This is a genomic window from Bradyrhizobium sp. AZCC 2230, assembly GCF_036924495.1.
Lineage (GTDB): Bacteria > Pseudomonadota > Alphaproteobacteria > Rhizobiales > Xanthobacteraceae > Bradyrhizobium > Bradyrhizobium rifense.
In genome coordinates this window covers 2,331,727-2,556,511 of sequence record NZ_JAZHRS010000001.1, presented here as the reverse complement: position 1 = coordinate 2,556,511, position 224,785 = coordinate 2,331,727, and the positions used below count along the sequence as shown (strand labels likewise).

Annotated in this window: 220 protein-coding genes, 4 tRNA genes, 7 pseudogenes and 2 riboswitches (2 of these 233 running past the window's edge); of the genes and pseudogenes, 126 read left to right on the top strand and 105 right to left on the bottom strand. The window is 62.4% G+C overall.

Annotated features, from left to right (window positions below; genetic code table 11):
• Window positions 1-1,339, top strand: the 3' portion of a protein-coding gene (locus V1280_RS12510) for a rhomboid family intramembrane serine protease (protein WP_334523763.1). 41 nt of this gene lie to the left of the window's left edge; the window shows 1,339 of its 1,380 coding nt (coding positions 42-1,380); the start codon falls outside the window, past its left edge; it ends in the stop codon at window positions 1,337-1,339.
• Here V1280_RS12510 and V1280_RS12505 read toward each other — a convergent pair whose 3' ends face one another.
• Entirely contained in the window at window positions 1,340-2,245 is a 906-nt protein-coding gene (locus V1280_RS12505) for a LysR substrate-binding domain-containing protein (RefSeq protein WP_334538282.1), read from the bottom strand.
• Between the two features lie 179 nt (window positions 2,246-2,424).
• On the opposite strand from V1280_RS12505, the gene V1280_RS12500 reads away from it, so the two are divergent.
• A complete protein-coding gene (locus tag V1280_RS12500; RefSeq protein WP_334523760.1) occupies window positions 2,425-3,345 on the top strand; it encodes an amino acid ABC transporter substrate-binding protein in 921 nt (306 codons plus the stop codon).
• Between the two features lie 28 nt (window positions 3,346-3,373).
• Entirely contained in the window at window positions 3,374-4,444 is a 1,071-nt protein-coding gene (locus V1280_RS12495) for a threonine aldolase family protein (protein ID WP_334523757.1), read from the top strand.
• A gap of 123 nt (window positions 4,445-4,567) precedes the next feature.
• Here V1280_RS12495 and V1280_RS12490 read toward each other — a convergent pair.
• Window positions 4,568-5,819 (bottom strand): annotated as a pseudogene (locus V1280_RS12490) (NupC/NupG family nucleoside CNT transporter).
• Between the two features lie 160 nt (window positions 5,820-5,979).
• Between V1280_RS12490 and V1280_RS12485 the strand changes: the two are divergent.
• Window positions 5,980-7,215 (top strand): MFS transporter, encoded by a 1,236-nt coding sequence (locus V1280_RS12485; protein WP_334523754.1) that lies wholly within the window; start codon window positions 5,980-5,982, stop codon window positions 7,213-7,215.
• Between the two features lie 306 nt (window positions 7,216-7,521).
• Here V1280_RS12485 and V1280_RS12480 read toward each other — a convergent pair whose 3' ends face one another.
• The 7 genes from V1280_RS12480 to V1280_RS12450 form a co-directional block, all read right to left on the bottom strand.
• Window positions 7,522-8,280: an SDR family oxidoreductase gene (locus tag V1280_RS12480; RefSeq protein ID WP_148773161.1), complete on the bottom strand. Its 759-nt coding sequence runs from the start codon at window positions 8,278-8,280 to the stop codon at window positions 7,522-7,524.
• 24 nt (window positions 8,281-8,304) lie between these two features.
• Window positions 8,305-9,063 carry a proteasome-type protease gene (locus tag V1280_RS12475; RefSeq protein WP_334523745.1) on the bottom strand — a complete coding sequence of 253 codons (759 nt, stop codon included), beginning with the start codon at window positions 9,061-9,063 and terminating at the stop codon, window positions 8,305-8,307.
• A gap of 106 nt (window positions 9,064-9,169) precedes the next feature.
• Complete coding sequence (locus V1280_RS12470; RefSeq protein WP_334523742.1) at window positions 9,170-9,577, bottom strand: carboxymuconolactone decarboxylase family protein; 408 nt, start codon at window positions 9,575-9,577, stop codon at window positions 9,170-9,172.
• Window positions 9,578-9,630: 53 nt separating this feature from the next.
• Window positions 9,631-10,827, bottom strand: coding sequence for an acyl-CoA dehydrogenase family protein (locus V1280_RS12465; protein ID WP_334523740.1), 1,197 nt, complete (start codon window positions 10,825-10,827; stop codon window positions 9,631-9,633).
• Between the two features lie 112 nt (window positions 10,828-10,939).
• Window positions 10,940-11,788 carry a transglutaminase family protein gene (locus V1280_RS12460; protein WP_334523738.1) on the bottom strand — a complete coding sequence of 283 codons (849 nt, stop codon included), beginning with the start codon at window positions 11,786-11,788 and terminating at the stop codon, window positions 10,940-10,942.
• A gap of 108 nt (window positions 11,789-11,896) precedes the next feature.
• Window positions 11,897-12,841: an alpha-E domain-containing protein gene (locus V1280_RS12455; protein ID WP_234679117.1), complete on the bottom strand. Its 945-nt coding sequence runs from the start codon at window positions 12,839-12,841 to the stop codon at window positions 11,897-11,899.
• A gap of 4 nt (window positions 12,842-12,845) precedes the next feature.
• Entirely contained in the window at window positions 12,846-14,264 is a 1,419-nt protein-coding gene (locus V1280_RS12450) for a circularly permuted type 2 ATP-grasp protein (protein WP_334523731.1), read from the bottom strand.
• Window positions 14,265-14,495: 231 nt separating this feature from the next.
• Here V1280_RS12450 and V1280_RS12445 point away from each other — a divergent pair, with 231 nt between their 5' ends.
• From V1280_RS12445 to V1280_RS12430, 4 genes are read left to right on the top strand one after another with little or no spacing between them, the layout of a single operon-like run.
• Window positions 14,496-15,233 (top strand): competence/damage-inducible protein A, encoded by a 738-nt coding sequence (locus V1280_RS12445; RefSeq protein WP_334523728.1) that lies wholly within the window; start codon window positions 14,496-14,498, stop codon window positions 15,231-15,233.
• A 38-nt stretch (window positions 15,234-15,271) separates the two neighbouring features.
• Window positions 15,272-15,799: a xanthine phosphoribosyltransferase gene (gene gpt / locus V1280_RS12440; RefSeq protein ID WP_194482023.1), complete on the top strand. Its 528-nt coding sequence runs from the start codon at window positions 15,272-15,274 to the stop codon at window positions 15,797-15,799.
• Between the two features lie 18 nt (window positions 15,800-15,817).
• Window positions 15,818-16,609, top strand: coding sequence for a class II aldolase/adducin family protein (locus V1280_RS12435; protein WP_334523721.1), 792 nt, complete (start codon window positions 15,818-15,820; stop codon window positions 16,607-16,609).
• Window positions 16,609-17,226 carry a hypothetical protein gene (locus V1280_RS12430; protein ID WP_334523719.1) on the top strand — a complete coding sequence of 206 codons (618 nt, stop codon included), beginning with the start codon at window positions 16,609-16,611 and terminating at the stop codon, window positions 17,224-17,226. The genes V1280_RS12435 and V1280_RS12430 overlap by 1 nt, the downstream gene beginning before the upstream one ends.
• Here the strand turns inward: V1280_RS12430 and V1280_RS12425 are convergent.
• Both V1280_RS12425 and V1280_RS12420 read right to left on the bottom strand, forming a co-directional pair.
• Window positions 17,223-17,408 carry a hypothetical protein gene (locus V1280_RS12425; protein WP_334523716.1) on the bottom strand — a complete coding sequence of 62 codons (186 nt, stop codon included), beginning with the start codon at window positions 17,406-17,408 and terminating at the stop codon, window positions 17,223-17,225. The genes V1280_RS12430 and V1280_RS12425 overlap by 4 nt on opposite strands.
• A 47-nt stretch (window positions 17,409-17,455) precedes the next feature.
• Complete coding sequence (locus tag V1280_RS12420; RefSeq protein WP_334523711.1) at window positions 17,456-18,478, bottom strand: methionine synthase; 1,023 nt, start codon at window positions 18,476-18,478, stop codon at window positions 17,456-17,458.
• A gap of 144 nt (window positions 18,479-18,622) precedes the next feature.
• On the opposite strand from V1280_RS12420, the gene V1280_RS12415 reads away from it, so the two are divergent.
• From V1280_RS12415 to V1280_RS12400, 4 genes are all read left to right on the top strand, one after another.
• Complete coding sequence (locus tag V1280_RS12415) at window positions 18,623-19,324, top strand: glutathione S-transferase N-terminal domain-containing protein (RefSeq protein WP_334523708.1); 702 nt, start codon at window positions 18,623-18,625, stop codon at window positions 19,322-19,324.
• A 128-nt stretch (window positions 19,325-19,452) separates the two neighbouring features.
• On the top strand, window positions 19,453-20,061 hold the full coding sequence (locus tag V1280_RS12410; RefSeq protein ID WP_334523705.1) for a 2-hydroxychromene-2-carboxylate isomerase: 609 nt from the start codon (window positions 19,453-19,455) through the stop codon (window positions 20,059-20,061).
• Window positions 20,061-21,038, top strand: a complete 978-nt coding sequence (locus tag V1280_RS12405) for an NADPH:quinone oxidoreductase family protein (protein ID WP_334523702.1) — start codon at window positions 20,061-20,063, stop codon at window positions 21,036-21,038. The genes V1280_RS12410 and V1280_RS12405 overlap by 1 nt, the downstream gene beginning before the upstream one ends.
• A 142-nt stretch (window positions 21,039-21,180) precedes the next feature.
• Entirely contained in the window at window positions 21,181-22,536 is a 1,356-nt protein-coding gene (locus tag V1280_RS12400) for an IS701 family transposase (RefSeq protein WP_334538281.1), read from the top strand.
• Between the two features lie 20 nt (window positions 22,537-22,556).
• Here the strand turns inward: V1280_RS12400 and V1280_RS12395 are convergent, their stop codons facing one another.
• The 9 genes from V1280_RS12395 to V1280_RS12355 form a co-directional block, all read right to left on the bottom strand.
• Complete coding sequence (locus V1280_RS12395; protein ID WP_334523699.1) at window positions 22,557-23,447, bottom strand: crotonase/enoyl-CoA hydratase family protein; 891 nt, start codon at window positions 23,445-23,447, stop codon at window positions 22,557-22,559.
• A gap of 156 nt (window positions 23,448-23,603) precedes the next feature.
• A complete protein-coding gene (locus V1280_RS12390; RefSeq protein WP_334523696.1) occupies window positions 23,604-25,025 on the bottom strand; it encodes an amidase in 1,422 nt (473 codons plus the stop codon).
• A gap of 2 nt (window positions 25,026-25,027) precedes the next feature.
• A complete protein-coding gene (locus tag V1280_RS12385; RefSeq protein ID WP_334523693.1) occupies window positions 25,028-26,191 on the bottom strand; it encodes a M20 aminoacylase family protein in 1,164 nt (387 codons plus the stop codon).
• A gap of 27 nt (window positions 26,192-26,218) precedes the next feature.
• A complete protein-coding gene (locus tag V1280_RS12380) occupies window positions 26,219-27,724 on the bottom strand; it encodes a M81 family metallopeptidase (RefSeq protein ID WP_334538279.1) in 1,506 nt (501 codons plus the stop codon).
• Window positions 27,725-28,036: 312 nt separating this feature from the next.
• Window positions 28,037-29,686 carry an ABC transporter ATP-binding protein gene (locus V1280_RS12375; protein ID WP_334538277.1) on the bottom strand — a complete coding sequence of 550 codons (1,650 nt, stop codon included), beginning with the start codon at window positions 29,684-29,686 and terminating at the stop codon, window positions 28,037-28,039.
• 14 nt (window positions 29,687-29,700) lie between these two features.
• Complete coding sequence (locus V1280_RS12370; RefSeq protein WP_334523690.1) at window positions 29,701-30,588, bottom strand: ABC transporter permease; 888 nt, start codon at window positions 30,586-30,588, stop codon at window positions 29,701-29,703.
• Window positions 30,589-30,607: 19 nt separating this feature from the next.
• Complete coding sequence (locus V1280_RS12365; RefSeq protein ID WP_334523686.1) at window positions 30,608-31,549, bottom strand: ABC transporter permease; 942 nt, start codon at window positions 31,547-31,549, stop codon at window positions 30,608-30,610.
• 180 nt (window positions 31,550-31,729) lie between these two features.
• A complete protein-coding gene (locus V1280_RS12360; protein WP_334523683.1) occupies window positions 31,730-33,043 on the bottom strand; it encodes a D-amino acid dehydrogenase in 1,314 nt (437 codons plus the stop codon).
• A 68-nt stretch (window positions 33,044-33,111) separates the two neighbouring features.
• A riboswitch (glycine riboswitch) is annotated at window positions 33,112-33,223 on the bottom strand.
• Window positions 33,224-33,226: 3 nt separating this feature from the next.
• Window positions 33,227-33,331, bottom strand: a riboswitch (glycine riboswitch).
• 94 nt (window positions 33,332-33,425) lie between these two features.
• Window positions 33,426-34,556, bottom strand: coding sequence for a M20/M25/M40 family metallo-hydrolase (locus V1280_RS12355; protein WP_334523681.1), 1,131 nt, complete (start codon window positions 34,554-34,556; stop codon window positions 33,426-33,428).
• A 268-nt stretch (window positions 34,557-34,824) separates the two neighbouring features.
• On the opposite strand from V1280_RS12355, the gene V1280_RS12350 reads away from it, so the two are divergent.
• The 3 genes from V1280_RS12350 to V1280_RS12340 all read left to right on the top strand — a co-directional run bounded on the left by V1280_RS12350 (window position 34,825) and on the right by V1280_RS12340 (window position 40,037).
• Window positions 34,825-36,435, top strand: a complete 1,611-nt coding sequence (locus V1280_RS12350) for an ABC transporter substrate-binding protein (protein ID WP_334523678.1) — start codon at window positions 34,825-34,827, stop codon at window positions 36,433-36,435.
• A 138-nt stretch (window positions 36,436-36,573) separates the two neighbouring features.
• The gene (locus V1280_RS12345; RefSeq protein WP_334523675.1) at window positions 36,574-38,181 is read left to right on the top strand and encodes an ABC transporter substrate-binding protein; all 1,608 of its coding nucleotides are present in this window, start codon (window positions 36,574-36,576) and stop codon (window positions 38,179-38,181) included.
• A gap of 260 nt (window positions 38,182-38,441) precedes the next feature.
• On the top strand, window positions 38,442-40,037 hold the full coding sequence (locus V1280_RS12340; protein WP_334538276.1) for a glycosyltransferase family 39 protein: 1,596 nt from the start codon (window positions 38,442-38,444) through the stop codon (window positions 40,035-40,037).
• 9 nt (window positions 40,038-40,046) lie between these two features.
• Here V1280_RS12340 and V1280_RS12335 read toward each other — a convergent pair whose 3' ends face one another.
• Both V1280_RS12335 and V1280_RS12330 read right to left on the bottom strand, forming a co-directional pair.
• Entirely contained in the window at window positions 40,047-40,187 is a 141-nt protein-coding gene (locus tag V1280_RS12335; RefSeq protein WP_334523672.1) for a hypothetical protein, read from the bottom strand.
• 54 nt (window positions 40,188-40,241) lie between these two features.
• Window positions 40,242-41,492, bottom strand: coding sequence for a multidrug effflux MFS transporter (locus V1280_RS12330; RefSeq protein ID WP_334523669.1), 1,251 nt, complete (start codon window positions 41,490-41,492; stop codon window positions 40,242-40,244).
• A 278-nt stretch (window positions 41,493-41,770) separates the two neighbouring features.
• On the opposite strand from V1280_RS12330, the gene V1280_RS12325 reads away from it, so the two are divergent.
• Together V1280_RS12325 and V1280_RS12320 are read left to right on the top strand one after the other, a co-directional pair.
• Window positions 41,771-43,078 carry a hypothetical protein gene (locus V1280_RS12325; RefSeq protein WP_334523666.1) on the top strand — a complete coding sequence of 436 codons (1,308 nt, stop codon included), beginning with the start codon at window positions 41,771-41,773 and terminating at the stop codon, window positions 43,076-43,078.
• Entirely contained in the window at window positions 43,075-44,400 is a 1,326-nt protein-coding gene (locus V1280_RS12320) for a hypothetical protein (protein WP_334523662.1), read from the top strand. Before V1280_RS12325 ends, V1280_RS12320 begins: the two co-directional genes overlap by 4 nt.
• 62 nt (window positions 44,401-44,462) lie before the next feature.
• On the opposite strand, the gene V1280_RS12315 is transcribed toward V1280_RS12320, so the two are convergent.
• From V1280_RS12315 to V1280_RS12305, 3 genes are all read right to left on the bottom strand, one after another.
• Window positions 44,463-45,047 carry a Fic/DOC family protein gene (locus V1280_RS12315; protein ID WP_334523659.1) on the bottom strand — a complete coding sequence of 195 codons (585 nt, stop codon included), beginning with the start codon at window positions 45,045-45,047 and terminating at the stop codon, window positions 44,463-44,465.
• Window positions 45,048-45,053: 6 nt separating this feature from the next.
• Entirely contained in the window at window positions 45,054-45,254 is a 201-nt protein-coding gene (locus V1280_RS12310; protein ID WP_334523656.1) for a hypothetical protein, read from the bottom strand.
• Window positions 45,255-45,327: 73 nt separating this feature from the next.
• A tRNA-Leu gene (locus tag V1280_RS12305) sits at window positions 45,328-45,416 on the bottom strand.
• A gap of 198 nt (window positions 45,417-45,614) precedes the next feature.
• On the opposite strand from V1280_RS12305, the gene V1280_RS12300 reads away from it, so the two are divergent.
• The gene (locus V1280_RS12300; RefSeq protein WP_334523653.1) at window positions 45,615-46,025 is read left to right on the top strand and encodes a twin-arginine translocation pathway signal; all 411 of its coding nucleotides are present in this window, start codon (window positions 45,615-45,617) and stop codon (window positions 46,023-46,025) included.
• On the opposite strand, the gene V1280_RS12295 is transcribed toward V1280_RS12300, so the two are convergent.
• Together V1280_RS12295 and V1280_RS12290 are read right to left on the bottom strand one after the other, a co-directional pair.
• On the bottom strand, window positions 46,022-47,224 hold the full coding sequence (locus V1280_RS12295) for an FAD-dependent monooxygenase (RefSeq protein WP_334523651.1): 1,203 nt from the start codon (window positions 47,222-47,224) through the stop codon (window positions 46,022-46,024). The genes V1280_RS12300 and V1280_RS12295 overlap by 4 nt on opposite strands.
• A 15-nt stretch (window positions 47,225-47,239) precedes the next feature.
• Window positions 47,240-47,485, bottom strand: a complete 246-nt coding sequence (locus tag V1280_RS12290) for a zinc-finger domain-containing protein (protein WP_007602543.1) — start codon at window positions 47,483-47,485, stop codon at window positions 47,240-47,242.
• A 305-nt stretch (window positions 47,486-47,790) separates the two neighbouring features.
• Here V1280_RS12290 and V1280_RS12285 point away from each other — a divergent pair, with 305 nt between their 5' ends.
• Entirely contained in the window at window positions 47,791-48,927 is a 1,137-nt protein-coding gene (locus tag V1280_RS12285; RefSeq protein WP_334523647.1) for a hypothetical protein, read from the top strand.
• A 35-nt stretch (window positions 48,928-48,962) separates the two neighbouring features.
• Window positions 48,963-49,718: an alpha/beta fold hydrolase gene (locus tag V1280_RS12280; RefSeq protein WP_334523644.1), complete on the top strand. Its 756-nt coding sequence runs from the start codon at window positions 48,963-48,965 to the stop codon at window positions 49,716-49,718.
• Between the two features lie 302 nt (window positions 49,719-50,020).
• Here V1280_RS12280 and V1280_RS12275 read toward each other — a convergent pair whose 3' ends face one another.
• Window positions 50,021-50,569, bottom strand: a complete 549-nt coding sequence (locus V1280_RS12275) for an imm11 family protein (RefSeq protein ID WP_334523641.1) — start codon at window positions 50,567-50,569, stop codon at window positions 50,021-50,023.
• Window positions 50,554-50,937, bottom strand: coding sequence for a hypothetical protein (locus V1280_RS12270; protein ID WP_334523639.1), 384 nt, complete (start codon window positions 50,935-50,937; stop codon window positions 50,554-50,556). Before V1280_RS12270 ends, V1280_RS12275 begins: the two co-directional genes overlap by 16 nt.
• Window positions 50,938-51,254: 317 nt before the next feature.
• On the opposite strand from V1280_RS12270, the pseudogene V1280_RS46790 reads away from it, so the two are divergent.
• Both V1280_RS46790 and V1280_RS46785 read left to right on the top strand, forming a co-directional pair.
• Window positions 51,255-51,554: pseudogene (locus V1280_RS46790) on the top strand (DUF7256 domain-containing protein); the annotation flags it as partial.
• Between the two features lie 144 nt (window positions 51,555-51,698).
• Window positions 51,699-52,229: a DUF4274 domain-containing protein gene (locus V1280_RS46785; protein WP_442895230.1), complete on the top strand. Its 531-nt coding sequence runs from the start codon at window positions 51,699-51,701 to the stop codon at window positions 52,227-52,229.
• A gap of 200 nt (window positions 52,230-52,429) precedes the next feature.
• Here V1280_RS46785 and V1280_RS12260 read toward each other — a convergent pair whose 3' ends face one another.
• On the bottom strand, window positions 52,430-53,788 hold the full coding sequence (locus V1280_RS12260) for a hypothetical protein (RefSeq protein ID WP_334523633.1): 1,359 nt from the start codon (window positions 53,786-53,788) through the stop codon (window positions 52,430-52,432).
• Between the two features lie 277 nt (window positions 53,789-54,065).
• On the opposite strand from V1280_RS12260, the gene cysE reads away from it, so the two are divergent.
• Window positions 54,066-54,890, top strand: coding sequence for a serine O-acetyltransferase (gene cysE / locus V1280_RS12255; protein ID WP_334523630.1), 825 nt, complete (start codon window positions 54,066-54,068; stop codon window positions 54,888-54,890).
• A gap of 123 nt (window positions 54,891-55,013) precedes the next feature.
• Window positions 55,014-55,232, top strand: a complete 219-nt coding sequence (locus V1280_RS12250) for a DUF3126 family protein (RefSeq protein ID WP_007602550.1) — start codon at window positions 55,014-55,016, stop codon at window positions 55,230-55,232.
• 300 nt (window positions 55,233-55,532) lie between these two features.
• Here V1280_RS12250 and V1280_RS12245 read toward each other — a convergent pair whose 3' ends face one another.
• From V1280_RS12245 to V1280_RS12235, 3 genes are all read right to left on the bottom strand, one after another.
• Entirely contained in the window at window positions 55,533-55,928 is a 396-nt protein-coding gene (locus V1280_RS12245; protein ID WP_334523627.1) for a PaaI family thioesterase, read from the bottom strand.
• 271 nt (window positions 55,929-56,199) lie between these two features.
• Window positions 56,200-58,041 carry a caspase family protein gene (locus V1280_RS12240; protein WP_334523624.1) on the bottom strand — a complete coding sequence of 614 codons (1,842 nt, stop codon included), beginning with the start codon at window positions 58,039-58,041 and terminating at the stop codon, window positions 56,200-56,202.
• 292 nt (window positions 58,042-58,333) lie between these two features.
• Window positions 58,334-59,047, bottom strand: coding sequence for a hypothetical protein (locus V1280_RS12235; RefSeq protein ID WP_334523621.1), 714 nt, complete (start codon window positions 59,045-59,047; stop codon window positions 58,334-58,336).
• Window positions 59,048-59,270: 223 nt separating this feature from the next.
• On the opposite strand from V1280_RS12235, the gene V1280_RS12230 reads away from it, so the two are divergent.
• From V1280_RS12230 to V1280_RS12220, 3 genes are all read left to right on the top strand, one after another.
• A complete protein-coding gene (locus V1280_RS12230; protein WP_334523618.1) occupies window positions 59,271-59,600 on the top strand; it encodes a DUF6949 family protein in 330 nt (109 codons plus the stop codon).
• A gap of 89 nt (window positions 59,601-59,689) precedes the next feature.
• Window positions 59,690-60,220, top strand: coding sequence for a gamma carbonic anhydrase family protein (locus V1280_RS12225; protein WP_334523615.1), 531 nt, complete (start codon window positions 59,690-59,692; stop codon window positions 60,218-60,220).
• A 126-nt stretch (window positions 60,221-60,346) separates the two neighbouring features.
• Entirely contained in the window at window positions 60,347-62,041 is a 1,695-nt protein-coding gene (locus tag V1280_RS12220) for a PAS-domain containing protein (protein ID WP_334523612.1), read from the top strand.
• Between the two features lie 12 nt (window positions 62,042-62,053).
• Here the strand turns inward: V1280_RS12220 and V1280_RS12215 are convergent, their stop codons facing one another.
• Window positions 62,054-62,278, bottom strand: coding sequence for a hypothetical protein (locus V1280_RS12215; protein ID WP_334523609.1), 225 nt, complete (start codon window positions 62,276-62,278; stop codon window positions 62,054-62,056).
• 95 nt (window positions 62,279-62,373) lie between these two features.
• On the opposite strand from V1280_RS12215, the gene V1280_RS12210 reads away from it, so the two are divergent.
• The gene (locus tag V1280_RS12210; RefSeq protein WP_334523606.1) at window positions 62,374-62,682 is read left to right on the top strand and encodes a hypothetical protein; all 309 of its coding nucleotides are present in this window, start codon (window positions 62,374-62,376) and stop codon (window positions 62,680-62,682) included.
• 103 nt (window positions 62,683-62,785) lie between these two features.
• Complete coding sequence (locus V1280_RS12205) at window positions 62,786-63,166, top strand: hypothetical protein (protein ID WP_334523603.1); 381 nt, start codon at window positions 62,786-62,788, stop codon at window positions 63,164-63,166.
• A gap of 219 nt (window positions 63,167-63,385) precedes the next feature.
• On the opposite strand, the gene V1280_RS12200 is transcribed toward V1280_RS12205, so the two are convergent.
• The 6 genes from V1280_RS12200 to V1280_RS12175 all read right to left on the bottom strand — a co-directional run bounded on the left by V1280_RS12200 (window position 63,386) and on the right by V1280_RS12175 (window position 69,024).
• Complete coding sequence (locus V1280_RS12200; protein WP_334523600.1) at window positions 63,386-63,877, bottom strand: hypothetical protein; 492 nt, start codon at window positions 63,875-63,877, stop codon at window positions 63,386-63,388.
• 249 nt (window positions 63,878-64,126) lie between these two features.
• Window positions 64,127-64,858: an aspartate/glutamate racemase family protein gene (locus V1280_RS12195; RefSeq protein ID WP_334523597.1), complete on the bottom strand. Its 732-nt coding sequence runs from the start codon at window positions 64,856-64,858 to the stop codon at window positions 64,127-64,129.
• A 5-nt stretch (window positions 64,859-64,863) separates the two neighbouring features.
• Window positions 64,864-65,742, bottom strand: coding sequence for an ABC transporter permease (locus V1280_RS12190; RefSeq protein WP_334523594.1), 879 nt, complete (start codon window positions 65,740-65,742; stop codon window positions 64,864-64,866).
• 3 nt (window positions 65,743-65,745) lie between these two features.
• Window positions 65,746-66,705 carry an ABC transporter permease gene (locus V1280_RS12185; protein ID WP_334538275.1) on the bottom strand — a complete coding sequence of 320 codons (960 nt, stop codon included), beginning with the start codon at window positions 66,703-66,705 and terminating at the stop codon, window positions 65,746-65,748.
• A complete protein-coding gene (locus V1280_RS12180; RefSeq protein WP_148778738.1) occupies window positions 66,705-67,994 on the bottom strand; it encodes an ABC transporter substrate-binding protein in 1,290 nt (429 codons plus the stop codon). Before V1280_RS12180 ends, V1280_RS12185 begins: the two co-directional genes overlap by 1 nt.
• A 43-nt stretch (window positions 67,995-68,037) precedes the next feature.
• The gene (locus tag V1280_RS12175) at window positions 68,038-69,024 is read right to left on the bottom strand and encodes an ABC transporter ATP-binding protein (protein ID WP_334523587.1); all 987 of its coding nucleotides are present in this window, start codon (window positions 69,022-69,024) and stop codon (window positions 68,038-68,040) included.
• Window positions 69,025-69,292: 268 nt separating this feature from the next.
• Here V1280_RS12175 and V1280_RS12170 point away from each other — a divergent pair, with 268 nt between their 5' ends.
• Window positions 69,293-70,000 carry a GntR family transcriptional regulator gene (locus tag V1280_RS12170; RefSeq protein WP_148778740.1) on the top strand — a complete coding sequence of 236 codons (708 nt, stop codon included), beginning with the start codon at window positions 69,293-69,295 and terminating at the stop codon, window positions 69,998-70,000.
• An 18-nt stretch (window positions 70,001-70,018) separates the two neighbouring features.
• Here V1280_RS12170 and V1280_RS12165 read toward each other — a convergent pair whose 3' ends face one another.
• A complete protein-coding gene (locus tag V1280_RS12165; protein WP_334523582.1) occupies window positions 70,019-70,228 on the bottom strand; it encodes a hypothetical protein in 210 nt (69 codons plus the stop codon).
• Window positions 70,229-70,601: 373 nt separating this feature from the next.
• Here V1280_RS12165 and V1280_RS12160 point away from each other — a divergent pair, with 373 nt between their 5' ends.
• The 3 genes from V1280_RS12160 (at window position 70,602) to V1280_RS12150 (ending at window position 74,116) form a co-directional block, all read left to right on the top strand.
• Window positions 70,602-71,825 (top strand): glutaminase, encoded by a 1,224-nt coding sequence (locus V1280_RS12160; protein WP_334523579.1) that lies wholly within the window; start codon window positions 70,602-70,604, stop codon window positions 71,823-71,825.
• Window positions 71,826-72,186: 361 nt separating this feature from the next.
• Entirely contained in the window at window positions 72,187-72,750 is a 564-nt protein-coding gene (locus tag V1280_RS12155) for an HdeD family acid-resistance protein (RefSeq protein ID WP_334523576.1), read from the top strand.
• A gap of 25 nt (window positions 72,751-72,775) precedes the next feature.
• On the top strand, window positions 72,776-74,116 hold the full coding sequence (locus tag V1280_RS12150; RefSeq protein ID WP_334523573.1) for a metal-dependent hydrolase family protein: 1,341 nt from the start codon (window positions 72,776-72,778) through the stop codon (window positions 74,114-74,116).
• A gap of 132 nt (window positions 74,117-74,248) precedes the next feature.
• On the opposite strand, the gene V1280_RS12145 is transcribed toward V1280_RS12150, so the two are convergent.
• On the bottom strand, window positions 74,249-74,875 hold the full coding sequence (locus V1280_RS12145) for a transglutaminase-like cysteine peptidase (protein ID WP_334523570.1): 627 nt from the start codon (window positions 74,873-74,875) through the stop codon (window positions 74,249-74,251).
• A gap of 139 nt (window positions 74,876-75,014) precedes the next feature.
• Between V1280_RS12145 and V1280_RS12140 the strand changes: the two genes are divergently transcribed.
• Complete coding sequence (locus tag V1280_RS12140) at window positions 75,015-75,218, top strand: hypothetical protein (protein ID WP_334523567.1); 204 nt, start codon at window positions 75,015-75,017, stop codon at window positions 75,216-75,218.
• Here the strand turns inward: V1280_RS12140 and V1280_RS12135 are convergent.
• From V1280_RS12135 to V1280_RS12125, 3 genes are all read right to left on the bottom strand, one after another.
• Window positions 75,205-75,816 (bottom strand): PilZ domain-containing protein, encoded by a 612-nt coding sequence (locus tag V1280_RS12135; RefSeq protein ID WP_027536189.1) that lies wholly within the window; start codon window positions 75,814-75,816, stop codon window positions 75,205-75,207. The genes V1280_RS12140 and V1280_RS12135 overlap by 14 nt on opposite strands.
• A gap of 69 nt (window positions 75,817-75,885) precedes the next feature.
• Window positions 75,886-77,052 (bottom strand): MFS transporter, encoded by a 1,167-nt coding sequence (locus V1280_RS12130; protein ID WP_334523563.1) that lies wholly within the window; start codon window positions 77,050-77,052, stop codon window positions 75,886-75,888.
• 52 nt (window positions 77,053-77,104) lie between these two features.
• The gene (locus V1280_RS12125) at window positions 77,105-78,328 is read right to left on the bottom strand and encodes an MFS transporter (protein ID WP_334523560.1); all 1,224 of its coding nucleotides are present in this window, start codon (window positions 78,326-78,328) and stop codon (window positions 77,105-77,107) included.
• Window positions 78,329-78,730: 402 nt separating this feature from the next.
• Here V1280_RS12125 and V1280_RS12120 point away from each other — a divergent pair, with 402 nt between their 5' ends.
• From V1280_RS12120 to V1280_RS12110, 3 genes and pseudogenes are all read left to right on the top strand, one after another.
• Window positions 78,731-79,882: a zinc-binding dehydrogenase gene (locus V1280_RS12120; RefSeq protein WP_334523557.1), complete on the top strand. Its 1,152-nt coding sequence runs from the start codon at window positions 78,731-78,733 to the stop codon at window positions 79,880-79,882.
• 79 nt (window positions 79,883-79,961) lie between these two features.
• Window positions 79,962-80,078, top strand: a pseudogene (locus V1280_RS12115) (VOC family protein); the annotation flags it as partial.
• 109 nt (window positions 80,079-80,187) lie between these two features.
• Window positions 80,188-80,700, top strand: a complete 513-nt coding sequence (locus V1280_RS12110; protein ID WP_334523554.1) for a hypothetical protein — start codon at window positions 80,188-80,190, stop codon at window positions 80,698-80,700.
• A 10-nt stretch (window positions 80,701-80,710) separates the two neighbouring features.
• On the opposite strand, the gene V1280_RS12105 is transcribed toward V1280_RS12110, so the two are convergent.
• The 3 genes from V1280_RS12105 to V1280_RS12095 are packed head-to-tail and all read right to left on the bottom strand — an operon-like array spanning window position 80,711 to window position 82,098.
• Window positions 80,711-81,064 (bottom strand): cupin domain-containing protein, encoded by a 354-nt coding sequence (locus V1280_RS12105; protein ID WP_334523551.1) that lies wholly within the window; start codon window positions 81,062-81,064, stop codon window positions 80,711-80,713.
• Between the two features lie 29 nt (window positions 81,065-81,093).
• On the bottom strand, window positions 81,094-81,459 hold the full coding sequence (locus tag V1280_RS12100) for a nuclear transport factor 2 family protein (protein WP_334523548.1): 366 nt from the start codon (window positions 81,457-81,459) through the stop codon (window positions 81,094-81,096).
• A gap of 51 nt (window positions 81,460-81,510) precedes the next feature.
• Window positions 81,511-82,098, bottom strand: a complete 588-nt coding sequence (locus V1280_RS12095) for a hypothetical protein (RefSeq protein WP_334523545.1) — start codon at window positions 82,096-82,098, stop codon at window positions 81,511-81,513.
• A gap of 307 nt (window positions 82,099-82,405) precedes the next feature.
• Between V1280_RS12095 and V1280_RS12090 the strand changes: the two genes are divergently transcribed.
• Complete coding sequence (locus V1280_RS12090) at window positions 82,406-84,394, top strand: DEAD/DEAH box helicase (protein WP_334523542.1); 1,989 nt, start codon at window positions 82,406-82,408, stop codon at window positions 84,392-84,394.
• 80 nt (window positions 84,395-84,474) lie between these two features.
• Here V1280_RS12090 and V1280_RS12085 read toward each other — a convergent pair whose 3' ends face one another.
• Together V1280_RS12085 and V1280_RS12080 are read right to left on the bottom strand one after the other, a co-directional pair.
• The gene (locus tag V1280_RS12085) at window positions 84,475-84,798 is read right to left on the bottom strand and encodes a hypothetical protein (protein ID WP_334523539.1); all 324 of its coding nucleotides are present in this window, start codon (window positions 84,796-84,798) and stop codon (window positions 84,475-84,477) included.
• Between the two features lie 113 nt (window positions 84,799-84,911).
• Window positions 84,912-85,415, bottom strand: a complete 504-nt coding sequence (locus V1280_RS12080) for a GNAT family N-acetyltransferase (protein ID WP_334523537.1) — start codon at window positions 85,413-85,415, stop codon at window positions 84,912-84,914.
• Window positions 85,416-85,558: 143 nt separating this feature from the next.
• Here V1280_RS12080 and V1280_RS12075 point away from each other — a divergent pair, with 143 nt between their 5' ends.
• Complete coding sequence (locus V1280_RS12075) at window positions 85,559-85,948, top strand: COG4315 family predicted lipoprotein (protein WP_334523535.1); 390 nt, start codon at window positions 85,559-85,561, stop codon at window positions 85,946-85,948.
• Window positions 85,949-86,009: 61 nt separating this feature from the next.
• Here V1280_RS12075 and V1280_RS12070 read toward each other — a convergent pair whose 3' ends face one another.
• Entirely contained in the window at window positions 86,010-86,435 is a 426-nt protein-coding gene (locus V1280_RS12070) for a cupin domain-containing protein (protein ID WP_334523533.1), read from the bottom strand.
• Between the two features lie 398 nt (window positions 86,436-86,833).
• Here V1280_RS12070 and V1280_RS12065 point away from each other — a divergent pair, with 398 nt between their 5' ends.
• Window positions 86,834-87,319: a phasin gene (locus V1280_RS12065; protein WP_334523530.1), complete on the top strand. Its 486-nt coding sequence runs from the start codon at window positions 86,834-86,836 to the stop codon at window positions 87,317-87,319.
• 278 nt (window positions 87,320-87,597) lie between these two features.
• On the opposite strand, the gene V1280_RS12060 is transcribed toward V1280_RS12065, so the two are convergent.
• A complete protein-coding gene (locus V1280_RS12060; protein ID WP_334523527.1) occupies window positions 87,598-88,389 on the bottom strand; it encodes a Crp/Fnr family transcriptional regulator in 792 nt (263 codons plus the stop codon).
• A 225-nt stretch (window positions 88,390-88,614) separates the two neighbouring features.
• The gene (locus tag V1280_RS12055; RefSeq protein WP_334523524.1) at window positions 88,615-89,169 is read right to left on the bottom strand and encodes a PAS domain-containing protein; all 555 of its coding nucleotides are present in this window, start codon (window positions 89,167-89,169) and stop codon (window positions 88,615-88,617) included.
• Between the two features lie 454 nt (window positions 89,170-89,623).
• Here V1280_RS12055 and V1280_RS12050 point away from each other — a divergent pair, with 454 nt between their 5' ends.
• Together V1280_RS12050 and V1280_RS12045 are read left to right on the top strand one after the other, a co-directional pair.
• Entirely contained in the window at window positions 89,624-90,433 is an 810-nt protein-coding gene (locus tag V1280_RS12050) for a rhomboid family intramembrane serine protease (RefSeq protein ID WP_148778759.1), read from the top strand.
• 188 nt (window positions 90,434-90,621) lie between these two features.
• Window positions 90,622-91,050 (top strand): CBS domain-containing protein, encoded by a 429-nt coding sequence (locus tag V1280_RS12045; RefSeq protein WP_334523516.1) that lies wholly within the window; start codon window positions 90,622-90,624, stop codon window positions 91,048-91,050.
• Between the two features lie 6 nt (window positions 91,051-91,056).
• Here V1280_RS12045 and V1280_RS12040 read toward each other — a convergent pair whose 3' ends face one another.
• A complete protein-coding gene (locus V1280_RS12040; RefSeq protein ID WP_334523513.1) occupies window positions 91,057-92,097 on the bottom strand; it encodes a patatin-like phospholipase family protein in 1,041 nt (346 codons plus the stop codon).
• Window positions 92,098-92,351: 254 nt separating this feature from the next.
• On the opposite strand from V1280_RS12040, the gene V1280_RS12035 reads away from it, so the two are divergent.
• From V1280_RS12035 to V1280_RS12020, 4 genes and pseudogenes are all read left to right on the top strand, one after another.
• Window positions 92,352-93,428, top strand: coding sequence for a hypothetical protein (locus tag V1280_RS12035; protein WP_334523510.1), 1,077 nt, complete (start codon window positions 92,352-92,354; stop codon window positions 93,426-93,428).
• A 168-nt stretch (window positions 93,429-93,596) separates the two neighbouring features.
• Window positions 93,597-93,761 (top strand): annotated as a pseudogene (locus tag V1280_RS12030) (aldo/keto reductase); the annotation flags it as partial.
• 329 nt (window positions 93,762-94,090) lie between these two features.
• Window positions 94,091-94,285, top strand: coding sequence for a hypothetical protein (locus tag V1280_RS12025; protein WP_334523507.1), 195 nt, complete (start codon window positions 94,091-94,093; stop codon window positions 94,283-94,285).
• A 995-nt stretch (window positions 94,286-95,280) separates the two neighbouring features.
• A complete protein-coding gene (locus V1280_RS12020) occupies window positions 95,281-97,743 on the top strand; it encodes a putative bifunctional diguanylate cyclase/phosphodiesterase (RefSeq protein ID WP_334523504.1) in 2,463 nt (820 codons plus the stop codon).
• Here the strand turns inward: V1280_RS12020 and V1280_RS12015 are convergent.
• The 3 genes from V1280_RS12015 to thrS all read right to left on the bottom strand — a co-directional run bounded on the left by V1280_RS12015 (window position 97,729) and on the right by thrS (window position 101,760).
• A complete protein-coding gene (locus V1280_RS12015; protein WP_334523501.1) occupies window positions 97,729-98,997 on the bottom strand; it encodes a serine hydrolase domain-containing protein in 1,269 nt (422 codons plus the stop codon). The genes V1280_RS12020 and V1280_RS12015 overlap by 15 nt on opposite strands.
• A 63-nt stretch (window positions 98,998-99,060) precedes the next feature.
• Window positions 99,061-99,624 (bottom strand): nitroreductase family protein, encoded by a 564-nt coding sequence (locus tag V1280_RS12010; protein WP_334523498.1) that lies wholly within the window; start codon window positions 99,622-99,624, stop codon window positions 99,061-99,063.
• A gap of 93 nt (window positions 99,625-99,717) precedes the next feature.
• On the bottom strand, window positions 99,718-101,760 hold the full coding sequence (gene thrS, locus V1280_RS12005) for a threonine--tRNA ligase (protein ID WP_334523495.1): 2,043 nt from the start codon (window positions 101,758-101,760) through the stop codon (window positions 99,718-99,720).
• Between the two features lie 186 nt (window positions 101,761-101,946).
• Between thrS and V1280_RS12000 the strand changes: the two genes are divergently transcribed.
• Window positions 101,947-103,116 (top strand): MFS transporter, encoded by a 1,170-nt coding sequence (locus V1280_RS12000; RefSeq protein WP_334523493.1) that lies wholly within the window; start codon window positions 101,947-101,949, stop codon window positions 103,114-103,116.
• 91 nt (window positions 103,117-103,207) lie between these two features.
• A complete protein-coding gene (locus V1280_RS11995) occupies window positions 103,208-103,597 on the top strand; it encodes a hypothetical protein (protein ID WP_045008341.1) in 390 nt (129 codons plus the stop codon).
• Between the two features lie 32 nt (window positions 103,598-103,629).
• Here the strand turns inward: V1280_RS11995 and V1280_RS11990 are convergent, their stop codons facing one another.
• Window positions 103,630-103,956, bottom strand: coding sequence for a GrlR family regulatory protein (locus tag V1280_RS11990; RefSeq protein ID WP_334523484.1), 327 nt, complete (start codon window positions 103,954-103,956; stop codon window positions 103,630-103,632).
• A gap of 186 nt (window positions 103,957-104,142) precedes the next feature.
• Window positions 104,143-105,444 (bottom strand): alpha/beta hydrolase, encoded by a 1,302-nt coding sequence (locus tag V1280_RS11985; protein ID WP_334523483.1) that lies wholly within the window; start codon window positions 105,442-105,444, stop codon window positions 104,143-104,145.
• Window positions 105,445-105,811: 367 nt separating this feature from the next.
• On the opposite strand from V1280_RS11985, the gene V1280_RS11980 reads away from it, so the two are divergent.
• Window positions 105,812-107,176, top strand: coding sequence for an APC family permease (locus tag V1280_RS11980; RefSeq protein WP_334523480.1), 1,365 nt, complete (start codon window positions 105,812-105,814; stop codon window positions 107,174-107,176).
• A gap of 2 nt (window positions 107,177-107,178) precedes the next feature.
• Window positions 107,179-108,390 (top strand): hypothetical protein, encoded by a 1,212-nt coding sequence (locus tag V1280_RS11975; protein WP_334523477.1) that lies wholly within the window; start codon window positions 107,179-107,181, stop codon window positions 108,388-108,390.
• An 18-nt stretch (window positions 108,391-108,408) separates the two neighbouring features.
• Here the strand turns inward: V1280_RS11975 and V1280_RS11970 are convergent, their stop codons facing one another.
• Complete coding sequence (locus V1280_RS11970) at window positions 108,409-108,972, bottom strand: helix-turn-helix domain-containing protein (RefSeq protein ID WP_334523474.1); 564 nt, start codon at window positions 108,970-108,972, stop codon at window positions 108,409-108,411.
• Window positions 108,973-109,087: 115 nt separating this feature from the next.
• Here V1280_RS11970 and V1280_RS11965 point away from each other — a divergent pair, with 115 nt between their 5' ends.
• From V1280_RS11965 to V1280_RS11950, 4 genes are all read left to right on the top strand, one after another.
• Entirely contained in the window at window positions 109,088-109,222 is a 135-nt protein-coding gene (locus V1280_RS11965; protein WP_334523471.1) for a hypothetical protein, read from the top strand.
• Window positions 109,223-109,327: 105 nt separating this feature from the next.
• Complete coding sequence (locus V1280_RS11960) at window positions 109,328-110,641, top strand: MFS transporter (RefSeq protein ID WP_334523467.1); 1,314 nt, start codon at window positions 109,328-109,330, stop codon at window positions 110,639-110,641.
• Between the two features lie 55 nt (window positions 110,642-110,696).
• Complete coding sequence (locus tag V1280_RS11955) at window positions 110,697-111,218, top strand: MOSC domain-containing protein (RefSeq protein ID WP_334523464.1); 522 nt, start codon at window positions 110,697-110,699, stop codon at window positions 111,216-111,218.
• Entirely contained in the window at window positions 111,215-112,171 is a 957-nt protein-coding gene (locus V1280_RS11950; protein WP_334523461.1) for a PDR/VanB family oxidoreductase, read from the top strand. The genes V1280_RS11955 and V1280_RS11950 overlap by 4 nt, the downstream gene beginning before the upstream one ends.
• Before the next feature lies 1 nt (window position 112,172).
• Here the strand turns inward: V1280_RS11950 and V1280_RS11945 are convergent, their stop codons facing one another.
• Window positions 112,173-112,385, bottom strand: coding sequence for a hypothetical protein (locus tag V1280_RS11945; protein WP_334523458.1), 213 nt, complete (start codon window positions 112,383-112,385; stop codon window positions 112,173-112,175).
• Window positions 112,386-112,476: 91 nt separating this feature from the next.
• Window positions 112,477-112,815: a membrane protein insertion efficiency factor YidD gene (gene yidD / locus V1280_RS11940; protein WP_334523455.1), complete on the bottom strand. Its 339-nt coding sequence runs from the start codon at window positions 112,813-112,815 to the stop codon at window positions 112,477-112,479.
• Between the two features lie 229 nt (window positions 112,816-113,044).
• Between yidD and V1280_RS11935 the strand changes: the two genes are divergently transcribed.
• Window positions 113,045-113,944, top strand: coding sequence for a hypothetical protein (locus V1280_RS11935; RefSeq protein WP_334523452.1), 900 nt, complete (start codon window positions 113,045-113,047; stop codon window positions 113,942-113,944).
• 16 nt (window positions 113,945-113,960) lie between these two features.
• On the opposite strand, the gene V1280_RS11930 is transcribed toward V1280_RS11935, so the two are convergent.
• Window positions 113,961-114,416, bottom strand: a complete 456-nt coding sequence (locus V1280_RS11930; RefSeq protein ID WP_148778375.1) for an iron-sulfur cluster assembly scaffold protein — start codon at window positions 114,414-114,416, stop codon at window positions 113,961-113,963.
• Between the two features lie 243 nt (window positions 114,417-114,659).
• Between V1280_RS11930 and folE the strand changes: the two genes are divergently transcribed.
• The 4 genes from folE to V1280_RS11910 all read left to right on the top strand — a co-directional run bounded on the left by folE (window position 114,660) and on the right by V1280_RS11910 (window position 118,427).
• Entirely contained in the window at window positions 114,660-115,352 is a 693-nt protein-coding gene (folE, locus tag V1280_RS11925) for a GTP cyclohydrolase I FolE (RefSeq protein ID WP_148778376.1), read from the top strand.
• A 27-nt stretch (window positions 115,353-115,379) separates the two neighbouring features.
• Window positions 115,380-115,802, top strand: a complete 423-nt coding sequence (gene hisI, locus V1280_RS11920) for a phosphoribosyl-AMP cyclohydrolase (protein WP_334523445.1) — start codon at window positions 115,380-115,382, stop codon at window positions 115,800-115,802.
• A 141-nt stretch (window positions 115,803-115,943) separates the two neighbouring features.
• Window positions 115,944-116,960 (top strand): lytic transglycosylase domain-containing protein, encoded by a 1,017-nt coding sequence (locus V1280_RS11915; RefSeq protein WP_334523442.1) that lies wholly within the window; start codon window positions 115,944-115,946, stop codon window positions 116,958-116,960.
• Window positions 116,961-117,251: 291 nt separating this feature from the next.
• Window positions 117,252-118,427 carry a DUF2336 domain-containing protein gene (locus V1280_RS11910; protein ID WP_334523439.1) on the top strand — a complete coding sequence of 392 codons (1,176 nt, stop codon included), beginning with the start codon at window positions 117,252-117,254 and terminating at the stop codon, window positions 118,425-118,427.
• A gap of 120 nt (window positions 118,428-118,547) precedes the next feature.
• On the opposite strand, the gene V1280_RS11905 is transcribed toward V1280_RS11910, so the two are convergent.
• The 3 genes from V1280_RS11905 to V1280_RS11895 form a co-directional block, all read right to left on the bottom strand.
• Complete coding sequence (locus V1280_RS11905) at window positions 118,548-119,126, bottom strand: Hpt domain-containing protein (RefSeq protein ID WP_334523436.1); 579 nt, start codon at window positions 119,124-119,126, stop codon at window positions 118,548-118,550.
• A gap of 30 nt (window positions 119,127-119,156) precedes the next feature.
• A complete protein-coding gene (locus V1280_RS11900; RefSeq protein WP_008133731.1) occupies window positions 119,157-119,702 on the bottom strand; it encodes a response regulator in 546 nt (181 codons plus the stop codon).
• A gap of 98 nt (window positions 119,703-119,800) precedes the next feature.
• The gene (locus tag V1280_RS11895; RefSeq protein ID WP_148778381.1) at window positions 119,801-120,580 is read right to left on the bottom strand and encodes an NAD kinase; all 780 of its coding nucleotides are present in this window, start codon (window positions 120,578-120,580) and stop codon (window positions 119,801-119,803) included.
• A gap of 233 nt (window positions 120,581-120,813) precedes the next feature.
• Here V1280_RS11895 and V1280_RS11890 point away from each other — a divergent pair, with 233 nt between their 5' ends.
• On the top strand, window positions 120,814-122,388 hold the full coding sequence (locus V1280_RS11890) for a S10 family peptidase (protein WP_334523429.1): 1,575 nt from the start codon (window positions 120,814-120,816) through the stop codon (window positions 122,386-122,388).
• A 41-nt stretch (window positions 122,389-122,429) separates the two neighbouring features.
• On the opposite strand, the gene V1280_RS11885 is transcribed toward V1280_RS11890, so the two are convergent.
• The 7 genes from V1280_RS11885 to V1280_RS11855 form a co-directional block, all read right to left on the bottom strand.
• The gene (locus tag V1280_RS11885) at window positions 122,430-123,326 is read right to left on the bottom strand and encodes an ABC transporter permease (protein ID WP_442895229.1); all 897 of its coding nucleotides are present in this window, start codon (window positions 123,324-123,326) and stop codon (window positions 122,430-122,432) included.
• Between the two features lie 44 nt (window positions 123,327-123,370).
• The gene (locus tag V1280_RS11880; protein WP_334523423.1) at window positions 123,371-124,420 is read right to left on the bottom strand and encodes an ABC transporter permease; all 1,050 of its coding nucleotides are present in this window, start codon (window positions 124,418-124,420) and stop codon (window positions 123,371-123,373) included.
• Entirely contained in the window at window positions 124,420-125,928 is a 1,509-nt protein-coding gene (locus V1280_RS11875) for an ABC transporter ATP-binding protein (RefSeq protein ID WP_334523420.1), read from the bottom strand. Before V1280_RS11875 ends, V1280_RS11880 begins: the two co-directional genes overlap by 1 nt.
• Window positions 125,925-127,358 (bottom strand): amidase, encoded by a 1,434-nt coding sequence (locus tag V1280_RS11870; RefSeq protein WP_334523417.1) that lies wholly within the window; start codon window positions 127,356-127,358, stop codon window positions 125,925-125,927. Before V1280_RS11870 ends, V1280_RS11875 begins: the two co-directional genes overlap by 4 nt.
• A 54-nt stretch (window positions 127,359-127,412) precedes the next feature.
• Window positions 127,413-128,393 carry a BMP family protein gene (locus V1280_RS11865; RefSeq protein ID WP_334523414.1) on the bottom strand — a complete coding sequence of 327 codons (981 nt, stop codon included), beginning with the start codon at window positions 128,391-128,393 and terminating at the stop codon, window positions 127,413-127,415.
• Window positions 128,394-128,525: 132 nt separating this feature from the next.
• Complete coding sequence (locus V1280_RS11860) at window positions 128,526-129,905, bottom strand: serine hydrolase domain-containing protein (protein ID WP_334523411.1); 1,380 nt, start codon at window positions 129,903-129,905, stop codon at window positions 128,526-128,528.
• 106 nt (window positions 129,906-130,011) lie between these two features.
• Entirely contained in the window at window positions 130,012-130,557 is a 546-nt protein-coding gene (locus V1280_RS11855; protein WP_334523408.1) for a tetratricopeptide repeat protein, read from the bottom strand.
• A 257-nt stretch (window positions 130,558-130,814) separates the two neighbouring features.
• Here V1280_RS11855 and V1280_RS11850 point away from each other — a divergent pair, with 257 nt between their 5' ends.
• The 5 genes from V1280_RS11850 to V1280_RS11835 all read left to right on the top strand — a co-directional run bounded on the left by V1280_RS11850 (window position 130,815) and on the right by V1280_RS11835 (window position 133,729).
• Entirely contained in the window at window positions 130,815-131,207 is a 393-nt protein-coding gene (locus V1280_RS11850) for a His-rich protein BRANT (protein WP_334523405.1), read from the top strand.
• A gap of 342 nt (window positions 131,208-131,549) precedes the next feature.
• On the top strand, window positions 131,550-131,984 hold the full coding sequence (locus V1280_RS11845; protein ID WP_334523403.1) for a hypothetical protein: 435 nt from the start codon (window positions 131,550-131,552) through the stop codon (window positions 131,982-131,984).
• A gap of 287 nt (window positions 131,985-132,271) precedes the next feature.
• Window positions 132,272-132,979: an outer membrane protein gene (locus V1280_RS11840; protein WP_334523400.1), complete on the top strand. Its 708-nt coding sequence runs from the start codon at window positions 132,272-132,274 to the stop codon at window positions 132,977-132,979.
• Between the two features lie 271 nt (window positions 132,980-133,250).
• Complete coding sequence (locus tag V1280_RS46780) at window positions 133,251-133,490, top strand: colicin E3/pyocin S6 family cytotoxin (protein ID WP_442895121.1); 240 nt, start codon at window positions 133,251-133,253, stop codon at window positions 133,488-133,490.
• Window positions 133,487-133,729, top strand: coding sequence for a DUF7683 domain-containing protein (locus V1280_RS11835; RefSeq protein WP_334523398.1), 243 nt, complete (start codon window positions 133,487-133,489; stop codon window positions 133,727-133,729). The genes V1280_RS46780 and V1280_RS11835 overlap by 4 nt, the downstream gene beginning before the upstream one ends.
• Here the strand turns inward: V1280_RS11835 and V1280_RS11830 are convergent.
• Window positions 133,726-134,180, bottom strand: a pseudogene (locus tag V1280_RS11830) (hypothetical protein); the annotation flags it as partial. The gene V1280_RS11835 and the pseudogene V1280_RS11830 sit on opposite strands and share 4 nt — an antisense overlap.
• 185 nt (window positions 134,181-134,365) lie before the next feature.
• On the opposite strand from V1280_RS11830, the gene V1280_RS11825 reads away from it, so the two are divergent.
• Entirely contained in the window at window positions 134,366-134,608 is a 243-nt protein-coding gene (locus V1280_RS11825) for a DUF6719 family protein (RefSeq protein WP_195803836.1), read from the top strand.
• A gap of 27 nt (window positions 134,609-134,635) precedes the next feature.
• Here the strand turns inward: V1280_RS11825 and V1280_RS11820 are convergent, their stop codons facing one another.
• On the bottom strand, window positions 134,636-134,890 hold the full coding sequence (locus V1280_RS11820; protein ID WP_334523393.1) for a hypothetical protein: 255 nt from the start codon (window positions 134,888-134,890) through the stop codon (window positions 134,636-134,638).
• Window positions 134,891-135,210: 320 nt separating this feature from the next.
• Complete coding sequence (locus tag V1280_RS11815; RefSeq protein WP_334523390.1) at window positions 135,211-135,603, bottom strand: hypothetical protein; 393 nt, start codon at window positions 135,601-135,603, stop codon at window positions 135,211-135,213.
• Window positions 135,604-135,708: 105 nt separating this feature from the next.
• Between V1280_RS11815 and V1280_RS11810 the strand changes: the two genes are divergently transcribed.
• The 3 genes from V1280_RS11810 to V1280_RS11800 all read left to right on the top strand — a co-directional run bounded on the left by V1280_RS11810 (window position 135,709) and on the right by V1280_RS11800 (window position 138,818).
• The gene (locus V1280_RS11810) at window positions 135,709-135,873 is read left to right on the top strand and encodes a hypothetical protein (protein WP_334523388.1); all 165 of its coding nucleotides are present in this window, start codon (window positions 135,709-135,711) and stop codon (window positions 135,871-135,873) included.
• Window positions 135,874-136,098: 225 nt separating this feature from the next.
• Window positions 136,099-137,796, top strand: a complete 1,698-nt coding sequence (locus V1280_RS11805; RefSeq protein WP_334523385.1) for a methyl-accepting chemotaxis protein — start codon at window positions 136,099-136,101, stop codon at window positions 137,794-137,796.
• A 266-nt stretch (window positions 137,797-138,062) separates the two neighbouring features.
• Complete coding sequence (locus V1280_RS11800) at window positions 138,063-138,818, top strand: class I SAM-dependent methyltransferase (RefSeq protein WP_334523382.1); 756 nt, start codon at window positions 138,063-138,065, stop codon at window positions 138,816-138,818.
• Here V1280_RS11800 and V1280_RS11795 read toward each other — a convergent pair.
• Window positions 138,778-139,554, bottom strand: a complete 777-nt coding sequence (locus tag V1280_RS11795) for a dienelactone hydrolase family protein (RefSeq protein WP_334523379.1) — start codon at window positions 139,552-139,554, stop codon at window positions 138,778-138,780. The genes V1280_RS11800 and V1280_RS11795 overlap by 41 nt on opposite strands.
• An 86-nt stretch (window positions 139,555-139,640) precedes the next feature.
• Between V1280_RS11795 and V1280_RS11790 the strand changes: the two genes are divergently transcribed.
• A complete protein-coding gene (locus V1280_RS11790) occupies window positions 139,641-140,348 on the top strand; it encodes a class I SAM-dependent methyltransferase (RefSeq protein WP_334523377.1) in 708 nt (235 codons plus the stop codon).
• Window positions 140,349-140,355: 7 nt separating this feature from the next.
• On the opposite strand, the gene V1280_RS11785 is transcribed toward V1280_RS11790, so the two are convergent.
• A complete protein-coding gene (locus V1280_RS11785) occupies window positions 140,356-140,622 on the bottom strand; it encodes a hypothetical protein (RefSeq protein ID WP_334523374.1) in 267 nt (88 codons plus the stop codon).
• 125 nt (window positions 140,623-140,747) lie between these two features.
• On the opposite strand from V1280_RS11785, the gene V1280_RS11780 reads away from it, so the two are divergent.
• A complete protein-coding gene (locus V1280_RS11780; RefSeq protein WP_334523371.1) occupies window positions 140,748-141,167 on the top strand; it encodes a GFA family protein in 420 nt (139 codons plus the stop codon).
• A 17-nt stretch (window positions 141,168-141,184) separates the two neighbouring features.
• Here V1280_RS11780 and V1280_RS11775 read toward each other — a convergent pair.
• Window positions 141,185-141,259 (bottom strand) — tRNA-Thr (locus V1280_RS11775).
• Between the two features lie 171 nt (window positions 141,260-141,430).
• Window positions 141,431-141,883 (bottom strand): hypothetical protein, encoded by a 453-nt coding sequence (locus V1280_RS11770; RefSeq protein WP_334523369.1) that lies wholly within the window; start codon window positions 141,881-141,883, stop codon window positions 141,431-141,433.
• Window positions 141,884-142,188: 305 nt separating this feature from the next.
• Here V1280_RS11770 and V1280_RS11765 point away from each other — a divergent pair, with 305 nt between their 5' ends.
• Both V1280_RS11765 and V1280_RS11760 read left to right on the top strand, forming a co-directional pair.
• Entirely contained in the window at window positions 142,189-142,674 is a 486-nt protein-coding gene (locus tag V1280_RS11765) for a hypothetical protein (protein ID WP_334523366.1), read from the top strand.
• 44 nt (window positions 142,675-142,718) lie between these two features.
• Window positions 142,719-143,210, top strand: a complete 492-nt coding sequence (locus V1280_RS11760; protein WP_334523363.1) for a hypothetical protein — start codon at window positions 142,719-142,721, stop codon at window positions 143,208-143,210.
• 122 nt (window positions 143,211-143,332) lie between these two features.
• Here V1280_RS11760 and rlmB read toward each other — a convergent pair whose 3' ends face one another.
• The gene (rlmB, locus tag V1280_RS11755; protein WP_334523360.1) at window positions 143,333-144,163 is read right to left on the bottom strand and encodes a 23S rRNA (guanosine(2251)-2'-O)-methyltransferase RlmB; all 831 of its coding nucleotides are present in this window, start codon (window positions 144,161-144,163) and stop codon (window positions 143,333-143,335) included.
• Between the two features lie 207 nt (window positions 144,164-144,370).
• Here rlmB and V1280_RS11750 point away from each other — a divergent pair.
• Window positions 144,371-144,456 (top strand) — tRNA-Tyr (locus V1280_RS11750).
• Between the two features lie 128 nt (window positions 144,457-144,584).
• Here V1280_RS11750 and V1280_RS11745 read toward each other — a convergent pair.
• Both V1280_RS11745 and V1280_RS11740 read right to left on the bottom strand, forming a co-directional pair.
• The gene (locus V1280_RS11745; RefSeq protein ID WP_334538273.1) at window positions 144,585-144,788 is read right to left on the bottom strand and encodes a GNAT family N-acetyltransferase; all 204 of its coding nucleotides are present in this window, start codon (window positions 144,786-144,788) and stop codon (window positions 144,585-144,587) included.
• Window positions 144,789-144,790: 2 nt separating this feature from the next.
• Window positions 144,791-145,600: a DUF3800 domain-containing protein gene (locus V1280_RS11740; protein WP_334523357.1), complete on the bottom strand. Its 810-nt coding sequence runs from the start codon at window positions 145,598-145,600 to the stop codon at window positions 144,791-144,793.
• A 663-nt stretch (window positions 145,601-146,263) separates the two neighbouring features.
• Here V1280_RS11740 and V1280_RS11735 point away from each other — a divergent pair.
• The 3 genes from V1280_RS11735 to V1280_RS11725 all read left to right on the top strand — a co-directional run bounded on the left by V1280_RS11735 (window position 146,264) and on the right by V1280_RS11725 (window position 149,087).
• Entirely contained in the window at window positions 146,264-146,485 is a 222-nt protein-coding gene (locus tag V1280_RS11735; RefSeq protein ID WP_334523354.1) for a hypothetical protein, read from the top strand.
• A gap of 55 nt (window positions 146,486-146,540) precedes the next feature.
• A complete protein-coding gene (locus tag V1280_RS11730) occupies window positions 146,541-148,226 on the top strand; it encodes a TolC family protein (protein ID WP_334523351.1) in 1,686 nt (561 codons plus the stop codon).
• 75 nt (window positions 148,227-148,301) lie between these two features.
• Window positions 148,302-149,087, top strand: a complete 786-nt coding sequence (locus V1280_RS11725; RefSeq protein WP_334523348.1) for an efflux RND transporter periplasmic adaptor subunit — start codon at window positions 148,302-148,304, stop codon at window positions 149,085-149,087.
• Window positions 149,088-149,112: 25 nt separating this feature from the next.
• On the opposite strand, the gene V1280_RS11720 is transcribed toward V1280_RS11725, so the two are convergent.
• Together V1280_RS11720 and V1280_RS11715 are read right to left on the bottom strand one after the other, a co-directional pair.
• Complete coding sequence (locus tag V1280_RS11720; RefSeq protein ID WP_334523345.1) at window positions 149,113-150,144, bottom strand: LLM class flavin-dependent oxidoreductase; 1,032 nt, start codon at window positions 150,142-150,144, stop codon at window positions 149,113-149,115.
• 96 nt (window positions 150,145-150,240) lie between these two features.
• The gene (locus tag V1280_RS11715; protein WP_334523342.1) at window positions 150,241-152,298 is read right to left on the bottom strand and encodes an ATP-dependent helicase; all 2,058 of its coding nucleotides are present in this window, start codon (window positions 152,296-152,298) and stop codon (window positions 150,241-150,243) included.
• 126 nt (window positions 152,299-152,424) lie between these two features.
• Here V1280_RS11715 and V1280_RS11710 point away from each other — a divergent pair, with 126 nt between their 5' ends.
• On the top strand, window positions 152,425-153,015 hold the full coding sequence (locus V1280_RS11710; protein WP_148777124.1) for a TMEM175 family protein: 591 nt from the start codon (window positions 152,425-152,427) through the stop codon (window positions 153,013-153,015).
• A 15-nt stretch (window positions 153,016-153,030) separates the two neighbouring features.
• Here V1280_RS11710 and V1280_RS11705 read toward each other — a convergent pair whose 3' ends face one another.
• The gene (locus tag V1280_RS11705) at window positions 153,031-153,417 is read right to left on the bottom strand and encodes a YciI family protein (protein ID WP_148777125.1); all 387 of its coding nucleotides are present in this window, start codon (window positions 153,415-153,417) and stop codon (window positions 153,031-153,033) included.
• A gap of 204 nt (window positions 153,418-153,621) precedes the next feature.
• On the opposite strand from V1280_RS11705, the gene V1280_RS11700 reads away from it, so the two are divergent.
• Window positions 153,622-153,807 carry a hypothetical protein gene (locus V1280_RS11700; protein ID WP_334523330.1) on the top strand — a complete coding sequence of 62 codons (186 nt, stop codon included), beginning with the start codon at window positions 153,622-153,624 and terminating at the stop codon, window positions 153,805-153,807.
• 382 nt (window positions 153,808-154,189) lie between these two features.
• Window positions 154,190-154,263 (top strand) — tRNA-Gly (locus V1280_RS11695).
• 172 nt (window positions 154,264-154,435) lie between these two features.
• Here V1280_RS11695 and V1280_RS11690 read toward each other — a convergent pair.
• From V1280_RS11690 to V1280_RS11665, 6 genes are all read right to left on the bottom strand, one after another.
• Window positions 154,436-155,902, bottom strand: a complete 1,467-nt coding sequence (locus V1280_RS11690) for an MFS transporter (RefSeq protein ID WP_334523327.1) — start codon at window positions 155,900-155,902, stop codon at window positions 154,436-154,438.
• Window positions 155,899-156,888 carry a zinc-dependent alcohol dehydrogenase family protein gene (locus V1280_RS11685; RefSeq protein WP_334523324.1) on the bottom strand — a complete coding sequence of 330 codons (990 nt, stop codon included), beginning with the start codon at window positions 156,886-156,888 and terminating at the stop codon, window positions 155,899-155,901. The genes V1280_RS11690 and V1280_RS11685 overlap by 4 nt, the downstream gene beginning before the upstream one ends.
• Before the next feature lie 79 nt (window positions 156,889-156,967).
• Window positions 156,968-157,291: a DUF1330 domain-containing protein gene (locus tag V1280_RS11680; RefSeq protein WP_334523322.1), complete on the bottom strand. Its 324-nt coding sequence runs from the start codon at window positions 157,289-157,291 to the stop codon at window positions 156,968-156,970.
• Window positions 157,292-157,380: 89 nt separating this feature from the next.
• The gene (locus V1280_RS11675) at window positions 157,381-158,046 is read right to left on the bottom strand and encodes a glutathione S-transferase family protein (RefSeq protein ID WP_334523319.1); all 666 of its coding nucleotides are present in this window, start codon (window positions 158,044-158,046) and stop codon (window positions 157,381-157,383) included.
• A gap of 44 nt (window positions 158,047-158,090) precedes the next feature.
• Window positions 158,091-158,819 (bottom strand): SDR family NAD(P)-dependent oxidoreductase, encoded by a 729-nt coding sequence (locus V1280_RS11670; RefSeq protein WP_334523316.1) that lies wholly within the window; start codon window positions 158,817-158,819, stop codon window positions 158,091-158,093.
• Window positions 158,820-158,900: 81 nt separating this feature from the next.
• Window positions 158,901-159,914: an EthD domain-containing protein gene (locus V1280_RS11665; protein WP_334523313.1), complete on the bottom strand. Its 1,014-nt coding sequence runs from the start codon at window positions 159,912-159,914 to the stop codon at window positions 158,901-158,903.
• Between the two features lie 28 nt (window positions 159,915-159,942).
• On the opposite strand from V1280_RS11665, the gene V1280_RS11660 reads away from it, so the two are divergent.
• Complete coding sequence (locus V1280_RS11660; RefSeq protein WP_334523310.1) at window positions 159,943-161,004, top strand: LysR family transcriptional regulator; 1,062 nt, start codon at window positions 159,943-159,945, stop codon at window positions 161,002-161,004.
• Window positions 161,005-161,366: 362 nt separating this feature from the next.
• Window positions 161,367-161,549: a hypothetical protein gene (locus V1280_RS11655; RefSeq protein WP_334523307.1), complete on the top strand. Its 183-nt coding sequence runs from the start codon at window positions 161,367-161,369 to the stop codon at window positions 161,547-161,549.
• A 42-nt stretch (window positions 161,550-161,591) separates the two neighbouring features.
• Here the strand turns inward: V1280_RS11655 and V1280_RS11650 are convergent, their stop codons facing one another.
• Window positions 161,592-162,485, bottom strand: coding sequence for a LysR family transcriptional regulator (locus V1280_RS11650; protein ID WP_334523305.1), 894 nt, complete (start codon window positions 162,483-162,485; stop codon window positions 161,592-161,594).
• A gap of 103 nt (window positions 162,486-162,588) precedes the next feature.
• Between V1280_RS11650 and V1280_RS11645 the strand changes: the two genes are divergently transcribed.
• The 10 genes and pseudogenes from V1280_RS11645 to V1280_RS11600 all read left to right on the top strand — a co-directional run bounded on the left by V1280_RS11645 (window position 162,589) and on the right by V1280_RS11600 (window position 170,274).
• Window positions 162,589-164,010: an aldehyde dehydrogenase family protein gene (locus tag V1280_RS11645; protein ID WP_334523301.1), complete on the top strand. Its 1,422-nt coding sequence runs from the start codon at window positions 162,589-162,591 to the stop codon at window positions 164,008-164,010.
• Window positions 164,011-164,247: 237 nt separating this feature from the next.
• A complete protein-coding gene (locus tag V1280_RS11640; protein WP_334523298.1) occupies window positions 164,248-164,643 on the top strand; it encodes a hypothetical protein in 396 nt (131 codons plus the stop codon).
• Complete coding sequence (locus V1280_RS11635; protein WP_334523296.1) at window positions 164,579-165,151, top strand: helix-turn-helix domain-containing protein; 573 nt, start codon at window positions 164,579-164,581, stop codon at window positions 165,149-165,151. The genes V1280_RS11640 and V1280_RS11635 overlap by 65 nt, the downstream gene beginning before the upstream one ends.
• A gap of 135 nt (window positions 165,152-165,286) precedes the next feature.
• Window positions 165,287-165,928, top strand: a complete 642-nt coding sequence (locus tag V1280_RS11630; protein ID WP_334523293.1) for a hypothetical protein — start codon at window positions 165,287-165,289, stop codon at window positions 165,926-165,928.
• A gap of 77 nt (window positions 165,929-166,005) precedes the next feature.
• Window positions 166,006-166,368, top strand: a pseudogene (locus V1280_RS11625) (acyl-CoA dehydrogenase family protein); the annotation flags it as partial.
• Window positions 166,369-166,690: 322 nt separating this feature from the next.
• On the top strand, window positions 166,691-167,227 hold the full coding sequence (locus tag V1280_RS11620) for an acyl-CoA dehydrogenase family protein (protein ID WP_334523290.1): 537 nt from the start codon (window positions 166,691-166,693) through the stop codon (window positions 167,225-167,227).
• A gap of 10 nt (window positions 167,228-167,237) precedes the next feature.
• A complete protein-coding gene (locus tag V1280_RS11615; RefSeq protein ID WP_334538272.1) occupies window positions 167,238-168,131 on the top strand; it encodes an enoyl-CoA hydratase-related protein in 894 nt (297 codons plus the stop codon).
• Between the two features lie 39 nt (window positions 168,132-168,170).
• The gene (locus V1280_RS11610) at window positions 168,171-169,397 is read left to right on the top strand and encodes a CaiB/BaiF CoA transferase family protein (protein WP_334523287.1); all 1,227 of its coding nucleotides are present in this window, start codon (window positions 168,171-168,173) and stop codon (window positions 169,395-169,397) included.
• Between the two features lie 87 nt (window positions 169,398-169,484).
• On the top strand, window positions 169,485-169,841 hold the full coding sequence (gene sdhD / locus V1280_RS11605; protein ID WP_334523285.1) for a succinate dehydrogenase, hydrophobic membrane anchor protein: 357 nt from the start codon (window positions 169,485-169,487) through the stop codon (window positions 169,839-169,841).
• Between the two features lie 142 nt (window positions 169,842-169,983).
• The gene (locus tag V1280_RS11600) at window positions 169,984-170,274 is read left to right on the top strand and encodes a carbohydrate porin (RefSeq protein WP_334523283.1); all 291 of its coding nucleotides are present in this window, start codon (window positions 169,984-169,986) and stop codon (window positions 170,272-170,274) included.
• Window positions 170,275-170,461: 187 nt separating this feature from the next.
• Here the strand turns inward: V1280_RS11600 and V1280_RS11595 are convergent, their stop codons facing one another.
• Window positions 170,462-171,793, bottom strand: coding sequence for an NAD(P)/FAD-dependent oxidoreductase (locus tag V1280_RS11595; protein ID WP_334523280.1), 1,332 nt, complete (start codon window positions 171,791-171,793; stop codon window positions 170,462-170,464).
• Window positions 171,794-172,165: 372 nt separating this feature from the next.
• Here V1280_RS11595 and V1280_RS11590 point away from each other — a divergent pair, with 372 nt between their 5' ends.
• The 9 genes from V1280_RS11590 (at window position 172,166) to V1280_RS11550 (ending at window position 182,222) form a co-directional block, all read left to right on the top strand.
• On the top strand, window positions 172,166-173,641 hold the full coding sequence (locus V1280_RS11590) for a catalase (RefSeq protein ID WP_334538271.1): 1,476 nt from the start codon (window positions 172,166-172,168) through the stop codon (window positions 173,639-173,641).
• 1,086 nt (window positions 173,642-174,727) lie between these two features.
• Complete coding sequence (locus V1280_RS11585) at window positions 174,728-174,853, top strand: hypothetical protein (protein ID WP_334523277.1); 126 nt, start codon at window positions 174,728-174,730, stop codon at window positions 174,851-174,853.
• A 112-nt stretch (window positions 174,854-174,965) separates the two neighbouring features.
• Window positions 174,966-175,673, top strand: coding sequence for a sensor histidine kinase (locus V1280_RS11580; protein WP_334523275.1), 708 nt, complete (start codon window positions 174,966-174,968; stop codon window positions 175,671-175,673).
• A gap of 320 nt (window positions 175,674-175,993) precedes the next feature.
• Window positions 175,994-176,245: a helix-turn-helix transcriptional regulator gene (locus V1280_RS11575; RefSeq protein ID WP_334523272.1), complete on the top strand. Its 252-nt coding sequence runs from the start codon at window positions 175,994-175,996 to the stop codon at window positions 176,243-176,245.
• Window positions 176,246-176,482: 237 nt separating this feature from the next.
• Complete coding sequence (locus tag V1280_RS11570) at window positions 176,483-177,007, top strand: flavodoxin domain-containing protein (RefSeq protein ID WP_334523270.1); 525 nt, start codon at window positions 176,483-176,485, stop codon at window positions 177,005-177,007.
• A gap of 3 nt (window positions 177,008-177,010) precedes the next feature.
• Window positions 177,011-178,858, top strand: coding sequence for a 2-oxoacid:acceptor oxidoreductase subunit alpha (locus V1280_RS11565; RefSeq protein ID WP_334523267.1), 1,848 nt, complete (start codon window positions 177,011-177,013; stop codon window positions 178,856-178,858).
• Entirely contained in the window at window positions 178,855-179,742 is an 888-nt protein-coding gene (locus V1280_RS11560) for a thiamine pyrophosphate-dependent enzyme (protein ID WP_334523264.1), read from the top strand. The genes V1280_RS11565 and V1280_RS11560 overlap by 4 nt, the downstream gene beginning before the upstream one ends.
• A gap of 232 nt (window positions 179,743-179,974) precedes the next feature.
• Window positions 179,975-180,766 carry a PepSY domain-containing protein gene (locus tag V1280_RS11555; protein WP_334523263.1) on the top strand — a complete coding sequence of 264 codons (792 nt, stop codon included), beginning with the start codon at window positions 179,975-179,977 and terminating at the stop codon, window positions 180,764-180,766.
• A gap of 421 nt (window positions 180,767-181,187) precedes the next feature.
• Window positions 181,188-182,222, top strand: a complete 1,035-nt coding sequence (locus V1280_RS11550; protein ID WP_334523260.1) for an alpha/beta hydrolase — start codon at window positions 181,188-181,190, stop codon at window positions 182,220-182,222.
• A 142-nt stretch (window positions 182,223-182,364) separates the two neighbouring features.
• On the opposite strand, the gene V1280_RS11545 is transcribed toward V1280_RS11550, so the two are convergent.
• Window positions 182,365-183,651 carry a sensor histidine kinase gene (locus V1280_RS11545; RefSeq protein WP_334523257.1) on the bottom strand — a complete coding sequence of 429 codons (1,287 nt, stop codon included), beginning with the start codon at window positions 183,649-183,651 and terminating at the stop codon, window positions 182,365-182,367.
• Between the two features lie 375 nt (window positions 183,652-184,026).
• Here V1280_RS11545 and V1280_RS11540 point away from each other — a divergent pair, with 375 nt between their 5' ends.
• Window positions 184,027-186,834, top strand: coding sequence for a PAS domain-containing sensor histidine kinase (locus tag V1280_RS11540; RefSeq protein WP_334523253.1), 2,808 nt, complete (start codon window positions 184,027-184,029; stop codon window positions 186,832-186,834).
• A gap of 114 nt (window positions 186,835-186,948) precedes the next feature.
• Here the strand turns inward: V1280_RS11540 and V1280_RS11535 are convergent, their stop codons facing one another.
• Window positions 186,949-187,596 carry a response regulator transcription factor gene (locus tag V1280_RS11535; protein ID WP_334523250.1) on the bottom strand — a complete coding sequence of 216 codons (648 nt, stop codon included), beginning with the start codon at window positions 187,594-187,596 and terminating at the stop codon, window positions 186,949-186,951.
• A gap of 447 nt (window positions 187,597-188,043) precedes the next feature.
• Here V1280_RS11535 and V1280_RS11530 point away from each other — a divergent pair, with 447 nt between their 5' ends.
• The gene (locus V1280_RS11530; RefSeq protein ID WP_334523247.1) at window positions 188,044-188,505 is read left to right on the top strand and encodes a response regulator transcription factor; all 462 of its coding nucleotides are present in this window, start codon (window positions 188,044-188,046) and stop codon (window positions 188,503-188,505) included.
• A gap of 366 nt (window positions 188,506-188,871) precedes the next feature.
• Entirely contained in the window at window positions 188,872-190,374 is a 1,503-nt protein-coding gene (locus tag V1280_RS11525) for an ATP-binding protein (RefSeq protein WP_334523244.1), read from the top strand.
• Between the two features lie 214 nt (window positions 190,375-190,588).
• Here V1280_RS11525 and V1280_RS46775 read toward each other — a convergent pair whose 3' ends face one another.
• On the bottom strand, window positions 190,589-190,864 hold the full coding sequence (locus V1280_RS46775; protein WP_442895228.1) for a transposase: 276 nt from the start codon (window positions 190,862-190,864) through the stop codon (window positions 190,589-190,591).
• 510 nt (window positions 190,865-191,374) lie between these two features.
• Between V1280_RS46775 and V1280_RS11520 the strand changes: the two genes are divergently transcribed.
• The 4 genes from V1280_RS11520 (at window position 191,375) to V1280_RS11505 (ending at window position 200,577) form a co-directional block, all read left to right on the top strand.
• Window positions 191,375-196,825: a trifunctional serine/threonine-protein kinase/ATP-binding protein/sensor histidine kinase gene (locus V1280_RS11520; protein ID WP_334523241.1), complete on the top strand. Its 5,451-nt coding sequence runs from the start codon at window positions 191,375-191,377 to the stop codon at window positions 196,823-196,825.
• 115 nt (window positions 196,826-196,940) lie between these two features.
• Window positions 196,941-197,249: an enoyl-CoA hydratase-related protein gene (locus V1280_RS11515; protein ID WP_334523238.1), complete on the top strand. Its 309-nt coding sequence runs from the start codon at window positions 196,941-196,943 to the stop codon at window positions 197,247-197,249.
• A 1,365-nt stretch (window positions 197,250-198,614) separates the two neighbouring features.
• On the top strand, window positions 198,615-198,881 hold the full coding sequence (locus V1280_RS11510) for a hypothetical protein (protein WP_334523236.1): 267 nt from the start codon (window positions 198,615-198,617) through the stop codon (window positions 198,879-198,881).
• Between the two features lie 406 nt (window positions 198,882-199,287).
• The gene (locus V1280_RS11505; protein ID WP_334523233.1) at window positions 199,288-200,577 is read left to right on the top strand and encodes a sensor histidine kinase; all 1,290 of its coding nucleotides are present in this window, start codon (window positions 199,288-199,290) and stop codon (window positions 200,575-200,577) included.
• Between the two features lie 534 nt (window positions 200,578-201,111).
• On the opposite strand, the gene V1280_RS46770 is transcribed toward V1280_RS11505, so the two are convergent.
• Entirely contained in the window at window positions 201,112-201,336 is a 225-nt protein-coding gene (locus tag V1280_RS46770; RefSeq protein ID WP_442895227.1) for a helix-turn-helix domain-containing protein, read from the bottom strand.
• A gap of 253 nt (window positions 201,337-201,589) precedes the next feature.
• Complete coding sequence (locus V1280_RS11495) at window positions 201,590-202,072, bottom strand: hypothetical protein (protein ID WP_334523227.1); 483 nt, start codon at window positions 202,070-202,072, stop codon at window positions 201,590-201,592.
• A 111-nt stretch (window positions 202,073-202,183) separates the two neighbouring features.
• Between V1280_RS11495 and V1280_RS11490 the strand changes: the two genes are divergently transcribed.
• Window positions 202,184-202,417 carry a hypothetical protein gene (locus V1280_RS11490; RefSeq protein WP_334523224.1) on the top strand — a complete coding sequence of 78 codons (234 nt, stop codon included), beginning with the start codon at window positions 202,184-202,186 and terminating at the stop codon, window positions 202,415-202,417.
• Between the two features lie 626 nt (window positions 202,418-203,043).
• Here the strand turns inward: V1280_RS11490 and V1280_RS46765 are convergent.
• The 3 genes and pseudogenes from V1280_RS46765 to V1280_RS11475 all read right to left on the bottom strand — a co-directional run.
• Window positions 203,044-203,416, bottom strand: a pseudogene (locus tag V1280_RS46765) (transposase); the annotation flags it as partial.
• A 281-nt stretch (window positions 203,417-203,697) separates the two neighbouring features.
• On the bottom strand, window positions 203,698-204,546 hold the full coding sequence (locus tag V1280_RS11480) for an IS4/Tn5 family transposase DNA-binding protein (RefSeq protein WP_442895226.1): 849 nt from the start codon (window positions 204,544-204,546) through the stop codon (window positions 203,698-203,700).
• A gap of 275 nt (window positions 204,547-204,821) precedes the next feature.
• Window positions 204,822-205,856 (bottom strand): LysR family transcriptional regulator, encoded by a 1,035-nt coding sequence (locus tag V1280_RS11475; RefSeq protein WP_334523221.1) that lies wholly within the window; start codon window positions 205,854-205,856, stop codon window positions 204,822-204,824.
• 50 nt (window positions 205,857-205,906) lie between these two features.
• Between V1280_RS11475 and V1280_RS11470 the strand changes: the two genes are divergently transcribed.
• The 6 genes from V1280_RS11470 (at window position 205,907) to V1280_RS11445 (ending at window position 210,968) form a co-directional block, all read left to right on the top strand.
• On the top strand, window positions 205,907-206,488 hold the full coding sequence (locus V1280_RS11470; protein WP_334523219.1) for a hypothetical protein: 582 nt from the start codon (window positions 205,907-205,909) through the stop codon (window positions 206,486-206,488).
• A gap of 100 nt (window positions 206,489-206,588) precedes the next feature.
• Window positions 206,589-207,293, top strand: coding sequence for a phosphoribosyltransferase family protein (locus tag V1280_RS11465; RefSeq protein WP_334523216.1), 705 nt, complete (start codon window positions 206,589-206,591; stop codon window positions 207,291-207,293).
• 249 nt (window positions 207,294-207,542) lie between these two features.
• Window positions 207,543-208,115: an aminotriazole resistance protein gene (locus tag V1280_RS11460; protein WP_334523213.1), complete on the top strand. Its 573-nt coding sequence runs from the start codon at window positions 207,543-207,545 to the stop codon at window positions 208,113-208,115.
• A gap of 24 nt (window positions 208,116-208,139) precedes the next feature.
• A complete protein-coding gene (locus V1280_RS11455) occupies window positions 208,140-209,663 on the top strand; it encodes an ABC transporter ATP-binding protein (protein WP_334523210.1) in 1,524 nt (507 codons plus the stop codon).
• Window positions 209,660-210,340, top strand: a complete 681-nt coding sequence (locus V1280_RS11450; protein ID WP_334523207.1) for an energy-coupling factor transporter transmembrane component T family protein — start codon at window positions 209,660-209,662, stop codon at window positions 210,338-210,340. Before V1280_RS11455 ends, V1280_RS11450 begins: the two co-directional genes overlap by 4 nt.
• Window positions 210,330-210,968: a phosphoribosyltransferase family protein gene (locus V1280_RS11445; RefSeq protein ID WP_334523204.1), complete on the top strand. Its 639-nt coding sequence runs from the start codon at window positions 210,330-210,332 to the stop codon at window positions 210,966-210,968. The genes V1280_RS11450 and V1280_RS11445 overlap by 11 nt, the downstream gene beginning before the upstream one ends.
• Before the next feature lie 290 nt (window positions 210,969-211,258).
• Here the strand turns inward: V1280_RS11445 and V1280_RS11440 are convergent, their stop codons facing one another.
• Complete coding sequence (locus V1280_RS11440; RefSeq protein WP_334523201.1) at window positions 211,259-212,065, bottom strand: alpha/beta hydrolase; 807 nt, start codon at window positions 212,063-212,065, stop codon at window positions 211,259-211,261.
• 208 nt (window positions 212,066-212,273) lie between these two features.
• A complete protein-coding gene (locus V1280_RS11435; RefSeq protein ID WP_334523199.1) occupies window positions 212,274-213,266 on the bottom strand; it encodes a LysR substrate-binding domain-containing protein in 993 nt (330 codons plus the stop codon).
• Between the two features lie 164 nt (window positions 213,267-213,430).
• Between V1280_RS11435 and V1280_RS11430 the strand changes: the two genes are divergently transcribed.
• Genes V1280_RS11430 through V1280_RS11420 form a run of 3 tightly spaced genes read left to right on the top strand, consistent with a single transcriptional unit; the run spans window position 213,431 to window position 216,357 of the window.
• Window positions 213,431-214,273 carry an aspartate dehydrogenase gene (locus V1280_RS11430; RefSeq protein ID WP_334523196.1) on the top strand — a complete coding sequence of 281 codons (843 nt, stop codon included), beginning with the start codon at window positions 213,431-213,433 and terminating at the stop codon, window positions 214,271-214,273.
• A gap of 8 nt (window positions 214,274-214,281) precedes the next feature.
• Complete coding sequence (locus tag V1280_RS11425; protein WP_334523193.1) at window positions 214,282-214,992, top strand: RraA family protein; 711 nt, start codon at window positions 214,282-214,284, stop codon at window positions 214,990-214,992.
• A 51-nt stretch (window positions 214,993-215,043) separates the two neighbouring features.
• Window positions 215,044-216,357, top strand: coding sequence for an MFS transporter (locus V1280_RS11420; protein ID WP_334523190.1), 1,314 nt, complete (start codon window positions 215,044-215,046; stop codon window positions 216,355-216,357).
• A 185-nt stretch (window positions 216,358-216,542) separates the two neighbouring features.
• Here the strand turns inward: V1280_RS11420 and V1280_RS11415 are convergent, their stop codons facing one another.
• The gene (locus V1280_RS11415) at window positions 216,543-217,223 is read right to left on the bottom strand and encodes a TetR/AcrR family transcriptional regulator (RefSeq protein ID WP_334523187.1); all 681 of its coding nucleotides are present in this window, start codon (window positions 217,221-217,223) and stop codon (window positions 216,543-216,545) included.
• Window positions 217,224-217,406: 183 nt separating this feature from the next.
• On the opposite strand from V1280_RS11415, the gene V1280_RS11410 reads away from it, so the two are divergent.
• From V1280_RS11410 to V1280_RS11375, 8 genes are all read left to right on the top strand, one after another.
• Window positions 217,407-218,657: an NAD(P)/FAD-dependent oxidoreductase gene (locus V1280_RS11410; protein WP_334523184.1), complete on the top strand. Its 1,251-nt coding sequence runs from the start codon at window positions 217,407-217,409 to the stop codon at window positions 218,655-218,657.
• 46 nt (window positions 218,658-218,703) lie between these two features.
• A complete protein-coding gene (locus V1280_RS11405; RefSeq protein ID WP_334523182.1) occupies window positions 218,704-219,762 on the top strand; it encodes an ABC transporter substrate-binding protein in 1,059 nt (352 codons plus the stop codon).
• Window positions 219,759-220,970, top strand: coding sequence for an oxamate carbamoyltransferase subunit AllG family protein (locus V1280_RS11400; protein WP_334523179.1), 1,212 nt, complete (start codon window positions 219,759-219,761; stop codon window positions 220,968-220,970). The genes V1280_RS11405 and V1280_RS11400 overlap by 4 nt, the downstream gene beginning before the upstream one ends.
• On the top strand, window positions 220,957-221,901 hold the full coding sequence (locus V1280_RS11395) for an ABC transporter permease (protein WP_334523176.1): 945 nt from the start codon (window positions 220,957-220,959) through the stop codon (window positions 221,899-221,901). Before V1280_RS11400 ends, V1280_RS11395 begins: the two co-directional genes overlap by 14 nt.
• Window positions 221,898-222,686, top strand: a complete 789-nt coding sequence (locus V1280_RS11390; protein ID WP_334523173.1) for an ABC transporter ATP-binding protein — start codon at window positions 221,898-221,900, stop codon at window positions 222,684-222,686. The genes V1280_RS11395 and V1280_RS11390 overlap by 4 nt, the downstream gene beginning before the upstream one ends.
• Entirely contained in the window at window positions 222,679-223,290 is a 612-nt protein-coding gene (locus V1280_RS11385; RefSeq protein ID WP_334523170.1) for an urea carboxylase-associated family protein, read from the top strand. The genes V1280_RS11390 and V1280_RS11385 overlap by 8 nt, the downstream gene beginning before the upstream one ends.
• A gap of 38 nt (window positions 223,291-223,328) precedes the next feature.
• Entirely contained in the window at window positions 223,329-223,865 is a 537-nt protein-coding gene (locus V1280_RS11380) for a DUF1989 domain-containing protein (RefSeq protein WP_334523167.1), read from the top strand.
• Between the two features lie 834 nt (window positions 223,866-224,699).
• Window positions 224,700-224,785, top strand: partial view of a nitroreductase family protein gene (locus V1280_RS11375; RefSeq protein ID WP_334523164.1) — the beginning only. It continues 670 nt past the right edge of the window; 86 of the gene's 756 nt are visible here — the first part of the coding sequence; its start codon is at window positions 224,700-224,702; its stop codon lies beyond the right edge, outside the window.

Below are 224,785 nucleotides of genomic sequence, written 5' to 3'. Positions count from 1 at the left end.
TCGTCCGATCCGCGAAACCGGGCCGTTACCACTCGGATGGTTTCAGCCGCCGGCAAGCGCGGGCGCTAACCAGTCGAAAATATTCCTCGCGTCAACTCGAGGCTGTGAAAATGCGGGAAATGTTTTCATGGCGACCAACACTTTCGGCCGACGCGGCGTCGTGGCGCCAACCCCAAGGGGATCGTTTCAACCTGCATCGATTCAACCCGTCGCCGCGCCGATCGCTCCCCGGCCCTTGTCCAGCGAGGAGACGCTGTTTAGCGACAACAAGCTTCTCTCCGATATCCCTTTCCTCACCATTGGCCTGATTTTCGGTCTGCTCCTGATCTTCGCGCTGCAACGCAGTCTGGCGATCGACGTTGCGCGGGACGGCTCACTCGATGTCCGCTCGCTGATCGCCTATGGCGCGACCAGCTACGATCTGGTTGTTGGAAGGGGAGAGTGGTGGCGGATCGGCCTTGCGCCGCTTCTGCATGGCAGCGACTGGCACCTCATCGGCAATTGCATTGCGCTGTTCATCGTCGGCGTCAGGCTGGAGCCTCTGATCGGCCGTGGCTGGTTTTCGCTGATCTTTGTCGCCAGTGCGCTGGCCGGCGAGGCCGGCTCGCTGCTGGGCAACGCGCCCGGCATCCCGGGCGTCGGTGCGTCCGGCGCCATTACCGGGCTCATTGCCGCGCTGTTTGTCGCGAGCTTCGACCCCGAAGCCGACGCCGATCAAACAATGTCGAGGCTGAAGACGTCGCTCTTCTTCGGTGTTCCCGCACTGCTGCCGCTCGCCTTTGGGGCCTCCGGCAACGTCGACTATTTTGCCCATGCAGGTGGTGCGCTGGCCGGCGCCGCGCTGGCCATCATGCCGTGGCTCGTCTTCTGGTCCTATGACAACCTGCCGCGGAGCGCCAGCATGACGCTGCTCGCAGGATGCGTCGGATCCCTGATCTGCGCCGGCTTCGCGGCTTTGCATTATTCGTCCTACATGGCCGATGCCAGGCAGTATGTCCGCGCATCGGAAATGCCGGCGAATACGCGCGAGATGGCCAGCCGGTCTCTCGATCTTATCACCCGCTACCCGAAAGACCCGCGGGCTCATCTGTTTCGTGCGATCTTCTTCATTGAGCAAAACAGCCTCATTGCTGCCGAGACGGAAGTGCAAACCGCCGTGTCGCTCGCCCCTTCGGATGTGGCGGGCGGGCCGGTGCGATCCGCGGCGCAGGCTGTGCTGGCGCAGCTGCTGCTTGCGCGAGGACGGTCCAGCGAGGCGAAGGCCATGGCGGCCGAGCCGTGCCGTGCCAAGCTGGGTGAGGTGCGTCGCATGTTGGACAAGACGAAGTTGTGCAGCTGACTACCGCTCGAGATAGCCCAATTCTTCATTCATGATCGTGCGCGCATATTCGCCAAAGGCATCGATCAACCGGCCGCGCGCGGCGTAGGGTGGATAGAGCAGCGCGATCGTCACGGGAACAGCAGGGGTGAAGGGGCGGGTGATCAGAGCCGCGCCAGAGCTTTCATCATGCGCGGCAATCGGGTTGATGATGCTGATGCCGAGGCGGGCTGCGACCAGGGCGCAGACCGATGCGCCCAGATCGGTCTCGGCAACAATGCGGCGCGTGACGCCGGCCTGCGTGAAGATCGTATCGATGCGATCGTGCAGCGGACTCCCCGTGGCGAAGGAGATGAAGGCCTCATCGGCGAAATCGGCAGGGCGCAGCGTCTTCTTCTGCGCAAGACGATGCGCCTTCGGCATGATTGCGACGCAACGGGTCTTGAGCACCGGTTCGACATGCACTCCCGCAACCTCGCCGTACAGCATGGCGAGCCCGGTATCGCAAAGCCCGGAGCTGACCCAGTCGTGCACGGCGCTCGCCGTGCCGGATCGGATCGAGATCATCACATGCGGATAGTCTATTTTGAAACGCGCCGCGATGCGCGTCAGCAGGCCGCCGGCCAGGCGCGGCATCGCCGCAACGCTGAGCCGACCCATACCGAACGAGCGGATGCTGGCTGCGCTGGCCTCCAGTCCCGCCAGGCCGATGAAGGTCTTCTCGACCTCCTGAAAAAAGCGCGATCCGTCCACGGTCGGGCGGAGGCGACCGCCACTGCGGTCGAACAGCGGAAATTGCGTGATCGCTTCCAGCTGTCCGATCAGGCGGCTGATCTGGGGTTGCGAGGTATGCATGCGCAAAGCCGCCTGCGTCATCGATCCCGTCACGAAGACCGCCCGAAAAGCCTCCACATGCTTCAAGCCCATCCGTCTAGTGGCCATATCAAATCCGTATAGGGGAGTGTGAAACTGGAATTTCATCAGATCGCGCTTTTGGACGATAGTCCAGAGCATGAAGCCGTTCGCATAGAGCCGTCCTGTCGTTGCTCACCCACCGCGGACGGCGTCACGGACATTCGCCAAGAGGACGACAAGAAAGGGACGACATGAAAGCGACGACGATCAAGGCACTCGCCACGGCGGCCGTCGCTATGGTTCTTCTTTGCAGCGAGGCCATGGCCCAGGGTGCGAGCAGGCTGGACAAGATCCGTGAGAACGGCGCGATCACATTGGGATATCCCGAGACCTCGGTGCCCTTCGCCTATCTCGACGGTAACCAGAAGCCGATCGGCTATACCGTGGAGATCTGCGAACACGTGGTGCAGGCGATCAAGACGGCCCTCAAGCTTCCCAAGCTCGAGATTCGCTATAACCCCATCACCTCGGCGACACGCATTCAGCTGCTCGCCAACGGGACGATCGATCTCGAATGCGGCAACACGACCAATAATCTCGAGCGGCATAAACTTGCCGCCTTTTCTCCCACCATCTTCGTTGCGCAGGTCGTCCTCGTCGCGCGCAGGGATGGCGGGGTCGATGTCAACGACCCGGCTTCGTTTCGCGGCAAGGCCATCTCCGCCCAGGCCGGAGGCCAGACTTTCAAGGTGATGACGCTGATCAACGCCAGGAACAATCTTGGCATCACGGTCGTGCCGGCCAAGGACACCGCCGAGACCTTCTTGTTGGTGTCGACGGGCCGGGTGGCCGGCTCAGCCAACGATGACGGTCTCGCTTATGCCACCGTCGCCTCGTCCAGGACGCCGGATGACTTCCTGATCGGTAGCAAGGGTCTCGAGATGGCGCCTTACGGCATCGTCGAACCCAAGGATGATCCTGCTTTCAAGAAGGTGGTCGACGAGGCCGTGATCGACCTGATCAAGAGCGGACAGCTCGCGGCGCTGTACGACAAATATTTTAACTCCCCAATTCCGCCGCATGGCCTCAACCTGAAATTTCCGATGAGCGCGGCCCTCAAGCGGGCGCTGGCCAACCCGACCGATTCCGGCGACCCGGCAGCCTACGAATGAAGCACCAAGCGCTCTGAAGGTTCTCGCGATGGCACAACAACACGACACGAACTCGGCGGGCGCTGGGTTGCCGCCCATCGACCTGCGCAGCGATACGGTCACCAAGCCGACCGAAGCGATGTATGCCCGCATGGCATCGGCGCCACTCGGTGATGACGGGCTGGACGGTGACCCCACGGCGCAGGAGCTGGAGGCCGTCGCAGCTGCGGCGTTGGGCAAGGGGGCCGGCCTGTTCGTGCCGAGCTGCACCATGGCCAATCTGCTGGCGACGCTGGCGCAGTCGCAGCGCAGCGAACAGATCGTGCTGGAAGCGAATGCTCATATGTACACGTCCGAACGAGGGGCGGCGACGTTTACCGGACAGTTCTACCTCGCCATTGCCGGTCGCGACGGCGCGATGGACCTGAATTTGCTGGAAGACGCCTTGCAGGGCGAAGGGCTCAAGCTCAGGACCGCCCTTGTCGCGATGGAAACCTCGCACAACAACGCAAGCGGCGCAGTGCTGCCGCTGGAGCATATGCAGGCGGTGCACGCCATGGCCTCGGCTCGGGGCGTCCCGGTGCATCTCGACGGCGCGCGGCTCTTCAACGCCGCGGTCGCGCTTGAAACGGCGCCGACCGAGGTTGCGAGGCATTGCGACACGGTCTCCCTGTGTCTGTCGAAGGGCCTGAGCGCGCCAGCCGGCGCGGTGCTCGCCGGGCCGCGCGCCGTGATCGACCGGAGCCGCAGGTTTCGTCGCATGCTGGGAGGCACGCAGCGCCAGATCGGCATCCTCGCTGCCGCCGGCCTGGAGGCGGTTCAGGTCATGGGTGCGCGTCTGGGCGAGGATCACCGGCGTGCGCGAGCCCTCAGCGATGCGCTGAACGGCATGCATCCGAAGATCAGCGCGACAATCCCGCAAACGAATATCGTGCAGGTCGATGTCTCTCTCTCCGGGCGCGACAGCGCCGCGTGGTCGGGGGCTCTGGAGAGGGCGGGCCTGAAGGCGAGGCCTTGGGGCAGGCATCGATTGCGCTGTGTGACCCATCGCCATATCGACGATGCGGATATCGAGCGCGCCGTCATGGCATTTCGCGCCGTGGCTGAAGGTTTGGCTTAGACATCTGCCGATGTGACGTTGGGAAGTTTGTAGCCCGGATGGAGCGCAGCGAAATCCGGGGCCGCTGCTTGCGACGGAGATACTTTCCCGGATTGCGCTGCGCTCCATCCGGGCTACGGCCGCTTAGCTCAACACCCCCACGATCGCGCCCATCAAACACGTCGTCAGCGTGCCCGACACGATCGACTTCAGCCCGAGCGCATTGATCTCGTCGCGCCGCTCCGGCGCCATCACCCCCCAGGCCGCCGATCATGATGCCGAGGCTGGCGAAGTTGGCGAAGCCGCACATCGCGTAAAGCATGATCAGGCGCGAGCGCGGATCGAGCGTACCCGGCGGCAGCTTTGAGAAGTCGACATAGGCGATCAGCTCGTTGAGCACGGTTTTCGTGCCCATCAGGCTGCCGGCGGTGATGGCCTGATCCCACGGCAGTCCCATCAGCCAGCACACCGGCGCCATCACGAGGCCGAGCAGGCGCTGCAATGAGATTGCGGCGCCGCCGATATTCGGCAGCAGGCCGAGGACGGCGTTGACGAGGTAGACCAGCGCCACCAGCACCAGCAGCATCGCGACGATGTTGATCAGCAGCTCGATCCCCGCGCTCGTGCCTTTCACGATCGCATCCATCGTGCTGGACACTTCCATCTCCGGATCCTCCAGCGCGCCGCCGGTGCGCTTGTCGGAGGTTTCCGGGACCATGATCAGGCTGACCAGGATCGCGGCCGGCGCGCCCAGCACGGAGGCGATGACGAAATGCGCAGCGGCATCGGGGATGAGCGGCGCCAGCAGCGTCGCATAGAGCACCAGCACGGTGCCGGCGATGCCGGCCATGCCGCCGGTCATCACCAGAAACAATTCGCTGCGGCTCATCTGCGCCAGATACGGCCGTACGAACAGCGGCGCCTCGACCATGCCTAGGAAGATGTTGGCCGCGGTCGAGAGCCCGACCGCGCCGCCGACGCCAAGCGTGCGTTCCAGCAGCCAGGCCATGCCGCGCACGATCGGCGGCAGCACGCGCCAATAGAACAACAGCGTCGTCAGCACGCTCATGACCAGCACGATCGGCAACGCCTGGAACGCCAGGATGAAATCGGCGCCTGGCACCTTCAGGTCGAAGGGCAGGGGACCGCCGCCAACATAGCCGAACACGAAGGAGGATCCGGCGCGCGAGGCCGCGGAGATGGCGCCGACCGCGTCGTTGATGGCGCCGAAGGCATGCGCCACGATCGGCACCTTCAGCAGCACGATCGCGGTGACGAAGGTCACGACGAGGCCGATCAGCGCCTGCCGAAGCGAGACCGCGCGGCGATTCTCCGCCAGCGCAAAGGCGATCAGCAGCAATGCGAAAACGCCGAGTGTCGATTGCAGCCGCAGCATGATGTCCCCAAAGCCCCAATGATTATGGCCGCGCGTGCGATGCAAACGCAATGCCGGATGACCTTAAGGGCCGCCCGCTGTTGACAAGCCGGCCCGCGTCAGCCACGCGGGGAGCGCGTCGATATCAGGGGCGGACCAGCCGAGCGTGACCGAAGAGGCGATGCCAGAGCAGCCAACATCCGTCAGTCCGGCGGTCAGCGCCGGAGAGCTCCTCCGCCACCCCGCCTTCCTGTTCTTCCTGCTCTCGCGCAGCCTGTCACGCTTTTCCAGCCAGATCGCGGCGGTCGCGATCGGCTGGCAGATCTACGACCTCACCGGCTCGGCCTTCGATCTCGGCATGGTCGGCCTCGTGCAGTTCGCACCCACCGCGCTTTTGGTGTTTGTCGCCGGTCACGCCGCCGACCGCTTTGAGCGCAAGCGGGTGGTCCAGCTCTGCCAGTTCGTGGAAGCCGCGACCACGCTCTACCTCGCCGTCATCACCTATCTGGGTGCGGTTAGCGAAGTGCAGATTTTCGTCGCGACCTTCGTGCTCGGCATTGCCGGCGCCTTCGAGAGCCCGACCACGGCGGCGCTCTTGCCGTTGATCGCGCCGCAGGGCTCGCTCCAGCGCGCGACTGCCGTCGCGAGCGGTGCGGGGCAGGTTGCGACCATCACCGGGCCTGCGCTCGGCGGCTTTGCCTATGCGATCGCGCCGCATCTGGCCTACGCCGTGATGCTGGTGTTCTGGATCCTTGGGATGATCCTCACCGGCTTCATCCAGCCGCGCCCGCAGGCCGTGGCCAAGGACGAGAGCACCGACAATATCTTTGCCGGCGTCCGCTTCATCCGCAGCAATCCCGCGATCCTCGGCACCATCTCGCTCGATCTGTTCGCTGTGCTGTTCGGCGGCGTCACTGCGCTGCTGCCGATCTATGCCCGCGACATTCTCCAGACCGGCCCGATGGGGCTCGGCGTGTTGCGTGCAGCGCCGGCCGTCGGCGCGCTCCTGATGACAATGGTGCTGGCGCGCCATGCCATCACGCGGCATGTCGGCCTGCGCATGTTCCAGGCGGTGATCGTGTTCGGGGTGGCCACCATCGTGTTCGCGCTGTCGTCCTGGATGTGGCTGTCGGTGCTGTCGCTCGCCGTGCTCGGCGCTGCCGACACGATCAGCGTCGTGATCCGCTTCTCGCTGGTGCAGCTCGCCACCCCAGACGAGATGCGCGGCCGCGTCGGCGCGGTCAATTTCCTCTTCATCAACGCCTCGAACCAGCTCGGCCAGTTCGAGAGCGGGCTGACGGCGGCGTTGTTTGGCGCCATGCCCGCCGCCGTACTCGGCGGCGTCTGCACGGTCGCGGTCGCGCTGCTCTGGATGAAGCTGTTCCCCAGCCTGCGGAAGGTGGAGAGTTTGGAGTAGGGACGAGGCTCTCTCCACGCGTCATTGCGAGGAGCGAAGCGACGAAGCAATCCAGAATCGTGCCGCGGATGCAGTCTGGATTGCTTCGCTGCGCTAGGAAGAAACGTCGAGCTAACCCATTGATTCCATTCGCGACGCCAAAGGCCGTTTCATTCAGCGCGCGTCGGCCCCTCGAGGCCGGTCCCAACTCGCAATGACGATTGTTGAAGCGGCGCGTGGACTTACGCCGCGTCACCCCCGCAGCAAAGCAACAGTAGGCGCCCCTTGACGCCTACTGTGCATGGGGTTGTTTTCGCGTTTTTTAGTTCAGCCGCGTCCCACGAACGGCATCTTGCTGGCCATGACCGTCATGGTCAGCACGTTGGCATCGAGCGGCAGGCCGGCCATGTAGGCCACCGCATCGCCGACCGCCTTCGCGTCCATGCGCGGCTCGTGCTTGGTGGTGCCGTCGGGCTGCAGTACGCCGGGGCCGTTGACCATGCGGTCGGTCATCGGCGTCGCGGCATTGCCGATGTCGACCTGGCCGACCGCGATGTCGTACATGCGGCCGTCGAGGTTGGAGGCTTTGGTCAGGCCGGTGATGGCGTGCTTGGTCGAGGTGTAGGCCGCCGAGAACGGCCGCGGCGCATGCGCCGAGATCGAGCCGTTGTTGATGATGCGGCCGCCGCGCGGGCTCTGGTCCTTCATGATGCGGAAGGCGTGCTGGGTGCACAGGAATGGGCCCGTGAGGTTGGTGTTCACCACCGCCTGCCACTGCTCGAGGCCGAGGTCCTCGAAGTTCACCGCCGGCGCGCCCATGCCGGCGTTGTTGAACAGCACGTCGAGCCGGCCGTAGGTTGCCTTGACCTTGTCGAACAGCGCGGCGATCTGCTCCGGCTTGGTCATGTCGGCGGTGACGCACAGGCTCTTGCCCGCGGGGCCGAGCTTCGCGGTTTCCTCGAGCATGTCGAGCCGGCGCCCGACCAGCACCACGGTGAAGCCGGTGTTCATCAGCGCCAGCGACGCGGCGCGCCCGACACCGGTGCCGGCGCCCGTCACCACTGCGATCTTTTTTGCTTCACTCATCGTTTCCTGCCTTTTCTTCAGTTGTCAGGTTTTGGGTTCTTTTTCGTTCTTGTAGGGCGGCCGCGGAATGTTCTGATGCGCCGCGCGCAACGCTGCCGACCAGCGCGAGCGCAGATCGTGGAAATAGGGCTCGCCTGCCTCGATGCGATGGTTGAGATCTGCGTCGCAGGCGTCGCTGCGCACCACCAGCACGTCGATGGGAAGACCGACGCCGAGGTTTGACCGCATGGTCGAGTCCATCGAGATCAGCCCGGTCTTCAGCGCCTCGTAGAGCTCGACGTCGTAATGCATGGCGCGGTCGAGCACCGGCTTGCCGTATTTGTGCTCACCGATCTGCAGGTAAGGCGTGTCGGTGGTGCATTCGATGAAATTGCCGGCGGTGTAGACCATGAACAGGCGCATGCGCGCGCCCTTGATCTGGCCGCCGAACAGGAAGGAGACGTCGAAGGACACGTCCTCGGATTTCAGCGCCGGCCCTTCGGTGGTGTGCACCGCCCGGATCGCCCGGCCGATGCGCTGGGCGGCCTGGAACATGGTCGGCGCGTTCATCAGCGTCTCAATGTCGCCCGTGTTGGGGTCTTCCAGACCCTCGGTCAGGGTGGACAGCACCGACTGGCTGATGGCGAGGTTGCCGGCGCTGGCGATCGCCATGATGCGGTCGCCGGGCTTGGAGAAGATGTGCAGCTTGCGGAAGGTCGAGACATTGTCGAGGCCGGCATTGGTGCGGGTGTCGGCGATCATGACCAGCCCGTCCCGAACCAGGATTCCACAACAATAGGTCATTTCCAGTCCCCGAACGCGAGCGCTTTTGCCGGCGCCAAACTAGTAGCCAATTTCGCCGACGCATGAAACCCCCCGTGGCATGCATCAACGGGGCAGAAAGCCCAGTTCAGTCAGCGGCATCGGCGAGAAACGCCTGGTCGACGGGGACGCCGAGCGCGGTGACCAGCCGGTTCGTCTCCGCGGCCATGCCGACGATGGCGAGCAGCTCGCCATATTCGGCCTCGGTCATGCCCTTGGCCCGGGCGGCTGCGGTATGCGAATGGATGCAATAGCTGCAGCCATGCGCGATCGACACCGCGACATAAAGCATCTCCTTGACCTTGGGATCGAGCGCGCCCGGCGCCATCACCTCCTTGATGCTCTCCCAGGTCCGCCGCAGCGTCGTCGGATCATGCGCCAGCGCGCGCCAGAAATTGTTGACGAAATCCGATTGCCGCACCTTGCGGATGTCGTCGAAAACCGCGCGCGCCTCGCTGGAGAGTTCATCGTCCGAAAGCAGCTTCACGGTCGCCATGGGGGCCTCGCAGGGTCAGGTATGATCCTGCGAGTGTAGCACGGCTGGTGCGGTCAACAGGCCTGCTCGGCCGCGCGACGCAGGGCCAGCCTGCCGACCTCGACATATTGCCGCTGCTGCGCGTGAGCATGCTGCGCGCCGACGTGAAGGTCGCGCAGGCGCCGCTGCAGCGGCGAGCTGTCGTAGACCGCGCTGCTCCCGGCCAGCGCAAAGCAGGCGTCCGCAATGCCGACGCAGGTCGTGGCGAGCCAGGTTGCGGATCGCGCTCCCTCGACCAGGAGATCTGGATCGTTCAGCGTTCCCGACAGCGCGCGCCGCCAATGGCTCGCGACCTGGACCTCGTGAAACGCCTGCGCCGCCCTGAGGTCAGCGGATATTCGTCCGAGTTCGTACTGGAATATCTCGGATTCTCGCATCGGCACGGCCGCATATAATTGCTGGCGCCCGGTATGGGCCAGCGCAAGCAGATCATCGACGGTGCCCTCGGCCAGGCCCACCGCGAATGTCCCGTGCAGCAACGGCAGCCATTGCCGCAACGCCTGATAGAGCGGACCCGACAGGCGCGCGGCGGCATCGACATCGCAGACATGGATATCGGGAACTGACGTCTCCCGCAGCGTGATGTGATGGCTGCCGGTGCCCTTGAGCCCGGCCGCATGCCAGGTGTCCTCGATCTCCCAGTCGTGCGCCGGCAGCAGAACGGCACGAACCATCGGCTTGCCTTGCGGGCCTGGGACCGGCTTGCCACGGTCGGTGACAATGCAGAACCCGCCGATCCAGTCGGCATGGGTGCAGCTGCTGGCGAACGGCCAGCGTCCCTTGATGCGATAGCCGTCGGCCACGCGCTCTGCCGTGCCGGCCGGCTGCGACGAGCCGCAGATCGCCACGTCCGGTCCGTCCTGATAGATTTGCTGGTACAGTTCGGGACGCGCCGCGGCGGCGAAAAGGCCGCCGACGCCGGCGACGATCGCGAGCCAGCCGATCGAGCCGTCGAGACGGGCCAGCGTCTTCATCACCTCAAGTCCGGCCGGCAGATCGAGCTCCAGCCCGCCATGGCTCCGCGGCACGAACATCCGAAACAGTCCGATCGATTTCAGCCGTTCCACCAGATCGGGCGGCAGACGGCGCGCAGCTTCGATCTCGGCCGCGCGTGCCGTGATCTCGGGCGCCAACTCGCCGATCCCCAGAAGCATGCCTTTGTGGGGATCGCGCAGTGCGAGGGAATTGCTGATTTTTTCTTGAAGCCGCATCTGTCTCAACCTCTGTTGCGGGAACGGATCGCAACGGAGGTTGAACAGAGGGCGCTACGGTTCGGTTTCAGCGCCGCAGCCGTCGATTACAGCCGTAACGCTGCGGCCGGGTCTAGCTCTGCCGCTGGGACTGCGATTGCGACTGCCCGCCGCGGCCGGCCTGCTCGACCTTGACCGCGACCGTCAGCGTCTCCGCGCCGCCGCCATAGCGGGTACCGCGCACCGGTGCTGCGCCGAGATAGTCGAGCCCGATCGCGACGCGGACATGGGCGTCGGTGGTGCAGATGCTGTTGGCGGGATCGAAGCCGACCCAGCCGAGACCGTCGACGTAAGCTTCCGCCCAGGCATGGCCGGCGTCCTGATGCACGGTGCCGTCGGAGCGCAGGAAGTGTCCGGAGACGAAGCGCGCCGGCACGCCGCCAGTGCGGGCGCAGGCGATGAAGATATGCGCATAGTCCTGACAGACGCCGCGCTTGAGGGTGAACGCCTCGGCCGCCGAGGTGCCGCTGTTGGTCGGATCTTCGTCGAAGGTCATGTGGTCGCTGATTTGCGACATCAGCGTGTGCAGGAAGCCGAGCGTGTCGCTCTCGGCCTCGCTGCGCAACTGACGCGCGACCGCTGCCATCGCCGGGTTGACAGTCGTGAGGTCGGTGGTGCGCAGAAACATGTCGGCGGGAAAGCGCTCGTCGGCGCCGCGCAGCACACCACCGGTATCGTGGGTCTCGATCAGCCCTTCGGCGGTGATCTTGATGTCGCCGACGGGCCCACACGACAAGACATGGGTGACGTTGCCGAAGGCGTCCTCATGGATGTCGAGCTTGGTGTCGGTCGAGACGTCGATCTGCCATTCCGCCACATATTGTCCGTCATGGCTGCACGGCGTCATGCGCAGGATCTGGATCACGCTCGTGGCCTGCGGCTCGTAGCGATAGGTCGTGGTGTGCTGGATTCGCAGGCGCATGGTGGACCATAGTTTCTATGCCGTCATTCCGGGGCGATGCGATAGCATCGAACCCGGAATCTCGAGATTCCGGGTCTGGTCCTTCGGACCATCCCGGAATGACGAAGGTCAGATCAAATACTGCTTCGTGATGATTTCGCCCAGCCTGGAATTGTCCGCGATGAATTCCTGAATGAATTCATGCACGCCATGCTGGAAAATGTCGTTCATGTTGCTGTGTTCCAGCCGGTTGCGGATGCCGCGGGCGTGGCGCTGCGCCGGGCCCTGGCGGCCATAGGCGACGCCGATCTGGTCGAGGTTGCGCGTGAGATTGTCGTAGCAGCTGGCAAGCGAGCGCGGCAGCGTGCCGTTGAGTATGAGCAGATCCGCGACCAGCCACGGTTTCAGCGTCTCGCGGTAGACCCAGTGATACGCCGTCAGCGCCGACACCGAGCGCAGGATTGAGCTCCACTGATAGAAGTCGAGCGGACCGCCGACGTGCTCCTCCTCGGGCAGCAGCACGTGATATTTGACGTCGAGAATGCGCGCGGTGTTGTCGGCGCGCTCCAGATGCAGGCCGAGGCGCGAGAACCAGTAGGCGTCGTTGCGCAGCATGGTCCGGTAGGCCGAGCCGTCGAAGCGCAGCGAGGTCTCCTGCACGAATCGCAGGAATTTTGCGAGGTCCTCGCGCGTGGAGGTGCCCTTGCTCCAGACCGCCTGAAGCTCGATCCAGGCCGAGTTGATGGTGTCCCACATCTCGCTGGTCAGCGCGGTGCGCACCGAGCGCGAGTTCAGCCGCGCCGCCTCGATGCAGTTCCTGATCGAGGAGGGGTTGTCGGCCGAGAACGAGAGGTAGTCGACGACGTTGTGCTCGTTGGCTTCCTCGTGGGTCTGATAGAAGCTTTCCGCGACGCCGGCGGTGAGCAGCGCGGAGTCCCACTCGTTGGTCTTGCCGATATAGGCGGCGGGAAGCGCGGTGACGCGCAGGGTCGCATCAATGGTGCGCGCGAGGTATTCGGCCCGTTCGACGTAGCGGGCGAGCCAGTAGAGGTTTTCGGCGGTACGCGACAGCATCTCTCTACTCGTCCAAAATCCAGGTGTCTTTGGTGCCGCCGCCCTGGCTCGAATTCACCACGAGCGAGCCTTCCTTCAGCGCGACGCGCGTCAGCCCGCCCGGCACGATCGTCGTGCTCTTGCTGCCGGTGAGCACGAAGGGCCGCAGATCGACGTGGCGCGGGGCGAGGCCGGAGGCCGTGCAGGTCGGGCAAGTCGAGAGCGCCAGCGTCGGCTGGGCGATGAAGCCTTCCGGTTCGCGCTTGAGCTTCTCGCGGAAGGCTTCGATCGTCGCTTTGGTCGCGGCAGGGCCGATCAGCATGCCGTAGCCGCCGGAGCCGTGCACTTCCTTCACGACGAGGTCGCTCAAATTATCCAGCACGTAGGCGAGATCCTTCGGCTCGCGGCAGCGCCAGGTCTGCACGTTCTTCAGGATCGGCTCCTCGCCGAGGTAGAATTTCACGATCTCCGGCATGTAGGAGTAGATCGCCTTGTCGTCCGCGATGCCGGTGCCGACTGCGTTGGCGAGCGTGATGTTGCCGGCCGCATAGGCCGACATCAGCCCGGGCACGCCGAGCGCGGAGTCGGGACGGAAGGTGAGGGGATCGAGGAAATCGTCGTCGACGCGGCGATAGATCACGTCGACCCGTTTCACGCCCTCGGTCGTCCGCATGAACACTTCGTTGTTCTTGACGATGAGGTCGCGGCCCTCGACCAGTTCGATGCCGAGCTTGTCGGCAAGGAAGGAGTGCTCGTAATAGGCCGAATTGTAGACGCCGGGCGTGAGGAGGGCGACCGTCGGTTCGCCTGAGGCACTGTTCGGCGCGACCGAGCGGAGCGCCGAGAGCAGCTCGTCCGGATAGCGCTCGACCGGCGCCACCCTGTGGCGGGCGAACAGGTCCGGAAACAGCCGCATCATGATCTCGCGGTTTTCCAGCATGTAGGACACGCCGGACGGCGTGCGCGCATTGTCCTCCAGCACGATGAAGTCCTCGGCATCGACCCTGATGATGTCGATGCCGGCGATGTGCACGTAGACGTCGTGCGGCACCTGCTGGCCGTTCATCTCGGGGCGGAAGACCGGGTTCTGGAAGATCAGATCTTCGGGCACGATCCCGGCGCGGAGGATGTCCCGGCCGTGATAGATGTCGCGCAGGAACATGTTGAGGGCGCGCACGCGCTGCTTCAGGCCCTTCTCCAGCAGCGTCCATTCCTTGCCGGACATGATCCGCGGGATCACGTCGAACGGGATCAGGCGCTCGGTGGATTCGGAGTCCCCATAGACGGCGAAGGTGATGCCGATACGGCGGAACAGGAGCTCGGCCTCCTGGCGGCGATATTCGAGCGCCTCGGGAGGCGTCTCCTTGAGCCAGCGCGCCAGCTCCTGATAGGCGGGGCGAAGGTCCCCACCCGGGATGTTCATTTCATCGAACGCGACTGCCATAGATCCCGACTTGTCTCCGCAAGGCGTTGCGCCATGCGGCAAGAGTGCATGACTTTGAGGAGGTAGCAAGGGGCGGGCCAGCGCGATAAGCATGGAGGAGAGGCATTTGACGGGGATGGCTGGCAAGGTGCCTGAAAAAATGGCTGAGGACTGCTTATTTCGGCAGCAAAACCGCGTGACTTCAACGCGTTACCTCGGCAAAGTCGGGACCAGAGGTGAGGGACTTAAGGCATGAGCGAGATCGTCACGGCGGGCATTCTGGTCATCGGGGATGAAATCCTGTCCGGCCGAACCAAGGACAAGAATATCGGCTTCATCGCCGAATACCTCACCAATATCGGCATCGACCTGAAGGAAGTCCGGGTCGTTTCCGATGACGAGGACGACATCATCGCCGCGTTGGATGCACTGCGACATCGTTACAATTACGTCTTCACCACCGGCGGCATCGGGCCGACCCATGACGACATCACCGCCGACAGCGTCGCCAAGGCCTTTGGCGTCGGCATCGATCATCACCCTGAGGTGGTTGCGCGCTTCAAGGAGCGCTGGAGCGGGCAGGACCTCAACGAGGCCCGCCTGCGCATGGCCCGCATCCCCGATGGCGCCGAGCTGATCCAGAGCGCAACCATTCTTGCCCCCGGCTTCAAGATCGGCAATGTCATCGTGATGGCCGGCGTGCCCTCGATCATGCAGGCGATGATGGACATCGTCTCGCCCAAGCTGAAATCCGGCGTCCGCATGCTGTCCGAATCGGTCCGCGCCAATGCGCGGGAAGGCGACATCGGCAGCCCGCTGCGGGCGATCGCCGCCGCTCACCCCGACACCATCATCGGCAGCTATCCCTTCATGGACGAGGAGCAAAAGCCCAACACCAATCTGGTGGTGCGTTCGCGTGATGCGGATAAGCTCGCATCCGCGATGGCGGCTGTGAAGGAAATGCTGGCGGGACTGAACATCACCCGGTAGCAAATGGAGCTGCCGGCAGACGAATGCAGGAGACGATGATGGCTGGTGAAGCACCGGAACTGAGCGCGCAGGAACGGGCGGGCAGGCCCTTTCCGGTGTCGTGGGACCAGTTCCACCGGGATTGCCGGGCGCTGACCTGGCGGCTCAACGAGGTTGGCCCGTTCCATGCGGTGATCGCGATCACCCGCGGCGGCCTGGTGCCGGCCGCGATCGTGGCGCGCGAGCTGGGCGTGCGCGTGATCGACACGGTCTGCATCGCCAGCTACGACCACGACAAGCAGGGCGAGCTGCAGGTCCTGAAGGGCATTTCAGAACAGGCGATGAAGCTCGGCGGCGGCACCGGCAAGGGGCTCCTGATCGTCGACGACCTCGTCGACACCGGCAAGACCGGCAAGCTGGTGCGCGAGATGCTGCCTGATGCGCATTTCGCCACCGTCTACGCCAAGCCGAAGGGACGCCCGCTGGTCGACACCTTCATCACGGAGGTCTCGCAGGACACCTGGATCTTCTTCCCCTGGGATACCGCGCTGTCCTACCACCCGCCGCTCCGCGACGGTGCGGCGTAAGTACAGAGGCTGGTGGCCATGGCCGGACGCGCGCGGTTGGCACTTTGTGGCTTCATCGTCGCGCTTGCGGCGATGGTCCTGACGGCCGAGGCGCGGAGCCAGGATCGCGCGGCGGTGGTCGACGACATCGTGGTCGGCAGCCGCGTTCTCGCCGAGTTCGGCGTGCTCGACGCATTCGGCCATGTCAGTGCGCGTGATCCCGACCATCCCGACCATTTCCTGATGTCGCGCTCGCTGGCGCCGGCGCTTGTCACCGCCGACGACATCATGGAGTTCGACCTCGACGGCAACGCCGTCGATGCCAATGGCCGCACTGTCTTCCTCGAGCGCTTCATCCACAGCGAGATCTACAAGGCGCGGCCGGACGTGATGGCGGTGGTGCATACGCACTCGCCCGGCGTGATCCCGTTCACGGTCAGCCAGGTAAGCTTGCGACCCGTCTTCCACAATGCTGCGTTCCTCGGCGCCGGGGCGCCGGTCTGGGACATCCGCAAGGAGTTCGGCGAGACCGACATGCTGGTGCGCAACGCCGCGATCGGCAAGGGCCTGGCGCTCGCGCTTGGCGACAAATCGGTGGTGCTGATGCGCGGCCATGGCGATGCGACGGTCGGCCCCTCCGTGAAGCTCGCGGTGTTCCGCGCTTACTACACCGACGTCGATGCGCGGCTGCAGTCGCAGGCCCTCGCGCTCGGCGGCGAGGTCAACTATCTGACCCCGGTCGAGGCGACCAAGGCCGATGCGGTCAATCTTCAGGTGCTCGATCGCGTCTGGAATCTCTGGAAGATGCGCGTCACCGCGGCGACAAAATAATGCCCCTGCAAAACCGCGTCACGCCGACCGGCGACATCATCGCCACCCCGCATCGCGGCCTGTTCACGGGCAATCGCGGCATCATCCATGATCCCGCGACGAAGACGCTGCTGAAGAAGCGCTGGTCGTCGCCGGCCTGGCTGACCTGCACCTGCGAATTCCGCGGTCGCCGCCGCGAGGTGATGGCGCAACGGAGCTGGACCGAGCTGTTCTTTCTCGATGAAGCCACCGCGCTCGCCGCCGGGCATCGTCCCTGCTTCTACTGCCGCCGCGACGATGCCAATCGCTTCCGTGCCGCGTGGGAGAAAGGCAATCGCGTGCAAGACGTCCGCATGCACGACATCGACACGGCGCTGCATCACGAGCGGCTCGATCACGGCAAGAAGCGGCTGCACGCGCTGCTGGTGCCGCTCGATCAGCTCCCCGACGGCGCGATGCTGCAACAAGGCGACGAGAGTTATTTGGTCACGCACGGCAAGGCACTGCTGTGGTCGCCGGCGGGCTATGCGGCGATGGAACGTCATCCTGCCGAAGCAACGCTGCTGACGCCGCCATCGACACTACGCGCAATGAACGCAGGTTATCAGCCCGTGCTGCACCCGACCGCGCTATCCTAGCGCAGCGGCTTACCTTCTTCATCCACCGTCGTTCGCGCATCGCGCAGCGCCCATTCGCGGATCACTTGTCGGCAGCGGACGAGTTCGGCTTCGCTCACAGCGTTCGCATCCTTTGACGCGCGCTCCACCATCGCCTTGCAGTTCAGCAGCACCGAGCGGTCCTCCGCTTGCGCGTGCAGCATGAGCGCTGCCAGCGCGACAACCGCGAGTGCCGTCCGAACAACCGCCATTACCCCAGCTTCTCGCGCGCGAGCGCCGCACCGGCGCCGAGTGCCATCAGCTTGGCTTCGGCGATCTCGCGCCGCATCGGCGCCATGCCGCAATTGGTGGTGGCGATGATGTTGCTCTTGGGCACGAACTTCGACACCGCGTCGATGACCTTGACGATGTCCTCGGCGGTCTCCACCGTGTCGCTGGCGACGTCGATCACGCCGGCCTGCACGATCTTGTTTTTGAGCAGTGCGAGCAGATCGAGCGGCACCTTGGAATTGCGGCACTCGATCGCGACCTGCTGGATCGGGCTGGCGTCGATCGCCGGGAAAATCTGCTCATACTGCCGCCATTGCGCGCCGAGCGTTTCCTTCCAGTCGGTATTGGCCTTGATGCCGTAGCCGTAGCAGATGTGGACGGCGGTGGTGCAGGTGAGGCCCTGCGCGGCGCGCTCCAGCGCCTTGATGCCCCAGTCGTTGACCTCGTCCATGTAGACGTTGAAGGCAGGTTCGTCGAACTGCACGAGATCGACGCCGTCGGCCTGAAGCGCCTTGGCTTCCTCGTTCAAAAGCTCGGCGAAGGCGAAGGCCATCTTGACGCGGTCGCCATAGTAGCGGTCTGCGATGGTATCGATGATGGTCATCGGGCCGGGCAGGGTGAATTTCAGTTTCTTCTTCGTGTGCGTGCGCGCGACGCGCGCCTCGTCGGCATGAACGCGTCCCTTCAGGCGGAGCGGTGCGACCACCTGCGGCACCATCGCCTTGTAGCGATCTTTGCGGATGCCCATCTCGACCTTGTGGGCGAAATCGATGCCCTCGATCTTCTCGAGAAAACCGTGCACGAAATGCTGCCGGGCCTGCTCGCCCTCGGTGACGATGTCGATCCCGGCGTCCTCCTGAACCTTGACCGCGAGCATGGTCGCGTCGCGCTTGGCGCGGAGAAGCTCGTCACCTTCCGACTTCCAGGGCGCCCAGAGCATGTTGGGCTCGGCGAGCCATTCCGGCTTGGGCAAGGAGCCGGCAATCGTCGTTGGAAACAGCATGGGTCCCTCCCGGCGGGTTGTGATTGCGCCTCTGTCTGCCATGTCTTAACGTTGAGGTACAGAACAACGAAAGTCGCCTTCTATTCCAGTGGCGACGACAGGGAAGGCCCAAGGAAGGGTCAAGGAAAGGCCAGAGGAAAGGTCGTGATCGATCTCCATTACGCACCGACGCCGAACGGTTGGAAAATCTCGATCATGCTGGAGGAACTCGGGCTTCCCTATACCGTGAAGCCCGTCAACATCCGCGCCGGCGAGCAGTTCAGCCCTGAATTTCTGGCGATCTCGCCCAACAATCGCATTCCCGCGATCGTCGATCACGACCCTGCCGATGGCAGCGGACCGTTCTCGGTGTTCGAGACCGGCGCGATCCTGATCTATCTGGCGGACAAGACAGGGCGCTTCCTGCCCAGCGACCTGCGCGGCCGCTCCACCACGATCCAGTGGGTGATGTGGCAGATGGCGGGGCTCGGGCCGATGCTCGGTCAGCACGGCCATTTCGCGCTCTATGCGGCGGAGAAGATTCCCTACGCGATCGAGCGCTACCGCGACGAGGCCGCGCGGCTCTATGGCGTGCTCGATCGCCAACTCGCAAAGACCGGCGCCTATGTCGCCGGCGACTATTCGATCGCCGACGTCGCCTGCTTCCCCTGGACCATGACCCACAAGGCGCAGGGCTTTACGCTCGACGACTATCCGAACGTGAAGCGCTGGTACGCCGAGGTGCGTGCGCGGCCGCAAGTGCAGGCGGGACTTGCGATCGGAAAATTCGTGAAAGAGCCGTTCGACGAGGAATCACGCAAGATCATGTTCGGCCAGAGGGCTAAGGAAGTGCTGGGAAAGAAGTAGCCGTCATTCCGGGGCGCGACGAAGTCGCGAGCCCGGAATCCATCGCGACGCAGTGACGGTGGCGAAATGGATTCCGGGCTCGCGCCCAGGAGGGCGCGTCCCGGAATGACGAGAGCAAAGGAAACGCCATGATCGAATTCTTCTTCGACTGTTCCAGCCCGTGGACCTATCTCGCCTTCCACAACATCCAGCCTCTTGCGAAGGAGCTCGGCGCCGAGATCGTCTGGCGGCCGATCCTGGTCGGCGGCATTTTCAACACCGTCAACCCGAGCGTCTACGCGCAGCGCGAGACGCCGGTGCCGCTGAAGGCGCGCTACATGAAGAAGGACCTCGCCGACTGGGCGCGCTCCGCGGGCCTTGCGATCAAGATGCCGCCGACGGTGTTTCCGGTGAACAGCGTCAAGGCGATGCGCGGCTGCATCTGGCTGGGCAAGGACATGGTGCCGTTCGCTACGGCCCTGTTCGAGACCTATTGGGGCGGCGACAAGGATATCTCGCAGGACGCGGTGCTGGCCGAGATCTGCAGGAAAGTCGGCATCGACGAGCAAAAATTCTTCGCCGGCATCTCGGACCAGGCGATCAAGGATCAGCTCAAGACCAACACCGAGGAAGTCGTCGCCCGCGGCGGGTTCGGCTCGCCGACGATCTTCCTTGACAAGACCGACATGTATTTTGGCAATGACCGCCTGCCGCTGATCCGCGAGGCCTTGATGCGCAGCAAGGCGAGCGCGGCCTGATGGTGCGGGCTGTCGTCTGCCGCGCGCTCGGCGCGCCCGAGTGCTTGCTGCTGGAAGAGTTTCCGTCGCGCGCCCTCAAGCCGGGCGAGGTGCGCGTCGCGATCCGCGCCGCCGGGCTGAATTTTCCGGACGTGCTGATGGCGGCCGGCGAATACCAGCTCAAGCCGGAGCTTCCGTTCACGCCCGGCATGGAAGCCGCCGGCGACGTGACCGAAGTCGGCGCCGAGGCGAAGGCTGTCGCAGTCGGCGACAAGGTCATCGTCAAGATGCGCCACGGTGCCTTCACCGATGAAGCCGTGGTGACGCCGTCGCAGCTCACGGCACTGCCATCGAACTTTGACTATGCCGAGGGCGCGACCTATCTCGCCGGCCATGGCACCGCCTATCACGCGCTGATCGATCGCGGCCGGGTCGAGCCGGGCGAGGTGCTGCTGGTGCACGGCGCCGGGGGCGGCGTCGGCCTCGCGGCGGTCGAGATCGGCAAGATGCTGGGCGCGACCGTGATCGCGACGGCGTCAAGCGACGAGAAGCTTGCGATTGCCAAATCGCGCGGCGCCGATCACTTCGTGCGTTACGACCGCGAGCCGTTTCGTGACGCCGTCAAGCGCATCACCGATGGCCGCGGTGCGGATGTGGTGTTCGACCCCGTCGGCGGCCAGGTGTTTGAGGACTCGATGCGCTGCATCGCCTGGGGCGCGCGGCTGCTGGTGATCGGTTTTACGGGCGGGATCGGCTCGGCCAAGACCAATCTGCTGCTGATCAAGGGCGCCAGCGTGCTCGGCGTGCGAGCGGGCGAGGCGGTGCGGAAAAATCCGGTGCTTGGCGAGGTACGCCTGAAGGCGCTGCTCGCATGGGCGGAGGAGGGCAAGCTGCGCCCGAACATCTCGCACCGCCTGCCGCTGGAAGATTATGCGCAGGCGATGCGGCTGTTGCTCGACCGCAAGGCCATCGGGCGGGTGGCGCTGGTGATGGATTGATGGAGCGATGGTGCCGTAGGGTGGATTAGTACGACTGAGTCATTTAGCTGAGTCAGTTTGCCACGTTTGATTTTAGTTTGGAATCAGATGGTTGTTGAGCTTTCCGTCTAGCGAGGAGGCTGTGATGGATCGCGGCAGCGGAATGGCGATTGCGGATCGATTTGGGGCGTATGTCGGCGAGCTGACGAAGGTGGTTGGGCACGCGGACCGGGCGGGACCGCTGCGGGATTATTGCTCAGGGCTATTGGCGACGGAAGGGCGTCGCAGCGTGGAGCCGATGGCGGCAGTGACAGCGCCGGCGCAGGTTTCGGCACAGCATCAGAAGCTGCTGCATTTCGTTGCCAATTCGGAATGGTCGGACGATCAGATGCTGGCCAAGGTGCGAGACCTGGTGATGCCGTCGATGACGCGGCATGGACCGATCGAAGCCTGGATCATCGACGATACGTCGTTTCCCAAGAAGGGCCGGCATTCGGTCGGGGTCCATCATCAATATTGCGGACAACTCGGCAAGCAGGCCAATTGCCAGGTGGCGGTGACGCTGTCGATCGCCAATCATCATGGCAGTCTGCCGATCGCATATCGGCTGTATCTGCCGCGAGCGTGGACAGGCGACAGATCGCGCCGCGCCGAGGCGCATGTGCCACGCTCGATCAGGTTCAAAACCAAACCGCAGCTTGCGCTGGAGCAGATCCGCGCGGCTGTGACGGCAAAGGTGGCTTGCGGTGCCGTGCTGATTGACGCGAGTTATGGGACGAACAGCGGTCTGCGCCGAGCGATCACGGGCTTGGGGCTAGACTACGTGGCAGCCATCGTCTCGACCGTCAAAGTGCGCGCGGTGCGCGAGGACAATCGGAAGCCGAAGCGCGTCAGCGTCGAAGCTTTGGCGCGCAGCCTGCCCAAACACGCTTGGCGCACCATCACGTGGCGAGACGGCAGCAATGAGAAACTGCGATCACGCTTTGCTAGCGTACGCGTGCGTGCCGCGCCAATACGGGGCGAAGCGCAGTTTGCCGAAGAGATCCTGCTAATCGAATGGCCCAAAAACGAAGCTGCGCCCACGAAGTTCTGGCTCGCAACCGTCGACCACGACATGCCGTTGCGCGACCTCGTCGATCTAGCCAAGCTGCGCTGGCGAATCGAGCGCGATTATCAGGAACTCAAGCAGGAAATCGGCCTCGGCCACTATGAGGGGCGCACGTGGCGAGGCTTTCACCACCACGGCACGATGTCGATCGCAGCCTACGGTTTTCTGATCTCCGAGCGGGAGAGGATTCCCCCCTCAGGACCTGATGGCGCCGCTGCAATCGAAAAACCTGCCCTTCCCCGTGGTTACCGACCCCGCGGCGCCCCCGATCCGGCCGCAACGCCACGTTCCGAACTCGATCGCAACCATCCATCGCCTGTTGGCGGTCGCGATTGTAGCGAACCTGCAACGATGCTCATGTTGCACCCGTCGCAAACCGCTAAGCCAACGACGAAATTTGTGATCCAGTAGGACTAACCCACCCTACGCAGCTACTTATACTCCCGCTCGCTCCACCACGGAAAATAGTCCGGCATGTCGCTCGACACCTTGTTCTTGAACTGCGCCGGCCGCTTCTCCAGGAACGACACCACGCCTTCCTTCACGTCCTCCGAGCGGCCGCGCGTGTAGATGCCGCGGCTGTCGACCTTGTGGGCTTCCATGGGGTCGTCGGCGCCCATCATGCGCCACATCATCTGGCGGATCAGCGCCACCGACACCGGCGCGGTCTTGGCGGCGAATTCCTTCGCGAGCGCGCGAGCGGTCGGCAGCAGATCATCGGGGGCGACGACCTTGCTGACAAGGCGACCGGCGAGCGCTTCCTGCGCCGGGAAGACGCGGCCCGAATAGCACCATTCCAGCGCCTGCGAGATGCCGACGATGCGCGGCAGGAACCAGCTCGAAGCGGCTTCCGGCACGATGCCGCGCTGGGAGAACACGAAGCCGAAGCGCGCAGCGTCCGAGGCAATGCGGATGTCCATCGCGAGCTGCATGGTGACGCCGATGCCGACGGCAGGACCGTTCACCGCGGCGATCACCGGCTTCAGGCACTTGAAGATGCGCAAGGTCACCTGGCCACCGCCATCGCGCGCTTGCGGATCGCTGTAATCGACCTTGCCGTCAGCAAACCGCTTCACCGGCCCGCGCCGCGCGTCGCGATCGAAGGTGTCTGCACCGGAGGAAAGGTCCGCTCCTGCGCAAAAACCGCGGCCGGCGCCGGTGACGATGATGGCGCGGACGTTGTCATCCTTGTCGGCGGCGTCGAATGCGTCGATCAGCTCGGCCTGCATCTGCGCGTTGAAGGCGTTGAGCTTGTCGGGCCGGTTCAGCGTGATGGTGAGGATCTGCTCGGCGACCTCGTATTTGATCGTCTCATACGCCATGGCGGTTTCCTTCCTTCGTCTCTTTGTCGGTCTCTCTAGCAGGTCATTCCGGGGCGCGCGAAGCGCGAGCCCGGAATCCATTGTGCAGCCTGGATGGCCGATGAATGGATTCCGGGCTTGCGCCAAGAGGGCGCAACCCGGAATGACAGAGTGCGGCTACTTCGCCGGCGGCTTTGGCCAGGGCTTCTGCGCGCCGCGCAGGGTTTCAAAAGCCTTGGCCATGCCGAGCACGCCGATATCGTCGAAGCGGCGCCCGACGATCTGCACGCCGATGGGAAAGCCCTTGGCGTCGAAGCCGCCGTTGATGGAGACCGCCGGGTTCTCCGACATATTCCACGGCACGGTATAGCAGATGTGCTCGAACGGCCTCATCGGATTGTTGGTCGGCGAGGCCCATTCCGCCGCATAGTTCACGTTCGGCGCGGTCGGTGAGATCACATAGTCGAGCTCGCAGAACAGCTTTGATGCCGCGGCCCGGATCGCCATGGTCTGGTTGAAGCCGCGGATCACGTCGACGCCCGACAGTTTCGCGCCGGACGCGCCCCAACTGAAGATATAGGGCAGCACCTTTGCCTGTTCGGCCGGCGTGAGCTTGGACAGATCGTCCCACATCCGCGCGCGCCAAAAGTTGTCGAGGCCGTCGAGCATCTCACGCGTAAGGATGCCGTCGACTTCGGTGACGACTGCGCCCGCAGACTCGAATGCCTTTGCGGCCTTCACCGCAACCTCGCGGACCGGCTTTTCCGCCGGCAGGCCGACGCCGGCATCGAGCATCAGGCCGATCCGCAGCTTGCGCGGGGACTTCTCCAGTCCCTTCCAGTTCAGAGGCTCCGCCGGCAGGCTCGTGCCGTCGCGCCGGTCGGGCTTTGCGATCACGCTCATCATCAGGGCGCAATCGTCGACCGTACGGGTCATGGGACCGGCGACGCGGCCGACATAGGTGGGATCGATCGGCACGCGGCCAAAGCTCGGCTTCAGGCCGACGAGGCCGCACCAGCCCGCCGGCAGGCGCACCGAGCCGCCGATATCGGTGCCGAGATGGAGGGGACCATAGCCGGCCGCCGCAGCAGCACCTGCGCCGGCGCTGGAGCCGCCGGGATTCTTGCTGAGGTCCCACGGATTGCGCGCGAGCGCATGGAACGAGGAGAGCCCCGAGGACAGCATGCCGTAATCGGGCATGGTTGTTTTCGCGAAGATGATCGCGCCGGCCTCACGCAGCCGCGCGGCGGGCGGGGCATCCTTCTCGGCTGGCACCAGCTTGACGCTCGCAGCCCCCAGCGGCACCGGCACGCCCTTGGTCGCGATGTTGTCCTTGACCGTGACAGGCACGCCGTCGAGCGCGCCTGACGGTTCACCTCCGGACCAGCGCGCGGTCGACGCCTTCGCCGCCTCACGCGCGCTGTCGGGATCGAACGCATAGAGCGCCTTCAGATGCGGCTCCCACGCAGCGACATGCGCGAGCAAATCCTCCAGCACCTCGCTCGGCGAGAACTGCTTTGCGCGATAGCCCGCGATCAGATCGACCGCGGACAGATCGTGCAGCGAGGTGACCGCCTCTTCGACGCTCTTTTTCTGCATTGCTAACCCACCGGCATGCGCGTTTCGATGATCCGGGCGAACATGCTGGCGCCGATCGGCAGGATCTTGTCGTCGAGCACGAAGCCGGGATTGTGCACGGGCACCGAGCCGTCGTGGCCGACCCAGAAATAGGCGCCGGGAATGGTTTGCAGCATGTCGGCAAAGTCCTCGCTGCCCATCTTCGGTTGGCTTCGGGTGATCACCTTGGCCGGATCGACGATGGTGCGGGCGACGTCCTCGACCACCTTGGACTGCTCGACCTGGTTGACCAGCACGCCGAAGGTGTCGCGGATGTCGACGTCGATCTCGCACTGATACGCAGCCGCGATGCCGGCGCAGATCGTGCGGATGCGTTGGCTGATCAGGGCGCGGACTTCATCCGAGAAGGTGCGAATGGTGCCGCAAAGATGCGCTTCGCCCGGAATGACGTTGTAGGCGGAGCCCGCATGGATCTGGGTGATCGACACCACCGCAGCCTGGAGCGGGTCGACGTTGCGGCTGACGACCGTCTGGATCGCCTGTGCCAGAGTGGTCGCGATGATCACCGCGTCCTTGGAACGCTCGGGCATCGCGCCATGCGCGCCATAGCCGGTGATGCGGAGGTCGAAGAAGTCGGCGCCGGCCATCGCCGGCCCGGGCAGGATCGCGATCTCGCCGAGATTGAGATCGGGCGCGTTGTGCAGGCCGTAGAGCTCGTCGCAGGGGAATTTCTCGAACAGGCCGTCCTTGATCATCGCGCGGGCGCCGCCGAGGCCTTCCTCGGCCGGCTGGAAGATCAGGTGCACGGTACCGTCGAAGTTCTTCGTTTCCGCGAGGTAGCGCGCGGTGCCGAGCAGCATCGTGGTGTGGCCGTCATGCCCGCAGCCGTGGAAGCGGCCGGGGATTTTCGAGCTCCATTTCAGATTGGTGTTCTCTTCCATCGGCAGCGCGTCCATGTCGGCGCGCAGGCCGATGCGCTTGCCGCTGGAGCCCCTGCCCTTGATGACACCGATCACGCCGGTGCCGCCGAGACCGCGATGCACCTCGATGCCCCAGCTCTTCAGCTTGTCAGCGACGATGCCGGAGGTGCGGACCTCCTCGAAGCCGATCTCGGGATGGGCGTGGATGTCGCGGCGGATGGCGGTGAGTTCGTCGGCGTAGCCGTCGATGCGGTCAATGGTGGGCATGTGTCCTGTCCGGTTGGCGTGACTTGATTAGCGGGATTTTGGCGTGAAAGCGGGGCCGCTCGGCTTGATACGGATGCCCGGCCGCAGGCGCGTCCAGGGCAGCGAGGCGGTATCGGCCGGCATCGCGCCCGGCGCGGCGCAGATCATCAGCTTCTCTGCGATCGGCTCGAAATCGGCGCGGAAGTGCACCGAGCTCTTGTTGACCAGAATCTTCTCTGCCGTCGGCTCGATGCCGACATAGCGATACATTGCCTGATCGGCGAGCTGGGCCTTGTGCGAGGAGACGACGACGCGGACGTCGCCGATGCGCAAGGCTGCGGACGGGCCCATCTTCATCTCGCGGCCGCCATAATAGGGGCCGGGCGCGATGAAGCGGCCGTCGGAGAGTTTTTCGACGACGAAGGTCTCGGTATAGGGCTCATCGCCGGGAATGCCGGACTTGCCGCCGAGCGAGAGCGTGACGGTGGCGCCGACGCCGGCCGCATGCGCGGCCTTGGCCGAGACCGGATCGTAGATCGCGCCGGTCGCGGCGCTCGCCTTGTTGCGCACCAGCGCGCGCAGCATGCCCGTCGTGTCGGAATCGCCGCCGGCGCCGGGATTGTCCTGGGTGTCGGCGATGATGATCGGCTTGCTCGCGCTCTTCGCAAGTTCCATGGCGTGGCGCACGCCGTCATCGGGCGTCCAGATCTTGCCGTCGAAATCGTCCTCGTGGCTTTCGATCAGCTTGACGATCGCATCCGCGGCGCGATCCGCGTCCGCTTGCGTCCTGCCATAGGCGAACACGCTCGGCCCGCAATCGCGGAAATCGGCGGCCGGGAAGCCCGGCGCGAAAGAGAGTGTCGGAACCGCATCGCTCTCCAGCGCGGCGAGCTTTTCGTAGATGCCCTTGGTGGGAAAGTCGTTGGTGCATTGCCAGCTGATCGCGATCAGGAAGGGCAATTGGCGGAACGACTTTGCGAAACGCTGCTTCGTCTTCAGCAGCAAAGCGAGGTGCTTTGCGGAGGCGCGACCGGTCTCGGCCATGTCGACATGCGGATAGGTGCGGTAGGCAATCAGCGCATCCGCATGTTCCATCATTGCGGGCGTGACGTTGGCATGCAGGTCGAGGCTGGCGACCAGCGGAACATCCTTGCCGATGACGCGGCGCACGCGCGCCAGAATCTCGCCTTCGCCGTCATCGAGATGCTCGGTCACCATCGCGCCGTGCAAGTCGAGATAGACCGCGTCGAGCGGACCGGCGGCCGCGATGCCATCGACCATCACCTTCACGATGCGCTCGAAGGCGTCCTTGGTGACATGCGCCGATGGGCTTGCGCCGCAGGCAATCGTCGGAATGAGTTCCCAGCCATTGGCCTCAGCGCTGTCGACGAAACCGGCCAGCCCAACATTGATGCGCCGCATTACCTTCAGCACGTTGGCGCCTTGCGTCATCGCCGGCCAGCCGCCGCCATGCTGGAAGTCCGCGAACGTCGCCTTCGTCGGAGCGAAGGTGTTGGTCTCGTGCAGGAAGCCGCCGACGGCGATACGTGTCATCATGCAAGTCCAGCGATTGAAAGTGCGCGAAATTAGCCATGGCGCTGCGGCGAGAGCAAGCGAGGAGCCCATGTCGCCGCGCATAGGGTCAGATCGTTTTTGGGCATGCTGCGGATGCGTGTTGTTTGAGAAGGCGCTTCCAAATCCTCGGTGTCGTCCCGGCCTAGTGCGCAATTGCGCACAGGCGCCGGGACCCATAACCCCAGGGAGGAGTTTGGCGAAGATTGGTCGTTCGCGATTAGCACCACGCGCGGTCGATATATTCCGCGGTATGGGTCCAGGCGTTCGCCGGGACGACACCGGTGGGTGTTGCTACGCCGTCGCCGCCATGCCCTCCGACACCGGCCGGAAATTCGCAAAGTCCCAGCCGCGGCCCGGCGCGGCTTCGAGCAGGGCCCGCGTATAGGCCTCCTGCGGATGGGTCAGCACTTCGGCGGCCGGGCCCTGTTCGACGACGCGGCCGTGCTGCATCACCACGACCTCGTCGCAGATTTGGGCTGCGACGCGCAGATCGTGGGTGATGAACAGGATGGCGATACCGAGCCGCTTCTGGATCTCATCGAGCAGTTCCAGCACCTGTGCCTGCACGGAGACGTCGAGCGCGGAGACCGCTTCGTCCGCGACCAGCACATCGGGATCGAGCGCGAGCGCCCGCGCAATCGCGATGCGCTGGCGCTGGCCGCCGGAGAACTGGTGCGGATAGCGCGAGACGGCATCGGCCGGCAGGCCGACCAGCTCGAGCAGCTCGCGCGCCCGCTTCATCGCATCGGCATGCGAGGTGCCGTAGTTGATCGGGCCTTCCGCGATGCTCTCGCCGACGGTGACGCGCGGATTGAGCGAGCGGTAGGGATCCTGGAACACGATCTGGATCTTCTGCCGGTGCGGCTGCAGCAGGCGGCGCGAGATGTCCGAGATCTCGCGGCCGGCCAGCCGCACGCCGCCGGAGGTCGGATCGATCAGGCGAACGATGCAGCGCGCAACCGTCGACTTGCCCGAGCCGCTCTCGCCGACGATGCCGAGCGTACGGCCCTTGCGCAGCGTCAGCGTCACCTTGTCGGCGGCAACGACCTCGCGGCCTTTGCCGAAGAACGCGCGCTCCTTGTAGACCTTGCTGAGCTCGTTGGCTTCCAGCACCACCGGTTCCTTGGTCTCGGGCCGTGCCGTGCGCGGCACCAGGCTCGGCACCGCAGAGAGCAGGTTGCGGGTGTATTCCATCGTGGGATTGCGCAGCACGGTGTCGAGCGGGCCGGTTTCAACCAGACGGCCCTGCCGCATCACGGCCACGCGGTCCGCGATCTCGGCGACCACGCCCATGTCGTGGGTAATGAACAGCACGGCGGTGCCGTGATCGCGTTGGAGGTCGCGGATCAGGGTCAAAATCTGCTTCTGCGTGGTGACGTCGAGCGCGGTGGTCGGCTCGTCGGCAATCAGCAGCTTCGGCTCCAGCACCAGCGCCATCGCAATCATGATGCGCTGACGCTGGCCGCCGGAGAGACGGTGCGGGTAGGAGGCGAAGATGCGCTCGACCTGGGGCAGGCGCACCTGCTCCATCATGTCGAGGATGCGCTTCTTGCGTGCCCTGGCATCGAGATCGGTGTGGGCGCGCAAGACTTCGTCGATCTGGCGGCCGACGTGCACGACCGGATTGAGCGCGGTCATCGGCTCCTGGAAAATCATCGCCATCTGCGTTGCGCGCAGCTGGCGCAGGCGGCGGTCGGTCGCGGTGAGGATCTCCTCGCCGACGAGCTTCACACTGCCGCTCGTTGGAACCAGCGTGCCCTTCGGCAGCAAGCCCATCGTGGTGAGCGAGGTCACCGACTTGCCCGAGCCGCTTTCGCCGACGAGGCACAACGTCTCGCCCTGGTGGACCTGGATCGAGATGCCGTCGATGATCTTTGGTCCCCCCGGCTTCTTGCCGACGGAGACGACGAGGTTGTTGATGTCGAGAACCGGGTTGGTCATCACTTGGTCGGTCATCACTTGCCCTCCCGCTGCTTCATGCGGGGATCGAGCGCGTCGCGGGCGGCGTCGCCGATCAGATTGATGCTGAGGATGGCGATCGAGAGCAGCAGGCCCGGCCAGAAGATCAGCGTCGGCTTGAGCTGAAAATACTGGCGGCCCTCGGCCATGATGTTGCCCCAGGTCGGCGTCTCCGGCGAGATGCCGGCGCCGAGGAAGGAGAGGATGGCCTCGGTGAGGATCGCGGAGGCGCAGACATAGGTGCCCTGGACGATCAGCGGTGCGATCGTGTTCGGCATCAGATGCCGCCACATGATTTTTGGTAGCGACGAGCCGACCGAGATTGCGGCTTCGACGTAAGGCTCTTCACGGGCGGACAGCACGACTGAGCGCACCAGGCGCGCCACGCGCGGGATCTCAGGAATGGTGATGGCAACCAGCACGGTCCAGATGCTGGCGCCGGACAGCGAGACCACGGCGATGGCGAGCAAAATGCTCGGCATCGCCATCAGGCCGTCCATGACGCGCATCAGCACGGAATCGATCAACTTGAAGAAGCCGGAGACGAGACCGATCGCAAGACCAATGACGATCGAGAGGATCGCCGAGCCGATGCCGATCAGGAGCGAGATGCGGCCGCCATAGATGACGCGCGACAGCAGGTCGCGGCCGTAGGCGTCGGTGCCGAGCAGGAATTGCGCCGAGGAGGGCTTGAGCCGCAGTGACGGCGCAAGCTGGATCGGATCATGCGGCGCAATCAGCGGCGCCAGGATCGAGATCAGCACGATCAGTGCGAGCAACACCGTCGCCGTGGCGATGATCGGTGTCGAGGTGAGGAAGCCGAAACGCGGCCGCAGCGGCGACGTGATCGGAATGGACGACTGGGGAAGGGTATCGACTGACATTTTTGGTGTTGTCCTTGCCTCAGTACCGGATCCGGGGATCGAGCAGCGTGTAGGCGACGTCGATCAGGAGATTGACGACGACGTAGATCAGCGAGGTCAGCAGGATCATCGCCTGGATCACCGGATAGTCGCGCGCCAGCACCGCATCCACGGTGAGGCGGCCGATGCCGGGGATGTTGAACACGCTCTCGGTGACGACGACGCCGGAGATCAGGAGCGCAAAGCCGGTGCCGATCACGGTGATCACGGGCACGGCGGCGTTGCGCAGCGCGTGCCGCATCATCACCGCGACCTCGTTGATGCCCTTGGCGCGCGCCGTTCGCACGTAATCTTCGCCCAGCACATCCAGCATCGCCGCGCGCGTCATGCGCGCGATCAGCGCAACGTAGATGAAGGAGAGTGCGCAGGTCGGCAGGATGATGCGCTCGAAGAACGCTCCGAAGCCGCCCGAGATGCTCTTGAAGCCCTGCACCGGCACCCAGCGCAGGTCGATCGCAAACACCTCGATCAGGACATAGCCGACCACGAACACCGGCACCGAGAAGCCGAGCACGGAGAGGCCCATCACGAAACGGTCGATCCAGGTGCCGTGCTTCCAAGCTGCAATCACCCCTAACGGCACGGCGACGACAACGGCGAGGATGATGGTCGATAGCGCGATCGAGATCGACGGCTCGACGCGCTGGCCGATCATCTTCATGACCGGCAAATTGGAGATGAGCGACGTGCCGAGATCGCCGTGCAGCAGCTTGCCGACCCAGGTGATGAACTGCACGATCAGGGGTTCGTTGAGGCCCAACGACTCGCGGATGCGCTCGAGCCGCTCCGGCGTCGCATTGTCGCCGGCGAGAATCGCGGCCGGGTCGCCGGGAGTCAGCCGCAGCAGCAGGAACACGAACAGCGCCACGACACCCATCACGGGCACCGCAGCCAGAACGCGGCGAATGAGATAACCTAGCATGCACCTATCTCCGGCTGCGGAACTTGTGGGGTCTTGAGGCCCCCATGGATTCGATCGTGTCTATCATGCGCGCCTGTCGCTCGGGCTGGAAAAGCCGGCCGGAGACCGCCCTGTTGGGGCAAATTGTGTGCCAAGGGCAGGGCGGTCGCAAGGGGCCGCCCCGCATCGATTTGCAACCACTCAGGATGCACGGCGCATCTCGCGCTCAACCGCAAGTTCTCCCCGAAATGAGGGGGCGGTCGGCGGCGCGTTGAGCCCGCGCCAGCCGTCGATGGTTCCGGCAATCATCTGCGCAGTCGCGGCCGACAGCGTCCAGCCGAGATGGCCGTGGCCGGTGTTGAAGAACACGCCGGGCATCCGGCCCGCGCGCACCACCGGCATCATGTTCGGCATCATCGGCCGCAGCCCGGCCCACGGAATAATGCGAGAGGTCTCGACCGCCGGAAAATTGCTGCGCACCCAGTCGACCAGCGGCTGCACGCGGTCGGCTCGGATGTCGCGGTTGAAGTCGTTGAACTCGGCCGTGCCGGCCACACGAAAACGATCGGCGCCGAGCCGGCTGGTGACGATCTTGGCGGCCTCGTCGAGCAGGCTGACGGTCGGCGTCGCGTTGCGGCTTTCGGCGGTGTCGAGCTGCACAGTGATCGAATAGCCCTTCACCGGATAGACATTCACGCGATCGTCGAGGAGGGCGGCGAAGTGACGGCTGGCCACGCCAGCGCACACCACGACGCCATCGACCTTCAGCATGCCACGCGCGGACGCGACAGCGTCGCTCGCGGAACGGTCGGCCCAACCGATCACGAAGCTTGCGCCAGCAGGGGCGATCGAATCGATATTCGCCTCATGGATGACGCTTGCGCCGCGACGTTTGCAGGCGTCCGCCAGCCCGCGCGTGAACTTGTGGATGTCGCCGGTCGCATCCGACGGCGTGTAGAAGCCGCCGTAATAATCCTTGCGCAGCGTCGGCTCGATCGTGCGGATTTCCTCCGGCGTCACCGGCCGCCGATCGAGGCCACCTTCCTGCAGCAGCGCATTGACGCGCAGGCCGGACTCAAAACCCTTTTTGTCGTGATAGATGTGGAGGATGCCGCGGCGTTCGAGATCGAAGTCGATGCCTTCGCGCGTCGCGATCTCGAACAGGTGCTTGCGGGCTTCGATCGCTAGCCGCGTGGTCAGAATCGTGTTGGCGCGGTAGTTGCCGATGTTGGCGACGAACTCGCTCATCCACGAATATTTGTGCCAGTTCGGCCGCGGGTTCATCAGCAGCGGCGCATCGCGCCGGAACATCCAGCGCAAGCCTTTCAGGATCGTCGCGGTGCTGTTCCACACTTCGGCATTGCTTGCGGAGAGCTGTCCGCCGTTCGCAAACGAGGTCTCCATCGCGGCGTAGCGATGCTTGTCGAGCACCGTCACTTTGTAGCCGCGTTCGAGCAGGGCATAGGCAGTCGTTACGCCGGTGATGCCGGCGCCGATGATGGCGATATGGGTCATGATAGGTTCGGGGCTCCCGTGAGTTAGAGTCGGCTAACCGCCGGCCCGAAAGCCGTTGGCGGCGCCCCATCTGTCACGGTTACCTGAGAGCTTGATCCGACAGAGACCTCGCGAGGTCTTCGTGGACTATCCCCTTCGGTGGACGTCACGATTTTCAAATCGTGCCGTCTCTCTCCAGATCGTCCTGACGATACAGTCCTTTTGCCTGAGAGTTTCCGGGGCGGTTGCTCCGTCGGCGCCGCAACGAAAGCTGGATGCCCTCGTTGCGATCTCTCCCGCATCGTCGCGTGGACCATCGAGCAGTACGATGCGCCTCATTTTTAGACAAGGCTAAATTTCACCCGCGACTGCCAACGCATTGTGCAGTGCGAAGTTGATTCAATTACTCCAGCGTTGCCAGCAGTCCCGCCATCAGGCGCCCGCGTTCGACCAGGCTCTCGACCTCGATGAACTCCTCGAGCGTGTGGCCATTACCGCCGCGCACGCCGAGGCCATCGAGCGTCGGGATGCCCATCGCGCCCGTAAAGTTGCCGTCGGATCCGCCGCCGGAACTCGCATGCGGCAATTCCGCGCCGAGAGATTTGGCGATGCCGCGCGCCTTCTCATAAAGCGCCATGGTGCCGGCATCCGGCTCCCACACCGGCCGCGTCACGCCGCGCGTCACCTTGAAGGTCACGTCGTTTGCCGTACCCGACAGCGCCAGCATTCGCTCGACGCCGCGGTCGAGATCGGCCTGGCGCTTGGCCATGGAGAGCGCTTCGCCGGTGGCGGTGGTCGCAACGCAATTGACCCATTGTCCGCCATGCACGACGCCGACCGAGAAGGTGCAGTCGTCGGTGGTCATCGCGTCAATTGCGAGAATCTGCCGCGCCATCTCGCGGATGGCCGAGCGTCCCGCCGACAATGTCGCGCCGGCGTGGCTCGGCCGTCCCGTCGCTTCAAGATTGAATCGCGCGATGGCGTAACGTCCGGTGGTGACGCCGTTGTCGGCGCGGCCAGGCTCGGGCACCAGCACATATTTGTTGCGCGCGGCTTCCGCCTCGATGATGTCGCGCGTCGACGGCGTGCCGACTTCCTCGTCCGGCGTGAACAGGATGGTGATCGGCAAGGGCGTGGTGAAGGACGCGCGCGCCAGCTGCCGGATCGCTTCCAGCGAGAGGTAGTTGCCGCCCTTCATGTCGTAGATGCCGGGGCCGTAGCACTTGTTGCCCTCGCGGCGCCATTTCAGTTTCTCGATGGTGCCGACCGGGTGGACGGTATCCATGTGCCCGGCGATCAGAATGCCCGGCTCGCCCTGCTTCGGATGCGGGAAGCGCGCGCGGATGACGCCGCCGAAGCCCTGACGGCCGCCGATGCGCTCGATGGTCGCACCCATGATCGCCATATCCCGCGCTGCGATATCAAGCATGCGGTTGACCGCACTCGCGTCCCAGGTCGGGCTCTCGCATTCCACCCAGGTGCGCAGGCCCTCGAGCATTGTCTCGGAATCGAAGGGAAGATTGGCTGGATTCATCTTAATGTCTCTCAAGCTTCGAAAGATGGAATGCGCATTGCATCAGCGCAGGCAGGACAAGCGGGGAGAGTTGTAGAGCCAAACCGATCGTTGTAGAGCCCGTCCATGCGCCGCAAGGGCTTGCACCGAAAGCGGATTGACGCGCTCAACACTGTCTGCAAGTCTCGAAAAGATAAAGGCATTGCATGAGGTTAGTTCGCCTAAGGAACGAACCGAATGCTCAACCAATAACCTGCCTTTGACCAGTTTCACGTCAGGAGAAACTTTTATGTTGAGCTTGATGCGCCGGGGGCGACGCGCGTTCGCCTCCACACTTGCGCTGTCGGTCGTCGCGCTCTCGACGGCGATGGCATCGCCGGTATTTGCGGCCGGCAAGACCATCACCGCGGTGATGCATTCGGATCTGCGCATCATCGATCCGATCTTCACCACCGCCTACATCACGCGTGACCATGGCTACATGGTCTACGATACGCTGATCACGACGGATGCGAACTTCAAGATCCAGCCGCAGATGGCGGACTGGAAGATCTCCGACGACAAGCTCACCTACACCTTCACGCTGCGCGACGGCCTGAAGTGGCATGACGGCGCGCCGGTGACGGCGGAAGACTGCGTCGCCTCGCTGAAGCGCTGGGCCGCCGTCGACGGCATGGGCCAGCAGATGATGACCTTCACGGCCAGCATCGAGGCGACCGACGCCAAGACCATCACGCTGAAGCTGAAGGAACCCTACGGCCTCGTGCTGGATTCGATCGGCAAGCCGTCCTCGCGCGTGCCCTTCATGATGCCGAAGCGCCTCGCCGAGACGCCGCCGGACAAGCAGATCCCCGAACAGATCGGCTCCGGTCCGTTCAAGTTCGTGCAGGGCGAATTCCAGCCCGGCGTGAAGGCGGTCTACGTCAAGAACACCGACTATTTGCCGCGCAAGGAGCCGGCGAGCTGGACTGCCGGCGGCAAGGTGGTGAAGGTCGACCGCGTCGAATGGATCACCATGCCGGACGCGCAGACCGCGGTGAACGCGCTGCAGTCGGGCGACATCGACTTCATGGAAGTGCCGCCGTGGGATCTGCTGCCGGTGCTTGAAGCCAATGCCGACCTCAAGGTCGAGACGCTGAACAAGTTCGGCTACCAGACGCTCGGTCGCATGAACTTCCTCTTTCCGCCCTTCGACAATCCGAAGATCCGTCGTGCGGCCTTCCTGGCGATGAACCAGAAGGACGTGCTCGACGCGCTGGTCGGCAACCCGAAATACTACAAGATCTGCGGCGCCTTCTTCGTCTGCGACACGCCGTTCGCGACCGATGTCGGCTCCGAGACGCTGGTCAAGGGCAACGGCATGGCGGATGCCAAGAAGGCGCTCGCCGAGTCCGGCTATGACGGCACGCCCGTCGTGGTCATGGTGCCCGGCGACGTCGTCACGCTGAAGGCGCAGCCGACGGTTGCGGTGCAGCTGCTCCGCGAAGCCGGCTTCAAGGTCGATGCGCAGGCGACCGACTGGCAGACGGTGGTGAGCCGCAGAGCCAGTCAGAAGCCCCCGAAGGAGGGCGGCTGGAACATGTTCTTCACCAACTGGGTCAGCGCCGACGTGTCCAACCCGATCTCGAATCTCTCGATCGGCGGCCAGGGCAAGAAGGGCGGCTGGTTCGGCTGGGCGGAAGACGCCAAGATCGAGAAGCTCAAGGACGACTTCGTCCGCGCGGCCTCGCTCGACGATCAGAAGAAGATCGCGACCGAGATCCAGAAGGAAGCCTATGACCAGGTGATCTACGTGCCGCTCGGCCAGTATCTGGCGCCGAGCGCATGGCGGAAGTCGCTCTCCGGCGTGCTCGACGGCCCGGCGACCCCGGTGTTCTGGAACATCGACAAGTCCGAGTAAGGCCAAGTCCTAGTCAGGGAAGGCGCGTTCGCGCGCCTTCCGTCCCGATCATCACGCGGCGCCGCTGTCATCAGCGGCGCTTCTCGCCAGGAGAGCTCGTCAGCAGAATTCGTCGCAGAACTCGTCAGGAGAACTTTAATGTTCCAACTCATGCGCCGGGGGCGTCGGGCGTTCGCCTCCACACTTGCGATGTCGGTCGTGGCGCTTTCGGCACTGGCCTCGCCAGTTCTTGCCGCAGGCAAGACCATTAGCGCCGTGATGCATTCGGATCTGCGCATCCTCGATCCGATCTTCACCAGCGCCTATATCGCGCGTGATCATGGGTACATGGTCTACGACACGCTGATCGCGACGGATTCGAATTTCAAGATCCAGCCGCAGATGGCGGACTGGACAATTTCCGACGACAAGCTGACCTACACCTTCACGCTGCGCGACGGTCTGAAGTGGCATGACGGTACAGCGGTCACTGCAGAAGATTGCGTTGCGTCCCTGAAGCGCTGGGCCGCTGTCGACGGCATGGGGCAGCAGCTGATGCTGTTCACCGCGAGCATCGAGGCGACCGATCCCAAGACTATCACGCTGAAGCTCAGGGAACCCTACGGCCTCGTGCTGGAATCGATCGGCAAGCCGTCCTCGCGGGTCGCTTTCATGATGCCGAAGCGTCTCGCCGAGACGCCGCCGGAGAAGCAGATCCCCGAGCAGATCGGCTCCGGGCCCTTCAAGTTCGTGCAGGCTGAATTCCAGCCTGGGGTGAAGTCGGTCTACGTCAAGAACACCGACTATTTGCCGCGCAAGGAGCCGGCGAGCTGGACCGCCGGCGGCAAGGTGGTGAAAGTCGATCGCGTCGAATGGATCACCATGCCGGACGCGCAGACAGCGTTGAACGCGCTGCAGTCGGGCGACATCGATTTCATGGAAAATCCCGCCTTCGAAATGTTGCCCACCATCGAAGCCGACAAGGAGCTCAAACTCGAGATCCTGAACAAGTTCGGTTTCCAGACGGGCGCGCGGATGAATTTCCTCCATCCGCCATTCGACAACGTCAAGGTCCGCCGCGCAGCACTGCTGGCGGTCAACCAGAAGGACGTGCTCGATGCGCTGATCGGCAATCCGAAATACTACAAGACTTGCGCCGCGGTCTTCATCTGCGACACGCCGTTCGCGACAGAGATCGGCGGCGAGACCCTCGCGAAGGGCGGCGACATTGCTGCGGCCAGGAAGGCGCTCGCCGAGTCCGGTTACGACGGGACACCGGTCGTGCTCATGGCGCCGGGCGACGTGCTGACGCTGAAGGCTCAACCGATCGTGGTGGCCCAGCAACTGCGCGAAGCCGGCTTCAAGGTCGATCTGCAGGCGACCGACTGGCAGACGGTGGTGAGCCGGCGCGCCAGCCAGAAGTCCCCGAAGGAGGGCGGCTGGAACATGTTCATCACAAACTGGGTCAGCGCCGACGTGGTCAATCCGATCTCCAACGTCGCGGTCGGTGGCCAAGGCAAGAAGGGCGGCTGGTTCGGCTGGGCGGAGGACGCCAAGGTCGAGCAGCTCAAGGACGCCTTCGTTCGCGCGGCCTCGGCGGAGGATCAGAAGAAGATCGCGACCGAGATCCAGAAGGAGACCTACGACCAGGTGCTCTACGTCCCGCTCGGCCAGTATCAGGCGCCGACCGCATGGCGGAAGTCGCTCTCCGGCGTGATCGACGGCCCGGCCACCCCGGTGTTCTGGAATATCGACAAATCCGAGTAGGACAAGTCTGAACAGGGGAAAGGTGCGTCCTGCTCCTTTCGTCCCGATCATCACACGGCGCCGCTGTCATCAGCGGCGCCGTTGTGTTTTGGCGGTCCCGTGTCGGCGAAAGCCCGGGAGCTTTTAAGTCTTCCAGACTCCGATCATTGCTATTTGTTTCCGATCTGAACTAGATGGTTTGTCTTCGCTCATTGCTTTCCTCCCGCCGATTTGAATCCGTTGATTTGATTCCCTTGCCGATCGATTTTGCACTCCAGGCGATGGCCGAACGGTCGGATCGCGCGCCGGCGCGCTGGCGGCGGCCGCTGCTGCGCTGGCTGGATGGCGTGGAGGCCGGCTGGGCCGTGCCGCTTCTCATTGCGTGCTTCGTCGCGGTCTGGACGCTGTATCTGGCCATCGCCTATGCCGGCGGCGGCCTGCATCCCGATACGCTCGAGGCCTGGACGCTGGGACGTAATTTCGCCTTCGGCTATCACAAGCATCCGCCGCTGATGGGCTGGATCGCAGCCAGCTGGACCTCCGTCTTTCCGCTCAGCGACTGGTCGCTGCAGCTGATGGCGATGGTGAACGCGGGCTTCGCCCTGGTCTTCGTCGATTGCGTCGCGCGGCAATTCGTGTCCGGGCACAAGCGCATCCTGGTGCTGCTGCTCCTGATGCTGACGCCGGCCTATCAATTCCACGCCCAGCGCTTCAACGCCAATGCCGTGCTGCTCGCGCTCTGGCCGCTCGCCACATGGTGCTTTCTGCGCGCGTTCGAAACCAGGTCCGCCGTCTGGGCGGTTGCGTTTGGATGCAGCACGGCGCTCGCCATGGTCGGAAAATATTACTCGATCTTCCTGGTCACGAGCTTTGCATTCGCCGCGCTGGCGCATCCGGCGCGGCGCGCCTATTTCACCTCCGCGTCGCCCTGGATTTCGGTCGTCGCCGGGCTCGCGGTGCTGTCGCCGCACATTGACTGGCTCGCGACCACGGGGGCATCGACCTTCACCTACGCGCTGAACCACGCCAACGGGAATGCCGTCAGCTCGCTCGGTGACGTGACGAACTTCCTGCTGGGACTCATGGCGGCGATCAGCGTCGCTGCCGGGCTCTGGGTGCTCATCGCGGGCACGCGCCTCAAGCAATTTCCGGCCGACTTCGCCGCGATGAGCCCGGGCCTTCGGCTTCTCTTCTACGGCGCCATCGGCACCATCGTCCTGCCGGTGCTGACCTCGCTCGCGATGGGCACGGATCTGCCGTCGCTATGGGCCTTGCAGGGATTGTTCCTGTTCGTCGTGCTGATCGTCTGCGGCGCCCGTTATCCCGTCGAACGTTTCTACACCGTCAATGTCACGGTCATTGTCGCAGGCGTAGCGCTTGTCGCCATCCTGGTCGCCGCACCAATCCATGCGGTCTATCGCAATAGCCACGGTTATGAAGAGGGACGGAACCTTTACGCGCAAGCAGCTGGCGAACTCACCCGGCAATGGCGCGAGCTGACCGGCGAGCCGCTCAGTGCCGTCAGCGGCGACGATTCGCTCGCCTTCGCCACCGCCTTCTACAGTCCGGATCATCCGCATTACGCGCGGCCGTTCGAGCACCAGTACGATTGGGGTCTGCCGCGCCAGACCACGCTCGATCGCGGCTGGGCCGCGCTCTGTTTCCGTGGCCAAGATTATTGCGGCCGCTGGATGGAATGGGTCTCCGCGCGCGCCGGAACTTTTGTCAGGCGAGAATTTACCGTGCAGGCATCGCTGTGGGGGCCCGGTCTGACCCGGGACGTTATCGTACTGATGGTGCCGCCACGTTCGAAGCGCGACTCATCGCCCGAAAGCGCCTCGCAGGATTTCAGCGCCAGCAAGCGCAGTCTGGAGTAGGGCGGTTTCTCAGCAGTGGCTGTCGCGCACCCGTTCAAGGCCTTCGCTTGCGAAGGGCGGGGCGACGGCGGGCTGCTTGACGCCGGCAGCCTTTCGCTGCGCCTCAGTCAGTTCCGACGCGTGATCGGTTTCGTTGCGTTTCGGTTCCATGAGGCGACCTCTCGAAAATGCTGCAGGACAACATCGAGGCGCCCGCGAAGTTCCTCACACGATGGGACGATGATGCGGCTTGAACAGCCGTCCCTTCTCCACCACCAGAACGATCGCGAGCGCTGCGAGCGTCGACAGGAAGAATCCGATCGAGAACGGCAGCAGCGTGCCGTCAAAACTCTGGCCGATCGCCGTGCCGACCGCGATGCCGATCAGCGTCGTGATCGAGCCATAGAGCGAGGAGGCGGTGCCGGCGATGTGGCCCTGCGGCTCCATCGCGAGCGCGGTGAAATTGGCGACCATCATGCCGAACGAGAACATCATCAGCGCCGACAGCGCCATGAACAGCGGAAGCGGCAGCACACCGAGGATCTCGGTCAGCAGCATCACGCCGGCGACCACTGTGTAGAGCGTCAGCGCGCCGTGCGAGATCACGCGCATGCCGAGCGTGCCGACAAATCTGGCGTTGAGGAAGCCGGCGACGGCTGTGCCGGCCGCGATCGCCGCAAAGGCGAGCGGGAAGTAGTGGCCGAGGTGATAGATGCCTGTGAACACCTGCTGCGCCGAGAATACGTAGGCGAACAGCGCGCCCATGACGGCGCCGGCGGCCGTCGCATAACCGATGGTCTGGCGGTTGGTGACGGTCTGGCGGAAGGCCGAGAGCACGTCGGCGGGCGCCAGCGATCTGCGTTCGGATTCGGGAAGGGTTTCAGGCAGCCGCAGCACGCTCCATGCCAGCGCGAGGACGCCGTAGAGCATCAGCACGACGAAGATGCCGCGCCATTGCGTGACCAGCAGCACGGCCTGTCCGAACGAGGGCGCGATCACGGGCACGGCGATGAAGATCATCATCGCGAGCGACATCACGCTCGCCATGCGGCGGCCCGCATAGCAGTCGCGCACGATCGAGGTCGCGATCACGCGCGTCGCGGAGGTGCCGAGGCCCTGCAGCGCGCGGGCGAGCAGCAGCGTCTCGAACGAGGGTGCCGCGACCGCGAGCACGCTCGCCACCACATAGACCGCCATGCCGCCGAGCAGCACAGGCCGGCGCCCGAACCGATCCGACAACGGGCCCATGACGAACTGGCCGGCGCCGAAGCCGATCAGGAAGGTCGACAGCACGAGCTGGAGATGGTTGGCGTTGGGAATACCGAAGGCCGCCCCGATATTGGGCAGCGCCGGCAGCATCATGTCCATCGCGAGCGGATTCAGCGCCATGATGGACGCGATCACAATAACGAATTCGGGAAAACCCATTGGACGGTGCCCGGAGGACACCCAGTCGTCGGCATTGACGTCGGACAAGCAGCTCACCTCTGATTTCAGAGGCCATATCTAATGCTCATGCTGCATCGCACAACCCATGTTTTGGGATGGCTGTCAAGCGGCGTGGCGGACGGACAACAAATGGTGAGAATGTCCCGGTCCCACGATCGCGCGCTCCGGTGGAAACCAGGGATTCACCATAACGCCGTCGGCTTTGGTCGACGAGATGAAACGGAAACGCATCCTGTCCATTGTGGCCGCCGATTGCGCTGCGCTGGCGGTAGCGACGAGATTCTGTGCGAATAAGGTATCCGCTCGTGTCCGACATCACCGGTACTGCACAATGGTTGGGGCGGTCGGCCAGGATGCCGACGCGGCGCAACGCCTGGCTTGCCTGCCTGATCGCGTTGGTGGTCGTGCTGGTGTTCGGCAATCTCGCCAACTATGCCGCGCCCGATACGAATTACGGCTGGGACCTTCGCGTCAACTGCGCCGCGGTCGAAGCGCATGTCGATGGGCTCGATCCGTACTACGTGAAAAATCTGAAGGGCACCAAGTTCTCTTATACCTATCTGCCGGCGACGCTGGACGCCTTTCGTCCGTTGTGCGCAGACGGCTTTCTTGTCGGCCATCACCGCGGCGTCTTTCTCGCCATCGCCGTGCTCTGTAGCCTGGTGCTGCCCGGGATCGGCCGGACACGCAGCTTGCGTGACGTGGCGCTGCGGGGACTCTATGTGCTCGGCGCGTTCGTCGGTTTCGAATGGGTGCTGGCCTCGGGCAATTTCGCGATCCTGGGCGGCGGACTGACCGCCGCAGCACTTGCCCTTCTGCTTCGCCCCGCGAAGCCCGATGATCGGCATGATGTCCCTCGTATTGCAGGAGCGGCACTGCTTGGCCTCGTCATGTCGTTCAAGCTGGTGTTCTTCCCGCTGCTGGCCGCGCTCTATTTCCTGCCGCTGTCGCGGCGGCGGAAACTTGTTTTGATTGCGGTGGCGGGTCTCGGCTTCGCGCTGCCGATCCTGATTTCGGTCGCTATCTATCCAGGCTTGTTCTCGAGCTGGTTGCTCGCGATCACGGGCGGGATCCCCGGTCAGCTTTCGGTCCAGATCGAGGAGCCCAATCCATCGCTGCTGCTGTTGGCGCAGGCCGTCGTGGACCGCGTGGGGCTTGCCGACAGCAAACCGCTCGTGTTCGCCACTTACGCACTGGCGGCGACCGCGTTCGTGCTCGCGCCGTTCGGCTGGTCGCTGCTGCGCGCGATCCGCAACAAGGAGGGATCGTTGCCGGGACGCCTCGACCGCTGGCTGATCGATCATCCGCGGGCCGCGATGCGGATCACGGTGCTTGCGATGTACGGCCTCTATCTCTGCTCGCCGCGCCTGAAGGAATATGCGTTCTTCGAGCTCGCGGTCTACGGCGCCGTCCTGATCGTCGATCTTCCGGCCGCAGCCCTTGCCGCCGTGCTGACCATCGGTGTTGCCGTTCCGACGCTGGTCTCGATCACGGGGACTACGATCGAAGGTGGCTTTGTCCAGCTCGCGGTCGCACTCGCCTGCTTCTGGATCCTGTTGCTCGATTTTCGAACCGAGCCGGAACGCCTCGAGCGGAAAGCCGTGCGTCCATGACGAGTGTCGCCCCGTCCGGAACAGCACGATGGTCGGGACCGTCGGCCGACATGGCCGGCAAGCGCAACGCGTGGCTTGCCTGCCTGATCGCGTTGGTGGCCGTGCTGGTGTTCTGCAATCTCGCACATGATGCTGCGCTCGATATGAATTACGGCTGGGACGTTCGCGCCAACTGCGCCGCCGTCGATGCGCATGTCGATGGGCTCGATCCGTACTACGTGAAAAATCTGAAGGGCACCAAGCTCTCTTATCCCTATCTGCCGGCGACGCTGGACGCCTTTCGTCCGCTGTGTGCGGGCGGCTTTCTTGTCGGCTATCACCGCGGCGTCTTTCTCGTCATCGCTGTGCTCTGCGGCCTGGTGCTGCCCGGGATCGGCCGGACACGCAGGTTACGTGACGTGGCGCTGCGGGGACTTTACGTGCTCGGCGCGTTCGTCGGTTTCGAATGGGGGCTGGCCTCGGGCAATTTCGCGATCCTGGGCGGCGGACTGACCGCCGCAGCGCTTGCCCTTCTGCTTCGCCCCGCGACGTCCGACGATCGCGATGATGTCCTTCGTATGGCAGGGGCGGCACTGCTTGGCCTCGTCATGTCGTTCAAGCTGGTGTTCTTCCCGCTGCTGGCCGCACTCTATCTTCTGCCGCTGTCGCGGCGGCGGAAACTTGTTTTGATTGCAGTGGCGGGCCTCGGCTTCGTGCTGCCGATCCTGATTTCGGTCGTCTTCTATCCAGGCTTGTTCTCGAGCTGGTTGCTCGCGATCTCGGGCGGGATCCCCGGTCAGCATTCGGTCCAGACCGAGCAAGCCAATCCGTCGCTGCTGCTGCTGGCGCAGGCCATCGTGGACTGCGTTGGACTTGCCGACAGCAAACCGCTCGTGTTCGCCATTTACGCCCTGGCGGCAACCGCGTTCGTGCTCGCGCCGCTCGGCTGGTCGCTGCTGCGCGCGATCCGCAACAACGAGGGATCGTTGCCGGGACGCCTCGACCGCTGGCTGATCGACCATCCGCAGGCCGCGATGCGGATCACGGTGCTGGCGATGTACGGCCTCTATCTCTGCTCGCCGCGCCTGAAGGAATATGCGTTCTTCGAGCTCGCAATCTACGGCGCCGTGCTGATCGTCGATCTTCCGGCCGCAGCCCTTGCCGCCGTGCTGACCATCGGCGTTGCCGTTCCGACGCTGGTCTCGATCACGGGGATCACGATCGAAGGTGGCGTTGTCCAGGTCGCGGTCGCGCTCGTCTGCTTCTGGATCATGCTGTGGGCGCAGTCGGCGCGTTCAGCGGAGGTGGTGCGGGCAGCCGGGGTCGAACCGGCACAGCGGTAGCGCGTCGAGAGATTTCTTGTCAGCTATGACCTTCGCAGCTGCTTGGGGCTATGATTCGAGGCTTAGTCGGTGTGGTCCTCGACGAGATATTGGATCACCTCGGCGAGAGGTGCTTCGTTTCCATCAAAACTGGCGATCATCGCGTCGAGAAAGGTGTCGGGGGCAAGGTCTGCAAGATCTATCGGATGTCCGGCGTGGTCTGCCATCAGGAGGAAAAACGATAATTGGGTGCGGCCATTGCCTTCGCGGAATGCATGAATGACGTTGAGCTCGGACAGGAAGTGCGCGGCCTTGTGGCTAAATTCTTCCGGCTTGAGCCCGTCCAGAAATTTGTCCTTCTTCAACTGTCCGAATAGCTTCTGCGCCTGGTTCTCGATGTTTTCGGGGAAGCAGAACATGTTTCCGCCCTTCGAGATGCGGACGTTCCGTATCTTGCCTGCCCAGTGGTACACGTCCTGGAATAGGTGTTCGTGGATCGCTTTGAAGTGGGGGAAGTCCAGATCACCCGCGGGAAGTTCTTCGTCAGCTCTCGCGTCGCTCACTTCTGCCTCGAACGCGCCGAGTTCGTCTGCGTCGGTGAGATCAAGCTTGTTCTTCAGGACGGTCGTGCCGGGATAGCAATAGTCGTCGACGACAGCGTCGTACATGCCCGACTACGCCTTGCGATAGGCCTTGATGATCGCTTCCCGGCGCTCTTCGGGAGTGCGCGCGTTGCTCTCGGCGATCGCGGTGCTGCCCTTCATCTTCGTCGAATAGACGATGCCCTCCACGGAACTGATCTTCCTGAAGCGGACGCTGCCGATCACAAAGCCCGAGGCTTTGCCATTCTTGGAGGAGGCTTTCTTGGATGCCATTGTCTGATCATAGCACAGATCGGGCCGCTCGGACGAGTCGCAGCACTGCCACGTCAGTCCTGGTCAGCTCAAATGGTGCGGGCAGCCGGGGTCGAACCGGCACAGCGCTTGCGCACCGAGGGATTTTAAGTCCCTTGCGTCTACCAATTCCGCCATGCCCGCTTGATCCAACGAGATCAAACACTTAAGTCCTGTCCAACGGTCTGGAATTGGCGCTTGTTGCGCTGGACAGGCGGTTCTTCCTTAAGCGAGCCGGCGGCACAAGGCAAAGCCTCAATCCGGGATATGAGGCAAAGCCTCAATCCGGACATCTGGGCCTGCTTTAGGCATTCTCAATTCACGGGGACTATTTTTCCGGCCATGCCTGCTTCGCTTTCCTCTTCCCTGCGCGCGTGCTGCGCGGTTGCCGCGCTGGTCGCGGCCGGCTTCGCGCTGTCCGGCTGCGCCGGCGTGAGCGAGACGATCGCTCCGGCCTTTGCCGATCCCGCCCAATACGAATTGTACGACTGCAAGCAGCTCGAGGGGCAGCGCAAGGCGCTCGCCGCCCGCACCGCCGAATTGCAGAAGCTGATGGACAAGGCGGAGACCGGGGCCGGCGGCACTGTGGTGTCCGAGCTTGCCTATCGCAACGATTACGTCGCGGTGCGCGGCTCGGCGCAATTGGCGGAAGATGCCTGGCGCCGCAACAAGTGCCGGGAGACGCCGCCCAATGCGCCGCCGGTGGCGGCCGCGCCACAGCGGCCGGACATCAAGCCCGCGCCGAAGCGCTAAGGCCGCCAGCCGTAGATCCAGTCCTGCCGCGCCAGCATGCGGTCCGGCCCGAGTGCGCGGATCGCGAGATCGCGCGCGAGCGCGAAGGGGCCGCCGAGATGATAGATCCGGCCTTGCTGCCGCGCCGTGCGCTGCACCTTCCTGACACGGGCCTGACGTGCCAGGCCATATTGCTTCAGCGCCGCCGCGACGCCAGCCGCATCCTCGGCGGCCTCGACGCTCAGATGCCGGGCGAGTACGGCTGCATCCTCAATCGCCATGCCGGCGCCTTGGGCCGCGAAGGGCAGCATCGCGTGCACGGCGTCGCCGAGCAACGCGACCGGGCCGTCGCTCCAGGGGCATCCGTCGGGAACGCCGAACAGTGCCCATTTGCGCCAGCTGTCGACGGCGGCGAGCATCATCCGCGCCGTCGGCGGCCAGCGTGGCGCGGCGAAGGTGTCCATCACCTCGAAGGGATCTCCGGGCGTGCTACAGCCCGGCCTGTTCCAGGTGCCCGGCAGCACCGCCACCACGTTGAGCTGGCGGCCGCCTGCGATCGGGTAGGCGACGAGATGGGCGTTCGAGCCCATCCAGAGCTGCACCCGTCGTGCGGTGTACTCCTTGGGCAGCTGCGTGGCATCCAGCGTGCCGCGCCAGGCGATCAGGCCGGAGAAGCGCGGCTGCACCTCGGGAAACAGATGCTGGCGTACCGTCGACCAGATGCCGTCGGCGCCGATCAGGGCGCTGGCGAGATCGCTGCGGCGGATGGTTCCGCTGCGATGGACGACCGTCAGTCCCTTGGCATGGGGGGCGACATCCTCGAACGTCGCGCCCAACTTCAAGTCGATATCGGGATGGTCCGCGACCGCGCCGGCGAGCGCGGATTGCAAATCGGCGCGATGCACCACCCAATAGGGTGCGCCGGCGCGTGTTGCCGCGGCCTCGCCGAGCGGCATCCGCAACAGTTCACCGCCGGCCCGCGCGCTCATGATCGAGACCGCTTCGGGTACGACAGCGCGCAGCTTCAGCCGTTCCGTCAGACCGAGCTCGACCAGCACGCGGCTGGCATTGGGGGAGAGTTGCAGGCCGGCGCCGATGTCCTCGAGCCGCTCGGCTTTTTCGAGCACGACGACGCGAAAACCGCGAGCCGCGAGCGCAAGCGCAGCCGTCAGTCCTCCGATTCCGGCACCGGCGATGACGATCGTTCGCGGGAGGGCCACCCCTGACCGGGGCGGTCAGGCCACCTTGTCCTTCAGCACGCATTCCGGCGGACGGGCTTCGCCCGCCTTCAGGTCGGCCGCGAAGCGGTACAACGTCGAGCAGTACGGGCAGATGATCTCGTTGTCGTTGCCGAGGTCGAGGAAGACGTGCGGATGATCGAACGGAGGGTTGGCGCCGACGCACATGAACTCTTGCGAGCCGATCTCGATGACGGGGACACCGGCATCGTTATGGAAGTGCGGGACGACATGGTCGGACATCGTAGTTCATCCTGGAGTGGCAATGGCGGCAGACACAATCAGCAGTGAAGCGGCACAATTTCAACGCCGCGGACCATACTGATGGGTTCAGGTGATTGCTAGCCCGGCGGAACCGAAAGGTTCGCAATTGCCCCATGCTCATTTGCTCATGCAAATTCGACACAATCTTGCGGCCTGAGAGAAGCCCTTCTTTCGTCGGGGACGTTGTGTCGCAATTTTGGCATACTATGTCTGTGGACGCGTGCAATTGCGGCAAAAGACCAACCATCAGGCGCAACTGAATTAGGACCGTCCAGGCTCTTGGCATGAAGTGGCTGCGAATCAGCTCAGCGTTGACCGGGATTGCTGCATGCAGCCTTGTGCTCGCGCAGGTAGCGCCGCATGCCCGCGAGGCCGGCGCGATTCTCGCCGCCCAGGACAATCCCGCGGCCCTGTCCGAGCTGAAGCTCGATGCCGCTCTCGCGCACAACGACCGCCTGGTTCAGGACAATATCGAGGCAGCGCTCAGCGCAGGCGACGCCGATCTCGCCGAGAGTTTTGTCACGCTCGCGCGTGACCGCAACATCGCGCTGCCCGATGATCTCCTGAGCCGGGTCGGCGATGCCGTCAAAACCGAAAATTCCACCTCGCATTTCGCCAGGCGCTTTGCCACCGGGCTCGTCACCGGCAATGCCGACGATGTCGCGAGCCTGTCCGGCACGGTCGCCGGCGATCTCTTCGTGATCGGCGATATCAGGGACGTCGTGCGCGAGAGCAAGCATCTCGCCATAGGCGAGGACACCGATCGCCTCGTGCTCGGCCTTGCAACCGCGGGTCTCGCGGTGACGGCCGTGACCTATGTGTCGGCCGGCGGTGCCGCGCCGGTGCGCGCCGGGCTGACGCTGGTGAAGGATGCCCGCAAGGTCGGGCGGCTCGGCGAAGGTCTCGCCGCCTGGGCCGGCCGGTCGGCGCGCGAAATGGTCGACACGCCGATGCTGCAGAATGCGGTCGCCTCCGGCTCGGTGCTGCGGCCGGGCGAGACGATCAGCGCGATCAAGGCGGCGTTCCGCGTCGAGAAGGCCGGTGCGCTGGTCCGGCTCGGCAAGGACGTCACGCGCGTGGCCGAGAAGACCGGCACGCGCGGCGCGATGGATACGCTGCGCATCGCCGAAGGGCCCAAGGATGTCGCGCGCGCGGCGCGGCTTGCGGAAGCGCAAGGCGGCAAGACGCGCGCGATCATGAAGCTGCTTGGCCGCGGTGCGCTGCTGCTCGTCGGCGGCGCGTTCGATCTCACGCTGTGGCTGCTCGGCGCAGCCTTGACGCTGTTCGGCCTGTTGTCCTCGATCAAGGCGACCACCGAGCGCCTGACGCAATCCTGGTGCGATCGCAGACGGGCCCGGCGGCTCCGCCGGGCGCAGGCGGCCGCCGACGCCGCACTGGCAAACACGGCCGTCACGGCCTAAGATAAATCTCTCCCCACAACATTGCGGAACCGCTGATGCCGAGCTTTCACAACGGCGCTGTTGAAATTGCCTATCTCGACGAAGGCGAGGGCGATCCGATCATCCTGGTGCACGGCTTTGCCTCCAGCAAGAACGTGAACTGGGTCTACCCGACCTGGGTCTCGGAACTGCGCAAGAACGGCCGCCGCGTCATTGCGCTGGACAATCGCGGCCATGGCGACAGCGCAAAGCTCTACGAGCCCGCGCAATATTCGATTCCGACCATGGCCGGCGATGTGCTCGCGCTGATGGATCATCTCGCCATCCCGCAGGCCGATATCATGGGCTATTCGATGGGCGGGCGGATGACGGCCTGGCTCGGCCTCAACGAGCCGCAGCGCCTGCGCTCGGCGATCCTCGGCGGCATCGGCATCGGCGGCCTGATCGAAGGCACCGGGCCCGGCGAGAACGTGGCCAAAGCGCTGGAAGCGCCCTCGCTCGACGACGTCACCGATCCCGTCGGGCGCACGTTTCGTGCATTTGCAGACCAAACCCGTTCCGATCGCCGCGCGCTCGCCGCCTGCCTGCGCGGCACGCGCGATCTCATGACCAGGCAGGAGGCCGCGCGCATCGACGTGCCCGTGCTGATCGCGGTCGGCAGCACCGATGACGTTGCGGGCTCTGCCAGCGCGCTCGGCGCCATCATCCCTGGCTCGGAAGTGCTGGACATTCCCGGCCGCGATCACATGCGTGCGGTCGGCGACAAGGTCTATAAGACGGGCGTCCTGGATTTCCTGTCACGCCGCGGGTGAGGCAAAGTTGTCTGAGGAAACGAGGTTGTTGCCCAGCTGTCCTGAGCAGCGTCGGTGGGATTGCAAGATTTTGTGCCTTCGCATCTAGAGTTTCTGAACGCAGTTCGAATCTCGCTTAGTTTGGACCAATGACGTCGCCTTCACGTTCGATCCCAGGCCGTGTTCTCATAAGCCTGGGACGCGATGCGACGAAAGCTACATCTGCTTCCTCCTAAGGCTAATTCAGATTTCATCCGAATAAGTCCATTCGTAAAACGACTCAATCTTCGCGTCCTTCAACGCGTCATGAAGCGCTTCGGTAATCAGCGCGCCCTCTGTCGGCATGTTTGGATCGACCCACATGTGGGTGTTTCCCAAGCGGGATTTATCGAAGGCGAAGGCCTCGCCCCCTTGGGTTGCCACAGGCCTCCGCCGGAACGGAGCGGGGTCCAGGTCGCGGTCGTCTTCTCAGGGATCACCGCGTCGAGCAAAACCGTCGTGAAAAAGAAGAAGAATTGCCCGGCCGGTGAACCATCCGTCCACGAGCACTCGACCGGAAAATATTGGACCTCTTTCTGGAAGCCCTCGACAATATCGATGAAGCGGCGGCTGACCAGATACATGTGTTGCTGGCCATCGAAATCGACAAGCCTTCGCTTGCGCCCCGTGAGGCGTAATTTTGTCGGCATGTTGCGCTCCGAGACGCGAGCGCCGCCGCCGTACACGTCGCGCGGGCCATAAAAATTCGAACCATATATTCTCATCCCTTCCGGTATGGGATCGGCGAATGAAAGATTCATCAGGTCGCCATCGAGCCCATCCGCGCCATAGCGATACAACCCGATCGGCTTAGGTCTCAAAAAGCGAGCCATGAGGGACTTTCTCGTCTTGTCGAACACGCACTAAGCGTTGCGATCCGAGGATGGTCAGCCCGCGCCGTTCGAAGCGCGCAGGATAAACGCAAGAACAGCCAGTTTCTTGCCGCCTCCCACCGGCGTTTAGCCTCGAGCAAACACGCGAGCTCACGATTGATCCCTTCGATCAGTGCGGCTGCCTCGTCTTCCAGCTTCCGGGCAAGGACCGGATCAGACGTGTGCGCCAACTTTTCGGCCAGGTCCTTCCCAATGATTTCGATGGCCTTTACGGCCAGAGCGAAGCGCAAACTGATCACGTTGATGTCGGTTGGCGTATCCGACACGAGCTCAAACTGCTGCGCTAAAGTTCCGGTCACCTCTGGCATGGTCCTCGTCCCCGAACTGCAAGTGCTTCAGCGCGGCCCACATTACAAGCTCTCCGGCTAACGCAAGATGAAAGCTATTATCCGAAAGTGCAGTGCTGCCTGAAACCTCTCGATTGGCCCAACTAGAGTTCAGCTAGTCGATCGCCGCAGCCAATGTTACGAATTGGCGTAACGCTTTACCCATTATTTTCGCGCAAGAATTGCCGGATATTTCCGTCCGTTACGAGGCCCGTCCCGATGTCCCTCGCTCAGCAATTGTCGCAACTCCGTCCTCTGATGAGCCCGGCGGAGATTGAAGCGCTTCTTGGGCCGGAGGAAAGGAAGCGGGCGCTGGATACGCTCAGCGGCTTTCAGAGAACCACCGGCGTGTCGGTGGATTTTTGCATGCGGATGGGGTCATCGATTCCATCTTCTATTCGGCCATGTTCAATTTCCCCCGTGACATGGCGGTGTGCGGCGTACATATCGGCATGACGGTCGACGCCGTGCGGAAGGCGCTGCCTGACCTGCGTTTGGCGGACGGCGAGACAGGCAAGCCCAACGAGCGCGGGTTTGTCAGGTATCGGGCCAAACCAGCCGAGCTGAATGCGAGAATCGACGTCGCTATAAAGGATGGAGAAGTGTATTCGTTCGGCCTGTATCGAGCCGACCTGGACGAGGTGCGGGCGCGGCGGCAACGGCAAGAGGCCGAACGACGTGCCGAGACGGATCGCAAGCGGCAACTCGCCAACCAATGGAAATCCGTCGAAAACAGCGATGAGATGCTGCTTAGCTGGGCGGAGCATTGTTCGCCGTGGACCAACTACCAGCCCCAAAGATTTGTCAGGTTCGCCCGTTGGCTCATGGCAACGTCCGATCCTGATGTCTGGCACATCGTGGCGACGAGCTGGAATTGGGATTACAGCCACGCGCCGCTGTTATGGATGATCCGGCAAGAGAAATGCGATATCGCGACCGCGCTTGAAATCTTCTTCCTGACAGACCCGACCTATTATCTCCGATGGGTCAAGGATCGTTCGTCCGTCCCGCCCCGTAACCTCGAGATGTTCGATTTCCTGGCGGAACTTCGTCAACGACTTGCGCGCGGATTTTACCAGCGATCCGAAATCGCCTTCGATGGCGAGACGCATATGTTCTACGTCAATCGAGGGCTGGAGACGGTGGAAGACAGGGTCTTGGCCCAGAGTTTCTTTCTGCTCCAGGCCGGACAGAAGATTCCAGGCCGCGACCTGAAGGACAGTAAGGACGACAAGTTCGGGGAATGCCGCGCCATATTGGCGACCGTCAATTAGGCCCGGCTGGCTGGGTCCGTTTCGGGTCAAAAGCAGCTGTGGAAGCGGGTCGCTCGAGCGCGCCTGGGGTCGCCAAGTGCCGTTCTCGGACTCTGGTTCTTTGCCGATCCGGATAGGCGGTGAACGCCAAATCAGCTCTTGGTAGTCCTGACCGATCGCAACTCAGCCGAGGCCCAGCGCGATGACGCTTCATCCCAATCTCATCGCGCTTTGATGTCGTCGCCAAAGCGACGCGCCAGCGCCATCAGCACCACGAAGGTCGCAACCCACACCATGCGCGCGCCGTAGCGGTCGTGTGGCCCTGAGATGATGCCGCAGATGAAGGCATTGCCGAGCAGGGCCAGCGTCACGGTCGCCGCCAGCAGCGTCAGATCGTCCAGCCTCCGGTTGGCCAGCGCGCGTCCGAGCAGCACGAGCAGCCCCAGCATCGAGACCAGCGCGACCGGCACGTGCAGCCAGTTGAGGTAGCTGAAATCGAGGCCCCATTGCTGCTGCCGCGCCTCGCGCATCGCGGCCACCTGCGTCGGGATGTAGCGCTCGATGATGCCGTAGGTATGGGGAATCCAGCCGCTGGTGCCTTCACCGGTCGCGACATGCAGCAATTGCTGCCCCATCGCGCGCAAGGCCGCCTCGGCCTGCCAGGCCGGATAGGCCGCGAGCGACTGCACGACGATAGTGCCCATCTCGTCGTTCATCCCCTCGAAGCGGCCGAGCGTGTTGAACATGCTGTGCCCCCACAGGAACTCGTCGGCGGTCGCCGGCAGCTCGTTGCGATAGGGACAGAGCTTGAAGTTTTCGCGCGGACAGCGGTCGTTGAGGAAACGCGTCACGATGCCGTCCTGCATCATGCGGCCGAAGGCGACGCCGGTGCCGCCGGGCGTCCAGGCCCATTTGCCCGACAGCGCATGGTTGGCCGAGATCAGCATCAGGCCGCCCGTGACGATCGTCAGGCTCGCCTGCGCCAGTCCGGCGATCGGGAGACGACGCCCGAGCAACGGCCGCATCATCCAGCCGGCGGCGCAGAGCCCGAGCAGCACGCCGAGCGTGGCGCTGTGGGTCGCGGCGGCAAAGGCCGTGAAGACGAACAGCGAGATTTTTTCGAGCACCGAAATCCGGCCTGCGCCGACGATCAGCAGGAACAGCGATAGGATCGACAGCCCCGCAAAGATGTCGGTGAGCAGCATGCTGGCGAGCCAGGGCAGCGCCGTCGACAGGATCAGCAGCAGGCTGATCGCGACGAAGCGGAACGTCTGGATCAAGGCGAGCACGCGCAGCGTCAGTTGCAGCAGCCACAGCGTCGCCAGCGACTGGACCGCGAGGTTGATCCAGAAGCCGAAATTCTCGCCATAATGCAGATAGAGGCCGAACACGGTGGAGCGGCTCGGGACGAGATAACCTTCGTACCAGCGCGCCAGATAGCCGCCGGTATCCCATTGCAACAGCGGATAGCCGTTCCAGAACGCCGGCGCGATCAGGAGGAGGGGCAGAGCCACCGCCGCCAGCCGCAGCCAAAAGGTATCAGCGGCGCGCGCGCGCAATTGTTCGGTGGTGATGCTCAAATCCGCTCCGTCCTCGTCCGGACCATGCCCGCAATAATGGTTGAGACGAAATTCACCAATAGTTTGACGCCGCCCGGCTTGAATTTGGCGCAACTCTGACCATTTTGAGCCGACCTTGCCGCCTGGGGGCGTTCCGGGAAACTCTTGTGTTTCAACGCGTTGGTATGCTTTCACAGGGCAAGGCGCTGTTTCACTCTCAGGCAAGCCCGTCAGGACTTTGTCGCCTAGACTGTGCTATAGAGCCAGCCAAACGAGCCAATTCGAAAGAGCAGATCCCATGGCAGTGCATCAGGTCAATCCGGGAGGAAAGCTCGCAACGCTTGATCCGATCTGGGACCGGATCCGCGGCGAGGCGGAGGACATCGTGCATCGCGAGCCCGAGCTCGCGACCTTCATCTATTCGACGGTGCTGCATCACAGCCGCCTCGAAAATTCGGTGGTCCACCGCGTCGCCGACCGGCTCGACCACGCTGCGCTCTCGGGCGATTTGGTGCGCCAGACCTTTGACGAGGCGCTGCGCGACGACCCCGATCTCGGCAACGCCTTCCGCGCCGATCTCGTCGCCGTCTATGACCGCGATCCCGCGACCTCGCGCTTCATCGATCCCCTGCTCTACTTCAAGGGCTTTCACGCGCTCCAGACCCATCGGCTCGCGCACTGGCTTTATCTGAAGGGCCGCAAGGATTTTGCCTATTACCTCCAGAGCCGTGCGTCTGCGGTGTTCCAGACCGACATCAATCCGGCCGCGCGCATCGGCCGCGGCGTTTTCCTCGACCACGCCACCGGTTTCGTCTGCGGCGAGACGGCTGTGATCGAGGACGACGTCTCGATCCTGCACGGCGTCACGCTCGGCGGCACCGGCAAGGAGAACGAGGACCGTCATCCCAAGATTCGTCACGGCGTGCTGATCGGCGCCGGCGCAAAGATCCTCGGCAACATCGAGATCGGCCATTGCGCGCGCATCGCCGCCGGCTCGGTCGTGGTCAAGCCGGTGCCGCACAACGTCACGGTCGCGGGCGTGCCCGCCAAGATCGTCGGCGAGGCCGGCTGCGCCGAGCCGTCGCGCACCATGGATCAGATGATCAACGCGACGGGGCTTTAGGCTCGCGAGCTAAGGGGCGGATTTTCCAGCCCTTTTCGTCCCCAAATTCTTTGGCAATTCATGCTGGCGGTTGGCCGCGTCTCGTCCTAAAACCCGCCGACCAATTTTGATCGGAGACTTGCCGTGGACGTCAAAGAAGTCAGAAAGCTCGATGCGTATCTGAAGCGCGTATTCGGCAATCCCAAGATCCGCGTCGTGCCGCGGCCGAAGAAGGACGACTCCGCCGAGGTCTATATCGGCGAGGAGTTCATCGGCGTGCTGTTCGTCGACGACGAGGACGATGATCGCTCGTTCCAGTTCCAGATGGCGATCCTCGAGGACGATCTGGTCGATCAGGAATAGTTTTCGACGCCTCTCGTGTCCCGGACGCACTGCAACGCTCTTGGCGTTGCAGTGCTGAGCCGGGACCCAGAAGCTCCGGGTGCATCGCTGCAACATGGGCCCCGGCTCAGCAGCGCACCGTCGAAGAGACGCTGCGCTGCGTCCTGGGCACGCATCGGAAAATCGAGGCGCGCTCCTTCCACACCGTCATTGCGAGCGAAGCGAAGCAATCCAGAGATCTTTCCGCGGAGGGATTCTGGATTGCTTCGCTGCGCCGCTGGGCTCGCAGTGACGGATCGTCGGCCCCGCGGCCTCGTAACTCTATTTCTTCGCAAGAATGCGCAGCCGCGCCGTGGCGTCAGCCACGACGATACTGTCGGCATCGACGAGGTCGGCGTGCACCACCATGTCGCGATCCGTTCGTTCGACGACGCGCGCGAGTGCCGTGATTGGACCGACCGCTGCGGGCTTCAGGAAGCGCGTGTCGAGGCCCTTGGTCACCACGGTGAGATCGGGAGGGAGCGCCGCCAGCGCACAGATCCCGGTGGCGGAATCCAGCATCGCCGCCAGAAATCCGCCTTGGATTGTCCCGTGCCTGTTGGTGAAGGCGGGCTGAGCCTGGAAGCGGATCAACGCCTGCCCGTTCTCGTCAGTGCCGAGCCATTCGCGTCCGAGCAATTGTGCGCCGGGTGGGATGGTTGCTGTCGCGTCGCTCATATCAGTCACCGCAGCGATTTCCAATCAACCAGTCGATCCCGCGCAAGACCCGGCGGGGAGGGTGCGATCGGCAACAATCTGTGAGTAGGAAGTGCGATCGCTCGCATTTAGTGATGCCATGCGTCCGGGAGATTATTGCTCGGAGGACTGCTTGTCGGCCGTCGCCTTCGCCGCTGCGGCCTCGGCGTCCTTCCGCCGCTGCCTTGGCGTCCTCAGCAGCCTTGGCGGCCGCAGCCGCCTGCAAAGTGGGTGACGACGTCTCTGCCGCCGCTCAGTTGCACTCTTCAATTGGCCCGCCAGGAGAGCCCGTACGGTGATACCACGGGACGCTAGCAAGCCGACAGCCAGGCTTTACCGGGCGACAGCCCGCATTGTTACAAATCATTTGACCGGATGCAGACGGCTTCGCGGGTGCAGTCTCGACCTTCTTCCGCTCGTCGTCTCGCTTCTTGGCGTCCTCGCGAGTCGCGACGGGCTTCTTGTCCTGCACCTTCTCGCATTCATTGTCGCCGTTGACGCGATAGCCGGCGCGGCATGCGATCTTGACGCAAACATCGCCGTCGGCCTTGAAGCCGTGATCGCACACCAGCGGGCAGACCCGACCCTGTTTGCCCTTGATCGCTTCAAGAGCGTCGAAGCTCGCCAGCTTCGGATCAAGCTTCGTCCCGGTGTATTTGTTGAACAGGGTCAGCGCGCGCTGCGCCGAGGCGTTCCATTCTCCGCCCGACGCATCGGTCAGGCAACCGACGCGACGGAGTTCGGACTGCACCAGCCTGGCAGTTTCCTGCGGCGAGAGACTGGGCGCCGACTGAGTTGGGGCAAGCGCGGCGACTTTCTGCTCGCCGTCTCGCTGAGCCTTTTCGGCCGCCTGTTTTGCGGCCAGCTCGGATGCCGCCTTGTCGGCGGCGATCTTGTCGGCAAGGGCCTTCTCGGCGGCTTGCTTGTCGGCCAGCGCTTTGGCCACGGCGGCCTCGGCGTCTTTCCGGCGCTGCTCGGCGGCGGCCGCCTTGGCTTCCTCGATCTGCTTGGCCTTCTCCGCCGCGATGCGAGCGTCTTCGGCGGCTTTGGCGGCGGCCGCGGCCTTGTCCTGCTCCGCCTTCTTGGCCCGTTCCGCCGCGAGCCGCGACTTCTCCTCTTCGGCCTGTCGGGCCTTGTCCGCCGCCGCAGCACGCGCTTCTTCGGCTGCAATCCTGCTTAACTGCCCCTTGGCGAGACTGGCGTAGAACCCGTCAGGATATTGCGCGAGAAAAGCGGTCCAGACCTCTCTGGTGCCGATCTGGAGCGCCAGCTCATAGTCGCGGCGGACGGCATCCTGTGGGTTGGCCTGCGGTCCGGCGACGACCGGCTTCGCTGCAACCAGCGGCACGTCATCGCCGCCGAGCGAGCCGTACACATACGGCTCCTGCTTGTTGCCGGTGGTCTTGAGGACGTCGTCGCGGACGAAGCGGAAGGCTTTGCCCAGGTCGAGCCCCGGCGTCGGCAGACGCTCGACCACAGCGGTGGCAAACGGGCTGTTCTTCGTATCGCCGTCCGAGGCGGTCGAGCCTGCCTTGGCCGCGAAGGCAATCATCGTGTTCGGGCTGGTCGGCTCGACCTTGGCGAGGCCGCGGCCGATGGCACGCGCGGCCACGGTCCGCTTCATCGTTTTGGCAAAGGGATTGTCGCGGCAGGCATCCAGAATGACGAGGCGCAGTTGCTTGGCCGGCTCGACGGCGAACAGTGCGCGGTCGAGCGCAATCGTCTCGTCGAGTACGTCGCCGTCGGTTTCCAGCGCAGCATCGGTGGGGATCAAATAGTTCGTCCCGTCCAATTCAATGCCGTGCCCGGCATAATAAATGACTGCAATCTCGGCATCGCGAGTCCGGCCCGCGAACTCACGCAACGACCTGCGCATGTCGGCGGCGTTGAGGTCGAGCCTGACATCGACATTGTCGAAACCCGCCTTCCTGAACATGCCGCCGACCAAAGTGGCAACGTTTGCGGGGTTCGCGAGCCTCCCCACGTTCTTGTAGGCCGAGTTGCCGATGACGAGCGCGACGCGCTTCTCGGCCAGTGCAGAGCCGGTCCCAAGCCAGGTCGCAAGAATTAACAAAACAAACAGCCGAAGCCGCATTCCAGCCCCCGAATGCAATAACGTCAGATTATTCGCAGAATGGCCAAATGCAATCCACGATCAGTGATGTTTGTCACACAGCCCGCGGCCATTCAGGCAACCGGCTTCGGGTGGAAAATGCGTGGCCGCATCGTTCGAGGCGATCGCGCCATGATGCCATCATGCGCCTGTTTTGCCCGACGGGTCAAGTCAAAATTCGAAAAATACGAAATTTTGAAAAGATGAAGCCATGGCAGGCGCTTGGCTACTGTGCATGGGGTTGTTTTCGACTCTTGTTGCGGAGGCTCCGCGCTCAGCTTCGCGGTCCGCGCAACTGCGTCGTCAGCTTCTCGATCGCGTCCGCGACGTCACGCCATTGCGACAGCCAGCTGCGCGGAAAGCGGAAGGTGAGGTCGGCGCCATCGATGCGGCGCTCGGACAGGCACATGCCGGGTGTGGTCCCATCACGCGTGCAGCGCGCCGTCAGCGCGGGGCTCGTCGCGGAATAAAAATCCTCGCTGCCATAGGGCGTGTCGCTGCGGAACATCCGCATCGTCAGCCCGTCGTCCGGTGCCGCCGCAGCCTGGTCGAAATAGCGCGGATAGATCGTCGCGGTTCGCTGCTCGGGCGACAACGCATCGTGATGCGCTGATATCGACAGGAAGATGCGGTCGATCGGCTGCATCGCCGTATCAACCGTATCAGCCGTCACGTGCCGCGGCCCGTTGGGCGCTTCCAGCGAGGGATAGAGGAAATCGAGATCGATGCGCTCCTGCGGTCCGGAGTGCCGCTGGATCTTCATCCGGATCGCCGGGATCGGCAGGTTGAACAGCGTTCCGCCGACGCTGACGGGCAGCTTGTCCGGCGCGTCCGCACCGCCCGTGCTCCAGGTCGGCCACAAGAGATAGGCAACCAGCGCGATCGCGCTCGCCGCGAAGACGCCGGTGAGCGCAAACGGGACGAGATGCGTGCGCATCCTTGCGCCTGTCCTGGAAGAGCGAGGGGAGGTTGCCGAAAACACCGTCATGACGTCGCGCAAATGAGCCCGGGGGTCGGCCGGTGGCCGACGAATCACCGGCGAATATGCCACGCGGCGGCGAGTTCGCGGAAGGTTCCCGGCTACCGGGAACGGGGGAGGGCTCTGCGCGGGCCGGGCGGCAGCATTAACCTTCGCTTAAGGATAATGTAGCGTTAACCGGCACGATTTGTCACAGGAAGCTACCGGCGTTGCGTATGGGCGGACTGTTCCGATGACACCTGAAGCTTTCAATACTCTCTTCTCGATCTGCATCGGCTTCGCGCTCGCGGGCGCGCTCGCAAATGGATACCAGGCGATGTCGCAACGGCCCGCAGGCTTCGGGCTGTTGCAGGAGGGCGTGGCCCCGAAGACATTTGCGGCGGTGCCGTTCCTGGTATTCGCGGCGCCCTTCATCATCATGCGCAACACGTTCCGCGGCATGCGGCTGGAAAGCCGCCGCTTCGAGTTCGTGATGATGGCGACCGTCATCGCCGGCTTCTGGAGCATGATGAGCGGCACCTTCTTCCTGATGACGCTGCGCGCCACCGGCGTGCTGGGCTGACGCGCTTTGCAGGGCTGCCTGCGCCGGCAGCCCTTTGCCTGTTCGTCGTCGTTTCGCTATGGCTTGGGTTGACGCGACAGGAGACCTCCATGGCGATCTACGAGCTCGACGGGCAGGCGCCCGATCTTCCCTCTGACGGCAATTACTTCATCGCGGAGACTGCGACCGTGATCGGCCGCGTGCGCCTGAAGCCGGGCGCGAGCGTCTGGTTCGGCGCGGTGCTGCGCGGCGACAATGAGTGGATCGAGATCGGCGAGGGCGCCAACGTGCAGGACGGCTCGACCTGCCACACCGATCTCGGCTTTCCCATGGTGATCGGCAAGAACTGCACCGTCGGCCACAACGTCATCCTGCACGGCTGCACCGTCGACGAGGGCGCGCTGATCGGCATGGGCTCGATCGTGATGAACGGCGCGAAGATCGGCCGCAACAGCATCGTCGGCGCCGGCTCCGTCATCACCGAGGGCAAGGAGTTTCCCGAGCGCTCGCTGATCATCGGCTCCCCCGCGCGCGTCATTCGCACGCTCGACGACGCCCAGGTGCAGAAGATGGGGAGTGCTGCGCGATTCTACGTCGCCAACGGTCCACGCTTCAAGAAGGGCCTGAAGCGGATCGGCTGACGCCGGTCCTTTGCCGGGCGCGCATCACAGCGGTTCCCGAACCGTAAAAATACCGCTCGGAACTTTAAGTCTCCGCTAGCGCGACCGTGCCTATCCTGGGTTGTTGTCACCAGGAGGAGCAGCGCCATGGCTGCCGCGGCGCTGGGATCCCGGTTCGAGGCCGGATCCCAACTATTGAAGAAGTTCGTTCGCTTCGCGCGCGGTACCGACACGCTCAGCGTCGCGGAGAAGGTGTACAGCATCGCGGGCTTCCTCGCGATCGTCACCATCTTCCTGCTCGTGATGTCGGTCCAGACGGTCCGGTTGCAGACGACCTATCGGCACATGCATGCCACCTCCGCGGAAGCCGCGATCAACGTCGGACGCATCAATGCGCTGATCTACGCCATCGTGATGGAATCGCGTGGCATCTACATGTCCGGTGACCGCGGCGCGATGAAGCCGTTTGCCGACGGGCTGGTGCGGCGCAACCGCGAGCTCGCCGGCGCCGTGAAGAGCATGGAGCGGACCGTCGGCGACGACGACGCCGAGCAATTGGCGAGCTTCCGTCAGCGCATCGCGCAATTCATCGACTTCCGCCAGGAGCTGGTACGACGCGGGCTCGAGATCAGTCCGGCGGCCGCGCGGGAGTGGGGCGACAATGATGCCAACCGGACGCTGCGCAACAAGCTCAACGTCGACCTCGAGACGCTCGAACGCATCTACCGGCAGCGCGCCAGCGATGCCGACGAGCTCGCGAACGAGAACCGCTATGCCGCGGCCTATCTGTTCATGCTCGGACTCGTCGCGCTCGTTCTCGCCGGCCTCAATGTCGTCGTGATGCGGAGCTCGGTGGTCGGTGCGCTGGCCGAGATCACGCAGACGACCGACCGGATTGCGGACGGGGACGTCAAGAGCGAGGTGCCACATCTGCGCCGTGATGACGAGATCGGACGTCTTGCGCGCGCCGTGCAGAACTTCCGCGACGCCGTCGCGCGTGTCTTCGAGCTCGAAGAGCTCGAGCTCGGCACCGCGCAGGCGCGCGATGCCGCAATGACCGAGCGCGACCAGTTCAACGACAAGTACCAGGCCAAGAAGTGGCAGCTCTCGGCAGCGATCAACAGCATGCCGCAGGGTCTGATCATGCTCGACGGCAAGGCGGCCGTGGTCGCCATGAACGCCAATTACCGGCGGATCTACAATCTGCCCGAAACCATCCAGGCTGGATCGACGCTCGAGGAAATCCTCCAGCACCGGGTCAAGAGCGGGCTGTTCAGCGGCGATGTCGCAAAATATGTCGCGGCCGTTCTCGAGCGCATCGCCAAGCGCGAGCCGATGGCCTATGAGATCAGCCTGAACGACGGCCGCACCATCAAGATCTACGAGCGTCCGATGGATGGCGGCGGCTGGGTCTCGGTGCAGGAGGACGTCACCGAACAGCGCCAGCGTGAGCGCATTCTCGAACGCATGGAGCGCTTTCTCGCCACCATCATCGAGAACGTGACTGAAGGGATCATCGCCAAGGATGCACGCAACCAGCGCTACGTCTTCGTCAACAAGGCGGCCGAGAAGATGATCGGCATGTCGCGCGGCGAGATCATCGGCAAGACCGCGCGGGAATTGTTCTCCGCCGAGGCGGCCGAGCTGATCGAGCGGCGCGACCAGCAGCTTCTCGCGCAGAAGCAGCAGCTCGAACCGATCGTGGATACCATCGACAATCCGACGCGCGGACGCCGCGTGATCTCGGCCCGCCGGGTCCAGATCGGTGGCGCCGGCGAGGAATCCCACATGTTCGTGACCATGGTCGAGGACCGCACCGAGAAGATGGTGGCAGCGGCATAGCGGCTGCCATTGTCACTTGGTCTTCTTGGCTTTACGTCGCGCCGTTGTCTTCTCGGCCACGCTGTCGAGTCTCGCGCTCTTGCGCAAGGCGTCTCTGAGGTCGATGGGGATGCCGTGCTTCTTCAGGAGGTCGGCGAAGGCCTCGTCCGCGAGCTCCTGAAACGTCGCCATCCTGTCGCGCCCCAATTGCTTCAGCTTGTCGAACGTATCCTCGTCGAACGCGATCAGTTTGCGCATGATCGTTTCTGCCTCCCTGTTTCAAGCGGATGTGACGGGCTTGGTTCCGGAACCTGAGTTTGCCGCAGCCGTTGATGAGGCAAGGAGAATTTCCGATGACCAGATCGTCCGCAAGCGCTTCCATCAAAACCTTGATCGTGATCTTCGCACTCGCCGCGACGCCGGCGATCTCGTTCGCGCAGACGACCGGCGGCTCGACCGGATCGAGCTCCGGCGTCGCCAATGCGCCGGCGCCGCCGCCCGGCACCAACCGTTCGGGTACGGCGCAATCCTCCGGCGCGAACACGGCGCCCGGCGTCACCACCGGCTCGGCTTCGGGCGCGAACGCCAGCGCCGATGCCACGGTGAACGCCGAGAACCAGCTGCTCGACAGGAAGATGAAGAGCATCTGCCGCGGCTGCTGACGCTCGCGCGGAAGTGAGCCACCGCGCCTATCATCAATGATCGCGTGACATTAGCTTGATCTCTCTTTGGAATGTGGAGCGTCTCCACGCGGAGGATGAGTTGATGTTACGCAAGATGATCATGGCCGCGCTGGCCATCGCGGTGGTCGGTCTCGCAGCGCCCCAGGCGGCGCAAGCGAGGGGCGGCTTTGGCGGAGGCGGCCACATCGGTGGCGGCGGCCATTGGGGCGGCGGAGGCGGCTGGGGCCATGGTGGTGGCTGGGGCCACGGCTGGCACGGCGGCGGCTTCTGGCCGGGTGTCGCAATCGGCGCCGGCATCGCGGGCGCCGGCTATTACGGCGCCTATGGCTACGGCTATGGCGACCCTTATTACTACGGCGCCGGCTATGACGATGGCGGCTATGGCGCGCAGTGCTACCTCGTGCGGCAGCGCGTGATGACGCAATGGGGCTGGCGCGTCCGTCGCGTTCAGGTCTGTGAATAGGGACTTGCTATGAGCGCGGGTGCCTGGCCGAGGCACCCAAATACCGCGGCACTAAAAAACAAGGCCGTTGACGCAGTATACCGTCAACGACCTTGCCAGCCCCGGATATTAAAATCGGCTCACGCCATCCGGTATGGGCGAGCATCGCGCGGAATCATACGGACGAGTGTGATCCATTTCACAAGTGGCAAAAATAAAAGGGAACGACCCGGGATCCAATCAGCCGCGTGAGCGTTTGCGGGCGCTGGCATGGACGCGGTGACGCACCGGTTTCCTTGGGGTAACCGAGGTATCCGCCTCGGTGGAGCGGACGCTGGCAAAGGATTGCCGCAGACCGTCGATGGATTCGTTCAAGCTGGCGACCTGGTCCGACAGGCGCTTGGTGTCGGCCTGCTGCGAGGCGAGCAGCTTCTTCATGGTCAAAAGCTGGTCCTGCACGACCTGGAGCTGGTCGATCGATTCCTGCTGGGTCGCTTCCAGCCCCTTGGTCTTCTCGACGAGCTGCTCCGAGGCCTGCGCCGTGCGCGCCTGAAGCTGCCGCGATGCGACCACCCGGTCGGTCTCGGGCGCTGTGCCGGTATAGGCGCGCCAGATCGCGATCGAGGTGACACCGGCGATCAGCAACAGCAGCGCTGCGGCCGTCAACGCGATCGGCTGGGCACCGAGACGGAGGAGGGAAGTGGACGGTGTGTCCTCTGCGAGATCGATCATCGCTGACAAAACCCAAATTGAAACTTGGTGAGTGGCGAAGAGCGGCAGCACAAGAACGCAGAACAAGGCGGCCGGGGGCGTCCCGAAAGCGTTACAGTTCAGCAACAAATGGGACGAAAAGGTGGCCGCCGGTGGAAAAAGCGCAATTGACCCAAGGCGACGGTTCTGGCGGGCGAGAGCGGCACGCCCAAAAGAAGTCCCGCCCAGGCCAAATTAGGGTTGATCTGAGAGTATCAGGGTACGGGAGGCTTAAGGCTGAAACGGCGCAAACGGGCCTGAATAGGTCTTCGAACGCGGCACCGCGTAGGGGCCGAGCCGGGATGTCGTCAGATTGAGCCGCACCAGTCCCTCGGCCAGCGTCACCGCGGCCGCAACGCCGTCGACCACCGGCAGGCCGTGGGTGGCGGAGAGCTCGGCGGCGAGATCGGCCATGCCGGCGCATCCCAACACGATGGCTTCGGCGCGGTCGTCGCGGATCGCGGCCGTGATCTCCGCTGAGATTTTGCCAAGGGCGTCAGCGTTGCGCTCCTCGAGCGCGAGCACAGGGACCTCGGCGGCACGCACGCGGGCGCAGCGCTCGGCGAGGCCGTATTTTCGCAGATTATGCTCGATCGGCACGATGGAGACGCCGAGCGTCGTCACCACCGCAAAGCGCGCCGCGATCAGGCTGGCGACGTGAAAGCCGGCTTCGCCAATGCCGATCACCGGCGCCTTCGCCACAGCGCGTGCGGCGTCGAGGCCGGTGTCGTCGAAGCAGGCGATGATATGCGCGTCCGCGCCGTCGCGATCGGCCTCGCGGATGCAGCTGAGCATGCCGGGGACGGCGAAGGCTTCGTCGTAAAATCCCTCGATCGAGACCGGCCCCATCGTGGGCTGGCGTGCATCGATCACGGTGTCGGGCAGCGCGATCGCACGCGCAGCCGCGGCGATCTTCGCCGTCATCGTGGCAGTGGTGTTGGGATTGACGATGTGCAGTCGCATCGCAATTAGACATGCCCTTTGCCGGCGTCCGAGCCCTTGGCCGCCTGGCGCTTGTTGAGCATGTGGATGGTGCCGAGCGCAAGCGTGATCACCGCAAAGGACACCGCGGAGATGATGGTGCCGAGCGCGTAGATGTCCGGGTTCGTCACGGTCGTGGTGAGGCCCTGGAGATCGAGCGGCAATGTATTCACCGCGCCGATCGCCTGGCTCGAGCGCGCGAGCTCGTCCCAGGACAGCGTGAAGCCGAACAGGCCGATGCCGATCACCGAGGGCAGGATGATCGGCAGCACGACATGACGGAAGGCCTGCCACGGCGTCGCACCGAGATCGCGCGCGGCTTCCTCGAGTCTGGGATCAAAGCGGTTGAAGATCGCAAACATGATCAGGAGGCCGAACGGCAGCGTCCAGGTCAGATGCGCGCCGAGCCCGGAGGTGAGCAGGCCCATCGAGGTCTCGAAATTCTCGTTCCAGTGCGCCTTGATCAGGTCGTCGATGATGCGGAATTCGAGCGAGATCCCGAGCGAGGTGATGATCGAGGGAACGATGAGGCTCGCGATCGCCGAGTAGAACAGAATGCTTTGCGCTTTGAACTTCCGGCGGAAAGCCATGCCGGCGGCGACCGACAGCACGACGGTGGCAGCCATCACGATGAGGCCAAGCAGCAGCGAGCGACGGAAAGCCGCGCCGAGATCGACGATGCCGGTGCCCTGGAACAGTTTTTGGAGCCAGAAGGTCGAGACGCCATTCATCGGGAAGGTGAGGCCGCCCTGCGGTCCCTGGAACGACAGCACGTAGATCGCGATCATCGGGCCGTAGAGAAACAGCACATAGGCCCCGAAGAAGATCGCAAGCACGTAGAATGAGCGCGGGCGTCCTTCCTTCATCGCCTACAGCTCCTTCTTGATGTCGACGATGCGCGACATCATGGTGATGATCAGGAACGTAATGATCAGCAGGATCACGGCGTTTGCGGCCGCGGCCGGGAATTGCAGCGCGTTCACCCGTGTCTCGATGATCTTGCCGGCAGAGGCAATCTGCTGGCCGCCCATCACGCCGATGGTGATGAAATCGCCCATCACGATGGTGATGACGAAGATTGAGCCGATCACGATGCCGGGCTTGGCGAGGGGGATGATGACGTTGACCAGCGTCTGGAAGCCGGTGGCGCCGGCGTCATAGGCGGCCTCGATCAGCGACTTGTCGATACGCACCATCGAATTGAAGATTGGCACCACCATGAAGAAGGTGAAGAGGTGCACCAGCGCCAGCACCACGGAGAATTCGGAGAACAGCAGCCATTCCAGCGGCTGGTTGATCACCCCGCTCTTGATCAACCCGGAGTTCACCAGGCCGTTGCGACCCAAGAGCGGAATCCAGGCGATCATGCGGATCACGTTGGAAGTCCAGAACGGGATCGTGCAGAGCAGCGACAATCCCATCTGCCAGGTCTTGGACTTGACGTGGAAGGCGAGGAAGTAGGCGACCCAGAAGCCGATGAAGAGCGTGATCGCCCACACCATCACGCAGAGCTTTAGCGTCTTCACATAGGTTCGGCCGATCGTGCAGAGATCGGGCAGCTGCGCGATGCAGCCTTCGAACGTGTCGGTGTAGCCGCGGCCGGAGAAGGTCGGCAGCAGTTGATATTCGTTGTAGTCCCAGAACGAGACGATGACGACGAAGACGAGCGGGATCAGGAAGAAGGCGAGAAACACCAGCATCATCGGCCCGGCCTGAAGCCAGGAGATGAAGGAGGGCGACAGGCGCGCCGCTTTTGCAGGGCGCGCCGTCTCCGATCCCCGGACCAGGTCCGGGGATGGCTGTTGCAGGATGTCTTCCGACGTATCCATCACGCGGCGATGAACTCGTTCCACTTGCGGACCATGTAGTCGTTCTCGTCCATCACGGCGTTCCAGCACGCGACGCCGCCCATGCGCTCCTCGTAGGAGCCGCCGTCACGCACGGCGCCTGCCTTCTCCAGCAGCGAGCCGTCGGGCGCCTTGATGTCCTTCTCGGCCGGCTTGCCTTCCATCCAGTAAGCCCACTCATAGGGCTCCATGTTGGCTTTCGCGGTCGAGAGCACGGCCGAGTAATAGCCCTGGCGGTTGAGATAGGCGCCGGCATAGCCGGACAGGAACCAGTTCACGAACTCATAGGCCCAGTCGAGCTTCGGACCCGAGACGCCCTTGGAGACGCAGAATCCCGACGCCCAGGAGCGATAGCCTTCTTTAAGCGGCTGGAAGGTGCAGGCGATGCCCATCGAGCGCACCTTCGTCACCGCCGGCGACCACATCGACTGGATGACGGTCTCACCCGAAGCCATCAAGTTGACGCTCTCGTTAAAGTCCTTCCAGAACGCGCGGAACTGGCCGGCCTTCTTCGCCTCGGTCATCACCTTCATGGTGAGATCGATCTCTTCCTTGGTCATGTTGCCCTTGTCGGCATATTTGTACTTGCCGGTGGCTTCCACGACCATCGCGGCATCCATGATGCCGATCGAGGGGATGTTGAGGATCGAGGCCTTGCCCTTGAACTCGGGGTTGAGCAGTTCAGCCCAGGAGCTGATCGGGCGCTTGATGATGTCGGGGCGGATGCCGAGCGTGTCGGCGTTGTAGACGGTCGGGATCAGCGTGACGAACTCGGTCGCCGTCTTGGAGAAGGTCTTGGAGTCCTTGCCTTCGAGATACAGCACCTTCCAGGGCGCGGTGCCCTGATTGCCGATCTTCTTGCCGCCGGGCGTCTCGCCCTTGGTGAAGACCGGGGTGATGTTATCGAATTCTTTGATCTTCTTGGAGTCGAGGGCAAGGATGTTGCCCGACGGCACCAGCTTCTTCAGCGAGAAATATTCGGTGTCCAGCACGTCGAAGGAATTCGGCTGGGTCATCACGCGCTTGGTGACGTCGTCGGTGGTCGCGGTGATGTATTCGATCTTGATGCCGGTGTCCTTCAGGCACTGCTTCGAGATGTCGTCGCCCTCGTTCACGGCTGTGCCGAGATAGCGCAGCACCTTCGGTTCTGCCGACATCACGTAGGGGAAGCCGGTGATCGCCCCGGAGCCGGCGGCAAGGCCGGCCAGACCTGCGGTGCTCTTGAGTAGCGTGCGGCGGCTAACGCCGGTCTTTTTGGTGGTCTCGGTCATTCCAATCACTCCTCTGTGTTGCGCATTTTCTAAGATGACGGCGCTATTGCAGGCGTTGCGCCTTGGCGGGATCCCAGGTGACCAGCACGCGATCGCCCGGACGGAACGGGTGGACGTCGAAGGTGGCTTCGGAAACGTGGGCGAACAGGGCGGTGCCGTCGTCGAGCGTGAGCGAGACGGCGACGTAGGAGCCCTGGTACTCGGTCTGGGTCAGCAGCGCCGATGCGCCGAACGCGCCGTCAGTGACCGGCTTGATGCCGAGCTGATCGGCGCGCACGGCGATGAGGTTGCCGGCGTCGCTGAGGACGTTGTGGCCGCCGATGAAGCGCGCCACGAATTCGGTGCGGGGATGGTGGAAGATGTCGCGGGCCGTGCCCTGCTGCTCGATCTTGCCCTGGTTCATCACCACGATGTGGTCGGCGAGCGCCATCGCCTCTTCCTGGCCGTGGGTGACCTGGATGAAGCTGATGCCGAGCTCGCGCTGCAGCCGCTTCAGCTCGCCGCGCATCTTCACCCGCAGGAACGGATCGAGTGCGGACAGCGGCTCGTCGAGCAGGAGGATCTGCGGCTCCGTGATCAGGGCGCGGGCGAGCGCGACGCGCTGCTGCTGGCCGCCGGAGAGCTGGGCCGGCAGCCGCGCCGCATAGGGCGTCATGGCCACGAGCTCAAGCAGTTCGCCGGCGCGCTTGTGCCGCGTCGCACGGTCGACGCCGCGCATTTTCAGGGCAAACGCAACATTGTCGAGCACGCTCAGGTGCGGAAACAGCGCATAGGACTGGAACATCATCGCCGTGCCGCGCTTGGCCGGCTCGAGATCGGTGACGTTCTGCGGGCCCAGGATGATGTCGCCCTCGCTGACCGCCTCATGGCCTGCGATCATGCGCAGGGTCGAGGTTTTGCCGCAGCCGGAGGGGCCGAGCAGGCAGCAATAGGTGCCGGCGGGAATCTTCAGATTGACGGTGTCGACCGCCAGCGTCGTGTCATAGCGTTTGGTGACGGCGACCAGTTCGAGAGCGGCAGGAGTGGCCATGGCGTGTCCGCGAGAGGGGCAATGTTCCGCCTCTCTCCGCAAGGTCCGTGCCAACAGCGCAAATTTGGTCGAATTTAAAAACTGTGCAGCGGAGTCAGGTCGTTAGACCGAATCCGGTGTGGTTGTGCGGCGCACGGGCCGGGTAGGGATGTGCACACGAAATGGGCGAAGATTGTATAAAGTTTCGCCTGTGATTGGATACAGCTCGTCGATTACCATCAAGACTCAGCGTCGTCGACCGAGCCCTCAAACCCAGTCCTTCGAACGAATGGCCGCCAAATCCCGCCCGAAATCCGATGCGCCCGACGTGAGCGATCGCGTCAGCCGGATCAGGGAGGGCGTGACTGCGGCGATCCTCGAGCATCGCCTGCTGCCGGGCACCAAGCTCGGCGAAGACGAGATCGGCGAGATCTATGGCGCGAGCCGTACGCTGGTCCGCACCGCGCTGCAGCAGCTCGCGCATGAGGGCATCGTCAACATCGAGAAGAACCGCGGCGCCTTCGTCGCGCGCCCGACGCCGGCGGATGCCCGCGAGGTGTTCGAAGCGCGTCGGCTGATCGAGCCCACAATCGTCGATCACGCTGTCGACGCCGTTTCGCCCGCGTGGATCAATCGCCTTCAGCAGCATCTTGCCGAGGAGCGCGAGGCGGAGCTGCGTGGCGACGCGCGCGCCTCGGTCCGGCTCTCCGGCGAGTTTCACCGGCTCATCGCGGAGATGAGCGGCCACAGCATCTATCTCGGCTTCCTGAAAGAGCTGATTGCGCGCTCCTCGCTGATCATCCTGCTCTATCGCCGTCACGACACGCCGGCCTGCGGCACCGCTCATCACGCCGAGATCGTTACCGCGATCCGCAAACGCGACAAGCTGGCTGCGCGCGCGCAGATGCTGTCGCATCTGAACGAGATCGAGGCCGAGCTGTTCCTGAAGGATCCCGCTGCCGACGAGTTGCGGCTCGCAGACGTGCTGGGCGCGTAAGCGAACCGCGTCGGCCGGTCAGGGCAGCGAAGATCCTTCGTTGCGCCTGACGATCTTCAGCACCAGCAGAACAGCACCAATGACCAGCAGCAGCACACCGATGAAAGTCGTGCCGCCGGATTCAAAGGTCACGCCGACCGCGGTCAGCAGGCACCCGATAATGATTGCGAAGAGCCCGCCGAGTTTCTTGACGAGCAGGATGGGTCCGTCACTTGCTTGTGCCACCATGTTACGCCTCGCGACTTGCTGCGCGGTCTGTGTTTAAGCCCACCTCTCGCCCCATTGGTCTCCTGTCGCGCAGATCGCCCGATCGTACGCCTGTCAGTTTGAGTTGCAATCTTGCGTTGTCTTGAGGTCGCGCGCGATGCTCGATCTTGATTAGATTTCGATGCAAGCGAGGCAGCTTCGCTGACTCATTTGCCAAAATTTCCCGAGTAAATGCTTCGCGAGAGGTATCTCATTCGGACTCGTATGGCTGAATTGCAAAATCGCTCTATAGTTGCAAATTGACTTCGACGGACCATGAGCATCAACTTACGGTCGCGCGGTGAGTTCTGGATCTGTTTCGGCAACAGCCGAATCCGTTCCGCGGAGTAGTGCAATGGCGTCGCGTTCGGCCGTCGAGGAGCGGGAACCGGCCTATGTCTCGACCGGCCACCTGCCGGCTCCAGACAATGTACAGTCGCTGGTCAATGAGGCGCAGCGGCGCTTCAAATCAAATCGCGATGGTGAGAATTCGCAGGTCTATCCGGCGCTTGCGCGGGTTCCGAGCGAGTTGTTCGGCGTCTGCGTGGTCGGCACCAGCGGGAGTGTCTATGGCGCCGGAGACGTCGACTACGAATTCTCCATCATGAGCGTGTCGAAGCCGTTTCTGTTTGCGCTGGTCTGCGAGACGATCGGGCCAGAGGAGGCGCGGGCGAAGCTCGGCGCGAATGCGACCGGCCTTGCTTTCAACTCGCTCGCCGCCATCGAGCAGGGCAGCGGTCGCACCAATCCGATGGTGAATGCCGGCGCCATTGCAACGACCAGCCTCGCGCCAGGTGCCACTGCTGAAGCGCGGTGGAAGTTCATCCATGACGATCTGTCGCGCTTCGCCGGCCGCGAACTGCCCCTCAATGAAGAGGTCTATGCGTCAGCGTCGCAGACCAATTTCCGCAATCGCAGCACCGCACGGCTGTTCAACCTCACCGTCTTCTTCTCGGCGATGCTGATCGTCAATTTTTTCGATCGGCTGACGCCGCGGCAGATCGGCCGTTACGGCTTTGCGCTCTGCACCATCGCGCTGGTCTGGCTCGCCTTTGTCGTGCGCAACGACTGGAGCGAGGTCCCCGTGCTGTTCGGGCTCGTGCTGTTCGGCATCGGCCAAGGCTCGCTGGTGACGCTGCTATTCAACGTTCTGGTGACGGCGTCGCCGAAGGCGCTCGCCGGCGATGTCGGCTCGTTGCGCGGCACCACGCAAAATCTCGCCGCGGCGCTGGGCACGGCGGTCGCGGGGGCGCTGCTGGTCGGCCTGCTCAGCAGCATTGCGCTCGGCAAGATCACGGCGAGCCCGGTGCTGACGCCGGAGCTCCAGGCGCAGGTCGACCTTGGCAACATCACCTTCGTCAGCAACGATCGACTGCGCAGCGCGCTCGAACGCACCAACGGTACGCCGGAGCAGGTCGCGGAAGCTGTTCGCGTCAACACCGAGGCGCGGCGGCGCGCGCTGAAGATGGGACTGTTGATCATGGCCGGTCTCGCGTTGATCGCGATCATCCCGGCGGGACGGCTGCCGAACTATCTGCCGGGCGAGATTCCGGGCGATGAGGCTGCTGCAAAAACGTGAGTCCGAGAACGGGCCGGGGACTTGGAAGGAGATTGCCATGAGTGAGATGGATCGCCGCGACGCGCTGCGTATCATGTTTGGAGGCGTCATCATCGCAGGTGCAGGCGTGAGCTTGTGGCCGCAGGATGCCGCTGCTTTGGCGGATGCGTCGCCACTCGATCAACCAGCTTCGATCAGACGCGAACCCGCGGGACGGGTTTATGCGCAATCGACCCGGCCAAGGCCGCCGGCGCACCGCCCACCTCATCGGCCACCACACCGGCCGCCATCATGGCACCGGCGGCGCCGGCGTTGGGTGTGCTGGTGGCATCGTGGCCGCCGTCATTGCGGCTGGCGTTGGCATTAACCGAGGGAGGATGTCATGACGACTTACGATCATAGCGCGCCGATGGGCGCGACCGGCCTGCCGCAGCCGCCTCGCTGGGTCTGCGTGCTCCTGGGTCTCTTCATGGTGTTCACGGGGCTGATGGTGCTGGGCGACGTTGCCTTCTTCACCGTGATCAGCGCGCTGTTCATCGGCTGGATGGCGATTGCGACCGGCGCCTTCGAGATTTTTCACGCGTTCTGGACCAAGGGCTGGGGCGGCTTTGTCTGGCAGGTGGTGCTTGGCGTTCTCTATATCGCCTTCGGCATCGTTCTCGTCAGCCAGCCGCTGACCGGTGCGCTGCTGCTGACCTATGCGCTTGGCCTCGCGCTCCTCGTCTCCGGGATCGTCCGCATCCTGATCGGCATCGGCCGCTGGCAGCAGGGCGGCGGGATCATGCTGGCATCCGGCCTGTTCGGCGTGCTCGCCGGTCTCGTCATCCTTACCGGTTTTCCGATGACCGGGCTCTGGGTGTTGGGCATGCTGCTCGGCATCGATCTGTTGTCGCACGGCATCGGCTGGCTTACGTTTGCGTGGCGGCCGGCGGCCGCAACGGCATAGCAACGTATCGGCGCGGAGACTGAATATGTTGGGATTGAAGGTGCGGGCCGGGCTCGCGGTGCTGCTTGCAGCGCTTCTCTGCAGCGCGTCGCCTGCGCCGGCCCAGCAGGACACCGCCGTCCTGTTCCGCAACGTGCGGATATTCGACGGACGAAACGGCGCGCTTACAGCTGCGTCCAATGTCCTCGTCAGGGATGGCAAGATCGAGAAGATCTCGACTGCGGACATCGCGGGGACCGGCCAGGTCATCGCCGGCGGCGGCCGTGTGCTGATGCCGGGGCTGATCGACGCGCATTGGCACGCCATGCTGGTGCGTCCGACGCCGATGGCGTCGCTTGCAAACGATGTCGGCTACAACAACCTGCTCGCCGCCAGCGAGGCGACCGCGACGCTGATGCGCGGCTTCACCACCATACGCGACATGGGTGGGCCGACTTTCGGCCTGAAGCAGGCCATCGACGAGGACCTCGTCGCTGGTCCGCGCATCTATCCGTCCGGCGCTATCATCACCATCACCGGTGGTCACGGCGACTTCCGCCAGCTCTCCGACCTGCCGCGCACCATCGGCGGCATGCTCAGCCGCATGGAGCGGATCGGCGGCAGCATGGTCGCCGACAGTCCCGACGAGGTGCGCGTGCGCGCCCGCGAGCAACTGATGCAGGGGGCTTCGCAGGTCAAGCTCACCGCGGGCGGCGGCGTGGCCTCGCCGTTCAGTCCGCTGGATGTCTCGACCTTCACCGAGCCCGAGCTGCGCGCCGCCGTCGAGGCCGCCGACAATTGGGGCACCTACGTCGCCACGCACGCCTATACGCCGGTCGCGATCCAACGCTCGATCGCCGCCGGCGTCAGATGCATCGAGCACGGCCATCTCATGGACGAGGCGAGCGCAAAGCTGATGGCGGAGAAGGGGATCTGGCTGAGCACGCAGCCGTTCCTGGATATGTCCATGGGTGCCGGGCTCGGGCCGGCGGAGCAGGACAAGCTGCGGCAGGTGGTCGCCGGCACCGACCGCGTCTACGCGTTGGTAAAGAAATATCACCTCAAGACCGCATTCGGCACCGATGTCCTGTTCTCGCAGGCGCTGGCTGAGAAGCAGGGCTCGATGCTGGCCGCGCTGACGCGATGGTACACGCCGGCTGAAGCGCTGGCCATGGCGACCTCGACCAACGCGGAACTGCTGAGCCTGTCCGGCCTGCGCAATCCCTATCCCGGCAAGCTCGGCGTGGTCGAGGAGGGCGCGCTCGCCGATCTTCTCCTGGTCGACGGCAATCCGCTCGACAACATAAGTCTCGTCGAAGGTCCCGCGAAGAATTTCGTGGTGATCATGAAGGGCGGCAAGGTCTACAAGAACATCCTGCCGCGCTGACGGCCGCGTCCTCCAAAAAAGTTGCGGCCAGCCATTGGGGGATGGCTGGCCGCGCGCGAACCGGTCTGGGACGGGGAGGGGTGGGGATGTGACCGGGTCGCGTAACTCGATGTCTCGTTCCTGCTGATCGACTTACTGATCTCTTGCGCTGGCGGTGGACACCGCCGGCTTGGTGTCGCCGAGCGAGACCCAGACGTTGGGATCGGCCTGCGACTGGCGTTTGACGAAGCGGTAGCCGGTCTCCGTCCAGGCAACGACGCTCTCGTTCTGATTGTCGAGAACGAACTCGCCCTTGTCGGTCTTCACCGTCAGCACCGCATGTCCTTCGCCCTTCTTGTCGCGCACGACGGTGATGAGCAGGGCCTCGCGCGGCCATCCGGCATCAATCAGCATCTTGCGCTTCAACAGAACGTAGTCTTCACAATCGCCGTAACCGTCGGTCGGCAGCGACCATTTCTCGATGACGCCCCAGTGCTCCTGGTCGGTCAAAGGCTTGATGGTCTCGTTGACCCAGCGATTGACCTTGGTCAGGTCGCGCCACGCGGTCTGCGACATCACGATGTCGCGCGGCTGCGTCGGCCCGCCCTGACACTGAGCGGCATTCTCTGCACAAAACTCGACCCAGCCGATCGGCGCACGCGCGGTGTCGCCGAGGCTCGCGTAGAGCAGACGGCTTTCGCCGGCCTGCGCTGTCGCGCTGATCCCGAAGAGCATGGCGGCGATCGCCAGTCTCTTCCCCTGTCCCCTGAAGTCCAACATTGCGGCCCCCGTTTCTTGTTGGGACCACATTGCGCACCGAGCTTTGAGTTGCCGCTAAGTCAACCAAGTCAAGTCGAGACGAATACAAGTAAAAGGCGCGGCGAATTCGATCTGTACTTGAAGAAAATTCGAGTAGAATTTGAGAATACTGCAATTGATTCAAATTGTAGGGATTAACGCGGAAACGCTGGCGGAACTGCTGTTTGGGCGCGCGAACGGGCTGCGCGTTAACCGGCATGCGGCGACATCCGGACGCGAAAAAGACGGCGTCCGCATCGCGGAGGCCGCCTTTGAGCCTGGAAAAACAGGGGCTTTGGCGTGCTTTCGCTTTACCGCGCGGTAACGCTCTCTTCGAGTGTCTCGATCGGCTGCGAGTGCAAGAACTCCAGCGCGAAGCCGTCTTCCAGGTTTCGGACCACGCGGCCCTGGACCCGGCCGAGCAAAACCGTCGATTTCAGCGGCGGGCGGTTCTCCGCGGCGATGGCGGCGCCGGAGAGCGAGAGGTCGATGATGCGGCAGGTCATCTTGGTGCCGTCCTCGAGCGTCAACACCGCGATCGGGTTGCGCGGCACGATACGGTCGTGGCGGCGGTCTTCCGGCAGATTGAGGATGTCGCGGTTGGCGAGCCAGGTCAGCTGGGCCGCGAGCTTGTCGCGCTTGCGCGGCGTCGCGCCCACCGTCATGGCAAAACCGTTGTCGATGATCCGGGTGATTTTGCCCTCGACCCGGCCGATATGGTCGAGATAGGCGACCACGCGGTCGCCGACATTACCGATACCCGGCGCCAGCAGTGCCAGCCCGCCGGGCGACATATTGATCACCTGGCAGGGGAATTCACGGCGATCCGGCAGCATGTAACGGCCGAGCAGGTGAACCTTCACCCGCTGGAAACGCCGACGTTCCTCGGCGGCCGGAAGAAATTTTTTGTTCGCCAACGCCATTTTCACTACCCGACCCCCCGCCCGGGCGGAGTCCGGTACGACCCTAAGGTGCATAGGGTTAATGCCGCGTTATGATTTGGCGCGGCGATTACGAACCGACACGATCCGTTCAAAAAGCCACATCAAGGGCGGGCAGGCCAAAACCGTCAGTGCGCCGAGGTCGAGCGCGACCGCCGCGGTCCCCGCTGATTTGGCGAGCCGCCCCGCGACCGCCGGCCCCAGCATCATTGCGGCATAGAAGAGGGTATAGAACACGCCCATCCCGATCGCCCTGGTCTCCGGGACGAGCACGCGGGCGGCGAGGCTCATGATCGGGCCGGCCGGATGGCCGCCAATCAGGCCGATCAGGACGAGGATGGTGATCACAGCGTCGGATCGGCTCAGCCAGGCCAGCAGGGCGGCGACGACGAGGCTGGCCGTAATCGCCAATATAAAGGGCCGCTCGAAGCGATCGGCGAGATAGCCGCCGGCCGGCACCGAAACCACTGACAGCCACATCACGACGCTGATCGCCGAGCCGGCCGCGGCGATGCTCCAGCCGCGCTCGGCCAGCAAGGAGGGGCCGAACGAGAAGATCATGGCGAAGCCGACATTATAGAGGCCCCAGATCATGCCCGCGACGATCACCGCCAATAGCGCAAGGCGATCGAGACGGGCAGAGCTGGCCGCGCTGACTGTTGCGCCCGGCGGCGGCTGATAGAACATGATCAGCGCAATGCCGATCGCGCTCAGCGCGCCGGTCGCGGCGAATACGGCGCCCGCACCATAGGCGGTGCCGATCGCGGGCAGCACCAGCAGCGAGATCGCAACGCCTGCCGGCCAGGAGTTGACGAAGATCGCCATCGCGGTTGCGATCTCCTTCCCGGCGAACCAGTCGGTGCCCATCTTGGTGAGCTGCACCGTCAGCAGCACGCCGCCGGCGCCGGAGGTAAGGCGTCCCGCCATCTGCAGGCCCCAGATGTCGGTGGTCGCCATCACCAGGCTGCCGGCCGTCATCAGCAGCAGCGCCGCGATCGTCGTGGGTTTGTCTCCAAGGGTTCGGCCGATCGCGCCGCCCGGCAGCGCCAGCACGACGCCCGGGGTGAAATAGAGGCCGATCAGAATTCCGATATCGGCGAGCCCGACACCAAATGTCTTTTCGAGCAGCGGCGCGACCGCCGCCACGCTCTGGAACTGGAACGCGATGGTGAGGCGAACGACGAACAGGATCGCAAGAATAGCCCAGCGATTACGCAATGCCTCAACTCCCCAACCCGCTTGTCGAGCGTGCGGTCGGGAGGGACGAGAGTCAACCTTCCGTCTTCCGCGTCGCGCGCTGATAGAGCAGAGACAGCAGCGCCAGCAGCACTGCGGCCGATAGTCCCAGCGACCAGTGAATGCCGATCGCAGCACCAAAGACGCCGACGGTGATGCCGCTGAACGCCCTCATGCCAAGTCCCGCCATATTATAGAGACCGACGACACGGCCGCGGATGTCGGCCGGCGCATTCAACTGCACCAGCGCTTGCGCCATGGTGTTGAACGACAGCTCGAAGAAGCCCGCAAAGAACAAGAGCACGATCGCGACCGGATAGATCCGCACCGCGGCGAAGCCGAGCAGCGCCACGCTCCAGAGCGTCGCGAGCAGGATCGCGGTGCGCGGCGTGCCTTTCAATCGTCCCCACGATTCCAGCGCAATGCCCGCGAGCAGCGCACCGGCAGCGTCGGCTGCGAGCAGCACGCTGTAGGACACGCCGGGATCGCCATGGCCGAGATCGCCGGCAAAGCCCGGCATCTGGGCGTGATAGGCGTTGCCGATCATGAAGGAGGTGAGGCCGGCCAACCACGTCATCGCCGTCAGCACCGGCTGCGTGCCGATGGCGCGGATTGTCAGCAGGATGTCAGCAAAGCCGCGCACGGCGAAGCGTCGCACCGCGACGCTGCTGTCGCGCACCGGCGCCCAGAACAGCCATAGCAGCATCGGCAGATAGAACAGCGTATTGAAGATGATGCCGCGCGAGGTGCCGAACGTCAGCATGATGACCCCGCCCACCGCAGGCCCGACCAGGATGCCGAGATAGCGCGCCATCGCGTTGAGCCGCACCGCGCTCGGCAGGTCTGTGGGGCCGACGAGGTCGTAGAGCAGCAGCTGGTTCGGTGTTTGCCAAAGGACGCCGGCGCAGCCGTGGATCACCAGCAGCAGCATCGCGTGCCACATCTGGATCGTGTCGGTGATGAAGAAGAAGCCCCATCCGGCCGAGGCCGCGATGAACAGCAGCATACCGCACTGGATGATGCGGCGCGGATCGAAGCGGTCGGCGAGCCCGCCGACCGCCACCGAGAACAGCAGGAACGGCAGCCAGTGCGACAGCACGGCAAACCCGCCCAGCGTCGGCGAATGGAATTTCTGGAACACCACCCAATAGCTGATCACATGCTCGATATTGTCGGCCATCATCGCCAACACATAGGCGATGAACTGCAGCCGATAGGGCACGGACTTCATCGCCGCGAACGAGCCGGACGCGGCCACGGGATTTTGCGGGTGGGGGGTCAAGGGGGCACCAGGGGCAAGATATCATCCGGCCATACACGCTCGTTGGTGAGTGCTCAAGACACTTGGGTGTGCTCGGGCATCTGCCATGCACTGCTGCCACACACTCCGCCGTCATCCTGAGGTGCTCCCCTTGCGATGCATCAGCATCGCAAGGGGAGCCTCGAAGGATGGGCGAAGGGAGCTCGCTGCCCATCCTTCGAGGCGCGCAAGAGCGCGCACCTCAGGATGACGGCGGTGTTTGTGGCAGGCGTCGCGCCCACATTTTGCTGCGCGACATACGGGCTACAAGGCTCACCTTGGCACGAGCGCGCATCTCACATACGCTTCGCTTCACGCCCGCACCCAACAATCATAACAGACGGGCCCCGAGGAAACGCCATGCAACAGATCCGCGTCTGCACCCACGCAGGACCGGGCTCGGAGCCCGTGATCAAGACCGTGCCTTGGCCAAAGGTCGGCCGCAAGGGCGCGCTGATCAAGATCGGCGCGTGCGGCGTCTGCGGCACCGATTTGCACATTCTGAAAGGCCATTGGCCGAAGCCGCTGCCCTGGCCGTTCACGCTCGGCCATGAGATTGGCGGCGTCCTCGTCGAATGCGGCGACGAGTTCACCGAGGATTTCATGAGCAAGCCGCTCAAGGTCGGATCGAACGTGATGATCCCGCCGCTGATGCCTTGCGGCAAATGCTACTACTGCATCCATTATCCGCAGACCGCGAACAAATGCCTGACGCCGGTCTATTACGGCCGCTATCTCGGCTTCGACAAGGCGCCGCACATGTGGGGCGGCTGGGCCGAATATGTCTATGTCGATCTCGACATGCTGCCGGGCACCAAGATCTACAAGCTGCCCGACGACATGTCGCTGCGCCTCGGCGCGCTGTCGGAGCCGCTGACCTCCTGCATCCGCGCATTCAACCGCGCGACCCGCGCCGGCGGCTTCACCTGGGCCGACACAGTGGTGATCCAGGGCTCGGGCCCGATCGGCATTTTGGCGGTCGCGGCGGCACGCGAGATGGGGGCGGGGCGCGTCATCTGCGTCGGCGCGCCGGAAGAGCCGCGCCTCAAGCTCGCGCGCGGATTCGGCGCGGAAGCGACGGTAAACATCGAGGAGATCAAATCGCCGCAGGAGCGCATCGCGCGCGTCCGCGAAATCGTTGGCGGCTTCGGCGCCGATCTGGTGATGGATTGCTCGGGCCACCCGACCGCGGGCCCCGAAGGCATCGAGATGCTGCGTGACGGTGGCACCTATGTCGAGATGGGCCAGTTCACCGACGCGGGCTCGATCGAGACCTCCTGGCACCGCATCTGCACCAAGGACCTCAACGTGCTGGGATCCTGGGGCTTTACCGGTAATGATCTCCCGCTCGGTGTCGACATGCTCTACCGCACCCGCGACAAATATCCCTGGCTGAAGATGCAGACGATCTATCCGTTCACGGAAGAAGGTGTTGCACAGGCCGTCAAGGACGCTATGGCGATGAAGACGGTGAAGTCGACCATCGTGCCCTGGCCGGAATTGGTGGAGTGAGAACTTGAGCGCGGATGGAGCGCAGCGTAATCCGGGGCCGCCGGTCGCGCGTGTCGCGCGTTCCGCTTTGCTCAGTGCGCTCGTGCGGCAGGGTGTGGCGCTGCTGTCGCCACCGACGAACCAGCCGTTCGGGCATCGGACGCTGTTCTTTAGGGATCCCGACGGCAATCTTCTGGAGGTTTATGCCGAGATCTGAGACGGGCGGGACCGAATGCCCCAAAAGTTCCACAGGGAATCCGCGACTTATTCACGTCGCGGTGAAACTTAGGCCCAGGTTCCGGCTTTGAGTTCGCGGGAGAGTTTTTGTGAAGCGAATCCTGAAGCCCATCACCTACATCCTGGCCGCGATCTACTTTCTGGTGGATGCGGTGTTTATGGCCGTGGCGAGGCCGATCTCGCGCTGGCTCGGGCGGCATCTCGAATTCAAGCGGCTGCGCGCCTGGATCAAATCGCTGCCGCCTTATCCGTCACTCGCGCTGTTTTCCGTGCCCGTGATCATTCTGGAGCCGATCAAACCGTTGGCGGCGTACCTCGTTGCAACCGGTCAGTTCCTGAGTGGTGTGTCGGCGTTCGTCGGCTGCGAGCTGCTCAAGCTCGTGCTGGTCGAGCGCCTGTTCCATCTCACGCGGGACAAGCTGATGCGAATTCCGGCATTCGCCTGGGTGTATGGGAAGTTTTCCGAGATGAAGGCATGGCTGCAGGCCACCGAAGCCTGGCGCGCCATCCGCGCCTTAAGCCATGCGGCTAAAGACTTTGTCGTGCGGGCCAAGGCAAAGCTCGCCGGAGGCTTCAGCAGGCTCGTGACCTCCAGGGATTAGAACCGCGCCTCTATGCGAGCTTGCGCGCTGCAGCCGTGGCCTTGTCGCCCGTGTTCGGCGTGCCCGTCGGCTCAATGAGCATCAGGTGAACCTCTTCGCGGGCCACCGGGCGGTGCTCGACCCCCTTGGGCACGACGTAGAGCTCGCCCGGTCCGAGCGTCACGGTGCGGTCCCGCAACTCGATCTCCAGCTGGCCTTTCAGCACCAGAAAGAAATCGTCGGTGTCGTCGTGCTTGTGCCAGGTGAACTCTCCCTTCACCTTCACCACCATCACGTCGCAATCGTTGAAGGTCGTGATCGTGCGCGGTGACCAGAATTCCTGAAAGGTCGCGAGCTTGTCGGCAAGCGAGATGCTGTCTGACATGTTTCACCCGTATCCTGTTCTCTCGGCGCTTATGCACGAGACACGTGAGCAGAGACGCATTGCCAACGTCCGTCCCGGAATTGCCAGTCGTCCGTATACCGGCCAGCACCTTCGCTGCCGTCCGGCTTACGATAGCTGGTGCGTGCATGAATGATGGCGAAGTCGCCAAGAATACGGATCATCACGTCGTGCTCACGAATGTCGCGTACCGTCGAGCCGCGGCCTATCTGCACGAGGAATGTGGACCGGTCGATCAATGTGCCGTCCGGATTGGTGTTGCGAAAGTCCGCCGCGAGATTGGCGTCGAACCAGGCTACGTCGGCCTCGTCGACGGCGCGGACATAGTTGCGACTAAGATCCGCCAAAGCGGCCTCTGACGTCTTGTCGCCGGACATGTCTTGTTCTCCTCCTTGTCTGCTCGCGCGCTACCAATGGAAGCCACCGTTCTAGGCCCGCGGGTCGCCTCGATCGTGCCGGGAGCCTGACGCAATTTGCCGATCCGATGGTTCGGTGTCGATCGAACCGTGCCCATTTGCCAAATCATTTGTCGTCACCGTCACGCCCACCGCCTTGGTGCCCTCCAGCTCACGCACGATGCGTTCATCCGGTCCGACGACACCCAGATCAAACTCGCGCTCCGACGTGACGAGGATCATGCGCTGGCCGACGATGACGACGACCGTCATGTCGCTATGCTCGCCTTCCACGGCCCAGGCACGGATCTCGCTGGCGTAGGGCTCCTTGCGCCAGGCATTGGGAGAGCCGGGGTCGCAGCGGATCTCGACGCCGTCCTCGGACGTGGTCAGAACCAGCTTGGAGCGGCTCGGCTTCCAGCGCTCGTCGAGGAGGTCGTTGACGAGCCAGAGACAGCTGAAGCTTTCGCATTCGGCGGGCCGGTCGGCGTAGACCGCGCAGCCGCGGCCGGGCTTGCAATGCGCGCACCAGCTACCCGCCGGCTTGGCGAGCGCCTCGATCCCCATCACCTTGCAGCAAAGCGTGCAGTCGCCGCAGCGGCGTTCACCCGACGAGCTCATGGATGCATCCCTGGCACCTCCGATCCCGCACAATTTAGGCGAGATGGCCGCAAAAGTCCGCCGTTCCGGCCCAAAAACGCACTGGAGGCGTCAAACCGCGTCAAAACTGCCGGGACTGAGCATCCCGGCCTTGTTCACCCTGTCGCCAATGCCATGCATCAAAGCCATGGTGATTTGGCCGCTTCTGGCGTAAAGAGCGTCCAAATCAAAATCATCATGGGTGTGACCGGGCCTTCTGCAGTGACTGCAGCGTCGGGCCCCTCGGCTTTCCGTTCCGCGCCCCGGACCAAGCAAGGTTTTCCATTCCGTGTCCTTTCCGGCCCTGACCCCGCCGCTCGCCCGTGCCTTGGCTGAGCGCAATTACGATTCACCGACCCCCGTTCAGCTCGCCGTGCTCGGCGAGGATGCGATTGACCGCGACCTCCTGGTGTCGGCCCAGACTGGCTCGGGCAAGACCGTCGCGTACGGTTTGGCCATGGCCAAGGATTTGCTCGACGGCGCCGAGCGGTTCGAGCAGGCCGCCGCACCTTTGGCCCTGATCGTCGCGCCGACCCGCGAGCTCGCCTTGCAGGTCCAGCGCGAGCTCACATGGCTCTATGAGCATGCGCGGGCGCGCGTCGTCTCCTGCGTCGGCGGCATGGACCCGCGCCGCGAGCAGCGCGAGCTGGCTGCCGGTGCGCACATCGTGGTCGGGACGCCCGGGCGCTTGTGCGATCATCTGCGGCGCAACCGCCTCGACATCTCGGAATTGAAGGTGGTCGTCCTCGATGAGGCCGACGAGATGCTCAATCTCGGTTTTCGCGAGGACATGGAGTTCATCCTCAAGACCACTCCGGACACGCGCCGCACCTTGTTGTTCTCGGCGACGTTTCCGCGCGGCATCGTGGCGCTGGCGAAGCAGTATCAGCAGCAGGCGTTTCGGATCGAGGTCGCCGGCGACGAAGGCGGTCACGCCGATATCGAATACCGCGCCATCCGCGTCGCTCCCGGCGATGTCGAGCATGCGGTCGTCAACGTGCTGCGCTTCTACGAGTCGCCGAGCGCACTGGTGTTCTGCAACACGCGCGATGCGGTCAGGCATTTGCAGGCAGCACTTCTGGAGCGCGGTTTTTCCGTGGTCGCACTCTCCGGTGAATTGACGCAGAACGAACGCACCCAGGCGCTGCAGTCGCTCCGGGACGGGCGCGCCCGCATTTGCGTCGCGACCGACGTTGCCGCCCGCGGCATCGACCTGCCGAGCCTCGACCTGGTGATTCACGCCGATCTGCCGAACGATCCCGAGGTGATGCAGCATCGCTCGGGCCGCACCGGGCGCGCGGGCCGGAAGGGTGTCAGCGTCTTGCTGGTGCCGCCGGTACGACGGCGGCGTGCCGAGGTGTTGTTGAATTTGTCCGGCATCGAGGCGAACTGGGGCATGGCGCCGCAGGCGGATGAGATTCGCAAGCTCGACCATGAGCGCATGAAGGACGTGTTGTTCACCGAGGAGACGTCCGCCGACGATATCGAGCTGGCGAAGGCATTGCTCGCCGAGCGGTCGGCCGAGGACATCGCCGCAGCGCTGGCGCGGCTCTATCGCGCGCGGCTGCCGTCACCTGAGGACATTCTCGATCCCGGCGAGGCGCGCGGCCGGCCGCGTGACGATCGCGGCCGCGACGATCGGACATCGCGCGGCGATGACCGCTCCGAGAGCCCTCGACCCAAATCCGGGAAATCGTCGCCGAAGCATGGCATGACAGAAGCCACCGTATGGTTCCGGGCCAACATCGGCCGAAGAAAGAATGCGGAAGCGCGCTGGCTGTTGCCGATGATTTGCCGTCGCGGTGGCATCGACAAGGGCGACATCGGCGCCATCAAGATCATGGACACCACGACCGAGTTCGAAATTTCCGAGCGGGTCGCGGAATCCTTCGCTGCCAAGATCAAGCGTCCGGACAAGGAAGACAATATCCGCCTCGAGCCGATGACGGGTGGGCCGCAAGCGCAGGCGCCGGTGGAGAAGCGCTCACGCGCTCCGCAACGCGATGAAGGTGACGACGATCATGCTGCCCGCCGCGGCGACAATCCGTGGAACGCGAACGGGCCGAAGCAGCACGACAGGCCGCGCGGAAAGCCGGAAGCCAGGCACCAAGGCAAGCCGAACGCCAAACCTCACGATGGTCGCAAATTCGGCAAGCCCGAGTTTGGGAAGAAGAACAAGAAGTTCGGAGACAAATCCGGTGACGCCAAATATGCGCCGTCGGTCACTGAATGGCCGGGTGCTTCCGCGAAGAAGGGTAAGAAAAAGCACCGCAGCTGAACCGCCGCGCCTGTCAGCGCTGACCGCGATGATGCCGCCGGGTTGCACCGGCGACATCATCTGAACTGTTAGCTGCGAGCTTAGCGACCGCCACCACCACCACCACCACCACCACCACCGCTACCACCGCCACCGCCACCACCACCACCACCACCGCCATAACCCATGGCGGAGTTATAGCGAGGGTCGGATTGCTTCATGTAGGTCGGTGACGTATCGCGGCCGATGCGAGTGACGGGGGGCGGTGCAGGTGGCGGCTCCTGGAGCTTGATGACGCCGCAGCTTGCAAAGAAATCGATGTCGCAGCGATGGGATCGGAATTGCACCGCATTGGCGCTGGTTGCGGTGAACGCGGTCGTCGCAACGAATGCTATCAAAGCGACTTTTGGCAATGTGAGTTTCATGGGAATTCTCCAGCCTCGGTTCGGCGAGACCGGAACGGCTCGCGCAGTTCTTCGACGGAGGCTGATCGAAGGCGGTTCGAGGCTTGGTTTCACGCCCGCGTGAGGGAATGGGGCTATTGCGTGAGCCCGCGCAGCATGTAGGTCGCGCTCGCGCCGTAGGACAAAAGCTTGTCGCGCAGCGCCGCGTCAGGTGCGACGCCTTGGAAGCCGAGATGCTCCCACAGCGGTCGCGTGCCGTAGACCGAGACCAGCGCCAGCGTTGCGGTGCCTGATGATCGCGCGAGCTGTTCGATCTCTGCGACATAAACGCGCGTCGTGCCGCCGCGGAAGTCGGGCAGCACGGCGACATCGTGCAGATAGAGACAATCTGCAGCATCGGGCAATCGGTCGAGGAACCCGTCGAGCTGTGGAATCTGTTGCTGCATCCAGGGATGCGCGAGGCCGTAGCCTGCGATCTCGTGGCCTGCAGTGAGCACGCAACAGCCGTCCGGATAAAGCCGCATCTTTTCTGCGAATACTTCCGGACGTTCGGGGAGATCAGGATGAATTCGCGCCGCGATCGCGCTGATCGCCGCGAGGTCTCCGGCGTGCGCGCGCCGCCAATGTGGCTTGCTCATCTCGACTGTTCCGTCTCAACCATCGCAATTTATTCCGTCGCGCCGATGTGCGCAGCCAGAAATTTCTTTGCGCCATTCTGAGGAATACAGCGCGCGGTGCGGCGTCCTACCTCGTGCAAGCCAATTGCATGACAGGAGACACCATGACGACATCTTCGATCCGCCTCGCGCTCGCGCTCGCGGCAACGCTCGCGATCACCTCGGCTGCGTTCGCGGCGCCGCCGACCAAGACCGGCAAGACCGACAAGGGCAGCGTGCTCACCGACGCCAAGGGCATGTCGCTCTACACGTTCGCCAAGGACATGGACGGCAAGTCGGCCTGCAACGGCCCGTGTGCGACAAACTGGCCGGCGCTGAAAGCCGAGGCCAGCGATGCTGCCGGCGACGGCTACACCATCATCGCCCGCGACGACGGCTCCAAGCAGTGGGCGCACAAGGGCAAGCCGCTCTACACCTTCGCCAAGGACACCAAGCCCGGCGACATCACCGGCGACGGTTTCCTGAACGGCGCCTGGCACCTGGCGATGCCGTAAGCGATCTCGAAGATGCGCGGGGCGGGCGGCGCCATGCCAGCCTGTCCTCGCATCGCGCGCTTTACGCAGGCGGGGCCGGTATCAGGCCATAGCGTAGCATCGTCGCTTTCATCTGGACTGGATCGGGCGCGCCGGACGACAGCAGCGTCGCCATCTCCGTGAAATAGTGCGGGCCCAGCACGCCGGGGCTCAAGATGCAAAGGCATGTCGCCGGCCCGGTCGAACGGTTGGTAAAGCCGTGCACGATGCCGCGCTTGATGAAGACCGATTCTCCGGGGGCAAGGTCGGTCTGCTTGCCGTCGATCGTCCAGGTCGAGACGCCGGACAGCCCGTAGATCGTCTCGTCCCAGCGGTCGTGATAGTGCGGGATCGGCATCCGCGCATTGGGTTGCAGCGTCATTTCGAAGATGTCGACGCTGCCGTCGGTGTCATCCTTGCTATGCAGGAAGCGGAGCTGAAGCGTGCCGAAATTGATGATGTCGGACATGGCTTGGTCATTCCGGTGAGAGGCCGTATCGAGGTCGCGGTGCTCGCTCACATCGAAACGAAAGTTACCGCAGTCCCTCATACACTATCAGCCCGCGCTCGCCAGTGCTGATCTTAAGTTGGCGCATGCAATGGCGGCAACTTCAAGGACGCAAAATGTCTGCCTGCGCTACTGCGTCGCATTTATCGAATAAAATCAAATTGAGAGTCCGAAAGCGAACCGAAGCATCGACTTTCGTCGGCCATAGTTGGCTCCGGCAGGGGGCGAGGGCGGCATATCCGCAGCAGCATCCCGCCTACGTGAAAGTAGGGGCACTGGTGTCCCGGTGCAGTACGCATCTGGACGCGTCGGGGAGTCTTCAATCCATTATCTAGTTTCGCTTGAAAGGATGAAAGCCCGTGAGTGATGTCAATGTGAAAGCCGAGACGAATGCCGCTCCGCTGAATGGGGCAGCGAACGGAAATACAAAGCTCAAGTTCGACATACCGTTTTTCAACATCCAGGCGATGTTCGGCGATCTCACCGCGCCGGCGGCGACACGGGCCAAGGCAAATTTCGAGCAGATGAAGGCGACTTCCGAGGAGATCACCGCGGCCCTCTGCGATGCCTGTTCGACCAATGCCAGTCGTACCGCCGATTACGGCACCAAGGTCATCGAAATATCCAGGACCAATACCAGCTCCGCGCTGGAATTTTTCTCCCAGCTTGCGGATGCGAGGTCGTTTGCGGACCTCATGACCCTCTCCAGCACCCACAGTCGCAAGACCTTTGAAGCGGCTTTCGCCCAGAATCGGGAGCTTTGGGATCTGGCCCAGAAGGTCGCGACCGAGACGGCCGAGCCGATCAAGAACAGCTTCAACCGGGTTCTGCATAGGGCTGCTTGAATCGAGGTTACTGGCCACGTGGATCGGCTGGACGAGCGTCTTCGCCAGATGAGACGCCGTCCAGCCGGGGACGGCCAGCCTCGCCGCGAGGTGATGCCGAGCTGGAGGGAAATCAGGATGGGTATGGTGATGATCAAATGCCCGGAAACGGGCAGCGCAATTCCGACAGGCATCGAGATGGACGGCGAAAGATTTCGCTCCAGTACGGTGTTCTTTTCGCGCACCTATTGCCGGGTGTGCGCGGCGACGCACGAGTGGTTCGCCCGAGAGGCCTGGGTCTATGAATCGGTCTTGGCGAACGGGAAATCCGGGGGCGGGCAGCCATTCCGCGCCGGCGCGGCGTGAAGGAGCCTTAACGCATCCTGCGACACGATCCGATCGATCCTGCGGCTCATCACCTTGTAGCATTCGCAAGCGACGACCTCGAGCCGTTGCCTGTCGATTTCGAGCTGACCGCGCCGATTGGATTTGATGGCCCTTGATGTTCGAAGTGCGCTCACGACATGTGTGACCGTGGTGCGTCGAACGCCGAGCAGTTCCGACAGCGTCTCCTGGGTCAAGGGCAGCACGTCACCGCCGTCCGTCCGGTCGTGAATGTGAAGCAGCCAGCGAGCGAGGCGTGCTTCGACGGAATGCAGCGCGTTGCAGGCCGCGACGTGCAGGAATTGCGTCATCATCGCCCTAGTGACAATCTGAACCGCGATTGCGATGGCCGGACTGCGTTCGAGCGTCGCTTGGAATCGCGCGGGCGACATCTGGAGTGCGGTCCCGGCCACGCGGACAACCGCTGTCAGGGGGGATCGGACCGGACCAAGCGCCGTCATGAGTCCGATCACGCCGTCGTTGCCGATCACCGCGGTTGCGGCCGTCTGTCCGTTCGGCAACTCCATGATGAGGGCGATCGCGCCGCTACAGGGGAAGTAGAGGTGTTCGATCCGGTCGCCCGATCGAATGAGGACTGCGTCGTGCTGGAGCGGTACTTTTCGCAAATGCGGTGCAAGCAAAGCGAAGTCGGCCGACGGTAACGCAGCTAGCAGGCGATTACCAACTCTGGTCGCGTGCTCCATCATGGGAATCGCCCCTCGACGGACGCTCGACGGCGAGCAAACGCATCGTCACCGACCGAGCCGCGTTGCCGCGCGCTCGCTTGGCATGGCAAACGGGCAAACGTACTTTAACAGGTAAGGTTCCAATGATGGATCGCAAGCCAGCGCGCTGACGCGGTCATTCGGGTGGCGCGATGAAGACCGGGGTGGTCGTTTGCAACAACTGCGCGCCCGACACGAGGGGCGCTCCTACCGCAACCCCTCATACACCATCAGCCCGCGGGCGATCTGCAATTTGCGGATCGCGCGCGGCAGCAATTTCTCCGGCTGGTGCAGATAGCGCCAGGAGGTGACGGTGAAGGCGCCAAGCGCGCCGCATTCGTCGTCGAACGGCGCGAGCACGCCGGTCACGCTGACCGGCGTGTGTGGGCGCGCGTTGAAGGGCAGCAGCAGCAGCTCGAGATGGGCCTTGCTACCGTCCTCGCGCGTGGCCGTGATACCGGCGATGGCGCCGAGCGTCTCGTCGGCGACGATGGTTGCGATTTCCTCGATCTCGCGGCGGCAACCTTCCGTGAACATCGCCGCAAAGCTCTGGTCCTTGAGATCGCAGCCCGCGAGCGCACAGACGCGGGTGCCGGCGACGCGGAAGGGAAAGCCGGTTTTCGGTTCGCAGGACAGGACGAAGATGTCGCCAAGCAGCTCGCGTACGGCGGCCGGGTCGATATCGGCCCGATCAGGCGCCCGCGCGCTGCCGCGCTTCCTGTCCCAATACGCGAAGAACGCGCGGCTCGACGGATGTTTCATGACTGAACGCTTACCCCGGGGCCGCACCAGTGGGACAAACCTGTCCCGCTTCAGTGCACCTGAGATCCCTGTGTTGTTGTGCAGGAGGGGAATTGCAGCGTCCATGCCGCGGGGGCGTTTTTGGCCTCGCGCGGGCAGCCTTTGCGTCGTTAACGTTAAATTAACTATGCGCTTTGCCCCGACCGCGCGCCTGCTATGGTGATCGCGGTCGCAAGCCTCGCCGCTTTCTTCCAGGTTCTCGGCGAGGTCTGGACACGGGCGTCAAACAGTTTGGTCGCTGGCCGCGGGGAGGGGTGGGGATACGCCTTGTTCCTCCGCTGTGTCAGGAAGATCGACACGGACAGGCAGGGGCTTTCCCAGGGCCCTGCCTTTTCCTTTTGTGCACTTGCGCAAGGCCGGTAAAGGCGACTATCTCCAAGCTGCTGCTTCGATCGCGCCTGAAAGCGAAACCGCCTTGGATTCCCCGCCACAACCACCGTCAGACCAGCCGGTCGTCGTCGAAGAGGCCCCACGCGAGCCGATCCTGACGCTGCCGTTGCCGCTGACGGCCTATGTCGTCCTGCTGGCGGTGATCCATCTGCGGGTGCTGCTGCCGCCGGAGCTGGAGAACTGGACCATCGACGTCTTCGGCTTCATCCCGAAGCGCTACGATTCCTCGCTGGTCAATTTGCAATTCGAGGGCGGCGCCGGTGCCAAGGTCTGGACCTTCGTCACCTATTCGCTGCTGCATGCCAATCTCACCCATCTCGCCTTCAACGTGCTGTGGCTGCTGCCGTTCGGCAGCGCGCTGGCGCGGCGCTTTGGCGCGGTGCGCTTCTTCGTGTTCCTGGCGGTGACGGCCGCGGCCGGCGCGCTCGCCCATCTCGTCACCCATGAGCATGCGGTGGTGCCGATGATCGGCGCCTCGGCCTCGGTGTCGGGCGCGATGGCGGCCGCAATCCGGTTCGCTTTCGTGCGCGGCAGCTTCCTGTCGTTCAGCCGCTCGGATGCAGATACCGCCGCAAAGGTTCCGGCGCTGCCGCTGTTGCAGGCACTGCGCGACCGGCGCATCGTCGGCTTCCTGGGCGTGTGGTTTGCCCTCAACATCATCTTCGGCGTCGGCGCCATCGGCGTCGAAAGCGACAGCGCGGGCGTCGCCTGGGAGGCGCATATCGGCGGCTTCTTCGCAGGGCTGTTGCTGTTCGCGCTGTTCGATCCCGTGCCGCGCGTGCGAAACGATGATGCTGCGGATGCGTCATCACAGGACATTTCAAACGGTATTTGAAGCAGCGCTTGCGGCGCGGCCCGAATTCATCCATCATTCCCGGGAAGAATGTTCCGAAGCAGCAAGCTCATAGAGGCTGCGCTTCGCAAAGCGCCTCAACGTGAAACCGGCGCCGAAACTGTTAGTTGAAGACTCGCGAACAAGTCCGGACCGCGCAAAGCGGACGGATCCGATTCAGGGAGGCAACAATGACGGTACGTTCCATTCTCAATACCAAGGGCCACCAGATCATGAGCGTCGCGCCCGACGCCAAGCTCGCCGCCGCAGTCAAGTTGCTCGGCGAGAAGAAGATCGGCGCGGTGCTGGTGATGGACCAGAGCCGGCTCGAGGGCATCCTGTCCGAGCGCGACATCGTGCGCGTGCTCGGCGAGCGCGGCGCCGGTGCGCTGGAAGAGCCGGTGTCTCAGGTGATGACCCGCAAGGTCGTGACCTGCAAGGAGTCCGACACGGTCGCCGAGCTCATGGAGATAATGACCACCGGTAAGTTCCGGCACCTTCCGGTGCTGGACAACAACAAGGTGGTCGGGCTGATCTCGATCGGCGACATCGTCAAGCGCCGGGTCCAGGAATACGAGTCCGAGCAGGAAGCCCTGCGCGACTACATCAAGACGGCCTGAGCCGGCTTACTCGCTGGCCTTACCGACTGCTTTGGGCGCGGCGCCTTCGGGCGCCGGCGCCAGCACGTCGATCGTTTCCTGGATCGACTCCAGCGCGCGTTCGGCGGCGCGGGTGCCGAGCGCGATCAGCTCCTCGGCGCGATGGAAATCGAACCAGCCGAACTGACCGACCCGTGGCGTGATCAGGAGGTCCGGCGGATCGCCGGCGAGCCGCGCACGGGTGATGCGGTCCTGCATGATGTTGAAGGCGTCGATCATCACCGAGGAGATGCCGGGACGTCCGGCGGTGCCGAAGAACTCGCGCTTGACGGTTTTCTCCGGCGAGAAGAAGCGCGGAAAGCGTCGCTTGGCCGGGGTCACCTCGGTCACGGGGGGGACCGGCGAAGGCATCGCGCCGTGCGCATGGATCGTCGTCGAATGCGTGAAGACGTCGGTGGACAGATTGACGGCGATGACGATTTCGGCGCCGAGCGCCCGCGCCGCCGAAACCGGCACCGGGTTCACCAGCGCGCCGTCGACCAGCCAGCGGTCGCCGATCATCACGGGCGAGAAGATGCCGGGCAGCGCGTAGGAAGCGCGCATCGCATCGACCATGCGGCCGCGCGTCAGCCAGATCTCGTGGCCGGTGCGGACCTCGGTCGCGACGCTCGCGAACTTGATCGGAAGGTCTTCGATCAGGGTCTGGCCGACCGCCTTCTCGAGACGGGTGGCGAGCTTCTCGCCGCCGATCAGGCCGGAACCGTCGAGGCGGATGTCGAGATAGCCGAGGATGTTGCGCATGCCTTGCAGGCTGCGACCCCACTCTTCGAGCGTATCGAGCCGGCCGGCCGCATGGAGGCCGCCGACCACCGCGCCGATCGAGGTGCCGACCACGACATCGGGCACGATGCCGTTGGCCAACAGCGTCCTCATGATACCGATATGGGCAAAGCCGCGCGCCGCGCCGCCGCCGAGCGCCAGGCCGATGACCGGCTTGCGGATGCTGCCGAGACCGACTTTTTCTCCATTCGCGCCGTTCACGCCGCGACCCTTCAAGATATCCAGCACCGAAACTCTCCTACTCCGGGCCAGCCCTCACTCCAGAGTAGGCGCCGTGCTTCTGCTTCGCCAGAACGAGGGCCAAGCATGGTTTATACCGTTCGGGACGCAGCGGGCAGGAGTGTGGCGAGGGCCGGTTGCCTCTGATCTAATCACGCGGGCGTCAACGGGGTTCCAGCGGGTTCCAAAGAACTCTCTCGGGCCGTATTTCCTGGGGTTTCAGAGGCTTGAATTTGCCGCGTTTTCGGTGAAAAGCAGAGGGCATGACTCTCGGGGGTGACGGCATCATCGGATGGCGGCGCGGCGGCAGGCTGCTGCCGGCGCTGGTCCTTGCCGCATGCCTCGTTGTGTCAGGCCAGAATGCTGCGCAGGCCCAGCTTTTCTCGGATCGGCCGCCGCCGGTGCCCCCGGCTTCGGTGCCCGATCCCGGCGGCGCCGTCAGCCTGGCGCCCCCCTCGGGCCCGGGCGCCGGTCCGCCGCCGAGCCTGCCGCCGACCCTGACTCAGCCGAACACGCCCAGCATGCCGCCGCCCGCGGTGACGAGCGTTCCGCCGGCAGCACCCCTCAATGCGGCCGCGCCCGGACAGGCCGTGCTGTCCCTGAGCGCCAAATACGGCAAGGACACGCCTGCGATCAGCAGCGGCCTGGTGTGGCGGGTGTTTGCCGATCGTCCCGACGAGAACGGCACTTTCAAGCTGATCCGCGAGGATCGCAGTGCGACGCCCAACATCGTGCTGCCGCCGGGCAATTACGTCGTGCACGTCGCCTTCGGCCTCGTCAGCGCGGTGCGCACCGTCAGCCTGAAGGCCGAGACCGATCGCGAATCCTTCGTGCTGCCGGCCGGGGGCTTGCGCATCGAAGGTCGCGTCGGCACCAGCCGCATTCCGCTGAACCAGATCTCGTTCGCGATCTACAAGGGCAGCCAGTTCGAAACCGGCGAGCGCGCCTCGCTGGTGCCGAACGTCGCCGCCGGCGATGTCGTGCTGCTGCCGGAGGGCACCTACTACATCATCTCCAACTATGGCGACGCCAATTCGGTGGTGCGCTCGGACATCCGCGTGCAGGCCGGCAAGCTCACCGACGTCACCATCACCCACCGCGCCGCCGTGATCACGCTCAAGCTCGTCAGCGACAAGGGCGGCGAGGCGCTCGCCAACACCGCCTGGTCGGTGCTGACGCCCGGCGGCGACGTGATCAAGGAATCGATCGGCGCCTTCCCCCGCGTCGTGCTCTCCGAAGGCGAATACCGCGCCATCGCCAAGAACGAGGGCAAGGTCTACGAGCGCGGATTCAACGTCGTCAACGGTGTCGACGGCGAAGTCGAAGTCGTCGCGCGGTGATGCTTTCCTGTCCTGGACGCGGTGACCAATCGCCGTTTCAGCGCGCCACTGCCTCCACATCGTCGCTGCGAGCGCAGCGAAGCAATCCAGAATCTTTCCGCGGAGGGACTCTGGATTGCTTCGCTGCGCTCGCAATGACGGAGAGAGTCACTTCCGATAACGCAACGCCTCCACCAGGGCTTTCTGACCGGCGCGATCAACGAAAGCACGACGTTCGACGGCAGCGATTTCCGCAACATCGTACCGCGCTTCTCATCGAGCGCACGCAAAGCCAATCAGGCGCTGGTCGATCTGCTCGGCGAACTCGCCGCAGCGCGGAAAGTGACGACCGCTATCCCGCACATCTCCAGGCGCGGGTCGGCCGCTGACATCTGTTGTGAATGTCCGGTGAGTGTTCGCTTACCGGACATTTCCATCCTGTGTATCGCTGTAAGCGGTACCAAGCTCGGCAGCGGAGGGAAGAAATAACACCGGCGGCATCGGCTTATTCCAGGCTCGTTGCGACTTCGTCATACCAGTGCAAGATACGTATTTCCGATAATCAATTTAATTCGCTTTCCATCCTGCTGGGTTATATGTCGGGCATCCGTCCAATGGGGGAGGCCGGCGCAGCCTTGTGGGCTTGCGCGACGGCTAAGGAGCAGGGGACAAAGCGCGTCGGCATGTTCGAAGTGATCCTCACCAGGCGCAAACGGCTCGGTTGGCGGTGGCAGGTCTGCGACCAGTCCGGCAAGATATTTGCCGATGGCTTCGAGCGCACGCGTCCGTCCGCCAAATATTATGGCGAGCGCGCGCTGTTCTTCCTGTTGTCGCAGGCCCATTTGCGCAATCGTTCCGCGGCTGCGAGCGAGGATTAGTCGCGGCTCTCAGTTTGAGCCCGTAGCCCGGATGGAGCGCAGCGCAATCCGGGGCCGCCGTATCCGTATGGACGGATTCCCGGATTACGCTTTGCTCCATCCGGGCTACGAGACCTTGCGTTGCCTGACGGGCAAAACACGCTAGGCGTGGGGCAATCCGCGCCACCAAAAATATTCCGCTTTACCGAAATTCGGAAACGGCGTATGTGTCGCGCAACCCGGCCCAAGGAAGAGGGGCGTATCGCGATCGTCACGAACGCGGGCCGGATCGTGGTGGGCGTGGGTTACATCGGCGCGAAGGGTTTTGCAGGGCGGGCAACCGTGAGCGAAGGCCTCGCGCGTACGACCGGTGTGATCTGCGTACGGCAAAATCGTGTGGTCCTGACGCCCGGGGTCTGTGCGTCAAGTCTCGCAGTGATGCGTGTGGCTCAACCGGGCCCTCGTGTCAGTCATCTGCGAGACGACGGGGGCAATAGTGCATCGCTCCCCGGGGAGAGCACGACATAAGCCGTCAACCCGCTGCGCAGGGAAGGCCGGATGTCTCGGCTTCACCTGTATGCCGCTGTGCAGCTTCTCGTAGCGCAACCATCGCAAAGTGGACCGCGGGTGCCAGCCGGCACCCGGTCTTCCCTGCGCCCTCTTTCAATGGAGGGCAAGGCGACGAAGCAAAGCTCGGGCGAGATGAGCCGCGAGAGGGCGAAGGTGTGTCTGGGGGGCGTAGGATGGGTAGAGCACTTGCGAAACCCATCATGCTTCGGCGCGCAGGAAACGTTGATGGGTTTCGCTTCGCTCTACCCATCCTACGAACTGCGCTCGCAATGACGGCGTGGCGACGCATCGCATTTTACACGACCGTCATAGTCTCTAATACCCACTAACCAACGCGCGACTTAAAACTGTCATAATCACTAAAACGGAACCGCTGCTGCGGCCTTTTTACACGCCATTAAGCGGGGGTGCATTGGATGCGGCGGGAAAGTGCGTTGGGGACTGCAATGAGTGCCGCGAAGAAGATGCCGGGCAAACCGGCCACCGAAATGTTTGACGACATCCCGGTGCTTCAACGCAAATGGCGAGCCGCGTTGAAGCCGGGTGACCGGCTGCCGCGCTATGAGGACGTGATGCTCGGCAGCCTCGGACGGCTGGCCGACCATATCGCGTTGCTCAAGGGGGACGGCGCGCTCGAACTCTCGCGCAGCGGACGATACGTGCAGAAATGGCTCGGCGAGGAGCGCTGGGACATTCCGGTCGCCGAGCTGTCGCCGGATTGTGCCACCGCGCTGTCGGAAGCGGTGGCAAACGCACTCAAGAACGGACAGCCGCACCAGGCCAGCGCCCATTGCGTGCGCGACGGAATGGTCCGGACCTACGATGTGCTGGCATTGCCGACGGCCTCGCGCTGGGGCGCGACGCTGATCGGCGCCTACGTCAACGAGCGCGGCGTGCAATATAATCTGCTCGACGCGATCTTCGCCTCGACCGATGACGCGGTGGTGTCGCTGGCGACCCTGCGCGATGCCAACGGCGTGCCGTTCGATCTACAGGTCGTGCACCACAACAGGAGCGCCGGGCTGCTGCTGCAGGTCGCGAGCGGAAGCCTGCTGTGGCGACGGATCGGCGAAGGAAACACGCTGCTGGCTTCGTCCGAGATCATAAATTTTCTGCTCAAGGCGGTCTCCGGCGGCCGCGGCGAGCAGCTCGAGATCGAGCACGAGGGCCGTTATCTGCGGCTGAGCGCCACCGCCTTCGCCGACGTGGTCTCGCTGACAATCTCCGATGTCACCGCACTGAAGCGCCGCGACGCCTCGTTCCGCCTGCTGTTCGACAACAACCCGATGCCGATGTGGGTGTTCGACGCCGAGACGAAGCAGTTCCTTGGCGTCAACGACGCCGCGGTCCAGCATTACGGCTACAGCCGCGCGGCGTTCCTGCGCATGACGTTGCCCGAGATCTGGCCCCAGGACGAGTGGGACAGCCATGCCGAGACGCTGGAGCGCATCGGCGACACCTATCATTCCTCGCGCAACTGGCGGCATCTGCGCGCCGACGGCAGCGAGATCGAGGTGCTGACTTTCGGCCGCCGCGTCGCCTTCGACGATCGCGACGGCTATCTGGTCGCGATGGTCGACATCACCGAGCGGCGCAAGGCCGAGGCGCGGATCGCGCATATGGCCCACCATGACGGGCTCACCGATCTGCCGAACCGCGAATATTTCCAGGAGCGCTTGAAGCAGGCACTCGATCGGGCCGCAGGCAAGCGCGTCGGCGTGCTCTATATCGACCTCGACCTGTTCAAGAACATCAACGACTCCTTCGGGCATCCGGCGGGCGACCGCCTGCTCAAGGAGGTGGCCGAGCGCCTGGTAACCGCGGTCCGCGGCGCCAATCTCGCAGCAAGGCTCGGCGGTGACGAGTTCGCCGTGATCCTGGCGGCCGACGTCTCGCCGAACGAGGCCAGCGCCTGTGCGGCCCTGCTGATCGACATGCTGAAAGCGCCTTACGACATCGACGGCCAGGAGATGGTGATCGGCGCCAGCATCGGCATCGCGCTGTCGCCGGGCGATGGCGTGACGTCGGAAGAGTTGATGCGCAACGCCGACATGGCGCTGTACCGGGCGAAATCCGACGGCGGCGGCGTGCATCATTTCTTCGAACGCGAGATGGATCTCCAGGCGCAGAAGCGCCGCGACATGGAGCTCGATCTGCGCCGCGCCTTTGCCAATGGCGAGTTCGAACTGCACTACCAGCCGCTGGTGACGATCGCCTCCGACCGCATCTCCGGCTTCGAGTCGCTGTTGCGCTGGCATCATCCCGACAAGGGCATGATCTCGCCGGCGGAGTTCATTCCGGTCGCGGAGGACATCGGCCTGATCACCCAGCTCGGCGAGTGGGTGCTGCGCGAGGCCTGCGCCGAGGCGGTGAAGTGGCCTGTTGACGTCAAGGTCGCGGTCAATCTGTCGCCGGCGCAATTCCGCAGCCGCAACCTGGTTCAGGTCGTGATCTCGGCGCTGGCGCAATCCGGCCTGTCCCCGAAGCGGCTCGAGCTGGAGATCACCGAGTCGATCTTCCTGGCCGAAACCGATGCCAACCTCGCGATCCTGCATCAATTGCGCGAGCTCGGCGTCAGCATTTCCATGGATGATTTCGGCACCGGCTATTCCAGCCTCAGCTATCTCCGCAGCTTCCCGTTCGACAAGATCAAGATCGACCGCTCGTTCGTGAAGGATCTGGCGCAGCGGCCCGATTGCGTGGCGATCGTGCGTGCGATCTCCGGGCTCGGCCGCAGCCTCAACATCACCACGACCGCGGAGGGCGTCGAGACCGAGGATCAGCTCGACTGGCTGCGGGCCGAAGGCTGCAATGAAGTGCAGGGTTTTCTGTTCAGCGCGGCGCGGCCTGCCGCAGAGATCGCAAAACTGCTCGCCGATTTCGGCCAGCGCGCCTCACGGGCGGCGTAGCTCTTCGGGGTAGCAGTCGTAGACCAGCGCCTTGAACGCCGGCGTGATGCGGCTGCGCTCGTTCTGGGTCTGTTGCATCAGGACGTAGACCATGTCGAGCTTGGGATCGACGCCGAAATAGGTGCCGCTGCCACTGTCCCATTTCAATTCGCCGAGCGAGCCCGGCGGCGACGGTTTGGCGTTGCCGGGATCGGTGCGCACCGCAAGGCCGTAGCCATAGCCAAAGCCGTCACCGGGGAAATAGAAATAATCGCGGTCGACGCCGGAGCCGGGGCCGATCTGGTCGGTCGTCATGTCCTTGAAGGCGGCCGGGCTGAGATAGCGCTTGCCGTCGAACTCGCCGCCGTTGAGCAGCATTTGCGAGAAGCGCTGATAGTCGGTGATGGTCGAGAGCAGGCCGCCGCCACCGGATTGCCATTCCGGATGGTCGAGACGCTCGCGCTCGGCATCGAGCAGGATCGGGTCGCTCGGCAGCGGCCGGGCCATCCGTTCGAGCTCGTCGGCTGTCGACAGCACGAATTTGGTGCTGGTCATGCCGAGCGGATCGAAGATGCGCTGCTTCAGTGCATCGTACAGCGTCTGCCCCGTGATGATTTCGATGACGCTGCCGAGCACGTCGGTGGAATGACCGTAGCGCCACAGCGTGCCCGGCTGTCGTGCCAGCGGCAGCCTGGCGATGCGGTCGGCGAATTCCCTGTTGTTGAAGGGGCCCTCGAAGATATGGGCCGCCTTGTAGGCGAGCTCGACCCATTTGCCGCCGATGTAGTCGTAGGTGATGCCCGAGGTGTGCCGCATCAAATCCCTGATCGTCACCGGATGGATCGGCGGCACCATATCGAGCGCCATCGAGCCGTCGGGCTTTGTAGTCTCCATTCCCACTTTCGTGCCGGCGAAGAGGGGGATGTATTTCGACACGGGATCGGTGAGCGCGAGCTTGCCCTCGTCGATCAGCATCATCGCAAGCACACTGGTGATCGGCTTGGTCATGGAATGGATGGCGAAGATCGTGTCCGGCGTCATGGACAGCCGTGTCCTGACGTCGCGCACGCCGAACAGCTTGAAATAGACCGGCTTGCCGTGCTGCTGGATCAGGACCGTGGCCCCCGGCAATCGGCCGGTGGTGACCTCGTTTTCAAAGAACGATGTGATGCGTCGCAGTCCGTCGGCGGAGGGGGCGGGAATGTCGGCGGCGCGGCTCCGCGCCATCGTGCCGGCCAGCATCGCGGCCCCGACCAGGAATTCACGACGCTTCATCCGGGCTTCCTCCCTCGCCGGGAACAAAGCCGCAAGACATCAGAGGCGTCAACAAGACTTCGATTAAAAACGCGTCACGATTTCGGAAAGCACCGGTCGCGGACGATCCTCGCTCGGCTTGGTCGGCGTGCCCACGTGAACGAAGCCGGCGAGCTTTTCGTCGGCCTTGAGGCCAAGCCCGTCCAGCACGTCGCGATCGAAGGAGAACCAGCCGGAGAGCCAGCAGGCGCCGTAGCCGAGCGCGGTTGCGGCCGTGACGATGTTCATGACGCTCGCGCCCGCCGACAATTCCTGCTCCCACGCCGGCACCTTGGGATGCGGCTTGGTGAAGCTGACGATGCCGATCACCAGCGGCGCATCGGTGAGGCGTTTGCGCTCGGTTTCGATATCGGCCGCGGGGGCGCCGGGATTCTTCCGCGCAAAGACTTTGGCGATCACCTCACCGGCGCGCTGGCGTGCATCGCCTTCGAAAATGATGAAGCGCCAGGGCGCGAGCTTGCCGTGATCGGGCACGCGCGCGCCGATGGTCAAAATGGTCTCGAGTTCGGCCGGCGAGGGGCCGGGGCCGGTCATCTCGCGCGGCTTGACCGAGCGGCGGGTTTTCAGGAGTTCGATGGCGTCGGGCACTGCGGTTACCTCATCGGCTGGTCGTCGGGCGTGCCATGCCCAGATAGGGATGCACGCCCGCAACCGAAAGCGAGTTTAGATCGATTTCAGGGATCAGGCCGTCTCACGCATCCGCCGGACATCCGGCGGGGTCGCTTCGTCGACCAGGGCGGCGATTGCCTCCGCGGTCGTCAGCACTTTCTGCCCGTCGCTGCCCAAGCGGCGGACCGAGACCGAATGCGTTTCAGCCTCCTTTTTGCCGACCACGAGCAGCGCCGGAATCTTGGCCAGCGAGTGCTCGCGGACCTTGTAGTTGATCTTCTCGTTGCGCAGGTCGATCTCGACCCGAAGCCCTGCGCGCCGCGCCTGCTCCAGCACCTGCTTGGCGTATTCGTCGCCTTCCGAGGTGATGGTCGTGACCACCGCCTGCACCGGCGAGAGCCAGAGCGGAAAGTTGCCGGCATAGTGCTCGATCAGGATGCCGATATAGCGCTCCATCGAGCCGCAGATCGCGCGGTGCACCATCACCGGCGGTTTCTTGCCGCCGTCATGGTCGATGTAGAACGCACCGAACCGCTCCGGCAGGTTGAAGTCGACCTGCGTGGTGCCGCATTGCCAGTCGCGGCCGATGGCGTCGCGCAGCACATATTCGAACTTCGGCCCATAGAAGGCGCCTTCGCCCGGATTGATTTCGGTCTTGATGTGATTGTTTTGCGCCTGGATCTCGCGCAGCACGGTGGCCATCACGCGCTCGGCGTGGTCCCACATCGCATCCGTGCCGACGCGCTTCTCCGGCCGGGTCGAGAGCTTGACCGTGAGATCGCCGGTGAAGCCGAAATCGGCGTAGGTCGACAGGATCAGATCGTTGATCTTGAGACATTCCTCGGCGAGCTGGTCCTCGGTGCAGAAGATGTGCGCGTCGTCCTGGGTGAAGCCGCGCACGCGCATCAGGCCGTGCATGGCGCCGGACGGCTCGTAGCGATGCACCACGCCGAACTCGGCAAGGCGCAGCGGCAGGTCGCGGTAGCTCTTCAGCCCATGCTTGAAGATCTGCACGTGACCCGGGCAGTTCATCGGCTTCAGCGCGAACCAGCGCTTGTCCTCGGCCTCGTCACCAGCCGACTGCGCCGCGAACATGTTCTCGCGATACCAGCCCCAATGGCCGGAGGTCTCCCACAACGACTTGTCGAGGATCTGCGGTGCATTGACCTCGTTGTAGTCGCCGGTCAGGCGGCGGCGCATATAGGCGATCAGCTGCTGGAAGATGGTCCAGCCCTTCGGGTGCCAGAACACGACGCCCGGACCTTCCTCCTGGAAGTGGAAGAGGTCGAGCTCGCGTCCGAGCTTGCGATGGTCGCGCTTCTCGGCTTCCTCGATCTGCTTGAGATAAGCGTCGAGGTCCTCCTGCTTGGCGAAGGCCGTGCCGTAGATGCGGGTCAGCATCGGGTTGTTCGAGTCGCCACGCCAATAGGCGCCGGCCACCTTCATCAGCTTGAAGGCGTTGCCGACCTTGCCGGTCGAGGTCATGTGCGGGCCGCGGCAGAGATCGAACCAGTCGCCCTGGTAGTAGATCTTGATCGGCTCGGTGCCGGGAATGGCGTCGACCAGCTCGACCTTGAAGGCCTCGCCCTTGTCGCGGAACACCTGTTTTGTTTTCTCGCGGTCCCAGACTTCCTTCGTGAAGGGTTTGTCGCGCGCGATGAGCTCGCGCATCTTCTTCTCGATCGCGGCAAAATCGTCCGGCGTGAACGGCTCGTTGCGGAAGAAGTCGTAATAGAAACCGTTCTCGATTACCGGACCGATGGTCACTTGCGTGCCAGGCCACAAAGATTGCACGGCTTCCGCCAGCACGTGCGCGCAGTCGTGGCGGATCAGCTCAAGCGCCTCAGGCTCGTCCCGAGTGATCAGCCTGATCCTTGCGTCCTCGGCGATTGGATCGTTGAGGTCGGTGAGCGTGCCATTGAGCATCATCGCCACCGTGCGCTTAGCGAGCGAAGGCGAGATGCCCTTGGCGATCTCGAGACCAGTGATGTTTGGGTCATATTGGCGCTGGGCGCCGTCGGGGAAGGTCAGGGTGACTTTGGCGGCGGGGGTCACGGGCTTCAGGTTGCTGAGGCTATATTGAAAGCCGGATTCGGATTTGGGCTGGTCGGACATTGCTTTTCTCCTGAGGCTCACTCCTGCGAACGAGCGCAGGTAAGCGGGAACGAGCGATATATCAGGCGATTCGGCCTGTGCAATCCGGCAATTCCAAGAAAGTGGCGCGCAAAAGCCGGGGCAGTACTCCAACTATTTCGAACGACGCCCTTTCACTGGTCGCGGGCCTGTTCTACATGCATTTGCATGAAAAATCCCCGCGCTGGCCGTTTCACGGCAACCGCCCTGATGCTTGGCAATCTCGTCACCGGCTGCTCGGTGCTGGCGCCGGCGGGGATGCTGCCGGAATTGTCGGTGGGACTCGGGATCAGCATCCATGCGGCCGGGCTGCTCATCACCTTCGGCGCGATCACGCTGTGCATCGGCTCGCCGCTGACGGCGTGGCTGACCAGCCGCATCGAGCGGCGGGTCTTGCTCACGACCACGCTCGCGGTGCTCGCCCTTGGCAATCTCGCCTCGGCCTTTGCGCCCGACTATGCAAGCCTCCTCCTCATCCGCCTGGTGATGCTTGCCGTCGGTGCGCTCTACGCGCCGCAGGCTGCCGGCACGGCGGCGCTGATCGTGCCGGCGGAGCGGCGTGGCAGCACGATTGCCTACATCTTCCTCGGCTGGTCGTTGGCTGCCGCCATCGGCCTTCCTCTGATCACCTTCATCGCCAGCCGATATGGCTGGCGCGCCGCCTATGGCGAGATTGGCGCGCTCGGCTGCATCAGCTTCCTGTTGCTGCTGGTGCGCCTGCCGGCAGGTCTGAAGGGCACGCCCGTCGATCTGACGACCTGGAGCACGGTCGGGCGTAGCCGGACCATCCTGTTGCTGCTTGCGATCACCATGCTGCAAATGTCCGGACAGTTCGTGGTGTTCACTTTCATGGGGCCGCTGCTCAAGAAGCTCACCAATGCCGGCCCCGATGCGATCGGCATGGTGTTCGGCACCTATGGCGTCTGCGGTTTCCTTGGTGTCGTCATCGCGACCCGCATCGTCGACACCTGGGGACCTTACCGAACCTCACTGCTGTTCACATGCCTGCTACTGGCGGGCATCTCGGGCTGGGCGCTCAGTGCCGGCACGCTCATGTTGATGGCGGGCGCGGTCGCGATCTGGGGATTGGGTTTCGCCTCGACCAATTCGATGCAGCAGGTGCGGCTGGTCGGAGCCGCGCCGCAGCTTGCATCGGCGACCGTCGCCCTCAACACCTCCGTGCTCTATATCGGCCAGGCCGTCGGCTCCGCCATCGGCGGACTGCTGTTCGCCCGCGAACTGCTGCATCCGCTCGGCTTCGTGGCGGTCGGCTTCGTCGTGCTGGCGCTGATCCTGGTGATCCTGAGCCGGCCCCAGCGGGCTGCCGCCCCGGCCTGAATCGTGCGTTTTCCTGTGCGCAAGGTGCTTGGCAAACCGCGCGGGAGAGCGCTAGAAGGCCCGTCATGGGGACCAAAGAGAGTTGACTGAAATGAGGATGATTCTGGCGGTTGCCGCGGTGCTCTATTCAGCCTCCGCGTTTGCACAGACCGACAAGCCACCGATGGTGGGGGACAAGCCGCTGGTGCAGGTGAAGCCCAAGGGGACCAAAGCCGGCACCAAAGAGGCCGCCGCCAAGCCGGCTGCAGCGCCCAAGGGCAAGCCGCAATCGATCGCGGCGCGGCTTCAGGCCTGCCTCGAAACCGACGACGGCACCAAGGACCGGCTCAACTGCTACGACGCCATTATCCCGCCGACGCCCAAGCCGAAGCCGGCCAAGGCCAAGGGCTACGCCGATTGCCGGTTCTTCAAGGAAGAGGACGAGCGGCTGGCCTGCTTCAACGGCTTTGCCGAGAGCATTCCGAAGCTGCCCAAAAGCTAGAGATCAAGAGCTGGGGTTCGAGGGCCGGGCGCCTAGTCGGCGATCCGGCTCAGCACCGCTCTGAAGGCAACGCCCGGCACTTGCAGCGCGGTGCCTTCGAACTCGGCCGTGTCGCCGTCTTCCCTGCCGGCGAGCGTCAGCGTGATCCGGTCGATGCCGAACAGCGCCTTGAACGACGGGTCGTCGTTGTAGCGCTCGGTCGAGATCTTGACCTTGATGCTGTCGCCTTCGCCCGTGTAGATGCCGATGAAGGCAAAGGCCGAGTTGCCGCCGCGCATCTTGCCAGCCGTCACGTAGACCACGCCGCAGCCGGTTCCGTGAACCGTGTGGAAGTCGACCTTGTAAAGTCCCTGACGCAATGCATGTCCCCGCGCTATTCCAAGCGCACTGGTTCAAGTGCAACCTGGCCGGCAAAATATGGTCGTGGCCAGCAGAAGCAATCCGGTTGCTGCCGGGGATTGTCGGCCATCAACATCACATTTTGATCATGGCCTGACGAAGCTGAAGTCAAGCGCGGCGAAATGCCGGCGCGCGCAATATCCGGACTAACGATTTGACGCGGAAGAGCTGGTGGCTGCGACGCGCGTTAGTGCCAGCGCCGGCGTTGCCGACATCTTCACCAGCACGTCCTTGAGCGGGTATTGCGTCCACGCGCGGTTGACGTAGTCGCGGTGGGTGATGCCGTCGCCGGTTTCGACGAACACGACACTGCCGGGACGCAAGGGTCCGTCCATGCCCTCGGAAACGCCGATGCCCTTCTGTCGCAACATGCTCATCAACTCGCGGTCGCGCCGTGCGGTGTAGTGAGTATAGGAGCTGACGAAGACGCCCGAGCGATGGCTCTCGATCCAGGACGCGAACTTGTCCATTTCGCCGTAGACCGCATCAAGCAGCACGACGCCGCGGACGCGATCGCTGATGCCGCCGACCTCGAGACTCCAGGCGGTCGGCAGGAAGCCACCGCTATAGCCGACGATCACGATCGGCATGTTGGCAAAGGCACGCGCGCTGTTGGGGTCGCCGGTCAGCTGCGCGAGGTGACTGGCTGACTCTTCCATGAAGCGCTTGAGGCCACCGGGCTGCCAGAATTTTCCGGCGCTGGAGTCCGCGGCATCGACGGCCATCTGCGGCGCGAGCAGGACGGCATTGGCGCCGGAATCGGTGATCTGCTGCGGCACCAGCTGGCGGTCGCGTACGTCGCGCTCGAGGGTTGCGCCGTTGCCGTGGAAGAACACTACGATCACGCCAGGCTTGCGCACATCGAAATGCTCGGGAACGTGCAGCAGGACGCGGCTGTCGTTATAGGTCTCGTCCTGCCAGAACACGCGCCCGGAGTAGCTGCGGTGGCCGCGGCGGTCGCCCTTGGAGATGTTGAGGAAGGGCGCGTCGGACGCTGGGTTGTTGCCGAAATAAGGGAAGGCCGAGGACTTCATGCTGACGAGCGTCGTCAGATCCTCGCGCGCCGGACGCTGGTAGGGGACCTGGGGCGCGAGCGAGGCGACCTTGTAGGGCGCCTGCTCCGGCTGCTGCTGCACGGCGCGCTTGGGCGAGAAGTCCGACATCTGCCGTTGCAGCAAACTCTCGCTCGCGGAGGGGAAGCGCTCCCTGAACTGCGGAGCCGGGAAGCGATCCTCGAACGTATCACCGCCGGCAACTCGCGAATTGGTCTTGGCGACGGTCTGATCGACGACCGGGACATTGGCCTGCGAGTTCGCCGCGAGCGCCGCCGGATTGGGCGCTTTGCCGCATTGAACCAGCGTCAGCGCCAACGGCACCAATCCTGAGATCAGGGCGACCCGAAGCGCACGACGACGCGTGCCGGACGCCTTGGTCCGGTCAGCACGCATGTCTGCTCTCAATTTGGGAACGGCCCCGACCATCCACCCATGACCCCAAGTCACGACCCAAGTCACGCGTCCATCGGCAATCTTAAGACAATTGAGCCGACTGGCGTTTAGGCGACGTTAAGTGTCCGGAGAAACTTCCCCACATCCGGAACGACCAAAAAAGACCACGCAAACGTGTCGCGATTGTGGGAGCGACGTGCGTATTTTCGCGGCCGACTACGGGTTTATTGCCCAAAGGCGGGCGCAAACGGTGGCTAATTACCTAATTCGACCGCCTCATTTAACCCTTGTTAACCCTGCTTGAATTGACTGGACCAATCTGCACGATGCCTCCCATGAGGCGCGACGCCTGAGGCTAAGGACCCAGATGACGGCATCAGATGCGGGAACCGCGCCCTGGACCGGGCGGCTGACCGGCGGCTCCGGGGTTTCCGTTCTGGTCGCAACCGCGATCGTCGTTGCCGACATGATCGGGGTCGGCGTCTTCACCAGCCTCGGCTTCCAGGTCAAGGACATCCCCTCGGGCTTCTCAATCCTCGCGCTGTGGACCGTCGGCGGCATCGTCGCGCTGTGCGGCGTGTTCTCCTACAGCGAGTTGGGCGCGATGTTTCCGCGCTCGAGCGGCGAATACAATTTCCTCGGCCGCGCCTATCATCCGGCCTTCGGCTTTCTTGCCGGCTGGGTTTCGGCAACGGTCGGGTTTGCCGCGCCCGTAGCGCTCGCGGCCATGGCTTTCGGCGAATACGCCAAGTCCGTCATGCCTGGGGTGCCGCCGATTCCGCTCGCCATCGGCGTGGTGTGGCTGGTCTCGATCGTGCAATTGACCGGCGTCAGGCACTCCTCGACCTTCCAGCTGATCTCGACCATCCTCAAGGTCGTGCTGATCGTTGTTTTCCTCGTCGCAGGCTTCGTCGTCGGTACGCCGCAGCCGATCTCCTTTGCACCGCACGCCGGTGATCTCGCCCACATCGTCAGCGCGCCTTTCGCGATCGGGCTCGTCTTCGTGATGTACTCGTTCTCGGGGTGGAATGCCGCGACCTACATCATCGGCGAGATGAACATGCCGCAGCAGAACCTGCCGCGGGCGCTGCTCGCGGGCGCGTTGATCGTGCTGGTGCTGTATGTCGCGCTCAACGCGGTGTTCCTCTACTCGACACCCCTCAGCGCGCTGGCCGGACAGCTCGACGTCGCAAGCGTGGCCGGCAACGCCATCTTCGGCAGTCTCGGCGGCCGGATCGTCGGCGCGATGATCTGCTTCGGCCTGATCTCCTCGATCAGCGCGATGATGTGGATCGGCCCGCGCGTGATGATGACGATGGGAGAGGACATCCCGGCGCTGCGCGTGTTCTCGAAGCGATCGGTGAGAGGCGCGCCGGCCTATGCCATTCTGTTTCAGCTTGCGGTCGCCAACCTGCTGCTGTTCACGCGCAGCTTCGAGGCGGTGCTCGACTTCATTCAGTTCTCGCTGCTGTTCTGCTCGTTCTTCACCGTCGCCGGCGTCATCAAGCTGCGCATCACCGATCCCGATTTGCCGCGGCCCTATCGCGCCTGGGGATACCCGTTTACGCCACTCATTTTCCTGCTCGTGACCGCGTCCATGATGTACTACCTCTTGACCGAGCGGCCCGTGCAGTCGCTGTCGGGGATGCTGGTCATGCTCTCGGGCCTGTTGATTTATGCAGTTTTCCGCAGGCGGCCGGTCGCCGCTGCCACGTCACACAATCGCGAATAGACATGTTTCGACCCATGAGAATTGCGGCCGTCGCTCTTGCCCTTGTGGCTGCGGCCATCTCGTCCGCGCGCGCGGCCGAGGTTACCTTCGACGACACTGCGCACTTCCTCGCGGGCATGGAGCCTTCAGCGGACTCGCCGCTGGTCGCGCTGACCAGGGACCCGTCCTGGCAACATCACGCAAAATTCTTCGACGGCGCCTTCGCCCAGCTCGAGCAGCGGCAATTGTCGAAGATCCGGAGCTGGTCGGACGTCAATCTCGCCGCGCCGCGGCCGACCATGTTCTATTTGTTCAGCGGCCCGGATTTCCTTTACGCCAACGCCTTCTATTCCAAGGCGAGTACATACGTGCTGGGCGCGCTGGAGCCGGCCGGTGCGGTGCCCGATCTGACCAGGCTGCCGCGCGGCTCGGCCAATGCCGCGCTCTACAATGTCGAGCGCTCGCTCGGCTCGATCCTGAGCTTCTCCTTCTTCATCACCAAGCAGATGAAGGTCGACCTGCACGCCAACCAGGTCAACGGCACCTTGCCGATCCTCTACGTCTTCCTGGCGCGCTCCGGCAAAACCATCCGCAACGTCGAGACCGTCGCGCTCGACGACAAGGGCGGGGTGCACACGGGCAATGACAATCCGGGGCCGAACGCCACGCGCGGCGTCCGCATCACCTTTGCAGGCGCCGACGGCGAGGCGCGCACGCTGTATTATTTCTCGACCGATCTTTCCAATTCCGGTGCGCGCGCGGCTGGCTTCCTGAAATTCTGCGAGACGCTCGGGCCCGGCAACAGCCTGCTCAAGAGCGCGTCGTATCTCTTGCACGCGGGCAATTTCACCGTCGCCCGCGACTGGCTGCTCGCCAACAGCGCGACCATCATCCAGGATGATTCCGGCATTCCGCTCGCCAACTACAATTCGCGGCAATGGCGGTTCTTCCCGTTCGGCCGTTACCTCGGTCCGATCAGCGAATTCCCCGGTCGGTACCAGGAGCGCTACGCCGAATTGTTCACGCGGGCGCAGCCGATCGATTTCGGCGTCGGCTATCGCTGGCGGATGCATGAGTCGAACCTGCTGCTGTCGGTGAAGATCCCCGGGAGCGAGGCCGCGCCGGCCGCGGAGACGACCTCGTTTACCGAACCGCCGCCGAAACCGCGCCCGAAGCGGCCGCGCCCGCCCGAGCCGGTCCCGCCGCCGCCGGGGCGTTTCTTCTGGTTCCGTTAGGGCCTGGTGAAGTGCTGCCTACGTTGTCGGGCTTTGTGCCACGACGACCAGAACCTCCGCCTTCTGCCGGCCGAGGCTCCTGACCTCGTGCGGTGTCTCGCCTGAGAAGTACAGGCAGTCGCCCTTGCCGAGGACGAGCTCTTCGCCGTCGAGCTTGATCGCGATCTTGCCGTTGATGACGAACAGCAATTCCTCGCCTGCATGCGAGGCCCGCGTCGCTGATTTATGCGGCGGGCTCAAGAGGAACGGCTCCATCATCTTGCGGGTGCGGCCGGTCACCAGCGGGACCACGCCAAACGTGTCCTGGAACAGCGGCACATTGCCGTCTTCGCGGCGGAACAGCGTGTAGCGCGGCGCGGGCTCCGCGTTGGGGTCGAAGAAATTGGCAACATTGACCTCGAGCGCGGCGGCCATACGCAGGAGCGCCGCCAAGGAAGGGATCTTCAGGTTGCGCTCGACCAGCGAGATGTAGCCGCGCGTAAGGTCGCTCTGCTTGGCGAGTTGGTCCAACGTCAGGCCCTTGGCGATCCGCGCCTGGCGGATATTGGCCCCGACCGCTGTCGCTTTGCTGACGTCAAGCACGCATGAGTCTCCGAACTGCTGATGCTTCTTTTGCAACAGATGCCGTCCGACTGCCAGCCCGGCGGCGCGGGCGGCCCGTCCGGGCGGCTGGCAGATGTATTCCCAAAGAAAACTCATGCGCAGAAATTTCAAGCAGGAGCGCGAATATTGTGAGCAGATGCGCTGGTATATCGCGCAAAATCGCCAAAAAATGGTGCAAATGACGCGTTCTGCCGCGATCGGTGGCAATCGCCGCGTTTCGCGATATTGATTTCCAGCAGTAAACATGATCGATTTTGACCGTCCCGGCTGCCGATGGGCTCCGCGGACCGAACCAACTGCTTTTCCCTGGCGCCGGTACCTTTTGGAGAGATCGATGACCGTAGCAGACGACATAGCCCTGAACGTAGCGCCGGACGAGGCGGCGAGCTTGCGACGGATCGTGTGGTCGAGCGTGATCGGCACCGCGGTCGAATGGTACGATTTCCTGATCTACGGCACGGCGACCGCACTGGTCTTCAACAAGGTGTTCTTCGCCGCCGGCAACCCCACGCTCGCCACCATCGCGGCCTTCGGCACCTACGCGGTCGGATTCCTGGCGCGACCGCTCGGTGCTGCGATCTTCGGTCACTACGGCGACCGGGTCGGTCGCAAGGCGATGCTTGCAATCACGATCATGGTGATGGGCATCGGCACCTTTCTGATCGGCCTGCTTCCGACCTACCAGCAAATAGGCATCGCCGCGCCGCTGCTGCTGATCGGATTGCGTTTCCTCCAGGGCATCGGCCTCGGTGGTGAATGGGGCGGTGCGGTGCTGATGGTGGTCGAGAACTGTCCGACCCACCGCCGCGGCCTGCTCGGCAGCATGGTCCAGGTCGGCAATCCCATCGGCAATCTCGCCGCGATCGGCATGTTTGCGCTGGTGGCAAGCCTGCCGGAAAGCGACTTCATGACTTACGGCTGGCGGATTCCGTTCCTGATCTCGATCCTGCTGGTTGGCGTCGGTCTCTATATCCGCCTCAACATGGAGGAGACCGCGGCGTTCCGTCAGGTTCAGGCCAAGAAGGATGTCGCGAGCCTGCCGCTGGTCGAGATCTTTAGGCATCATCGCAAGCCCTTCTTCACCGCCGTGGGTCTGAAGATCTCCGAGATTGCCTATGCCAGCATCGGAGGCGTGTTCGTGATGTCCTACGCCACGGCCAATCTCGGCCTGTCCCGCACGGTGGTGCTGAACGGTGCGTTCGCGTCATCCCTGGTCGCGCTGTTCGCCATTCCCTTGTTCGGCTGGCTGTCCGACGTCGTCGGCCGCAAGAGGATGTTCTACGCGAGCTGCCTGTTCTCGGCGCTGTTTGCCTTCCCGCTGTTCTGGCTGCTGAACACCCGCGATCCCACCATCGTCATCTGCACCATCGTGGTCGCGATCACCTTCGGCCAGATGGTGATGTTCGGCATCGGCGCGCCCTGGTACTCTGAGCTGTTCTCCGCGCGCCTGCGATACAGCGGCGCCTCGCTCGGGTTTCAGGTCGGTGCGGCAATCAGTGGCGGTTTGACACCGCTCATTGCAGCCTCACTGATGGCTTGGAGCGGCGGCGCCACCTGGCCGGTGTCGCTGTTGCTGATCGCCTGCGCCGCCATCACGGCGACCGCAACCACGTTCGCGCCGGAAATGGCGAACAAGGAACTGACCTGATCCCGCGGCGCGCCGCTGCTGGCGGCGCGCCATCGCTTCTCACAAGGATTTTGCCATGCTCGATACCATCAGCGCCGGTTCGGCGCAGAGTGCGGCACGCCTCGGCTGGACCGGCGTGGTGCGCTTTCTTCATCTCGCCCCGCGTGCCTTTCTGCCGATGCGTGCCGCGGACTCGATCTCGCTTGTCGCCGGCCGCGGAATCGAAGGCGACCGTTACATGATCGGCAACGAAGAGGGGTTTTACTCGCACAAGCCTGAAGAGGGCCGCCAGGTCACACTGTTCGAGCTCGAGACGCTGGTTGCGCTGAAACGCGACGCCGGCATCGCGCTCGGCCCCGAGGAGCACCGGCGCAACGTCACCGTCGAGGGTGTGCCGTTGAATCATCTGGTCGGCCGCCGCTTCTGGCTGGGCGAGACCCTGCTGGAAGCAACGCGCCTTTCGATACCGTGCCGGCATATCGAGGAGATCACCGGCAAGGCGATCTTCGATCCCCTGATCAACCGCTCTGGCCTCAACTGTAAGATCCTGCAAGGCGGCATCGTCAGGGTCGGCGACCCCGTGCGGAACGTGACATGAAGGCGCGCCCGATCACGACGGTCAAGACGGTCGTCGCCGGCATCGAGGAGGCTGGTGCAGGGATCAAGCTGTTCACGCTGACCGACCCGGACCAATGGGAGCTGCCGCCGTTCAAGCCTGGCGCGCATATCGACTTGCATCTGCCGAACGGGCTCGTGCGGACCTATTCGCTGTGCAACGAGCCCGCCGACAACACGCGTTATGTCGTCGCGGTCAAGCGCGAGGCGGACGGACGTGGCGGTTCGCGCACCCTTCACGACGAGATCGGGATTGGCGATGTCATCGGCGTCTCGCTGCCGCGCGGCGGCTTAGACCCTAGTGCAGACATCGCACGCCATGTCTTCATCGCAGGTGGCATCGGCGTGACGCCGTTCCTGTCGATGGCGCGGCACCTCGCGCGAACGGGGGAGGCCGACTTCGCGCTGCATCTGATTGTGCGCGAGGAGGTGCCGCTCTCCGCGCACCTCGCCTCGCTGATTGATGCGGGCAGCGTCGTCGTGCATCGCACGTCCCGGGCCGGGAGACCTGATCTTGCGGCGCTGGTCGGGGAGGGCGGATCGGAAACGTTTGTCGCCTGCTGCGGCCCTGAAAGCATGACTGACGATTTCGAGCGTGTGACCGCAACGTGGCCGGCAGCCAATGTTCACGTCGAGCGCTTCGTCGCACCGCCGCCCGTCATCGATCCCGACGCAAAACCCTTCACGCTGTCATTGCTGCGCTCGGGCACTGAAATCCAGGTTCGGGCCGGCCAGACCATGCTGGACGCCTTGCAGGAAGATGGCATCGACGTCGCAGCCTCGTGCTGCGGCGGCATCTGCGGCGCCTGCAAGGTCGGATGGATCGAAGGCAAGCCCGTGCACCGCGACCGTATCCTGTCGCCCTATGAGCGCGAACGCTATCTCATGGTTTGCGTCGCCGGATCAGATTCGGAGCGGTTGGTGCTGGACCTCTGACCTACCAGTGCACGTTCTGGCTCGGCACGATGAACGCCGTCGTACTCGGCTGCGTGGCGAAGCTTGTCGCCAGATACCAGCCAGAGCCGAGGACGAGCGTGAGCAGGGCCACGATGGCGATCATATCGATGGTTCGGGGATCGTGATCCCTCGGATTGAACTTGGGATGCGGACCAAGCCTGAAGTGAAAATGAGGGCTGATTTTCCAGCGCATTGTTGTTTTCTCCCCGGGGAGCATCACAACAACGCGAGGGAAAAGTTCCGGTTCCGGTCAGATCAGCGGTGCGCAAAGCACCGCAGCATGCTTACGAAGCGTTGACGCCGCGCCAGCGACCGTAGCGCCAGGGCATGTACCAGCGCGCCGCCTTCGGCGCGGAGAGAGGCACGTTGTCGATGCCAGAGGTGCCGAATGGGTTGCAGCGCAGCAGCCTCGCGAGCGTCATCCAGCCGCCGGCCCAGAGTCCGAACCGCTCGATCGCCTCATCGCCATAGACGGAGCAGGTCGGCAGATGGCGGCAGTTGTAGCCGACCAGGGGCGACAGGGTGTGTCGGTAAAGCCAGATCAGCGCGCGGCCGAATCTGCGCGGCAGCCGCATCGCTTCAGCGACAGGAGCGGAACAGTGCTCGCAGGTTGAGTGCTTCATGTGCGCTGTGCCGACATCCTGTGCGCGCTGATGTGCAGTTCCAATGCAGGGAACAGCAGGCTGTTGTGTTCACGCCATAGTTTGCCTGCTTTCTGGGAGCAGTGCAGCAAGTACCTATGGACGATCTGTATTCCCCCGGATACCATTTTTGTGACGTTCATGTGAGACTCACTGGAACGTCGAAACGGGGCTTGCCTGAACGCTCTTGGGGCTTGGGGAAGGGACCAGTTTGAAAGTTCTGAGGTCGCTCAATCTACGCGGCTGGTTGCTGGTGGGAACCGCCGCTTGTGGGGTCGTGTTGGCCGGTGCCGTCGCGACCTTCGGCTCGTCGGCCAGCGCTGGCGCTTCACTCGAAGAGCGCAAGCTGCCGATGAAATTCGGCTGGGTCGCCTGCGAGCCCAACTGCCGCGGCTGGGTCAGCGCGGTCGGCATCATCACTGCTGATACACCGAAAGATTTCGACGACTTCGCCCGCGGACGCCAGCTCGGCGGCGCGACCGTCGTGCTCGATTCCAGCGGCGGTTCCGTCAACGACGCCATCACGCTCGGCCGGCGCTTCCGCAATCTCGGCCTTCTCACCACCGTCGGCATCACCCAGCAGAGCGGCGGCGGGCAGGGCGCCCGTCCGGCGGTCGCCTCGGAAGCCTATTGCGAATCCATGTGCGTGTTCCTGCTGCTGGCCGGCAAGAAGCGCTACGTGCCGGAAGCGGCCCATGTCCGCGTCCATCAGATCTGGATGGGCGACCGCGCCGATGACGCCAAGGCGGCGAGCTACAGCGCGCAGGATTTGATGATCGTGGAACGCGACATCGGCCGGCTCGCCAAATACACCTTTGACATGGGCGGGGCGGGGGACCTTTTGTCGCTCGCACTCAACGTGCCGCCCTGGGAAGATCTCCATGAGCTCGACGCAGCCGAGCTGAAGCTCACCAATCTCGTGACGACCGATCTGGTAGCTGACGTGCTGCCGCATGTGGACGTCATGGCGCCTGCGCTGGCGGAGCTTGCGCCGAAGACGCAGGCAAGGTTCGGCGAGGAGCAGGCGCAGCCTGCCAAGTCGACCAAGACGGCGGAAGCTGTGGTCCCCACCGGGACCGTGGCAGCACCGGCCGCGGCACCACAGAAGTAAGAGCTTCAGTCCAGTCTCAGCCCTGCGCGGTGGCCGGCTGCTTCGCCTTGGCCTCGATCTGGCCGATCGCGTCCACCACGGCATCGAAGGTCAGCAGCGTCGAAGCGTGGCGCGCCTTGTAGTCGCGGACCGGCTCGAGGAATTTGATTTCCTCCCACTTGCCTTCGGGAGGCGAACCATTCTCTTTCAGCATCTTGCGAACGGTTTCGCGTAACTCACGGAGTTCGCTCGCTGTCGAGCCGACCACGTGACTTGCCATGATGGATGAAGAGGCCTGGCCCAGCGCACAGGCCTTCACGTCATGCGCGAAGTCGGTGACGGTGTCGCCCTCCATCTTGAGGTCGATCTTCACAGTCGAGCCGCACAGTTTGGAATGGGCGGTGGCGCTGGCATCGGGGGCCGACAACCGCCCGAGGCGCGGAATATTCCCGGCCAGCTCGATGATCCGCTTGTTATAGATGTCGTTCAGCATGTGATGGAGTCCAACACTTACCTGCCGGATCGGCCTTGGCGGGCGCGATCCACGGTCCTATATAGGGTCGGAACTGGCGGAAAAACAGTCCGGCGGTGCGTCGGCGATGATCCAGATCTGCATTGCCGGTGTTATTGCCAAGAGACCTCTTTCGCCAAATACTGTTCTCTTCAGGCGTCCGGCGGCTTGTCCGCCCCGTCTGCCGGTGACACTCCGGCCGCAAGGCCGTCGAACGGAGTCGATATGGACGCTGCAATCAAATCCATCCGCCCGAGCAAGCCCTCTGACAAGCAGCTCGAGAGCCGCCCGGCCGAGCTTGATCCTGCCGAATTCCTCGCGGCCGCCGTTCGCGCCGACCAGCCGCGCCCGGCGCGTGCCGAGGCTGAAGCTGCGGTCAAGACGCTGCTTGCCTATATCGGCGAGAACACCGGGCGCGAGGGCCTGCTCGACACGCCGCGCCGCGTCGTCGAGGCCTTCGACGAGCTCTATCAGGGCTACCACCAGTGCCCGGCCGAGGTGCTCGACCGCACTTTTGGCGAGACCGCCGGCTATGATGACTTCGTGCTGGTGCGCGACATCGAGTTCACTTCGCAATGCGAGCATCACATGATGCCGTTCTACGGCAGGGCACACATCGCCTATACGCCGGTGGAACGCGTCGTTGGCCTGTCGAAGCTTGCGCGCCTGACCGACATCTTCGCCCGCCGGCTCCAGACCCAGGAGCATCTGACGGCGCAGATAGCAGCCGCGATCGATGAGATCCTGAAGCCGCGTGGCGTTGCCGTCCTGATCGAGGCCGAGCATACCTGCATGTCGGTGCGCGGCGTCGCCAAGCATGGCGCCTCCACCTTCACCAGCCGCTACACCGGCATGTTCCGCGACAACCCGGCGGAGCAGGCCCGCTTCCTGTCCATGGTGCGAGGCATGACGCGCTGACCTCGCGAATAACCGGCGAGATTTGTCGTGTCCGCTCACTCCCACGAGATCGAGGAAGGCCTGGCCTTCCTCCCCAAGTTCGATGCGAATGGCCTCGTGACCTGCGTGGCGACGGACGTCGCCACGGGTGACGTACTGATGGTCGCGCATATGAATGACGAGGCGCTGCGCAAGACTATTACCACCGGCGAAGCCTGGTACTTTAGCCGCTCGCGCAATGCCTTGTGGCGAAAAGGTGAGACGTCAGGTCAGACCCAGCGCGTGGTCGAAATCCGCACCGATTGCGACCAGGACGCGGTCTGGCTCCGCGTCGAGCAGATCGGCGCCGCCTGCCACACCGGCCGCCGGTCCTGCTTCTATCGCAAGGTGGAAGCCGAGGACGGCGGTGCAAAGCTCGTCTTCGTCGATGCTGACAGGCTGTTCGATCCGAGCGCGGTCTACAAGAAGTAGGGCTTGCCCCTGCGGATGCGCACCGGGATGACGGGGCCCCCCAAATTAACCCCGCGTTAACCATAACTGTCCCACGGTGGGACGATCAGGCGTCCGAATTGCCGGCGCCGCTCAAACGCCGCGCGGGCCGGTCACGCCATCATGTCGGTCGACAATTCCAATGCCTCGCAGACGGCCGCAAGCGACTCATCGCGGCGCGTTGCGGGCGCGATCAAGCAGGCTTCGAGCCAGACCGGCGTCAGCTTCGAATACATGCTGACCACGGCCAAGATGGAATCGGATTTCGATCCGTCGGCCGGTGCCACCACGTCGTCTGCCCACGGGCTCTATCAGTTTATCGACCAGACCTGGCTCGGTACAGTGAAAGAGGCGGGCCCCCAGCTCGGCTATGGCAATTATTCCGACGCCATCAGCAAGACCTCGTCAGGCACCTATACCGTCGACGATCCCTTCATGAAGCGCTCGATCATGAAGCTGCGCGACGATCCCGAGGCCGCTTCCAGCATGGCGGCCGCATTGACACAGTCCAACAGTTTCAAGCTCACCGGGTTGCTCGGCCGCAGGCCGTCCGACAGCGAGCTCTACATGGCGCACTTCATGGGCGTCGGCGGCGCGGCGAAACTGATCGCCAATGCCGAGGACAACCCGCAAGCCGTGGGTGCGCGGCTGTTTCCCAATGCGGCCTCCGCCAACCGCTCGATCTTCTACGCCAAGGATGGCCGTGCGCGCAGCGTCTCCGAAGTCTATTCGGTGCTGAACGCGCGCTATGCGAGCGCCTCGAATGCGAAATCCACGCGCAGCGCGATGGCGATGTATGGCGACACGCCGTCGACCACGCAGGTCGCGAGCGCCAACGGCGTGCAGCCCACCGTGCCGATGGTCAATGGCGCCGCCTATCTCCAGACCTTCCCGGATGCACGCGGCGTGACGCCGGTGAGCGCGACATCGTCGACGACGGTCGCTGACAACACGCCGATCACGCCGGCATTCCGTTCGATCTATCAGCCCGGCGATGCGACGCAGCCGGTCTCGACGACGGTGCAGAAATTGTGGGGCAACAATGCCTCGCTCACCTCGGTTGCGTCAGCGACGCCCGACGTGCGGCCGCCACAGCCGCTCGATTTGTTCAGCGATCGCACCGGCGCGTTCTCGAGCTAATCTCCGCCTCATGTCTCGGACGCGCTGCGGCGCGTAAGCGCTGCTGCGCAGAGCAGGGACCTACGCAATAAACACCGTTCTCTGAAATTACGGGCCCCGGCTCAGCAGCGCATCACTTGCGTGCTGCGCTGCGTCCGTGGCACATGCGGCAATCGCCTTTGTTCCCTTAACAAATCATCAACAAAACCAGCCAGTTATGGTGAACGCTTTGTTAAGCGTCGTGGTTTATTTTGTGTTGCAGGTGACAAGCCGTCACCGTTTCGTTTTTTCGTTGCGTAAGCCGGAAGCACCATGATTGTTCGGCAGTTCATCAATTGGATCAGGACTGCGCCCGCCGGTGAGCGGGCGGAGGCAACGCGGGCATTGGCCCGGGCCTGGCTGATCTCGGATCTTTCCCACGACGACCGTGTCGCTGCCGAAGGCGCGCTGCTGATGCTGCTCGACGATCCCTCGCCGCTGGTGCGGCAGGCGATGGCCGAGGCGTTTGCGCGCAGCACGGATGCGCCGGCGTCGATCGTGCGGGTGCTGTCGGCGGATCAGCGGACCGTAGCGCTGCCCGTGCTCGAACATTCGCCGCTGCTGATCGATGCCGATCTCGTCGACATTGTCGCGACCGGCAATGACGAGGTGCAATGCGCGGTTGCGCGCCGCATCGCGCTGCCGGTCTCGGTCTGCGCCGCCATTGCCGAGGTCGGCTGCGCGGCCGCTGCGCTGGAGCTGATCGAAAATCCTCACGCCGAGCTGGCACCGTTCTCCTGGAATCGCATCGTCGAGCGTCACGGCCATCTCGCCGCGATCCGCGAGGCAATGCTGGTGCTGGACGACATTCCGGCCGCAACGCGCGCGGCGCTGGTTGCAAAGCTCTCCGAGACGCTGGCGCAGTTCGTCGTGGCGCGGAACTGGCTAAGCGCCGACCGTGCCGAGCGCATGACGATTGAGGCGCGCGATCGCTCCACCATGAACATCGCGGCGCGCTCGCGCGGCGACGACATGCAGGGCCTGGTGAAGCATCTGCGGATCACCGGCCAGCTCACCGCGGGCCTGATCCTGCGCGCGCTGCTGTCGAACAATCTCGAACTCTTTGACGCGGCACTGGCCGAATTGGCCGATCTGCCGCTCGCGCGCGTCTCCGCGCTGCTGCACGACCGTGGCGGCAACAGCCTGCACGCGCTGCTCCGTCGCGCCGGGCTGCCCGAGGCGACGTTTGCGGCGTTCCAGATCGCGCTCGATGCCTGCCACGAGCAGGGCTTTGTCGACACCGACGACACCGCGGCGCGCTTGCGCCGGCGCATGGTCGAGCGCGTGCTCACCCATTGCGAGACCGACCGCGGTGCCACCGAGCCCCTGATGGTCCTGCTGCGCCGCTTCGCCACCGAATCCGCGCGCGAAGAGGCGAGGTTGTTCTGCGACGAGCTCGTCGCGGAGGACACAATCGATCCGGTGTATGACGATCTGATCGCGGCGTAGTTCTCGCTGGACCCGCAAATTCCGCCATTGCGAGCGCAGCGAAGCAATCCAGAATCCCTCCGCGGGGACAGTCTGGATTGCTTCGCTGCACTCGCAATGACGAGAGGAGAGAGCGGAGCGCTATTCCGCCGGCACGATGCTCGGCGCGAGGATCACTTCGAGATGCTCGGGGCGGTCGCGGTTGACGTCGGCGAGATAGTCGTCGGCGACCTTGCGCAAACGGCGGCTGAGCTCGGCGGAGACGCTGATACTGTCGAGCTTGGTGTTCTCGTGCACGATGGCGAGGATCGCGTTGATGTGGTGTGTGAACAGCTCGGCTGGTACCCTCTCGAGATCCGGCGCGTGCTCGAGGATGCGACACAGGCTCTCGGCAACGCCCGCCGCGGCCGGAAAACCGAACGTGGCGGCGTCGCCCTTGATGTCGTGCGCTGCGTGGAACAGCTCGTCGCGCCGTTCCTTGGTGAAGCCGTCGTTGCGGATGGCGACGTAGGCAGACGACAGCCGATTGACCTCGGTCGTCATCCAGCTCTTGAACTCGCTGGACAGATCGGCAAGCGCCTGCTCGGCGCGTGCGATCGGATCGTCCATGTCCTTTTCCTCTACCCGGCGCAGAACTTTACGCAGTGGATTGGGCTGCGTGATCACGTGATGGGTGGCGAAGGCCTTAACCTCGATGTCTCGTGCGCTGTTCTTCGCCATGATGCCTGCCTCGTCGGGTGAGACGTTGCGCTAGATGGAGGAGCGGGCCTTGTCGAGCAGCGAGGGCTGCTGGAGCACCTCGTGCTTTTCGCCGACGCGGCGCTCCGGGCCCATATAGGCGGAGTTGGTGTTGCGGCGCCGGTCCGGGCCGAAATAGGTCTTGGTCTTGATGAAGGGCCGGGGACTGGCGACCACGTTGAGAATGCGCTGGTAGAGGCCTTTGGCCGAGATCGGCTTGGCCAGGAATTCGGTGACGCCGGCATCGCGCGCGACCGTGACGCGGCGCTTCTCGGAATGCCCCGTCAGCATGATGATCGGCGCGTAGGGGTTGCCCTTGGATTCCGGCTGCCGGATCATCTGCGCGAGCTCGAGCCCGTCGAAGATCGGCATCGCCCAATCGGTGATGACGATGTCGGGCACGTAATGGCTGTACATTTCCAGCGCAGTGGCGCCGTCCTCGGCCTCGTAGACCTCGCGCGCGCCGAACGAATGCAGCAGCGTCCGCAGGATGCGGCGCATGTGCGGATTGTCGTCGCAGACGAGGAAGCGCAGCTTGTTGAAGTCGATGCGAAACATGACGCCCAGGCCAAAGGGTCAACTTTCATTAACCATATCGCGCGGAGGGTTAACGAAGCGTTGCGAACGGGCGTCCGGCCTACCCCCGGGCAGGGAGCTCAGTAGCCGAATTGCTCGCGCAGGATCCGTTCCTCCAGGCTGTGGCCGGGATCGAACAGCATGCGCATCGAGATGGTCTTGTCCGACAGGATCTCGACGCGCCGGACCCTGCGTACCTCCTCATGGTCGGCGACGGCTGCGACGGGCCGCTTGTCGTCTTCCAGCACCTCGATCACGACATAGGCCGTGTTGGGCAGCAGTGCGCCGCGCCAGCGCCGCGGCCGGAAAGCGCTGATCGGTGTCAGCGCCAGCAGCGCGGCGTTGATCGGCAGGATCGGCCCCTGGGCGGAGAGATTATAGGCGGTCGAGCCTGCCGGCGTCGCCACGATGATGCCGTCGGCGATCAGCTCGGGCATGCGCTCGCGCTCGTCGATCAGGATGCGCAGGCGCGCCGCCTGGGAGGTCTGGCGGAACAGATAGACCTCGTTGATGGCGTGATGCAGGTGGACGCGGTCATTGGTATCGGTCGCGCGCATCAGCAGTGGGTTGATCTCGGATTCATGCGCCGCCTCGAGCCGCGCGCGCAGATCGTGCGCCGAGTATTCGTTCATCAGGAAGCCGACCGTGCCGCGGTGCATGCCGTAGATCGGCTTTCCCGAGCGCATGTGCTGGTGCAGCGTCTGGAGCATCAGCCCATCGCCGCCGAGCGCGACCACGACGTCGGCCTCGCCCGGATCGCAATTGCCGTATTGCGTGGTGAGCTGGTGGAAGGCGGCCTCTGCCTCGCTGCTCGGGCTGGCGACGAAGGCGATCCGGTCGTATCGCGATGGCTTGGTCATGGCTTCCAGGCAGGTGTCGCTGGCTTGAGAAAGTTCCGCCGAGGTCGTCTATACGACCTGGGCCTCTATTGTCGAGGATGCCGCCCGCCAAGGCAAACGGGTCGGTTGGGGACCGCAAAAGCCGTGCAGATCGGCCCGGAAAGCCCTTCCGGGGCCTCCGATCCCCCCAAACTGTCGCAATTGCCGGCTACAGCTGCGGCCAGCGACCGACGGGCAGGTCAGGGAGAACAATCATGATCATGAGCTTGCCGACGCTGCGTTACGCGGGACTGGTGCTGGCGGTGTCTGCCTTCGCGTTCGCAGGCTTGGCGCCTGGAGACTCGGCCCGTGCGGACGATCCGCCGCCGCCGCGCAACGAGGCGGCGGCGCCCGGGGGACAGAAGGGCGGGCGCGGCGGCAATGCCGCGCAGGCCTCGCCATCGGCCGCCGACCAGCATCGTCTGCCGGGCGACCAGACCACCAAGCAGACCCTCGATCTGCCGGGCCGAACGCTCAACTTTGCCGCGACCGCCGGCTCCATCCGCGTATTCGACGAGAAGGGGGAGCCGCTCGCCGACATCGCCACCACGTCTTACGAGCTCGACGGTGCCGATCGCGCCACGCGCCCGGTGACGTTCCTGTTCAACGGCGGGCCCGGCGCCTCGTCGGCGTGGCTTCAGTTCGGCGCGGCCGGGCCGTGGCGGCTGCCGCTCGACGGCGAGGGGCTATCGCCGTCGGCCTCACCCGAGGTGAAGCCCAACGCGGAGACCTGGCTCGATTTCACCGATCTCGTCTTCATCGATCCCGTCGGCACCGGCTACAGCCGTGTCATCGCGAGCGGCGAGGATGCACGCAAACGGTTCTATTCGGTCGATGGCGACGTCAACTCGATTGCGCTCGTCATCCGCCGCTGGCTCGAGAAGCACAACCGCCTGACCTCGCCGAAATATGTCGCGGGCGAGAGCTATGGCGGCATTCGCGGGCCGAAGGTCGTGCGCCAGTTGCAGATTCAGCACGGCGTCGGCGTCAAGGGATTGATCCTGGTGTCGCCGCTGCTGGATTTCCGCGAGTTCACCGGCACGAGCCTTCTGCAATATGTCGCGACCTTGCCGAGCTACGTGGCAGTCGCGCGCGAAGCCAGGGGGCCGGTCAAGCGCGCCGATCTTGCTGACGTCGAGGCCTACGCCCGCGGCGAATTTTTAGCCGATCTCGTCAAGGGCGAGGCAGACAAGGAGGCCACCAATCGCCTGGCCGACAAGGTCGCCGAGCTAACCGGCATCGATCAAGCTGTGAGCCGCAGCCTTGCCGGCCGCTTCGACGTCGGCGAATTCCGCCGCGAGCTCGACCGCAAGAACGGCATGGTGACAGGACGTTATGACGCCTCCGTGCGCGGCCTCGATCCCTATCCGGATTCGAGCAGTTCGCGCTTCGGCGATCCCTCGGGCGATGCGCTCCAGGCGCCACTGACGAGTGCCGCGGTCGATGTGCTCACGCGAAAACTGAACTGGCGGCCCGACGGTTCCTATGAAGTCCTCAACGGCGCCGTCGAGCGCAACTGGGACTTTGGTGGCGGCATCAACCCGCCGCAATCGCTGTCGGAGCTGCGCCAGATCCTCGCCACCGATGGGAAGCTGAACGTGCTGGTCGCGCACGGCCTGTTCGATCTTGCCACGCCCTATTTCGGCACGAAGCGGGCGCTCGACCAGCTGCCGGCCTTTGTGACGTCGCGGGTGAAGTTCGTCGTCTATCCCGGTGGCCACATGTTCTATTCGCGTGACGGCTCGCGACAGGCGCTGCGTGGTGAGGTCGAGGGATTGATCAGGGAGTAGGGGATCGGCGAGGCCATGCTTCATTGCATGGCGAGTGGATCCTATCGTTCTCCGCGCCGGAACGGTTGCATCAGCGCTTGCGGGACCCGCGCACGCCGCGCCATCACAAGCAGGGCGACGATCGACATCACGTAGGGAAGCATCAGGAAAAGCTGATACGGCACAGCCTTGCCAACAATATGCTGGAGGCGGAGCTGATAGGCGTCGAAGAGTGCAAACAGCAGCGCGCCGAGAAGCGCCCGTGTCGGGCGCCATGATGCGAAGACGACGAGTGCGATGCAGACCCAGCCACGTCCCTGGACCATTGTCGGGAAGAAGCTGTTGAAGGCCGACAGGGTGAGAAACGCACCGCCCAGGCCCATGAGGGCGCTGCCGAACGCGATCGCACCGACCCTGATGGCGATCGGATCAAGCCCTTGGGCCTCGGCCGCATGCGGATTCTCTCCCACGATCCTGATGGCTAGCCCCAATGGTGTGGCGCTCAGCAGGTAACCGAGCAACAGGGCGAGCAGAATCGCGACGTAGGTGGGAGCCGTCTGGTGGAACAGCGCCTCGCCGAGAAACGGAAGGTTCGAGAGCAGCGGGATCTGGAGGACCTGGAATGGCACGATTGTCGGTGGCGAACCGGACACGGGGATCGCGAGACGGAAGATGAAATAGGCCAGGCTAGACGCGAACAGCGTGATGCCGAGGCCTGCGACATGTTGGGAGACACCGAGCGGGACGGTGAGGAGCGCATGCAGCAGACCGAACGCAGCCCCAGCGAGCGCCGCGGCGAGCAGACCGAGCCAGAGATCGCCGCCATGATAGACGGTCAGCCAGCCGACCATGGCGCCGAATGTCATGATACCCTCGATGCCGAGGTTGAGAACACCCGACCGTTCGCAGAGCAGCGCGCCGAGCGTGCCGAAGATGAGCGGCGTTGCGATGCGAAGCATGGCCGCCCAGAGGCCAGCGGATGCGAAAAGGTCCAGTGCGGCGCTCAACGGCGGATCCTGTAATTGGTCAGGACCAGCGCCACCAGCACGGCCAGCAGCGACAGGGCCACGATGACATCGGCAATGAAGCTCGGCACGCCGAGCCCGCGGCTCATCCCATCCGACCCGACGAATATTGTGGCGACGAAAATGGCCGTGACCACGACGCCGATCGGGTTCAGGCCTGCGAGCATTGCGACGATGATGCCAGTGTAGCCAAAACCGGGCGACAGGTCGGTCGTGACATATCCTTTCACGCCGAGAACCTCGATCGCACCGGCAAGGCCGGCGAGGCCGCCTGAGATGCAGGCGACCTGTACGAGCAGACGATTGACCTTGATGCCGGCGAAGGTGGTCGCCGCGGGGTTGAGGCCTGCGGCGCGAGTCTCGAGGCCGAACACTGTTCGCTCCTGGACAAGCCAGATCAGGAGGGCGAGGCCGATAGCGATGAGAAATCCGATATGAAGCCTGGAGCGCGAAACGAGCTTGGGAAGAAAGGCATCACCAACGATCGGTACCGACTGGGGCCAGCCGAAGGCCATGGGGTCCTTCAGCGGGCCGTCGATCATCATCGACACCGTCAAAATCGTGATGAAATTTAATAGAAGCGTCGTAACCACTTCGTCGACGCCGAACCGCAGTCGCAGCCCGAGCGGGGCGAGCATCAATATCGCGCCGGCCGCGGCGCCCGCGACCATCAGGATCGGAATCAGTGCTGCGCCGGGCAGTTGTAGCCCATGTTGCGAGCCCAGCATCGCCGCGACAAGCGCTCCGGAATAGAACTGGCCTTCGGCACCGATATTCCACAGACGCGTCCGGAAGGCGACGGCCACCGCGAGGCCGGTGAGGATCAATGGTGTGGCCCGCGTGAGCGTTTCGGTGATCGACGATTTGGAACCGAACGCGCTGATCAGGATGCGCCGATAGGCCTCCAGGATCGGAGCGCCGGTCATCGCAATGAGAATGCCGGCAAGCAACAGCGCGACCAGGACGGCGCTGAACGGAGCCGCAACGGCGAGCGTCACTGGAACCCTGGCGCGTCGTTCGAGCCGCATCAAGCCATCTCGCTCCAGGCGCCCGCCATCATCAGGCCGAGCCGGCGTGGTTCTGCATCCTCGATCGGGATCGACGGCGAGAGACGGCCGTTCGCGATCGCCTGGACCCGATCCGCCAGTTGCAGGATCTCGTCGAGATCTTCCGAGATGAGAAGGACCCCGGCGCCGGCGCGACGTGCGGCTAGGATTTCGGCGTGGACGGCTGCAACCGCGCCTTCGTCGAGCCCGCGGGTCGGCTGGGCTGCAATCAGAATACGCGGCGAAGTCAGAAGGTTTCGTCCGAGAATGAGCTTCTGCATATTGCCGCCTGACAGCAGGCGGATCGGTGTGTCGGGCACGCCGCCGCGGACATCGAACCGCTCGATGATGGCTTTCGCAAAGGCGCGCGCACTTGACCGGCGAACCAAGCCGAAGGCTGAAAAGCGCCACTCGCCGATCCGCTCCAGCACGGAATTTTCCCACAGCGTCATGTCGCTGACCGTGCCATCGACATTCCGGTCCTCGGGAATGCGGGCAACGCCGCATACAACGAACGAGGCCGGCGTCGGCTCCGTAACGATCGCTCCAAGAAGCTCGAAGCTGCCCGCGGTCGGCTTGACGAGGCCTCCGAGAAGCCGCCCGAGCGTCGACTGGCCGTTGCCCGACACGCCGATGATGCCGAGCGTCTCGCCGGCGCGCAATTCGAAGGAAATATCCGAAAGCGGCTTGAACCCCGCGACACAGACATCTTCAGCTCGCATGACCAGCGCGCCGGGTTGTTGTGCCTCTCGGACGGGCCGCGTGACGGGCCGCCCCACCATCAGCTCGGCAAGTTCGTTCTTGTTGGTGTTCGCCGTGATGCGTTCGGCCGTAACCTTGCCGCCGCGCAACACGACGATCCGATCGGCGGCGGCAAGAATTTCATGCAGCTTGTGCGAGATGAAAATGAGCGAAAGGCCCTTCGCAGCCATGATACGCAGCGTATCGTACAGCTTCTCGGCCTCCTGCGGCGTCAGCACTGCGGTCGGTTCGTCAAGGATCAGGATGCGGGCGTCGCGATAAAGCGCCTTGAGAATCTCCACCCGCTGTCGCTCCCCGACGGAGAGATCGCCCACCCGGGCGTCGGGGTCGATCGCAAGGCCGAAACGCTTGGCGATCTCCGTGAGCTTGACGCGCGCGCGCCGCCAGTCACCTCGAAGCCGACCGATGCTCTCTGTGCCTGCAACGATGTTTTCCAGTACGGTCAGATTTGCCGCGAGTGCAAAGTGCTGATGGACCATGCCGATACCGGCGTCGATTGCTGCACGAGGGCGCCCGGGCGGCAGCTCGCGACCGAAAGCGACGACGCGACCTGCATCCGCCGCGTAGTGACCGAACAAAATGTTCATCAAGGTCGTCTTGCCGGCGCCATTCTCCCCGAGCAAAGCCAGCAATTCACCCCGCCGCAAGTTCAGCGTGACATCGTCGTTCGCGATGAGCGAACCGAAGCGTTTGGTGATCCCCTCCAGGCTGAGGACGATATCGTTCATCGCGGCAATCCGGCGATCGGCGCGGCGAAATGCCACGGCACGGCCCTTTGCAGCTGGCGCGCAAGGCGCAGCAGCAAGCCATCGGCTGCCATGGGGCCGATCAATTGCACGGACAGGGGAAGGCCCCGGTCGCCAATTCCGTGCGGGATCGACAGCGCCGGTGTGCCACCCACATTTGAAATCATCGCGTAGGGAGCGAAATCCGTCATTCGCCGCCAGTGCAGGTCGACATCGCCGTGGTCCATGGGAAAGGACCCAATGAGCGGCGGCGGCCCGCTCAACATGGGGGTGATGATCACGTCGACCTCATCGAAAAGCCGCCAGAGGGCGTGCGCGACACGGACGGCGGTGAGCTCGGCATCCTGAAGTTCGCGTGCGGTGATGGCAAGTCCACGCTGCACGACGGCGGCGGTCAGCAACTCCACGGCGGAGACGTCGTCAAGTGTCCGCGCCAGATTGACTGAGATGATCCTGTCAAAAACCAGAGCGGCGTCGCGAGCGAGAGGATTGAGAACTTCGGGACCAATATTTCTGATCGTATGGCCGGCTCCCGCCAGCACGGACCCTGCATGACGCACGGCTTCGCGATAGCTGGGCTGGATCGGCGTGCCTTCGCTGACCTCGGAGCAGAGCCCGATACGCAGGCCGTCGGGAGGAATGTCGAGGCGATCGGCCAGCGGCTTGCCAAGGTCGGGATCGGGGTAGGGACCGGCGGCCGCTCCACTACAGCAATCGAGGACGACCGCGGTGTCGCGGAGGGTGCGGCTGACGACGAGCTCGGAGGCGAGACCGCCGATGTGGTTTTGGAAGCTCGGTCCTCCAGGGACAGCACCACGACTCGGCTTCAGCCCGACGAGACCGCAACAGGCCGCCGGAACACGAATCGAACCACCGGCGTCCGTGGCGTGCGCCAGTGCCACCACCCCCGCGGCCACGGCGGCCGCGGCACCTCCGGACGATCCGCCGGGCGTCCGAGACGGATCGAGAGGATGGCGCGCGATCGGTCCCAGAGCCGGCTCGCTGCTCAGCGACAGTCCGAACTCTGGAACAGTGGTGAGGCCGAACGGAACAAGTCCGGACTTACGGAAGCGCTGCGCAAGCTCGTCATCGCTGCCGGCGGGCACCGGTTTGAGCGAGCGCGAGCCACAGACGACAGGAAGGCCCTTGGCCGCCGCGCCGAGGTCCTTCATCAGGAAAGGGACGCCCCAAAAAGGACCGCCATCTTCTTGCGCGAGCGGTCCACGGCATGCGTCGATCGCTGCGGCCTGCTGCTGACCAATGTCCTCAGCGAGGTGGCTGATCGCGCCCAACTCGCCAACGGCGCTTGCGCGCTCGAGGGCTGCTTCCAGGACTTCGCGGCTGGTCGTTCGTCCAGCACGAATGGCTGCACCGAGGGTCACACCATCCTGGGGATCGCGTGCGTCTGTCAAAATGCACATCCCCGAAGGACTGGGAGAAGCGGTGCCAGTCAACTCCTCAAGAAACTAGGTTGGTTCTTTGGGGTCGACAGGAACGGTGAAGCTGCCGGATTTGATCGCGTCCCGCTTGGCTTCCATTGCGGCGATCGATTCCGGAGCGACCAGGGCCTTGCTGAACACGACGTCGTTGCCTCCCGCCTTCATAAAGCTGAAGGAGGAGTAGTCCTTGCCCGCCTTGGCGCCAGCTTTCGCGTCGGCGATTGCCGCGTCGAGAATGGGACGGAAGTACCACATCGCGTTGGCAAACACCGTGTCCGGGTAGCGTGGCGTGTAATCCAGCAGCGACCCTATCGACTTGATCTTCTTCTCCTTGGCCGCGTCGGCCGTACCGATGCGCTCGCCAAAAAGGATGTCCGCCCCGGCGTCGATTTGCGCGAGGCCGGATTCGCGCGCCTTGGGAGGATCGAAGAAGGTGCCGATGAACCCGATCAAGAATTTGGCGTCGGGCCGGATTTCCTTGACCCCCGATCGAAACGCGTTGATCAGGATGTTGACTTCCGGAATCGGGATCGCACCGACCGTGCCGAAGGTCCCGCTCTTGGAAAGAGGCGCGGCGAGCATGCCGGCGAGATAGGCCGCCTCATGGTTCCATGTGCCGAAGGTGCCGAAATTGTCTCCTGACGGCTTGCCGCTCGATCCCATCAGAAATGCGGTTTGCGGATAGTCGGCGGCCAATTGGCGCGCCTGAGCCTCAACCGCATAGGATTCCCCGACGATCAGCTTGTGGCCTTGTTCGGCATACTCACGCATGGCGCGTGGATAGTCAGTGCCAGATACGCCTTCCGAAAACACATACTCAATGACGCCGTCCTTGGCGGCGGATTGCAGCGCTTCGTGCAGTCGTGAATTCCAGGCATTTTCGACGGGCGAGGCATGGATGCCGGCGACCTTGAGTTTCTCGGCGGCAAATGCGCGCGGCGCTGCGAGCGCAAGGCCGCCTGCTGCTGAACCCGTAAGGAATTTGCGACGTGACACTGAGAACATCATCTTCAACCATCCACGACAGTCGCTTGCGATCTCTAGGGAGAGTTGAAGTCGGAGGAAAATTTGTCAAGCCCACAGAATGGGCGCAATGTGCCCTGGCCGAGCGTGTTGGGTCTGCGCCCAGACGCGCAGTCGCTATCGCTTCTTCTTGTTTGGCTGATACCGTCGCGCGATCTCGCGCGCCACGACGGCCGCCGGCTTGACGTTGGCGCCGGCGATCCAGATGTCGCTGACCTTGCCGCGCTTGTCGCGGATGCGGCGCACCGGCTCGCCATGGCTGGAATAGCCGGCCGCCCAGGTGAGCTTGCCGGTGTCGCGGCCGGTGACCTCGATCTCGGCGGCATCCATGAACGGGTTGTTGAACTGCGGATTGGCGATCATCACCCGGTTGCCCATCGGCACGAAGTCGGTCGCGCCCCAGATCGTCCACCAGCGGCCGGTCCAGTCGCGCGCGCGCCGGTCGGGTGCGCCGCGGGTCTTGAACACGCGCAGGATCTGCATCGCGCCGTCCATCCAGAACGGGGCCACGCCGTCGATGGAGTTGCTGAGGATGCTGATCGCGAGTTCGCATCCGGGGATGGAGCAGGTCCGGGAGATGTAGCCCTGGAAGCCGCCGCCATGGCCGAACCAGTCCCAGCCGTCGGTCTTGCCGGCGTTGACGCCGAGGCCGTAATAGCCCTCGAAACTTTGCGGCACGCGCCAATGGTTGCGCGTCATCTCCCGGCGGCTCGCGACTGACAGCACGCTCTTTTTGGCGTTGGGGGCGAGCTGGGCAAAGAAGCGCGCGGTATCGGCGGCGGTGGCGACGAAGCCCGCGGCGGATGCCATCGCGTGCGCCGGATTATCGCCGGGGATGACGCAGCGCTCGCCGAGCGGCAGCTTGCGCGTATGGCCGCGCGCAAACAGCGCGCCCCTGGGAAGCGGCGCATTCGGTTCGGTCTCGCGCAGGCCTGCAGGCTCGATGATTTCGCGCTTGATCCAGGCGGAGTAGGGCTCCTTGGTCACGGCTTCGATGACGAGGCCCATCAGGCCAAAGCCGTGATTGGAATATTTGAAGCGCGTGCCGGGCTCGATCGCGGTGGGCCCCTTCAACTCAGCGAGCAGCTCCCTGGCGTTGAGATAGGGGCGGCTGTCGATGAACTGACCGGAATCGGCGCCGTCGCGCGTCAGCCCGGCGCTGTGCGAGAGCACCTGCGCAATCGTGGTCTCGGCCACGCGCGGATGCAGGCCGCTCACATGCTGGCCAACGGGATCGTCGAGCCTGAGCTTGCGCTGCTCGCGCAGCTTCATGATGCCGGCCGAGGTAAAGCTCTTCGAGTGCGAGGCGATGCGGAAGCGGTGGCGCGGAGTGAGCTTCTCGCCGGTGTCGAGATTGGCAAGACCGAACGCGTGCTCGGCGACGACCTCGCCGCGGTGAACGAACGCGACCATGACGCCGGGCTGCTGGAGGGTGGTCTGCTGGAATTCGATCCAGGAGCTGATGTAGTCGATCGCGGATCGCAGCCACGTGTCCATTGTGCTACCGGTTTGCGAGGAGATCGGTGCAAGAAGCTAGCCGAGAAAGCAGAACGGGCACAACCCCACGGTTGTGCCCGTTCGCTTCGGTCGAAGATGCTATATCTCAGTAGACGAGCGTCGCGCCGGTCGGCTTGTCGAGCGCGGCAGCAAGCGAGCGATACTCGGAGCTGTCGGTGCCGGCGAGCATGGCGATCTTGTTCAGATGATACTGCGCCTGTTCGCGGTTGCCCTGCTCGAGCTGCCAGAGGCCGTAATACTGCCAGGTGCGGACGTGGTTCGGATCGTCCTTCAGCGCGATCTCATAGTAGACCTTCGACGACTGGTAGTCGCCGAGCTTGCGATAGGAGTAGCCGATCAGGTTCGCCACGTCGGCGACGTCGTCACGCTTGAGCTGCTTCAGCTGGCCGATCGCGCCCGTGTAGTCGTTCTTGTCGTAGATCGTGGTGTAGGCGGTGCGATAGGCCGCGAGGAATTTTGGATCGCTGACGGAAGAGCTCTTCTTCTTCTTCTCTTTCTTGGTCGAGCTGTCCGACTTCGGCGGCGACGAGGGATCATCGCTACCGGCGGCATAGGCGCTGGTCAGCACCGGTCCGGCCGCCAACGCCATCGAGACAAGTCCCGGTACCAGCAGCATTGAAAGTTTGCGCATCTAAGTTTCTCCCGAATGGAACGTGGCGATCCTACACGATTGCCCAAAGACCGGAACACCCGGCAGACAAAAACATTCCCCGCCGTCCCCGGCGGTTTGGCCCTCAGACGACAAGATGACAAACTTGTCATCCAGATGAACGGAAGCCTGCAGCGGGCTTCAGACTGGGTTCAGCGCGCTCCCCCTAGGCTCTGACCCATGATCGAAGGGTTGGCGAAAGGGCGCCGCCTCAAGATCCTTCCAAGAGGAGACCAACCATGTTGAAGACCATTTCCGCAGCCTTGCTCGCAGCCTCCGTCATCGCAGCCCCGGCCTTCGCAGCTGAAGCCGGCAAGACCACGACGGCCGCACCGGTGATCAAGGCGGACCAGACCCAGAGCAAGGTCTCGACCACCGCCGCCAAGCCCAACGCCGGCGTCAAGGCCGACGGCAAGGCCGCCGACGTCAAGTCGACTGCCAAGCCGGATGTGAAGGCCGATGCCAAGGTCGATACCAAGACCAAGTCGATGAACGCCAACGCCGCGATCACGCCGGACGAGCACAAGACCGTGCGGACGCATCGCCATCACCACAAGCATCTGTCGGCCAAGAAGTCGCTGAAGACGCCGTCGGCCCTCACCAAGCCGGTGACCACCGAGAAGCGCAGCTAAAAACTGATCCCGCGCGGCGGCATCCCTGGATTGCCCTGCTGCCGCGTGCGGAGTTCAGGCCCGGCTCGCTCGTCACGCCCCGCGCGCAAGCGCGAGGCGCTGGCGGCGGGCCGGTGCGCCGTTTGCCGCAACGAATTCGCTGGGTTTGCAGACCGCAAACAGCAATCTCGAAAACAACCCCATGCACAGTAGACGACGGCAGATGAATCAACGGGTTGAGGGACACCTGCCTACGGATTTTACGAATCCGGTTGACTCGTCGGGCAAAACACCTCTAGACATGCATCATTGCAAACCTTGGGACTGGAACACTCCAAGTCGATTGAGCGGCGAGCGCGAACTGTGGGGCGATTGGCGAAGCGTGCGGCGAGCCTGGCACTGATCCTGGCGTTGCCGCTGGCCCTCGCGGCATGCTTCGGCAGCGACGGTGATCGTCCCAGCCTGATCGAGGGGAGCCAGGCCGGAGGCCCGCAGCCGTTTCCGGAAAATTTCCGCAGCGACGCGCTGGCCCTGATGCGCAGCTATCTCAACAATCCCGTCGGCGTGCGCGACGCCAGCATGGCCGATCCGGTGCTGCGGGAGATCGGCGGGCGGCAGTTCTATATCAGCTGCCTGCACTTCACGCCGCGCGAGACCGATGGCACCTACAAGGCGATGCGTGAGCGCGCCATCGTCTACGTCAACGGCCGGGCCGACCGCGTCATCGATCGCGCCAACGAGATCTGCGCCGGCGCGGTTTACGCACCCTTTCCAGAACTGGAAAAGATGACGCGGTAGCGCAAAGCCCGCCTTCATTGGGCGGTGCTAGGACAAAGTCCGCCGGAGCTGCTGGATCACATTTCGGCGAGCTTTGAACGGATCGGTTTTGCCTTGCGACAAATCGTTACAGCTGGACTTGTGCGGACAACAAAATCGGTCGGCGCAGGCCGGTGTGATGGAACAAAAGCGCGATGTTGCCGCTCCGTCACAGTTGCGAACGATCAACGTTCCGGCATCGCCGCGAAGCAACCAAATTCACGCCACGTTGTTTCCTGAGGGTCGATTTGAAAGACACGGGGATGACCATGAAGACGATTTTGCTCGGTGCAGCAGCTCTGCTCGCGCTGGCCGCACCGGCGGCCGCAGCGGACATGCAGCCGCGCACCTACACCAAGGCTCCCGCCTACACACCGCCGCAGGTGATCTACAACTGGACCGGCTTCTACATCGGCGGCCATGTCGGCGGCGCCTTCGCCGGTGACAGCAGCTTCCAGTCGAGCAACGCCCGCTTCCTGGGCGGCGTGCAGGGCGGCTTCGACTACCAGTTCGCGCCCAATTGGGTGGTGGGTGTCGAAGCCCAGTATTCCTGGCTGCCGACCAATAATAACGGTGTTTCGTTCCCGCTGGGCACGCAGGTGACCTCCAACACCGACCAGCTCGGCTCGGTGACCGGCCGCGTCGGCTACACATGGGGCCCGGCGCTGGTCTACGCCAAGGGCGGTTACGCCTGGCGTAACGGCGGCCTCGGCGTCAACATCGCCGGCGTGCCTCAAGCCTTCACCACGACCGGCAACAGCAAGGACGGCTACACCGTCGGCGCCGGCCTTGAATACATGTTCGCGCCGAATTGGTCGGCCAAGGCCGAATACCAGTATTACAACTTTGGCAGCACGACGATCACATCCGGTCCGGCCGACGTCGTCGGCGTCCGCGGCCGGGAGGACGAGCATACCGTCAAGGTCGGTGTGAACTACCGCTTCGGTTGGGGCGGTCCGGCGGCCTCGCGCTACTGACCCGCCGCGCACTGCACGACCACGATCCGACAAAGGCCGGCTTCCCGCCGGCCTTTCGTTTGCCGGTACTGGCCGAAATAGGCCATTCGCAAATGCGAAACAGGCCACTCCAAGAACGGGGGTAAAAATACCTTGTAGCTAGGGAAAAATTGCCCATTTGGCCGGTTATCCAACACGGATTGTCACAATTTCCAATTGCGTCATCGAGGATTCGTGAGATGCTGGAACTCCAAAAAAGCACGAAATCGGGGGGAATTTGTGCGCTTACAGGATGCCGCCAAAGGCCTTACCCGGCTTTCCTAATGCAGAGTCGGCCAAGCCAAAAACTCCCATCACCAAGAACGGGAAGAAGCTCCGGAAGCGATGGAAAGACCCTGATGGCACGATTTATGAGTGGGATTATCAACACGGCACTGTAGAGAAGTACGACAGGCAAGGACGCCATCAGGGCGAGTATCGCCCCGATGGCAGGAAAATAGGACCACCACTCATCCGAAGGATTCGGCCATGAAAGCGTCGCACCGATTAGTTGGGTACGATCGTCGGACCGAACTAGAGAAATTCGAATTGCCCATTCCAGAGCGCATGTTCGGAGAAGTTCGAACGGTCGTTACCTTGGACGATGACGATCCTAATGCCGCTGGCTGTTATGAGCTGACAAACGATCAAGCCCGTTTGATCGCCACAATGGCGCACCGGGGACAGATCCCGACCGGGCTTGATTTCTTTCTTGAGGCATATGCCGCCTAGCTTCTGCCGCCCTGAATTACCGTGAAGTTACGGCGGCGATCTGGCGGCGTCGCAGGCGCCACCGCGAGCGCAACGTCAACAAGCTGGTCAATGCTCCACGCCTGTCAGCAAGCCCCAGCGCCTTTGCTGGCGTCGTGCGCAGGGCTTCATGGGGTCGGCAGAGATTGTAATGGGCGACGTACAGCGCAACGGCCGCAACGTGATTGTCCAGCTTCTTGCTAAAGCCGTTCGTCAGTCGCGCGAACCGGCGCGACGCCATGCGGAGCGAAAGGTTCTGGCGCTCGACATAGCTGGTCGAAACGTACTGCCCTGGGTCGCCTGATACTACCTCACGGCGGCTTACCGCCACTACTCGAGCCGGGCGGTAGCGGGTGACCGCGTCCTTGGCCAAATTGGTTACGCTGTAGGTCTTTGCGATGACGCCATGCGGGGCGCTCGGACTGAAGGCGTCGTCGTCTTGCGCTTGTTTGCCTTGCGTGAACCATCTGGCGCGTCATTTGCAAGCAAACAGTCTGGCGCGCGCCTTCTCACGCGTGTCACGGGGATCGGGTAAAGCAAAAATAATTTTTGCGACTTACGGAACTCGCGCTCCGGAAAGCGTTATTACTGAATTGCCGGGCTGGTGGGACAACGAACATGCGTATCTTGGCGTCGGTGGTGGTGGTCTCGTGCTTCGTCGCCCTGCCGTGCTCTGCCCAAACAATCCTCAAATCCGAGCCTCTGATGTTGGCACCTTACGAGGTCGCCTTCGTGAAGGACGCCTCCTGTCCGTCGGGCAAGGTGCTGAAGGTGACGGGGGCGATCCGCGGGCTGCACCGCCGCAAGGCCTGCGTGGCGCTGGCCGGTGAGCAGGCATCGCTCGCGACCGCGACGCCCTGAGGCACTCGGCCAGCCTTTGGCCAAATCTCACGAGTTGAGCTGAAGCTCCATCCTGGATTCCCGCTCAGCGTCGGCCTTGTTCTTGGCGGGGTCCTCGCCTTGGGCCGCCTGACACGATTTGATCTCATAGTCGTTGTCGAGCACCCGACGCGGACCCTGCCGCTCATCGTCGGTGCCGACGTCCACGACCAGGCCGCTCCGTTGCGCGAGCTTCCAGATGTCGGCCTCATCAGGATAGGCTTTGCTGATCTGGCTGTCGTTGCAGAACAGGGCGTAGGGCATGCTTCCCGCTCCTGGAAAGCGCGTTAACGACTTCATGGCGCGAGGGGTTCCAGGTTGATCACGGGGCCGTGATCGGTAACCGTGAGCGAGGGTGGGGCAGCCGGCCCTGAGTCCTTAACGAGTCCTGAATCCCCAAAAAAAGAAACTTTGGGACTCGTTTGGCGGAATCAGCGGATGTTTCCGGCCATGACGACCGACCTGAAAACCTGCTGCGGGCACATGCTTCTGCCACTGACGCTGGCACTTTTCGGTGCCTGCGCAGCCAATCTCTGGCTGGTCTGGTCCTGGCTGTAAGCCTCGGCTGCCAGGCGGTGGACGCCTCATTTGTCTGCTTCCGGACGCAGGGACGGGTCGCGGATCGCAGCGCGGAGCTTGGTCAGTGTCGCCGCACAATATTCCTCGCGCTCCCGCTCAAAGCGCTCCTGATGCTTTCTGAAATTGGCGATGCGGGCCTGCATCTCGCTGCGGACATCGCTGCCCGTCCGTGGCGGGGGGACAGGCAGGGGCTGCGGCGGCGGGGCGACCGGCGGCGGATCGGCCTGCCGCGCCTCGAACGCGACGGTCACGGTCTGGACGGAGACGATTTCCGCCGCCACGACCGGCGCAGTTCTAGCGGTATCCGGCTGACGGACGTCGTCCTTCTTGCCGGAAACCGATTGGACGAAGGCCAGTGTCTGCGCGATCAGCGCGTCGCGCTCTCTGATCCACTTCATGATCCACCACCTTGTTAGAGCTATTCCATCAAAGCCGGGGCGCCGAATCAAGCAGGCTGTCTGCAGGGGATTGCATATTTTTCCCGTACGCCCGACATTGGACGGATGGATTCGAAGGCCGACCCGTCGGAGGAAGCGCAGGGCCTGCGGCTCGTACGCGCCTTTCTGTCGTTGCCGCCTGACAAGCGGGCGGAGGTGATCGCGTTCGTCGAGGATCTGGTGCGCGCCAATGCCCGGCCCGAGGAGGGCCGGGAGATTTCACCCACGTGAGCAGGTTTCCCGGACGCGCGCGATTGGTGCCGAGCCGGCCGCGCGGCATCGGATAACTCCTGAAGACGACCCAACCTTACGCCAGGCTTACGGACGAGCGCCGTAAAGTTATTTTTTCGTAACCCTGCCCCCGCCATTCAGTATTAAATTTTAACATTGGCCGGTTCCAATGGCGCCGCTGGGGCTGCTTCGGTCGCGTGGGCCGAAAATCATTGGAAGGCAGGGATGAGTTTTTTGAATAATTTGAAGATCGTGTTGAAGGTTGCGCTGATCGTGGCCGTCATGGGCTGTGCGATGGTCGCCATCGCCGGGTTCGGTACGCGCGAACTCTCCGCGACCGTCGACGGGTTCGGCGAGCTTGTCGCCGAGCAATCGTCGGCGCTCAACCTGACGCGGGCCCAGCGCCGCGCCGAGACCTATCACGCGGCTCTCTATGCGGTCATGACCGAGACGACTGAGGCGGGTAACGCCAACCGCCTGAAGATCGCGACCCAGAACCGCGATGAAATTCGTCAATTCCTCGATGCGGCCGAGCAGGACAATCCGGCGCGCGTGACCGAGATCAGGAGCATCGGCAATCAATTGAAAGCCGTGTTCAGCAGTTGCGATCCGGTGCTCCAGGCCGGAGCCGCCGCGAACAGCACGGAAGAGAATGCCAAGGCTGCCGACCGTGCGCACAAAGAGTGCGACCCGGTGATCGACGCGGCCCTGACGCGCATTGCCCAGTTTGTGTCCGAGACCTCCCAGGCGGTTGCCAAGCGCAAGGAAGCCATCGACCGCGACGCCAAATCCGCAACATGGACTGTGATGGGCGTCAGCGCCGGTGGTCTCGTGTTGGGCATTGCGATCGCACTGTTCATCGGCCTGAAGGCGATGTCGCAGCCGATCGCTCGGCTCAAGCTCGCCATGGAGGGCCTCGCCCGCAACGATCTCAAGACCGAGGTGCCCGAGAAGGACCGCCGCGACGAGATCGGCGACATGGCCAAGACGGTCGAGGTGTTCAAGACCAACGCGCTCGAGGTCGAGCGGCTCAAGGCGGCGCAAGCCGACACTGAGCGGCAGGCCGCCGAGCAGCGCCGCCGCGACATGGTCAACCTGGCCGACGGTTTTGAGCGCGCGGTGGGCGAGATCATCGAAACCGTTGGATCCGCATCCACCGAGCTCGAAGCATCGTCCTCGACGCTGGCAACCACCGCGCATCGCGCGCAGGAGCTGACCTCGGTCGTCGTCATCGCTTCGGGCGAAGCCACCGGCAACGTCCAGTCGGTTGCGAGTGCGACCGAGGAATTGTCCTCCTCGGTCAACGAGATCAGCCGGCAGGTGCAGGAATCCGCGCGGATGGCGAGCGAAGCCGTCAACCAGGCCCGCACCACAACCGAACGGGTCAGCGAGCTCTCGGTCGCGGCGACGCGCATCGGTGATGTCGTCGAGTTGATCAACACCATCGCCGGCCAGACCAATCTTTTGGCGCTGAACGCGACCATCGAGGCTGCGCGTGCCGGAGAAGCCGGCCGCGGCTTTGCGGTCGTCGCCTCCGAGGTGAAGACGCTGGCGGAGCAGACCGCGAAAGCGACCGGCGAGATCAGCCAGCAGATTTCCGGCATCCAGACCGCGACGCAGGAATCCGTCAACGCGATCCGCGACATCTCCGCGACCATCGAGCGGCTGTCGGAAGTGTCCTCGACCATTGCCGCCGCGGTCGAGGAGCAGGGCGCCGCGACCCAGGAGATCTCGCGCAACGTGCAGCAGGCCGCGCACGGCACCCAGCAGGTCTCGGCCAACATCGGTGACGTGCAGCGCGGCGCGGCCGAGACCGGCTCGGCGTCCTCGCAGGTGCTTTCGACCGCGAAGATGCTGGCGACCGACAGCACCCGGCTGAAGGACGAAGTCGGAAAATTCCTGCGGACGGTGCGCGCGGCCTGATCCGCACGACATTCAGGGCCCGGCGGCCTCGCGCCGCCGGCACGCCGCCGCTCCTATTGCGGCAGCAAGAGCGCCATTGCGACCGCGAAGAGGAAGAGCGTCGCCACGACGGCCGCCACCGCTCCGGCGATGATCTTGGCGTTTTCTCGGCTGGTGTAGGGCTGCATGCAGCCTGCACTCTACCTCATGTTGAACTCTGATCCAATCTGTGGTCAGTAGCCGTCCCCGCGATGCAAGCGGCCAACTCCATTCCCGAAGGCTACGCCATGAGCGATGACGTCAGTGACGGCTGGGCCGCGTCCGCGTCTGCGTGGATCGTCGAGCAGGGCGATCACGGTGATTACGGTCGCCGCTTTGTGCTGGATGCACCGATGCGGGCGCGCGTCGAGGGGCGCGGCTTCCGCAATGCGCTCGACGTCGGCTGCGGGGAAGGGCGGTTCTGCCGCATCATGCAGCGCGCCGGCATCCGCGCCACCGGCATCGATCCGACCGAAGCACTGCTGGCGCGGGCTCGCGAATTGGACCCGTATGGCGATTATCGGCTCGCCCGTGCCGAGACGATGGAGGTCGAAGCGGAGTTCGACCTGGTCGTCAGCTATCTCAGTCTGATCGACATGCCCGATCTCGCCGCGGCGATCGCGAAGATGGCGGCCGCGCTGCGGCCGGGCGGCACGCTGCTGATCGCCAACCTTACGAGCTTCAACACCGCAGGCCAGCCTGACGGCTGGACGCGCGACGGCAATGGTGTCCTGCGCTTCGCGATCGACCGCTATATGGACGAGCGGCCGATCTGGGTCAGCTGGAGCGGCATCCGTGTCCAGAACTGGCATCGCCCGCTCAGCACCTACATGACACTGCTGCTCGGTCACGGCCTCCAGTTGCGCTTGTTCATCGAACCGCAGCCCGCAGCCGGCGATCCCGACAGAATTGCTCATCATCGCCGCGTGCCCTTCTTCCACATCATGGAGTGGCAGAAGCCGACTAAGCTCCAACAGCGAGTTTGGCCTGAAAGAACCGCGTGACGCGATCGATCGCATCCGCCGTCATCGGGTCGGTGTCCGAGAAATCAAAGCCGTGGGCCCTGCCCGGATAGGGGACGAATTCGGCCTCGGCGCCGACCGACTTGGCGAGCGCAACGAGTTTGCGCCCTTCTGCAATCGGGACGTTCTTGTCGGCCTCGCCATGCAGCGCGATCAGCGGTGGCATGTGTTTGACCCTGGCGGCCATAATCTTGGCAGCCATGGCCCCGGGCATGCCGCCGTAGAGCACAGCGAGCGCGGCAACGCGGGTGTCGCGTGCTGCAGCGTCGGCCGCGATGTAGCTGCCCAGCGAGAAGCCGAGCAGACCGATGCGTCCCGAACTGTCGGATCGACCAACCACAGCCGTCACGGTGGCGGCGACCGTATCGGCCCAGCCGTCGAATCGCGTCGTCTCATAGGCCTCGCGGATCTCATGCGAGGTGGATGACAACGCAGCCATGTCGGCTGACGTCATGTAGCGGAGAAAATAGGTGTCGATGCCTCGTGCCGTCAGCGCATCGGCATATCGCTCGTAGGCGCGAGCCCTGAGCTCGACGCCGCGGGCACCGTGCAGCACGATCACAGCGGGACGCCTGTCCGATCCGGCCGCCGCCAAACGCGATACGGAGAGGCTGTCGCCGCCGGAGGTGACCTTGAACTCTTCGCCGGGAGCGCCGTGTGTGGCGATGGACGAGAGCATGGTGGCAAGGCCGGCCAGGGCCGTCCGGCGGGTGATCATCAGCGAACTCGCTCGCGGGAGATTCCGGATTGAATCCCTCGCGCGTATAGTATGCTTGCGACGGAATCTTGACGCGAGTTTTCCCGATGATCTCCCATCGTCCCTCCGTGCTCGCCCATGAGCGGTTCGTTGCCGACCGCGAGAATTTTGCCGGCCTCGACCTCGCCGCGCGTTTCGATCGGATCGAACGAACCAATTTGTGGGGTGCTGCGACGTCGGTCTCTGGTCTCGGCTCGGAGGATCGCGCCACCGCGGGGATCCGCGAGGCGCTGCCCGGCCTGTTGCAGCGGCTCGGCGCGCGTTCGCTGCTCGATGCGCCATGCGGCGATGCGGGCTGGATCGGCAGCATCAAACTCGATGTCGATTATACCGGCATCGACATCGTGCCGTCGCTGATCGCGGCCAACATGGCGCGCGTGGCGCGAGGTGATGTGCGCGGGCGTTTTCTGGTCGCCGATATCACGCGCGATCCGCTGCCGGGTTGCGATGTCATCCTGTGCCGCGACTGCCTCGTGCATCTGAGCTTCCGGAACATCGCGCGCGCCATCGCTCGCTTTCGCGCAAGCGGCGCGCAATTCCTGCTGGTGACGACGTTCCCGGAGTGGAAGGACAATGGCGATTGCGAGGACGGCGACTGGCGCGCGCTCAACATGACCAAGGCGCCGTTCCACTGGCCGCCCCCGCGCGAGCTGATCGATGAGCGCTGCGACGAGGGCGGTGGCAGCTGGCGCGACAAGAGTATCGGGCTCTGGCGGCTGGATGAGTTGCCTGAAGGCGACGCAGAGCCCGTCTAATCGGCCATCATCGCCGCGACGTGCGATGCGGCAGGACCAGCACGCCCGTCACGCGTTGTCCGACAATGCTTTCGATCGCCTCCGCGATATCGCCGCTGAATTCAGCGCTGATGACACCGGCCATGTACTCGCTCTTGGCGTAGGCGGTGATGATCCCGTCGGACAGTTCCGCGCAATGAAACCCCTGGAAATATGTATCGTATGTCTTGGCACCGAGGATGAAATTGAGTTTGGCCTGAACGGCCAGATTTTCTTCGTCTGTCAAAATAGCCATGCGAGCTCCGAGTCCGCCGGTTCGAGATACGGAGCGGGACGCGGAGGGTTGCACATGAGGCCATGAGAAATTTGCCGGATTAGAACCTCCGGACATCGAAGCAATAGACGCAAGGAGTGTGGTTGATGATCGATGCCAGATGCAGTTGTGGCGCAGTCGTCATTTCGCTTCCGGGACCGACCAATCTGGTCGCGGCCTGTCACTGTATCGAATGCCAGCGGCGGAGCGGCGCGCCCTTTGGCGTCGGTGCGTTCTATTCGGCCGATTCCGTCACGATTTCAGGGACGCCGAAGGAATATGCGCGTCCCGCCGAGAGCGGCGGCACGGTCCGCTCCTATTTTTGTCCTGACTGCGGCTCGACCGTTTATTGGAAGGCCGACAATCTGCCGGCCATGATCGGCGTCGCCGTCGGCGCAATCGCCGACCCGAATTTCGCGGCGCCAATCAAATCGGTCTTCGAGCGGTCGAAGCATGTGTGGGTGACTGTCGACGGCGCGGGCGTCGAGCATCTTCAACAGGGCAGCTTGCGGAAGACGTCGAGCTGACGAACGCGCATCGATCGTGGTGCCGGCTGAGGGGATTGAACCCCCGACCTTCGGTTTACAAAACCGCTGCTCTACCGCTGAGCTAAGCCGGCCACGCGCAAGGAACCCATCCGGGTTGCCGGCTGGCGCCGGCGCATCCGCTTGTGCGCGGTCGCAATACCAGACTTGTCCGGGAAGTGCCAGAACCTGCGGTGGCGTCCGCCGGCATGAAACAGGCGGCCCCTTTTGGGGCCGCCTGAGCCATTTCGACCGAGTTTTGGGGCCTACTGGCAGAGGTGCTGCCGGCCGTCTTCACCCTTGAACCACGTGCCGGGCCTGCACACGATGCCGTTGCGGGCCGCATAGGCATCCCAATTGCCATACCAGCCGGGCCCGCTGCGGTCGTAGCTCGCATAGGAATTGCCCCAGCCCTGGAACGGCGCGGCGGCGACCGTTGCTGCGGTGCCGACGGCGGCGCCCGCCACCGCCCCCGCCGTGTCGACCGGCCAGAAGCCCGATTGTCCCTGATCATTCGGGTTCACTTGCCGATGGGCCATGTGCCGGCGGCGATAGGTGCGATCCGTGGTGGGATTGCCGGGGGCGAGATTTTGGCAAGCGGGATCCTGGAACAACCCCGAGCAGCGGGCTGCATTATCGGCCGCAGTTTGCGCGAAGGCTGGTGTGGCCAGCGTGGACGCAACGATTGCGGCCAAGCCAAGAAGCTTCAGGCTCGTCATGGCATTCTCTCCATGTTGTTGAGACCTGTGCTAAGTGCGATGTGACGCTGTCGTTCCGCGTTTTCTGGCCTGCGGGGTCACATCGACGTGAACCCGCTCTGGATGTGCAATCTGTGCCGAGCAACCTTGTCCACGTGAGCGATGCAACGGCTGTCTCGCCCGTTAACGCTTCACTAGCGTGCTTCGCGGCATTTGAGCGGCGCGCGATCCTTACGCGTTAGGCTTACCGGAATTTGGTCAACGCGCCTTAACCCTCTCTACGCTGCAATCCGTTAGGTTGTGGTCCGGACAACCGGAATCCTTCCATGCGCGCATCCGCGCTCGCGGCCTTTCTGATCGGACTGCCCGCAACGGCCTTTGCCGGCGGCGGCTTCGATATCGTCGTGCCCAGCCGTCCCGGCGTGCCCATCATCATCAACAATATCGATGCGTCCTATAGCGTCGTCGAAGGTGTCTGGGGCCTGGGCAAGAACGTCCAGGTACAGCCCACGATCTATGGCGGGCGCTACGTGGCCGAGCGGCAGCCCACCGATGTCGGCCATTATTACCCGAGCATGGGCTTGCAGCCCGGCTATGGCCGCCTCGAGATCGAGCCGCCCGCGAACCGCAAATTGCCGCAGCCGGCAGAGAGCTATCACCAGAGCTGGGGCGCGTCGTCCGCGCCGCTATCGCCGCAAATGGATGTGCCGGTCAATCCACCGCCGGTGATCCTCGCGCCAGAGATCAACGATCAGCCACGGCGCCGTCGACCACGGCCGCGTGCAGAAATGCCCGCCAAGCCGCCGGGTTAAGAAACGTCAAAATCCAACAAAACAGAAATCAACAGGAGAGAGTAATGCGTCAGATGATTTCGGGACTGGTCGCGGCGGCTGCCGTGATGTTCGTGGGCGCTGCGCCCGCCATGGCCTGCGGCTTCAACCCGTGCCAGCCGGTTGCCCCGGTCTATTCCGGCTGCAACACCGGTTGCGGCGGTTATGGCTACGGCGCCGGCTATGGTTCTGGCTATGAGCACCTCGCGGAGCCGAACTCGCAATATTACTACGTCAACCAGGGCCCGACCTACACCGGTCCGGGCGCCTTCGCGCCGACTCCGACCTACCAGGAAGACGCGGTCGTCGCGCCCGCCAATTATGGCTATGGCTATGGCTATCGCGCTGCTGCCTATCATCACCGCCCGTACTACCGTCCGTATCGCTACGGCTACGGCCCGCGCTACGGCTACCTGCCGCGCACGCATTACGGCTATGGCCCGCGCTATGGCTACGCCCATCGCTACGCGCCCGCGCCGTATTACGGCGGCCACCGCGTGCTGCGCCGCTATTACTGATCTCTGAGCGGTTGAGCCAACGAGACGCCCGTCCGCGTGATGCGGACGGGCGTTTTGTTTTGTTGCTTCTCTTCTTGACGCGTTTTCTTGACGCGAACCGGGATCCACTTCGCTCGAAAACGCTATCTCTTCATCAGCCCAAGCCGGCTCGCACCGACATAGAGCGAGAGCACGGCGGCGTTCGAGACGTTGAGGCTCTTGATCTCGCCGGGCATGTCGAGCCGCGCCACGATGCTGCAGGTCTCGCGCGTCAAACGCCGCAGCCCGGTGCCTTCCGCGCCCAGCACCAGCGCGATCGGCTCGCGCAGTGCGACATCCGAGAGGTTCTCGCTGCCCTCGCTGTCCAGCCCAACAGTCTGGAAGCCAATTTCGTTCAACGTGGTCAGCGCACGCGCGAGGTTTGGCACGGTGACCATCGGCACCAGCTCCAGCGCGCCGGAGGCGGCCTTGGCCAGCACGCCGGTTGCCTCAGGGCTGTGGCGCGCAGTCGTGACGATCGCCTTCACCGCGAACGCCGCGGCCGAGCGCAGGATGGCACCGACATTGTGCGGGTCGGTGATCTGGTCGAGCACCAACACCATGCCTTCCTGCTTCAAGTCCTCGATGTCGGGAGAGGGCAGGGGATCGGCCTCGGCCAGCAGACCCTGATGCACGGCATCGGGGGAGAGCAGGCGGTCGATGTCCTGGGGCCGGACGATCTCGGGCGCGATGCGGGTTTCGATGTTTTCGTCCGCCAAGCGCTTTGCGGCGTTCTCGGTCAACGTCAGCTTGCGGATCTGCCGCGCCGGGTTGGAGAGCGCCATGGTGACGGTGTGCCAGCCATAGAGGATGACGGGTCCGTCGGCATGCGAATCGCGTTCGCGCCAGGCTGGCCGGCCGGCCGATTTCCCGGGCCTGTTGAAGGGCTTAGACCCGCCACGAGGGCCCTTGGGGATGAATTTTCGATCCTTCATGGGCTCGCTTGTGTCACGGGTCCCGGAATATGGCAATTTGGATGGCTTCGAGGGCGATTTTAGCTGTTCGCCTCGGTTGACTTTACCCCACCGCTTCGCCCATAACCGCGCCCGGTCGCGCCCCCATCCGGGCTGTCGCGGCCTTCACGTTCCATGGCCGTCTTCGGTCCGCCGGCAAGGTCCGGCCCGATTGTGCTGCCGTCGAGCGGGGGAGTGTCCCGAGTGGCAAAGGGAGCTGACTGTAAATCAGCCGCCTTATGGCTTCGCAGGTTCGAGTCCTGCCTCCCCCACCAGCCTTCGCTCGCTTCGCGAGCTTCGGCCGGGCAAGCCAGCCCGGATCATCGTTGTGCGAAGCTAGCGAAGGCTGCCACGCCGTAGCCCGAAGGGCGCAGGCGGGCTATCTTCAGGCCCAATCCATCCATCATTCCTCATGCGATCGGTCGGCGCTCCACACGAGCTCGGTGTAAAACGGTATCGTGCCAACCGGCTCGAAGCCGAGACGCAGATACAGCCGCAGCGCCGCGGCGTTGCCGGACATGACCTTGAGGCGAATTTGGCGGGTGCCTTGCCGCGCTTCCTCCACGATGGCCTGCATGATCGCCGTGCCGATGCCGCGCCCGCGGATCGTCAGGATCGAGCCGACCTAGCTAGTTTACGCGCTTCTTTTTCTTTCTGCTCGTCGTCGATGAACTTTCGATAAGTGCAGATAACCTCATCGTGCATCGGGAAGTGAAATATTGGTACCCTTTGGATTTTCTTTGCTTCACTCATCGAACTTCCGGGTTCAAGTTCAGTGAGCTCAAGAAGCGATCGGGTGTAGTGTTGAAAGGTGCCATATGCGTTCACGTCAGCGACCTGCAATCCCGCAAAGTCCTTCTTATCGGCGCTGACGAGGCTTGCTAAAGTTCGGACTATATATTGCTCGCTCTCTACCGTTGAATTCCTCGTCGCCGCAAAAATCCGCTCGGCGTCACCATAATTTTTGTGCCCAGCTTCCATGACGAATTGAATGTCGAGGTCGCTATGGTCTTTGAAAGCTTGAATAGCGTGATGCGGCACGAAACTTAGGCAGTGGCGAAAACAAAGGCCGTATCGGCTGTCTAATCTTTTGCCTCTTGCGTCGCCTCCAGACAGATAGAGGCGGCGATAGTCTTCATCGTTCAACGCAACCGTAAAGCCGAACTCAAGATTATTGAGTGCGAGCGACGCCGCGCGGTTCATGAAGACCCGCTTTTGAACGATCTTCCATCCTTTGAACTCTCCCTTGGATTGGCGCATCTTATTAGAGTGGAAGTACGTCAGCCCGTTTTTCTTTAGGAGCGATTTCCACTTCGGAGCGAACGTTGCCCATTGCCCCAAGCGTCCGACCCAGCCACCCAAGATGGTGTACCCCGATTCATGGGTGCCGCTCTCGTCGATGTAAACAGTTACAATCACGAGAACTGCTCTCCGGTGGACGCTAGTCATTCTGGAAAAATTAAGCTGTAGCAAAAGACAAAGAAGCAGAAGCCAACAAACTGGCTTCTGCGTCCCTGTTTCACATCAGGCTCTTGATGATTACCGCCAAGCCAAAGAGGCAGGCAGCAACATTGATCCTGATTTCAACGGTGATACGAGGTCTGTTCATTTGAAAGCCCTCGGATCACGCCGGCGCAATCCGTTAGGGTTGCGTAGAGCGCCCAGTATCAACGGCAATCAACCGGCCGTTCACTGGAGTATCGGCCCATCAAACGACGTTCTAGAACCGCCTCTGACGGCCCCTTGTCGCATCCGGGTGTCCATCTGCTGGGTCGCTGTTGATGGCGAGTGCGTCCGGGCCGGGCAAGGAGATATGGCTTGTCCTCGCACACTGCGCCCTTGCGAGGGGGCTGGCGGGAGGGACCATGCGCATTCTGCCGACTGATTCGCGTTTTTGTCCACGAGCTGTGATCGTCTTGCCCACCGGTAGGACTACGGTGCAGCGGCTCAAGCAATTGGCGGCAACTCAAGCGGGCCCTCCGTTGGGATCACGCCTCGGTGTCTCGGTTCGCCCTTAGCTCTTTGCAGAATGCTGGCCGCCGCGCTAAAAGACGGGTCGTCAACCTCAGGTTTTCTGATCGAATGACGCGCTGGGAAGCACTAGTTCGGTATGATGATGAAATCCGCGAAGCGGCGGCCAAGCTGATTCAGTTTGGCTCGCATTCGGTCGCCAAGCTGGGCGAGGCGTTCTTCGCTCTTGATGAAGATCGCAAATACCTCCCGAACATCGTTGCGCGTCTGACCGAGGAGGCGGCGCTTGAGGCCTTGGAGGCCGAGCGCGCTGAAGCCACATCCACAGGTTGAAGCGCCTGATAGGCTGATCACAACGAGATTCAATTAAGGGCAGCGGGGGCTCCACGTGACAATTTGTCGAAAGCCGCGCCTGCCGTTGAGGCAGGTGCTGGCGGTTCTCGCCACCATCGTGGTGGGAGGATGCTCGCTGGTTCCGCATCCGATGACGGATGCCGAACGGGCTGCCGAGCTCCAGGTCGACACGGTCGCGATGTTCGCGGATCAGGAGCCGCTGAACCATCCGCTGACGCTGCACGAAGCCTTGGCGCGCGCGCTCAAGTACAATCTCGATGCCCGCGTGAAGGTGATGGAGGAGGCGCTCGCCGCCGACGACCTCGATCTCTCCCGCTACGATCTCTTGCCCAAGGTCGGCTACAACGGCGCCTATCTCACCCGGAACAATGTCGAGGGATCGTCGAGCCGCTCGGTCACGACAGGCGTGCAGACGCTGGAGCCGTCGACGTCGACCGACAGGGACCGTCTGGTCGCTGACCTGACGTTGTCCTGGAATTTGCTCGATTTCGGCGTCAGCTATTTCAACGCCCGTCAGCAGGCAAACCGCATCCTTGTGGTCGACGAGCAGCGGCGCCGGGTGACGCAGAACCTGTTCCAGGATGTGCGGCGAGCCTTCTGGCGCGCCGCTGGCGCGCAGGTGCTGAATGCGAGGATCAAGTCGGCGATCCGCGAGTCCCAAGGCGCGCTGACGAATTCCCGCCAGGTGGAGAAGGAGGGTCTGCGGCCGCCGGTCGACGCGCTGCGTTATCAGAAGGCGCTGCTCGATCTGTTGCGCCAGCTTGAAAGCGTGCAGCAGGTGCTGGCGATCTCGAAGACCGAGTTGGCCTCGCTGATCAACCTGCCGCCCGGCCAGAACTACACGCTGGCGGTTCCGCGCTCTCTCGCCGTGCAGCCGCTGAACGTGTCGATGGCGCGGATGGAAGAAACCGCGCTGATGCTCAACCCCGACATCCGGGAGCAGAGCTATCTGAAGCGGATCAGCGTCGACGAGGCACACAAGGCGATTCTGAAGCTGCTGCCCAGCGCAACCCTCAGCTGGGGACCGAACTACGACAGCAACAGCTTTCTCGTGAACAACACCTGGACCGCCGGCGCGGTTCGTATCGGCGGCTATCTCAACAGCCTGATCCTGGCTCCGGTGACGCTCAGGCGGACCGACAACGCCACGCTGCTCGTCGACACGCGGCGTGAGGCGCTCAGCATTGCCACGCTTGCCAAGCTCCACATCGCCTATCAGCAATATCTGGCGGCGAGCCGCGACTATCACCGCTCGACGGAGCTTGCCGACGTCGATCAGCGGCTCTCGCAGCAGATCACAAACCGCACCGCAAACGACGTGCAGGGCGATCTCGAGCGGATTTCGGCCGAGGTCAGCGCGGTGTTCTCCGAGCTGCGGCGTTATCAGGCCTATGCGGAGGCGCAGGCCGCACTCGGACGAATCTACGCGACCATCGGCGTCGATCCGGTGCCGAGCGAGGCCACGGCCTATGACGTCATCGAGCTGTCCAAAGAGATCAGGCGGGGCATGCAGGAGTGGCAGCGTGGCCGGATCGTAGAGCCCGTGGCGGACGCGGGGCAGGCGGCTCCGTCCGAAGTCGCCAATACTGCAGCGGCCAAGACGTCAACGCCCAAGACGGAAGCTGCCAAAACGGCTGCGCCAGGCACGGCGCCGTCCAGTATTGCCACCGCAGTCACGAATGCGCCGCCGGCGTCCGATCAGAAGACCGGCGTCAACTGAGCGGGAGCGATGCCGGCACATGAGCAGGAACGCGGGGCGGACCGAGCAGGCCATCTGCCGATGCGACGTTGCGGCGTGAAGCGCCGCTTCAGTTCGCGCGGAGCTCTAGCACTCCTTCTGCTCGGCGTCACAGCTGCGGGAATACGCGCGCAGACTCTGCCGGGCGGTCTGGACTCCGCCGGGGCGGATTCGGGCCAGGAAATTCGCGCCCAGCTCACGCCGCGCCACTACACCACGCTATCGAGCGAGATGGCGGCGCGGATCGACCGCATGGCGACCAGGGTCGGTGAGCGATTCAGGAAGGGCGATGTCCTGGTCGCCTTCGACTGTGCCGTCCAGAAGGCGCAGCTGGCGCATGCCCAGGCGGTGCTGACCCAGGCCGAAAAGACTTTTGTCATCAACCAGCGGCTGATGCAGCTGAAGTCGACCGGACAACTCGAGCTCGATATCGCCGCCGCGGAAGTCGAGAAGGCCAAGGCCGATCGCCTGGCCGCCGAGGCAGCGGTGGCCAAGTGTACCATCATCGCGCCGTTCGACGGCATTGCGGTGGACCAGAAGGCGCGCGAATTCCAGTACACCAATGCCGGCCAGCCGCTGCTCGATATCCTCGACGACCACGGCCTCGAGGTGGAACTGATCGCGCCGTCGCGCTGGCTCGCCTGGCTCAAGCCCGGCATGGCCTTCAAGGTCGAAATCCACGAGACCGAGAAATCCTATGCCGCCCAGGTGGTGAGGCTCAGCGGTCGGGTCGATCCGGTCAGCCAGACCATCAAGGTGATCGGCGAGATCACGCAGACCGCGCCCGAGCTGATGGCCGGCATGAGCGGCCGCGCGGTGATCAAGCCGCCGAGCGGGCCGTGAGGCGCAGGCGAGCTGGATCAGCCCGCTAGCCCAGCATCTCCCGCACCATCGGCATCACCTTCCGACCGTAGAGCTCTATGCTCGTCATCAGCTTCCCGTGCGGCAACGGCCCCGCCGAGTACTTCAGCTGAAATCGCGCAATGCCAAGCGCCTTGGCCGTCTTGGCGATTTTTCGCGCGACAGTTTCGGGTGCACCGACATAGAGCGAACCGTGCTCGGCTTCGCTGACGAACTCGTCGCGGCCCATCGGGGGCCAGCCGCGCTCACGGCCGATGCGATCGCGCATGGCCTTGTAGTCGGGCCACAGCTCTTCCCGCGCCTGTTCGTCGGTCTCGGCGACATAGCCGGGCGAGTGCACGCCGATCGGGTGCGCGGGGCGGCCGAATTCCTTGAAGGCGCGGTGATAGAGATCGACGTAAGGCGCAAAGCGCTCGGGATCGCCGCCGATGATGGCGAGCATCAGGGGCAGGTCGTAATGCGCGGCGCGCACCACCGATTGCGGGCTGCCGCCGACCCCGATCCAGGTTTTCAGAGTGCCGTTTTCGACCGGTGGATAGACCAGCTGGTCTTTCAGCGGCGGACGCAGCTTGCCTTCCCAGCTCACCGGCTTCTGCGACAGCAGCGCGGCGAACAGATCGAGCTTCTCCTCGAACAGCTCCTCGTATTTGCGCAGGTCGAAGCCGAACAGCGGAAATGACTCGGTGAACGATCCGCGGCCGAGGATCACCTCGGCACGGCCGTTGGAGAGCGCGTCCAGCGTCGCGAAGCGCTGAAACACGCGGATCGGATCGTCCGAGCTCAGCACCGTCACGGCCGAGCCGAGATGAATGCGCCTGGTGCGCGATGCGATCGCGGCGAGCACGGTCTCGGGCGAGGAGATTGCAAAATCAGACCGGTGATGCTCGCCGAGCCCAATGAAGTCGAGCCCGAGCTGGTCGGCCAGCACCGCCTCGTCGACGACGTTACGGATCACCTGCGCATGCGGAAGCATGCTGCCTGTTGCGTCCTTGGTGACGTCGCCAAAGGTATCCAGTCCGAATTCGAGCGGTGCGGTCATCGATCAGGTCTCTGTGGGGAGAATCGACCAGACTTAATGGACGGCAGCCAGGTCACAAGGCGGCTTTCGGAAATGCTCGGTTTCCGTTTGTGCGTCCTACCGCCACATCCCGCGCATCCGCGCGCCGATGTCGATCTTCGGACCCTGCGATGCGGCGCGTGCGCCAGCTGCGGCGGCCTTCGGCCAGGCGGCGCGCTCGAACAGAAAGACCAGCTGCTCCGGGATGAAGCGGGTGCGTGAGGCGTAGACGTGGCGGTCGCCCTTGGCTTGCTGGCCATGGACGAAGAAGCGCTGCGGCACGACGAGATGCAGATCGTCCTTGGCGCGCGTCATCGCGACGTAAAGCAGGCGGCGCTCCTCTTCGAGCTCGGCCGAGGTGCCGGCGCCGAGGTCGGACGGCATGCAGCCGTCGACGACGTTGAGCACGAACACCGACTTCCATTCCTGGCCCTTGGCGGAATGGATGGTGGAGAGGATCAGATAGTCCTCGTCGCGGAGAGGCGGACCTGACTTGTCGCTGGTCGCATCCGGCGGATCGAGCGTGAGCTCGGTCAGGAATTTTTCGCGCGATGAATAGCCGCTCGCGATCTGTTCGAGCTGCATCAGATCGGCGCGGCGCGTCTCGGAATCTTCGTGGATGCGGTCGAGATGCGGCTCGTACCAGAGACGTACGCGCTCGAGATCGGCCGGCCATTCCGAGTAGCGCAAGTTTTCGACCGTGCGGACGAAGCCCGTCCAGTCAGCGCCGGTGCGCGGCGGCACCGGAAGCTGGCCGAGCGCATGCAGCGGGTCCATGCTCTCGGCCATCTGGTCGAGCACGCGCTGTGCGGTCGCTGGTCCGATGCCCGGCAGCAGATGCAGGATGCGAAAACCGGCGACGCGGTCGCGCGGGTTCTCGGCAAAGCGCAGCAGCGCCAGCACGTCCTTGACATGCGCGGCGTCGAGGAATTTCAGCCCGCCGAATTTGACGAAGGGGATGTTGCGGCGCGTCAGCTCGATCTCGAGCGGGCCGGAATGCGATGACGTGCGGAACAGCACCGCCTGGTGCTTGAGCAGCGCGCCTTGCTCGCGATTGGCCAGCACCTGCTCGACGATGTAGCGGGCCTGGTCGGCCTCGTCGTGCACGGTGACGAGCTGCGGCTTCTGCGAGGAGGTGCGGTCGGTCCAGAGATTCTTGGTGAAGCGCTCGCGCGCAAGCCCGATGACGCCGTTCGCCGCCGCCAGCACCGGCTGCGTCGAGCGGTAATTGCGGTCGAGCGTGATCATCTCCGCCCGCGGCGAGAAGCTTTGCGGAAAATCCAGAATGTTGCGCACCGTGGCGGCGCGAAACGAATAGATCGACTGCGCGTCGTCGCCGACGACGGTGAGCCCGCGTCCATCCGGCTTCAGCGCCAGCAGGATCGAAGATTGCAGGCGGTCGGTGTCCTGATATTCGTCGACCAGGACGTGATCGAAGCGGCCGCCGATCTCGTCGGCGATCAGCGCGTCGCTCATCATCTGCGACCAGTAGAGCAGGAGGTCGTCGTAGTCGAGCACGTGCTGGGTCTGCTTGGCCTCCACGTAAGCGGCGAACAGGCCCTTCAATTCGGCCGCCCAGCCCGCGCACCAGGGATAATGCGCCCCCAACACCTTCTCGATCTCCATCTCGGCATTGACGCAGCGCGAGTAGATCGACAGGCACGTCCCCTTGGCCGGGAAGCGGCTCTCGGTCTTCGACAACCCGCGTTCGTGCCGGACCAGATTCATCAGGTCGGCGGAATCCTCGCGATCATGGATGGTGAAGGCGGGATCGAGCCCGATGCGCTCGGCATATTCGCGCAACAGCCGCGCGCCGATGCCGTGGAAGGTGCCGGCCCAGGTGAGTGCGTCGCGCATGATCGCGGCGTTGTTCTCGCCCAGCACTTTCCGGGAGATGCGCTCGACCCGGCCGACCATCTCGGCGGCGGCGCGGCGGGAAAACGTCATCAGCAGGATGCGGCGCGGATCGGCACCCGCAACGATCAGATGCGCGACGCGGTGGGCGAGCGTATTGGTCTTGCCGGAACCGGCGCCGGCAATGACGAGCAGGGGGGCGCCCACGGTCACGCCATCGGCCACGCCATGCTCTACGGCGCGGCGCTGCTCCGCATTGAGCGTGTCCAGATAGGTTGTCACGAATCGCCCCGATGAAGCCTGCAGAATCAACGATCCCTGGGCGAATCGCAATGTAGCTGGACGCGAGTCGCCCAAGGATTTAGGGGAGAGGGTAGCTCAAGTTCCAATCTGGACGGTTTTGCAGAGATGGCCGATCCCACGCCCGACCTTTTCGAGATGCGCCGGCTGGAATCGCTGAGCAACACCATTTTTGGTGTCGCGATGACGCTGCTCGCCAATGATCTGCCCAAGGCGGGCGAGTTCAAGGCCATGCCGACCTGGAGCGATCTCGCTCAGCTTTATTCCGGCCGCGTGACCGGCCTGATCCTGAGCTTCATCATCGCAGGCGTGTTCTGGATCAGCCATCACCGCCGGCTTGCCCGCCAGCCGGAAGCAGGCCGCCACATCGTGCTGCTCAATCTGATGTTCCTGCTGTCGATCGTGCTCCTGCCGGTGACCAACGGCCTCTACGGGAATTACGGCAGCAGTAGCGCCGTGGCCGTGCTGTTTGGCCTGCATCTCACCGTCATCGCCGGCCTGAATGCCACACTGTGGTGGCTCGTGATGAGCGGCTTCCGCTACCAGCTCATCGCAGCTTTGTTTCCACTGGCCGTGTTCCTGCCGGGGACTGCAGTGGCGGCGGTGGCCCCGCAATATGCGACCTATTTCTGGTTCCTGGCCTTTGGCGGACTTCTGATCCGCCGCCGTATGGACGCGGCGACGGACGGCAGGACCTAACGGCGCCGCTGTGCTTCAACCTTTGGTCGTTGTCGCGCCGAACCCATCGGCAGGCACGTAAAGCTTGACCGGTCGGATTTCGTAAACCGCACTGGGATTGACCTCACGCAGCTTCCGCGCCGCCGCGATCGCTTCTTCATCCGTGTCGTAGTTGACGAGGTGGAAGCCCAGCAGCTGCTCCTTGGTCTCGGCAAACGGGCCGTCCAGCACGATGCCGGCGCCGGGGCCACGCAAGGTGCGGGCCTTGTGGGTGTCATCCAGACGGGCGGCCGGCCCAAGGTGTCCGCTTGCCCTCAAGGGCGCCTGAACTTCGATGACTTTGGCGACGACCGCGGCGTCCTCTGCCGCAGACCACGACAAAATCTCGCCTTCGACATGGTAAGCCAGGATCGCATAAAGCATCGTCACCTCGTTCGTTTTTGGGCGCACGTCCCGAAGGACGTATGGTCGCCGCCGACACCGACAACGGCCGACCTCAAAATATTGCGTCGCGGCGTGTGCGACGAAACGGCGCTGAAACCTGATTGCCGCTTTGCGGGGTGAACGCCGTCCGCAGAAGAGGCGACTGATGGCCACAAGAACAGTTAAGTCTCATCGGAGGCGGCAATGTCGGGTCAGACCATCAAGATCATCTGCGACGCGCGGCGGGCTGGGAAGTCCGAACCTGCCGATCTGCACGACCAGTCCGGCCATCACCGTTATTACGGCAGCTCGGTCGAGAGTGGCGGCGAGCGCATCGTCGAGAGCCGCCGCGGCAAGCGCCCGTCCGTGCTCGCCATCTTCGGCTTCTGAGCCGCGCTGAGCGCGAGCACCTGCGGCGAGGGCTCACCCTCCCGAAAAAAATTTCGAAAAGACAAAAGAGAAAGGCGCGGCGGGAAGACCCCGTCGCGCCCGATTTCTTGCTCGCTGGTCCAGGGCTGAGAGCGCCCCGATGCCAAGCCCTTATTGAGAGCTTAGCGGGCGATCCCAGCGAGGTGACAGCGCCTGGTAAAAGACACTGGATCACCTCCTTTCGTTGATTGCGGGAGATCTCAATATAGGCCGGAAGGCCGCCGCTGTTAAGGGGCGGCGGGCCAAGCGGAACCGCACCCTGTGCGCAAGGGCCGGAAAGCCGGCGAAAGCGCTCCTGGGGGCAGTTGAGACCGCCGCCCGGCCGTGTTAGGGAGCCGGTGTCGCGGGTGTAGCTCAATGGTAGAGCAGCAGCCTTCCAAGCTGAATACGAGGGTTCGATTCCCTTCACCCGCTCCAAAGCGATTTCAATAGCTTAACACGAGTTTTCTGATCTCATTCTGACAACCAGGCTGAACGCCGTTCTAATTTTTGCCAGTGCTATCAGTACCGGAAACGACGTTGTCGCCGTGTTGCCTGCGATCCGTTCGCTGCACGAACCTCTACTGCTCTGCTCAACTGTCTCGGTCGGTCATAGTTGTGACGGACCTGAGGTCCGGTCAGGCAGGAGGAGAAGCAGCGCAACGACCGCGAGCAGCATCCATACGTTCCAAAAGGCGACCGCACCAAATGCCTGGACATAGGATGCCGTCTGGCTGATGCCCCTTGATCCGGCCCCGGAGAGGGTCAGGAAGAAAGGCACCTCCAGTGCCGCCACCCCTAATGCATTGCCGCCGCGTTGCATCGTCGTGAGGACGCCGGCGGCGGATCCTACGTGGCGGTCGTTGATGCCGCTCATCACTGCGTTCAGTATTGGCGTCATGAAGAGGCCCATACCGACGCCGACGAGCAACAGGGACGGAAGAAGCCATGCGGCCGGAAGCGGATCGATCGTCCAGCATAGGACCAGCGCCAGAAGCATCCCGGCCAGGTCCACGAGAACGCCTGCCATCATGATACGGCGCGCCCCAAACGCCGCAAGCCGACTTGCAATCGGCGAAACGATTCCGAACGCTCCACCGAGCATTGCCAGGCTTGCTGCTGTGGCCAGCGGCAAGTACCCATAGCCGGTCTGCATGAGCAACACGTAGGAGAAGCTGAAGGGTGTCGTGGATGCCCAGAAGATGAGGATCAGAAGTGCGCCGACAGTAAATGCGCGGTCGCCAAACAGGTCGGTCTCGAGCAGCGGAGAGAGACCGCGCCGTGATTTCCAGCGCTGGTGGAGGTAGAACCCCACGAAAGCGAGCGGGGACGCGACCAGCATCGCGACCGGCCACCCGACCCAGCCGCGCTCCGGTCCCTCCACCAACGGCAGCATCAGCAGCAACATGGCGAGTGTGCCGAGCGCGACACCCGCAAGGTCAAGCCGCTTGTGCTCGCCAGAACGAACGTCGGCCAGCACAAGCGGTGTCAGGAGAATTGCCGCGATCCCGATTGGGAGGTTCACCAGAAAGATCATACGCCAGCCAAGGTCGAACAGGTCGGTCTGGATGAGGACTCCCCCCAAGATAAGCCCGGCGACGTTGGCAAGGCCGATCGCCACCCCCATTGCACCGAATGCTGTCGTACGCTCGCCGCCATCGGCAAAGGACATTCGCACCAGCGCAAACACCTGGGGCGCGAGCATCGCCGCCGAGGCGCCCTGCAGCAGCCTGCCGGCAATAAGCACCTCAATGTTCGGCGCGACCCCGCAGACGAACGACATCACTGTGAACGCAGCAAAGGCCGCCATGAAAACACGACGCTGACCCCAGATGTCGCCAAGTCGTCCGCCGGTGATCATGCCGGCGGAGAAGGCCAGTGCGTAGCTTGCTACCGTGAGCTCGGCCTCGCCGAAGCTCGCGTGTAGTGAGCTTCTGATTGCCGGAATCGCAATGTTGACGATCGAGTTGTCCATGACCGTCACGAAAATGCCCGAGAGGATGACGGCGAGCGCAACCCGACGGCGGGCATCGATGCCCGGGCTGGCGACCTCTGCGCTCGGTTCGTGGTCGCTCAAAGCGTAACGACGATCTTGCCGAACTGGCCGCTGTTCTCCAGATAACGGTGCACTTCCACCATCTCGTCGAACTTGAAGATGCGATCGATGATCGGCTTGAGCGCGCCGCTCGCAAGACCCTTGGTAACGTACTCGATCGCGGCCTTCCGGCGAACCTCGTCGCCGGTGACCAGCCGGATGCTGTACCCTTTGACAATCGTCATCTTGCGGATCATCTCCAGCACGGGGATCGGCGTGTCATCCTCGCTGAGTGCGCCGTAGATGTAGGCGATGCCCTGATTGGTCAGCGCGGCGATCAGCTTGGGAAAGTCCGCACCGCCTACGGGATCGAAGGCAATGCGTGCGCCATGACCGTTGGTGATGCGCATCACCTCGGCGACCATGTCCTGCTCATGGGTCGCAACGACATGGGCTGCGCCGGCCTCGTGCAGCCGCTTTTTCTTGTCCGACGTGCCGGTCAACGCGATCGGGATCGCACCGGCATGGTTTACAATTTGAATCGCCGCCAGGCCGACGCTACTTGAGGCCGCGGGAATGATGACGAAGTCGCCCGCCTTCACGCGAGCATCGAAGACGAGTGCGCCATAGGCCGTGATGAACATCATCCAGACCGATGCCGCTTCGACGAATGAAAGCGATGCCGGATGCTTCACGACCGCGTGGTCGGGGGCGAGAATGACTTCTCCGTATGTGGAGTACTTGTTGAGGGAGAAGGCCGGAATGGTACTTACTGTGTCGCCCACGGCAACACCGTTGACGTCTTTTCCCACGGCATCGACAACACCGGCGCAATCATATCCCAGACCAGCCGGGAATATCGGGGATTCGACATATCTGTCGTTGCGCCACATGGACTCGGCACGGTTGATGCCGATCGCTTTCACCTTGATGCGAATTTCGTGCGGGCCGGGGGCGGGCACTTCCATCTCGATGAATTCGAGGACCTCCGGCCCTCCGGCCTGTGCGAATTTGATCGTGCGGGACATGATGCTTCCGTTGGGTTGACGGTACGGGGTCCGGCACGAGTTCAAACGGTCGTCTGCGCAGGGCCGGCAATGAGGGCGCTTAGAGAAGGTGTCCGGAAAGGTGTGAGATCTGTTCCGTTCCGGTCAGGAGGCACACGAAGCCATTGCTGGCTTTGAGCCGGATCGGCTGCACGGCCTGATAGGCCTCGGAGTGATAGAAGGCCTTCACGGCCTCGGGACTCTCGAACTCGACGATAACCCGGCGGCGGTGCGGGATGACGCCATCCAGCGGTTGCGCGCCTTCGCCGCGCACGAGAATCTCGCCGCCGTGCGCTGCGATGATATCCGGAACACTCGTGCGGTAAGCCTCATAAGCTGCTGGATCGGTGATCTCGATTTCAACAAAGAAATACCCTTTGGGCATGGTCTAAATCCTGTATCGGTTTCAGCCGATGGCGAGGCTGGCTTTCGTGAAGCAATGGTTGATGCGTCGCAGTCCGAATAGCTTTCGCGTCATGCGCTCATGCTGGGCCGCGCCGAAACGGCGTCTTTCCAGCGCATGAGCGCTCGGTGTTGCGACGGAATCGATATGTCGAGCGCCTTCGCGAAATCGATGGTCACCAGTGCAGTGATATCTGCCGCCGAAAACCGCTCCCCGGCGACGAAGGGCACCTGTTCGAGCCGCTCGTTCAGATCAGTGAGAAAGTTCTGCACGCGCAGCACGCTGCGGTCGACCAGTCCCGGGATTTGCTTATAGCCGTGCGGTCCGGCGATGGCGCGGCCCTTGAGCCTCTCCATCTTGTTGCGCACGCCTTCCATCACCGGCGCAAAGCCTTCGAGCTCGGCGAACCGCTCGCACATGACGACCAGGCCCTTGTCCCTGGACGTCGCGCCCAACAGGGGCGTTTCGGGAAAGGCGTCATCGAGATACCGCATGATGGCCGGCACCTCTGCGATGGTGGTGCCATCTTCGAGTACCAGGGCCGGCACCACGCGGCGGGGATTGATTGCCCTGTAGGCTTCCGAGTGTTGCTCGCCCGCGCCGAGATCGACAGAAATCAGCGTCGGTTTGATTCCCTTTTCGGCCAGGAAAATTCGGACGCGCCGCGAATTGGGGGAGTTGACGGCGTGGTAAAGTTTCAATTTGTCTGACATCGCTTGACTCCTTGTGTTCGACACGGACGACCCACCGTGAGCAGTCGTGTACGTCTCTCGTTCCTGCGTCAGACTTGGGCTCTGCCGCCATCGGCGAACAGCTCGATCCCGGTGACGAAGCTGGAGTCGTCCGAGCCCAGAAACAGCGCGACCTTGGCGATCTCTTCGGGCTCCGCCATGCGGCCCATGGGGACGGTGGAGACGATGCGCGCGATGGCTTCAGGCGGCTGCAGCGCGACTTGCGGCGTCAGGACAGGTCCGGGGCTGAGAACGTTTGCGCGGATGCGCCGGTCCTTTAACTCCGCGGTCCAGGTGCGCACGAATGAGCGAATAGCCGCCTTGCTCGCGGCGTAGACGCCGAAGCTCGGGGTGCCTTTGGCGGCCGCGGCTGAACCGGTCAAAATGATGGAGGCGCCATCGTTCAGAAACGGAAGCGCCTTCTGGACCGTGAAGAGCAGCCCCTTGACGTTCGTGTCGAAGGTCTTGTCGTAGTACTCCTCGGTGATGCTTCCCAACGGAACGAATCCGCCAAGTCCGACATTGGCGAAGAGAATATCGATGCGGCCCTTCGCCTTGACGCTCTCGTAGAGACGATCGAGGTCGGCGAGCTTCGCGACGTCACCCTGAACCCCCGTGACGTTACCGCCGACGGCAGCTACAGCTTCTTCAAGCTCCTTCTGGCGCCGGCCGGTAATGAAGACGTGGGCTCCTTCACTGGCGAAGAGCTTTGCCGTGGCGACGCCGATACCTTGGGTACCGCCAGTAATGACAGCCACTTTTCCATGCAATTTACCCATGGTTAGTTGTCTCTCCGCGTCTCTTTGTGTTGTTGTCGAATGCCCCTGTCCCCGGTCATGGAGACCTTGGGCCGGGCGGTGTCACCGCTGCGGGTCCTGCACGAAGCGCCGTGTCACCTCATCCAGCGTCTGGTTGAAGGCACCGATGCGCTCGATGAGTTCCGCGGTCCGGCTGCCTCTCAAACCGGCCGTGGTGATTACGCCGTCACGGACATAGGTGTAGACACCGCTCACCAGGAATGCGCCGACCGAGCGGAGATACCTGCGTTGGTCCTCGATGGTTACGCGAAAGGTTTCACTCTCGCAGAACTCTCGTGCCGTGAGCGCGCTTGCAAAACCGATCTCGATGACGCCGATGTCCTTGCGTTCGTCGCTGACCCGATGATCGCCGTGGGGAGATGGCGGCGACGGGCGCGCGTTGTCGTACGGTTCCGGCAGATGCAGGCGCAACTTCCGCACCGCCGGCGCGGACGCCAGATGTCGTGCCCATTCCGACAGCCAGGGCCTGAATCCCTCGCCGGATCCGCCGTTCAGATGCAAATGCAGGCGGTACACCCGGTCCGGCCCGTTTGGAATGCCGTCCGGCTCGCGATCGACCAGCGTATGTGAGCCCCGCGGCAGGTTGTAGGCAACGATATGCTCAAACAGATGGAATACGTCTCCGAATAACACTGGGCTTGCCGCGGCGTAGCGGTTGAGGCCTTCGATGTCGGCAAAGCCGATTTCCGCGGCGCCGTCGAGCACGACGTCCATGTGGCGAACGCCGTCCGGCAGAGGCCAGAGGTTCGCCCGGCGGTCCTGCGAAAAGTGGTGCTGCACGTAGTAGCTGATGCCGGGAAGTCGCGCGCAGAGCGGCCCGAGAACATCGCGCCAATAGTCTGCGAACATATCTCGCGGAAGCCCGGCAAGCTTGCGCAGGACGCCATAGGACAGGCAGCAGATGTTCTCATCGCGCGCTGCGAAGTTGGCGGTATCCACCAACTGCGTCGGCGCATTCGGCTGGCTGTGCTGGGTCACGGAAAATTCCCTCCGGCGTTGGGTCGGGCCAACTCGTCGGGTGATGTCTTCTTTGGGGGCCTTCGCAACAAGGGCCAATTGCCGCCCATTCAATCGGCGCCGCCGATTGATCGGCCGTGGCTGGCAAGTTGATGTCCAGGTTACCCAGGTGCTGAGCAGGGTAGTGGCGCTGCAGCTTCATCCAGATTGCAGGCCGCAGCACCAGAGCGTAGGTTCGCGTTCAATCGGCTTGTCCGATCAATCGGTTGACGCGAGGATAGGCGTGGAACTGCGGCAGATCGACTGCTTCCTGGCAGTCGCGAAGGATCTTCATTTCGGAAGAGCGGCGAAGAGACTGTCTCTCGCCCAATCCTCCGTCTCCGAAGCAATCCGCTCCCTGGAGCAGGAAGTCGGCGGACCACTGCTCGTCCGAACGAGCAGGCGCGTCCAGTTGACATCCCTTGGCGAGAAGTTTCGTCTCGGCGTCGAGCCCGCCGCCTTGGTGCTGCACGCCACGCTGGATGATTGCAGGAAGACCGTCCTTGGTCAGTCAAACCGGTTGAGGATCGGCTTCCTCGGTGGTGGACTCTATGAACTAACCCTGCCGTTCGTCAGGCATCTCAGGAGCAAGTTCCATATCGATGTCGAGTGGGTGGAGCTTTCGCTGCTGGACCAGTTTGAGGCGATTGCAGCGGGCAAGGTGGATGCGGCGTTCTGCAGACTTCCGCTCTCCCATGACGGCCTGGTGCAATGCACGGTGCTGCTTGAGGAGAAGAAGAAGCTGGTGGTGCCGGCTGATCACAGGCTCTCGAACAGAGACTGGATCGATCCCGAGGAGCTCGCGCTCGAGACCATACCGACATTGCCCGACAATCATCATCTGGGGGCCTGGGCAGCGATCCATTTCCCCGATCATACGCCTTCGGGACGCCCGATCGCGCGAGGGCCGGTCGTAACCACGATCCGAGAATCTCTTGCGGCCGTCGAATCCGGTGAGGCCGTTGTCATCGTGGGAGCGCGAGCGGAGCTCTATTATTCCAACCCCCGCATCAGATTTATCGAGATCGGCGTTGCTCCCGTCGGTACCGCTCTCGTGAGGCGCCGAGCCGATCGTCGGCGTGTGATACTGGACCTCGAGGAATGCGCGCGCGATGTTGCAGCCGGGTTGGTCGAAGCCGTAGAGCATTGATCGGAACTGAATTCGTTTCAGCCGATCGCCGGCAAATGGCTCGGAAAGGACGAGCATGGGCCGGCAACCGTCATTCTGACAAAGAGAAATCCTGCAACGATCTCAGTCGGCCAAAACACGTGGAAATGTCAGAGTGGCTCTTGTAAACATTGAAAAATCCCGCGACTTCCAAGCTGAATACGAGGGTTCGATTCCCTTCACCCGCTCCAAAGCAATTTCAATGCCTTAGCACGAATTTTCCGATCTCATTCTGACAATCATTCCGACAATCAGGCTGAACACCGTTCCAATTTTTGCCAGTGTTATCAGTCACGAGAACTACCTTGTCGCCGTGACGCGATGCCGGACTGTCGCTATCGGATGTGGCCGCGGAGTGCGGCTTCAGCGACCAAAGTCACCTCACGCGTGCTTTCAGAACAGACGGTCGGCGTAAGTCCGGGCGCGTGGCGTCGGGCTCTCAAGCGGTAGAAAGCGAGCAGGCCCTGATGGCGCCAGCACATCAACCAGCGTCCCCAAAATCGACATTTTGTAGCCCAAACCTCTAGTGGAATTCCCATTTAACGCGGCGGGCAGCGTCAACAAAACTTTCACATCACTACCTTTTCTCGGATCAGGTCGATCATAGCGCGCAGCCCGGCGGGTACGTGCCGACGTCCGGGATAATAGAGCGACAGGCCTCGAAAGGGCGGTGTCCATTCATCCAGCACGCGAACCAGCGAGCCGGCCGCGAGGTCGGCCGCGACATTCCATTCGGTGAGATAGGCGAGGCCGAACCCGGCCCGCGCCGCCGCCAGCATTAAATTGGGCTCGTCGAGGATCAGCGGTCCTTCACCGTCGATCGCCAGCGCTTCGCCGTGGCGCTCGAACTCCCAACGATAGATGCCGCCGCTCGGCAGTCGGCTGCGGATACAGCGATGTCGGGAGAGATCGGCAGGCGTGCGCGGCTTCGGATGCTGCTTGAAATAGGCGGGCGATCCGACAACTGCGAAACGTTGATCGGGCCCCAGCGGCACGGCGATCATGTCCTGCGGCACCAGTTCGACCAGGCGCACGCCGGCGTCGAACCCATCGACGACAATGTCGACCAGTCGTCCCTCAGTGACGATGTCGACCGTCATGTCGGGATATCGGCGCAGATACTCGAACACCAGCGGCTCCATCTGTCGCGCCGCGCCCGCCGATGTATTGATGCGCAGTGTGCCGGCCGGCGTGTCGCGATGGCTTCCCGCCCGCGCCATTGCTTCCCTGATCTGGCCCAGCGCTGGCGCAACGCCGGAAACGAACTGCTCACCGGCCTCGGTGAGCGAGACGCTTCGGGTCGTTCGGTGGAACAGGCGCACGCCGAGTTTCGCCTCCAGCGCGGCGATGGCATGGCTCAACGCCGAGCGCGACATGCCGAGTTCGGTCGAAGCCGCGCGGAAGCCGCGGTGGCGCGCCACCACCAGCACCGCATCGAGTTCGATCATTCCCGATGACCGCATTGTCCGGATTCCTGCACCACTTCATGCAGAATTATACACCTTATCGCACCAACGATAACGCCCTATCTCCCGGTTCATCCACCGTTCTCTGGGAGAGAGTGCCATGCGCTTCATCGACAAGATCTATATCGACGGCGGCTTCGTCACACCGCACGGGACTGAGCTCTTTGACCTCCACAACCCTGCGACGGCGCAGGTTATCGGTCGGGTTCGCCTCGCCGACGCGGAGGACGCACGCGCCGCTATCGCTGCCGCCAAACGCGCGTTCCCGGCCTTCTCGCGCACGAGCAGGGACGAACGCATCGCCCTGCTGCGGCGGATGCATGCCGCCATCAAGGCGCGTCGGGAGGACCTGCTGGAAGCAATCGTCGAAGAGTATGGCGCACCCGTCTCGCGTGCCGGCTTCATGGCTGACCACCCGGCAGATGTCCTCCTCGATATGGCCCGGGTTCTGGAGGACTATCGCTTTACGCGGCGCGTCGGCACGGCCGAGGTGGTGATGGAGCCCTTGGGCGTCGCCGGCCTCATCACGCCGTGGAACAGCGATGCTGGTTTCATCTGCGGCAAGCTCGCGGCCGCTATCGCGGCCGGTTGCACGGCCGTCGTCAAGCCGAGCGAGATGAGCGCGATCCAGACGCAGGTGGTCACCGAAGCGCTGCATGAGGCCGGATTACCGGCCGGCGTGTTCAACATCGTCACCGGCCGGGGCGAAGTGGTCGGCGCTGAGATCACCAGCCATCCCGATGTCGCGAAGATCTCCTTCACCGGTTCGACCGCAGTCGGCAAGGCAATCCTGCGGGCCGGTGCGGAAACGATGAAGAGGATCACGCTCGAACTCGGCGGCAAGTCTCCCACCGTCATCCTGGACGATGCCAATCTGGCGCAGGCGATTCCGTTGGCGCTCGGTGCCGGCTTCATGAACAGCGGACAGGCCTGCATCGCCGGCACACGCGTCCTCGTGCCACGAAGCCGGCTCGGCGAGGTGGAAGAGCTTGCGAAGGCGGCGGTCGGAGAGGTCAAAATCGGTGACCCGCGCGATCCCTCAACGACCGTCGGCCCGATGGTCAGCCAGAAGCAATGGGATCGCGTTCAACGTTATATCCGCATCGGTATCGACGAGGGCACATTGCTCGCCGGCGGCGAAGGCAGGCCGGGCGGGCTCGACGGCTGGTTCGTACGGCCGACGCTGTTCACCAACGTCCGCAATGACATGACCATTGCGCGCGAGGAGATCTTCGGGCCGGTTCTGTCGATCATTCCCTATGCAGAAGACGAAGAGGCGATCGCCATCGCCAACGACACGGTCTACGGCCTGCAAGCGTATGTCCTGTCCAGCGACATGGCTCGTGCGCGACGAGTGGCCGACCGTATCGTTGCCGGTCGCGTGCTGATCAACACGCTGGATCACGAGCCGATGGCACCCTTTGGCGGTTTCAAGCAATCCGGCATCGGCCGCGAATACGGCGACTTCGGTATGGAGGCGTTTCTCGAGCCGAAATCCCTGCTCGGGCTGCAGGCCGCCTGACGCACCAAATCGTCAACTATATCGGACAGCCCCAAATGAGCATAGGTGGACAGCTGGCATCACGTCCGTTCAAGAATGACTTGAGCAACTGTGGAATCGTCGCCACCGGATTGATGACGCTCATGCGATGGGACAGCCTCATCGACGACGACCGTTTCAGGTGCCGGTCGCGACGTTAGATCCAAGGAGCTACAAAATGCGGATCTACAACATGGCCTTTGAACTATTGATTGAGTGATGACCGAGGCTTATGGACAACGGCTTGGCGAGGCATTGCGAGTCGAAAACGGACCCGCGATCGTTACCCGGGCATTGCGTAAAGCTGAAATAGCGGTCACGGAGATTCGATGTGATAATCCGCTGCCGGAAATGTGCGGTCCGCTTCAGCGGGAAGATGCTTTTCTCGTCACTTTGCACTTCCGCGATACTCCGAAACGCGAATATTGGGAGGATGGCCGACGAGCGTCAGTGTGCGCCTTGCGGGCTGGCGAGAGTTGTCTCCATGATCTGAAGCGGGATCCCACCGCTCTTCCCAAGGCCTTTCACTCTCTGTTTTTTTATCTGCCGCGTGCAGCGCTGGACGCGATCGCGGACGACGCCAAACGCGCCGCCAATTCGCGATCTGAGCTATGAGCCCGGCGCGGGCGTCAACGACGCGACGATTTCCGGCCTTGGGAGCTCGCTGCTGCCCGCCCTCGGCAATCCGGACCAAGCTAACCCGTTGTTTGTCGACCACGTCCTGCTGGCGGTCGGGCTGCATGTCGCTCAGACCTATGGCGGCATGCGGCCAATGTCGCGGCCGGCGCGGGGCGGGCTTGCGCCATGGCAGGAGCGACGCGCGAAAGAATTACTTCGCGCCAACATCATGCACGGTGTAGCACTCAAGGAGGTGGCGCGAGAGTGCGGCATATCAGTGGGCTATTTCTCGCATGCCTTCCGTCGTACGCTGGGAGTGGCGCCGCACCAGTGGCTAATTGAGCAACGGGTGGTGCTATCCAAGGAAAAGCTGCGCGATGACGGCCTATCGCTATCGGATGTAGCCACGGAGTGCGGCTTCAGCGACCAAAGTCACCTCACGCGAATTTTCAGGCGGACGGTCGGTGTAAGTCCGGGCGCGTGGCGCCGGACTCTCAAGCGATAGTCGTAATTATCAGTACCGTTCTAACAAGCGGATCGGGCAATACCGCGTGCGGTCAGCGATCCGAATGACCTCACCGTAACCGCGCGCATAGGCCGGGCGCACCTAATCGACCTGGATACGGCTCTGCCGGCGCTCTTGCAACAGTTCGAAGCAGCCCAGGATATCGACAAGCAAGGCCTCGAGAATGATATCCAGAGCCGCGAGAGGATTTCGCTCGCGACGCAGCTTTGGCCGGCAGGTCACGCCGATTGGCGCGCGCCCCGATCAACGCCGAGCATAAGTCCTGGATTGCTAGACCGTGACATTAGAATTCCGCCAGCGGTTGAACCAACATTTTCAACCGTTGCGCTCGAACTGTTCGCGATAGTTCTCAAAGGGGGCGTAAGCCTCGTGCTTATCAGAAGTGCAGTTAGAAGCATAACCGTTCCAGAGACGACAGTCTCATCAAAGACATCATCGGCCTGCGCGGCATATACACGATCGTTAGGCGCGAACCAGACCGCAAAAGAGGTGCGACATGTCGAGGCCGCTATTGAAATCTTCTCCAGGTGCCGTTGCGAGCACGGCTATCCCACAGCCTGGTGGAAGACCCTCGGCTCGCCGGTGCTAACGCCGGACGTGCAAAAGACGCTCATCGACAGTGTCCATGTCGAGGTCGGATCGCGTTCGATCGACGAACTCGCAGCGGAACGCGATGGAGTCTTGCTCGGGTCGCTTGAGCTACGCAACAGGGTTGCCAAGTCGAGCCAAACGAAAGTGACGACGATAGTCGCCTGAGACCAGGCGCCATCGGCGAGATCAATCATACGTCCTTCGACTATCCGGCTTTCAAGCCACAGCACCAGGAGTTCCAAATGCCCGCCACAACCGCAGCAAGCAAGACCACCGCACCGAAGCCGGTCCCCGTACCGAACGCCGACTTCTACCAGCTGATCGAACTGCTCACACCCGAGGAGAAATCGGTCATCACAAAGGTGCGGACCTATATGCAGGCCAAGGTTCAGCCGATCATCAACAAGTACTGGTCCGATGACGCGTTTCCGTTCGAACTGCTGCCTTCGTTCAAGGAGATCGGCATCGGCGGGCTCGGCTACGAGGGTTACGGCTGCGCCGGCGGCAGCCAGAAACTGTACGGCTTCGTCACGATGGAGATCGCGCGCGTCGACGCGTCGATCTGCACGTTCTGGGGCGTCCACAGCGGCCTGGCGATGGGCTCGATCTATCTCGATGGATCCGAGGAGCAGAAGCAGAAATGGCTGCCTCAAATGGCCCGTTACGAAAAGATCGGGTGTTTCGGGTTGACCGAGCCGCTGGTTGGTTCGGGAGCGAGCGGCGGGCTGACCACGACCGCCCAAGCGCGACGGCGACACCTGGATTCTCAACGGGCAGAAGCGGTGGATCGGCAACTCGACGTGGTGCGACCTCTCCATCATCTGAGCGCGGGATCTGGCGGACAACCAGGTCAAGGGCTTCATCGTCGAGAACAAGTCGACGCCGGGCTTCAGTGTCGAGAAGATCGAGCACAAGATTGCGCTCAAGGTGGTCCAAAACGGCCAGATCACGCTGAAGGACGTGCAGGTGTCCGAAGCGAATCGCCTCCAGGGCGGCAATTCGTTCCGCGATACCGCACGCGTGCTGCGGATGACGCGGTACATGGTGGGTTGGGCGTCGACTGGAATCCAGATGGGTGCATTCGAGGCAACCCTCAAATACGCCCAGGAGCGATTGCAATTCGGCAAGCCGATCGCCTCGTTCCAGCTGATCCAGGATCTGCTCGCCAAGATGCTTGGCAATCTGACCGCGTGTCAGTGCCTGATGCTCCGGCTGGCGCAGCTCGACGATGAGGGCAAGCTTGACGATCATCATGCGGCGCTGGCGAAGGCGTTTTGTACGGCGAAATCGCGCGAGACAGTCGCATGGGGCCGCGAGGTCCTCGGCGGCAACGGCATCGTCGCCGACTACAACCTCGCGCGCTATTTCTCCGATGCCGAGGCACTGTATTCCTACGAAGGCACCTATCAGATGCAGAATCTGATCGTCGGCAAGGCCATCACCGGCCGCGGCGCCTTCGTCTGACATCTTGGCGGTGCCGGCGCCCGGCGCCGGCTGCCCTCCCAATCCAGGAGACACGACTATGGTATCGGGAACTGCACCGGTCACCCCTGCAACAGCACCAAGCACGGTACCCAGAGCGGCGCTGGCCCTTGCGAACGTCCTCTACGAGAAAAAGGGTTCGATCGCGTACGTCACGGTCAATCGGCCCAAGGTGCTCAACGCGCTTAATACGCCGACATGGACCGATCTGCACGCCGCATTCGAGGACGCAAAAGCAGACGCATCCGTGCGCGGCGTGATCCTCACCGGCGCGGGCGACAAGGCGTTCATCGCCGGCGCCGACATCAGTGAACTCGCGCATGTCGATGCCTATGAAGCGGAAGAGTCCAGCCGCTTCGGGCAAGGCGTGCTCGATCTGATCGAAAATCTCGGCAAGCCGGTGATCGCGGCGATCAACGGCTTTGCCCTCGGCGGCGGCTGCGAGACCGCGATGTCCTGCACCATTAGGATCACAGTGGAGCACGCCAAATTCGGTCAACCCGAGGTCAAGCTGGGCCTGTTGCCCGGCGGCGGCGGAACGCAGCGTTTGCCGCGCCTGGTGGGAAAGGGTCGTGCGTTACAGTTGATCCTCACGGGCGAGACGATTTCCGCGCAGGAGGCTTATCGCATCGGGCTCGTCAACGAAGTCGTTGCCGCGGGCAGCCTGATTGATCGTGCCGAAGCGATTCTGAAGCAGATCATGGCTAACGCGCCGATCGCGGTGAAGTTCTCGCTGGATGCCGCCAACAAAGGCATGGACACGAGCCAAGCCGAAGGCTTCGCGCTGGAAGCCTCCTTCTTCGGCATTTGTGCCGCCACCGAAGACAAGAAGGAAGGCACAGCTGCCTTCCTCGAGAAACGTGCACCGCAGTTTCGCGGACGCTGAAGCGACCGCCGCACACGACGATCTCTAGAAAGGACGACTATGACAAGCGACAATATTTTCTCCGGACTGAAGGTGGCGGACCTCGCGAGCTTCATCGCGGGCCCCAGCGCGGCTGTGATCTTGTCCGATTTCGGGGCCGACGTGATCAAGGTGGAGCCGCCGAGCGGCGAGCTGTGGCGGCATGCAAACCATCTCCCGCCGCAGCCGGTCGCTGACGATGCCTATCCCTGGCATCTGGCCAATCGCAACAAACGCGGCATGGCGCTCGATCTGAAATCCCCAAACGCGCATCAGGTTCTCGAGAAGCTCGTCAAATGGGCTGACGTTCTCATCGTCAACACGCCCCATCCCGCGCGCAAGAAATTGAAGCTCGAATATGAAGATGTGGTGGGATGGAACCCGCGGCTGATCTACGCGGACCTCACGGGCTTCGGCGACAAGGGTCCGGATGCGAATCTCCCCGGCTTCGACATCACGTCGTACTGGGCTCGCAGCGGATTGCTGTCGATGACGCGCGATGCCGGTGCGCCGCCGACCTGGCCGGTCGCTGGCAGCGGCGACAATGCCACCGCCGTCGGGCTCTATTCGGCGATCGTTACGGCCCTGTATCGTCGCCAGCGCACGGGGCAGGGCGCGCACGTCACGACCTCGCTTCTCGCCGAAGGCGTGTGGTCCGCCAGCGTCTTGATCCAGGCAGCGCTGTGCGGTGCGAAATTCTTCGGGCTGCACGATCGCGAGAATCCTGCGAATGCGGCAATGAACGTCTGGCGCGCCAAGGATGACACCTGGTTCGTTCTCCTCATCATGCCCGACAAGCTGGCTGCCGTCGCCAAGGCCATCGGCCGCCCGGACCTTCTGACCGATCCGCGCTTCTCCGATCCGGCGAAGCTGATGGCGAATATGCCGCAGCTCACCGCGATCCTCGACGAGCTCTTTCGCGCCGAGCCGATGGCCCATTGGTACGAGGTGTTCAATGGTGCCCACGTGACGTTCGGAGCCGTGCGTGGGCCGCAAGAGGTGATCAACGATCCCCAGCTGCAGGCGAACGACATCATCGTTCCGCTCAATGGCGCCGGCGGCAAGCTGACGTCCACCATCTCTAGCCCGCTTCAGGTGCATGGCGTCGCCAAAGTGCCCGCCACGCGCGCCCCGAAGATTGGAGAACACAACGACGAAGTCCTTCGGCAGCTGGGATTCAGCGCGGCGGAAATCGATGGCTTACGTGCGAGCGGTGCCATTCCGAAAACGAAGGAACATGCTGCCTAGCACGACGACACAGTCGGGGCGGCGAGGGAGTCGCCCCGAAGCTACGCGTGACCGCCACTATCTGGCACTTTGTTCTGGGAGACCTCAATGACAAACGCGACCTCTCTATCGGATAAGACGGCACTGCGCGACGAGGCGGCGCCCCACCGCACCCGTCAGTTCGGCAGCGCGCGCAACGGATCGCGCGAATGGCGATTGCAGAGCTTGACAGCGATCGCGGTCATCCCGCTGAGCCTGCATTTCGCCGCGTCGATCCTGTCGCTCACGACCTCAGATCGAAAAGCTGCGGCCGACTGGCTTTCGTTGCCTGTACCAGCCTTGGCCGCAATCCTCGTCGTTCTTGCGGGGATCACGCATGCGCTGATCGGTGTTCGCTCGGTTATTCTTGATCATGCACACACGCGCACCCGGCGAGAACGTTTGATGCGTGTTGAGATCGGATAAGAAAAGGTTCTCCCCACGGGACAATGTTCCGTCTGCATCGACTGCGAGGACAGATGATATCGCTCAACATTAACGGGCGCACTTACCCGGTACAGGCTCCAAACGACATGCCGTGCGGCCAACCGCTCCGCGGGATCGGGATTTGCTGGTCGCGCATGGTCTGTTCGACGGCAGGGAATACGACAGCTTCGGAGCAGGATTTTATTACAACAGGATCAGCAACGATCTGAAGATAGACATATCTCGGCTTACGCTGGGGAATGCCAGCGCGAGCGACGAGAGCGGCATTGAGGTGTTCTATAATTTTGCAGTTACGCCGGCTGTCCGATTGATCCCCAGTTACCGGCACATCTGGCATCCACTCGCTGCCCAGATCGCCAAAGGCCTGGATCACGCCGATCTCTTTCTGACGCGCCTCACCGTGGCTTGGTGAGTTACGGTAACAAGGAGCAATCTCCCGGGGCCGGCGCATCCGACGCCGTCAGCTTGGCTCGCACTGAGGTTTCGGATCTGGCTTCGGTGAGAAGCTTTTGCACCGACTGAACTGGACCCCTGCAAATCCTGATCAACAACGCCGGGATTTTGGCTTTGCCGGTGATGATCACCGGGCCTGACCACGACTATGACGCGGGCGGTCGCGGCCCTTCGGAGATCAACCGTGAGCTCCGCTGCCCCGATAGATAAGACCAGAACCATTGCGTTTGGACGCGGAACCGGTTCTGAAGCTGCGGCAGGGCGAGCACATGTAACGCGGCCCACACCAGCCAGGTCAGAAAGCCGCTGCTACGCAAATGGCCGGACTCGAGGATGGCGAAGTTCTTGCCGACCACCGCCATGTTGCCCTTGTTGCGGTATCGAAACGGTCGACCATCCTTGCGCCCCCTGACACGGTTCGCGATGACATGCCCTACAAATCGGCCCTGTTGAATGGCTGCCTGCGCCACCCCCGGGACGGGGTGACCATCCTGGCTTATCGTGGCTGCATCTCCCACGACAAAGACGTTGAGCGCCTCGGGGATATCCATGAAAGCCCCGACGAAGGCGCGCCCGGCGCGGTCCATCTTCGTTCCCAGCATTTTTACGACAGGCGAGGCGCTTACGCCTGCTGTCCAAAGCACGGTGGCGCTGGGAATGCGGGCGCCAGCCGCGATCACGCCCTGGTCGTCGACCTTCTCGACCTTTACGCCGGTCGAAACTTCAACACCGAGCTTGGCTAGTCGCCTGGTTGCCTTTCGCGACAGGGTTTCTGCAAAGGTCGGAAGAATACGAGCACCGCCGTCCAGTAGCAGAATTCGGCTCTTGGCGGGGTCGATCTTGCGGTAATTGTTGCGCAGGGTCACCGAGGCCAGTTGAGCGATCGAAGCGGCAAGCTCGACGCCGGTTGGGCCGGCGCCCACCAAAACGAAGGTCATTTGGCGCGCGCGTTCCTTCTCATCATCGGTGGATTCCGCCAATTCAAACGCGCTCAGGATCTTGGCCCGGATCGCTTCGGCGTCATTGAGGCTCTTGAGGCCCGGCGCGAACCGCGCGAACTCGTCATGCCCAAAATAGCTTGGGCGCATTCCAGCGGCGATCACGAGGAAGTCGTACTCGAGTTTCCGAGGACCTATTCCTGGGCAATCTACATCGACGGTCCGAGTTCCCGGGTTGATGCCCTTAACCTCGGCCAGCAAGACGCTGAGGTTCTTTTGCTTCGCCTCGAGCTGCCGGATCGGCGCCGCTATCTCGGATGGCGCCAAGACGGCGGTGGCGACCTGGTACAGGAGGGGCTGGAAAATATGATGATTGCGCCGATCGATCAGCGTTATTTCGACATCGGCTCGCTTTAGCGCCCGTGCAGCCGCGATGCCGGCGAAGCCTCCGCCGACGATCAGGACGCGTTTCTTACCTGGGACCGCCTTTGTTACCGGCGGTTTTTCTTGTGGAAACGATTTGGTCAGAACTGTCGTCATGGAAACATCCTCCGATCCGAAGGCAACTCTGTCTCTGCAATGGATACGGGGGCTGTGACAGCTCGTCTTGAACGGCGCTGCGGTGCATGGAACGTTCACGACGTTTTTGTTGGCGTAGCCCGCTTGTTGAAACCCGCGCGAACCATTCTTGAAATCGGCGATTGCAACGCGCGCCTCTAGATCCGAATTCGTCAGCTGACGGTTTTGAGCATGATTGGCGTTAATCCCGCAGCAGCGTTCAATCGCGACTGGCAGCGACAAGGCATGTTGAATGCAGGCTTTGAGAAGCTGTTCGAGTTCAACGCGACAGCTCTCACTTTAGATGAAGCATTAAGCACCCGGCACGCCAACTCTTTCCACCGGAGCCTCCCGATGAACGACCAATCCAAGCGACCGCCGTTGGCCCATGCATCGGGCACCCCGGTCACGGATAATCTCAACATTCAGACCGCGGGGCCGCGCGGTCCTGCCCTGCTGCAGGACGTCTGGCTGATCGAGAAGCTCGCCCATTTCGCCCGCGAAGTGATTCCCGAGCGCCGCATGCATGCCAAGGGCTCCGGCGCCCACGGCACCTTCACCGTCACGCACGACATCACACGCTACACGAAGGCCAGGATTTTCTCCAAGATCGGCAAGCAGACCCCGATGTTCGCTCGCTTCTCGACCGTCGCGGGCGAGCGCGGCGCCGCTGACGCCGAGCGCGATATCCGGGGCTTTGCCCTGAAGTTCTATACTGAAGAGGGCAACTGGGATGTCGTCGGCAACAACACGCCGGTGTTTTTCTTCCGCGATCCGCTGCGCTTCCCCGATCTCAATCACGCCATCAAGCGCGATCCGCGCACCGGCAGGCGCAGCGCCGACAACAACTGGGATTTCTGGACGCTGCTACCTGAGGCGCTGCACCAGGTCACGATCGTCATGAGCGATCGAGGCATTCCGAAGAGCTTGCGTCATATGCATGGCTTCGGCAGCCATGCATACAGCTTTCTCAATGCCGCAAACGAGCGTATCTGGGTCAAATTCCACTTCCGTACCCAACAGGGCATTCAGAACCTGACGGACGCGGAAGCCGAGGCCCTCGTCGGCAAGGACCGCGAAAGCCACCAGCGCGATTTGTTCGAGAATATCGAGGCGGGTAATTTCCCGCGCTGGACCCTGTTCATTCAGTTGATGACAGACGCGGAGGCGAAGGCATTCCCCTTCAATCCTTTCGACCTGACCAAGGTCTGGCCAAAGGGTGACTTCCCGCTGATCCAGGTCGGATATTTCGAACTCAACCGGAATCCCGAGAACGTCTTCGCCGAAGTCGAACAGGCAGCGTTTTCTCCTGCCAACATCGTGCCAGGCATCGGCTATTCACCGGACAAGATGCTGCAGGGGCGCCTCTTCTCGTATGGAGATGCGCAGCGCTACCGCCTGGGCGTCAATCACCACCACATCCCCGTCAACGCACCGAAATGCCCCTTCCACAGCTATCATCGCGACGGCGCCATGCGCACTGACGGCAACCTCGGCGGAACCGCCACCTACTTTCCCAATAGTCGGGCCGAATGGATCGACCAGCCGCAGCTTAACGAGCCGCCGCTGGAGCTCGAAGGCGCCGCCGCACATTGGGACCATCGTGTCGACGATGACCACTATCAGCAGCCGGGCAACCTTTTTCGCAAGATGAGCCCTGTCCAGCGGCAAATGCTGTTCGACAATACGGGTCGCCAGGTCGGCGCTGCTGCAAGACACATTCAGGAGCGTCACGTCGCCAACTGCGCCAAGGCGGATCCGGCCTACGGTGTCGGCGTCGCGAAGGCGCTGGGCATCGATTTGAAAGCGAACGTGATCGCGGCGGAGTAGGCCTCGCCCTCATCGCCGGCCGACGGCGCTCCCCGCACCGTCGGTTGCCCAACCGCGTGCCATTCCTGCTGCGGAAGCAGGGTCGCGACACGACGTGAAGGAAGTGGCGTCGGCCGCATCGGCGCGAAATGGAAAGGGCACAGGAGCCTATATGAGGAGCGTATTGACCCTGGCTACATTCGCCATCGGCGCGCTGTGCTTCGTGGCGTTCGTGAGCGAAGTAAGGCCAGTTCGCATCACTGCGACGCCTTCGCCGATCGAGCAGGCGCGGGCTCAATGATGCGCCCAACGATTCCGAAATGTCCTGAAGGAGCTTCGAAATTTCTCAATAATCGCGAGCGATAAGCGGTGCCTATTGCCCGCTATTTCATCTTCGTCGGAAGCACGCTTGCGGCTTTGTTATTCATCGCCGGTTGGCTTCTGCCGAACCCGCCAGCGACGTTCGCTGATCAGTCCGTCGCCCTCGATAGGGCGGTTATCCGGATCAGGTCCGCCCACAAATGGCCGGAGAAGGTCATCTTGGATACCAGTCAGCTGACTATCATACCTCCCGTTGTCGTGGCCCCTCCAACGATCCAATCGTCGATTCCGCTACCGTCTGACAAAGCGCCGGACGATTCGAATCCCGAAGCTACGGGCTTGTTAAAGCCAGACACACAGCTGGCGGCCATCAATCATCCAACCCTGCAATCCAAACTCCGCATGGCAACGACCGCTCGATCGAGGCGCGCAGCGAGAGGTCTCGTCATGCACCGCCGAACAGCAATGAGTAGGGGCTGTTGCCAGTTCGGGTGGGTTGATAGCGGTCGAACACGTTCGAATTCTATGACGCCCAGGCGCGCTGCGTCGTCGTCGCCTTCGATTGATGTGCGCTCGATCGGCAGAGATTGAACGACGACAGATATCTGCTGGTGCACGCGGAAGTGCGCATCAAGCATCTAAATTAATCAGCAACGTACAAGATCGTCCAAAGGACATCCGCTATTCATTGCAGCATCAAAGGAGACAAAATCCGCCGCTTATTTGGCGTCTCGTTCAAATCACACGCGCGGGCCAACCGGCATCTCGCATTAGGAGTAACCTTGCATGACCGAGTACCTGCTCGCCGCGCGCGCCGCGGTCATCCTCTGGACCAATCTTGCACTGACGCCAGCCGAGATTCTCTTTAACACGATTGAAGCCGAGTTGGAGCGTCGCGGCGTCGAGCTATGAAGGCTCCTGTCCGAAGCCGTTCACTGCGAGGACTGGTCGGAACGGCATTGCTATCCGAACGAAATCGCAGCGAACGCCTTTGGTCAGAAAGAACAACTCGTTGGAGCACGAAATGATAGAGCACGTCGCGCAGTTGCCGAATCCCGAAGGATTGTTGCTTCTTCGCGAGTTGGACCACAGAATAAAGAACGAACTCACGTCAGCCATATGTGTGTTTTCAGCCAAAGCGGTGCAGTCGGACAGCGTCGCGGTCAAGGCCGCGCTGCTCGATGTCGTAGATTTCTTACATCAATGGGCCGACGTTCGTCGCGCGCTGCATATGCCGGATCAGAAGCGCCTCACCGATGCCGCAAGCTACCTCCAGCAGCTTTGCTTCGCGATGACGAAATACCGACTGGATTGCCTGGCGATACGTGTCTTGTTTTCGGCGGATGATCTGAGGCTTGAAGGAGAGCGCTGTTGGAAGCTTGGACTGATCGTATCCGAGCTACTGACCAATGTGGCACGACATGTACAATTTGACGCTAAACATCCAGAATTGCGAGTGAAGTTGATGCTTGCAGGCAACATCGTAAAGTGCGGGGTCTCTGACAATGGGTCGGCACCTGAGCCCGTCCGGCGCGGTCGAGGGCTTACGATCGTCGGCGAGTTGGCCAGCAGCCTGGGGGGCCGCGTTCATACGTCTTGCGCCGCCGAAGGATCTTCTTTCCTTCTCACCTTTCCGTTGACTGATGCCGAGCAACGCGCCGCCGGCGCGACTCATGCTGCTTTGAGGCAGAGGAAGATGGGTCGCCCCCGGCGGTTGGAGGCGTCAAGGTAAGTCAGCCGGGACCGTTTTCATTATAGCGTTGGCAACCGGCAGAACATTCGCCGGAGCCGATCAGATTCTCGCAGAGCAATAGGCGCTTGGACGAAGAGCAAATCGGAAACCCGCAAGTCCGATTCCGACGGAAGATGCTTTGGCTTTGCAACTCCGCGATGTTCCCAATCGCGAATATCGGGACGGTGGCCGACGAGCGCCGGTGTACGACTTGCGGGCTGGCGAGAATTCTCTCTATGACCTGAAACGAGAACCCAGGGGTCACCTCGACAGGCCTATCACTCTCTGGCTTTCTATCTGCCGCGTGCGGCGCTAAGGAGGTGGCGCGAGAGTGCGGCCTGTCAGTGGGTCATTTCTCGCACGCCTTCCGCCGCACGCTGGGAGTGGCGCCGCACAAGTGGCTAATTGAGCAGCGCGTCGTGCTATCCAAGGAAGAGCTGCGTGATGATGGGCTGTCGCTATCGGATGTGGCCGCGGAGTGCGGCTTTAGCGACCAAAGTCACCTCACGCGAGCTTTCAGAGAGACGGTCGGCGCAAGTCCGGGCGTGTGGCGTCGGGCTCTCAAGAGATAGCAGTCGAACCCCGCTGGGATCGACCTAATTCGCGATTGTTCTCAAAGAGGGCGAAAGCGTCGTTCTTTTCAGAAGTGGAATTAGAAGCACAACCATTCCACCGACGGCACTCTCATTCAATATCGCGGCAGGTATAGGCAGCACAGTCGCGGCCAGAGAGTGACCGAATCGGCGTCAGATCGTCACACGACGAGCACGGTACGTGAGCCAGTCGCTGGTGGAAGGCGGAGGTAGCTCGTGAGCAACATTACCAATCCCGTGGGAGCTGTCCCGCAGTTCACGCAGCGTCGAGTTCTCCATATTGTCTTTGCCTCGACGAGCGGTCACACGGAGTACGTGGTGGATACGCTGATCGATTCCTTGAAGCGCACTATCCCAGGCTGGGAAGTCAAGGCAACGATGGCAGAGAAAGCGCACTCACAGGACTTGCTGAGCGGAGATGTTCTCCTGTTCGCCTCCGCGACCTGGAATACAGAGGGCGTCGAGGGACAATTGAATCCTCATATGTCGGTGCTGCTCCAAGACAAGGCGAAGACGCTGGATTTGGTCGGCAAACCGTGTGCATGCATCGGACTCGGCGACCGTAGATACTTCTACACAGCGCGAGCGGCTGATCATTTGGAACACTACGTTGAGGCCCATCATGGCCGCCTGATCGTTCCAACGCTTAAGATCATAGACGAGCCCTATGGCCAGGAGGAGGCTGTAAGGGTCTGGGGCAAACAGCTAGTGGATGCCGCGAAGCCGGCAGATTGGTGTTAGTCGATGCCCCGCATCTCTCTCAAAATCGTCGGCGCTTCCGGACAGGGGATAAACTCCATTGGCGCGATCATCGCCAAGGGCCTCAAGAGATCCGGATATTGCGTGTTCGGCTACCGCGAGTATCCCTCCCTCATAAAGGGCGGGCACGCGAGCTATCAACTGGACGTCTCGAATGAACGCATTTGCAGTACCGAAACGAAGGTGAATGTGCTTGTCGCGCTCAACCATCACGGTCTTGAGCTGAACATGGAGGAGCTTAAACACGGCGGGATCGTGCTGCACGTGACGCCCGGGTGGCGATTTCCCGAGCACCATCGGAAACTGATCGCGGAGCGAAGCCTTCGCATCATCTATTTCCCGGTTGATGGCCTGCTTAATCGCCTCGGCGCGAGGGCAATTCTGTCGAACGTGCTGCTGACCGCCTTTGTCTGGTCCATGCTGGACCAGGATATCGATGCCCTCAAGTCCCTCGTCGGAGAGACGTTTGCGAAGAAGAAGGCCCTCCTCGAACTCAACATGCGATGTATCGATGAGGGATATTCTTTTGTCGATCCCGAGCAGGGAGCGATCTCCGTCGCTTTGCCGCCGCCGGACAAAGGCTTCGCCGGCCACCTCCTGATTACCGGCAGCCAAGCGATGGGACTAGGCGCGGTTCATGCCGGGGTGAGGCTCTATGCCGGCTACCCGATGACACCCTCCAGCCCGCTGCTGTCATTCATCGCCGAGCTCGAAAACAAGACCCACATGGTGGTCAAGCAGGCGGAAGACGAAATCACCGCGGCTCAGATCGTGAGTGGGGCCATGTACATGGGAACCCGCGCGCTTACCGCCACCTCCGGTGTCGGATTTGATCTTATGAGCGAGACACTGTCGCTGAATGCCATGATCGAGAACCCGACGGTGTTTGTGCTGGCGCAACGCCCTGGTCCGGCGACCGGCCTGCCGACCTGGACGGCTCAAGGAGGTCTCTTACAGGCCGCGAACTGCTCTGCCGGTGAATTCACGCGCTGCGTAATCTCGGTGAGCAACAGCCAGGATGCCTTCGACTTGATGCCGGTCGCATTCAACCTGGCGGAGCAGTATCAAATCAGTGTCATTGTCCTCACCGACAAGCAGATCGCCGAGGCGCTGTACACGCAACACCCTTACGATCAGGAAAAGGCTGAAATTGATCGTGGCAGGCTCGTCGTCGATCCCGAGAAGCTGAAACTCCTGGAACCTTCCGATCGATTTAACCCACACGTCCAGGGCGGCGTTTCGTTTCGATGGCTTCCCGGCAGCGACGCGGCGACCTATTGCGCGCAGGGCGATGAACACAATTCCTTCGGCGCCGTGGATGAGTCCAGTCTCAACACGAAGTTGCAGATGGAGAAGAGGTTGCGGAAGATTCAAGGATTAAAGGCAGGGCTTCCCGCACCTCACTTGAGTATCGGCGGTCGCAGCCCAACGACAGCCGATTGGATGGATGCAGGTGACGAAATCGAGTTGCTCGCGATCGGTTGGGGAAGCACCAGTGACACGTTTCGAGACGTCATGTGCAGCGAAGAGTTGCGAGAGCGGAAGATCGCGTATCTGCACTACACTTATCTCTGGCCGCTCCGCACCCTGGAGCTTCAGAAATTAGCAAAGCGATCGAAACGCATTGTCCTGGCGGAGCAGAACTATCAGGGGCAGTTGGGCATGCTCATCAGAATGGAGTGCGGCCTGGATATCCCGGATAAAATTCTCAAGTACGACGGTCGACCGTTCTTCTACGATGAGCTTCTTTCGTCGGTGATGGAGAGATGCGCGAGCACCTCGGAAAACGAAGAGAAGTCTCCCGGTTTCGAACATGCGGGTAGCCCATCATGAATATCGCTCTGCAGACCCAGCCGCCCGCTGTCTCCGACTACTATTCGGAGACCAAATGCATCTGGTGTGACGGCTGCGGCAACTACGGCATATGGACAGCGGTGAAGTATGCGCTGGTAGAACTGAGTTTGCATCCGTGGCAGGTCTGCCTTTGCTACGATGTCGGTTGTCACGGCAACGGCTCGGACAAAATTGAGGGCTACCGCTTCCACGGGCTCCATGGTCGCGTCATCCCGTTTGCCGCGGGCACAAAGCTTGCAAATATGAAGGTTCCGGTGATCGCCTTCGGCGGGGATGGCGCGACTTTCTCGGAAGGCATCGGGCATCTGGTCCATGGCGTGAGGAGCAATTATCCCATCACGTTCGTCCTTCACAACAATACCAACTATGGGCTAACGACCGGACAGGCGAGTTCGCTCACGCCACAGGGCCAGTCCATGAACACGAGTCCCAACGGGATCCCCGAGCATACATTGCCGAGCATGGACCTGATCTTCTCGCTCAACCCCACCTTCGTTGCCCGAGGCTTTAGCGGTGACATTAAGCTGATGACTCGCATTCTCAAGGCCGCAATTCAGCACCGCGGCTTTGCCTTCGTCGAGATGCTCCAGGCTTGTCCGACGTACAATCACTTTGCAACGCACGAATATCTGTTGGATAGGTACTTCGATGTAAATGCCGATGGTCACGACCCAGGCAATCTGCAGCAGGCGAGGGCGCTCGCTACGCAGGTGCAGGATCGCATCGCCTGCGGCATTCTCTATCAACGCAAGGACATTCCTGACTTCTATAATCGGCTAATTCCGCGACAAGGCGTGGAGACGACCTGCGTGGAGGAGGTGCGGAGGTATGATGTGAGCGAGTATTGGAAGGAACTCGTGTGATTGAATTGAATCGTTAGTGCGGGTGTCGAACTTGACATTTCTTTCACCCGCCTGTTCGAGCGATGTTGGCAGCGCCGGCGCCTATAACTGTAGCTCATGGTCCGATCTCCCGCAGCGTCAACGATTGGAAAATCCGCGAAGCGATTTGTGTCGGTCGATCGCCTATGGTTAGAACGCATCATTCTGCGAGGTGCCTCTTGACCGTTCCTCGTCGATCTAAATGAGTGGGTCAATGTCAAAGGAACTGCTATTCGGAACCCTCTTGGCGTTGCTGATCTGCACGCCCTCCTATGCCGGCACCACGTTGGATAGCGAGGTCGGCGCGGCTCAGGAACAGAATCCAAACGACAATGGACTTACCGACGACGCAATGAGCCGTGAACTTGAGTTGTTCCGGGGCGCGGAAGTATCACTGCGTCGGGCTCTGAAGATCGCCGACAGCCTCCACCCCGGTTCGAGGATCGTGGATATCAGTTTTGATGGCGGCTCTGGTTCGTCCGTTTATCGCGTGAAGACGTTTCGGCAGGACCGTATCTGGGCAGATGCGATCGACGCCAAAACAGGGGCGGTCGCTGGCAATACTACAGTGTCATCTATGAGCGAGTTGAACCTAGAGGATCGCCTCAACTTGATCGCCATGCAATCTGTCCGCCAAGAGCTTGCGGATGCAGTCTTCGTAGCCGAGGACAAAACGTCAGGAAAAGCGCTCAGTGGCGGACTCATGAACGAAGGTGGCAAGTTGTTTTTCGTGATCGTAATTCTGTCCGGCATTGACCTCAAGCAGGTCATGCTCGAGCCGCCCGGCGCCAACAAGCTGGAAACGCTTCCGCGCCGTTCAAAGCAGCATCGATGTCAAGGATCGGGCCGCACTGACGACAACCGAGTGTTGGCTTTCAATGCCTATTTCGTCTCGCCACTATCGGCGACGCTGCGCGCTCCGCTGACGCATCGGCAACAGCCCCGCGAATTCCAGGGGCAATCTGCGCGCCGGCGGCGGGAAGAGCATGCAAATGCTGAAATTTGAAGAAAACGGCTCTATTTTTTTCGAATGGTGCCCGGCTCAAACTAGCGTGCGCGGCCAGCAAACGTTACAGCGCGCGCAATGGCCGGGTAGAGCAGGATGATCTCCGATGGATGGCGTGATGATTGAGGGTTATGGACAGCGGTTTGGCGAGCGATTACGAGTCCAGAACGCACGCGCGATGATTACCCGGGTATTGCGCTCTGTGACGGGTTATCAGCGTTGCATGGGGCTTCACCGATCATAGTCATCTCACGTGCATGTTCGGCGTAAATCCAAGCGCCTGGCGTTGGGCGATGCGTGTTGGCTTGGTGGGGAGTCAGTTGCCATGTGGAGCAGCTTTCGTTGTCGCAGGCTAGATTGGGCAGTCGCTGTTCTGTTTTCCTTCATTTTGGTCGGTTGCGCTGCGAGACCTGGCCCGGAGGTGCTGAAGCCTGTGGCTGCCTCGTCTGGCGAGAAGGCGCCGCAGATCTATGTGGCGACCACGCGTGAGCGCGAGAGTTTGTCGGGGAACGTATTCACTGCGAACCGCGCCAGTGCGCTCAACTTTGCAAAGTTTGTCGTCTCGGTGCCGCCCAACCACAAGTCCGGCAACGTCGAAATGCCGACCGCGACTCCCGATCCACGGAGCAGCTTTGCTGTAGTGGATCAGGCCGTGATGAGCGAGGCCGACTTTCGCAAAGCCGTTGCTCCGCAAGGCGATACCCGACGAAAAAAGCACAAAGCCTTCGTTTTCGTGCACGGGTTTAACAGCAACTTCCAAGAGTCGCTGTTCCGTCTCGTCCAATTGCAGGCGGACATCCAAATGGACGGGATTCCGATCCTGTTTTCCTGGCCATCGCAAGGTCAGGTAGCTGCCTATGAAATGGACAAGCAAGCGGCAAGCTATTCTCGCGACTACCTGATGGCCTTACTAACCCTGTTGAGTAGCAGCTCCGAGGTCAGCGACATTGTAGTGGTTGCCCACAGCATGGGTGCTATGTTGACCGTTGACGCTCTGCGCCAGCTTCGTATCGAAGGCAAAGACCGAGTGATCGCCCGGCTAGGCCGTGTTGTGCTGGCGGCGCCCGACATCAACGCGGAAGCGTTCCGTGCTCAGGTACAAGCCATCGGTCCGCTTAAGCCACCTTTGCTGGTTCTAGTTTCCAAGGATGATGGTGCGCTTCGAGTGTCCAGCTTTCTTGATGGTGGCATCGCGCGTGCTGGCGATATCAACGTTGACGATCCCGTTGTGCGGGACGCTGCCCTGAAAGAAAAGGTTCAAATCGTCGACATTTCGAGGCTCGCAAGGCACGATGATCTGGGGCACGACCAGTTCGTCAGTGTTGCTGTACTTTATTCACGATTGCACGACCAAGCCGTGCGATATCGCAACACGGCTGGCACATTCATCTTCGCGGACGACGATGAGACGTTCTTGCGGCCGATCGACATCGGAAATCAGGTGGCTGCGCAATGACCTCTTGCAAGTCCGCAGACGGAATCGGTTGATTTGGTTCCATGCCGGCTACTACAACCAGTCGTTCTTCCAGATCACTGATCGCTTCGATCTCACCCACAGGTCGCGAGCACAACTCTGGCGCCGTGATCACGGATGCGGCTCAGTCAGCGGGGATCGTAAACTGAAAAAGAGTACCCCGCGGCTCGCACCCGGTCGCCCATAGCCGTCCAGCGTGGGCTTCGATAATCGAGCGGCAGATCGAGAGGCCCATGCCCATGCCGTCGGGCTTCGTTGTGTAGAAGGGTTCAAAGAGACGCGGCAGGCTCTCCGGGTGCGGCCCATGGCCGGTATCGCGCACCGCGACGCACACGCCCTTCGGCTCGATGCTCACGGTGCTGATCTGTAATTCGCGGTTGCCGTCCTCAACGCTACTCATCGCCTGAAGGGCATTGACGATCAGGTTCAACATCACTTGTTGCAGTTGCACCCGATCACATTGGATGCGTGGCAACTCGCCCGCCAGTTGCATGGCCACCGTGACGCCGGTCTTGACCGCTTCGCTTCGGGTAAGCGCAGTCACCTCCAGGATAGCGGCATTAAGGTCGACGACTTCCTTTCGGGGTGGTGTTCTTTTGATGAGAAATCCGATCCGGTCGACGACGTCGCGGGTTCGAGCGGTCTGGTCCACAATGCAGGTGAGCGCCGCCTTCACCTCCGCTAACTCGGGTGGGTTCTTCTCTAAAAACCGCAGCGCAGCAGCGGCGAATGTGCGTGCCGCCGTAACGGGCTGCTTGATTTCATGAGCAATCGAGGCGGTGAGCTGGCCCATGGTAGCAACCCGGTTGGCATGCGCCAGCGCCATCAGGGCTTCGCGATATTGCCGCTCGCGACGGGTGATCTCCAAGGCAATGGTGGCCTGCGCAGCGAAGTCCCTGAATAAGGAAATCTGCTTGTCGGTGAACGGCAGCACCTGTTTGCGGCCTATACTAATTAACCCGACTATCTCATTGTCTTTCAGCAACGGCAGAAACAGGGCTGTTCGATAACGAGCCTTCGCCGCCGTGACCCAAAGATCATCCCGATGATCGCCTTCAAGTGCCGTCAAGTCTGGGATGTGGGTGGGTGACCTGCTTGTGGCTAATCGGCCCAGAAAACTCTCCTTGTCGAGCACTGGGAATGATGACCGCGCCTGACTAACCACAAGGGGGTCCCCTCGCACCGCCGCGAGACGAAGGCCGCCTTCTTCGATGAGACGCAAGCTGCCCATGTCTGCTCGACAGAGGCGTGTGGCACTGTCGAGGATGGCGTCGAAGATGGGTTGCAAGTCGTGGGGCGAGTTCGCAATGGCGCGCAGCACTTCCGAGATGGCCGTCTGTTGCTCAATAAGTTCGGTCACCCGATCTTGCGGCTCAGAAGCGACCCTTCCTGCGTGCATACCCTCGGTCATGCGGAGCAGCCTCGGCTTAGACGGTGAGGGCAGCATAACAGCTCCGGCTGTGGTTCGCGATAGCTTCCCCGCCATCCGACGTACTCGGGAGATGTCGACTGACGGCTGGTAATTCTCAGGCGATGCAGTAAGATTTGCAGTTGGACAGCGGCCGCAGTGCGTAGCGCATGCAAGGCCTTGTCTGCCGAAATCAAGCCGGAAGCTCAACGCCGGAGCTGACGGATGGTGCCGCATTGATGAACGGCGCGTACTCGGACCGCGGCACTCACGAAGTTTCCGCGATAAGATTGCCTGGCGCAACCATCCTGAGTGAAAGAGTTATCCATAGAGGCCGCTACGGCGCTCGGTCAATTGCACAAAACCCGCAGGCGGAAGATGACTGTCGACGTCGATGCTGGCAAGAAGGCCGAAGACCAGCCCGGATACGTGGCACAGTTGCAAGCCACTCTAAATGTGATTCCCGCGCACACCTGGTACGCCTCTCCGTCCGGCGGGCTCACCTTCGTGAACAAACGAACCGCGGACTACCTCGGTCTTCCGAAAGATCATCCTCTCCGTTTCGGCATCGACGTTGGCGCAAAGTGGGACGCCCATCTTCCCTTCGTGCATCCGGACGACCGCGAAGAAACACAAGAAAATTGGTCGACCCGTCTGCGCACGGGCGAAGGCGGTGAGGGGAGTTTTCGAGTTCGTGACGCTCAAGGAGGCTACCGCTGGTTCCTCAGTCGCGCCGAACCGCTCCGGGCGAGCGATGGAGCCATATTGCATTGGGTTGGAGTGAACCTGGATATTGAAGAGCGCAAGTGCGCCGAGCAAGCTCTACGGGAAAGCGAATACAAGCTCCGTCAAATCATCGACACGGTACCAGGACATCTCTGGTCAGCGAACCCCACGTTCGAGCCGACCCATCTCAATCGGCACCTTTTGGACTATTTCGGTAGGCGATTTGAAGATTTCAGAGAGGGTGGTTGGGAGGCCTTTCTGCACCCGGACGACCTTCCAGAAACTGCAAAGGCTATTTCCCACGCAGTTCAGACCGGAACTTACTTCCAGGTTATGCACCGTCTCCGTCGGGAGGACGGCGAGTTTCGTTGGCACCATGCTCGTGGCGAGCCTCTGCGCGATCAGCAGGGACGCATCATCCAGTGGTACGGCCTGTCTGTTGACATCGATGAAGCCAAGAAGAACGAAGACCGGTTACGCCGCAGCGAAGCCTATCTGGCGGAAGCACAGAGGCTAAGCCATTGCGGTGTGACGGCCTACAAGGGCATGACCGTTTTCTATGGGTCGGAAGAGATTTACCGCATCTGGGGGTTTGATCCGGCGCAGGGTGTTCCAAGCCGCAAAGCCGTGTTGCAACGAATTCACCCGGACGACCGTGATCGCCTGAACGCAGAGGTTGAGCGTGCGTTGGGCGAGAAGAAACGTTACTCGGCCGCGTACAGAATCGTACTGCCCGATGGAACGGTGAAACACCTCGAATCAATCGGCCAACCTGTGTTCTCAACAAAAGGGGAACTGGTCGAGGTAGTCGCTACACAGATTGACGTGACCGAGCGCAAACGCGCCGAGGAAGCACTGCGGGAGAGCGAGGCGAAGTTCCGCGACTATGCCGAGACCGCCTCGGATTGGTTTTGGGAAATCGGCCCGGACTACAAATTCACCCTGCTGACCGAGAATGCGTTTGGCGCACCCGCGGCCCACTGGCTCGGCACGGCGTGTTGGGATCACGCTCTCGACCTTGAAACGGAACCGGAGAAGTGGCGGCTTTTCCGGGCAACCCTCGATTCACGTAAACCGTTCCGTGACTTGGTGTATCGCGGGTTGAGCAGCAACGGCTCTCCGATGTACGTGAAGGCCAGCGGCAAGCCGGTGTTTGACGCGAACGGAGAATTCCATGGCTATCGAGGCACCGGCACCGATGTGACGGCACTCTTGCGCGCGCAGGAGCAACAGACAGCCATCTCGGAAGTGCTACGCGCTATTGCGAACTCACCGCACGACTTGCAGCCTATCTTCGACGCCATCCTCGACAGCGCCACACGTCTCTGTCATGCAGACTCAGGCGCCTTACGTCTCTCCGAAGAAGGCGGCCTTCGTCTCGTGGCGGTGCGAGGGGATCCCTTTTTGGTTAGTCAGGTGTGGTCATCAATCCCAGTTCTCGCAGAAAAGGGGAGCCTTCCGGATCGATTGGCCACAAGCAGGTTACCCACCCACATTACCGACTTCACAGCAGTTGAAGGCGATCATCGGGATGATTTTTTGATCTCGGTGGTGAACGCAGGTATTCGAACGGGCCTGTTTGTGCCGTTGCTCAAAGACGATGAGATAGTCGGGTTAATTAGTCTGGCCCGCAAACAGGTGCAGCCGTTCACTGACAACCAGATTTCCTTATTCAGGGACTTCGCTGCGCAAGCTACCATTGCCTTGGAGAGCACCCGCCTCGAGCGGCAATATCGCGAGGCGCAGATGGCGCTCGCGCACGCCAACCGCGTCGCGACGATGGGCCAATTGACGGCCTCGATCACCCATGAAGTGAACCAGCCGATCACAGCGGCAGTCACGTACGCGTTAGCCGCCCGGCGTTTCCTAAGCGCTGAGCCACCGAATTTTCGTGAGGTGGATGACGCGCTCTCCCTTATTGTCAAGGAGGGCAATCGCGCAGGCGAGGTCGTCGGGCGAGTCCGCGCACTCATTAAGAAGGCGCCCGCCCGAAAAGACGCCGTAGAGATCAACGATGCCATCCTCGAGATTGTTGCGCTCACCCGTAGGGAGGCCGCAAACAATAACGTCTCGGTGCGGACGCAGCTGGCAGAGGGCTTGCCACGTGTCCAGGGCGATCGGGTCCAGCTGCAACAAGTGATGTTGAACTTGATCATCAATGCCATCGAGGCGATGCGCGCCGTCGGCGAAGAGGAGCGGGAATTGCTCATCAGCAGCCGTAACGAACCGGCTGGCGTGTCAGTCGAGGTACGGGATTCGGGTCCAGGCTTCGCGCCGGCGGCTTTTGAGCGCGTATTCGAGGCGTTCTACACCACGAAACCGGGCGGTTTGGGGCTTGGGCTGTCGATCTGCCGGTCGATTATCGAAGCGCATAACGGACGATTGTGGGCAAGCCCTAACGTGCCACGTGGCGCTATCTTTGGCTTCATTGCGCCGGCTCTTCCGGCCGCAACATCGTGAGTGGAACGCCGCTTCGGATCCAGGAGGTGCCGGACGTCGAGTCCAGCACGCACTCCGTCCTCCGTGGTGGAGATGCAATGGGCCATCGCGGAGATGCAATCTTGAGCGTCTGCGCTAGGCAACGCGACCTGGGCTTTGCGGCTTCGTCGGCGTCAGTTGCAATTGGTCGGCCATGCGCGCCAGGTCCGGCAAGGACGATGCCCGCATCTTGCGCATTACCTGGCCACGATGAACTTTTATCGTGATCTCGCTTACGCCGAGGTCGGCTGCGATTTGCTTGTTTAAACGCCCAGTCACTACGAACGCCATGACCTCGCGCTCCCGCGGCGTCAAGGTTTCGAAACGAGCTTTCAGCCCTGCCATAGCCTGTTCCTGCTCAAGTCGCGCTCGATCACGGGCATGACCAACCTGAATCGCTTCAAGCAAATCCTGCTCCCGGAACGGCTTTGTGAGGAATTCGATGGCGCCACCCTTCATCGCCTGTACAGACATTGGAATGTCACCATGTCCGGTGATGAAGATGATTGGCAGCTGTCTTTTGGTACCTGTCAGTTCGCGCTGCAGTTCGAGTCCGCTCTGGCCGGGAAGCCGCACGTCGAGCACCAGGCAAGCGGGTCCTTCTAGCAGATCCGCCGCGCAAAATTCGCTCACCGACCCGAACAGGCTGACTCGAAAGCCCGCCGATCGAAGCAGCTTACCTAGGGAATCCCGCACTCCCGGATCATCGTCGATGACCATCACTGTTGGCGGTTGCTCTACCACATGTGCCTCGTTGACATGCGCATCAGCTTTTCTAGTCCGCCACCGAGCATAGCGAGATTATCGGGTGGGCGATAGAGGGGACCAGCAGCCCAATTCGGCTCCCACGGATTGCAGTCATCGGTGCGCTGACCTGTTGAAGTCGGCCCACTAGCGCTGGCAGCGCGCAACCTTCGTATAGTGCGCACATTCCCATTTGGTACTCGATCTTTCCGCTAGTTCAATAGTGAGCGCCAATGCGTGCCGTTATGGTGAAGTTGTCCCTCCCCCGAGGCCGATCACTCCCTTCGGCCTCTCCTTGCCCCTCCAGCCCGTCCGGGCTGGAGGGGCTCTTGTGAGCTCACAGGGGCGAGGTTGATATGAGATGACGCGGCCACGGACCACAAGAAGTCCGGTCGAGTTACTATACATTTGTATAATCGAAGCACGTAGCGGTTGCGCCTAGGTTGGATGAGCAAGAGTGCGCGGACGACATCTGTTTCTCCAAACGCTGCTCGCGGTTACCGGTCGTGCCAAGTGCCAAATATCAGACCAATAGTTGCCATAGTCGATGACGACACCGCGGTTGGAAATGCAATCGAAGTTTTGATGCGTTCGGTAGGCTTTATCGCCAAGGCATTTTCGTCTGGAGATGAGTTCTTGCGCTCACCCGAACTGAGCCGCACTGGCTGCTTGGTTGTTGACTACAACATGCCCAAGATGAGTGGCCTCGATTTGCACAACAATTTGACTCGATTGGGCAATGAGATTCCGACCATATTGATAACTGCCTATCCGAGCGATGATATTCGCACCCGAGCACTCCAGGCTGGGGTCATCTGCTTTCTGCCCAAGCCGTTCGATGAGAGCGACCTCCTGAATTGTATCCAGGCTGCGCTAGATCGCGCAAAGGGAAATGGAGGCCCGCCTTAGCGTGCCTAGTTGTATCAATGGCAGCTAGGCACGCGACAGGTCGCCTCCGCTGCCCATCGGCGATGCAACTCAATTCACATCGGCATCGCAGCGGGCGCGAACTAGACCTGTCCACTACCAGCCGACTGATCTTGGTGCAACTCGCTTCAGCGACTTGAAGCGCAGCGCACGGCCGTGCTGGCGCACACTGCTCCTGCCCGTTCATTGTGGTCGCAGCGAAGCGGGGGTCGGCCCAACTCCGCGTTGAGGGATTAAGTTATACCAAGGTCTAGTTCGTGCTTTCCAAAGGTGAGGGAAGGACTACGAGCTTCGTTGGGGCCAACTTTACGCGCGCACAATTGCGGCGTCTGCGGACCGACGCTACGCATGTTGGGCTGGGGGAGATCCAACAATTGGCTGACACACATGCATGGCACCGTAGTTCACAAGAAGCTGAGGTTCGGCCCTTTTGAACTTTCGATTGGCGAGAGGGTGCTCCGGCGTGACGGTCGAGTGCTTCCCCTCGGGGATCGCGCGTTGGATATTTTGACCTATCTTGCCGACCGCCCGGGTGAAGTCATTGCGAAGCAGGCGCTCATCAATCACGTCTGGTCGGACGTAATCGTTGAGGAGGGGACCCTCCGGGTCCACGTGGCCGCAATCCGCAAGGCGCTTCGTGACGGCCAATTTGGCAATCGATACATCGCAAACGTCAAGGGACGAGGCTACTCGTTCGTAGGCACCGTCGCTCCGCTCGCTGGTGGCACGGAAAGCAGCAACGCCAAGTTCGCCCCCCAAGGCAGGCCCCCCGTGCGACCAATGATGATTGGGCGCGAAACGGTCGTCGGCGAGGTCAGCGAGAAGCTTCGAAATGAGCGGTTCGTAACTCTGCTCGGCCCCGGCGGCATTGGCAAGACGACCGTCGCCTTGGCCGTCGCCCGCGCCGCTGCCGAGGAGTTCGGTAGGAGCGTCCATTTTGTCGACCTGGAAACCCTTACCGATCCACGGCATGTTGCGGGTGCCGTCGCGACCTCTTTGGGATTTGCACTCAGATCGAAAGATTCCGGCCTGGAGCTGGTCGACCTCGTTCGCTCGCAGAAGTTGCTTATCATTCTCGATAACTGTGAGCACGTAATCGAGGCGGTCGCGCTACTTGCCGAGCAACTCTACCAGGGATCGGAGCAGATCTATCTCCTGGCCACCAGTCGCGAATTGCTGAAGGTAGGGGGCGAGCATTGCTGGCGGGTTCTTCCCCTTGATTTTCCACCAGTTGGCTCCGAGCAAACGGCAAATGCCGTCCTTCGATATCCGGCGGTGCAGTTGCTCGCACGACGCGTGGCGGCGAGGGCGGGAAGCTTCGTTCTCACCGATGAGGAGGCGCCGTTTGTCGCGGAAATGTGCCGAAAGCTGGATGGCATACCCTTGGCAATTGAGTTGGCGGCAGGTCAGGTGGCCGCCCTCGGCCTCAAGAACACCGTTGCTCGGCTGGAGCTGCTGAAATTGGGCCATCGATCGGCGGTTGCCAGACATCAGACGCTGAAGGCGACACTGGATTGGAGCTACAATCTGCTGTCTGAGGGGGAAAGAATTGTTCTTCGACGCATAGCCCCTTTCGTTGGTCAATTCACCCTTGAGGGCGCGCGGTATGTCGCAGGCGAACTCGGCATAGGCACCGAAGAGACCTTTGACGCGATCGCCGGCTTGGTTGAGAAGTCATTAATTGCAACTCAGATCGACGAAACGCAGGTAATGTATCGGTTGCTGGATACGACGCGGGCATATGCACTCGAAAAATTGGAAGAGCATGCCGAAGTCGATGCAGTCCTCCGCCGGCATGGCCAATACGTCGCTGGCCACCTCGAATCGAGGAGCTACCCTGTTGGCAATTGAATGTGCAGAAGCCGACAAGTCGTTCGCACGTTCCTCCAAGCGGCGAGAACCTGCGCCCTAGGCTGGTGCGGATGCGTTGCGCGGCGGGTGAGAATGGGCAGCCAACAAGACGGCGCTTTCCAGTAGGTGCAAGTCGCACCCGACAAATGCTCTAGCCGGAAGCAGCCGGAGCACTCATGGAGGTAACGAAATGGCGGAACGCCGTAAGCCAGGGTCAATGTTCCGCGCCACGGATTTTGGCGCAGTGGATGGCGGCGACCGCTCCGGCCACGAACGGGCTCCCCAGATAGCGATCGCCCTGTTTACTGATGCTGCCGAGCCGCTGCATGCCCCTACTTGAGTATTGTTTGGGAATGACCCCAATCCAGGCGGAGAAGTTATGTCCTGACCGAAAGGTGGTGGGATCGGCAACACTAGCGACCAGCGCAGTTGCAAGCATCGGACCGACCCCGGGATGTAATGAAGTCGCTTGCTCGTCTGATTGACCGATACCAGGCCAGGATCATCCGATCGAACTTCAAAATCTGATCCTCGAGGCTGAGCAGCTGAGCACCGAGCGGGGCAAGGCATGAGCGGGCAACCTCTGGCACCCGCGTGTCCTTTGGGTCGGCAACAATATGCAGCAGGTCGGTGACCCCTCTATGCCCGACCGGCGCGACAATGCCGAACTTGAGGACGTTTTTATCCTTTCACAAGATATGTGACGATCACATCGGCAGCATTATTGGTTTGCAATGTCCGGGTTGGGCCACGTGTCCGGCCTAGATGCGGCAGGTATGGCCGCTGACCCTAATGCTCTGTGCGGATCGGGTCCCAAACATAACGCGCACTTTAGAAGAAGTGCGTTCCTTGCCAAGCGTCTCGGCTCTACAAGCCATAGGCCCGCGAGGTTCTCGTTTAACCCAACATATCGGGACGATCGCCTATTTTTGGGTTGACGGGCAAAAGCAAACGTAACCTAATCAATGCGTTAGAGTAATCCTCCTACCAGGAGGCCTTCTTGAACGAGCTCTCGGGCTACATATTCTCGTCGCTGCGGGAGGGCGACATCGCTCTATACCGAGGCTCTGGCAATGGCTTGACGCCGATCCTGCTTGTTGCCGCAGAAGAAACCTCGCCCGGTTGCGTCGAGCGGCTCGAACACGAATATTCGCTCCAATCCGAACTTGACGCCGACTGGGCGGCGCGACCCGTCGCGCTTACCCATGATAACGGCCGTATGACGCTGGTGCTAGAGGATCCCGGCGGTACGCCGCTCGATCGACTGCTTGGCCGGCCACTAGACGTATCGCATTTCCTGCGCATCGCGATCCCGCTCGCGGGCGCGCTCCGCCATGTGCATGAGCGTGGCCTAATCCACAAGGACATCAAGCCGGCAAATATCCTGGTGGAGTCGGCGAGCAACGGCGTGTGGTTGATGGGGTTCGGGATCGCATCACGCGTGCCGCGCGAGCGCCAGGCGCCAGAGCCGCCGGAGACTATCACCGGCACCCTCGCTTACATGGCGCCGGAGCAGACAGGCCGGATGAACCGCTCGGTCGATTCCCGAAGCGACCTGTACGCGCTGGGGATCACCTTTTACGAGCTGTTAACCGGCGCGTTGCCCTTCACCGCCGCTGACCCGATCGAGTTGATCCACTGTCACATTGCGCGAGAGCCTGTCCCGCCGCACGAGCTTGCAAGCGCGCTGCCGGATCCGCTCTCGATGATCGTCATGAAGCTTCTCGCGAAGACTGCCGAGGAGCGCTACCAGACCGCAGCAGGAGTCGAGGCGGATTTGCGCAAGTGCCTGACCGCCTGGGAGTCGTTCGGACGGATCGAGCCGTTCCCGCTTGGTCTGCAGGACGCGTCGGACCGGCTGATGATCCCGGAGAAGCTGTATGGACGCGAGGGCGAGATCGCCACCCTGCTCGCTGCCTTCGATCGTGTAGTGAAGCATGGCGGTTCGGAGCTCGTTCTGGTTTCTGGCTACTCGGGCATCGGCAAGTCGTCGGTCGTCAACGAGTTGCACAAGGTCATCGTGCTGCCCCGCGGTATCTTCATTTCGGGAAAATTCGATCTACGCCTCAGGGACACCCCCCACTCGACGTTGGCTCAAGCGTTTCAGGGGCTGGTTCAACAGCTACTGAACGGCCACGCGGACGACATCGCCCGCTGGCGAGACGCGATCAAAGAAGCTGTCGGCAATCAGGGCCGTCTGCTGACCGACCTCATTCCCGACCTTGCTCGACTGATAGGCCCACAGCCGACCATAGCGGTCCTCTCGCCCGTCGATGCCGAACTGCGGTTTCAGACCGTGTTCCAGCGGTTCGTCGGCGTGTTCGCGAGGGCGGAACACCCGCTGGTCATTTTCGTCGATGACCTGCAATGGCTCGATCCGGCTACGCTGACGCTTATCGAATATCTCCTCCTCCATCCCGACACGCGGCACCTGTTGCTGATCGGCGCATATCGCGACAATGAGGTCGACTCGACACATCCGCTGATGCTCAAGCTGGAGGCCTTCCGCCGGGCCGGTGCGAGGCTGGATCAGATCGTTCTCGGCCCGCTCTCGGTCGACAACGTCAACCAATTGCTGTGCGACACCTTGCGGCGTGCTCCCGACGAGATACGGCTTTTCGCTGAACTGGTGCACAGGAGAAGCAGCGGCAATCCGTTCTTCGCCGGGCAGTTCCTCACAAGTCTGGCAGAAGAAGCGCTGGTCGAATTCGATCCGCGCTCGCGGTCGTGGACGTGGAATTTCGACGCTATCGTCGACAAGAAGTTCAGCGACAATCCGGTGGACCTGATGATCGGCAGGTTGCGCCGTCTCGCTCCGGCGGCTCAGGAAGCGTTGAAACTGCTCGCCTGCCTGGGCAATCACGCTGACTTCGCGACCTTGGCAAAACTGCGCAGCGAGTCGGACGAAGCGGTGCATGCAAGCTTTCGCGACGCGGTCCGCGCCGGCGCCGCCGTCCCCCGGGAGGGGAGGTATCGGTTTTTCCATGATCGGGTCCAGGAAGCCGCCTATGCGCTGATTCCGTCGGAAGGTCGCGCCGAACTCCATCTGCGGATTGCACGTCTTCTTGTCGCAGAAACAGAGCAGGAGAGGATTGCGGAGAAGATCTACGATCTCGTCAACCAGCTTAACCTGGGCTCGGCGCTCATTTCCGAGTGGCCCGAGAAGCTGCGCGCGGCCGAACTCAATTTTATTGCGGGCCGGAAGGCGAAAGCCTCGACCGCCTATGCCTCGGCCTCCAATTACCTCGCAGCAGGCATCGCCATTCTGTCAGACGAAGGGTGGCAAAGATCCTACGACTTGATGTTGGGCCTGTTCCTGGAACGGGCAGAATGCGAGATCCTCAACTCGAACGTGGAACAGGCCGCGGGACTCGTCGAGGTGTTGCTGATCAAGGCGCAATCGAAGATCGATCAAGCCGAGATCTGTCGCCTGCACATGCTTCTTCAATTGAGGCAAGGCAACTACGCCCCGGCGGTGCGCACGGCGCTCGAATGCCTGCGAACGTTCGGCGTCGACCTGCCGGACACGCCGACGCCGGAACAGATGCGTGCAGAATACGAGGAGATGCGCCGGACCCTCGGCGATCGCCCGATCGAGAGCCTAGTTGACCTGCCGATGATGGATGACCCGGAGATACGGGCTGTCATGAAGCTTTTCAGTGCATTGGGTGAATTGGCCTATCACGCCGACGGCGATCTGTTCCAAGTGATTTCCTGCTGGATGGTCAAGCTGACCTGTCGCCATGGCACAAGCGAGTACTCCACGATCGGCTACGGCGCGATCGCCGTCGTTCTTGGTCCGGCATTCCATCGTTTCGCAGACGGGGAGGCCTTTGCACGGTTGGCGGTCGCAGTCGCCGAACGATACGGGTTCAGTGCGCAAAAGGCGGGCGCACATTTCCTCATGCAAATGGCGGTCCTCTGGACGCGTCCAATCGAAGATGCTCTGACCTGCCTCGAGGCTGCGATTCGATCTGTTGCGGAAACCGGCGAGATGGTCTACGCCTGCTTCAACCGTCAGCATCGTCTCACCGATCTGCTGGCGCGCGGCGATCCTCTCGACCAGGTGTGGCTCGAGTCTGCAAGCGCCCTGGATTTCGTCCGCAAATACAAGTTCGGCCAGCTGGTCATTTTGAGCATCCAGGGTTTCGTCCAAAGCCTTCGCGGCGGCGTGGGGAGCGGCGTGCCCCTCGACGAGGCGGCGCTCGAAGCGCGGGTGCTCCGGGGCGGCGTTCCTATCGTTGCCTGCTTTCTCTGGATCCTGCAATTGCAGCGGCACGTCTTGCTGGACAACGCGGAGAGAGCCCTTGAGTTTGCCGCCAAGGCGAAGCCGATTCTCTGGTCGGCGCGTCTCAATCTTCAGTCGATGGATTACTGCTTTTATCATTCTCTTGCCATCGCCGCGGTCTTTCCAGCGTCGTTGCCGGTGAGACGAGCAGAGCTTCGCGAGGACCTCATTGGACACCTGGAGTCGCTTCAGCGATGGGCTGAGAGCTGCCCGGCGACGTTCGCGCATAAACACTCCCTGGTCTCGGCGGAATGGGCACGCCTGGAAGGGCGAGACGTCGAGGCCATGCAGCTGTACGAACAGGCAATTCGCTCGGCCGCGGAGCGCGGCTTCCTCCAGGACCGGGCGCTCGCGGGCGAACTGGCAGCTCGATTCTATCGCCTTCGCGGTCTAGACAAGGTGGCAGATACCTATCTGGACGAGGCCGGCGACTGCTACGCCCGCTGGGGAGCCCTTGCCAAGGTCGCACAGCTCGACCAGAGCCACCCCCGGATCCGAAAACAAGCACCATTGGCCCCGAGGCCGACCTTCGAGGCGCCGGTCGAGCAGTTCGATCTCGCCATCTTCATCAAGATGTCGCAGGCCGTGGCCGGCGAGATCGTGCTCGAGAAGCTGATCGAGACGCTGATGGTGATTGCCGTCGAGCATGCCGGGGCCGACCGCGGCCTCCTGCTCCTTCCGCACGGCAGCCGGTACCGGATCGAGGCGCGAGCGACGAGCGGTCGCGATGGTGTCAGGGTCCGTCTTGTCGAAACGCCGGTGACGCCTTCGGAATTGCCCCTGCTGATTCTTGAGCAAGTCATCCGCACTCAGAGTCAGGTTATTCTCGATGATGCCCGCGAACAGAGCATGTTTTCCGAAGATGAATACATGAGCCGCAAGCGGGTTCGGTCGCTGCTTTGCTTGCCGTTGCTGAAGCAGGCCGAGCTGATCGGCGTCCTCTATCTCGAAAACAGCTTGGCGTCGCATGTGTTCACGCCGGGGCGGATCGCGGTGCTGAAGCTGCTCGCCTCACAGGCGGCAATCGCCCTGGAGAACGCCCGTTTGTACCGCGACGTCGCGGAACGCGAGGCGAAAATCCGGCGCCTGGTCGATTCCAACATCATCGGGATCTTCATCTCGAGCCGGACGGGTGAAATCATCGAAGCCAACGACGCGTTTCTCAGGATGGTGGGATACGATCGGGAGGATCTCGCCGCCGGCAACATGCGCTGGAACGATTTAACGCCGCTGGAATGGGGCACCAGCACCGCCAGCACCCTGGAGGCAATGGATACGACCGAGGCGGTCCAACCATATGAAAGCGAGTACGTGCGCAAGGATGGCAGCCGCGTGCCCGTGCTGATCGGTTCGGCCGGATTCGACGAACAGCGAGACCAGGGTGTGGCGTTCGTGCTCGATCTGACCGAGCGCAAGCGGGCAGAAGAGGCGCTGCGGCACATGCAGATGGAACTGGCGCACGCCAACCGCGTCGCCACCATGGGTCAGCTCTCGGCCTCGATCACCCATGAAGTGAAACAGCCGATCACAGCGGCAGTCACATACGCGTCAGCTGCTCGGCGTTTCCTGAGCGCGGAGCCACCGAATTTTCGCGAGGTGGATAACGCGCTCTCTCTTGTTGTCAGGGAGGGGAATCGCGCAGGCGAGGTCGTTGCGCGAATCCGTGCGCTCATCAAGAAGGCGCCCGCCCGAAAAGACGCCGTAGAGATCAACGATGCCATCCTCGAGGTTATTGCTCTCACCCGGATGGAGGCTGCAAACAATAGCGTCTCGGTGCGGACGCAGTTAGCGGAGGGTTTGCCGCATGTCCAGGGAGATCGGGTCCAGCTGCAACAGGTACTACTTAACTTGATCATCAATGCCATCGAAGCGATGCGCGCCGTCGGCGAAGAGGAGCGGGAATTGCTCATCATCACCCGTAACGAACCGGATGGAGTGTCAGTCGAGGTGCAAGATTCGGGTCCAGGCTTCTTCGCACCGGCGGCTCTTGAGCGCGTGTTCGAGGCTTTCTACACCTCGAAACCGGACGGATTGGGGCTTGGGCTGTCGATCTGCCGGTCAATTATCGAAGCGCATAACGGACGATTGTGCGCGAGCCCTAACGTGCCACGTGGCGCTATCTTTCGTTTCACTGCGCCGGCTCATCCGGCCGCGGCATCGTGAGTGGAATGCCGCTTCGGATCCACGACGCGGCAGACGTCGGATTCACCAGGCATCCTAATCATCGGTGGTGAGTCGCGCTTTACGCCAGCGATGAGCAGCACAGCCATTCCAGCGCGTGCAGTTGAACCGCCGGACGAAGCGGAATGCGATGACGTCAGCCATGTACGTAGCTCTCGCACGTGTCTTCAACGAGGTAGCGCATGACGAGAACATGCAGGTCGTCCTTTGGCACGGCGCGGGAGATTCGTTCGGCGCGGGCAACAATATCGGGGGTTATTTCAAGAATCCTCGGGGGCCAGGCGAGTCGCCACGGGCCGGCCTCATGAATGCATTGTTCAACTTCGACAAGCCATTGGTCGCAGCGGTCCACGGCGCCGCAATCGGTGCCGGCACCACTGTGCTGATGCACTGCGACTTCATTTAACCCGAGCGTGAGTACGAAATTCGTGGAGTGCCGGGCCTTTCAGGTCCCCGCAGAGTCAGATGGAATGCGTCTCGAGCATCAGCTGCGATGGTCGCTCCACGCGCTATCGAACAGCGATGACGCGACATCAACCGTCAGCTTCGGCCAAGCGATGGCTAGGTCGAACGGGTTGGGTGTGGCGACCGATCCGGAGAATCCAATTACAAGGGGGTGACACTCGACCCCGCAATAGTGTCTCGATATGGAACGATCGTGCAAGTAGCCCCGTTCCAGCGGTCGCGCGCACGCCGCGCAGACGGAGGCGTTACGCGGGGCCCTGTTGTTCACCACTACAAACTTCATTGTCTGAACGGGCATCTCACCACCGGTCCCTATCTTGCGGTGCGTTGCGAGCTCGGGCGTCATCGCTCGCACCGGGTAGTTGGGTCATTGTCGCGTCGAACGCCGTCCTGCATGCATCGCTAAGCTCGGCGTTCTTCTTTCTGAGACAGGACGTATCTCATCAGCATTGGGAATAAACGCACTGCAAAGTCTGAGTACGTCGGGTGTGCATGCGATGCGTTGTTCCAGTGTTCCTTGTGAGAACGAATGGGCGGGCGATACCGTCGCGGACAGCAGGGTTAATAAGATGCTCCACGACGCCGAGCGAGCCAACCGGAGTATCATCCATATCTTCTGGCACGCTCATCAGAGGATCTGCCATCCATAGTCCGGAGTTGATACCCGACATCTTCATGGCAGATGAAAATACACTCTTGCCGAAGCCCGCGCTTGTAGCGAAACGTCGGCCTTTGGAGCTTTCGACCCCGCTGCGTTCTTCCTGCTTTCCTTTCGGGCGAATATCTCATCGATCGGATGCGCACTGGCGCGCGGTACCCAGCTTCCTGCTTAGGACTTGATGTAGCATTTTTAGCGATCCGATCTGCAGTCGTTGACCCTGCGTTGGTGGACGGCTTTGAGGGTGAGCGCCCATAAACCTTCGTATCGTTCCATGACCCCCTTTGGATGCCCGACGGTTTACCTACGTTCAATTGAGCCGTTGATCGCGATCGTCTTAAGTTACGTCCGTTAGAAACGGCAGCTAATGAAGTGCGACGGCCAAAGGATGATCGACGAACAGCGACGATAATTCCAAGAGGAGGCCATAATGCCAAACTGCTCCGAAAGTCCTAGATCCGGCAGAGCCGCGCGATGCGCAGTTTGTGATGGCAAGTTTGGTCTCGTCCGGCACTACTCGTGGCGAACCCCGCTTTGTTCCAAGACGTGCGTCGATCGCTTCAGAGCTCGCAGGGAGAGTGACCGCAATTGGTTGCTCTGGCTCCAAATTACCCTAACCAGGACGTCAGAGAACCGCGCGAGGTCTCTATGACCTTCCAGATCTCACAACGAGGCAAGGAATACCTAAGGACAGCACAGGCCATGCTCCACGCTGCTCAAGCTATAACCGACCGAGCGATTGCTGGTCAGCTTCAGGCCCTTGCCGACGACTGCCAGCGGGGAGCTGAGCAAGATTCTCATGCTGATGCGGATAAAGCATTCGCGCGATCTGCTGTTAACGTTGAAGGTGTGCGCGGTCGTTTTTATCCCTTCGTTATCGCCCGCAGAGCGTCTAAATTGAGGCTGATGTCTTAAATTGATATGAGGTGATTTCGTCATCCTATGTGTTGCCGACAGGCCCTTTAGCTTTGCCGCCAGAATTCCATATTGAATTTCTAAGCGCGATCAGCTCTGCTTGGTTCCTGCATTTTCGACGATCGGCCGACTGGGCGCCGCGCGGCAAGCGGCTAACAGAATAGAGCACAGTCCTCCTCGACATATCAAATCCCTCCAAGCGGCGTTCGACCGACCATGAGATCGTGGCGCCATCATTCTGGGAATATCCGAGCCGAACCGTGACGCACGGGAGTGAGCGGATGTGCCACCTCGCAGACGTTGGATGTTTGGCCGCATCTTCCGTTTGGACGGCCGCGAGAGCTATCGCAAACTGCGGCTCGAGCCATTCTGCTGCCCTCACCGTCTAAGCCGAAGAACTGCTCCCATGAACAAGAGTATCCACGGAGAAGGGACCGCTTCTGAGCTGCAAGATCGGGTGACCGAACTCATCGAGCAACAGAAGGCCATCTCGGAAGTTCTGCGCGCCATTGCGAGCTCGCCGCACGACTTGCAGCCCATCTTCGACGCCATCCTCGACAGCTCCACACGTCTCTGTCGAGCAGACGTAGTCACCTTACGTCTCTCCGAGGAAAGCGGCCTTCGTCTAGTGGCGATGCGAGGGGACCCCCTTTTGGTTAGTCATCTGTGGTTAGTATTCCCCGCGCTCGCAGAAAAGGGGAGCTTACAGAGTCGAGTAGCCATAAGCAGGTTACCCGCCCACATCCCCGACTTGGCAGCACTTGGAGGCGATCGGGATGATTCTTGGATCGCGGCGGTGAACGCAGGTTATCGAGCTACCCTGATTGTGCCGTTGCTCAAAGACAACGATATAGTCGGGACAATTAGTCTGGGCCGCACACAGGTGCAGCCGTTCTCCGACAAACAGATTTCCTTATTCAGGGACTTCGCTGCGCAAGCCACCATTGCCTTGGAGAGCACCCGCCTCGAGCGGCAATATCGCGAGGCGCAGATGGCGCTGGCGCATGCCAACCGCGTCGCGACGATGGGCCAGTTGACGGCCTCGATCACCCATGAAGTGAACCAGCCAATCACAGCGGCAGTCACATACGCGTTAGCCGCTCGGCGTTTCCTAAGCGCGGATCCACCGAATTTTCGTGAGGTAGATGACGCGCTCTCTCTGATTGTCAAGGAGGGGAATCGCGCAGGCGAGGTCGTCGAGCGAATTCGTGCTCTCATCAAGAAGGTGCCGGCACGAAAGGATGCCGTAGCGATCGACGATGCAATCCTGGAGGTTATTGCTCTCACCCGTACGGAGGCCGCAAACAATAGCGTGTCGGTGCGGACGCAATTTGTGGAGGGCTTGCCGCGTGTCCAAGGTGATCGGGTCCAACTGCAACAAGTGATGCTGAACTTAATCGTTAACGCCTTTCAGGCGATGAGTGGTGTTGGGAAAGGCGCACGCGAATTGCAGATCAGTATCGATGCCGTCCCGTCCGAAGGCAGCATGCGCGTCGGGGTGCGGGACACCGGCCCGGGGCTGAGCCCGGAGAGCCTCTCGCGTCTGTTCGAGCCATTTTACACGACCAAGCCCGAGGGCATGGGCATGGGCCTCTCGATCTGCCGCTCGATTATCGAAGCGCATGGTGGGCGGCTGTGGGCGACCAGGTGCGAGCCGCACGGTGCTCTCTTTCAGTTTACGATCCCCGCTGACTGAGCCGCCATCCGTGATCGGTTCGCTTATTGGCCCACCGGCGAAGTGACGACACTCGCCACTGAGGTCCGCTTAGTGGAGCGAAGCGGACTGGATTTGCTCACTCTGAGTTCTTCGCTTTCCCATCCGGACATCAGTCTACGCGCCATAGGCCGTCGTCCTCACGTCAAAGGCGGAGCATTGGCCTACACTAAGGTCTAGCCTCTGATGGGTCTGTGGGGTCACACAGATCCGCTTGCCAATCGCGAAGCCGAGACAATGGTCCAGTTGGCGGAAAGCTAGCTGTTGCTGCGCAATGCAATGCATCACCCGATTAAGCATTGACGTTCAAAGTTTTTTAGCTTCGACACAGGGTAAAGCCCGGGAAGACCGCGAACTGATATCCTAAGTCCGTGGTCATCGTCGAGTCGAACTGCTTCAATTGTGCGCGGTGGTCCCGTCGGTAAAAATCGCTCCGATTCCGATGAGTTTGTGGGCCTCGAAGAAAAGGTCGAGAATGGCTATAGCCAGCTGATGAGGATGATCCATCCCGCCTTGTTAGACGCCGCTGGCGTCTCCCTCTTGGAGCAACGTACGACGATTTGTGGATTCTGCGCCCTGCTGTCGCGCCCGACGCCATACACCCGGACTTACACCAACCGTCTGTCTGAAAACTCGCGAGAGGTGACTTTGGTCGCTGAAGCCGCAGGCCGCGGCCACATCAGTCAGGGACATCCGACCGTCGTGCAGCTTTTCCTTTGCTACCTCGATACGGCGCTTCATTAGCCATCGGTGCGGCGGCATTCCTACGGAACGTGAAACGCGCGCGAAAAATGGGACATTGACAACCGGCATTCCCGCGCCAGCTCCTTTAGCAGTATACCACCGAGGTTGGCGGTGATCATCTCCTTCGCGCGTCGCTCCTGCCATGGCGCGAGCCCACCCAGGGGGAAGCCGCGACAGCGGCTGCATGCCTCCATAGGTCTGAGCGATATGCACCCCGACCGCCGACAAGACGTGGTCGACAAACAACCTGCTAGCTTGAGCGGGATGGTTCAGGGTGGGCCAGCAGCAAGCTCCCGAGTCGGGAAATCGCGACGTCGTTGACGCCCGCTCCGGGCTTATAGCTCAGATCGCGAATTCTGGGCGCGTTGGCGTCGTCAGCGATCGCGTCCAGCGCCGCCCGCGGCAGATAAAAAACCAGAGAGTGATGGGGCTTGTCGAGGCGGACGGTGGGATCTCGCTTCAGGTCCTGGAGACAAGTCTCGCCAGCCCGCAAGTCGCACAGCGGCGCTCGTCGGCCACCCTCCCAATATTCGCGATTGGGAATATCGCGAAAGTGCAAAGTGAGGAGAAACGCATCCTCCAGCCGAATCGAATCGCTCATTTCCGACGACGGGCGATCACATCGAAGCTCGGTGACGGCTATCTCACCTTTGCAAAATGCTCGGGTGACCATCGCCGGTGCGTTTTCGACTCGAAATCGCTCGCCAAGCCGTTGTCCATAAGCCTCGGTCATCGGTCCATCCTTTCTAGCGTTCCGTCGTGCTCCACGCCGTTCGCGGTGTATTGTTTCCCGCTGCACACGGTGGTCGCGGGGCCGACATGCGCGAGCTCTCGAGCATGCCGGATGTGGTCGACACGGCGATGTCGCGCCTATTCCGTACCTGCTGGTTATGCGACCCGGCACACCGTCGCGCAAAATGTCGATGGTTCGACCACCGTCGACGTGAACGCGTTCAATCCAGACGGCAGCCTCGCCAACGAGACCGAGTTCAGCACCAGCCTGTTGGGGCTGGAAGTGACGATGGTCGGGTCCACGATGGGACCGCTGGCGTTGAGGTCGGTGACAGTTCGCATGTAGGCTCAATTCGAGTTTGAGGTAGGCACAATTCGCAGAATTTAACTGTTTTATTCAAATTAGTGATCCGATTGTACAAGTTCAGCGATTTAGATGCTCGTCCCGCTGCCGGCGGCATTGATGATCTGCAGCGGGAACGTCCAATAGCCGACAGTTTCTTAAAGGACGCGCGGCTCGTTCAATAGCGTGTCCAGCGATGACGGCGATGGCAGGCGGATGTGCGATAGTCCGCTTTGCACAGTGAGCAGTCCGCATTTGGCAGGTCGGGTATTGTGAAGGTTTGCGGAGGGTGGCCCCATGATGGTGGCGCGGCGGACACGTGGGGCCGGCGTACACAAACCTACAAAGGACGAAACCGCGGGAGGTGTGACGAAGCTGCGCGTCAGACGCTATGGGGATTTGGACGCTGGCGGCTTATTACCGGAGTGCGTTGATCGCCTCTCTGGGAAGCAGTCGACGGGGCGGCGAGCAGTTTCGGCCAGTCGCGACAGGCAGAACCGGCGTCCCGCAGCAGAGATCGAACGACAGGACGGCTGTTCCGGCTGCGCGAGGGCGAGCCTGATCATTGCCGGTCAGGAGGCAGCGATACAGAAGGGGCGCGCCGGGGTGTCGCCGCGAATTGACTTCGATCATGATGTATCGATCCTGATTACGGCGGTTGATACCGCGCGGCGAGGCGCCGCGCTGGAATGTCTCGATGATGACCATGCGGCCGCCGCAGCAAAGGCACGGGTGCGAGAGTTTGACGTCCTCGGCGCGACTTTCATCGCCGGCCTCGTGCTGTTCCGCAGGCACGTCGAGCAGGCGGCGTGCCTTGGCAATGTTGCCGGCGCGCGTGCCGCTGGCGAGCAGGCCGTAGTGGCGGATGCGGTGGAAGCCAGACGGCAGGACGTGGATCAGGAATCTGCGGATGAACTCGGCGCTAGCGAGTGTCATGATCTTCTGACGGTCGCGAGCCTCGACACGATAGTCCTTCCATCGGAAGGTGACACCGCTCCGGTCGCAGGCGCAACCGCCATTCTGACAACGAGAAATTCTGTAATGACCTCAACGAGCCAAAAACACCGAAAATGTCAGAATGGCCCTTGAAAACACTGCGATATTTTCTGACTTGCAGCCTGATTTCAGGATCTTGTGGAACACCTCGATTTTCCACCGCATGGCGTACCAGTTGATCTTCTCGATTGCTTCAGAGCGACTGCGGACGGCTAGGTCCGTGATGAGCTTCCACTCAATGGGTTTGCGGCCCTTTGGCGTACCGCGCTCGGTGGCATGGATTATCGTCAGGTCGAGGGTTGGATAACGTTTCTGCTTCCCGATGGGAGGCAAGCCGCGATCCGCTTGAACTTGATTTCCAGCGCGGCCTTCGTCGTCTCGCCCTTGTCGTTGCGTACATCGATGTAATGCAAGCCTTTGACGCTGGTCTCTTCCATCTCGGTTGCAATCGTATGACCGCCATCGCCTGCCAGCCGATCGACGCAGGCACGGACAAGGAAGTGAGCGCCAAGCTCTTGTGTCAGGCAATACAATTCGTAGATGTCGCTTTCGCGGTCGCCGATATGAATGCAACGCGCCGGCTGCGCGAGCCGCTCGATCGATTGCCTGAGATTGTCGAGCCAGCGAACGCTTTCCTTCTTCTCGATCGGAACGCGGGTCGGGTTGATCTTCTTCTTGAGCTGCGCCGTGCCTTTGAACTTTTTCCGTGTCCAGAACTTCACCGCCGCCAATCCCAGCGGTAGGCCCTCGACAGTCACGGCGAGACTGGAATGCATCGGCATTCCGCAGACCGTGTGATGGCGCCAACGGCCGTCCTTGTCCCGGCCGCTGTTGACGCTCTTGGTCAGGCCAATCGCGCGAGTGTTCGCACGCTGGTAGGAGAATTCCGTCGTGTCCTGAATGAGGAGGATCGGGCCTCTACAATCATCGTAACGCGTGCGCGTGGCAGCGAAGTGACCGCTGAGGATATCTGCTTCCTCCACGCGCTCCTTGGCGAAGAAGCGGTAGGCCGCCTTCGTGTTCGCCCAGTCCTGGCACGCGAACGGTATGCTCCCGCCCATGCCGTCACCAATTTGCTTCAACAGCCCGCTAAATCGTTGACCGAGACGGGCATCCTTGAAAGCTGTCTTGTCGATCTCGCGCTCCGTCCATGTTCGACGGCACTTTCATCACCATCATCCTGGCGACTATCCGGGACGGCCGACCAACGAGACATCGTTCCGCTTGAACACATCAAGGCATCTCCCCGTCGCGATTCAGGTGCCCGACAATGAATCACAAGCGATTCATCCGATTCAAGATTTTTCGATCAGGACTATCACAATCGAATCAAGCATTTGTGGGTAGTTGAAAGCTTCACCGGCCGCTTACCTGCGGCGTTCGTCAGATGCGAGGCAGGGCCTGCGGTAGTTCATTTTCCGCGGATGGACTGGCGTTCTAGATCATCGAAATAGATCTCAAAATATCGCCGGGATAGGATCGCGGTGATTGAAAATTTTCGTTCCGGCGCGATGATTAAAGAAAGCGTGAGGGGAGGAATGCCCCGGTCGTTGATTGGCATGTAAGCAAGCCCGTCCATGCGCTCCGTCGGCATATTGTTGAACGTCGTCACCAGACCAAACCCGCAGCCCTCGCGCACCATCGAACGCATCAGTTCGAGATTATTGGTCGTCAGCACAGGTTGTAACCGGACCTTGTTCTTTGCGGCCGCAATGTCGACAATGTCCCGCAAGTGAATGCTGCCGTCCGGAATAATTGTCGGGCGTTGGAAGAACTCGCTTAGTGATATCGTCTTCTTGAGCCTGAGGTCGCTGTCCGCAGTAACTACCGCTCTAAGGTGAAACTGGGCGGCGCGTGTGACCGCCACGCCGGGCAGCGGTTGAGGACTCATTGTCAGCCCGAAATCGGCCTGTCCGTCCAACACCATTCTGCGGACCTGATCTGAATCAGCAACTGTGACATGGTTGCTGATACGTGGGTGATCTTTCATGAAGCCCGCCAATGCGCGCGGCAAAAAGTCGAATATCGTCTCCTGCGAGACTGCGATCTTCACCTCGCCCCGGCGCAGACCCTTGAGTTCTTCGATCTCGAACTTGATGCGGGAAAGGTCTTTGCGCCAACTTCGGATACCGTGCAGGAGGATTTCCCCGGCCGATGTCGGGCGCATCCCTCGCGGCAAGCGTTCAAAGAGGGCAACGCCGAACTCCTCCTCGGCATTGATCAATTGCTTGTCGATTGCCGACGCCGAAACATTGAGCTTTTCTGCTGCTTTTCTGATCGAGCCCAGGCGAGCAATTTCGTCCAGGTAGTGCGCAAATCGCGAGAAAAGAACTCTGCTCATCAGACCCTGATCTTGCGTTGAAAAAAAGAGAACGGTCCAGACATTTTTTGTCGTTTGTAATGTCGCGGGTCTTCCGCGTCTATAGAAATCACGAACAACGGACATCTTGATCGTCCGGTCGAGACGATGACCTCCGGCAACAAATGAAGAAGATAATGCAAAAGCAGAAGCGCCCCCAGATGCCCGTGATCGGTTTGATCGGGCCGACAAACCTACAGAGGATTTCGCAAGCCAGCGGCATTCCCGAAGACCGATACCGTAATGCGGCCTATGGCGCAGGGCGCGTGATCGCGCGGATGAGTGCAATATTGACGATCGTTCCCGATCGTGGTGTGGCCGTGTCGGGCATGCGCGGTTATAGGGAAGCCCAAGGCGCGTGGACCGTGGGACTTGTCCCGACCGGTGGGCCTTCTGACGCCGTGGCTACGCCGAACTGCCTAGAAAATTCAGCGGCTTGTGACGAAGTCATAGGTGGGTTTACTTGGCATCACCAGCACGCCTTCATTTGCGAATTCTCAAACCTTCTGATTTGCATCGGGTTGTCCTGCGGCACAATTGCGGAGATTGCCTGGACCAAGTGGGTGAGGGGACCGAAGGTTCTGGTCATGCGAGACACTCTAACCTCCATACCCAAGGAGATCACGGTGGAAACCGATATCGGCTTCGTCGACACACTCGAGGAGCTTGAGACGAAAGTCGCGGAAGCTCTCTCGTTAAAGACATCCAGTGTGGTTTAGCTGAAGCGAATAAGAGCGAACGTGACGCCGGGAATTCGCTCGTTCTAGTCCACTATTTTCACCGATTGCATAACGCGGCACCGACCATCGGGAAATTGAGATGCTTATCATTACGCCAGAAACATACACCGCGAAAATCGCAGGCGAAACGTTTCGTTTGCCGATCATGCAATTGAACGAGCGGCGCGCGATCTCGCTGCTGATGGTCATCGACATGGGCGTTCGATTCGGCGACATGGTCGGAAAGGCTATGGCCAGGCATTTTGCCGCTTCTAAGCCCGACATCGTCGTCGGAAGCGCTACGCTCGGCATCCCCATCGCGATCGAGGTATCTAGGCGTCTTGGTAAAGACCGCTACGTTATCTTGCAGAAGTCGCCGAAATTTCATCTTGCCGATGCCATGGTAGAAGAGGTCAGGTCGGTCACGACGTCGGTCCCGCAGCGACTCCTTCTGGATCGCCGCTGCATCACGCTGCTTCAAGGCAAGCGTGTATTGATCGTCGACGATGTCGTTGCTACCGGTTCCAGCATGGCGGCCGCGATCAGGCTGGTACGCCGCTCAGGCGCCGAGGTGATGGGTGCCGGCGTAATCCTAACCGAGGGCCATTCATGGCGTGCGGCGCTCGGCCGAGATGCCGAGCTCGTCAATAGCCTCGGTCACATCCCGCAGTTCGATATTGTGGACGGTGCCGCGGTGCCGGATCCGTCGACCGAGGCAAATGCAAAGCCGGCGTTGCTTGCTTCGTCACCACAAAGTGGACGACGCGCAGCGGGCCGCACCGGCAGAAAAAGCGCTGTCGCGTGATGTGCGCCATGGACATTCAATCGTCACTCCGACCGCGCTACCGAGGTTCACGAAGGGCGGTCACTCCCGCTTCGGCCCGGATCGATGAAACGAACGAAGATACCAGGACACCACGTCTTGGATGTTTAAAACAAAAGTTCTGGGGAGGCTCAAGGGGCAACTTCGACGCCGCAAGTGCAGTCTAGCTGTTCCGAATAGCGTCGGCTGACGCAGTCTTTATCTTGTGACGAAAACCCAGGAGGTCATCCAATGAAAACTACGACAATGTCGCTGAGTGAGGGCAACACTCTCTTTCCAATAGTCCTGTCCGTCGTCGCAGCCGCCGCGACGGGCGTGCTGTGGGCCTACGCCAACCCCATTCAACTAGTGCCGGGTGTAATCCAATGGCGTATTTTCGCGTTCCTGCCTCCGCTGGTTGGGATCCTGTTGGGCTGGCGCAGCGGCTTCATCTGCGGCTATATCGGCACCATTGTGTGGGCCTTGCTTGCTGGTACCTTCATTCCTGCCCATTCACTGATCGTCGACGGCATCATGGTTGGGCTGACTGGCCTTGTTCCGGGGCTCTTGTTCGACCCGTCCAAGTCAAGCTTGACTCGTTCAGCTCTTTTTAAGATTGCGGCGGTCTGCCTCGGCATCGGCCTGGTGATGGTCGTCGCGGTGTCCGCGAGCCTGGCCTACCTCGGCATCTTTCCGTTCTGGTGGGCAGTCGGCTATCTTGGCCTGTCCGATATTGTCCCTATGATCATAGGGACGCCGCTTCTGGTGATTCCTGCCCTGAAGATTCTCAAGGGCGCTCATCCAGCTGGCTTCGGGCGATTCTGAGCAAACGGCGCGATCAAGCTTCACATGCTCAAGCTTTCGAACCTTAGCGTCGGCTTCGGCGGCCCCAACCCGGTGCTCGCCGACGTCCGACTGAGTTTGGATGAAGGACAGCGGCTTCTGGTCTGCGGCGCGGCTGGCGGTGGCAAGACCACGCTATTGAACGCCTCGGCCGGTCTCATTCCCCGCCTTATTCCGGTAGCTTCGTTGGCCGGAAGCGTTGAACTGAGGGGAAAACCTTTGTCCGCGATGACCGGAGACGAGTTGTATCGCGCCATAGGCGTCGTTTCCCAGAACGTCGATGACCAATTGTGGGATATCAGCGTCGAGGACGTGATTGCTTTCCCGATGGAAAATCGTGGGCTCGGCAGAGCGGCGATCCGATCGCGGCTCGATCAGTTGATTTCCGAACTCCGTCTTTCCGATCTTTGCGGACGTCGCGTGCTCACGTTGTCGGGTGGCGAGCGGCGAATGGTTGTGATTGCGGCAGCGCTGGCTTCTTCTCCTTCAATTCTTGTGCTCGACGAGCCGACGACGGGACTCGATCCGGCTGTTCGGGTGCGGCTTTCTAGAGCGCTGGATAGTGCTGCAGCTTCGCTTGCCGGCTTGCTGGTGTCGGAACAGGACCCGGCCTCTCTTGGAGGTATCGTAGACACGATTTCACTGCTGAAGGGCGGCAAATTGTCGGCCGCCCTTCCCCGAGACGACCTGTTCGGACGGACCGACCCGTGGATCGAAGCAGGTATTCTTCCGCCCCGGCGGATTCTCGCGCAGCGACCGACGTCGAGCAATGGCCGTACGCTTCTCGCCGTCTCGGACTTGACGACCGGCCTGAAGCGTTCGCATGGCGAGCCCGTGTTAAAAGAAGTTAGTCTCGAGATACAAGCCGGGGAGGTGGTGGCGCTGATCGGGCGGAATGGCGCCGGAAAGACCACCTTGTTCAAGTCCATCCTTGGACTTACGCAGATCTCTCAGGGGAGGATTTCGCTGGACGGAGCCCGGTGCGAGTCCTGGTCCGCTGCACGGCGCGCACGAAAGATTGCCTATGTTCCACAAAGCATGCGGCACATCCTGTTTAACATGACCGTGATCGGAGAGATCATCTTCGCGATCACCGCATCCACAGCCACAGCCACCGACCGGGCCGTGATTGATCGGGCAATAGCCATGCTCCGCCGATACGGACTTGCCGACCTGGCCGATGCAAACCCGTTCGCGCTGTCTGCGCGCCAGCAGTCGCTGCTCGGCTTGGCGTGTGCCGATGCTGCCGGCGCGCTCGTCGCGATTGTGGACGAACCGCTGCTGGCACGAGATGTCAAGGGACGACAGATGATCGATCTGTTTCTGTCGTCAATGCTGAAGTCCGGCCGCGCAGTGATGCTGATCTCGCATGATCTTGAACTTGTTGATGACGTCGCGACCCGCATGATTATCCTTCAGGGCGGCGCTATCGCTTTCGATGGTGGGATAAACGAAGGCTGGCGAAGCCCAGCGTTCGGCGCGCTCGGCTGGGCCGCACCTTGCGATGTTGCGGTTGGGAGCGCGGCATGACCTGGCTGCACGATGTGAACTTTTTCATCAAGCTCGCGGTCGCGTTCATCGTGATGTTGGTCGCTTGGCTCGTGCCCGACTGGCGGTTCGGAGTTCCATTGGCGTTCGCTTCCGTGCTTGGGCTATGGGCGGTCCGAGTACCTGGCGTCTACGGGTATATGAAGAGCGCAACATTGCTCACTGCGCTTGTCATGCTGAGTTGGATCATCAATTTGTACATTCAAGGCACCGGCCTGCTTGCTGCCGTTCCGGTTGCCGTCGGGATGGCTGCCCGACTGGTGACAACCACCGCCGCGTTCTATTTCGTTGTGGAAACGACTTCGCCAGGTGCGATTCTCGCGGCGGCGAGCGCGGCTCGATTGCCGCCGATCGCCACGCTCGTGTTATCCCTTGTATTCGGCACCATACCAGCGCTGCGCAGTGATCTTGAAAGGATCGCCGATGCTCAGCGCGCGCGGGGCATGGAGATCGACGATGTCGGCTTCATAACACGACTCCATTTTGCGCTCGCGCGCGGGGTGCCCCTGTTGGTGCAGGCAATCCGTATGGCACACGCCATTTCTTTCTCGCTCTCAATTTATGGGTTCGACCTGCGGCGCACCCGAACGACCTGGCGTCATGTCGGCCTACTTGTCGAAGCGCGCCTCCACGTGAAGGACAAGACCGATGAGTGCTGATCTTACTGATTTCGTCCCTCTCCAGTACTGGAAGGTCGATGTCGCGGGTTCCATCCTCGATTTGCCGATAGTACCGATCAAATCGGATTTCGCTATCTCTCTGATGATGGTGATCGACATGGGTGTAAAGTTCGGCGCTCATGTCGGCCAGGCGTTGGCCCAACAGCTTGCACCGTTGAAACCGGACATTATCGTCGGTGCGGCCACGCTCGGCATTCCCGTCGCGATCGAGGTCACACGGGCGCTTGGGCTCGATCACTACGTCATTTTGCAAAAGTCTCCGAAAATTCACCTTGCCGACGCGCTGAAGCAGCGCATTTCGTCGATCACATCCAAGGGCGAGCAGCACCTGCTACTGGACCTCGCGGCGATTCCCAAACTTTCTGGAAAACGGGTCGCGGTGGTAGACGACGTCGTGGCCTCCGGCTCGAGCCTGAAGGGCTCGCTAGAACTGGTGCGTCGTGCAGGTGCCGATGTCGTCGGAATCGGAGTAGTACTGACCGAGGCGCGTGAGTGGCAGGAAACGCTGGGTCCGGATTGCGCACTAGTCCACCGTTTGGCCCACATTCCGCAGTTTGCCCGCGGCGCGAATTCCGGTTGGGTGCCGATCCCTGAGACTTTCGGTTGATCCGGTTGCCCAAGCTGCATCTGAATATCCATGGGCCAGCAGACGCGGTCAGGATGTCCGAAGCGACGGACAGCCGAGTGGGGGTACCGAAATGTCGGGTAGTCCTTTCAGAAAACTGAATTGTAAGCGTCTTCAGAATGCGTTCGCGCAAAGTAACCTCTCGCGAGTCGCTGCATTCGAGATATCGGCTTGTCGCTCCGTCGTGAGAAAATGTCGAAAGGTAGGAAAGCTACGACATTTGATGATCGGTAGTCGGATCGTTTTATGAACTGAGCGTCGGAGGTCAAAATTCACGCCGCGTCGAGAATTAGATTCGTCAGTTCGTCCGGCATGTTGACCATCATGTCGTGGCCCGTTGCGATTTCGAACGTTCGCCAGGTTCTGTCGCCCCGGCATTGCGCCAAAGCCTTGTCGAAAAACGGCGACTGATAGGCTGTGAGGCGAATGAAGGTTTTCTTGGCTATCTTCTCGCGAGCGCCATTCATCTTGATGGGTGTAAAGGACGTCCCCAAAGGTTGGGGCGTCAGCTTTGAGTTGACCCAGGCCTGGTCCTTCTCATTCACGCCGAAAACGGAGGCGGGAGGGAAGGGGCGCGAAATTTCACCTTTGTCGCGCGCTGCGAACGTTGCGGCCCTTACTTTCTCTGGCGATAGCCCCACGAGCGTATCGCCATCGTCCGGCAGGAACGCATCGAGATAGACGATCGACGAGATCGCAGAACCGATTTGCTCGGCGACGCCCGTAATGATCAGACCAGCATACGAGTGGCCCACCAGAACGATGTTATCGAGGCTCTCGAACTGGATGACGTTGACGATGTCGGTGACGTGCGTGTTGATGTCAACTTGCGCGCTGATCAAATGGGCGCGCTCGGCCAGTCCCGTCAATGTTGGCGCGAAGACCTTGTGGCCCTGCTTTTCGAGGCGGTCGGCGACTCGCCGCCAACACCAGCCACCGTGCCATGAGCCATGGACGAGCACAAATGTCTTGGGTGTTGTTTGCGCGCTTGCAGGCCGCGTACTGTCGGCGAGGGCTGCGGTTCCGAGCGCTGCGACGGCTGCAGTCAACATTTTGCGACGAGTTGTCGTCCCGATCATGCGATCTTCTCCATATCAGGGGGACAGCTTCCTGTTCGATTGTCGAGTAAACTTTGAGGAAAGTGGAGAGTCCGACAAATCATATGTTGGCCCGATTAGCATGAGCCAGCATCATGCATGAACCTGGAGCGATCCAAGGCGCGCGTCCGGCCGATAGTCACCAGACCCGTGGCATCGGCAACGTTCGCTGTATGGTTCCGTCGTGTCGCTAGGGGTGTGGGGACCGGTCCAACATCAGTGGACTTCTCGCGTCGACGGATTGACTGATCACCCAGGATCGAAATGCCTTGATTTCCGGGTCTTCCGAGCGGGACTTGCGCACGAGTAGGCAGTATGTCCCGGCGCTCGCTATCGAGGCCGGAGCGACCGAAACAAGGTCGCGCCGCCCCTCATAGTGAGCCAGCATAATGTCAGGAACGATGGCCACACCCTGACCTTTTCTCGCAGCCTCTAGGGACATAAAGAAGTGGCCGAACTCAATTGCATCCGGACCCAGGACAGTGTCGACGTTCGGGACACCGTTGGCGGTTAGCCAGTCCGGCCATGCGAAACGGCGTGTCGAGGTATGGATGAGCGGCAAACGAAGCAAACTACGGACATCATCGATCGACTCGCCTGCGAGCAGGTTCGGCGAGCAGACGGGACATAGAATATCGGGAAACAACTCAAAGGCCTGCACGTCGGTCCAATCGTTCACCATCTTCAGGTCGATTCGCGGCTGCAAGGGCGAACTGTTCTGGCCGGGAAGCGATCCGACACGGATTGCGACGTCCACAGCTCCAGACATGAGATCGACCGGTTCAATTGAGGTCACTACCCGGACCTCTATTTCGCGATGACTCTGGGTGAAAAGGTGTAGCCGAGGCATGAGCCAGAGTGAGGCGAGCGTGGGCAGGATTGACACGACGACTTTGCGGGACGACGGCGCGCGAGCCGCGAACCGTGCCGTCGCTCTTTCGAGTTCACTTAAGATGTCGCGCGTGACGCGAGCATAGGCCACACCGTCTTCAGTCAGCTCGATGCGGCGTGTGAAGCGGCGGAATAGCTGCCGGCCCAGGAAGAGCTCAAGTTCGCGCACTTGGCGGCTTATTGCCCCCTGCGTGAGATTCAACTCGGCTGCCGCAAGCGTGAAGGACAGGTGGCGCGCCGCTGCCTCAAAGCCCGGCAGCGTGGAGAGGTTCGGAAGTCGTCGCTTCGGCATGAACTTAATCTGAAGTCGGCAGGATTTCCCAACGCGCAATTTCACAAGCAGCTGGCATGCATGATACCGGCTCATGCTAACCGGGCCAACATATAATTTGTCCGGCTCTCCACTTTCCTCAAAAGTCTGCTCAAAGGTTTACTCAACGATTGAACGAGAAGCCCATGACTGACAAATCTCACAAGAAAGAACCCAAGCCGCAGCGTGTGGCTCTTGCAGGTCTAGGGACCGTCGGTTGGACGATAGCGCAGGCACTTGACAAGGGCGCCATCGAGGGCTGCATCCTTGCCGCCGTGGCGGTTCGGGATGTCGAGAAGGCGAAGCGGGAACTTTCGACCTTAAGCTTTCCGCCAGCGATCGTTGCGTCGCTGGATGCGCTCGAAGCGCATGCTGACTTGGTGGTGGAGTGCGCGCCGGCTCATCTTTTCCGGAGCATTGTCGCGCCATTTCTGGAAGCGGGTAAAACCGCCATCGTTCTAAGCTCTGGAGCGCTTCTCGACAACGAGGATCTCATCGATCTGGCGCGGGTGAATGGCGGTCAAATCGTCGTTCCAACGGGCGCCCTCATCGGCCTCGATGCCGTGGCTGCTGCCGCGGAAGGGACCATCCGCTCTGTTCGCATGGTCACCCGCAAGCCAGTGAGAGGCCTTCTTGGAGCCCCCTATTTGGCGGAGAACAACATTGAGATTGCTGATATTCGGGAACCACTGCTCATCTTTCGCGGTACACCTCGTGAAGCCGCTAAAGGTTTTCCAGCAAACCTGAACGTCGCGGTGGCGCTTTCGCTTGCCGGTATTGGCGCGGACAAGACCGTGCTTGAGATCTGGGCCGACCCGGCACTCGAGCGGAATACCCACCGCATAGAGGTCGAGGCCGACTCCGCTAGTTTCTCGATGTCAATCGAGAATGTGCCAACTGATACGAACCCCAAAACAGGCCGCATCACGGCGCTCTCGGTGATCTCTTATCTTCGTAAGCTCAAGGCCCCGCTTCGAGTGGGATCGTGAGACCAATCATGCAGCTCAGCAACGAGATCATGAATGATATGAAACAGGCGAACAAGGACGAGATTCGGCAACGATACCTGGCCGTTGATACATCGAACGTTGCCGATGTCCTAGACACCCTCGGCTACCTGGACCAGGGCCTGAGTTCGGACTTTGCGCCGTTCCCGGGCCGACGCGACGGAACCAAGCTGGCTGGCTGGGCCTACACAATTCGAGGGCAGATGACACCGTTCCCGCTCGGCGGAGACGATGACAAGATGCAGGCATGTCAGGGATTGTCTGCGGGTGAGATCTCGGTCTGGTCCGGCGATGGCGAGGGCATCTGCTATTTCGGCGAGCTGATTGCGCTCGGGATGAAAGAGCGTGGTTGCGTCGGAGCAGTGCTAGATGGCGGTATTCGCGACGTGAGGTGGATCGATCAGCACGGATTTCCGGTTTTCGCGAAATACCGAACCCCGATCCAGTCCATTGGTCGCTGGAAAGTAAACGCCTGGCAAGTTCCCGTTGTTTTGCGTGGCGCGACATCCAATTTTGTGTCGGTCAAGCCGGGAGACTTCATTCTTGGCGATGACGATGGGGCGATTGTCATCCCTGCACCGCTTGTCGAACAAGTGCTCGCTGAATCGGAGCGGCTCACTGCGACCGAGGCCGCGATCCGAACGCAACTCTCTGAAGGGCTCACACTCGCACAAGCGCTCGCAAAATACGGGCATGTCTAGTTCAGCTCAAGTACGTCCGTAACAACGTGGTGCGTCCTTGGGAGAAGAGACATGGCTATGATGAATGATGGTATGCCCTCTGACCTCGAGAGGGCGACGATGAGACGCGTAACGCTTCGCCTGCTTCCGTTCTTGATGGCGTGTTATCTCGTCTCTTTCATCGATCGCGTGAACGTCGGCTTTGCCGCCTTGCAGATGAACAAGGATGTCGGCCTCACAGCCTCCATGTTCGGTTTTGGTAGCGGTCTCTTCTTCGTCACCTACTTCATATTTGAAGTACCGAGCAATCTTGTGCTCGAGAAGGTTGGAGCGCGTCTTTGGATCGCTCGTATTATGATCACCTGGGGGTTGGTCTCGGCCGCAACGGCTCTCGTCGTGGGCCCTTATTCCTTTTATCTGGTGCGGTTCTTGTTGGGAGCCGCTGAAGCAGGCTTTTATCCCGGAGTGCTGCTCTATTTGACGTTTTGGTTCCCCAAATCGTACCGTGCGCGCGTCGTGGCGCTTTTTATGGTTTCTGTGCCCGCTGCGAGTTTCATCGGCTCGCCGATCTCCGCAGCTCTGCTCCAGCTCGATGGCTGGCTTGGTCTTCACGGGTGGCAATGGATGTCCATCGTAGAAGCCGCTCCCGCGATCCTCTTTGGAGGATTGGCGGTTTTTGTTTTGCCAGACACCCCGCTTCAAGCCAAGTGGCTCACCGCGGAACAACGCCGGTGGCTTACCGATCGCATTAAAGGTGAACGGGATGGCGAGCGAAGCTCAAGCCGACGCTCAACCTTGACGGTGCTGATCGACAAGCATGTACTTGCCGCCGGACTGATCTTTGCCGGGAGCACCGGGGCAAGCGCATGTCTGTCCATTTGGCAGCCGCAGATCCTGAAATCCTTCGGTCTCTCGAACATGGAGACGGGTCTCCTGAATTCGGCTCCCTTCGGTGTTGCCGCCATCCTGATGGTGTTGTGGGCTAAGCACTCGGATCGGACCGGCGAGCGGGTCTGGCATCTTGCAATTCCCTTGGCGGCAACGTCGCTCAGCCTGCTGTTGGCGTTTACAGCCCAATCTCTCCTGCCAACGGTCGTCATTCTCTTTGTGGCGATTGTCGGAACCTATGCAATCAAGGGGCCTTTCTGGGCGCTATCGACGGAATGGATGTCGACCAGCGCGGCCGCAGTTGGAATCGCTCAGATAAATGCAATCGGCAACCTCGGCGGCTTCGTTGGAACCTACTCACTTGGGGTTATCAAAGAGGCTACTGGCAGCTATGCACTTGGCCTCTTGCCTCTCGCGCTTCTAACTGCGGCAGGAACCATGCTGACGCTAGCATTCGGGTTAAGGCAATCTCCAGCAGAAATAGCCAGATTAAATTGACGGCTACGTTTAGGGACGACGCTTTTATCTGCGCCGGGCATCGCCGCTCAATGCACGGTCAACGCGGCGATCCCTGTTCTGTTCAAAAGGGGCTATGAAACTCGTCTCATTCGTCGAGAACGGCCGGCCGTCACATGGACGTCTGAGCCGATAATCTTCTCGTCCGAAGAAGAAATAGAGACGATCTAGATTCTCATCAGCATTGACGGAGCAGCACCGCTTCGACGTTCGGCAGTCTTCATGATCGCGAGCGCAGCATGTGCGGCGGTCGCTGCGGTTTTGTGGTTTCCCGTCACCATCGCCGTCACCGTAGCGCCATCGGCGAGCATTGTGATCTGATCGGCGATCCTGTCGAGATTCGAAAACTTGCTCCCGACCAGGAGCCGACGAATATAATCGTAGTTGGCCTGCCGATGCGCCTTGGCGATCGGGCGCACACAACTGTCTACGGGGTGTTCGCCTACCGCGTTGATGAAGGAGCATCCCTTGAAATCGCTCCGCGAAAACCAGTCTCCGAGCAGGGCGAAATAGCGGATGATCCGCTGGCGGGGATCGGGGAGGTTCGAATGCGTAAGCTCCGAATCGAGCCAGGCGAACCAGGAATCGCTTTCGCGTTGCATGACCGCGCGAACAAGCCCTTCCTTTGATCCGAATTGATTGTACAGCGTCCTCCTGGCGACACCGGCCTCCGCGATGATCTGCTCGATACCGGTGGCGTGGATGCTGCTCTCGTTGAATAGGCGGGTTGCGGTCAGCACCAAGCGCATCGCCGGGCCGTCCGCATCGTCTTGCTCGACCGTCTTTTCGACGATCCCGACGTTGTGTTTGGACCGCGTTGTTGAACGCGCCAGCGATTTTTCGGCCATCAGTATGTCCCGCGAGTGGAGAGACCACGTGTATCATCTGAAATAACGGCGGGAATGGCAACGCCTCAGGCTTTGCCGACGTTCGCGCCATTCGCGCTAAAACTGGGCAGCGAATGAGACAAGTTTGATCTTGAGTAGACCGATCGATCTACTTTAGCTTCGCCACCAGCATCTGGAGCGCGCATGCGAGAAAAATACGACGTGGTGGTGGTCGGAGGGCGGGTCGCAGGAGCGAGCCTCGCCGTGCATCTCCGCCGTCTTGGCATGTCGGTCGCCATTTTCGATCGGGGGGAATTGCCCGGCGATACCATTTCCACACATGTGATTTATCCCAACACGATCGCCCGGCTTGAGCGGCTCGGGGCGCTGGAGCGGATCATGGCGCATCGTCCGCCGCCGCTCTACACCGCTTGGCATCACCAGAACCGCATGTTTGTGGCGCCGCATACCAGCGACGAAGGTCGGGACTGGGCGCTCTGCATTCGCCGATCGACGCTGGACCGCCACCTACAGGATATTGCGCGTGAATCCGGTGTCGACGTATTCGAAAAGGCGCAAGTCAAAGCGCTGTTCGGCGCCGGAACAGAGAATGATCCCGTTCACGGCGTAACTATCGAAAGCGATGGCAAGGCGGTTGCCGTTGAAGCCGGGCTGGTGGTCGGCGCCGACGGTGTCGGTTCCACTGTGGCGGGAATGGTCGGCGCCAAGCGCGAACGCAGCATGCCGACGAAGACAATGCTCTATTATGCTTATTGGGTTGACGTCGACACCCGCAACACGCAGGATTTCTTCTTCGAGCCGCCCTGGATCTGTGCGCACTTTCCCGCCGACGACGGTCACCATGTCGTGACGATGAACGGCCCGGTCGACGCGCGGCGCGGCATTCAGGACATGGAGACCTTCTACCTCGATCGCATCCACTCCATCCCGCAATTGTGGGGCCGTCTCACGAGGGCGCGCAAAGTATCCGAGGTGCGCGGAACCCCTCGGCTCGAAGGTTTCTACCGCAAGCAGGCGGGGCCAGGCTGGGTGCTCACGGGAGACGCCGCACACTTCAAGCATCCGGCATCAGCACAAGGCATCGGAGATGCGTTGCACGCCGCTGAGGTGCTGGCGCCGATGATCGCCGACAATACGTTTCGCGAGAGGTACCCGCTGTGGCGCGAAGAAGTTTCGCGTGATCTTTATGCATTTTGCGAGTTTCTCGCCGATATCCCGACCGATGAGAGCATGCGCCAGACTATGGATGTCTTGATTCACGATCCGGTGGCGGCGCGTGCCGTCGTCGATATCTGGAGCCGAAGCATCGCGCCATGGGACGCTATGCGCATGGTGCCGCCGATGTTGAGCGCGGCGGGCCCGTCTCCTGAAGCGGTGCTCGAGAAATATCAAGGCCGGATACCGGCCGTTGTCGAGAATAGTTCAGCAGCATGAGGCGCGGACAAGCCGGATTCTTCACGTCAGCCATCGGAGTGTGATTATGAAGATCGATCGTTACTCGTTCACCTCGGCCAATTTGACGAATCGTGAGCCCCAAGACGGGTTGAGGCGAAGCTTTCTGAAATCCTTCTGTGCTTGCTGCGCCGGACTCGCGATCGCGCCGGCCGGCCTTTCAATGCTCGCTTGCGCAGATCGTGCCGAAGCCGCGACGGCGCAAGGTACTATCCGCGTCGGTCATTTGCCTGCCGGCTGCGTTTCCCATCTTCTGCTCGCCAAGGCACGCGGGATGTTCGAAAAAGCCGGCATCAATGCGCAACTGACGCAGTTCAATGGCCCGGACAAGAACATTTTGGCGTTGCAGTCCGGCAATGTGGACGTCGCCCACAATCCATGGACCACCACGATCGCCGCCTATGCCGAGAGCTCGAAGAATTTGCGAATCGTGGGCGGATCCGGACTTGCTGGAATCGAATTGGTGGCGCGCGCGGGTTCGGTCAAGAACGTCAACGAGTTCGTTGCGGCCGCTGGCAAGGGACTGCGCGTCGGGACTTTGCGGCTCGACACGCTGGAACTCGTCGCCTACGGTACCATGGCGATGCATGGCAAGAAGTATGACGAGTACGCGATGCAATTCTTCCCCAGTATGGTCGGCATGGGTGAGGCGATCGCCAGCGGCGCTGTCGATGTCTGCTCGCTGGCCCAGCCCTATGCCGAGTCCGTTGTCGCGCAGAACAACGCGGTGTATATCGCCAACTCCAATGACGTCTGGGGACCTGCGGCACCGGACTGCGTCGTCAACTCGACCGATGCATACATTGCGAAAAACGGCGAGTTGCTGATGGCCTATCAGAGGGTTCTGGTCGCGGCCGCCAAGGATTTCTACGGAGATTTCGATGCGGCCATCAAGGATCTGCAGCCGATCTACGGCGCGCCGAAGGAAATCCTCGCCGTCGCGCTGCGCAGGCAGGCCCCGAATCCCGTCATCGGCGACGCCGGCGCGGCGGGTATCCGCAATGGCGTGAAGTATCTCATCGATCTCGGTTACCTCAAGACCAATGTCGCTGACGAAGTCCTCGACTTGAAGTACCAACCCGCATGACGATGTTCGAAAGCTTCATCAAGTGCGAGCCGGTGGTCACGGGCCTGGTACGGGCTCTTGATTGCGGCCTGTCCGGGCGGGCATTGTCGCACGCCGGTCCGCCGTTTTCGGACCGTAAGCTGATCCCAAAGCCGGTTCTGCATGCGCTGGCGGGATCGACGGTGATCGAAGGGTGGACGAAGAGCTTTGAGGACGGTGTTGCCGCGGTGCTCGGCGGCGAAGTCGATCTCGTCGCCAATCATTCGATTGGGATCGTGTCGCCGATGGCTGGCGTGGTGCGGCCATCGCAACCGTTGTTCGTTGTCAAGGACGCGAGCGGTTCGGGGCGCGTGACCTACGCGACCCTGGCGGAAAAGGGCAGGCGTACTCTGCGGTTCGGATGTTTCGACGAAGAGTCGGCCGCCGGCTTGGCCAAGCTTGAAAACGAAATCGCGCCGGCCTTCGCCGCCGTGCTTCCATCTGAAGGCATCGCGATCCTGCCTATTTTGGCGGAAGCTGTTGCCCTGGGCGACGATGTGCATCAGCGTAATGTCGGCGGCCAACTCGTGCTGCTACGTTCACTGCCAAGGCTCGATCCGGCGACGCGTATCTTTCTTGCCGACCATCCGCAATTTTTCCTGAATTTCGCAATGGCATCGGTCAAGCTGGTGCTCGACGGCTGGTCGGGTATCGCTGGCTCTTCTCTGGTTACCGCGATTAGCCGCAACGGATCGACCTGCGGCATTCGCCTCGCGGGAACTGGCGACCGGTGGTTCGAAGCGCCGAGCGTTGTGCCGGTCGGAGGAATTTATCCGCCCCACACGGCGACCGACGTTCAACCCGATCTCGGCGACAGTGCGATCATGGAAGCATTCGGCCTCGGAGGTTGCATCGCCCATTTGGCGCCGGAACTCACGCGCGCGCTGGCAGTGGATTGGCCCGACGCTGCCGCAGCCGGGCGGCGACAGAGAGAGTTATTTGCGTTTCGCCACGATCGTCTCAGTCCGGTGGCGGCAGGCGAAGCAGGCGTCGGCTTCGGTCTCGACGCGCGTCGTGTGCTGGCATCAGACCAGGACGTCAGAATTCACACCGGCGTCGCCCACAGGGATGGCCGGTCCGGCTGGATTGGCATTGGCGTAGCAAGCGTCCCGCGGGCCTGTTTTGAGCAAGCCGTCAGCGCTCTCGATACCAGGGCTCAGGGAACGGAGAGCGCCGTTGAACACGGCTAACCGGTTGATCGATTCCACATCGTCGCCGGGTACGTCAGGCGACGACGTGCGTATCACCATCGTCGCGCCCGACGTGACGCCGGTGGGCTCGGCGCAGGATGAAATCAGACAAGCGCCGACCAACCAATATACCTCGCGCGCGATAACGATCGGTTCGTTCCTTATGGCGTGGCTGGTCGTGGGGTTGCTCTGGGAGGTGTTGACGGCAAAAGGTGTGCTCAATGGCCGGGTCCTTGTGCCACCATCGGTATTCCTTCCGTATTTGTTGCAAGGGCAGGGGGCGGCCGGCATCGGCTACAACAAGGTCACGTTCGACACGGCTATTCTGGCGACGCTTATGCGGGTCGCCACCGGATTCATTCTCGCCCTGTCGGTATCCCTGCTCGGTGCCATCCTGATTTGCGCGGTTCGGCCCTTCAGGCTGGCATTGCTGCCGCTCGCGCGCACCATTGCCCCGATCGCCCCGGTGGCCTGGATTCCGCTGGCCATTACAGTTGTCGGTTTGGGATCGGGTGCAGCAATCTTCGTCGTCTTCATGGGTCTCGTCGGATCGGCGACGGTGGCCGCCGTGGCCGCGCTCGACGACGTCCCGGACGAGTATCGGAAAGTCGCGAGGCTGCTCGGGGCTGCCGGCGCGAGCTATTGGCTGCGCGTGATTGTGCCGGCTGCCGCCTCCGGGCTGGTTACGACCATGCGTATGAGCTTTTTCGGCGCCTTCATGGCGGTGCTGGCCGGCGAAATGGCTGGAATCAATTCCGGTCTCGGAGCTCTGATCATTCTTGGTCAGCAGCAATTCAATATGAAGCTCGTGATGTCGGGAATCGTGGTCATCGGGTTGCTTGGCTTCGTCGTCGACCAGCTGTTGGCCTGGATCGGGCATCGCGTGGTATGGTGGGAAGGCCGTCAGCGACGCTGGAAGGCGCCAAAATGACCGAACTGCAGTTTCAGCATGTTCACAAGACGTACGGCACAGGGCTTGCGGTGCGCGACGTCAGTTTCCGTATTCTGTCTAAATCGTTCGGCGTCGTGATCGGACCATCCGGCTGCGGCAAGTCATCACTGCTATCGCTGGCAGCGGGGCTCGATGAACCCACTCAAGGGTACGTTTTTCTCGGCGGCAAGGAGGTTCGCGGCATCCGCGACGACGTCGCCCTGCTGTTTCAAAACTACAATCTGTTTCCGTGGATGACGGCTCAGGCCAACGTGGCGTTTGGGCTCGGTATGAGAGGCATGATGAAGCGCGAAGCCAGCGCAAAGGCGCTGGGGTATCTCAACGATGTCGGACTTGGCGCTTGCGCCAACCGGATTCCCGTCGAGCTTTCCGGCGGCATGAAACAGCGGGTGGCGCTCGCGCGGACCCTTGCGTTGAAGCCAAGCTTGCTGTTGATGGACGAACCTTTCGCAGCGCTCGATTACCAGACACGCAAGATCATGCAAAGATACGTTCTGTCGACGCGCGAGCGAACCGGAGCCACCGTATTGCTGGTTACGCATGACCTCGCCGAGGCTTTGACGCTCGCGGATCGTCTGGTTCTGATGTCGGGTGCACCGGGCTCGATCCAGGAAGTGATCGATATCACCGCGCCACATCCGCGTGACCTGTCTCACCCGGCGCTTGCGGCGCTGATGCGAAAGCTGGAAGCTCATCTCGAGGCCGAAGCTGTTTTAAACGAGTTCACGGCAGAGGAGCGCGGCCGGATGTTGGCCAATGCGTGAGGAAGAACCGACGCGGATACGTGTGCCCGCCCGAGAAGGCGTCGCAATTGAATTGCGCGGGGGAAGCCGCGTCAGCATCGTCGACCTGGCAGGACATCAGGGCGCGGATTGCGTTGCTGTGACGCGCACGGGCGCGGTTACCTGCACGCGCACAACACGTGCCCGCAATCGGCGTCTTTTTCCGAAACTCGGGCAATCCATCTATGCCGATGACACCGAGGCGATGCTGACGCTGCTGGAAGATTCAAGCCCCGGGCCGCACGGACTTTTGGTTCCGCCATGTGATCCCATCATGTATCGCCTGCGCGGCGCCGGGTGCGCGCATCCATCGTGTCACGATAATTTTCATCGTGCACTCCTGCGCAAGGGCATTTCGCTCGGACGAACGCCGCCTTCGATCTGCCTGTTCCAGAACATGGTGGTGGGCCCTGCCGGTGCAATTGCGATTGGCATCAACACCAGCAAGCCCGGTGATCGGGTTACGTTCCGTACCGAGCGCGAGCTGGTGTTTGTCGTGTCAGCGTGTCCCAACGACGTTTTCAAACGTTCGCCGCTGCAGCCGACCGATCTGGAAATAGTTATCGATCCCGTGACGGCCGTCTGACCATGCCGAGCGCACGCCATCCTAAGGTCGCTTCGTGCATGCTGTCCGGTTCTCAAGCCTGGCTGGATATTCTCCCCGCTGGTTCTCGCATCGAGTTTACGGCGCAAGAATCGGCGGTCGGGGCCGCGATGTTTGCCTGGGCGCTCGCCGATCCCTATGAGCAGCTCAGCGATTCCTATACCTTCATGGAATTGCGAAGGGTCCGACCGGTGGTCGGCGACCATTTCTATTCGACACTTCGCAGGCAGATCATTGCCGTGGAGCGGGACGATGTAGGTGAGGGGATCGATCTTCTTCGGCACGATTATTGGTGGCCGCGCGAAAAGTGTCTGGATACGCTTGTTGAGCAGGCAAAATCAGAGAGTATCCCGGCGCCGTCACGACAGAATTGGCCTTACGCGGTCAACCTGTTTGCGCGCACCCTGATCGGGGACGATGGTGAATTGACCGACGATCCCGTAACGCCAACCGGAGGCGATCGCATTGCCTTGCGCGTGAAGTTCGATATCGTGGCGGCCGTGATGGTTGCAGGAACCACTGCGCCCGCTATCGAGATCCGCATCGATCCGGCGTAAGGTTTCTGATCCGCGATGGTGAGCCAAGCCTGGACCCCGCCGACCTGTGTCGAGCCAGCCGGAAAAGAAACTGATCATGAACGGTATGGTCTTCTTCGGCATCTTACCATGCCAGTTCGATCCGGGAATCTTGTCGATTGTCGTCCTGATGTTCAATGCCGCGAGACTCTCCTGCACGAGAAGCACTTCGCTCCTATCGCCGGTCCCTGATTTATTCGGCTAGAATCTGTGCAGCGCTGTCTTGCAAAAGGCAGTTGTATTCGCCTCCACGGGCGAAGTTTGGAGAATACGAAGCGTGCCTCGTAATCCTCCGGTGTCTTTGTGCTCGCCGTGACGCGGTTTTCCGCAACGATCTTTGGGCGCGGCGCATCGTCTCCCGCGGACCTCGTTGCCTAGCCACCGATGAAATGAGCCTCGGGCGTCAGCCGGCCGGACTGGCACATCATTTGCTGAAGAGTTCAATGAGTTGGTGGCTAGGGCTGCGCACCTGAGAGGGTGGCTGGTCCAAGAGCCACCGCCGCGGAAGTAATCCGCGCGGACACGGCGGGATATAATCCCGGCGACCTCAGTTGCCAGGAATTGGCGTCGCTCGGGCTCGAGCCAATTCCAGACTTTGTGAGCTTGTATGGAGTTAGCGATGCATGATCTAGATCCACCCCCGACGCGTCACGCTGTGCCGTGGCCGGCCGACGCTGTGTCAATCGTCGCATCCCCCGGCTTGGCTTCGCATGATTTGCCCAGAGGGCTTGACTGATGGTAGCCTACGAGCGCGCGATCGCACGCCGCTTCGGCGATGGCGGCCCCTCCGGCGGCGCTGACGCCAGCGACAATGAGTTGATCCGCCGTGTTCTGTCACGCAAGACTGTGCGCCGTTACAGCGACAGAATGCCGGACGAAGGCCTGCTCGATGTGCTGGTTGC

Excerpts from the sequence above, each read along its gene's own strand:
- V1280_RS12340 (WP_334538276.1), top strand. The coding sequence starts at position 38,442 with ATGGCCGAACGGTCGGATCGCGCGCCGGCGCGCTGGCGGCGGCCGCTG.
- V1280_RS12220 (WP_334523612.1), top strand. The coding sequence starts at position 60,347 with ATGGCTGCCGCGGCGCTGGGATCCCGGTTCGAGGCCGGATCCCAACTA.
- V1280_RS11450 (WP_334523207.1), top strand. The coding sequence starts at position 209,660 with ATGACCTGGCTGCACGATGTGAACTTTTTCATCAAGCTCGCGGTCGCG.
- V1280_RS11790 (WP_334523377.1), top strand. The coding sequence starts at position 139,641 with ATGATCTCCCATCGTCCCTCCGTGCTCGCCCATGAGCGGTTCGTTGCC.
- V1280_RS11795 (WP_334523379.1), bottom strand. The coding sequence starts at position 139,554 with ATGATCACCCGCCGGACGGCCCTGGCCGGCCTTGCCACCATGCTCTCG.
- V1280_RS12020 (WP_334523504.1), top strand. The coding sequence starts at position 95,281 with ATGAGTGCCGCGAAGAAGATGCCGGGCAAACCGGCCACCGAAATGTTT.
- V1280_RS11505 (WP_334523233.1), top strand. The coding sequence starts at position 199,288 with ATGAACAAGAGTATCCACGGAGAAGGGACCGCTTCTGAGCTGCAAGAT.
- V1280_RS12055 (WP_334523524.1), bottom strand. The coding sequence starts at position 89,169 with ATGAAACATCCGTCGAGCCGCGCGTTCTTCGCGTATTGGGACAGGAAG.
- V1280_RS11525 (WP_334523244.1), top strand. The coding sequence starts at position 188,872 with ATGTTGGGCTGGGGGAGATCCAACAATTGGCTGACACACATGCATGGC.
- V1280_RS12285 (WP_334523647.1), top strand. The coding sequence starts at position 47,791 with ATGAAGTGGCTGCGAATCAGCTCAGCGTTGACCGGGATTGCTGCATGC.
- V1280_RS11595 (WP_334523280.1), bottom strand. The coding sequence starts at position 171,793 with ATGACGACAGTTCTGACCAAATCGTTTCCACAAGAAAAACCGCCGGTA.
- V1280_RS12270 (WP_334523639.1), bottom strand. The coding sequence starts at position 50,937 with ATGCCAGAGGTGACCGGAACTTTAGCGCAGCAGTTTGAGCTCGTGTCG.
- V1280_RS12135 (WP_027536189.1), bottom strand. The coding sequence starts at position 75,816 with ATGGCGTTGGCGAACAAAAAATTTCTTCCGGCCGCCGAGGAACGTCGG.
- V1280_RS11735 (WP_334523354.1), top strand. The coding sequence starts at position 146,264 with ATGACGCGCTGGGAAGCACTAGTTCGGTATGATGATGAAATCCGCGAA.
- V1280_RS12215 (WP_334523609.1), bottom strand. The coding sequence starts at position 62,278 with ATGCGCAAACTGATCGCGTTCGACGAGGATACGTTCGACAAGCTGAAG.
- V1280_RS12210 (WP_334523606.1), top strand. The coding sequence starts at position 62,374 with ATGACCAGATCGTCCGCAAGCGCTTCCATCAAAACCTTGATCGTGATC.
- V1280_RS11470 (WP_334523219.1), top strand. The coding sequence starts at position 205,907 with ATGCAAAAGCAGAAGCGCCCCCAGATGCCCGTGATCGGTTTGATCGGG.
- V1280_RS11985 (WP_334523483.1), bottom strand. The coding sequence starts at position 105,444 with ATGCGTGCTGACCGGACCAAGGCGTCCGGCACGCGTCGTCGTGCGCTT.
- gpt (WP_194482023.1), top strand. The coding sequence starts at position 15,272 with ATGGCTGGTGAAGCACCGGAACTGAGCGCGCAGGAACGGGCGGGCAGG.
- V1280_RS11910 (WP_334523439.1), top strand. The coding sequence starts at position 117,252 with ATGATTGTTCGGCAGTTCATCAATTGGATCAGGACTGCGCCCGCCGGT.
- V1280_RS12200 (WP_334523600.1), bottom strand. The coding sequence starts at position 63,877 with ATGATCGATCTCGCAGAGGACACACCGTCCACTTCCCTCCTCCGTCTC.
- V1280_RS11670 (WP_334523316.1), bottom strand. The coding sequence starts at position 158,819 with ATGGGTAAATTGCATGGAAAAGTGGCTGTCATTACTGGCGGTACCCAA.
- V1280_RS12365 (WP_334523686.1), bottom strand. The coding sequence starts at position 31,549 with ATGCTAGGTTATCTCATTCGCCGCGTTCTGGCTGCGGTGCCCGTGATG.
- V1280_RS11955 (WP_334523464.1), top strand. The coding sequence starts at position 110,697 with ATGCTCGATACCATCAGCGCCGGTTCGGCGCAGAGTGCGGCACGCCTC.
- V1280_RS11385 (WP_334523170.1), top strand. The coding sequence starts at position 222,679 with ATGCGTGAGGAAGAACCGACGCGGATACGTGTGCCCGCCCGAGAAGGC.
- V1280_RS12275 (WP_334523641.1), bottom strand. The coding sequence starts at position 50,569 with ATGGCTCGCTTTTTGAGACCTAAGCCGATCGGGTTGTATCGCTATGGC.
- V1280_RS12400 (WP_334538281.1), top strand. The coding sequence starts at position 21,181 with ATGGCGATTGCGGATCGATTTGGGGCGTATGTCGGCGAGCTGACGAAG.
- V1280_RS11885 (WP_442895229.1), bottom strand. The coding sequence starts at position 123,326 with ATGCTTCGCATCGCAACGCCGCTCATCTTCGGCACGCTCGGCGCGCTG.
- V1280_RS12235 (WP_334523621.1), bottom strand. The coding sequence starts at position 59,047 with ATGACGGTGTTTTCGGCAACCTCCCCTCGCTCTTCCAGGACAGGCGCA.
- cysE (WP_334523630.1), top strand. The coding sequence starts at position 54,066 with ATGGCAGTGCATCAGGTCAATCCGGGAGGAAAGCTCGCAACGCTTGAT.
- V1280_RS11950 (WP_334523461.1), top strand. The coding sequence starts at position 111,215 with ATGAAGGCGCGCCCGATCACGACGGTCAAGACGGTCGTCGCCGGCATC.
- V1280_RS12205 (WP_334523603.1), top strand. The coding sequence starts at position 62,786 with ATGTTACGCAAGATGATCATGGCCGCGCTGGCCATCGCGGTGGTCGGT.
- V1280_RS11565 (WP_334523267.1), top strand. The coding sequence starts at position 177,011 with ATGCCCCGCATCTCTCTCAAAATCGTCGGCGCTTCCGGACAGGGGATA.
- V1280_RS12240 (WP_334523624.1), bottom strand. The coding sequence starts at position 58,041 with ATGCGGCTTCGGCTGTTTGTTTTGTTAATTCTTGCGACCTGGCTTGGG.
- V1280_RS12395 (WP_334523699.1), bottom strand. The coding sequence starts at position 23,447 with ATGGCGTATGAGACGATCAAATACGAGGTCGCCGAGCAGATCCTCACC.
- V1280_RS11780 (WP_334523371.1), top strand. The coding sequence starts at position 140,748 with ATGATCGATGCCAGATGCAGTTGTGGCGCAGTCGTCATTTCGCTTCCG.
- V1280_RS11850 (WP_334523405.1), top strand. The coding sequence starts at position 130,815 with ATGTTGAAGACCATTTCCGCAGCCTTGCTCGCAGCCTCCGTCATCGCA.
- V1280_RS12280 (WP_334523644.1), top strand. The coding sequence starts at position 48,963 with ATGCCGAGCTTTCACAACGGCGCTGTTGAAATTGCCTATCTCGACGAA.
- V1280_RS12085 (WP_334523539.1), bottom strand. The coding sequence starts at position 84,798 with ATGAAACTCACATTGCCAAAAGTCGCTTTGATAGCATTCGTTGCGACG.
- V1280_RS11965 (WP_334523471.1), top strand. The coding sequence starts at position 109,088 with ATGCGCAGAAATTTCAAGCAGGAGCGCGAATATTGTGAGCAGATGCGC.
- folE (WP_148778376.1), top strand. The coding sequence starts at position 114,660 with ATGGACGCTGCAATCAAATCCATCCGCCCGAGCAAGCCCTCTGACAAG.
- V1280_RS11805 (WP_334523385.1), top strand. The coding sequence starts at position 136,099 with ATGAGTTTTTTGAATAATTTGAAGATCGTGTTGAAGGTTGCGCTGATC.
- V1280_RS12025 (WP_334523507.1), top strand. The coding sequence starts at position 94,091 with ATGTTCGAAGTGATCCTCACCAGGCGCAAACGGCTCGGTTGGCGGTGG.
- V1280_RS11855 (WP_334523408.1), bottom strand. The coding sequence starts at position 130,557 with ATGCGCAAACTTTCAATGCTGCTGGTACCGGGACTTGTCTCGATGGCG.
- V1280_RS11415 (WP_334523187.1), bottom strand. The coding sequence starts at position 217,223 with ATGGCCGAAAAATCGCTGGCGCGTTCAACAACGCGGTCCAAACACAAC.
- V1280_RS12195 (WP_334523597.1), bottom strand. The coding sequence starts at position 64,858 with ATGCGACTGCACATCGTCAATCCCAACACCACTGCCACGATGACGGCG.
- V1280_RS12180 (WP_148778738.1), bottom strand. The coding sequence starts at position 67,994 with ATGACCGAGACCACCAAAAAGACCGGCGTTAGCCGCCGCACGCTACTC.
- V1280_RS12370 (WP_334523690.1), bottom strand. The coding sequence starts at position 30,588 with ATGTCAGTCGATACCCTTCCCCAGTCGTCCATTCCGATCACGTCGCCG.
- V1280_RS12390 (WP_334523696.1), bottom strand. The coding sequence starts at position 25,025 with ATGCAGAAAAAGAGCGTCGAAGAGGCGGTCACCTCGCTGCACGATCTG.
- V1280_RS12045 (WP_334523516.1), top strand. The coding sequence starts at position 90,622 with ATGACGGTACGTTCCATTCTCAATACCAAGGGCCACCAGATCATGAGC.
- V1280_RS11640 (WP_334523298.1), top strand. The coding sequence starts at position 164,248 with ATGACCGAGGCTTATGGACAACGGCTTGGCGAGGCATTGCGAGTCGAA.
- V1280_RS12420 (WP_334523711.1), bottom strand. The coding sequence starts at position 18,478 with ATGCTGTTTCCAACGACGATTGCCGGCTCCTTGCCCAAGCCGGAATGG.
- V1280_RS12450 (WP_334523731.1), bottom strand. The coding sequence starts at position 14,264 with ATGGCAGTCGCGTTCGATGAAATGAACATCCCGGGTGGGGACCTTCGC.
- V1280_RS12105 (WP_334523551.1), bottom strand. The coding sequence starts at position 81,064 with ATGTCAGACAGCATCTCGCTTGCCGACAAGCTCGCGACCTTTCAGGAA.
- V1280_RS12455 (WP_234679117.1), bottom strand. The coding sequence starts at position 12,841 with ATGCTGTCGCGTACCGCCGAAAACCTCTACTGGCTCGCCCGCTACGTC.
- V1280_RS12360 (WP_334523683.1), bottom strand. The coding sequence starts at position 33,043 with ATGACCCATATCGCCATCATCGGCGCCGGCATCACCGGCGTAACGACT.
- V1280_RS11650 (WP_334523305.1), bottom strand. The coding sequence starts at position 162,485 with ATGCGGTCATCGGGAATGATCGAACTCGATGCGGTGCTGGTGGTGGCG.
- V1280_RS12095 (WP_334523545.1), bottom strand. The coding sequence starts at position 82,098 with ATGAGCTCGTCGGGTGAACGCCGCTGCGGCGACTGCACGCTTTGCTGC.
- V1280_RS11585 (WP_334523277.1), top strand. The coding sequence starts at position 174,728 with ATGACCGAGTACCTGCTCGCCGCGCGCGCCGCGGTCATCCTCTGGACC.
- V1280_RS11475 (WP_334523221.1), bottom strand. The coding sequence starts at position 205,856 with ATGTCCGTTGTTCGTGATTTCTATAGACGCGGAAGACCCGCGACATTA.
- V1280_RS12505 (WP_334538282.1), bottom strand. The coding sequence starts at position 2,245 with ATGGGCTTGAAGCATGTGGAGGCTTTTCGGGCGGTCTTCGTGACGGGA.
- V1280_RS12315 (WP_334523659.1), bottom strand. The coding sequence starts at position 45,047 with ATGTACGACGCTGTCGTCGACGACTATTGCTATCCCGGCACGACCGTC.
- V1280_RS11685 (WP_334523324.1), bottom strand. The coding sequence starts at position 156,888 with ATGTCCCGCACGATCAAATTCGCACAGGCCGGAGGGCCGGAGGTCCTC.
- V1280_RS12410 (WP_334523705.1), top strand. The coding sequence starts at position 19,453 with ATGATCGAATTCTTCTTCGACTGTTCCAGCCCGTGGACCTATCTCGCC.
- V1280_RS11425 (WP_334523193.1), top strand. The coding sequence starts at position 214,282 with ATGCAGCTCAGCAACGAGATCATGAATGATATGAAACAGGCGAACAAG.
- V1280_RS12160 (WP_334523579.1), top strand. The coding sequence starts at position 70,602 with ATGGCGTCGCGTTCGGCCGTCGAGGAGCGGGAACCGGCCTATGTCTCG.
- V1280_RS12430 (WP_334523719.1), top strand. The coding sequence starts at position 16,609 with ATGCCCCTGCAAAACCGCGTCACGCCGACCGGCGACATCATCGCCACC.
- V1280_RS12175 (WP_334523587.1), bottom strand. The coding sequence starts at position 69,024 with ATGGCCACTCCTGCCGCTCTCGAACTGGTCGCCGTCACCAAACGCTAT.
- V1280_RS12435 (WP_334523721.1), top strand. The coding sequence starts at position 15,818 with ATGGCCGGACGCGCGCGGTTGGCACTTTGTGGCTTCATCGTCGCGCTT.
- V1280_RS12345 (WP_334523675.1), top strand. The coding sequence starts at position 36,574 with ATGTTCCAACTCATGCGCCGGGGGCGTCGGGCGTTCGCCTCCACACTT.
- V1280_RS11445 (WP_334523204.1), top strand. The coding sequence starts at position 210,330 with ATGAGTGCTGATCTTACTGATTTCGTCCCTCTCCAGTACTGGAAGGTC.
- V1280_RS46780 (WP_442895121.1), top strand. The coding sequence starts at position 133,251 with ATGCCGCCAAAGGCCTTACCCGGCTTTCCTAATGCAGAGTCGGCCAAG.
- V1280_RS12245 (WP_334523627.1), bottom strand. The coding sequence starts at position 55,928 with ATGAGCGACGCGACAGCAACCATCCCACCCGGCGCACAATTGCTCGGA.
- V1280_RS11510 (WP_334523236.1), top strand. The coding sequence starts at position 198,615 with ATGACCTTCCAGATCTCACAACGAGGCAAGGAATACCTAAGGACAGCA.
- V1280_RS12385 (WP_334523693.1), bottom strand. The coding sequence starts at position 26,191 with ATGCCCACCATTGACCGCATCGACGGCTACGCCGACGAACTCACCGCC.
- V1280_RS11680 (WP_334523322.1), bottom strand. The coding sequence starts at position 157,291 with ATGCCCAAAGGGTATTTCTTTGTTGAAATCGAGATCACCGATCCAGCA.
- V1280_RS12405 (WP_334523702.1), top strand. The coding sequence starts at position 20,061 with ATGGTGCGGGCTGTCGTCTGCCGCGCGCTCGGCGCGCCCGAGTGCTTG.
- V1280_RS11555 (WP_334523263.1), top strand. The coding sequence starts at position 179,975 with ATGTCAAAGGAACTGCTATTCGGAACCCTCTTGGCGTTGCTGATCTGC.
- V1280_RS11435 (WP_334523199.1), bottom strand. The coding sequence starts at position 213,266 with ATGCCGAAGCGACGACTTCCGAACCTCTCCACGCTGCCGGGCTTTGAG.
- V1280_RS11915 (WP_334523442.1), top strand. The coding sequence starts at position 115,944 with ATGTCGGTCGACAATTCCAATGCCTCGCAGACGGCCGCAAGCGACTCA.
- V1280_RS11860 (WP_334523411.1), bottom strand. The coding sequence starts at position 129,905 with ATGGACACGTGGCTGCGATCCGCGATCGACTACATCAGCTCCTGGATC.
- V1280_RS12335 (WP_334523672.1), bottom strand. The coding sequence starts at position 40,187 with ATGGAACCGAAACGCAACGAAACCGATCACGCGTCGGAACTGACTGAG.
- V1280_RS11700 (WP_334523330.1), top strand. The coding sequence starts at position 153,622 with ATGTCGGGTCAGACCATCAAGATCATCTGCGACGCGCGGCGGGCTGGG.
- V1280_RS12070 (WP_334523533.1), bottom strand. The coding sequence starts at position 86,435 with ATGTCCGACATCATCAATTTCGGCACGCTTCAGCTCCGCTTCCTGCAT.
- V1280_RS11645 (WP_334523301.1), top strand. The coding sequence starts at position 162,589 with ATGCGCTTCATCGACAAGATCTATATCGACGGCGGCTTCGTCACACCG.
- V1280_RS11410 (WP_334523184.1), top strand. The coding sequence starts at position 217,407 with ATGCGAGAAAAATACGACGTGGTGGTGGTCGGAGGGCGGGTCGCAGGA.
- V1280_RS12320 (WP_334523662.1), top strand. The coding sequence starts at position 43,075 with ATGACGAGTGTCGCCCCGTCCGGAACAGCACGATGGTCGGGACCGTCG.
- V1280_RS11865 (WP_334523414.1), bottom strand. The coding sequence starts at position 128,393 with ATGATGTTCTCAGTGTCACGTCGCAAATTCCTTACGGGTTCAGCAGCA.
- V1280_RS11785 (WP_334523374.1), bottom strand. The coding sequence starts at position 140,622 with ATGGCTATTTTGACAGACGAAGAAAATCTGGCCGTTCAGGCCAAACTC.
- V1280_RS11490 (WP_334523224.1), top strand. The coding sequence starts at position 202,184 with ATGTGGTCGACACGGCGATGTCGCGCCTATTCCGTACCTGCTGGTTAT.
- V1280_RS12150 (WP_334523573.1), top strand. The coding sequence starts at position 72,776 with ATGTTGGGATTGAAGGTGCGGGCCGGGCTCGCGGTGCTGCTTGCAGCG.
- V1280_RS11765 (WP_334523366.1), top strand. The coding sequence starts at position 142,189 with ATGCGCGCATCCGCGCTCGCGGCCTTTCTGATCGGACTGCCCGCAACG.
- V1280_RS11825 (WP_195803836.1), top strand. The coding sequence starts at position 134,366 with ATGCGTATCTTGGCGTCGGTGGTGGTGGTCTCGTGCTTCGTCGCCCTG.
- V1280_RS12230 (WP_334523618.1), top strand. The coding sequence starts at position 59,271 with ATGACACCTGAAGCTTTCAATACTCTCTTCTCGATCTGCATCGGCTTC.
- V1280_RS11840 (WP_334523400.1), top strand. The coding sequence starts at position 132,272 with ATGAAGACGATTTTGCTCGGTGCAGCAGCTCTGCTCGCGCTGGCCGCA.
- V1280_RS11835 (WP_334523398.1), top strand. The coding sequence starts at position 133,487 with ATGAAAGCGTCGCACCGATTAGTTGGGTACGATCGTCGGACCGAACTA.
- V1280_RS11895 (WP_148778381.1), bottom strand. The coding sequence starts at position 120,580 with ATGACCAAGCCATCGCGATACGACCGGATCGCCTTCGTCGCCAGCCCG.
- V1280_RS11545 (WP_334523257.1), bottom strand. The coding sequence starts at position 183,651 with ATGACCGAGGGTATGCACGCAGGAAGGGTCGCTTCTGAGCCGCAAGAT.
- V1280_RS11820 (WP_334523393.1), bottom strand. The coding sequence starts at position 134,890 with ATGCCCTACGCCCTGTTCTGCAACGACAGCCAGATCAGCAAAGCCTAT.
- V1280_RS12460 (WP_334523738.1), bottom strand. The coding sequence starts at position 11,788 with ATGCGCCTGCGAATCCAGCACACCACGACCTATCGCTACGAGCCGCAG.
- V1280_RS11400 (WP_334523179.1), top strand. The coding sequence starts at position 219,759 with ATGACGATGTTCGAAAGCTTCATCAAGTGCGAGCCGGTGGTCACGGGC.
- V1280_RS46770 (WP_442895227.1), bottom strand. The coding sequence starts at position 201,336 with ATGAAGCGCCGTATCGAGGTAGCAAAGGAAAAGCTGCACGACGGTCGG.
- V1280_RS46785 (WP_442895230.1), top strand. The coding sequence starts at position 51,699 with ATGCTGCTTAGCTGGGCGGAGCATTGTTCGCCGTGGACCAACTACCAG.
- V1280_RS11720 (WP_334523345.1), bottom strand. The coding sequence starts at position 150,144 with ATGACCGCACCGCTCGAATTCGGACTGGATACCTTTGGCGACGTCACC.
- V1280_RS11440 (WP_334523201.1), bottom strand. The coding sequence starts at position 212,065 with ATGATCGGGACGACAACTCGTCGCAAAATGTTGACTGCAGCCGTCGCA.
- V1280_RS12485 (WP_334523754.1), top strand. The coding sequence starts at position 5,980 with ATGCCAGAGCAGCCAACATCCGTCAGTCCGGCGGTCAGCGCCGGAGAG.
- V1280_RS12300 (WP_334523653.1), top strand. The coding sequence starts at position 45,615 with ATGCCTGCTTCGCTTTCCTCTTCCCTGCGCGCGTGCTGCGCGGTTGCC.
- V1280_RS11705 (WP_148777125.1), bottom strand. The coding sequence starts at position 153,417 with ATGCTTTATGCGATCCTGGCTTACCATGTCGAAGGCGAGATTTTGTCG.
- V1280_RS12100 (WP_334523548.1), bottom strand. The coding sequence starts at position 81,459 with ATGTCCGGCGACAAGACGTCAGAGGCCGCTTTGGCGGATCTTAGTCGC.
- V1280_RS11900 (WP_008133731.1), bottom strand. The coding sequence starts at position 119,702 with ATGTTTCGCATCGACTTCAACAAGCTGCGCTTCCTCGTCTGCGACGAC.
- V1280_RS12000 (WP_334523493.1), top strand. The coding sequence starts at position 101,947 with ATGAAAAATCCCCGCGCTGGCCGTTTCACGGCAACCGCCCTGATGCTT.
- V1280_RS11495 (WP_334523227.1), bottom strand. The coding sequence starts at position 202,072 with ATGACCGAGGCTTATGGACAACGGCTTGGCGAGCGATTTCGAGTCGAA.
- V1280_RS12225 (WP_334523615.1), top strand. The coding sequence starts at position 59,690 with ATGGCGATCTACGAGCTCGACGGGCAGGCGCCCGATCTTCCCTCTGAC.
- thrS (WP_334523495.1), bottom strand. The coding sequence starts at position 101,760 with ATGTCCGACCAGCCCAAATCCGAATCCGGCTTTCAATATAGCCTCAGC.
- V1280_RS11560 (WP_334523264.1), top strand. The coding sequence starts at position 178,855 with ATGAATATCGCTCTGCAGACCCAGCCGCCCGCTGTCTCCGACTACTAT.
- V1280_RS11590 (WP_334538271.1), top strand. The coding sequence starts at position 172,166 with ATGAACGACCAATCCAAGCGACCGCCGTTGGCCCATGCATCGGGCACC.
- V1280_RS11960 (WP_334523467.1), top strand. The coding sequence starts at position 109,328 with ATGACCGTAGCAGACGACATAGCCCTGAACGTAGCGCCGGACGAGGCG.
- V1280_RS11880 (WP_334523423.1), bottom strand. The coding sequence starts at position 124,420 with ATGCGGCTCGAACGACGCGCCAGGGTTCCAGTGACGCTCGCCGTTGCG.
- V1280_RS12375 (WP_334538277.1), bottom strand. The coding sequence starts at position 29,686 with ATGACCAACCCGGTTCTCGACATCAACAACCTCGTCGTCTCCGTCGGC.
- V1280_RS11430 (WP_334523196.1), top strand. The coding sequence starts at position 213,431 with ATGACTGACAAATCTCACAAGAAAGAACCCAAGCCGCAGCGTGTGGCT.
- V1280_RS11610 (WP_334523287.1), top strand. The coding sequence starts at position 168,171 with ATGACAAGCGACAATATTTTCTCCGGACTGAAGGTGGCGGACCTCGCG.
- V1280_RS11465 (WP_334523216.1), top strand. The coding sequence starts at position 206,589 with ATGCTTATCATTACGCCAGAAACATACACCGCGAAAATCGCAGGCGAA.
- V1280_RS12155 (WP_334523576.1), top strand. The coding sequence starts at position 72,187 with ATGACGACTTACGATCATAGCGCGCCGATGGGCGCGACCGGCCTGCCG.
- V1280_RS12475 (WP_334523745.1), bottom strand. The coding sequence starts at position 9,063 with ATGACCTATTGTTGTGGAATCCTGGTTCGGGACGGGCTGGTCATGATC.
- V1280_RS12075 (WP_334523535.1), top strand. The coding sequence starts at position 85,559 with ATGACGACATCTTCGATCCGCCTCGCGCTCGCGCTCGCGGCAACGCTC.
- V1280_RS11875 (WP_334523420.1), bottom strand. The coding sequence starts at position 125,928 with ATGAACGATATCGTCCTCAGCCTGGAGGGGATCACCAAACGCTTCGGT.
- V1280_RS12170 (WP_148778740.1), top strand. The coding sequence starts at position 69,293 with ATGGCCGCCAAATCCCGCCCGAAATCCGATGCGCCCGACGTGAGCGAT.
- V1280_RS11980 (WP_334523480.1), top strand. The coding sequence starts at position 105,812 with ATGACGGCATCAGATGCGGGAACCGCGCCCTGGACCGGGCGGCTGACC.
- V1280_RS11380 (WP_334523167.1), top strand. The coding sequence starts at position 223,329 with ATGCTGTCCGGTTCTCAAGCCTGGCTGGATATTCTCCCCGCTGGTTCT.
- rlmB (WP_334523360.1), bottom strand. The coding sequence starts at position 144,163 with ATGAAGGATCGAAAATTCATCCCCAAGGGCCCTCGTGGCGGGTCTAAG.
- V1280_RS11890 (WP_334523429.1), top strand. The coding sequence starts at position 120,814 with ATGATCATGAGCTTGCCGACGCTGCGTTACGCGGGACTGGTGCTGGCG.
- V1280_RS12445 (WP_334523728.1), top strand. The coding sequence starts at position 14,496 with ATGAGCGAGATCGTCACGGCGGGCATTCTGGTCATCGGGGATGAAATC.
- V1280_RS12465 (WP_334523740.1), bottom strand. The coding sequence starts at position 10,827 with ATGCGGCTTCAAGAAAAAATCAGCAATTCCCTCGCACTGCGCGATCCC.
- V1280_RS12425 (WP_334523716.1), bottom strand. The coding sequence starts at position 17,408 with ATGCTGCACGCGCAAGCGGAGGACCGCTCGGTGCTGCTGAACTGCAAG.
- V1280_RS11800 (WP_334523382.1), top strand. The coding sequence starts at position 138,063 with ATGAGCGATGACGTCAGTGACGGCTGGGCCGCGTCCGCGTCTGCGTGG.
- V1280_RS11540 (WP_334523253.1), top strand. The coding sequence starts at position 184,027 with ATGACTGTCGACGTCGATGCTGGCAAGAAGGCCGAAGACCAGCCCGGA.
- sdhD (WP_334523285.1), top strand. The coding sequence starts at position 169,485 with ATGACAAACGCGACCTCTCTATCGGATAAGACGGCACTGCGCGACGAG.
- V1280_RS11810 (WP_334523388.1), top strand. The coding sequence starts at position 135,709 with ATGGATTCGAAGGCCGACCCGTCGGAGGAAGCGCAGGGCCTGCGGCTC.
- V1280_RS12060 (WP_334523527.1), bottom strand. The coding sequence starts at position 88,389 with ATGATGGAGCACGCGACCAGAGTTGGTAATCGCCTGCTAGCTGCGTTA.
- V1280_RS12310 (WP_334523656.1), bottom strand. The coding sequence starts at position 45,254 with ATGGCATCCAAGAAAGCCTCCTCCAAGAATGGCAAAGCCTCGGGCTTT.
- V1280_RS11770 (WP_334523369.1), bottom strand. The coding sequence starts at position 141,883 with ATGACGAGCCTGAAGCTTCTTGGCTTGGCCGCAATCGTTGCGTCCACG.
- V1280_RS11420 (WP_334523190.1), top strand. The coding sequence starts at position 215,044 with ATGGCTATGATGAATGATGGTATGCCCTCTGACCTCGAGAGGGCGACG.
- V1280_RS12190 (WP_334523594.1), bottom strand. The coding sequence starts at position 65,742 with ATGAAGGAAGGACGCCCGCGCTCATTCTACGTGCTTGCGATCTTCTTC.
- V1280_RS12165 (WP_334523582.1), bottom strand. The coding sequence starts at position 70,228 with ATGGTGGCACAAGCAAGTGACGGACCCATCCTGCTCGTCAAGAAACTC.
- V1280_RS12015 (WP_334523501.1), bottom strand. The coding sequence starts at position 98,997 with ATGAAGCGTCGTGAATTCCTGGTCGGGGCCGCGATGCTGGCCGGCACG.
- V1280_RS11455 (WP_334523210.1), top strand. The coding sequence starts at position 208,140 with ATGCTCAAGCTTTCGAACCTTAGCGTCGGCTTCGGCGGCCCCAACCCG.
- V1280_RS12145 (WP_334523570.1), bottom strand. The coding sequence starts at position 74,875 with ATGTTGGACTTCAGGGGACAGGGGAAGAGACTGGCGATCGCCGCCATG.
- yidD (WP_334523455.1), bottom strand. The coding sequence starts at position 112,815 with ATGAAGCACTCAACCTGCGAGCACTGTTCCGCTCCTGTCGCTGAAGCG.
- V1280_RS11995 (WP_045008341.1), top strand. The coding sequence starts at position 103,208 with ATGAGGATGATTCTGGCGGTTGCCGCGGTGCTCTATTCAGCCTCCGCG.
- V1280_RS11580 (WP_334523275.1), top strand. The coding sequence starts at position 174,966 with ATGATAGAGCACGTCGCGCAGTTGCCGAATCCCGAAGGATTGTTGCTT.
- V1280_RS12290 (WP_007602543.1), bottom strand. The coding sequence starts at position 47,485 with ATGTCCGACCATGTCGTCCCGCACTTCCATAACGATGCCGGTGTCCCC.
- V1280_RS12500 (WP_334523760.1), top strand. The coding sequence starts at position 2,425 with ATGAAAGCGACGACGATCAAGGCACTCGCCACGGCGGCCGTCGCTATG.
- V1280_RS12480 (WP_148773161.1), bottom strand. The coding sequence starts at position 8,280 with ATGAGTGAAGCAAAAAAGATCGCAGTGGTGACGGGCGCCGGCACCGGT.
- V1280_RS11760 (WP_334523363.1), top strand. The coding sequence starts at position 142,719 with ATGCGTCAGATGATTTCGGGACTGGTCGCGGCGGCTGCCGTGATGTTC.
- V1280_RS11390 (WP_334523173.1), top strand. The coding sequence starts at position 221,898 with ATGACCGAACTGCAGTTTCAGCATGTTCACAAGACGTACGGCACAGGG.
- V1280_RS12495 (WP_334523757.1), top strand. The coding sequence starts at position 3,374 with ATGGCACAACAACACGACACGAACTCGGCGGGCGCTGGGTTGCCGCCC.
- V1280_RS12035 (WP_334523510.1), top strand. The coding sequence starts at position 92,352 with ATGACTCTCGGGGGTGACGGCATCATCGGATGGCGGCGCGGCGGCAGG.
- V1280_RS12120 (WP_334523557.1), top strand. The coding sequence starts at position 78,731 with ATGCAACAGATCCGCGTCTGCACCCACGCAGGACCGGGCTCGGAGCCC.
- V1280_RS12185 (WP_334538275.1), bottom strand. The coding sequence starts at position 66,705 with ATGGATACGTCGGAAGACATCCTGCAACAGCCATCCCCGGACCTGGTC.
- V1280_RS11945 (WP_334523458.1), bottom strand. The coding sequence starts at position 112,385 with ATGCGCTGGAAAATCAGCCCTCATTTTCACTTCAGGCTTGGTCCGCAT.
- V1280_RS11460 (WP_334523213.1), top strand. The coding sequence starts at position 207,543 with ATGAAAACTACGACAATGTCGCTGAGTGAGGGCAACACTCTCTTTCCA.
- V1280_RS12350 (WP_334523678.1), top strand. The coding sequence starts at position 34,825 with ATGTTGAGCTTGATGCGCCGGGGGCGACGCGCGTTCGCCTCCACACTT.
- V1280_RS11975 (WP_334523477.1), top strand. The coding sequence starts at position 107,179 with ATGTTTCGACCCATGAGAATTGCGGCCGTCGCTCTTGCCCTTGTGGCT.
- V1280_RS12470 (WP_334523742.1), bottom strand. The coding sequence starts at position 9,577 with ATGGCGACCGTGAAGCTGCTTTCGGACGATGAACTCTCCAGCGAGGCG.
- V1280_RS11815 (WP_334523390.1), bottom strand. The coding sequence starts at position 135,603 with ATGAAGTGGATCAGAGAGCGCGACGCGCTGATCGCGCAGACACTGGCC.
- V1280_RS12355 (WP_334523681.1), bottom strand. The coding sequence starts at position 34,556 with ATGAATCCAGCCAATCTTCCCTTCGATTCCGAGACAATGCTCGAGGGC.
- V1280_RS11710 (WP_148777124.1), top strand. The coding sequence starts at position 152,425 with ATGGCCGATCCCACGCCCGACCTTTTCGAGATGCGCCGGCTGGAATCG.
- V1280_RS12080 (WP_334523537.1), bottom strand. The coding sequence starts at position 85,415 with ATGAGCAAGCCACATTGGCGGCGCGCGCACGCCGGAGACCTCGCGGCG.
- V1280_RS11905 (WP_334523436.1), bottom strand. The coding sequence starts at position 119,126 with ATGGCGAAGAACAGCGCACGAGACATCGAGGTTAAGGCCTTCGCCACC.
- V1280_RS12380 (WP_334538279.1), bottom strand. The coding sequence starts at position 27,724 with ATGACACGTATCGCCGTCGGCGGCTTCCTGCACGAGACCAACACCTTC.
- V1280_RS11530 (WP_334523247.1), top strand. The coding sequence starts at position 188,044 with ATGAGCAAGAGTGCGCGGACGACATCTGTTTCTCCAAACGCTGCTCGC.
- V1280_RS11405 (WP_334523182.1), top strand. The coding sequence starts at position 218,704 with ATGAAGATCGATCGTTACTCGTTCACCTCGGCCAATTTGACGAATCGT.
- V1280_RS11930 (WP_148778375.1), bottom strand. The coding sequence starts at position 114,416 with ATGCTGAACGACATCTATAACAAGCGGATCATCGAGCTGGCCGGGAAT.